The sequence below is a fragment of the Xanthomonas sp. WHRI 6106 genome (genome assembly GCF_040202405.1).
Lineage (GTDB): Bacteria > Pseudomonadota > Gammaproteobacteria > Xanthomonadales > Xanthomonadaceae > Xanthomonas > Xanthomonas cannabis.
On sequence record NZ_JBEGFC010000011.1, the window covers coordinates 1 to 202,433 of the forward strand.

At 65.8% G+C, this 202,433-nt stretch carries 162 protein-coding genes, 9 tRNA genes and 3 pseudogenes; 98 read left to right on the top strand and 76 right to left on the bottom strand.

What is annotated here, in order from left to right; all coding sequences use genetic code 11:
• Window positions 1–272: hypothetical protein (locus tag ABQZ09_RS15375; RefSeq protein WP_349777317.1), on the top strand; the 272-nt coding region annotated here is incomplete at its 5' end.
• Between the two features lie 245 nt (window positions 273–517).
• On the opposite strand, the gene ABQZ09_RS15380 is transcribed toward ABQZ09_RS15375, so the two are convergent.
• The 9 genes from ABQZ09_RS15380 to ccmA all read right to left on the bottom strand — a co-directional run bounded on the left by ABQZ09_RS15380 (window position 518) and on the right by ccmA (window position 7,636).
• Window positions 518–1,531 carry a tetratricopeptide repeat protein gene (locus tag ABQZ09_RS15380; RefSeq protein WP_228315217.1) on the bottom strand — a complete coding sequence of 338 codons (1,014 nt, stop codon included), beginning with the start codon at window positions 1,529–1,531 and terminating at the stop codon, window positions 518–520.
• Complete coding sequence (locus tag ABQZ09_RS15385; RefSeq protein ID WP_047696546.1) at window positions 1,531–1,968, bottom strand: cytochrome c-type biogenesis protein; 438 nt, start codon at window positions 1,966–1,968, stop codon at window positions 1,531–1,533. The genes ABQZ09_RS15380 and ABQZ09_RS15385 overlap by 1 nt, the downstream gene beginning before the upstream one ends.
• Entirely contained in the window at window positions 1,965–2,567 is a 603-nt protein-coding gene (locus ABQZ09_RS15390) for a DsbE family thiol:disulfide interchange protein (protein WP_039565919.1), read from the bottom strand. Before ABQZ09_RS15390 ends, ABQZ09_RS15385 begins: the two co-directional genes overlap by 4 nt.
• Entirely contained in the window at window positions 2,560–4,497 is a 1,938-nt protein-coding gene (locus ABQZ09_RS15395) for a heme lyase CcmF/NrfE family subunit (RefSeq protein WP_228315218.1), read from the bottom strand. Before ABQZ09_RS15395 ends, ABQZ09_RS15390 begins: the two co-directional genes overlap by 8 nt.
• A gap of 318 nt (window positions 4,498–4,815) precedes the next feature.
• Window positions 4,816–5,274 carry a cytochrome c maturation protein CcmE gene (ccmE, locus tag ABQZ09_RS15400; RefSeq protein WP_228315219.1) on the bottom strand — a complete coding sequence of 153 codons (459 nt, stop codon included), beginning with the start codon at window positions 5,272–5,274 and terminating at the stop codon, window positions 4,816–4,818.
• On the bottom strand, window positions 5,271–5,441 hold the full coding sequence (locus ABQZ09_RS15405; protein WP_104579696.1) for a heme exporter protein CcmD: 171 nt from the start codon (window positions 5,439–5,441) through the stop codon (window positions 5,271–5,273). Before ABQZ09_RS15405 ends, ccmE begins: the two co-directional genes overlap by 4 nt.
• Complete coding sequence (locus ABQZ09_RS15410) at window positions 5,438–6,187, bottom strand: heme ABC transporter permease (protein WP_047696538.1); 750 nt, start codon at window positions 6,185–6,187, stop codon at window positions 5,438–5,440. The genes ABQZ09_RS15405 and ABQZ09_RS15410 overlap by 4 nt, the downstream gene beginning before the upstream one ends.
• Window positions 6,188–6,299: 112 nt before the next feature.
• The gene (ccmB, locus tag ABQZ09_RS15415; protein ID WP_039414310.1) at window positions 6,300–6,995 is read right to left on the bottom strand and encodes a heme exporter protein CcmB; all 696 of its coding nucleotides are present in this window, start codon (window positions 6,993–6,995) and stop codon (window positions 6,300–6,302) included.
• A complete protein-coding gene (gene ccmA, locus ABQZ09_RS15420; RefSeq protein WP_039414312.1) occupies window positions 6,992–7,636 on the bottom strand; it encodes a heme ABC exporter ATP-binding protein CcmA in 645 nt (214 codons plus the stop codon). Before ccmA ends, ccmB begins: the two co-directional genes overlap by 4 nt.
• A 226-nt stretch (window positions 7,637–7,862) precedes the next feature.
• Between ccmA and ABQZ09_RS15425 the strand changes: the two genes are divergently transcribed.
• Both ABQZ09_RS15425 and ABQZ09_RS15430 read left to right on the top strand, forming a co-directional pair.
• Window positions 7,863–9,011, top strand: coding sequence for a pyridoxal phosphate-dependent aminotransferase (locus ABQZ09_RS15425; protein ID WP_228315220.1), 1,149 nt, complete (start codon window positions 7,863–7,865; stop codon window positions 9,009–9,011).
• Window positions 9,012–9,159: 148 nt separating this feature from the next.
• Window positions 9,160–9,963 (top strand): amidohydrolase, encoded by an 804-nt coding sequence (locus tag ABQZ09_RS15430; RefSeq protein WP_349777318.1) that lies wholly within the window; start codon window positions 9,160–9,162, stop codon window positions 9,961–9,963.
• Between the two features lie 83 nt (window positions 9,964–10,046).
• Here the strand turns inward: ABQZ09_RS15430 and ABQZ09_RS15435 are convergent, their stop codons facing one another.
• Window positions 10,047–10,817 carry a glutaminyl-peptide cyclotransferase gene (locus ABQZ09_RS15435; protein ID WP_228334222.1) on the bottom strand — a complete coding sequence of 257 codons (771 nt, stop codon included), beginning with the start codon at window positions 10,815–10,817 and terminating at the stop codon, window positions 10,047–10,049.
• A 163-nt stretch (window positions 10,818–10,980) separates the two neighbouring features.
• On the opposite strand from ABQZ09_RS15435, the gene ABQZ09_RS15440 reads away from it, so the two are divergent.
• Window positions 10,981–11,418: a hypothetical protein gene (locus ABQZ09_RS15440; RefSeq protein ID WP_047696531.1), complete on the top strand. Its 438-nt coding sequence runs from the start codon at window positions 10,981–10,983 to the stop codon at window positions 11,416–11,418.
• A gap of 202 nt (window positions 11,419–11,620) precedes the next feature.
• On the opposite strand, the gene ABQZ09_RS15445 is transcribed toward ABQZ09_RS15440, so the two are convergent.
• From ABQZ09_RS15445 to ABQZ09_RS15455, 3 genes are read right to left on the bottom strand one after another with little or no spacing between them, the layout of a single operon-like run.
• The gene (locus ABQZ09_RS15445; protein ID WP_228315223.1) at window positions 11,621–13,258 is read right to left on the bottom strand and encodes a pseudouridine synthase; all 1,638 of its coding nucleotides are present in this window, start codon (window positions 13,256–13,258) and stop codon (window positions 11,621–11,623) included.
• Window positions 13,251–14,447: an SMC-Scp complex subunit ScpB gene (gene scpB, locus ABQZ09_RS15450; protein WP_228315224.1), complete on the bottom strand. Its 1,197-nt coding sequence runs from the start codon at window positions 14,445–14,447 to the stop codon at window positions 13,251–13,253. The genes ABQZ09_RS15445 and scpB overlap by 8 nt, the downstream gene beginning before the upstream one ends.
• Before the next feature lie 13 nt (window positions 14,448–14,460).
• The gene (locus ABQZ09_RS15455) at window positions 14,461–15,366 is read right to left on the bottom strand and encodes a segregation and condensation protein A (RefSeq protein ID WP_039412622.1); all 906 of its coding nucleotides are present in this window, start codon (window positions 15,364–15,366) and stop codon (window positions 14,461–14,463) included.
• Window positions 15,367–15,716: 350 nt separating this feature from the next.
• Between ABQZ09_RS15455 and ABQZ09_RS15460 the strand changes: the two genes are divergently transcribed.
• From ABQZ09_RS15460 to ABQZ09_RS15505, 10 genes are all read left to right on the top strand, one after another.
• The gene (locus ABQZ09_RS15460; RefSeq protein WP_228315225.1) at window positions 15,717–16,016 is read left to right on the top strand and encodes a YciI family protein; all 300 of its coding nucleotides are present in this window, start codon (window positions 15,717–15,719) and stop codon (window positions 16,014–16,016) included.
• Entirely contained in the window at window positions 16,013–16,282 is a 270-nt protein-coding gene (locus ABQZ09_RS15465) for a BolA family protein (protein WP_047694949.1), read from the top strand. Before ABQZ09_RS15460 ends, ABQZ09_RS15465 begins: the two co-directional genes overlap by 4 nt.
• Window positions 16,283–16,857: 575 nt before the next feature.
• Entirely contained in the window at window positions 16,858–17,880 is a 1,023-nt protein-coding gene (locus tag ABQZ09_RS15470; RefSeq protein ID WP_047694948.1) for a LacI family DNA-binding transcriptional regulator, read from the top strand.
• 103 nt (window positions 17,881–17,983) lie between these two features.
• A complete protein-coding gene (locus ABQZ09_RS15475) occupies window positions 17,984–20,962 on the top strand; it encodes a TonB-dependent receptor (RefSeq protein ID WP_349777319.1) in 2,979 nt (992 codons plus the stop codon).
• 102 nt (window positions 20,963–21,064) lie between these two features.
• Window positions 21,065–22,684, top strand: a complete 1,620-nt coding sequence (locus ABQZ09_RS15480; protein WP_047694946.1) for a glucoamylase family protein — start codon at window positions 21,065–21,067, stop codon at window positions 22,682–22,684.
• A gap of 3 nt (window positions 22,685–22,687) precedes the next feature.
• Window positions 22,688–24,055 (top strand): sugar ABC transporter substrate-binding protein, encoded by a 1,368-nt coding sequence (locus ABQZ09_RS15485; protein WP_349777320.1) that lies wholly within the window; start codon window positions 22,688–22,690, stop codon window positions 24,053–24,055.
• A complete protein-coding gene (locus ABQZ09_RS15490; RefSeq protein ID WP_081419495.1) occupies window positions 24,052–24,936 on the top strand; it encodes a carbohydrate ABC transporter permease in 885 nt (294 codons plus the stop codon). Before ABQZ09_RS15485 ends, ABQZ09_RS15490 begins: the two co-directional genes overlap by 4 nt.
• Entirely contained in the window at window positions 24,933–25,769 is an 837-nt protein-coding gene (locus tag ABQZ09_RS15495) for a carbohydrate ABC transporter permease (protein ID WP_039412596.1), read from the top strand. The genes ABQZ09_RS15490 and ABQZ09_RS15495 overlap by 4 nt, the downstream gene beginning before the upstream one ends.
• A gap of 26 nt (window positions 25,770–25,795) precedes the next feature.
• Window positions 25,796–28,933, top strand: a complete 3,138-nt coding sequence (locus ABQZ09_RS15500) for a discoidin domain-containing protein (RefSeq protein WP_349777321.1) — start codon at window positions 25,796–25,798, stop codon at window positions 28,931–28,933.
• A gap of 50 nt (window positions 28,934–28,983) precedes the next feature.
• On the top strand, window positions 28,984–29,922 hold the full coding sequence (locus tag ABQZ09_RS15505) for an endonuclease/exonuclease/phosphatase family protein (RefSeq protein ID WP_503019242.1): 939 nt from the start codon (window positions 28,984–28,986) through the stop codon (window positions 29,920–29,922).
• Here the strand turns inward: ABQZ09_RS15505 and ABQZ09_RS15510 are convergent.
• The 6 genes from ABQZ09_RS15510 to ykgO form a co-directional block, all read right to left on the bottom strand.
• Complete coding sequence (locus ABQZ09_RS15510; RefSeq protein ID WP_068835727.1) at window positions 29,903–31,135, bottom strand: TraB/GumN family protein; 1,233 nt, start codon at window positions 31,133–31,135, stop codon at window positions 29,903–29,905. The two genes, ABQZ09_RS15505 and ABQZ09_RS15510, sit on opposite strands and share 20 nt — an antisense overlap.
• Window positions 31,116–31,655: a GNAT family N-acetyltransferase gene (locus ABQZ09_RS15515; RefSeq protein WP_349777370.1), complete on the bottom strand. Its 540-nt coding sequence runs from the start codon at window positions 31,653–31,655 to the stop codon at window positions 31,116–31,118. The genes ABQZ09_RS15510 and ABQZ09_RS15515 overlap by 20 nt, the downstream gene beginning before the upstream one ends.
• Window positions 31,656–31,659: 4 nt before the next feature.
• Window positions 31,660–32,544: a carbon-nitrogen hydrolase gene (locus ABQZ09_RS15520; RefSeq protein WP_349777322.1), complete on the bottom strand. Its 885-nt coding sequence runs from the start codon at window positions 32,542–32,544 to the stop codon at window positions 31,660–31,662.
• A gap of 115 nt (window positions 32,545–32,659) precedes the next feature.
• Complete coding sequence (locus ABQZ09_RS15525; RefSeq protein ID WP_349777323.1) at window positions 32,660–33,694, bottom strand: agmatine deiminase family protein; 1,035 nt, start codon at window positions 33,692–33,694, stop codon at window positions 32,660–32,662.
• 227 nt (window positions 33,695–33,921) lie between these two features.
• Window positions 33,922–34,263, bottom strand: coding sequence for a hypothetical protein (locus tag ABQZ09_RS15530; protein ID WP_349777324.1), 342 nt, complete (start codon window positions 34,261–34,263; stop codon window positions 33,922–33,924).
• Window positions 34,264–34,494: 231 nt separating this feature from the next.
• On the bottom strand, window positions 34,495–34,620 hold the full coding sequence (gene ykgO, locus ABQZ09_RS15535) for a type B 50S ribosomal protein L36 (RefSeq protein WP_005913193.1): 126 nt from the start codon (window positions 34,618–34,620) through the stop codon (window positions 34,495–34,497).
• A gap of 174 nt (window positions 34,621–34,794) precedes the next feature.
• Here ykgO and cmk point away from each other — a divergent pair, with 174 nt between their 5' ends.
• The 8 genes from cmk to galU all read left to right on the top strand — a co-directional run bounded on the left by cmk (window position 34,795) and on the right by galU (window position 43,362).
• Window positions 34,795–35,478: a (d)CMP kinase gene (cmk, locus tag ABQZ09_RS15540; RefSeq protein WP_349777325.1), complete on the top strand. Its 684-nt coding sequence runs from the start codon at window positions 34,795–34,797 to the stop codon at window positions 35,476–35,478.
• A 182-nt stretch (window positions 35,479–35,660) separates the two neighbouring features.
• Window positions 35,661–37,346, top strand: coding sequence for a 30S ribosomal protein S1 (rpsA, locus tag ABQZ09_RS15545; RefSeq protein WP_016903550.1), 1,686 nt, complete (start codon window positions 35,661–35,663; stop codon window positions 37,344–37,346).
• An 88-nt stretch (window positions 37,347–37,434) separates the two neighbouring features.
• Window positions 37,435–37,746: an integration host factor subunit beta gene (locus ABQZ09_RS15550; RefSeq protein ID WP_002805779.1), complete on the top strand. Its 312-nt coding sequence runs from the start codon at window positions 37,435–37,437 to the stop codon at window positions 37,744–37,746.
• A gap of 67 nt (window positions 37,747–37,813) precedes the next feature.
• Window positions 37,814–38,119, top strand: a complete 306-nt coding sequence (locus ABQZ09_RS15555) for a lipopolysaccharide assembly protein LapA domain-containing protein (RefSeq protein WP_039409757.1) — start codon at window positions 37,814–37,816, stop codon at window positions 38,117–38,119.
• 6 nt (window positions 38,120–38,125) lie between these two features.
• Window positions 38,126–39,304, top strand: coding sequence for a lipopolysaccharide assembly protein LapB (gene lapB / locus ABQZ09_RS15560; RefSeq protein ID WP_039409755.1), 1,179 nt, complete (start codon window positions 38,126–38,128; stop codon window positions 39,302–39,304).
• A gap of 269 nt (window positions 39,305–39,573) precedes the next feature.
• A complete protein-coding gene (locus ABQZ09_RS15565; protein ID WP_349777326.1) occupies window positions 39,574–40,548 on the top strand; it encodes an MraY family glycosyltransferase in 975 nt (324 codons plus the stop codon).
• A gap of 13 nt (window positions 40,549–40,561) precedes the next feature.
• A complete protein-coding gene (locus ABQZ09_RS15570; RefSeq protein WP_039564076.1) occupies window positions 40,562–42,469 on the top strand; it encodes a polysaccharide biosynthesis protein in 1,908 nt (635 codons plus the stop codon).
• Window positions 42,469–43,362: a UTP--glucose-1-phosphate uridylyltransferase GalU gene (gene galU, locus ABQZ09_RS15575; RefSeq protein ID WP_039409746.1), complete on the top strand. Its 894-nt coding sequence runs from the start codon at window positions 42,469–42,471 to the stop codon at window positions 43,360–43,362. Before ABQZ09_RS15570 ends, galU begins: the two co-directional genes overlap by 1 nt.
• A 264-nt stretch (window positions 43,363–43,626) precedes the next feature.
• On the opposite strand, the gene ABQZ09_RS15580 is transcribed toward galU, so the two are convergent.
• Entirely contained in the window at window positions 43,627–43,962 is a 336-nt protein-coding gene (locus tag ABQZ09_RS15580) for a DUF1244 domain-containing protein (protein WP_047694936.1), read from the bottom strand.
• 49 nt (window positions 43,963–44,011) lie between these two features.
• On the opposite strand from ABQZ09_RS15580, the gene folD reads away from it, so the two are divergent.
• The 3 genes from folD (at window position 44,012) to guaA (ending at window position 48,254) form a co-directional block, all read left to right on the top strand.
• Window positions 44,012–44,923, top strand: coding sequence for a bifunctional methylenetetrahydrofolate dehydrogenase/methenyltetrahydrofolate cyclohydrolase FolD (gene folD / locus ABQZ09_RS15585; RefSeq protein WP_104579685.1), 912 nt, complete (start codon window positions 44,012–44,014; stop codon window positions 44,921–44,923).
• 179 nt (window positions 44,924–45,102) lie between these two features.
• Window positions 45,103–46,560 (top strand): IMP dehydrogenase, encoded by a 1,458-nt coding sequence (guaB, locus tag ABQZ09_RS15590; RefSeq protein ID WP_039409741.1) that lies wholly within the window; start codon window positions 45,103–45,105, stop codon window positions 46,558–46,560.
• Between the two features lie 128 nt (window positions 46,561–46,688).
• Window positions 46,689–48,254, top strand: coding sequence for a glutamine-hydrolyzing GMP synthase (gene guaA / locus ABQZ09_RS15595; protein WP_039564078.1), 1,566 nt, complete (start codon window positions 46,689–46,691; stop codon window positions 48,252–48,254).
• 183 nt (window positions 48,255–48,437) lie between these two features.
• On the opposite strand, the gene ABQZ09_RS15600 is transcribed toward guaA, so the two are convergent.
• Entirely contained in the window at window positions 48,438–49,349 is a 912-nt protein-coding gene (locus ABQZ09_RS15600; protein ID WP_039409737.1) for an AraC family transcriptional regulator, read from the bottom strand.
• Window positions 49,350–49,504: 155 nt separating this feature from the next.
• Here ABQZ09_RS15600 and ABQZ09_RS15605 point away from each other — a divergent pair, with 155 nt between their 5' ends.
• Window positions 49,505–50,263, top strand: coding sequence for an SDR family NAD(P)-dependent oxidoreductase (locus tag ABQZ09_RS15605; RefSeq protein ID WP_349777327.1), 759 nt, complete (start codon window positions 49,505–49,507; stop codon window positions 50,261–50,263).
• A 361-nt stretch (window positions 50,264–50,624) separates the two neighbouring features.
• On the opposite strand, the gene ABQZ09_RS15610 is transcribed toward ABQZ09_RS15605, so the two are convergent.
• The 6 genes from ABQZ09_RS15610 to ABQZ09_RS15635 all read right to left on the bottom strand — a co-directional run bounded on the left by ABQZ09_RS15610 (window position 50,625) and on the right by ABQZ09_RS15635 (window position 58,728).
• Window positions 50,625–51,548 (bottom strand): NADP-dependent oxidoreductase, encoded by a 924-nt coding sequence (locus tag ABQZ09_RS15610; protein WP_228315237.1) that lies wholly within the window; start codon window positions 51,546–51,548, stop codon window positions 50,625–50,627.
• 210 nt (window positions 51,549–51,758) lie between these two features.
• Window positions 51,759–52,436 (bottom strand): TetR/AcrR family transcriptional regulator, encoded by a 678-nt coding sequence (locus ABQZ09_RS15615; protein ID WP_349777328.1) that lies wholly within the window; start codon window positions 52,434–52,436, stop codon window positions 51,759–51,761.
• A gap of 362 nt (window positions 52,437–52,798) precedes the next feature.
• Window positions 52,799–53,440, bottom strand: coding sequence for a DUF8082 domain-containing protein (locus ABQZ09_RS15620; RefSeq protein WP_349777329.1), 642 nt, complete (start codon window positions 53,438–53,440; stop codon window positions 52,799–52,801).
• 43 nt (window positions 53,441–53,483) lie between these two features.
• Window positions 53,484–54,611 carry a Cache 3/Cache 2 fusion domain-containing protein gene (locus ABQZ09_RS15625; protein ID WP_349777330.1) on the bottom strand — a complete coding sequence of 376 codons (1,128 nt, stop codon included), beginning with the start codon at window positions 54,609–54,611 and terminating at the stop codon, window positions 53,484–53,486.
• A 390-nt stretch (window positions 54,612–55,001) separates the two neighbouring features.
• Window positions 55,002–55,643, bottom strand: a complete 642-nt coding sequence (locus tag ABQZ09_RS15630; protein ID WP_349777331.1) for a response regulator — start codon at window positions 55,641–55,643, stop codon at window positions 55,002–55,004.
• On the bottom strand, window positions 55,636–58,728 hold the full coding sequence (locus ABQZ09_RS15635; RefSeq protein ID WP_349777332.1) for a sensor histidine kinase: 3,093 nt from the start codon (window positions 58,726–58,728) through the stop codon (window positions 55,636–55,638). Before ABQZ09_RS15635 ends, ABQZ09_RS15630 begins: the two co-directional genes overlap by 8 nt.
• Before the next feature lie 431 nt (window positions 58,729–59,159).
• Between ABQZ09_RS15635 and ABQZ09_RS15640 the strand changes: the two genes are divergently transcribed.
• The 7 genes from ABQZ09_RS15640 to ABQZ09_RS15670 all read left to right on the top strand — a co-directional run bounded on the left by ABQZ09_RS15640 (window position 59,160) and on the right by ABQZ09_RS15670 (window position 64,780).
• Complete coding sequence (locus ABQZ09_RS15640) at window positions 59,160–59,633, top strand: helix-turn-helix domain-containing protein (RefSeq protein ID WP_349777333.1); 474 nt, start codon at window positions 59,160–59,162, stop codon at window positions 59,631–59,633.
• Window positions 59,630–60,286, top strand: a complete 657-nt coding sequence (locus ABQZ09_RS15645) for a hydrolase (RefSeq protein ID WP_047694923.1) — start codon at window positions 59,630–59,632, stop codon at window positions 60,284–60,286. The genes ABQZ09_RS15640 and ABQZ09_RS15645 overlap by 4 nt, the downstream gene beginning before the upstream one ends.
• Window positions 60,283–60,720, top strand: coding sequence for a DoxX family protein (locus ABQZ09_RS15650; RefSeq protein ID WP_503019218.1), 438 nt, complete (start codon window positions 60,283–60,285; stop codon window positions 60,718–60,720). Before ABQZ09_RS15645 ends, ABQZ09_RS15650 begins: the two co-directional genes overlap by 4 nt.
• Before the next feature lie 113 nt (window positions 60,721–60,833).
• On the top strand, window positions 60,834–62,675 hold the full coding sequence (locus tag ABQZ09_RS15655; RefSeq protein ID WP_349777372.1) for an amidohydrolase: 1,842 nt from the start codon (window positions 60,834–60,836) through the stop codon (window positions 62,673–62,675).
• Window positions 62,676–62,760: 85 nt separating this feature from the next.
• A complete protein-coding gene (locus ABQZ09_RS15660) occupies window positions 62,761–64,389 on the top strand; it encodes an MFS transporter (RefSeq protein WP_349777334.1) in 1,629 nt (542 codons plus the stop codon).
• A gap of 5 nt (window positions 64,390–64,394) precedes the next feature.
• Window positions 64,395–64,625, top strand: a complete 231-nt coding sequence (locus tag ABQZ09_RS15665; RefSeq protein ID WP_039409767.1) for a DUF1427 family protein — start codon at window positions 64,395–64,397, stop codon at window positions 64,623–64,625.
• Window positions 64,622–64,780: a XapX domain-containing protein gene (locus ABQZ09_RS15670; RefSeq protein WP_039409705.1), complete on the top strand. Its 159-nt coding sequence runs from the start codon at window positions 64,622–64,624 to the stop codon at window positions 64,778–64,780. The genes ABQZ09_RS15665 and ABQZ09_RS15670 overlap by 4 nt, the downstream gene beginning before the upstream one ends.
• 169 nt (window positions 64,781–64,949) lie before the next feature.
• Here the strand turns inward: ABQZ09_RS15670 and ABQZ09_RS15675 are convergent, their stop codons facing one another.
• Window positions 64,950–65,774, bottom strand: coding sequence for an alpha/beta fold hydrolase (locus ABQZ09_RS15675; RefSeq protein ID WP_184555403.1), 825 nt, complete (start codon window positions 65,772–65,774; stop codon window positions 64,950–64,952).
• Window positions 65,775–66,288: 514 nt separating this feature from the next.
• The gene (locus ABQZ09_RS15680; protein ID WP_184554485.1) at window positions 66,289–67,623 is read right to left on the bottom strand and encodes an Nramp family divalent metal transporter; all 1,335 of its coding nucleotides are present in this window, start codon (window positions 67,621–67,623) and stop codon (window positions 66,289–66,291) included.
• A gap of 143 nt (window positions 67,624–67,766) precedes the next feature.
• Between ABQZ09_RS15680 and mntR the strand changes: the two genes are divergently transcribed.
• From mntR to orn, 3 genes are all read left to right on the top strand, one after another.
• Window positions 67,767–68,234, top strand: a complete 468-nt coding sequence (gene mntR / locus ABQZ09_RS15685) for a manganese-binding transcriptional regulator MntR (protein ID WP_184555401.1) — start codon at window positions 67,767–67,769, stop codon at window positions 68,232–68,234.
• Between the two features lie 68 nt (window positions 68,235–68,302).
• Window positions 68,303–68,758, top strand: coding sequence for a tRNA adenosine(34) deaminase TadA (tadA, locus tag ABQZ09_RS15690; protein WP_349777373.1), 456 nt, complete (start codon window positions 68,303–68,305; stop codon window positions 68,756–68,758).
• Window positions 68,759–68,829: 71 nt separating this feature from the next.
• Entirely contained in the window at window positions 68,830–69,414 is a 585-nt protein-coding gene (gene orn, locus ABQZ09_RS15695; RefSeq protein WP_039564095.1) for an oligoribonuclease, read from the top strand.
• Between the two features lie 157 nt (window positions 69,415–69,571).
• Here orn and ABQZ09_RS15700 read toward each other — a convergent pair whose 3' ends face one another.
• Window positions 69,572–70,537 (bottom strand): mechanosensitive ion channel family protein, encoded by a 966-nt coding sequence (locus tag ABQZ09_RS15700; protein WP_349777335.1) that lies wholly within the window; start codon window positions 70,535–70,537, stop codon window positions 69,572–69,574.
• Window positions 70,537–72,915, bottom strand: a complete 2,379-nt coding sequence (gene ppsA, locus ABQZ09_RS15705; protein ID WP_349777336.1) for a phosphoenolpyruvate synthase — start codon at window positions 72,913–72,915, stop codon at window positions 70,537–70,539. Before ppsA ends, ABQZ09_RS15700 begins: the two co-directional genes overlap by 1 nt.
• Before the next feature lie 142 nt (window positions 72,916–73,057).
• Here ppsA and ppsR point away from each other — a divergent pair, with 142 nt between their 5' ends.
• From ppsR to ABQZ09_RS15720, 3 genes are all read left to right on the top strand, one after another.
• Entirely contained in the window at window positions 73,058–73,879 is an 822-nt protein-coding gene (ppsR, locus tag ABQZ09_RS15710; protein WP_349777337.1) for a posphoenolpyruvate synthetase regulatory kinase/phosphorylase PpsR, read from the top strand.
• Between the two features lie 201 nt (window positions 73,880–74,080).
• Entirely contained in the window at window positions 74,081–74,590 is a 510-nt protein-coding gene (locus ABQZ09_RS15715; RefSeq protein WP_123137235.1) for a DUF1249 domain-containing protein, read from the top strand.
• A 226-nt stretch (window positions 74,591–74,816) separates the two neighbouring features.
• Window positions 74,817–75,305 carry an NUDIX hydrolase gene (locus ABQZ09_RS15720; RefSeq protein ID WP_039409691.1) on the top strand — a complete coding sequence of 163 codons (489 nt, stop codon included), beginning with the start codon at window positions 74,817–74,819 and terminating at the stop codon, window positions 75,303–75,305.
• A 369-nt stretch (window positions 75,306–75,674) separates the two neighbouring features.
• On the opposite strand, the gene ABQZ09_RS15725 is transcribed toward ABQZ09_RS15720, so the two are convergent.
• The gene (locus ABQZ09_RS15725) at window positions 75,675–76,433 is read right to left on the bottom strand and encodes a 3-hydroxybutyrate dehydrogenase (protein WP_349777338.1); all 759 of its coding nucleotides are present in this window, start codon (window positions 76,431–76,433) and stop codon (window positions 75,675–75,677) included.
• A 129-nt stretch (window positions 76,434–76,562) separates the two neighbouring features.
• Here ABQZ09_RS15725 and ABQZ09_RS15730 point away from each other — a divergent pair, with 129 nt between their 5' ends.
• The 5 genes from ABQZ09_RS15730 to ABQZ09_RS15750 all read left to right on the top strand — a co-directional run bounded on the left by ABQZ09_RS15730 (window position 76,563) and on the right by ABQZ09_RS15750 (window position 80,291).
• On the top strand, window positions 76,563–77,177 hold the full coding sequence (locus ABQZ09_RS15730) for a CDP-alcohol phosphatidyltransferase family protein (protein WP_039409759.1): 615 nt from the start codon (window positions 76,563–76,565) through the stop codon (window positions 77,175–77,177).
• A gap of 55 nt (window positions 77,178–77,232) precedes the next feature.
• Entirely contained in the window at window positions 77,233–78,456 is a 1,224-nt protein-coding gene (gene phaE, locus ABQZ09_RS15735) for a class III poly(R)-hydroxyalkanoic acid synthase subunit PhaE (protein ID WP_349777339.1), read from the top strand.
• The gene (locus ABQZ09_RS15740; protein WP_039409682.1) at window positions 78,453–79,526 is read left to right on the top strand and encodes a class III poly(R)-hydroxyalkanoic acid synthase subunit PhaC; all 1,074 of its coding nucleotides are present in this window, start codon (window positions 78,453–78,455) and stop codon (window positions 79,524–79,526) included. The genes phaE and ABQZ09_RS15740 overlap by 4 nt, the downstream gene beginning before the upstream one ends.
• A 106-nt stretch (window positions 79,527–79,632) precedes the next feature.
• A complete protein-coding gene (locus ABQZ09_RS15745) occupies window positions 79,633–79,830 on the top strand; it encodes a PspC domain-containing protein (protein ID WP_029219975.1) in 198 nt (65 codons plus the stop codon).
• Window positions 79,827–80,291, top strand: a complete 465-nt coding sequence (locus ABQZ09_RS15750; protein WP_228315250.1) for a hypothetical protein — start codon at window positions 79,827–79,829, stop codon at window positions 80,289–80,291. Before ABQZ09_RS15745 ends, ABQZ09_RS15750 begins: the two co-directional genes overlap by 4 nt.
• Before the next feature lie 238 nt (window positions 80,292–80,529).
• On the opposite strand, the gene ABQZ09_RS15755 is transcribed toward ABQZ09_RS15750, so the two are convergent.
• Complete coding sequence (locus tag ABQZ09_RS15755; RefSeq protein ID WP_349777340.1) at window positions 80,530–81,741, bottom strand: NAD(P)/FAD-dependent oxidoreductase; 1,212 nt, start codon at window positions 81,739–81,741, stop codon at window positions 80,530–80,532.
• A 189-nt stretch (window positions 81,742–81,930) separates the two neighbouring features.
• Here ABQZ09_RS15755 and ABQZ09_RS15760 point away from each other — a divergent pair, with 189 nt between their 5' ends.
• Window positions 81,931–82,158: a hypothetical protein gene (locus tag ABQZ09_RS15760; protein WP_039409670.1), complete on the top strand. Its 228-nt coding sequence runs from the start codon at window positions 81,931–81,933 to the stop codon at window positions 82,156–82,158.
• 102 nt (window positions 82,159–82,260) lie between these two features.
• Window positions 82,261–84,624 (top strand): Tex family protein, encoded by a 2,364-nt coding sequence (locus tag ABQZ09_RS15765; protein WP_349777341.1) that lies wholly within the window; start codon window positions 82,261–82,263, stop codon window positions 84,622–84,624.
• A gap of 325 nt (window positions 84,625–84,949) precedes the next feature.
• Here the strand turns inward: ABQZ09_RS15765 and ABQZ09_RS15770 are convergent, their stop codons facing one another.
• The 3 genes and pseudogenes from ABQZ09_RS15770 to ABQZ09_RS15780 form a co-directional block, all read right to left on the bottom strand.
• Window positions 84,950–88,249 (bottom strand): PAS domain S-box protein, encoded by a 3,300-nt coding sequence (locus ABQZ09_RS15770; RefSeq protein WP_503019245.1) that lies wholly within the window; start codon window positions 88,247–88,249, stop codon window positions 84,950–84,952.
• 81 nt (window positions 88,250–88,330) lie between these two features.
• Window positions 88,331–88,720: pseudogene (locus tag ABQZ09_RS15775) on the bottom strand (histidine kinase); the annotation flags it as partial.
• 108 nt (window positions 88,721–88,828) lie between these two features.
• The gene (locus ABQZ09_RS15780; protein WP_039409661.1) at window positions 88,829–89,209 is read right to left on the bottom strand and encodes a response regulator; all 381 of its coding nucleotides are present in this window, start codon (window positions 89,207–89,209) and stop codon (window positions 88,829–88,831) included.
• Between the two features lie 138 nt (window positions 89,210–89,347).
• Here ABQZ09_RS15780 and ABQZ09_RS15785 point away from each other — a divergent pair.
• Together ABQZ09_RS15785 and ABQZ09_RS15790 are read left to right on the top strand one after the other, a co-directional pair.
• A tRNA-Leu gene (locus tag ABQZ09_RS15785) sits at window positions 89,348–89,434 on the top strand.
• A gap of 119 nt (window positions 89,435–89,553) precedes the next feature.
• Window positions 89,554–90,009 carry a hypothetical protein gene (locus tag ABQZ09_RS15790; RefSeq protein WP_349777380.1) on the top strand — a complete coding sequence of 152 codons (456 nt, stop codon included), beginning with the start codon at window positions 89,554–89,556 and terminating at the stop codon, window positions 90,007–90,009.
• 226 nt (window positions 90,010–90,235) lie between these two features.
• On the opposite strand, the gene ABQZ09_RS15795 is transcribed toward ABQZ09_RS15790, so the two are convergent.
• From ABQZ09_RS15795 to ABQZ09_RS15820, 6 genes are all read right to left on the bottom strand, one after another.
• Window positions 90,236–90,311 (bottom strand) — tRNA-Glu (locus ABQZ09_RS15795).
• A 47-nt stretch (window positions 90,312–90,358) separates the two neighbouring features.
• A tRNA-Ala gene (locus ABQZ09_RS15800) sits at window positions 90,359–90,434 on the bottom strand.
• 541 nt (window positions 90,435–90,975) lie between these two features.
• Window positions 90,976–91,051, bottom strand: a tRNA-Glu gene (locus ABQZ09_RS15805).
• Window positions 91,052–91,098: 47 nt separating this feature from the next.
• Window positions 91,099–91,174: transfer RNA gene (locus ABQZ09_RS15810), tRNA-Ala, on the bottom strand.
• A gap of 92 nt (window positions 91,175–91,266) precedes the next feature.
• Window positions 91,267–91,725, bottom strand: coding sequence for a c-type cytochrome (locus ABQZ09_RS15815; RefSeq protein WP_039409014.1), 459 nt, complete (start codon window positions 91,723–91,725; stop codon window positions 91,267–91,269).
• Between the two features lie 8 nt (window positions 91,726–91,733).
• Window positions 91,734–92,132, bottom strand: coding sequence for a c-type cytochrome (locus ABQZ09_RS15820; protein WP_039409018.1), 399 nt, complete (start codon window positions 92,130–92,132; stop codon window positions 91,734–91,736).
• Window positions 92,133–92,336: 204 nt separating this feature from the next.
• Between ABQZ09_RS15820 and ABQZ09_RS15825 the strand changes: the two genes are divergently transcribed.
• Genes ABQZ09_RS15825 through ABQZ09_RS15835 form a run of 3 tightly spaced genes read left to right on the top strand, consistent with a single transcriptional unit; the run spans window position 92,337 to window position 100,050 of the window.
• The gene (locus ABQZ09_RS15825; RefSeq protein ID WP_184554459.1) at window positions 92,337–93,467 is read left to right on the top strand and encodes an efflux RND transporter periplasmic adaptor subunit; all 1,131 of its coding nucleotides are present in this window, start codon (window positions 92,337–92,339) and stop codon (window positions 93,465–93,467) included.
• Window positions 93,464–96,970: an efflux RND transporter permease subunit gene (locus ABQZ09_RS15830; RefSeq protein WP_228315254.1), complete on the top strand. Its 3,507-nt coding sequence runs from the start codon at window positions 93,464–93,466 to the stop codon at window positions 96,968–96,970. Before ABQZ09_RS15825 ends, ABQZ09_RS15830 begins: the two co-directional genes overlap by 4 nt.
• Entirely contained in the window at window positions 96,967–100,050 is a 3,084-nt protein-coding gene (locus tag ABQZ09_RS15835; protein WP_184554455.1) for an efflux RND transporter permease subunit, read from the top strand. Before ABQZ09_RS15830 ends, ABQZ09_RS15835 begins: the two co-directional genes overlap by 4 nt.
• Before the next feature lie 949 nt (window positions 100,051–100,999).
• Here ABQZ09_RS15835 and ABQZ09_RS15840 read toward each other — a convergent pair.
• The 5 genes from ABQZ09_RS15840 to zwf form a co-directional block, all read right to left on the bottom strand.
• A complete protein-coding gene (locus ABQZ09_RS15840; protein ID WP_039409030.1) occupies window positions 101,000–101,659 on the bottom strand; it encodes a bifunctional 4-hydroxy-2-oxoglutarate aldolase/2-dehydro-3-deoxy-phosphogluconate aldolase in 660 nt (219 codons plus the stop codon).
• 51 nt (window positions 101,660–101,710) lie between these two features.
• On the bottom strand, window positions 101,711–103,627 hold the full coding sequence (edd, locus tag ABQZ09_RS15845) for a phosphogluconate dehydratase (protein WP_039409033.1): 1,917 nt from the start codon (window positions 103,625–103,627) through the stop codon (window positions 101,711–101,713).
• A gap of 142 nt (window positions 103,628–103,769) precedes the next feature.
• Window positions 103,770–104,489: a 6-phosphogluconolactonase gene (gene pgl, locus ABQZ09_RS15850; RefSeq protein WP_166748623.1), complete on the bottom strand. Its 720-nt coding sequence runs from the start codon at window positions 104,487–104,489 to the stop codon at window positions 103,770–103,772.
• Window positions 104,486–105,493 (bottom strand): glucokinase, encoded by a 1,008-nt coding sequence (gene glk / locus ABQZ09_RS15855; RefSeq protein ID WP_005995646.1) that lies wholly within the window; start codon window positions 105,491–105,493, stop codon window positions 104,486–104,488. Before glk ends, pgl begins: the two co-directional genes overlap by 4 nt.
• A complete protein-coding gene (gene zwf / locus ABQZ09_RS15860) occupies window positions 105,490–106,920 on the bottom strand; it encodes a glucose-6-phosphate dehydrogenase (RefSeq protein WP_349777342.1) in 1,431 nt (476 codons plus the stop codon). Before zwf ends, glk begins: the two co-directional genes overlap by 4 nt.
• A gap of 420 nt (window positions 106,921–107,340) precedes the next feature.
• Here zwf and ABQZ09_RS15865 point away from each other — a divergent pair, with 420 nt between their 5' ends.
• Window positions 107,341–108,429, top strand: coding sequence for an ABC transporter ATP-binding protein (locus ABQZ09_RS15865; RefSeq protein WP_047694870.1), 1,089 nt, complete (start codon window positions 107,341–107,343; stop codon window positions 108,427–108,429).
• On the opposite strand, the gene ygfZ is transcribed toward ABQZ09_RS15865, so the two are convergent.
• Window positions 108,426–109,298 carry a CAF17-like 4Fe-4S cluster assembly/insertion protein YgfZ gene (gene ygfZ / locus ABQZ09_RS15870; protein WP_349777343.1) on the bottom strand — a complete coding sequence of 291 codons (873 nt, stop codon included), beginning with the start codon at window positions 109,296–109,298 and terminating at the stop codon, window positions 108,426–108,428. The two genes, ABQZ09_RS15865 and ygfZ, sit on opposite strands and share 4 nt — an antisense overlap.
• Before the next feature lie 39 nt (window positions 109,299–109,337).
• Here ygfZ and ABQZ09_RS15875 point away from each other — a divergent pair, with 39 nt between their 5' ends.
• The 10 genes from ABQZ09_RS15875 (at window position 109,338) to lolD (ending at window position 115,952) form a co-directional block, all read left to right on the top strand.
• On the top strand, window positions 109,338–109,508 hold the full coding sequence (locus ABQZ09_RS15875; RefSeq protein WP_166744361.1) for a DUF1674 domain-containing protein: 171 nt from the start codon (window positions 109,338–109,340) through the stop codon (window positions 109,506–109,508).
• Window positions 109,509–109,564: 56 nt separating this feature from the next.
• Entirely contained in the window at window positions 109,565–109,960 is a 396-nt protein-coding gene (sdhC, locus tag ABQZ09_RS15880; protein WP_047694866.1) for a succinate dehydrogenase, cytochrome b556 subunit, read from the top strand.
• A complete protein-coding gene (sdhD, locus tag ABQZ09_RS15885; protein ID WP_104533467.1) occupies window positions 109,957–110,343 on the top strand; it encodes a succinate dehydrogenase, hydrophobic membrane anchor protein in 387 nt (128 codons plus the stop codon). The genes sdhC and sdhD overlap by 4 nt, the downstream gene beginning before the upstream one ends.
• Window positions 110,344–110,376: 33 nt before the next feature.
• Window positions 110,377–112,167 carry a succinate dehydrogenase flavoprotein subunit gene (sdhA, locus tag ABQZ09_RS15890; RefSeq protein ID WP_039409054.1) on the top strand — a complete coding sequence of 597 codons (1,791 nt, stop codon included), beginning with the start codon at window positions 110,377–110,379 and terminating at the stop codon, window positions 112,165–112,167.
• Window positions 112,168–112,176: 9 nt separating this feature from the next.
• Complete coding sequence (locus tag ABQZ09_RS15895; protein ID WP_425511549.1) at window positions 112,177–112,380, top strand: hypothetical protein; 204 nt, start codon at window positions 112,177–112,179, stop codon at window positions 112,378–112,380.
• A gap of 16 nt (window positions 112,381–112,396) precedes the next feature.
• On the top strand, window positions 112,397–113,179 hold the full coding sequence (locus ABQZ09_RS15900; RefSeq protein WP_039409057.1) for a succinate dehydrogenase iron-sulfur subunit: 783 nt from the start codon (window positions 112,397–112,399) through the stop codon (window positions 113,177–113,179).
• Between the two features lie 108 nt (window positions 113,180–113,287).
• Complete coding sequence (locus ABQZ09_RS15905) at window positions 113,288–113,536, top strand: FAD assembly factor SdhE (RefSeq protein WP_047694862.1); 249 nt, start codon at window positions 113,288–113,290, stop codon at window positions 113,534–113,536.
• The gene (locus ABQZ09_RS15910; protein ID WP_184554443.1) at window positions 113,487–113,939 is read left to right on the top strand and encodes a YgfX family protein; all 453 of its coding nucleotides are present in this window, start codon (window positions 113,487–113,489) and stop codon (window positions 113,937–113,939) included. The genes ABQZ09_RS15905 and ABQZ09_RS15910 overlap by 50 nt, the downstream gene beginning before the upstream one ends.
• 23 nt (window positions 113,940–113,962) lie before the next feature.
• On the top strand, window positions 113,963–115,204 hold the full coding sequence (locus tag ABQZ09_RS15915) for a lipoprotein-releasing ABC transporter permease subunit (RefSeq protein ID WP_039565431.1): 1,242 nt from the start codon (window positions 113,963–113,965) through the stop codon (window positions 115,202–115,204).
• A 37-nt stretch (window positions 115,205–115,241) separates the two neighbouring features.
• Window positions 115,242–115,952, top strand: a complete 711-nt coding sequence (gene lolD / locus ABQZ09_RS15920; RefSeq protein ID WP_503019228.1) for a lipoprotein-releasing ABC transporter ATP-binding protein LolD — start codon at window positions 115,242–115,244, stop codon at window positions 115,950–115,952.
• Between the two features lie 82 nt (window positions 115,953–116,034).
• On the opposite strand, the gene ABQZ09_RS15925 is transcribed toward lolD, so the two are convergent.
• Window positions 116,035–117,099, bottom strand: coding sequence for an SDR family oxidoreductase (locus ABQZ09_RS15925; RefSeq protein WP_349777344.1), 1,065 nt, complete (start codon window positions 117,097–117,099; stop codon window positions 116,035–116,037).
• Between the two features lie 424 nt (window positions 117,100–117,523).
• Between ABQZ09_RS15925 and ABQZ09_RS15930 the strand changes: the two are divergent.
• From ABQZ09_RS15930 to ABQZ09_RS15990, 13 genes and pseudogenes are all read left to right on the top strand, one after another.
• Window positions 117,524–120,055, top strand: a pseudogene (locus ABQZ09_RS15930) (DNA internalization-related competence protein ComEC/Rec2); the annotation flags it as partial.
• Window positions 119,949–120,611, top strand: coding sequence for a MotA/TolQ/ExbB proton channel family protein (locus ABQZ09_RS15935; RefSeq protein ID WP_184554435.1), 663 nt, complete (start codon window positions 119,949–119,951; stop codon window positions 120,609–120,611). The pseudogene ABQZ09_RS15930 and the gene ABQZ09_RS15935, both read left to right, overlap by 107 nt.
• 3 nt (window positions 120,612–120,614) lie before the next feature.
• A complete protein-coding gene (locus tag ABQZ09_RS15940; RefSeq protein ID WP_166744353.1) occupies window positions 120,615–121,070 on the top strand; it encodes an ExbD/TolR family protein in 456 nt (151 codons plus the stop codon).
• Window positions 121,067–122,836, top strand: a complete 1,770-nt coding sequence (gene msbA, locus ABQZ09_RS15945) for a lipid A export permease/ATP-binding protein MsbA (RefSeq protein ID WP_184554433.1) — start codon at window positions 121,067–121,069, stop codon at window positions 122,834–122,836. The genes ABQZ09_RS15940 and msbA overlap by 4 nt, the downstream gene beginning before the upstream one ends.
• The gene (gene lpxK / locus ABQZ09_RS15950; RefSeq protein WP_349777345.1) at window positions 122,833–123,870 is read left to right on the top strand and encodes a tetraacyldisaccharide 4'-kinase; all 1,038 of its coding nucleotides are present in this window, start codon (window positions 122,833–122,835) and stop codon (window positions 123,868–123,870) included. The genes msbA and lpxK overlap by 4 nt, the downstream gene beginning before the upstream one ends.
• A 298-nt stretch (window positions 123,871–124,168) precedes the next feature.
• Window positions 124,169–124,948 carry a 3-deoxy-manno-octulosonate cytidylyltransferase gene (gene kdsB, locus ABQZ09_RS15955; RefSeq protein WP_184554429.1) on the top strand — a complete coding sequence of 260 codons (780 nt, stop codon included), beginning with the start codon at window positions 124,169–124,171 and terminating at the stop codon, window positions 124,946–124,948.
• Entirely contained in the window at window positions 124,945–125,409 is a 465-nt protein-coding gene (locus ABQZ09_RS15960; RefSeq protein WP_349777346.1) for a low molecular weight protein-tyrosine-phosphatase, read from the top strand. The genes kdsB and ABQZ09_RS15960 overlap by 4 nt, the downstream gene beginning before the upstream one ends.
• Window positions 125,410–125,432: 23 nt before the next feature.
• Window positions 125,433–126,851: a nhl repeat protein gene (locus ABQZ09_RS15965; RefSeq protein WP_039409088.1), complete on the top strand. Its 1,419-nt coding sequence runs from the start codon at window positions 125,433–125,435 to the stop codon at window positions 126,849–126,851.
• On the top strand, window positions 126,848–128,704 hold the full coding sequence (gene uvrC / locus ABQZ09_RS15970) for an excinuclease ABC subunit UvrC (protein WP_349777347.1): 1,857 nt from the start codon (window positions 126,848–126,850) through the stop codon (window positions 128,702–128,704). The genes ABQZ09_RS15965 and uvrC overlap by 4 nt, the downstream gene beginning before the upstream one ends.
• Window positions 128,704–129,336, top strand: a complete 633-nt coding sequence (gene pgsA / locus ABQZ09_RS15975) for a CDP-diacylglycerol--glycerol-3-phosphate 3-phosphatidyltransferase (RefSeq protein ID WP_047694836.1) — start codon at window positions 128,704–128,706, stop codon at window positions 129,334–129,336. The genes uvrC and pgsA overlap by 1 nt, the downstream gene beginning before the upstream one ends.
• A gap of 36 nt (window positions 129,337–129,372) precedes the next feature.
• Window positions 129,373–129,448, top strand: a tRNA-Gly gene (locus tag ABQZ09_RS15980).
• Window positions 129,449–129,516: 68 nt separating this feature from the next.
• A tRNA-Cys gene (locus tag ABQZ09_RS15985) sits at window positions 129,517–129,590 on the top strand.
• Window positions 129,591–129,669: 79 nt separating this feature from the next.
• Window positions 129,670–129,745: transfer RNA gene (locus ABQZ09_RS15990), tRNA-Gly, on the top strand.
• Window positions 129,746–130,302: 557 nt separating this feature from the next.
• Here ABQZ09_RS15990 and ABQZ09_RS15995 read toward each other — a convergent pair.
• Window positions 130,303–130,386, bottom strand: a tRNA-Leu gene (locus ABQZ09_RS15995).
• Between the two features lie 140 nt (window positions 130,387–130,526).
• Between ABQZ09_RS15995 and ABQZ09_RS16000 the strand changes: the two genes are divergently transcribed.
• The gene (locus ABQZ09_RS16000; RefSeq protein WP_349777348.1) at window positions 130,527–131,819 is read left to right on the top strand and encodes a nucleotide sugar dehydrogenase; all 1,293 of its coding nucleotides are present in this window, start codon (window positions 130,527–130,529) and stop codon (window positions 131,817–131,819) included.
• Here the strand turns inward: ABQZ09_RS16000 and ABQZ09_RS16005 are convergent.
• Together ABQZ09_RS16005 and ABQZ09_RS16010 are read right to left on the bottom strand one after the other, a co-directional pair.
• A complete protein-coding gene (locus ABQZ09_RS16005; RefSeq protein WP_349777349.1) occupies window positions 131,803–133,065 on the bottom strand; it encodes a TIGR03862 family flavoprotein in 1,263 nt (420 codons plus the stop codon). The two genes, ABQZ09_RS16000 and ABQZ09_RS16005, sit on opposite strands and share 17 nt — an antisense overlap.
• 11 nt (window positions 133,066–133,076) lie before the next feature.
• On the bottom strand, window positions 133,077–133,508 hold the full coding sequence (locus ABQZ09_RS16010) for an FKBP-type peptidyl-prolyl cis-trans isomerase (protein ID WP_039564344.1): 432 nt from the start codon (window positions 133,506–133,508) through the stop codon (window positions 133,077–133,079).
• Between the two features lie 59 nt (window positions 133,509–133,567).
• Here ABQZ09_RS16010 and ABQZ09_RS16015 point away from each other — a divergent pair, with 59 nt between their 5' ends.
• The 3 genes from ABQZ09_RS16015 to ABQZ09_RS16025 all read left to right on the top strand — a co-directional run bounded on the left by ABQZ09_RS16015 (window position 133,568) and on the right by ABQZ09_RS16025 (window position 135,690).
• Window positions 133,568–133,933: a DUF6164 family protein gene (locus ABQZ09_RS16015; RefSeq protein WP_047694826.1), complete on the top strand. Its 366-nt coding sequence runs from the start codon at window positions 133,568–133,570 to the stop codon at window positions 133,931–133,933.
• A 139-nt stretch (window positions 133,934–134,072) separates the two neighbouring features.
• Window positions 134,073–134,834 (top strand): sulfurtransferase, encoded by a 762-nt coding sequence (locus tag ABQZ09_RS16020; RefSeq protein ID WP_349777350.1) that lies wholly within the window; start codon window positions 134,073–134,075, stop codon window positions 134,832–134,834.
• A gap of 208 nt (window positions 134,835–135,042) precedes the next feature.
• Window positions 135,043–135,690 (top strand): response regulator, encoded by a 648-nt coding sequence (locus ABQZ09_RS16025; RefSeq protein WP_039409104.1) that lies wholly within the window; start codon window positions 135,043–135,045, stop codon window positions 135,688–135,690.
• 541 nt (window positions 135,691–136,231) lie between these two features.
• Here ABQZ09_RS16025 and ABQZ09_RS16030 read toward each other — a convergent pair.
• Window positions 136,232–139,957 carry a ribonuclease E/G gene (locus ABQZ09_RS16030; RefSeq protein ID WP_349777375.1) on the bottom strand — a complete coding sequence of 1,242 codons (3,726 nt, stop codon included), beginning with the start codon at window positions 139,955–139,957 and terminating at the stop codon, window positions 136,232–136,234.
• Between the two features lie 411 nt (window positions 139,958–140,368).
• Here ABQZ09_RS16030 and ABQZ09_RS16035 point away from each other — a divergent pair, with 411 nt between their 5' ends.
• Complete coding sequence (locus ABQZ09_RS16035) at window positions 140,369–141,355, top strand: RluA family pseudouridine synthase (RefSeq protein WP_104580679.1); 987 nt, start codon at window positions 140,369–140,371, stop codon at window positions 141,353–141,355.
• A 155-nt stretch (window positions 141,356–141,510) separates the two neighbouring features.
• Here the strand turns inward: ABQZ09_RS16035 and ABQZ09_RS16040 are convergent, their stop codons facing one another.
• The 4 genes from ABQZ09_RS16040 to ABQZ09_RS16055 form a co-directional block, all read right to left on the bottom strand.
• On the bottom strand, window positions 141,511–143,325 hold the full coding sequence (locus tag ABQZ09_RS16040) for a DUF3300 domain-containing protein (RefSeq protein ID WP_349777351.1): 1,815 nt from the start codon (window positions 143,323–143,325) through the stop codon (window positions 141,511–141,513).
• A 242-nt stretch (window positions 143,326–143,567) separates the two neighbouring features.
• On the bottom strand, window positions 143,568–144,386 hold the full coding sequence (zupT, locus tag ABQZ09_RS16045; protein WP_039409112.1) for a zinc transporter ZupT: 819 nt from the start codon (window positions 144,384–144,386) through the stop codon (window positions 143,568–143,570).
• 237 nt (window positions 144,387–144,623) lie between these two features.
• The gene (locus tag ABQZ09_RS16050; RefSeq protein WP_349777352.1) at window positions 144,624–145,046 is read right to left on the bottom strand and encodes an energy transducer TonB; all 423 of its coding nucleotides are present in this window, start codon (window positions 145,044–145,046) and stop codon (window positions 144,624–144,626) included.
• Window positions 145,043–145,399 carry a 4a-hydroxytetrahydrobiopterin dehydratase gene (locus ABQZ09_RS16055; protein ID WP_039409115.1) on the bottom strand — a complete coding sequence of 119 codons (357 nt, stop codon included), beginning with the start codon at window positions 145,397–145,399 and terminating at the stop codon, window positions 145,043–145,045. Before ABQZ09_RS16055 ends, ABQZ09_RS16050 begins: the two co-directional genes overlap by 4 nt.
• A gap of 88 nt (window positions 145,400–145,487) precedes the next feature.
• On the opposite strand from ABQZ09_RS16055, the gene ABQZ09_RS16060 reads away from it, so the two are divergent.
• The 5 genes from ABQZ09_RS16060 (at window position 145,488) to ABQZ09_RS16080 (ending at window position 153,070) form a co-directional block, all read left to right on the top strand.
• Window positions 145,488–146,087 (top strand): NfuA family Fe-S biogenesis protein, encoded by a 600-nt coding sequence (locus ABQZ09_RS16060; protein WP_039409117.1) that lies wholly within the window; start codon window positions 145,488–145,490, stop codon window positions 146,085–146,087.
• A gap of 13 nt (window positions 146,088–146,100) precedes the next feature.
• Window positions 146,101–147,879: a transmembrane repetitive protein gene (locus tag ABQZ09_RS16065; protein WP_349777353.1), complete on the top strand. Its 1,779-nt coding sequence runs from the start codon at window positions 146,101–146,103 to the stop codon at window positions 147,877–147,879.
• 109 nt (window positions 147,880–147,988) lie between these two features.
• A complete protein-coding gene (locus ABQZ09_RS16070) occupies window positions 147,989–148,639 on the top strand; it encodes a TraX family protein (RefSeq protein WP_039409123.1) in 651 nt (216 codons plus the stop codon).
• A 469-nt stretch (window positions 148,640–149,108) separates the two neighbouring features.
• Window positions 149,109–151,604, top strand: a complete 2,496-nt coding sequence (locus ABQZ09_RS16075; protein WP_184555395.1) for a TonB-dependent receptor plug domain-containing protein — start codon at window positions 149,109–149,111, stop codon at window positions 151,602–151,604.
• A gap of 191 nt (window positions 151,605–151,795) precedes the next feature.
• The gene (locus ABQZ09_RS16080) at window positions 151,796–153,070 is read left to right on the top strand and encodes an aminotransferase class V-fold PLP-dependent enzyme (protein ID WP_228315269.1); all 1,275 of its coding nucleotides are present in this window, start codon (window positions 151,796–151,798) and stop codon (window positions 153,068–153,070) included.
• A 182-nt stretch (window positions 153,071–153,252) separates the two neighbouring features.
• Here ABQZ09_RS16080 and ABQZ09_RS16085 read toward each other — a convergent pair whose 3' ends face one another.
• Window positions 153,253–154,389 (bottom strand): MFS transporter, encoded by a 1,137-nt coding sequence (locus tag ABQZ09_RS16085; RefSeq protein ID WP_349777354.1) that lies wholly within the window; start codon window positions 154,387–154,389, stop codon window positions 153,253–153,255.
• Window positions 154,390–154,672: 283 nt separating this feature from the next.
• A complete protein-coding gene (locus ABQZ09_RS16090) occupies window positions 154,673–155,074 on the bottom strand; it encodes a hypothetical protein (protein ID WP_349777355.1) in 402 nt (133 codons plus the stop codon).
• Window positions 155,075–156,090: 1,016 nt separating this feature from the next.
• On the opposite strand from ABQZ09_RS16090, the gene ABQZ09_RS16095 reads away from it, so the two are divergent.
• Window positions 156,091–157,662, top strand: coding sequence for a thioredoxin family protein (locus ABQZ09_RS16095; protein ID WP_349777356.1), 1,572 nt, complete (start codon window positions 156,091–156,093; stop codon window positions 157,660–157,662).
• Window positions 157,663–157,841: 179 nt separating this feature from the next.
• On the opposite strand, the gene ABQZ09_RS16100 is transcribed toward ABQZ09_RS16095, so the two are convergent.
• Complete coding sequence (locus tag ABQZ09_RS16100) at window positions 157,842–158,531, bottom strand: DUF1349 domain-containing protein (RefSeq protein WP_503019236.1); 690 nt, start codon at window positions 158,529–158,531, stop codon at window positions 157,842–157,844.
• Window positions 158,532–158,682: 151 nt separating this feature from the next.
• Here ABQZ09_RS16100 and ABQZ09_RS16105 point away from each other — a divergent pair, with 151 nt between their 5' ends.
• The 3 genes from ABQZ09_RS16105 to ABQZ09_RS16115 all read left to right on the top strand — a co-directional run bounded on the left by ABQZ09_RS16105 (window position 158,683) and on the right by ABQZ09_RS16115 (window position 160,442).
• The gene (locus ABQZ09_RS16105) at window positions 158,683–159,225 is read left to right on the top strand and encodes a TetR/AcrR family transcriptional regulator (RefSeq protein ID WP_349777357.1); all 543 of its coding nucleotides are present in this window, start codon (window positions 158,683–158,685) and stop codon (window positions 159,223–159,225) included.
• A gap of 367 nt (window positions 159,226–159,592) precedes the next feature.
• Entirely contained in the window at window positions 159,593–160,018 is a 426-nt protein-coding gene (locus tag ABQZ09_RS16110) for a YqaA family protein (protein WP_228335697.1), read from the top strand.
• A gap of 148 nt (window positions 160,019–160,166) precedes the next feature.
• A complete protein-coding gene (locus ABQZ09_RS16115) occupies window positions 160,167–160,442 on the top strand; it encodes a hypothetical protein (RefSeq protein ID WP_228335696.1) in 276 nt (91 codons plus the stop codon).
• A gap of 69 nt (window positions 160,443–160,511) precedes the next feature.
• Here ABQZ09_RS16115 and ABQZ09_RS16120 read toward each other — a convergent pair.
• From ABQZ09_RS16120 to ABQZ09_RS16135, 4 genes and pseudogenes are all read right to left on the bottom strand, one after another.
• Window positions 160,512–161,569, bottom strand: a pseudogene (locus ABQZ09_RS16120) (Gfo/Idh/MocA family protein).
• A gap of 327 nt (window positions 161,570–161,896) precedes the next feature.
• A complete protein-coding gene (locus ABQZ09_RS16125; protein WP_166748600.1) occupies window positions 161,897–162,580 on the bottom strand; it encodes a thermonuclease family protein in 684 nt (227 codons plus the stop codon).
• Window positions 162,581–162,979: 399 nt separating this feature from the next.
• Window positions 162,980–164,296, bottom strand: a complete 1,317-nt coding sequence (locus ABQZ09_RS16130; RefSeq protein WP_349777358.1) for a PQQ-dependent sugar dehydrogenase — start codon at window positions 164,294–164,296, stop codon at window positions 162,980–162,982.
• Window positions 164,293–164,709: a hypothetical protein gene (locus tag ABQZ09_RS16135; protein WP_349777377.1), complete on the bottom strand. Its 417-nt coding sequence runs from the start codon at window positions 164,707–164,709 to the stop codon at window positions 164,293–164,295. Before ABQZ09_RS16135 ends, ABQZ09_RS16130 begins: the two co-directional genes overlap by 4 nt.
• Before the next feature lie 703 nt (window positions 164,710–165,412).
• Between ABQZ09_RS16135 and ABQZ09_RS16140 the strand changes: the two genes are divergently transcribed.
• The gene (locus ABQZ09_RS16140) at window positions 165,413–166,045 is read left to right on the top strand and encodes a carboxymuconolactone decarboxylase family protein (protein WP_228315288.1); all 633 of its coding nucleotides are present in this window, start codon (window positions 165,413–165,415) and stop codon (window positions 166,043–166,045) included.
• A gap of 63 nt (window positions 166,046–166,108) precedes the next feature.
• On the opposite strand, the gene ABQZ09_RS16145 is transcribed toward ABQZ09_RS16140, so the two are convergent.
• The gene (locus ABQZ09_RS16145; protein WP_052210042.1) at window positions 166,109–166,399 is read right to left on the bottom strand and encodes a hypothetical protein; all 291 of its coding nucleotides are present in this window, start codon (window positions 166,397–166,399) and stop codon (window positions 166,109–166,111) included.
• 1,198 nt (window positions 166,400–167,597) lie between these two features.
• On the opposite strand from ABQZ09_RS16145, the gene ABQZ09_RS16150 reads away from it, so the two are divergent.
• The gene (locus ABQZ09_RS16150; RefSeq protein WP_228315289.1) at window positions 167,598–170,408 is read left to right on the top strand and encodes a S8 family serine peptidase; all 2,811 of its coding nucleotides are present in this window, start codon (window positions 167,598–167,600) and stop codon (window positions 170,406–170,408) included.
• A 269-nt stretch (window positions 170,409–170,677) separates the two neighbouring features.
• Here ABQZ09_RS16150 and ABQZ09_RS16155 read toward each other — a convergent pair whose 3' ends face one another.
• Complete coding sequence (locus tag ABQZ09_RS16155; RefSeq protein WP_349777359.1) at window positions 170,678–180,877, bottom strand: autotransporter-associated beta strand repeat-containing protein; 10,200 nt, start codon at window positions 180,875–180,877, stop codon at window positions 170,678–170,680.
• 725 nt (window positions 180,878–181,602) lie between these two features.
• On the opposite strand from ABQZ09_RS16155, the gene ABQZ09_RS16160 reads away from it, so the two are divergent.
• Window positions 181,603–183,414, top strand: coding sequence for an EAL domain-containing protein (locus ABQZ09_RS16160; RefSeq protein WP_349777360.1), 1,812 nt, complete (start codon window positions 181,603–181,605; stop codon window positions 183,412–183,414).
• Window positions 183,415–183,514: 100 nt separating this feature from the next.
• Here ABQZ09_RS16160 and ABQZ09_RS16165 read toward each other — a convergent pair whose 3' ends face one another.
• The 5 genes from ABQZ09_RS16165 to ABQZ09_RS16185 form a co-directional block, all read right to left on the bottom strand.
• Window positions 183,515–184,435 (bottom strand): M14 family metallopeptidase, encoded by a 921-nt coding sequence (locus ABQZ09_RS16165; protein WP_349777361.1) that lies wholly within the window; start codon window positions 184,433–184,435, stop codon window positions 183,515–183,517.
• A gap of 112 nt (window positions 184,436–184,547) precedes the next feature.
• The gene (locus tag ABQZ09_RS16170; RefSeq protein ID WP_039411375.1) at window positions 184,548–185,057 is read right to left on the bottom strand and encodes a ferritin-like domain-containing protein; all 510 of its coding nucleotides are present in this window, start codon (window positions 185,055–185,057) and stop codon (window positions 184,548–184,550) included.
• 613 nt (window positions 185,058–185,670) lie between these two features.
• Complete coding sequence (locus ABQZ09_RS16175; protein ID WP_039411372.1) at window positions 185,671–185,928, bottom strand: KGG domain-containing protein; 258 nt, start codon at window positions 185,926–185,928, stop codon at window positions 185,671–185,673.
• Between the two features lie 237 nt (window positions 185,929–186,165).
• Window positions 186,166–186,474: a hypothetical protein gene (locus tag ABQZ09_RS16180; protein ID WP_349777362.1), complete on the bottom strand. Its 309-nt coding sequence runs from the start codon at window positions 186,472–186,474 to the stop codon at window positions 186,166–186,168.
• A complete protein-coding gene (locus tag ABQZ09_RS16185; RefSeq protein WP_349777363.1) occupies window positions 186,465–187,625 on the bottom strand; it encodes an NAD(P)/FAD-dependent oxidoreductase in 1,161 nt (386 codons plus the stop codon). Before ABQZ09_RS16185 ends, ABQZ09_RS16180 begins: the two co-directional genes overlap by 10 nt.
• A 234-nt stretch (window positions 187,626–187,859) precedes the next feature.
• Here ABQZ09_RS16185 and ABQZ09_RS16190 point away from each other — a divergent pair, with 234 nt between their 5' ends.
• From ABQZ09_RS16190 to ABQZ09_RS16215, 6 genes are read left to right on the top strand one after another with little or no spacing between them, the layout of a single operon-like run.
• Complete coding sequence (locus tag ABQZ09_RS16190; protein ID WP_228888381.1) at window positions 187,860–189,044, top strand: glycosyltransferase family protein; 1,185 nt, start codon at window positions 187,860–187,862, stop codon at window positions 189,042–189,044.
• A 37-nt stretch (window positions 189,045–189,081) separates the two neighbouring features.
• Entirely contained in the window at window positions 189,082–189,855 is a 774-nt protein-coding gene (gene rfbF, locus ABQZ09_RS16195) for a glucose-1-phosphate cytidylyltransferase (protein WP_039411362.1), read from the top strand.
• Window positions 189,856–189,857: 2 nt separating this feature from the next.
• Complete coding sequence (locus tag ABQZ09_RS16200) at window positions 189,858–190,907, top strand: NAD-dependent epimerase/dehydratase family protein (RefSeq protein WP_349777364.1); 1,050 nt, start codon at window positions 189,858–189,860, stop codon at window positions 190,905–190,907.
• Window positions 190,904–191,485, top strand: a complete 582-nt coding sequence (gene rfbC, locus ABQZ09_RS16205; RefSeq protein WP_039411356.1) for a dTDP-4-dehydrorhamnose 3,5-epimerase — start codon at window positions 190,904–190,906, stop codon at window positions 191,483–191,485. Before ABQZ09_RS16200 ends, rfbC begins: the two co-directional genes overlap by 4 nt.
• Entirely contained in the window at window positions 191,482–192,783 is a 1,302-nt protein-coding gene (locus ABQZ09_RS16210; RefSeq protein WP_349777365.1) for an NAD(P)H-dependent oxidoreductase, read from the top strand. Before rfbC ends, ABQZ09_RS16210 begins: the two co-directional genes overlap by 4 nt.
• A 38-nt stretch (window positions 192,784–192,821) precedes the next feature.
• Complete coding sequence (locus tag ABQZ09_RS16215; protein WP_349777366.1) at window positions 192,822–193,856, top strand: acyltransferase family protein; 1,035 nt, start codon at window positions 192,822–192,824, stop codon at window positions 193,854–193,856.
• Window positions 193,857–194,171: 315 nt separating this feature from the next.
• On the opposite strand, the gene cobA is transcribed toward ABQZ09_RS16215, so the two are convergent.
• From cobA to ABQZ09_RS16240, 5 genes are all read right to left on the bottom strand, one after another.
• The gene (gene cobA, locus ABQZ09_RS16220; RefSeq protein WP_184555393.1) at window positions 194,172–194,918 is read right to left on the bottom strand and encodes a uroporphyrinogen-III C-methyltransferase; all 747 of its coding nucleotides are present in this window, start codon (window positions 194,916–194,918) and stop codon (window positions 194,172–194,174) included.
• 65 nt (window positions 194,919–194,983) lie between these two features.
• Window positions 194,984–197,719: a nitrate reductase gene (locus tag ABQZ09_RS16225; protein WP_503019248.1), complete on the bottom strand. Its 2,736-nt coding sequence runs from the start codon at window positions 197,717–197,719 to the stop codon at window positions 194,984–194,986.
• A gap of 59 nt (window positions 197,720–197,778) precedes the next feature.
• The gene (gene nirD / locus ABQZ09_RS16230; protein WP_349777368.1) at window positions 197,779–198,144 is read right to left on the bottom strand and encodes a nitrite reductase small subunit NirD; all 366 of its coding nucleotides are present in this window, start codon (window positions 198,142–198,144) and stop codon (window positions 197,779–197,781) included.
• Window positions 198,141–200,558, bottom strand: coding sequence for a nitrite reductase large subunit NirB (gene nirB, locus ABQZ09_RS16235; RefSeq protein ID WP_349777378.1), 2,418 nt, complete (start codon window positions 200,556–200,558; stop codon window positions 198,141–198,143). Before nirB ends, nirD begins: the two co-directional genes overlap by 4 nt.
• 58 nt (window positions 200,559–200,616) lie before the next feature.
• Window positions 200,617–201,786, bottom strand: coding sequence for a nitrate/nitrite transporter (locus ABQZ09_RS16240; protein ID WP_349777379.1), 1,170 nt, complete (start codon window positions 201,784–201,786; stop codon window positions 200,617–200,619).
• Window positions 201,787–202,433 lie beyond the last annotated feature (647 nt).

Here is a 202,433-nt window from a genome sequence, read left to right on the forward strand (position 1 = left end):
GTAAGCTCCGTGGCGGCATCCATGCCGCCAAGGGTCCCGCGACGGTGGGCGGGCAAGGACCAGTGGAGATGGTCGGTCTGCATGGATTTCAACAGCGACTAGCAAACTGCGACGCGGTGTCTTTGCTTTTCAACAAAACCGCCAGGCTTTTCAACAAAACCGCCAGCCACTTTCTAGCGTGGTGTCCTCACCGATTGCGGGACCGTGTGGCGGCATGGATGCCGCTATCGAGCCTATATGGACGTACTGGCGGCGTATCCCGCGAGCGGTGAGGGCACCGCGCCTTCGACCAGACGTGAAGACCGCCAAGCGATCGCGATAGGCACGATGCAGGCCGTCGCTACCTGATTGCTTGATCCGGGCAGCAAAGGCGCAGGGCCAGTCACAGTGGTCGGTGCGCAGAGCTTTCAAGCAGTCACGATGGTGGCGCGCAACCTGCATGCGACTGCAAGCTGCGTGTGGTTGGTCGCTCCTTGTCCATTGGCCCCCAAGGCGCGCAATGACACACGGCGAGCACTCAGCGGCCGATCACCAGCTCCACTGGCGTGCCTGCCGGCAGTTCCACCGTCACCGGCATGCTCTCGACGTCATCTGCCTGGCGCATGGCGTTGCCGCTGCGCGATAGCCGGGCCAGCACCTGCACCTTGTCCAGCGACGACAGCGGACGCGTCGGCATCGGGCTGTCGCCGTCGTCGAGGGTGAGGGTCACCGGCAGTTCGCTCAGTGCGTGTTTTTCCACTGCTACCGGCATCGGTGTGTCGGCCGCACGCGCGATCACGAACACACTGGTGTCGTTGGGCAGGCCGGCCCGTTTTGCGAACTCCGCATCCAGCGTTACACGCACCTGGATGCGTTTGCCAGCGGCTGCATCGGCGGCGGACGCCGCCGGTGTCTGGATCGGCTCCAGCTTGGCTTCCTGCCGCGCGGCGTTGATCTGTTCGAGCAGGCCGGGGCGGGTGCTGGCGTCGACCACCCGCAGCAGCGGTTCCCAGGTGGCGCTGGCTTGGGCGGGTTGGCCTGCCTGACGTTGCACCACGCCCAGGAACCAGCGTGCGCGTTGATGGTCAGGCGCTACCACCAACGCGTGTTCGAGCAGGCGCATTGCCTGCGGGTCCGGGCGGCCGCTGTCGTCGGCCAGCATGCGCGATTGCGCGGCGGCCACCAGCACATCCGGCTCGTCCGGGCGCAGGGCGACCGCGCGCGCGAAGGCATCGCGGGCCTCGGCAAACTTCTGCTGGCTGGACAGCGAGCGCCCCAGCAGCACCCAGCCTTCGGCCTGATCGGGATTGCGCGCCAGCGCCGTGCGCAACTGCGCAATGGCTTCGTCCAGGGTGTGCGGCGCGGCCGGCCGGTTGGCGGCCTGCTCAATCGCCGAGGGCGTGCCGACCAGCCAGTACAACGCCGCACTGGCGGCCAGCAACAGCACCGCGATGCCGGCCGCCAGGCCGCGCGTTTCACGCCAGAGCGGCCGCAGCGCCACGCCGAACGCGAGCAACGCGATCACGATCACCGCAATGACGAAGCCGGCCATCACCACTCCTGCTCGTCGGCGGGTAACGCGGGTGCGGCCGCACTGCGCCGACGCACCACCATCATCACCGCTACCCCGCCCAACAGCAGCACCAGCAACGGGCCGAACCACAGCAGCCAGGTGCGCGATTCCACCTGCGGACGGTACAACACGAACTCGCCATACCGGGCGACCAGAAACTGGCGGATCTGCGCATCGCTGCGGCCGTCGTGCATCAGCGCCAGCACCTCGCGACGCAGGTCCTGCGCAATCTGCGCGTTGGAATCGGCCAGCGACTGGTTCTGGCACTGCACACAGCGTAGCTCGGCGGTCAGCGCGTGGAAACGCGCTTCTTCCGCCGCCGAACGGTACTGCAGCGGCGATGGGTCGCCGACCGGCTGGGCCAGGGCCAGCCAGGGCAGCAACAGCAGCAACGTCAGCAGCCAGGCGCGCGTCATTGGTTGGCGTGCAGGTCCGGTGCGGCAGTGGGCGAGCGTTCGATCTTGCTCAGCGCCGGAATCAGCTGGGTATCGATGATGGACTGGGTCAGCATGCCGCTATATTTCCAGCGCACCACGCCGCGCCCGTCGACCAGAAACGTCTCCGGCGCAGCAGCGATGCCGAAGTCGATGGCGGTGCGGCCATCTTGATCGGCGACCACCAGCAGATACGGGTTGCCCAGTTGCTCCAGCCAGCGCAACGCATCGGCGCGCTCGTCCTTCCAGTTGTAGCCGATCACGCGCACGCGCTTGGTTAGCGCAAAGCGGCTCAGCACCGGATGTTCCTCACGGCAGGCCGGGCACCAGCTGCCCCACACGTTGATGATGTACGGCGCACCGCGCAGCTCGCGCGCATGCACCACGATGCTGGGGTCGTGCAGCAGCGGCAGCGCGAACTCCGGTGCCGGTTTGCCGATCAGCGCGGAGGGCAGGGCATCGCGATCGTCGTGACCTGAGCGCACCACCGCATAGACCAGCAGTGCTGCAAGTGCGAGCAGCAGCACGATGGCGCCCACGAGGACGGCCGTGGGCAGGCGGGGCGAACGTGACTCAACCATCTTGGATCTCCGGAAAACGACGAAAACGCCGGTCGGCGGCCGTGACCAGGCCGCCGAGCGCCATCAGCAGCGCCCCCAGCCAGATCCAGCGCACGAACGGTTTGAGGTGGACGCGCACCGCCCAGGCCTGATTGCCCAGCGGTTCGCCAAGGGCGACATACAGGTCGCCGAACGGGCCGGGGCGGATCGCCGCCTCGGTGAGGGTTTGTCCGCCGCTGGCGTAGCGACGCTTTTCTGCATGCAGCATGCCGACCAGTGCGTCGTCCTTGAGCACCTGCAGGTTGGCGCGGTCGGACACGTAATTGGGTCCCCGCCGTTCTTCCAGGCTGTCGAAGTGCAGCGCATAGCGGCCGAGCTGCACCTGCTGGCCGGGCGCCAGCGCCACTTCGCGCTGCAGGCTCAGCGATTCAACCAGCAAGGCACCGGCCAGGAACACCGCCACGCCCAGATGCGCCAGCACCATGCCCAGCATTTCGGCGGTGTAGCGACGGCCCTTGGCCGCCCGCCGCGTCCACAGGAAGCGTGCGGTGCCCAGCATCACCCAGGCCGCACCGGCCACACCAATCGCGGCCTTGAACTGGCCTTGCGGCGCCATGAACCAGGCCAGCGCTCCGGCCGCCAGCGCCAGGGCCGCCCACGGCGCCAGCAGCGCCAGCGGCCGCGAGGCCTGTTCGCGCTGCCAGCGGGTGAGCGGGCCAAACGGCAACAGCGCCACCAGTGGCGCCATCAACACCACGAACAGCGTGCCGAAGTAGGGCGGGCCGACCGACAGCTTGCCCAGGCCCAGCGCATCGGCCAGCAACGGATACAGCGTGCCCAGCAACACCATCGCGCAGGCGCAGGCGAGCAGCAGGTTGTTCAACAGCAACAAGGTTTCGCGCGAGCTGCCGGCAAATGCGCGGCGCGGGTCAGCGTGGGCCGACATCCGTGGCGCGCGCAACGCGTAGAGCAGCAGCGAGCCACCGACCACCGCCAGCAGGAACACCAGGATGAACAGTCCGCGTGACGGGTCGGCGGCAAACGAATGCACACTGGTCAACACGCCCGAGCGCACCAGGAAGGTGCCCAGCAGCGACAGCGCAAAGGCGGCAATGGCCAGCAGCAGGGTCCAGCTGGCAAAGCTGCCGCGTTTTTCGGTGACCGCCTGCGAATGCAGCAGGGCGGTGCCGACCAGCCACGGCATGAAACTGGCGTTTTCCACCGGGTCCCAGAACCACCAGCCGCCCCAGCCCAGTTCGTAATACGCCCACCAGCTGCCCAGCGCGATGCCCACGGTGAGCATCGACCACGCCACATTGGTCCACGGCCGCGTCCAGCGTAGCCAGCGTGCGTCCATGCGGCCTTCCAGCAATGCAGCAATGGCGAAGGCGAACGGCACCGCGAAGCCGACATAGCCGCAATACAGCATCGGCGGATGGATGATCAGGCCCGGATCCTGCAGCAGTGGATTGAGGTCGGCGCCTTCCAGCGGTACCGGCACCAGGCGCGCAAACGGGTTGGAGGTGAACAACAGGAAGGCCAGAAAGCCGACGCTGATCAGCGCCATCACCCCCAGCACGCGCGCCACGACCTGTGCCGGCAATTGCCGCGACCACAGCGCCACCGCGCCGGTCCACAGCGCCAGTACCAGGGTCCACAGCAGCAGCGAGCCTTCGTGCGCGCCCCAGACCGCCGAGTAGCGGTACATGACCGGCAGCAGGCTGTTGGAATTTTCGGCGACATAGCGCACCGAAAAGTCCTGTACCAGAAACGCGTGCGTCAGCACCGCAAAGGCGGTGGCGATCAGGCCCAGCTGCACCAGCGCCGCCGGCCGCGCCACTGCCATCCAGCTGCTGCGGCCACGCTGGGCGCCGGCCAACGGCACGGCGGCCTGCACCAGCGCCACCAGCAGGGCCAGCACCAGCAGAAAGGTGCCGAGCTCAGGAAGCATGGGAGACCCAGAACCGGGCGGCGTGGAACGCGCCAGCGGAAGCGGCAGGCAGACGGGCCACGTCGGAAGACCCGCACAGACCGCGGCACAGGGTGGCGCGCCAAGCCCGGTGACGTGCAACGCCGCCTCTTGCGATCGCGCCGTCTTCCGTGGCCGGCGCGTGCGTCGGCCGGCGGAAGGGGCGAGAAGCGTCCAACGTGCCGCCGGGAACACCGGAAGACACACCCGCCGCGCAGCTTCCGACGACTGCATCGAGTCTCTTCCGCACTTCCGATCGCCGGTCGCAGGCCCCGGCAGCGCCGTCCATCAGTCCATCCCTCACTGCATCACCTTGCCGGGGGCCACCTGATGCTTGCGGTGCGCACTGCCCATCTTGTCGGCCACTTCCTTGGGCATATAGGTTTCATCGTGCTTGGCCAGCACATCTTCGGCCACGAACACGCCCTGCTGCATGCGGCCGGTGGCCACCACCGCCTGACCTTCGCGGAACAGGTCGGGCAGGATGCGGTCGTAGCGTACCGGCAGCTGCGCGTCGCCATCGGTGACGTGGAACTGTGCTTCCAGCGAACCGGCGGCCCTTTTGAACGAGCCTTTCTCGACCATGCCGCCAAGCCGAAAACGGGAATGCGCGCCGGCATCGCCACGCAGCACTTCCGAAGGCGTGTAGAGGTAGGCCACGTTGCGCTGCAGGGCCATGGCCACCAGCGTGGTCGCCAGCCCCCCGGCCAGCACCAGCGCGATCACCAGCCATAGACGGCGGCGACGTTGCGGGGTCATCGGCTCAGCTCTGCATCGCTGGGCAGCACGCGCTTGCGCTCACGCAGGCGGCGCGCCTGCGCAACCCTCAACGCACGGCGCACCTGCCAGCGGCCGGCGATCAGGTCCCACAGCAGCACCAGCACGAACACCGCATAGGCAGCGATGACATAGGGCAGGTAGCTCATGCCGTGCCCTCCGCATCGCGCACGATCCAGGCCTTGCCGGCCTCGCGGCGCAGGTTGTCGGCGCGCGCGCGGGTGAGCAGGGACCCGGCGAACCAGAACTTGGTGCCGATCACCATCAGCCACAACGGCAGCAACATGCTGGCATCGATGGTCGATGGCCCGAACAGGCGAATGCTCTGGCCCTGGTGCAGCGAATTCCACCACACCACCGAATAACGGATCACCGGCAGCAGCACCACGCCGACGATCGCCAGCAACCCTGCCGCGCGTGCGGCTTGGCGACGATCATCGATCGCGTGGTACAGCCCGATCACCCCCAGATACAGGAACAACAGGATCAGTTCGGTGGTCAGGCGCGGGTCCCAGTCCCACCAGGCGCCCCACATCGGCTTGCCCCAGATGCTGCCGGTCAACAGCGTGATCACAGTGAATGCCGCACCGATGGGCGCGCATGCCATCGCCAGGATCTCGCACACCTTGATGCGCCAGATCAGCGCGATCGCCGCGTACACCGCCATCACCCCAAACACGAACAGACTCATCCACGCGCTTGGCACATGGATATACAGGATGCGGAAACTGTCGCCCTGCTGGTAGTCGGCCGGCACCGCAAACAAGGCCTGCCAGATGCCGGCGCCCAGCAGCAACGCGGCCAGCGCATGGCACCACGGCGCCCAGCGCGCAGTGAATCGGTCGAAGATCGGGGGCGAGGCGAGTTGGTGGAACCAGCGGGCGACGACGTTCATGCGGTGGCGATGGCTCTTGGCATGGCGATGGCTTCTTGCATGGAGACAGCTCTCGGTACGACACCGCCGTACGACCTACGGTGTCCCGTCAACGGCGCATCTGTAACGTCGATCAGCTCAGCGAAATCCGGATCGCCGCCGCCGCTGCCAGCGGTGCCAGCACGATGCCGATCACCAAGCCCGCACCCAGCAGCAGCAACGCACCCACCGCATCCTGCCCTTGGCCGCTCGCCGCCACGCTGCCGGCCCCGAACACCAGCACCGGCACATACAACGGCAGCGCCAGCAATGCCACGAGAATACCAGAGCGTTTCATGGTGACAGTCAGTGCAGCGACCACCGCGCCGAGCAGGCTCAAAAGCGGTGTGCCCAGCGCCAACGATGCCAGCAGCACCGGCAATTGGTCATGCGGCAGGTGCAGCAATTCGCCGAGCAGCGGCGTCACAGCAATCAGCGGTAATGCACTGGTTGCCCAATGCAGCAGCACGCGCACCGCAATCAACCACGCCAGCGGCACCGGTGCCAGCAGCCACTGCTCCATCGAGCCGTCGTCGACATCGCTGCGGAACAGCGCGTCCAGCGACAACAGGCCGGCGAGCAGCACCGACAGCCATAGCACCGCCGGTGCCGCCTGCGCCAGCAGGTCCGGGCGTCCGCCCAGGCCCAGCGCGAACAGCACCACGATCAGCAGCGCGAACAGCGCCGGCTGCAAGGCGTCGCTGCGACGGCGCCACAGCAGCTGCAGATCGCGACGCAACAGCGCGCGGCCGGCCTGCAGCAACGAGGGTTGTGGCGAAGGCGTGCTCATGCTGCCGCCTCCAGGGTGAGCATGCGGGTGCGCACCGGCGGCGCCGCATAGGCGCCATGGGTGGTGACCAGCGCCGCGCCGCCGCCGCGCAGGTGCGCGGAGATCATCCGGTTGACCAGGGTGATGCCGTCCAGATCCAGATTCGCGTACGGCTCGTCCAGCAGCCACAGCGGCGCCGGCGACAGCCACAGCCGCGCCAGCGCCAGGCGCTTGCGTTGCCCGGCCGACAACTGCCGCACCAGGGCATCTTCGTATCCGGCCAGCCCCACGATGGCCAGCGCGCTGCCCGGCATCTGCTTGGCACGGCGGCCGTGCAGGCCGCACAGGAAGTGCAGGTTCTCCAGGGTGCTGAGGTCGGCTTTCAGGCCGGGCAGGTGACCCAGGTAGGCCATGAAGCGGCTGCGGTCGCCGCGCCGCGCAGTCTTGCCGTCGATCTGGATCTGCCCGCGCTCCACATGCAGCAGCCCGGCCAGCACGCGCAACAGCGTGGTCTTGCCGGCGCCGTTGTCGCCTTGCACCAAAAGGGCTTCGCCGGCATCGACATGGAAATCCAGCGGGCCGAACACCGGCTCCTCGTTGCGGCTGAAGGCCAGGGCGTGCGCCGCCAGCAGCGGTGGTGCGGTGTGCAGCGGTTCGATCATCGGTGCAGCGGGCTCCCGTCGCAGGACGGCATGGGGAAGGACCGGGGCGAGGGCGCACCAGACCGGGCGCGCATTGTAGCGACGATGGTGGCATGCCGGGGACGTATGAGGCAGCGCCGGAGGCGCCGCAATGGGTCGGGGAACGCTGTTTTGCAGCGTCCGGGCGCATCCGCCTGGCGGCTTTGCGTACACTCGCGGTCCCCCGTTTCTTGTCTAGACAGGCACCATGCTCCTCACGACCAAGCTGCCCAAGGTGGGCACCACCATCTTCACCGTCATGTCGCAGCTGGCGGCCGAGCACGGCGCGGTCAACCTGGGTCAGGGCTTCCCGGATTTCGCGGTGCCGCAGCGCCTGGTCGATGAGCTGGACCGTGCCATGCGCGCCGGCCACAACCAGTACCCGCCGATGACCGGCGTGGCGGCGCTGCGTCAGGCCATCGCTGGCAAGGCGCAGCGCTGCTACGGCGCGCAGGTCGATGCCGACACCGAGATTACCGTCACCAGCGGCGCCACCGAGGCCATCTTCAACGCCATCCACGCGGTGGTGCGCGCCGGTGAAGAGGTCGTCGTGCTGGACCCGGCCTACGACTGCTACGAGCCGGCGATCGATCTGGCCGGCGCGCGTGCGGTGCACGTGGCATTGCACCCGCAGACCTTCGCGGTCGACTGGGACGCCTTGCGCGCCGCGATCACGCCGAAGACGCGCCTGTTGATGATCAATTCGCCGCACAACCCCTCCGGCGCCATGCTTTCGGCCGACGACATGCGGGCGCTGACCGAGCTGCTACGCGACACCGACATCTTCCTGCTCTCGGACGAGGTCTACGAGCACATCGTGTTCGACGGCCACCGCCACGAATCGGTGCTGCGCTGGCCGGAATTGCGCGAGCGCGCGTTCGTGATTTCCAGTTTCGGCAAGACCTACCACTGCACCGGCTGGAAGATCGGCTACGCCATCGCACCGCCGGCGCTGAAGGCCGAATTCCGCAAAGTGCACCAGTACAACACCTTCACCAGTTTCGGCCCGGCCCAGCACGCCTTTGCCGCGATGATCCGCGACGAACCTGAGCACGACGAACAACTGGGCGCCTTCTATCAGGCCAAGCGCGACCGTTTCCGCGAACAGCTGCTGACCACGCGCCTGAAGCCGTTGTCGGTGCCCGGCGGCTACTTCCAACTGGTGGACTATTCGGCCATCAGCGATCTGCCCGATATCGAGTTCGTAAAATGGCTGACGGTGGAGAAGGGCGTGGCCGCGATCCCGCTGTCGCCGTTTTACGAAAACGCACCGGCGGGTCAGCGTTTGGCAAGGCTGTGCTTCGCCAAGAACGATGCAACGTTGGATGCGGCGATCGAGCGTTTGCAGAAGCTCTGACGAGCTGGGATTCGGGAGTCGGGATTGGGGATTGGCAACGGCGGCGCGCCGCTTGTCGCTTCGAATCTATACGACACCGATAGCACCAACCCGCCCGACACCCGCTATTTCGAATCCCCAATCCCGAATCCCAAATCCCCGTCTCTCTATGAACGATCTGCGCATCTCCCTGATCCAAGGCGACACCCGCTGGCATGACCCGGCTGGCAATCGCGACTATTACGGCGCGTTGCTGGAGCCGCTGACCGGGCAGACCGATCTGGTGATCCTGCCGGAGACCTTTACCAGCGGATTTTCCAACGACGCCATCGACAAGGCCGAAGGCATGGACGGGCCGACCGTGGCCTGGGTGCGCGCACAGGCGGCACGGTTGGATGCGGCGGTCACCGGTAGCGTGCAATTGCGCACCGCTGCGGGGGTGTTAAATCGGCTGCTGTGGGCCACGCCCGATGGCGCGCTGCAGTACTACGACAAGCGTCACCTGTTCCGCTTCGGCAACGAGCACTTGCGTTATGCGGCCGGGCGCGATCGCCTCTGCGTCGAGTGGAAGGGCTGGCGGATCAATCCGCAGGTCTGCTACGACCTGCGCTTTCCGGTGTTCTGCCGCAACCGCTTCGATGTGGAGCGCCCGGGACAGCTGGATTTCGATCTGCAACTGTTCGTCGCCAACTGGCCGTCCGCCCGCTCCTACGCGTGGAAGACCTTGCTGCGCGCCCGTGCGATCGAAAACCTGTGCTTCGTTGCCGCGGTCAACCGCATCGGCGTGGACGGCAATCAGTTGCACTACGCCGGCGACAGCGCGGTGATCGATTTCCTTGGCCAGCCGCAGGTCGAAATCCGCGAGCGCGAACAGGTCGTCACCACCACCATCAGTGCAGCTGCACTGGCCGAGCACCGCGCGCGCTTCCCGGCGATGCTGGATGCCGATCGATTCGAGATTCGGGATGTGTAAGTCGGGATTGGTGCAAGCCAATCCAGCCCAGGCGCGAGCCCGCCCGCTGTCACCAACCTCGAATCCCCAATCCCGAATCCCAGCTACTCAGCCAATTTGATCTCATAGATCGTCGGCCACCGCTTGCCGGTGACGAACACGCGGTCGTGTTCTGCGTCATAGGCGATGCCGTTGAGCACGTCGTTGCTGGGGTCGGTCAACGTGTCGGCATCGGGGACCAACGCTTTCAGGTCGATCCAGCCGATGACCTTGCCGCTGACCGGGTCGATCCGTGCGATGCGGGTGGTCAGCCAGACATTGGCCCACAGCTCGCCCTTCACCCATTCCAGCTCGTTGAGATTGTCCAGCGGGCGGCCGCGCGCGGTGACCTGGATGCTGCCGATCTGCTTCAGGGTCTGCGGGTCCAGCCGGCGGATGCTGGCGGTGCCATCGCTCATGTACAGCTGGCGCGCGTCACTGGTCAGCGCCCAGCCTTCGCCCTGGTAGGAAAACTGCGAACGCGGCGCCAACGTGGCCAGGTCGTAGACGAAGCCTCGCTGATTGCGCCAGGTCAGCTGAATCACCCTGTCGTGCCAGGCCACGATGCCTTCGCCGTAGTAGGGCGCCGGCGTATCCACCTGCTGCAGCACCCGGCCGCTTTTCAGCTCGACCTTGCGCACGCTGGAATGGCCCAGCTCGCCGGTGCTCTCGTACAGGTGGCCATCCAGATAGAACAGGCCCTCGGTATAGGCGGCGGTGTCGTGCGGATAGCGGTTGACGACCGTGTAACCAGTGGTCGGAATCGCCTCGCCGCAATGCGCGAGCGAGGGCAGCAACAAGGCGACGAAGAGCAGCGAGTGGGCAGTGCGTGACATGCGCCGATCATCCCATGCCGCGCCCGTGCCCGCAGCACTCACGCAGGGACGGGATGCAGGTAATGATTGGCTGAACGCGAGTTGGAACGTTGCCGCCACCTTGTCGCGGCTGCCACATCGGCGCTGCTAGTCTCGCGCCACGTCCATCACCGGCAACGCACACATGATCAAGTCACTGTCTCTTTTTGCCCTGCTTGGCGCGGCAACGCTGGCCCCGCAGGCGCAGGCCGCCGGCAATATCGATTGCCAGCTGAAGTTCAATCTGTCCGGCTGGTCGGTGTTCTACAAGACCGCCAGCGGCACCGGCACCATCACCTGCGACAACGGCGCGGTCATCCCGGTCAAGATTTCCAGCAAGGGCGGCGGCCTGACGGTCGGCAAGTCCAAGATCACCGGCGGCCGTGGGTCGTTCTCCGGTGCCTATAGCCTCAACGACCTGTTCGGCACCTATGCCGCTGCCGAAGCGCATGCGGGCATCGTGAAGTCGAGCACCGCACAGGTGGTCACCAAGGGCGATATTTCGCTGGCGCTGGCAGGTACCGGCGAGGGTGTGGATCTGGGTGTCAATGTAGGCAACTTCGTGATCGAGCGCCGCAAGTAAGCGGCAGCATCGCGTCGCGCGCATCGACCGATGCGCGCGGCTCCTGCCTCGCGGCAAGCTTGCGCCAGACAGCGGCTGCTGGCGCGCCTGCCTGAGTGGACCCGGCGGAATCCTCTGCTCCAGTCGAAGGTCCATCGTGTCGGCTACAACAAGAAAACGGCCCCGCGAGGGGCCGTTTTTCGTTGCGCGGATCAACTGATGCTCAGCGACCGCGATTGCCGCCGCCTGGCGGACGACGGTTGCCGCCACCCGGCGGCCGCCCGCCCGGGCCACCACGCGGTGCGCCACCGGGACCACCCGGTCCACGCGCGCCGCCGCCCGGACCACCGGGGCCGCGATTGCCGGCTGCAGGTCCGCGATGACCGCCCGGGCCCGCCGGACGGCCGCCGCTCGGGCGTCCGGCAGGACGCGCAGCGCCATACGGGCTGAACCCCGGGTTGGCATGATCGGACGGAAAGATCGGCGCGTTGCCCGGGTGACCATAGGGATGCTTGCGCTGTCCCTGGCCTTGCCCCTGCGATTGACCCTGACCACCTGCGCCGCCGCGGCCCTGGCCGCCGGCACCCGGACGCGCGCCGCCAGGACCCTTCTTGGCATACGGACGTGCCTGGCCGGTGCTGTTGCCCCCCGGGCCGGCGTTGCGGTGGCCGCTCGGGCCTGTGCTCACGCCATCGGGCACGTACCAGCTGCGGAATGCCGCCGGGTTGCCATCGGGCAGCGAGCGATCGCCCTTGGCCGGGCCGCGCTGCTTGAACGGGCGTTGCTGCGACTGCTTGGCCGCCGCTTCGCCGCTGACGGTCAGGCCGCCCTTGAACCCGCCAGGCTTGCCACGGCCGCCGCGGCCGCGATCTTCGCGCAGGTTGTCGAAGCGACGCAGCTCACGGCCTTCGTCGGCGCCGGACGTCTGGCCGTTGACGTAGGCATTGCTGCGGCCATCGCGCGAGACGTGCACGGTGGACTTGGCGGCGCGGCGCTGGCCGATCACCGGCTGCAGGGTCAGCGCCGACGGCGCGCCTTCTTCCAGCTTGAGTTCGGCGCGCAGGCTTTCCACCTTCTCCTGCGCCACTTCCACCGACTGACCGCGCAGCAGTTCGCGCGGCAGCGAGATCTTGCCGTAGCGGCTGCGCTTGAGGCGGCTGACCTGGCAGCCCTGCGATTCCCACAGGCGGCGCACTTCGCGGTTGCGGCCTTCCTTGACGACCACGCGGAACCAGTCGTGCGAGTCGGTGCCGCCGATGCGCTCGATCTCGTCGAACTTGGCGCCGCCGTCTTCCAGCAACACACCGCGCGACAGCCGCTCGATGATGGCGTCGGAGACCGTTTCTTCGCCTTCCGGGGCACGCACGCGCACCACGTACTCGCGCTCGACCTCGTAGGAGGGGTGCATCATCGCGTTGGCCAGCTCACCGTCGGTGGTCAGCAGCAACAGGCCGGTGGTGTTGATGTCCAGGCGGCCGATGGCGATCCAGCGCGAGCCCTTCAGTGCCGGCAGCGACTCGAACACGGTCGGGCGGCCTTCGGGATCTTCGCGCGTGGTCACTTCGCCTTCGGGCTTGTTGTAGATCAGCACGCGCGACGGTTCGGTCAGCGCGCTGGCCACGAAGCTGCGGCCGTCCAGTTCGATCTTGTCGCCGCTGCGCACCGACATGCCGGTCTGCGCGACGGCGCCATTGACCTTGATCAGGCCATCGGCAATGCGCTGCTCCAGCGCGCGGCGCGAGCCCAGGCCGGCCTGGGCCAGCACCTTGTGCAGGCGCTCCTCCAGCTTGGGCGCTTCGGGCGCGCTGTCGCGCTTGAGGGAAAGCTTGTTCAACGACAGCTTGCGGGGGGTGTCACTCATGTGTCTGGCTCCGGCCGCCGCGTTGCGGGTCGGCCTCTGGGTCGGAATCGGCTTCGTCAACAGCCACGGTCGTCGTCGCGACGGCGTTGTCTTCGTCTTCGTTCGCTGCATCCGCGCGCGTTCCCGGCGCGGTGTCGGGGTCGCCCTCGCGGGCGTCATCTGGGTGGTGCGTATCCTGGTCCTGCGCCGGGGCATGCCCGGGGTGTTGCGGTGTCTGCGCGCCCGTCGCGTCGGCATCGTCCATGTCGATGGCGTCGCGAAGAGCGTGGTGTTGCTGGTCGATCCCGGCATCGCTGGCCGTTGCCGGCGCGTGCTGGTCGGCAACGGTGTCGATGTCTGTTTCGGGATCGCGCCCGGCATTGGCCTGATGATCGGTCGCTGCCTGGGAACTGCCGTCCTGGCTTGCCACCGCGGCGGTCACGGGCGCTTCCAGATCCTCCTGCGTCGCGCTGATGTCGCTGTCATCGGCCGCGGCGTCAGCGGTGGCGTCTGCATCAGCGCCATCAACGTCGGCGCCATCAGCAGTTGCGTCCGCATCGGCGCCTCCAGCGCTAGCCGCATCGGCATCTGCCTGATCCTGCCCGGTCTGCATCGCTGCCGACGCCGGCACGGCGCCATCCAGTTGCCCGTCGCGGTCCAGCGGCAGCTGCGGTTCCAGCTCGGCGATGTCCTTCAACTCAGACAATGGCGGCAGCTCGTCCAATCGCTTGAGCCCGAAGTAATCCAGAAAGCCCTTGGTGGTACCGAACAGGGCGGGCTTGCCCGGGACATCGCGGTGGCCGACCACGCGGATCCACTCGCGTTCTTCCAGCGCCTGGATGATGTTGCTGCTGACTGCCACGCCGCGCACCTGCTCGATCTCGCCGCGGGTGATCGGCTGACGGTAGGCAATCAAGGCCAACGTTTCCAGCGTTGCGCGGGTGTACTTGGTGCGGCGCTCGGTCCACAGCCGTGCCACCCAACCATGCACCTCGGCCTTGACCTGGAAGCGGAAGCCCGAGGCCACCTCGACCAGTTCCACGCCGCGTTCGGCGCAGCCCTCGCGCAGCAGTTCCAGCGCGCGCTCCACGCTGCCGGGCGGCGCGGGTTCTTCTTCCGGAAACAAACCCTGCAATTGCGCCAGCGTCAGCGGCTGGCTGCTCGCCAGCAGGGCGGCTTCGATGATGCGGGTGATCAGCGCTTGATCCATTCGGTGATCGGCTTCAGATAGGTTCGTTGGCAGCATCGCTGTCATCGAATTCGCTGGAGAATTGCAGCGGCGCGTTGGTATTTCCTAACGCCAGCGACTTCACGTAGATCGGCGCCAGTGGCGCTTCCTGCACGATGTCCAGCAACTGCTCCTTGGCCAATTCGAGCAGCGCCAGGAAGGTGACCAGCACGCCGAGCTTGCCTTCCTCGGCAGTGAACAGCGACTCGAAGCGATAGAACCTGCCGTCGTCCAGGCGGCTCAGCACATCGCCCATGCGCTGGCGCACACTCAGCGCTTCGCGCTTGATCGCATGGCCGGTAAACAGCTCGGCGCGCTTGAGCACGTCGTACAGCGCCATCAGCATTTCTTTCAATTCCACCGGCGGCGGCAGCTTGACCGCCGCGCGCTCGGGCAGATGCGCCTGCACCGGCGCGCTGTCGCGGCCCATGCGGGGCAGGGTGTCCAGATCCTCGGCGGCCTGCTTGAAGCGCTCGTATTCCTGCAGGCGGCGTACCAGTTCGGCGCGCGGATCTTCTTCTTCGCCATCCTGGCTCGGCGGGCGCGGCAACAACATGCGCGACTTGATCTCGGCCAGGATCGCGGCCATCACCAGATATTCGGCGGCCAGTTCGAAGCGCAGCTCCTGCATCACATTGATGTAGTCCACGTACTGCCGGGTGATCTCGGCCACGGGTATATCCAGAATATCCAGGTTCTGGCGCCGGATCAGGTACAGCAGCAGGTCCAGCGGGCCTTCGAAGGCATCCAGGATGACTTCCAGCGCGTCCGGCGGGATATACAGATCCTGCGGGATCTGCAGCACCGGCTGCCCATGCACCACCGCCAGCGGCATTTCCTGCTGCTGTGGCGGCGCGCTCGTGGCTGGCGGAGTCGCGACGTGCGCGAGTTCGGAATTCATCAGGTCGACATCGGGTCTTACGGTCGCCGGCCACGGTCTGAAGCCGCGCCTGCAGGGCTTTGCCTTGAGTTATTACGATCAATGTCGTGCCTGGGCCGGCACGATCCTACAAATCCACATATAACGTGCGCCGCGTGGCATGCGGCGACGGAACAGCGAGGAGGTCGTCTACGCGAGCCGGCGGTGGGCAGCGAATCGCTCGTCGAGTGTGGCGTGGGGCCTGGGCCGACGGGCCGCTGCGTCCGGTTGCGTGTGCAGTGGTGCCAAGGGTAATGCGTGCGCGGGGGCGGTGTCCAGCACTGACGCGGCTAGAATCGGGCGGTGATCTTCAAGTTCTGGCGAGGTGGCGTGTGTGGTACGTAATCGAAGGGTATGACCAGGCCAACGCCCTGGCGACGCGGCAGCAGGCGCGACCGGCGCATCTGGCGCGCCTGCAGGCCTTGGCGGCAGCGGGCCGCTTGCTGGTGGCGGGCCCATGCCCGGCCATCGACGCCGAGGATCCCGGTCCGGCCGGCTTCAGCGGCAGTGTGGTGATCGCCGAGTTCGACGCGCTGGAGGATGCGCGCGCATGGGCCGACGCCGACCCGTACGTGGAGGCCGGCGTGTACGTGCGCACGGAGGTCCGCCCGTTCCGGCGGGTGTTGCCATGAGCCGGGTCGAGCGAATCCGCGCGGCGGTGCAGGCGGCGCTGGCGCCAACCGAGCTGGAGGTGGTGGATGACAGTCATCGTCACGCAGGCCATGCCGGCGCACGCGACGGGCGCGGGCACTTCAATGTGCGCGTGGTCAGTGCCGCCTTCGCCGGCAAGCCGCCGCTCGCGCGCCACCGCGCGGTATACGCGGCCGTCGGCGAGATGATGCAGACCGATATCCATGCCTTGTCGATCGAGGCATTGGCGCCGGGGGAGGCCGGCTAGCCGGAGCGACCAGACCGCTTCATGTAGGAGCGCACCCGGGCGCGACAGCGCGTTACCGATAACGCCCCGTCGCGCCCGGGTGCGCGCCTACGGGCGCGGCAGTGCCCGGGTGGACGACCCAGCCATGGCGCCTGGCAGCAGCACCTCCATGACATAGCTGTAGTACACCTGAGCGCTGCTGCATTGCCGGCGATGGGCCATCACGCACTCTTTCTGCGAGCTACTTGCGAGGCGCGACGCGATAGAGATTCAGCCCTTGGTAGCCGCGCTGGCGCTTCGGTGTTACGAACTTCGCCCGCGCGCTGTCGACAGCCCGACACGCCTTGCCGGGTGGTCATGCCTGCACCGGTCACGACGCGGAGAAAACTGCCAACCGTGATCCGCGTTGTGCTTCGTTTGCGGACACATGGGCACGTATTTGTTGCGCCGCAGCACATTGCTTCACGTATTCATCACTTGCAGATGCTTGATCTGTAAGCGGTTTCACACGCGTGAAGACAGGGGTTTACGCCCGCTTATGAAAACGCTTACAGTCCGCGCCAGTTTTGGGAAGCCGGTCGCGGAGGGCGACACGCATGGCCAAGGGTGCGGTCACCATCAAAGATGTTGCACGGGAAGCGCAGGTGTCCGTGGCGACGGTGTCGCGCGCGCTCAACGGGCACGACAACGTGGCCGGGCCGGTGCGGCAGCACGTCATGGAGGTCGCCGAACGGCTGCGCTACAGCCCGCACGCTGCTGCGCGCAGCCTGAGCAGCCGGCGCTCCCAGACCCTGGGCGTGGTGCTGCCGGATCTGTACGGCGAATTCTTTTCCGAGTTGATCCGTGGCATCGATGGCGCCGCCCGCGCTGCCGGCCAGCACCTGCTGGTGTCCAGCTATCACGGTGATCCGGAGGCCCAGGGCAGGGCGCTGCGCTCGATGCGGGGTCGGGTGGATGGCTTGCTGGTGCTTTCGCCGTATGCCGAGCAGCCCGGTTTCCTGACCGACAACCTGCCGCAGTCGCTGCCCACGGTGCTGATCAATGCCCACCTGCCCGGAGCCGGCTATCCGGTGCTGAGCATCGACGACCACGCCGGCGCCATGGCCATGACCGAGCACCTGTTACGGGCCGGGCACCGGCGCATCGCCTTCATCGGCGGGCCGGCGCTCAATTTCGATGCGCGCGAGCGCCTGCGCGGGTTTCGTGACGCGATGGCCGCACACGGTGAGCAGGCGCAGGGCATCGAATATGCCGGCGACTTCGACGAAGCCTCCGGCCATCGCGCCGGGCTGGCCATGCTGGCCGCCGGCCCGCTGCCCGATGCAGTGTTCGCGGCCAACGACATGACCGCGCTGGGCTGCCTCTACGCGTTTGCGCAGGCCGATATCGTGGTCCCGGACGACGTTGCGCTGGCCGGTTTCGACGACATCCCGCTGGCGCGTTTCGTGCACCCGGCGCTGACCACGATGCGGGTCAGCATCGCGCGCCTGGGTGAGCAGGCAATGACCCGCCTGATGCGGCTGGTCGAGACCCCCGGCGGTGACGACGGCCTGCGCCAACTGCTGCGGCCCGAGCTGGTGATCCGTGCGTCCTGCGGTGCCGGCGACGCCGGCGGCTGACCTTTTCGCGGACGTCCTGTCCGCTCCCGCTGCCCCCGCAGCGGTCGTTCCTGCAAGACCGCAACGCCACAACAACAATCTGTACCGATCCCTGGAGGGACCAATGCGCCACCACCACTCCCATACCGCGCGCCCGGCGCGCAAGCTGCTCAGCTGCGCCCTGGCCAGCTGCCTGCTGCTGGGCGCCGCGCCTGCATTTGCGCAGAGCACCGCGGCGACCATTCGCGGCCAGGTCACCGTCGACGCTGCACCTGCGGCGCAGGCCCAGGTCACCGCGACCAATCTCGCCACCGGACTGACCCGGACCGTGCAGGTCAGCAACGGCGGTTACTCGGTCGGTGGCCTGCCGCCGGGCTCCTATCGCATCGACGTCACCGCCAACGGCCAGACCAGCTCGCAGAACGTGACGGTGCAGGTCGGCCAGACGGCCACGCTGAACCTGGGCGTCGGCGGCGAGCCGGCCACGGCGGCCGGTGGTAACGCCACCACGCTGGATGCGGTGCAGGTCAAGGCGCCACCGGTGCTGGTGGAAACCCGTACCTCCGAAAACGCCACCTACATCTCCAACGTGCAGATCCAGAACCTGCCGCGTGCCACGCGCAACTTCCTGGAACTGGCCGACACCGTGCCGAACGTGCAGTTCACCCGCGACGCCAACGGCACCACCAAGGTGCGCTCGGGCGCCACCTCGGCCGAGGGCACCAACGTCTACATCGACGGTGTCAGCCAGAAGAACTACGTCCTGACCGGCGGCGTGAGCGGCCAGGATTCCAGCCGCGGCAACCCGTTCCCGCAGTCGGCGATTGGCGAATACAAGGTCATCACCTCCAACTACAAGGCCGAGTTCGATCAGGTCAGCGGCGCGGCCATCGTGGCCTCGTCCAAGTCGGGTACCAACGATTTCCATGGCAGCTTCTTCTGGGATACCAGCAACGACGGCTGGCGCGAGGAGAGCCCGCTGGAGAAGAAGGCCGGCGTGCGCGACGACTTCGAGGAAACCCAGTACGGCGCCACCTTCAGCGGCCCGATCCTCCAGGACAAGGCGCATTTCTTCATCGCCTATGAAGCCAAGGAATACACCACGCCCAACGTGGTGATCCCCGGCTCGATCTATTCCGACCGTATCGACCAGCTGCCGGCGCAGCTGCAGCCGCTGGTGGCCACCTACAGCACGCCGTTCAAGGAAGACCTGTACTTCGGCAAGATCGACTGGACCATCGGCGAGAACAACCTGTTCGAACTGACCGGCAAGTACCGCAAGGAAGACGAGCTCAACGACGTCGGCCGCACCTCGACCTACGAGCACGGCAGCGTCAACGGCCAGGAAGAAAAGCGCGCCAACCTGCGCTGGCAGTACAGCGGCGCCAATTTCCTCAACGAAGCCAACCTGAGCTACGAAAGCGCGTTCTGGAACCAGGCGCCGCTCAACGACGGCACCGGCTACGTGCTGAGCTACGTGCCGGTGCGCGGGATCGAGGACGAAGTCCTGTCTGCCGGCGCCGGCAGCAGCTTCCAGCGCAAGGGCCAGAAGGGCTGGACCTTCCAGGACGACCTGACCTTGAACAGCCTGGAATGGCATGGCGCCCACACCGTCAAGATGGGCGTGAAGTTCAAGAGCATCGATCTGGACTCGACCCAGTTCAATCCGGCCAACCCGCAGTACTACTACAACATCCTCACCGACGTGCAGACGCCGTACCGCGTGCGCTTCGGCGCGCCGCTGGTGGAAGGCGGCGGGTCGGTGGTGTCCAAGAACAAGCAATACGGCATCTACCTGCAGGACGACTGGGAGGTCAACGAGCACTGGACCCTGAACCTGGGCGTGCGCTACGACTACGAAGAAACCCCGGCCTTCCTGGACTTCGTCACCCCGACGGATGTGGCCGGTGCGCTGCAGAACTGGCCCAACCTGCAAAACGCCAACTACAACATCAACAACTTCATCAGCACCGGCAACAACCGCAAGGCCTTCAAGGATGCCTGGCAGCCGCGCCTGGGCGCGTCCTACGACCTGTTTGGCGACCAGGCCCACGTGATCTATGGCGGTGCCGGCCGTGCGTACGACCGCAACATCTTCGACTACCTGGCCCTGGAACAGCTCAACAACTCGTTCAAGTCGTATAGCTACTACTTCACCAGCGCCAACAACGGTGCGTGCCTGGGCGACCCGTGCACGGCGTGGAATCCGGCCTACAGCACCCAGCAAGGGCTCGACGCGCTGGCGGCCACCAGCGCCGGCGGCGGCGGGCGCGAGATCTACCTGATCGACAACAACATCAAGACCCCGTACTCCGACCAATTCAGCATCGGCATGCGCAACATGGTGCCGCTGTGGGGCCAGGACTGGTTCACCGATGTCACCCTGAGTCGCATCGAAAGCCACGACGGCTTTGCCTTCCTGCGCGGCAACCGTCTGCCCGACGGTTCGTTCTTCCAGCCGGGCACCACCTCGGGCGTGCCGACCGACGGCCCGGATGGCTACAGCGCCATCGTGCTGGGCACCAATGGCGTGGAGACCCGCAACAACCAGCTCGCGCTGCAGATCGAAAAGCCGTTCGACGAAGACTCCGGTTGGGGCCTGACCGTGGCCTATACCTATTCCGATGCCAAGGAGAACCGCCAGTTCGGCGAGCACTACGCGCTGGACCGCGAACGCATCCAGGATTACGGCTGGCGTGAAGCCGGCGGCATTCCCAAGAACCGCCTGGTGGTCACCGGCATCTACGAGTTGCCGTACGAGATCAAGCTGTCCGGCAAGCTGTCGCTGGCCAGCCAGACTGCGCGCTACGGCCAGAATTGCCTTGCCGGCAACGATCAATGCGACATCATCCAGTTCAAGCCGGACGGCACGCTGGGCTACAAGGAGTTCAGCATTGCGGCCAACAAGCAGTGGGATACCGGCGCAGGTGTCAAATTCAACGTGCGTGCGGATATCCTCAACGTGTTCAATTGGGTGAACTACGCCAACTTTAACGGCGACACCGGGACACTGGCTGACTTGAACACGGCTTACGGCACACCGACCGGTGTGCTGGCGTCGCCGATGCGCACCTTCCGTCTGGCCTTCGGTCTGGACTGGTAAGGTCTTCGACCGCCCCGGCACACTGCCGGGGCGGTCGAACTCGGCGCTTGGATAGGGTAGGTTGGCGTGCGAGATGTAATCGATTACACAAGCGGGGGGCGGATGGACAGGGGCAACACGTCGCGTTGGTTGACGATTCCACTATTGCTGGGCGCGCTGCTGCTGGCGTCCTGTAAACAGGCCGAGGAACCCAAGGTGGCCGAAAAGAAGGCGCCGGTGAAAGTCATCCTGATCGAGGCGCAGTTGCCGCCCAAACCGGTCAAGCCGCCGCTGCCGCCGCTGTTCTCGGACATCGAACGCCGCACGTTCCAGTTCTTCTGGGACACCACCAATGAACTCAACGGACTGTCCCCGGACCGGTTTCCGTCGCGTCCGTTTGCCAGCATCGCCTCGGTCGGGTTCGCGTTGACCGCGTATCCAATCGGCATCGAGAACGGCTGGGTCAGCCGCAATCAGGCGATCGACCGCACCCTGACCACCCTGAAATTCTTCCGCGACGCGCCGATGGGGCCGCAGCGGACCGGTCGGGCCGGGTACAAGGGCTTCTACTACCACTTTCTCGACATGCAGCAGGGCAACCGCTACGACAGCTGGGTCGAACTGTCGAGCGTGGACACCGCACTGCTGATGATGGGCGTGTTGTTCACCCAGTCGTATTACGACGGCGAGGACCCGCGCGAAAAAGAAATTCGCCAGATTGCCGATACGCTCTACAAGCGCGTGGACTGGCGCTGGCTGCAGCAGCGTGCGCCGCTGATCTCGATGGGCTGGTTCCCCGAGAGCGGCTTCATCGACCACGACTGGATGGGCTACAACGAGGCGATGATGCTGTACATCCTCGCGCTGGGCTCGCCCACGCACGGCGTCGACCCGGAAGCGTGGACCAGCTGGACCCGCACCTACAACAACGACTGGGGCGTGTACCAGGGCCAGGAATACCTGTCCTTCGGCCCGCTGTTCGGCCACCAGTACAGCCATGTCTGGATCGACTTCCGCGATATCCAGGACCAGTACATGCGCGAACGCGGCATCGACTATTTCCTCAACAGCCGCCGCGCCACCCTGGCCCAGCGCGACTACGCCATCGACAATCCGATGAAGTGGAAGGACTACGGCGAGAACGTCTGGGGCCTGACCGCCGGCGACGGCCCGCAGAACACCAGCCAGGAATACCGCGGCGAGCAGCGCCAGTTCCGCCATTACTCCTCGCGCGGCGCCGGCCTGCGCGAGAACTTCGACGACGGCACCATCGTGCCGTCGGCGGCGATCTCCTCGATCGTGTTCGCCCCGGAAGTGGTGATCCCGGCCACCGAGGAAATGCACAAGCGCTACGGCAACTTCCTGTATTCCAGTTACGGGTTCCTGGACTCGTTCAACCCCAGCTTCAATTACGACATTCCGCTCAAGACCGGACGCATGGTGCCGGACCGCGGCTGGGTGGCCAGCGATTACATCGCCATCGACCAGGGTCCGATTCTGGCGATGATTGCCAACTACCAGAACGAATTCGTCTGGACGGTGATGAAAAAGAACCCCTACATCCGCGCTGGTCTGGAACGCGCCGGCTTCACCGGTGGCTGGCTCACGCCCGAGGGTGAGCCGCAGCCGTTGCCGCAGAAGGACGAGCAAAAGGCAGCTGCCCGCTCGCTGGGCATGGCCGAATCGCGTGCCGCCGCCGCCCAGGCCCAGCAAGACCCCTCGCAACGCCAAAAACCCGAGTAATCCGTGCGCCTTTTGAAACTGTTGATGTTGGTCGCCGCCTTGTGTGCAGGTGCGGCGGGATGTAATCGCTCCGACCCTGCCAAAACCACCGTGCGCTTCTGGGCCATGGGCAAGGAAGCCGAAGTGGTCGCCGAGCTGGTGGCCGACTTCGAAAAGCAAAACCCGGACATCCACGTCGATGTGCAAAACATCCCGATGACCGCGGCGCACGAAAAACTGCTCACCGCCTTCGCCGCCGACGGCTTGCCGGACGTGTGCCAGCTCGGCAACACCTGGCTGCCGGAATTTGCGCTGCTCGACACGCTGGAGCCGATGCAGCCGTATGTGGCGCGCTCGACGATCGTCGACCCGGCCGACTACTTTCCCGGCGTGTGGGACACCAACGTGGTCGATGGCACGCTGTACGGGGTGCCGTGGTATGTGGACACGCGCCTGCTGTTCTATCGCAAGGATCTGCTGCGCGAGGCCGGCTATAGCGAAATGCCCAAGACCTGGGCGGAGATGGAACAGGTGATGGCGGCGATCAAGCGCAAGGTCGGCCCCGACCGCTACGCCATCCTGATGCCGCTCAACGAATTCGAGCAGCAGCTGTCGTTCGCGCTGCAGCAGGACGACCGCCTGCTGCGCGACCACGACAACTACGGCAACTTCCGCGGCGCCGGTTTCCGCGAGGCGCTGGGCTTCTACGACAACATGTACCAGCAGGGCTGGGCGCCGAAGGTCTCCGAGACCCAGGTGTCCAACGTCTGGTACGAATTCTTCAATGGCTACTACGCGTTCTACCTGTCCGGGCCCTGGAACGTGCGCGAGTTCAAGCTGCGCCAGCCGCCGGGCATGGAAGGCAAGTGGGGCACCGCTGCATTGCCTGGGCCGAACGGCCTGGGTGCGGGCATTGCCGGCGGCTCCAGCCTGGTGATCTTCAAGTCGTCCCAGCACAAGGACGCCAGCTGGAAGCTGATCGAATACCTCTCCCAGCCCACGGTGCAGGCGCGTTTCCACGCCATCATCGGCGACCTGCCGCCGCGCCGCAGTACCTGGAAGTTGCCGTCGCTGGCCAACGACGAACTGGCGCATGCCTTCGGCGACCAGCTGGAGCGGGTCAAGGCCACGCCGAAGGTGCTGGAGTGGGAGCGCATCGTGCAGGAAATGCGTCTGGTGACCGAGCGTGTGGTGCGCGGCGGTCAATCGCACGACGCCGCGGTGCAGGAACTGGATCAACGTGTGGACGAGATTCTAGCCAAGCGCCGCTGGATCTTCGAGCAGGAAGGCGGGCATGTCGGTCCGGCCGGTGAGACGGCCACACCCGCAGCAGCGCCGTCTGCAGAAATCGTCACGCCAGCCGCCGCCGCGGGCCAGGGAGCCGCACCATGATGAAACGCAATTCCGTCGCCGGCTGGGTGTTTGCCGCGCCGTCGATCATGGTGCTGGGCATGTTCTTCGGCGTGCCGGTGTTCGCCGCGCTGGTGCTCAGCGTCACCGACTTCGACCTGTACGCACTGGCCGACAGCAGCCATCTGCGCTTCGTCGGCCTGGGCAACTATGTCGAACTGCTGCAGACGCCGTTGTTCTGGAAGTCGCTCTGGAACACCACGTACTTCGTACTGCTGGGCGTGCCGATGTCGATCGGCGTCTCGCTCGGCGCCGCGCTCTTGCTCAATGCCAAGGCCTCGCGCTTCAAGGCCTTGTTCCGTACCGCCTTGTTCGCCCCGGTGGTGACCACGCTGGTGGCGGTGGCGGTGATCTGGCGTTACCTGTTCCACATCAAATACGGCCTGGTGAACTTCGGTCTGAGCCACCTGGGCATCGCCCCGATCGACTGGCTGGGCGACCCGCGCTGGGCCATGCCCACCATCATGCTGTTCGCGGTGTGGAAGAACTTCGGCTACAACATGGTGATCTTCCTGGCCGGGCTGCAGGCGATCCCGCAGGACCTGTACGAGGCCGCGCGCATCGACGGCGCCTCGCGCTGGAAGCAGTTCCTGCACATCACCTTGCCGATGCTCGGTCCGGTGCTGATGGTGGTTGGCGTGATCACCATTTCCGGCTATTTCCAGCTGTTTGCCGAACCCTACGTGATGACCCGCGGCGACCCACTGCAGAGCACCGTCAGCGTGCTGTATTTCATGTTCGAAGAAGGCTTCAAGTGGTGGAACCTCGGCCGTGCATCGGCAGTGGCGTTCCTGTTGTTCCTGATCATCCTGGCGGTGACCACCGTGATGTTGCGCTTTGGCCGCAAGAAGGACCTGATATGAGCCGTGATGTCGGCGAGTCGCGCTGGAATGCCGTGCTGATCAACGGCGGCCTGCTGGTGCTGGCCCTGATCAGCCTGGCGCCGCTGCTATGGATGCTGTCGGTGTCGTTCATGCCCACCGGCGAGGCCAGCCGGTTTCCGCCGCCGATGCTGCCCTCGGCGTTCACCACCGCCAATTACCACGAGCTGTTTGCGCGCACCGGCATGGCGCGCAACTTCGCCAACAGCCTGCTGGTGTCCGGGCTGATCACGCTGGGCTCGCTGCTGATCAACACCATGGCCGGCTATGCGTTTGCCAAGCTGCAGTTCGTCGGCCGCGAGCGCATCTTCAAGATCCTGATGGCCGCGCTGGTGATCCCGGCGCAGGTGGCGATGCTGCCGCTGTTCCTGCTGATGAAGCAGCTGCACCTGGTCAACAACATCGGCGGGGTGGTGGTGCCGGCCTTGGCCACGGTGTTCGGCATCTTCCTGGTGCGCCAGTACGCGCGCAGCATTCCCGATGAATTGATCGAGGCCGCGCGCATCGATGGCGCCAGCGAGATGCGGATCTTCTTCCAGATCGTGCTGCCGATGCTCAAGCCGGTGCTGGTCACCCTGACCATCTTCACCTTCATGGGCTCGTGGAATGACTTCATGTGGCCGTTGATCGTGCTGACCGACCAGGAGCAATACACCTTGCCGGTGGCGCTGGCGGCGCTGTCGCGCGAGCACATCATGGACGTGGAACTGATGATGGCCGGTGCAGTGGTGACGGTGATTCCGGTACTGCTATTGTTCCTGGCGCTGCAGCGTTACTACATCCAAGGTCTTCTGCTGGGGAGTGTGAAGGGGTGAAACCAGTGTTCCTGCGACTGTGTGCCATGGCCGCTTTCGTCACGTCTGCGGGCGTGGCGCAGGCGCAGGAGCGCGTGCTCGACGGTTTCAACGACATCGGCGCGTGGCGCCTGGTGGTCTCCAACCAGGTCAGCGGTTCGCTGCGGCCGGTGGCCACCAGCTCGGGCGGGCATGCGCTGTGCCTGGACTACAACTTCAATGGCGTGTCCGGCTATGTCGGCATCCGTCGCAATTTGCCGATCACCTATCCGGACAACTACCGGATGTCGTTCGCGGTGCGCGGCGAGTCGCCCTCCAACGACCTGCAGCTCAAGCTCATCGATGCCAGCGGCGACAACGTGTGGTGGGTCAACCGGCCGGGCTTCACCTTCCCGAAAAACTGGACCACGTTCAACTACCGCAAGCGCAACATCGAAAAGGCCTGGGGCCCGGGTGCGGACAAGCAACTGCGCAGCAGCGCGGATGTGGAGTTCACCATCTACAACAAGGTGGGCGGCAAGGGCACGGTGTGCTTCGATCGGCTGACCCTCACCCCGTTGCCGCCGGAAGACACCTCGCCGTTGAAGGCAGAGGCCATCACCGACACCGCGCCCGCGCTGGAACAACGCCTGGCTGACGGCAAGCCGGATACCTTCTGGCTCAGCGGCGCGGTCAAGCAGCAGACGGTAACGCTGGACCTGGGCAAGGTGCGCGAATTCGGCGGCGCCGTGGTGCAGTGGGTGCCCGGCCTGCAGGCTTCGCAATACGTGGTACGTGCCTCGGCCGATGGGCGCAGCTGGCGCGACCTGCGCACCGTCAGCGCCGGTGCGGGTGGTACCGATTGGCTGGCGCTGCCCGATACCGAGGCGCGCTACCTGCGCTTCGACCTCAAGGACGGCCCCAACTGGCGCTACGGCATCAAGGAAGTGCAGCTGCAGCCGTTGGCATTTGCGGCAACGCCGAATGATTTCATCAAGTCGCTCGCCGCGCAGCTGCCGCGCGGCAGCTACCCGCGCGGGTTCTCCGGCGAGCAGCCGTACTGGACCATCATCGGCCTGGACGGCGGTACCGAGCAGGGCCTGATCGGTGAAGACGGTGCGGTGGAAGTGGGCAAGGGCGGTTTCAGCATCGAACCGTTCGTGGTCACCGGCGGCAAGCTGCTGCACTGGTCCGATGTGAGCAGCGAGCAAAGCCTGCAGGACGACTACCTGCCGATTCCCAGCGTCGACTGGCATCACGACCTGATGAATCTGCGCGTGACTGCCTTCGTGCAGGGCACTCCGGAGCAGGCGCAATTGGTTGCGCGTTACCAACTGCACAACACCGGCAAGGACGCGCGCGAGTTCACCCTGGCGCTCGCGGTGCGGCCGTTCCAGGTCAACCCGCCGGCGCAGTTCCTCAACACCCTGGGCGGCGTCAGCCGCATCGACCAGCTGGCGGTGGATGGTGGCCAGGTCAGCGTCAATGGCAAGCCGCGCGTATTCGCCGTGCAGCGGCCGGATGCCGGTTTTGCCAGTGCCTTCGACAGCGGCATGGATGTCAGCCACCTCACCGCAGCCACGCCGCCGACCATTACCCAGGTCAAGGACGAAACCGGCCTGGCCTCGGGCGTGTTGTTGTACCGCTGGAAGCTGGAACCGGGCCAACGGCGTGAAGTGGCGCTGGTGATCCCACAGACCGGCGCAGCGCAGCTGCCGGCCGGTTTCGATGCCGACACCGCGCAACAACAAGTGGCGCAGCAATGGCGCGGCAAGCTCGATCGCGTGCGCATCAGCGTGCCGGCCGAAGGCAAGCCGGTGGTCGATACGCTGCGTACCGCACTGGCGCACATGTTGATCTCGCGCATCGGCCCGCGTCTGCAGCCGGGCACGCGCTCGTACTCGCGCAGCTGGATCCGCGACGGCGCGATGATTTCCGAAGGGCTGCTGCGGCTGGGCCGCGAAGACGTGGTGCGCGACTATGTCGACTGGTTTGCGCCGTTCCAGTTCGCCGACGGCATGGTGCCGTGCTGCGTGGACGACCGCGGCAGCGACCCGGTGCCGGAAAACGACAGCCATGGCGAGCTGATCTACAACATCGCCGAGTATTACCGCTACACCGGCGACAAGGCGTTCCTGGAAAAGATGTGGCCGCACGTCACCGGCGCCTACGACTACATGGAAAAACTGCGCGCCAGCGAACGCACCGAAGACAACTTCATGCGCAACCCGGCCTTCTACGGAATGATGCCGGTGTCGATCAGCCACGAAGGCTATTCGGCCAAGCCGGTGCATTCGTACTGGGACAATTTCTGGGCGCTGCGCGGCTACAAGGACGCCGCCATGCTGGCCGGCGCGCTCGACAAGCCGGATGACGCCGCCCGGTTCGGTGCCGCACGCGATGAATTCAGTGGCGACCTGATCGCCTCGCTCGGTGCCGCGGTGCGCCAGCACAACCTCGATTTCCTGCCCGGCTCGGCCGAACTCGGTGATTTCGACGCTACCTCCACCACCATCGCGCTCACGCCGGGTGGCGAGCAGCAGCGCCTGCCGCAGGAATTGTTGAACAACACCTTCGAGCGCTACTGGAAGGAGTTCTCCGACCGCCGCGACAGCAAGCGGGAATGGAAGGACTACACCCCATACGAATGGCGCAACGTCGCCGCGTTCGTGCGGCTGGGCTGGCGCGAGCGTGCCTGGGATGCGACGGCATTCTTCTTCAAGGATCGCGCGCCGCAGCCCTGGAACCAGTGGGCCGAAGTGGTCTCGCGCACTCCGCGCACGCCGTTCTTCGTCGGCGACCTGCCGCATGCCTGGGTGGCGTCGGATTTCGTCCGCTCGGTGCTGGACATGTTTGCCTACACCCGCGAATCCGACCAGAGCATCGTGATCGCCGCCGGCACCCCGACGCGCTGGTTCGAAGGCAAGGGCATCGGCATTGCCGAACTGCGTACTCCGTATGGCCGCCTCAACTACAGCCTGCAGCGCAGCGAAAAACAGCTGCAATTGCGGCTGCAACCCGGCTTGCTGATGCCGCCGGGCGGTGTGGTGTTCGCGTGGCCATACCAGGGCGAACCGGGCAAGGCCAGCGTCAACGGCGAATCGGTCGAGTGGCAGAACGGCGAGCTGCGCATCCAGCAGCTGCCGGCCACGGTGCAGATCGATGTGCCCGGCGCGGTGCGGCGGGCCGAGAAGGCCGCGCAATGATGCTTGTGCCTTGTCCGCGACGGGCAGGGCAGTGGCGCCACCGCGGCCTGATGCTGGCCTCGGTGGCGCTGTTGGCGGCGTGCTCTGCGGCTGCCCAGGCCGGGCCGGCGGAAGTGCGGCTGGAGACTGATCAAGCGAAGCCGCATGGCGCGGCCGCGGTGGTTGCCGGATCAGGGCCGGCGACTGCCGCCACCGCGCAGGCGCGCGAGATGACCCTGGTGACGCTCAACCTGCATCACGACCGCGAGGACTGGCCAGGCCGTCGCGCGCATATCGCCAAGGAACTCAGGCAGCTGGCGCCGGACGTGATCGCACTGCAGGAGGTCATCGAGCGGCGCGGCAGCGTGGAAAACCAGGCCATTTGGCTGGCGCGGAAGCTTGGGTACCAGGTCATCTTCGTCTCGGTCGATCCTGTGGGTGCGCCCAAGCGCTACGGCAATGCGCTGCTGAGCCGGCGCAGGGTGCTGGCGCGCCACGAGCGCCTGCTGCAGCCGCTGGACGACTATCGGGTTGCCGCGCATCTGCAGATCGACGTCGACGGCCAGCCGGTCAACGTCTACGTCACCCATCTCAACGAACGTGCCGATGCCCGCGGCACCGCCACGCGCACGCGCCAGGTCGGCGATCTGCTGGAGTTCATTTCTTCCACCAGTGCACAGGCGCCGGTGGTGATTGCCGGTGACTTCAACACCGCCGCCGATGCACTGGACCTGCAAGCGCTACGCAAGGGGTATGGCGACAGCTACGGCAGCGTGCACCGCACTAGCGATGTCACGGTCAGCACCTTGAACATGCACATCTTCGACAAGCCGGCGCGCATCGATCACGTGTTCTTCCAGCAGAACCGTCTGCTCGCCCGCGAAGCCCGCATCCTGTTCGATACGCCCTACGCCGAAGGTCGCTGGGCATCGGATCACTACGGTGTGTGGGTGCGCTCCTACGAGACAGCGCACGGCAGCGCCCTTGCGCTCACCCATGCAGCCGATTGAAGATCTGCACACCCGCCAGCCACACCCCGGCCATGCTGCCGAAATTGGTCAGCAGGAACGTCAGCACCACGCGCGAGACGCGATTGCGATACCAGCCGCGCAGCGTCTGCGCATCGTCGCGCAAGGACAGGAAATCGCCATAGGCCGGCTTGCGCATATGCACCTCGACCAGTGCCGCGAATGCACCGGTCGGCACGCTCAGACGGAACGGTTTGAACGGTGCCACCACTGCGGCGGTGAGAATGCTCAACGGATGGCTGCCGGCCAGCAGGCAGCCCAATGCCGCCAGGCCGCCGGTATACATCGCCCACTGCAGCAGCAGGTCGGCGCCCATGCTCAGGCCACCGCGCCAGAAGCCGATCCCGATGCCGGCGATGATCACCGCCAGGATGCCCAGCGTGATCCAGGGGATGCGCTTGCGCTGCTGTACGTACTCCAGCGACTCGCGCAGCGGACCGGGGGCATCGGTGTCCTGCTCCAGATGCCGCGCCAGGCCGGCCAGATGGCCGGCGCCGACCACTGCCAGCACCTCGTGCTGCCCGGCACTGGCTTCTTCGCGCAGACGCGTGGCCATGTAGCGATCGCGCTCGGCAATCACCGTCTCGTACAGCTCCGGACTTTCGCTGGCAAAGTCGCCGAAGCTCGCCTCCAGCATGTCGCCCTGCTTGAGCTTCTCGATTTCCTCTTCGCCGACTTCGTCAGCGGCGAACAGCCCGCCAAGCAGGCCGCCAGCCAACTTCATCTTGCCGAAGAAGCCCAGCCGCCCGGATGCACGCTTGAAGGTCAGCCCGACTTCGCGATCGATCAGATGCACCGGAAGCCCCTGCGCGCGCGCAAGATTCACTGCTTCCTTCAACTCGGCGCCCGGCTCGATGCCGAGCTGCTTGGCCAGCCGGCGCTGATAGGCAGCCAACGCCAGATTGGCCGCAAATAGCGCCACGCGCCCCTTTCGGATCACCTGCACCAGATCCAGGCGGGCGAGGGCGTCGGGGTCGCTGAGCGCCTGCAGCCGTTGCGCGTCCAGCTCCACCGCCACCGCGTCGTAGCGGCCGCTGCCGATCGCGCGTTGCACCGCCGCCACGCTGGCCAGCGACACGTGCGCGGTGCCCAGCAAGGTGTAGCGCACGCCATCGCGTTCGACGATGCGGTGCGGCTGGCCGGACAGCGCATCGTCCAGAACGGGGGTGGTCTGCTCAGTCATGGGGGTATTCATCAGAAGGAGGGGCGGTGTCACCGGAGCCGAGCTGGCGCTGCATCTGCACGCCGTCCAACCAGCGGCCCTGCTTGCGGCCGATACCGGTGAACACTCCGACCGTGCGAAATCCAAAACGTTCATGCAGCCGTCGCGATGCCTGGTTGGCGGCATCGCCGATCACCGCAATCATCTGCCGGTAGCCGCGCTGTTCGCAGACCGAGATCAGCTCGCCCAGCAAGGCCTTGCCGATGCCGCGGCCCTGCACGTCGGCAGCGAGATAGATCGAGTTCTCGACCGTGAAGCGATACCCGGTGCGCGCACGAAACGCGCTGACATAGGCATAACCGACCACGGTCCCTTCATGCTCGGCGACCAGGTACGGGTAGCCCGCGTCCACGATCGCCTGCACGCGGGCCCGCATCGCTTCGCTGGAGGGCGCGCTGTATTCGTAGGTGTTGAACCCGGCGATCTGCTCCGCATAGATCGCTGTGATCGCCGGGATATCCGCATCGCGGACTGCACGCAGCTCGACGGGCATGCGGTCAGTCGATGTAGCGCTTGAGCAGGTCGCCGTACGCATCGATGCGGCGATCACGCAGGAACGGCCAGATACGCCGCACATGTTCGCTGCGCTGCAGATCGACATCGCAGATCAGCACGGTCGGGTCCTGGCCGGCTTCGGCAATGAATTCACCCTGCGGCCCCAGCACATGGCTGTTGCCCCAGAACTGGATGCCCGAGGCGCCCAGCGGCGAGGGCTCATGCCCGACACGGTTGCACGACAGCACCGGCACGCCATTGGCCACCGCATGGCCGCGATGGCTCAGGATCCACGCATCGCGCTGGCGTTCCTGCTCAGCTTGCTGGTCGTCCGGGTCCCAGCCGATCGCAGTGGGGTAGAGCAGCAGTTCCGCACCAGCCAGCGCCATTAACCGCGCCGCTTCGGGGTACCACTGGTCCCAGCACACCAGCACGCCCAGACGGCCGACCGAGGTGTCGATCGGCGTAAATCCCAGATCGCCCGGGGTGAAGTAGAACTTCTCGTAGAAGCCCGGGTCGTCGGGGATATGCATCTTGCGGTACTTGCCGATCAGGCGGCCGTCGGTTTCGAACACCACCGCGGTGTTGTGATAGAGGCCGGCGGCGCGGCGCTCGAACAACGAGGCCACCAGCACCACGCCGTGCTGCTTGGCCAGCGCGCCCAGACGGTCGGTACTGGGGCCGGGAATCGGCTCGGCCAGGTTGAACTCGTCCACCGACTCGTGCTGGCAGAAATACGCACCGTTGTGCAGCTCCTGCAGCAGCACCAGCTTGGCGCCCTGCGCGGCGGCTTCGGCCACGCGCGACTCGATGATGGCCAGATTGGCCTCGGCGTCGCCGTGGTTGCGCTCCTGGATCAGCGCGACGGAAAGAGGGTGACGGGACATGGCATCTCATCCTGCAAGGTAGCGCACTACGGTAGCGCGCCATGGCATAACACCGGCCTGCCGGCCGGAACAAGAAACGACGCGCTGCCTTTAGCAGCCGTCGGGTCGACAACGGTCAGGCCGCAAGCAGGCCGGCCGGCACCTGCATGGTCAGGCAATGCAGGCTGCCGTTCTGCCAGATCAGCGCACGGCACGGCACTGCCACGATCTCGTGCTGCGGGAACGCCTGCGCCAGCACCGCCTGCGCCACCGTATCGGCCGGATCGCCGTAGGCCGGCATCAGCACCGCGCCGTTGACGATCAGGAAGTTGGCATACGACGCCGCAAGCCGCCGGCCCTGGTCCAGGATCGGCTCGGCCCAGGGCAGCACGAACAGCCGATAGGGCTGGCCATCGGCCTTGCGCAGGGCTGCCAGTTCATTGCCCATCGCCTGCAGTTCGGTGTAATGCGAATCGCCCGGCACATCGCAGCCCTGGTAGACGATCGCATCCGGGCCGGCAAAGCGCGCCAGCGTATCGATATGCGCGTCGGTATCGTCGCCTTCCAGGTAACCATGATCCAGCCATAGCACGCGGTCCTGCGCCAGCCATGTGGCCAGATCGCTGCTCAGCGATTCGCGGGTGCGCTGCGGGTGGCGTTCGTGCAGGCACTTCCAGGTCGTGAGCAGGGTGCCGGCGCCGTCGGTTTCGATCGCGCCGCCCTCCAGGGCAAAGTCCACCGTCTGCACCGGCGTCGGCACAAATACCTGTGCGGTCTCCAGCGAGCTCACCAATTGATCGTCCAGGCTGGCCTCGAATTTGCCGCCCCAGCCGGTGAAGCGGAAATCCATGAGCCGGAAGCCGCCATCCTGGCGCAGCGTGATCGGCCCCGAATCGCGCAGCCAGGTGTCGTTGTAGGCAGCGACCACGAAACGCACGCGTGCCATGTCCACCCGCGCCGAACGCAGCCGTGCTTCGGCGTAGATCTGCAGATCGTCATCGGCCACGCAGATGACCACCGGCTCGAATCGGGAAATCGCCGTCACCAGCGCGATGTAGGTCTCTTCCACATCGGCCAGGCGCTCGGCCCAATCGGTACCGGCATGCGGCCACGCGAGCAGCACGGCGGATTGAGGTTCCCACTCGGCGGGAAAACGAAGACGGTCGGTCATGCCTGGCAATTACTCTTCTTGGTGTGCGGGCAGCCGCCCGCACGTTCATCGGTCTCCCGCAGGCGAATGCGGGCTCTTGCAACCCGGGCGTGCATGGACGCCTGGGCTTGGTACAGATTCGCGGCAACGCATGTCTGGCTGCTGACGGGGGCAACGCACGTCACGCCGCATACCGTGGTGGCCGCAGGTGCGGCGCGCAGGCGCCAGCAACTGCGGCTGCGTTGTCGTCAACGGATCGGCGGCTTCGGCCCGATCTCGTCGGCATCGGCCTTGTTGGCCACCACGTCGATCACCTTGCTCTTTTCGAAGTACACGGTGAACGCCGGATACACCCAGCGATGGATGGTCGGCCATTGGCGCTTCTGGCCGCCGCGCGGGTCGAGCTTTTCCGTTGGCGCGCCATAGCGGCCTTCGACCTGGCTCATGCTGTCGCCACGCAAGGGCAGGGCAGCGGCAGGCTTCTGCTGTGCACGATCGACCAGCAGCGTATCGGCCGACGCGACGGCACTGATCCCCATCAGCGCGATTGTCAGCACGATCGGCGGCATCACAAACAAACGGTTGCGCATGTCATCTACTCCCCAGTGGACAAGATTTCAGATGGTGATTACAGCAAAAAACCAGCACCCGCGTTGCGCCTTGATGCAATGACCGCCCGGCAGGCGTGGAGACCTTCCGCCACGGGCGAAGCACTGCCGGCATGAAGCCCGTCACGGGCGAAGCACTGCCGGCATGAAGCAGCGGCCAAGAAAAAACCGCCCGGAGGCGGCTTTCTCGGGTCTTGCACGCGCCGTAAAGGCTTAGCGCTGACGCGCCTTGAAACGCGGGTTAGACTTGCAGATCACGAAGACCTTGCCGCGGCGGCGGACCACCTTGCAGTCGCGGTGACGGGTCTTCGCAGACTTCAGGGAGGACAGGACTTTCATGGCACACCTCGGTGTAAACGGTTGGGTTCGATGGAAGAGTGCCCGCGTTCGAAGGGTGCACTCGCAATTAAGCCGGCAATTCTAACCGGCTTTTCGCCGTGCTTTCAAGTGGTTGCAGCGCAATCGTGGCGCGCGGCGCTACACTACCGTCTGATGCCGCTCCCGGAAGCCTGAATGACCGACCTTTCACCCGTCCTCACCATCGATGGTCCCTCCGGCGCCGGCAAGGGCACGGTCAGCCGGATCGTTGCCGCCCGCCTGGGCTGGCACTATCTCGATTCGGGTGCACTGTATCGTGCGGTAGGGGTGGCGGCGAGCTGGGCCGATCTGGATGTCTCCGACCCGGCTGCCCTGGTGCGCTGCACCTTTGACACGAAGGTGGAGTTCGACGACGCGGGCGAGGCGGGCTTGCGGGTGCTGGTCAACGGGGTGGACGCCACTGGCGAATTGCGCCTGGAAACCACCGGGGCCCTGGCCTCGGCGATCGCCGCGACTCCGGAGGTGCGCAGCGCGCTCAAGGAACGCCAGCGCGCATTCAGGCGGGCGCCCGGGCTGGTCGCCGACGGACGCGACATGGGCACGGTGATCTTCCCGGATGCCGCCTTCAAGGTCTTCCTGACCGCCAGTGCCGAAGAACGTGCGGGCCGTCGCCATAAACAGTTGATGGAAAAGGGTGTTTCGGTTATCTTTGACGACCTGCTGCGCGAGATCATGGCTCGAGATGCCAGAGATGCGCAGCGGGTGGTGGCGCCATTGCGGCCGGCCGAAGACGCCGTGCTGATCGATACCAGCGGAATCGGGATCGAGGATGTCGTCCAGCGTGTGGTTGCGGTGATCGCTGCCCGCACGCCGTCGTAAGCGTTCCGCAAGCGGGCCTGTCCCGCCGACCGTAAGGCGTTCCAAGGCTCCGTCGCGCATCCTGCGTGGCGGTTCTACTACTTCCAAACCGACTCGTTGTTGGGGTCGACCAACAGGCTGGGCGGTCCGTCTCTGTCGCAACCCGACGACCGGCGCCCGTGTGTTCAACTGAGTAAATCCAAATGACAGAATCTTTTGCTGAACTGTTCGAAGCCAGTCAAGCCAATCTGGCGAAGCTGAAGCCGGGCTCGATCGTCACCGGTACCGTCGTGGAAGTGCGTGGCGACGTGGTGGTGATCAACGCTGGCCTGAAGTCCGAAGGCATCGTGCCGATCGAGCAGTTCCGTAATGACGCTGGCGAGATCGATGTGGGCGTGGGCGACCAGGTCAAGGTTGCGCTGGACTCCATCGAAAACGGCTTCGGCGAGACCGTGTTGTCGCGCGAGAAGGCCAAGCGCGCGATGGTGTGGGACGAGCTGGAAGAAGCGTTGGAAAAGAACGAAACCATTACCGGCCGCATCAGCGGCAAGGTCAAGGGTGGTTTCACCGTGGACATCAAGGATGTCCGCGCGTTCCTGCCCGGTTCGCTGGTGGATGTGCGCCCGGTGCGCGACCCGGCCTACCTGGAAGGCAAGGAACTCGAGTTCAAGCTGATCAAGCTGGACCGCAAGCGCAACAACGTGGTGGTCTCGCGTCGTGCAGTGGTCGAGAGCGAGCACTCGGAAGAGCGCGAGCAGCTGATGGACAAGCTGCAGGAAGGCGCAATCCTGAAGGGTGTCGTCAAGAACCTGACCGACTACGGCGCATTCGTGGACCTGGGCGGTATCGACGGCCTGCTGCACATCACCGACATGGCCTGGAAGCGCGTGCGCCATCCGTCCGAAGTCGTCAACGTTGGCGACGAGCTGGACGTGCGCGTGCTGAAGTTCGATCGCGAGCGTAACCGCGTCAGCCTCGGCCTGAAGCAGCTGGGCGAAGATCCGTGGGACAACATCGCACGTCGTTACCCGGCCAACAGCCGCGTGTTCGGCAAGGTCTCCAACGTCACCGATTACGGCGCATTCGTCGAGATCGAGCCGGGCGTCGAAGGTCTGGTGCACGTCTCCGAAATGGATTGGACCAACAAGAACGTCAACCCGTCCAAGGTTGTGCAGGTTGGTGACGAGGTCGAAGTGATGGTGCTGGATGTCGACGAGGAGCGTCGCCGCATCTCGCTGGGCATGAAGCAGGTTGCCGCCAATCCGTGGGAAACCTTCGCTGCCACCCACAAGAAGAACGACAAGGTGTCCGGTCAGATCAAGTCGATCACCGACTTCGGCATCTTCATCGGTCTGGACGGTGGCATCGACGGCCTGGTGCACCTGTCCGACATCAGCTGGAACACCACCGGCGAAGATGTCGTGCGCAACTACAAGAAGGGCGACACGCTGGAAGCCGTCGTGCTGGCAGTGGACCCGGAACGCGAGCGCATCAGCCTGGGCGTCAAGCAGCTGGAGCAGGACCCGTTCGGTCAGTACATGGCGTCGAACCCGAAGGGTTCGAAGGTCGAAGGCGTGGTGCGTGAAGTGGATGCCAAGGGCGCCACGATCGACCTGGCCGATGGCATCGAAGGCTACGTCGCTGCACGCGACATCGCCAACGAACGCGTCGACGATGCGACCCAGCACCTGAAGGTCGGCGACAAGATCGAAGCCAAGTTCGTGGGCATGGACCGCAAGGGCCGCACCCTGCAGCTGTCGATCAAGGCCAAGGACGATGCCGAAATGCGCGAGACGCTGGAGGAATATCAGTCCTCCGCTGCGTCGGGCGGCATGACGCAGCTGGGCGCGCTGCTGCGTGCACAGTTGAACAGCAACAAGTCCGAGTAAGCGCGTAGCGCTCTCGCGAGCGTGATGGATCGGCCCGGGCTTGCCCGGGCCGATTCCGATGTGTCAGTCGAAAAAAGCAAGTCTTCCCATGACCAAGTCCGAATTGATTGAAATCCTGGCGCGACGCCAAGCGCATCTGAAGTCGGACGACGTGGATCTGGCAGTGAAATCGCTGCTGGAGATGATGGGGCAGGCGCTGTCCGATGGCGATCGGATCGAAATTCGTGGCTTCGGCAGTTTTTCGCTGCATTACCGTCCACCTCGTCTGGGACGCAATCCCAAGACCGGTGAATCGGTTGCGTTGCCGGGCAAGCATGTTCCCCACTTCAAGCCGGGCAAGGAACTGCGTGAGCGCGTCAGCTCCGTGGTCCCGGTCGATCTGGCCGATGCGGCGGACTGACGACGGCTCTCCCGCTGCGTTTATGTCGGCTCGGTTAAGCTAGGCCCCTTCCCGACGGAGTCTCGCGATGAAGGTGTTTCGCTTGTTGGTGATGTTGGCTTTCCTGTTGGTCGGCCTGGTCATCGGTGCCGTCAATTCGCAGGACATCACTCTCGATTTCCTGTTCTCCAGTGTGCATACCACCTCCGGAGTCGCGATCATTGCCGCGCTGCTGGTGGGTGTGTTGATCGGTGCCGGCATGGTGCTGGTCAGTGTGGTCATTCCCCTCTATTCCAAGCTGCGCCAGGCCAACAAGGCTGTTGCGGTCAGCCGCGCCGACGCCGGGCCGATCACGCCTGCCGCCGTCGAGCCGCGCCCCCTCGATGGACTCTAAGCACGTATGGACTTCCTGACCGAGTGGTTCTGGTTTTTCCTGTTTCTACCGTTGGCGGCATTGAGCGGCTGGATTGTCGGTCGACGCGGTGGTCAGCGCCACGGCGATACCCAGGTCAGTCGTCTGTCCAGCACGTATTTCCGCGGTCTGAACTATCTGCTCAACGAGCAGCCGGACAAGGCGATCGAGCTGTTTCTGCACATCGCCGAATTGGACAAGGAAACCTTCGAGACGCAGGTGGCACTGGGCCACCTGTTCCGCCGTCGTGGCGAGGTGGATCGCGCCATCCGCCTGCACCAGGGGCTGGTGCAGCGCGCCGACCTGACCGACCAGCAGCGGGTGCAGGCCTTGCTCGCGTTGGGCGAGGACTACATGAAGTCCGGCTTGCTGGATCGCGCCGAAACGGTCTTCACCGAACTGGCGCAACTCGATCAGCGCGCTCCCCAGGCGCTGCGTCATCTGATCGGCATCTACCAGGCCGAGCGTGACTGGGAAAAGGCGATCGACAACGCCACCCGCTATGAAGAAGTCACCGGCGAGCCGATGGGCAAGCTGATCTCGCAGTTCGAGTGCGAGCTGGCCGATCGCTACCGCGGATTGGGCAAGGCCGACGAGGCCCTGCAGGCGATTGCGCGGGCCTATCAGGCAGACGGTACGTCGGTGCGCGCCGGCATTCTGGAAGGGCGCATCGAAGCCGAACGCGGCCACGACGAAGCCGCCGTGCGCGCGTTCGAGCGCGCGGCCCGGCATGATCCGGAGTACCTGCCGGAGATCATCCCGGCGCTGATGGCGGCATATCGCCGCGTCGGCGATATCGCCGGTGCGCGTAATTTCCTGTCGGAGATGACCGAGCACTATCGCGGCATCGCCCCGGTGCTGGCGCTGACGCAGCTGATGGAAGCGCAGGATGGCGTGGCGCCTGCGCTGGCGTATCTCGGCCGCCAGCTCAAGGATCGGCCCTCGGTCCGTGGCGAATCGGCCTTGATCGACCTGACGCTTGCCGAAGGCAGCGATCCGGTGGGCACCTTGAACGATCTCAAGCACATCACCGACCAGTTGCTGGTGCGCAATCCCAGCTACCGCTGCACGCGCTGCGGATTCGGCGCAAAGACCCACCACTGGCAGTGCCCGAGCTGCAAGGAATGGGGCACGGTCAAGCCGCTGCTGAACTACGCGGTGGTGTAAGGCGTGTTGGCGCGCTCCAGGCAACCGATCTCCCGCCTTGCACAGTCCTCGTTGGTGGGCGTTCGCGCCATGCGTGGACGGGGCCCTGCGGTGATCCGCACGGCGCAGGGCTTGCGCGTGCGGCCCTCCACCATCAACGGCAACCTGCAGTCTGGCTCGCTCCGCGCTGAAACTGCGAGCATGTGGCCCGGCTGCTGTGTCAGGGCCAGCGGCACCGCTTTCATACAGCCGCCACGTAACCGTGGCGCGCTCCGTGGTGAGTCCCGCTGATGCTGCACGATTGGCTCTGGTGCGCGCTGCACCTGGTGGTCGCCGCGGTCGGCACGTGGCTGCTGCGGCGTTACGCGCTGCACCGTCGTCTGCTCGACCATCCCGGCGAGCGGCGTAGCCATGTCGTGGCCACGCCGCGTGGCGGCGGCATGGCGATTGTCGTGGCCATTTTGCTGGGCTGCGTGACGGCAGGGGTGGTATCACCGGGCGTACGTACGGTGGTCGGCTGGTTTGCGGTCGGGTTGATCCTGGTGGCGGGAGTGGGTTGGTGGGACGACCATCGCCCGTTGTCGGCCCGGGTACGTTTTGCCATTCATCTGGTCGCCTCCGCATCGCTCGGGCTGCTGGTCTTTCATTCGACCGGCGACGTCCTGGACGGCATCCTCAGCGCGGCCGCGTCGGTCGTGCTGATCAATGTCTGGAACTTCATGGATGGCATCAACGGTCTGGCCGCCAGTCAGGCGGCGCTGGCCGCGCTGGCCTTCGCTGCCGTGGTCCCGGACAGGTGGTCCTTGGCCGGCCTGGCAGTGGCAGCGGCGTGTCTGGGCTTCCTGCCGTTCAACTTCCCGCGCGCGCGGATCTTTCTCGGCGATGGCGGTAGCGGTGCATTGGGGTATGTGCTGGCCGCGCTACTTGCCCTGAGCGTGGGGGGCGGGCAACTCAGCTGGTGGGTCGGCTGGCTACCGTTGACCGCCTTCCTTGTAGACGCCGGCTTCACACTGCTGACTCGCATGCTCGGCGGTCAGCGGTGGTGGGAGCCACATGCGCAGCATGTCTATCAGCGCCTGGCGCGCCGTCTTGCGACACACGTTCCGGTTACTGGTGTTTACTTCGCTTTCAGCGTCACTGCCGTCTGCTTGTTTGTGTTACTTCGTCATGATGCTTTCTGGCAGCAGGTTGTCGCCGCGCTCGTCTGGGGCGTTGGCGTGACTGCCATCTGGTTCTTTCTGCGCGATGGATTGCGCAATTCCTGAGTAACGGATTCCTATGATTTCCTGGCGTGACCGTTTGACCAAGGCGCTGCCGCAAGTGGCAGTGGTGGTACACGACCTCCTGATGGTCTGGGTGTGCTGGCAGCTGCTGCACGCGGGCCGTTACTCGATGCTGCGCGAGGCCCCCGATCTTCCGTTGTGGGACTGGCGCACCGGCGTGGTGCTGGTGGCGCAGGGACTGGTGTTCTGGAAGATGGGGCTGTACCGCGGCCTGTGGCGCTTCGCGTCGGTGCCCGACCTCTGGAACATCTTCAAATCGAGCTTTCTCGGGCTGGTGGCCATCGTGCTGGCGCTGTCGTACGACCGCCTGGATGGGGTGCCGTTGTCGGTGCTGGTGGTGTATCCCTTCGCCTTGTCGGCGCTGCTGGGAACGCCGCGTCTGCTGTATCGCGCCTGGAAGGACTATCAGATTGCGCATTCCGGCGATGCCGCGCAGCGCGTGTTGATTCTGGGTGCCGGGCGCGCCGCCGAAGGCCTGGTGCGCGATCTGCGCCGCACCGGCACCTTTGTGCCGGTTGGCTTTCTGGACGATGCGGCCAACCTGCACGGCGCCAAGATCCAGGGCCTCAACGTGCTGGGCAATTTGGATGAGGCTGCCTCGATCGCCAAGGAAACCGCTGCCAAGCTGCTGGTGATCGCGATCCCGTCGCTGGACGCGTCCGGCATGCAGCGCGTGGTGGCGATCTGCGAAAGCACCGGGCTGCCGTTCCGGATGGTGCCCAAGCTGATCAATGTGCTGGAAGGGCGCTCGCTGCCGGGCGAGCTGAAGGAAGTGGCGATCGAGGACCTGCTCAATCGCAAGCCGGTCACGCCCGACTGGCGCCTGATCCGCGACTGGCTGACCAACAAGACGGTGATGGTGACCGGTGCCGGTGGTTCCATCGGCTCGGAAGTCTGTCGGCAATGTGCGCGCCACGGCGCCCGTCGCATCGTGTTGCTGGAGATCGACGAGCTGGCCCTGCTGACCATCGACTCGGATCTGCGCCGGCTGTTCCCGGACATCGAGGTGGTGCGCGTGCTTGGCGATTGCGGCGACCCGGCGGTGGTGGCGCATGCCTTGAGCACTGCAGCGCCCGACGCGGTGTTCCATGCCGCTGCCTACAAGCAGGTGCCGTTGCTTGAAGAACAACTGCGCGAGGCGGTGCGCAACAACGTGCTGGCGACGGAAAATGTCGCGCGCGCCTGTCAGCGTGCCCGCATCGAAACCTTCGTCTTCATTTCCACCGACAAGGCGGTCGAGCCGGTCAATGTGCTCGGTGCGAGCAAGCGCTATGCGGAGATGATTTGCCAGAGTCTTGACGCGCGCGATGCACCGACGCGCTTCATCACGGTGCGCTTCGGCAACGTGCTCGATTCCGCCGGCAGCGTCGTGCCATTGTTCCGCGAGCAGATCCGCCAGGGCGGCCCGGTCACGGTGACGCATCCGGATGTGACCCGCTACTTCATGACCATTCCCGAGGCGTGCCAGCTGGTGATCCAGGCGGCGGCCTCCGCCTCGCATGGCGCGATCTATACGCTGGACATGGGCGAGCCGGTGCCGATCCGTTTGCTTGCCGAACAGATGATCCGTCTTGCCGGCAAGCAGCCGGGCAAGGATGTGGCGATTCTCTATACCGGCTTGCGCCCGGGCGAAAAGCTGCACGAGACGCTGTTCTATTCCGACGAAGACTACCGTCCCACCGCGCACCCGAAGATCCTGGAGGCCGGCGTGCGCGAGTTCTCGCACGAGCAGGTACTGCAGCTGGTGACGCGTTTGCGTGAGGCGGTTAATCGCTATGACATCAAGGCAATGGAGACTGTGTTGGGCAGCCTGATGCCGGATTTTGCGGCTGCTCGACGGAAAGTCGACGCGCGATCTGATACGGTCGTTCCATTCCCCGCACGTGAGGTCAGAAGACTGTAATGAGCCAGCGTATTCGCAAGGCCGTATTCCCCGTCGCAGGTCTTGGGACCCGCTTTCTTCCGGCCACCAAGACGGTGCCGAAGGAAATGCTGCCAATCATCGACAAACCATTGATCCAGTACGCCGTCGACGAGGCCATCCAGGCCGGGTGCGATACGCTGATCTTCGTCACCAACCGCTACAAGCACTCGATTGCCGACTATTTCGACAAGGCCTACGAGCTGGAGCAGAAGCTCGAGCGTGCAGGCAAGCTCGAGCAGCTGGAGCTGGTGCGCCACGCGTTGCCGGAGGGCGTTCGTGCCATTTTCGTGACGCAGGCCGAGGCATTAGGTCTGGGCCATGCGGTGTTGTGCGCCAAGGCGGTGGTCGGCGACGAGCCGTTTGCCGTGCTGCTGCCGGACGACCTGATGTGGAACCGCGGCGACGCCGCGCTGACCCAGATGGCCGATGTGGCAGAAGCGTCGGGCGGCAGTGTCATTGCGGTGGAAGATGTTCCGCATGACAAGACGGCCAGCTACGGCATCGTGTCTACCGACGCGTTCGACGGCCGCAAGGGCCGCATCAACGCGATCGTGGAAAAGCCCAAGCCGGAAGTGGCACCGAGCAACCTGGCCGTGGTCGGCCGCTACGTGCTCAGCCCGAAGATCTTCGATCTGCTCGAGTCCACCGGTGCCGGTGCGGGCGGCGAGATCCAGCTGACCGACGCAATTGCCGAGCTGTTGAAGCAAGAGCAGGTCGACGCATTCCGTTTCGAGGGACGTCGTTTCGACTGCGGTGCCCACATCGGCCTGATCGAGGCGACGGTGCACTTTGCCCTCGAGCACGAAAAGCATGGTGGCCCGGCGAAGGAAATTCTGCGCACTGCGCTGGCTCAGGCAGATGCACGCGGCTGAGGTCTTGCAGCAAGTGCTTTAAAAAACGGCGCCCTTGGGCGCCGTTTTTTTGGTCAGCGTGTCGCGCCGTGCCAAACGCAGGCTGGCAACCATCGAGGTGAGTTGTCCTGGCTTGACGGGGCAGGGCGGCGGTCGCGACGTCATGCAATGCCACGATCTGCGCAGCGTCGCAAGAACCGTTAGCAGGGTTCTGGCAGCTCAGTGCTGCCGGCGGCGGCACACCTGCAGCGCGACCGGCGTGCCTGTACCCGTGCCGCGGCGATGTCAGGGCGCGTGCTTGCGTTGTGCAGCGGCGAAGGCCTCCAGCTGCTCGGGCGTGGCATCTTTTTGATGCTGCTGCTTCCACTGCGCAAACGGCATGCCATAGACCGCCTCGCGCGCTTGGTCCTTGCTCATCGGCTGCCCCTGCGCTTCGGCCGCTTCGCGGTACCAGTCACCCAGGCAGTTGCGGCAGAAGCCGGCAAGAATCATCAGGTCGATGTTCTGCACGTCGGTGCGATCCTGGTTGAGATGCTGCAGCAACCGGCGAAATGCGGCCGCCTCGATGGCGGTGGTGGTCGGGTCGTTGCTCGAGGTGCTGATGGGAGTGATGTCGCTCATGACGGAATCGGGGACAATGGACGGCCTTCGACTCTACACCTGACGCCCCATGACCGCTTCCGCGCCAGCTGCTTCCGCTCCGGCCCGCCTTCTCGATGGCCGGCGCATTGCCGAGGAGTTGCTTGACGGCCTGAAGCTGCGGGTGGATGCGCGCGTGGCCGCCGGCAAGACACGACCGGGCCTGGCGGTGGTGCTGGTGGGCGGCGATCCGGCCTCGTCGGTGTATGTGCGCAACAAGCGGCGTGCGGCGGAAAAGGTGGGCATCGAGGCCTTCGACTACGACCTGCCGCAGGGCACCAGCGAAGCAGAGCTGGCGGCACTGATCGACGAGCTCAACGCCGATCCCAAGATCCACGGCATTCTGATCCAGCTACCGTTGCCGGGCATTCCAGATGCCAACCGGCTGATCCAGCGGATCGACCCACGCAAGGATGTGGATGGCTTCCATCCGCAGAACGTCGGGCACCTGGCATTGCGCGAATTCGGCCTGCGCCCGTGCACGCCGCGCGGCATCGTGACCCTGCTCGGGCATACCGACCAGCCCGTGCGCGGGCGCAATGCCACCATCGTTGGCGTGAGCAACCACGTGGGCCGCCCGATGGGGCTGGAGTTGTTGATTGCCGGTTGCACGGTGACCAGCTGCCACAAGTTCACTCCGGCCGACGTGCTGGAAGCCAGCGTGCGCAATGCCGACATCCTGGTGGTGGCGGTGGGCCGGCCCGGGCTGATCCCCGGTGAATGGGTCAAGCCGGGCGCGGTGGTGATCGATGTCGGCATCAACCGGCTCGAGGATGGACGCCTGGTGGGTGATGTCGGCTTCGACGCCGCCGTGCAGCGGGCCGCGTGGATCACTCCGGTGCCGGGCGGGGTTGGGCCGATGACGGTGGCCACGCTGATGCAGAACACCATCGAGGCCGCTGATGCGGCCGGGAGTGGGGATTCGGGATTGGGGATTCGTTAACCGCAGCGGCGAAGCGCACGCGTCGGCCGATCCGGATTGCGTCCGGGATCAGCCCGCCATCGGCCTCCTGGCGAACGGCAGGCGGTGCAGGGCGGCACCTTTGCCAATGCCCATTCCGATTCCCCACTCCCGGCCCCAATGCGTTAAAATGCCGCGCTTCCCCAAACTCGGGTCCGCCGATGCTACGCATCCAGGCTGAAGCTCTTACCTACGACGACGTCTCGCTCGTCCCCGCCCATTCGATCGTCCTGCCCAAGGATGTCAGCCTGGAAACCCGGCTGACCCGCGATCTGCGTCTGAAGCTGCCGATTCTTTCGGCCGCGATGGACACGGTGACCGAACACCGCCTGGCGGTGGCCATGGCCCAGTTGGGCGGCATCGGCATCATCCACAAGAACCTGACCCCTGCGCAGCAGGCGGCCGAAGTGGCCAAGGTCAAGAAGTTCGAGTCCGGCGTCATCACCGAGCCGTTCACGGTGAGCCCGGACACCACCATCGGCGAGGTGATCGCGCTGACGCGTGCGCGCAACATCTCCGGCGTGCCGGTGGTCGATGGCAGCGAACTGGTCGGCATCGTCACCAGCCGCGACATGCGCTTCGAGAAGAAGCTGGACGATCCGGTCCGCCACATCATGACCAAGAAGGATCGCCTGATCACCGTGCGCGAAGGCGCCAGCGACGAGGAAGTGCTGGAGCTGCTGCATCGCAACCGCATCGAAAAGATCCTGGTGGTCAACGACAGCTTCGAGCTGCGTGGGCTGATCACGGTCAAGGACATCCAGAAGAAGACCGACAACCCCAACGCGGCCAAGGACAGCGCCACGCGCCTGCTGGTGGGTGCGGCCGTGGGCGTGGGCGGCGATACCGAACAGCGCATCGAGCTGCTGGCCGCCGCCGGCGTGGACGTGGTCATCGTCGACACCGCGCACGGCCATTCGCAAGGCGTGATCGATCGCGTGGCCTGGGTCAAGAAGACCTATCCGCAGTTGCAGGTGATCGGCGGCAACATCGTCACCGGCGATGCCGCGCTGGCGTTGATGGATGCCGGTGCCGATGCGGTCAAGGTCGGCGTGGGCCCCGGCTCGATCTGCACCACGCGTGTGGTCGCAGGTGTGGGCGTGCCGCAGATCACCGCGGTGGACATGGTGGCCGAAGCGCTGCAGGACAGGATTCCGCTGATCGCCGATGGCGGCATCCGCTATTCCGGTGACATCGGCAAGGCGCTGGTGGCTGGCGCGTCCACGGTGATGGTCGGTGGCCTGCTGGCAGGCACCGAAGAGGCGCCGGGCGAGGTCGAGTTGTTCCAGGGCCGCAGCTACAAGAGCTATCGCGGCATGGGCAGCCTGGGTGCGATGGAGAAGGGCTCCAAGGACCGCTATTTCCAGGACGCTTCCGACGCCGACAAGCTGGTCCCCGAGGGCATCGAAGGACGTGTGCCGTATCGCGGCCCGGTCGGCGGCATCATCCATCAGCTCATCGGTGGACTACGCGCGACCATGGGCTATGTGGGCTGCGCCACGATCGAAGAAATGCGCACCAAGCCCAAGTTCGTCAAGATCACCGGCGCCGGCCAGCGCGAGAGCCACGTCCACGACGTGCAGATCACCAAAGAGCCGCCGAACTATCGCGCTGGATAATCGGGAATGGGGAATCGGAAATCGGGAATCGTAAGGGCCCGCCGCTTCCTCGTCCGATGGTGGCTGGCGCCACGTTTGCTGTTGCGATTCCCCAATCCCGATTCCCGATTCCCGATTCCCGGCTCTCAATGACCAACATCCATAGCGACAAGATCCTCATCCTCGATTTCGGCGCGCAGTACACGCAGCTGATTGCGCGGCGCATTCGCGAGCTGGGGGTCTATTGCGAGATCTGGGCATGGGATCACGATCCGTCCGAGATCGCCGGCTTTGGCGCCAAGGGCATCATCCTGTCCGGTGGGCCGGAATCGACCACGCTGCCGGGCGCGCCCGCAGCGCCGCAGCAAGTGTTCGACAGCGGTTTGCCGGTGTTCGGCATCTGCTATGGCATGCAGACCTTGGCCGCGCAGTTGGGCGGTGCGACAGAAGCCGCCGATCAACGCGAATTCGGGCATGCCGAGGTGGACGTGGTGGCGGCCGATGCGCTGTTCTCCGGCCTGACCGACCACGCCGGCGCAGCGCGCCTGAATGTATGGATGAGCCACGGCGACCACGTCTCGCAGGTGCCGCCGGGTTTCACCATTACCGCCGTGACCGACCGCATCCCGGTGGCCGCGATGTCCAACGAAGACAAGCGCTGGTATGGCGTGCAGTTCCATCCGGAAGTGACGCATACCTTGCAGGGCCAGACCCTGCTGCGCCGCTTCGTGGTGGATGTCTGCGGCTGCCAGACGTTGTGGACCGCGGCCAATATCATCGACGACCAGATCGCGCGCGTGCGCGAACAGGTGGGCGAGGATGAAGTGATCCTGGGCTTGTCGGGCGGTGTGGATTCGTCGGTGGTCGCGGCACTGTTGCACAAGGCGATCGGCGACAAGCTGACTTGCGTGTTCGTCGACACCGGCCTGCTGCGCTGGCAGGAAGGCGACCAGGTGATGGCGATGTTCGCCGAGCACATGGGCGTGAAGGTCATCCGCGTCAATGCCGCCGACCGCTATTTCAGCGCGCTGCAGGGCGTGAGCGATCCGGAAGCCAAGCGCAAGATCATCGGCAACCTGTTCGTGGAGATCTTCGACGAAGAATCCAACAAGCTGGCCAATGCCAAGTGGCTGGCGCAGGGCACGATCTACCCGGACGTCATCGAGTCGGCCGGCAGCAAGACCGGCAAGGCGCACGTGATCAAGAGCCATCACAATGTCGGTGGCCTGCCGGAGCACATGAAGCTGGGCCTGGTCGAGCCGCTGCGCGAATTGTTCAAGGACGAAGTGCGTCGCCTCGGCGTCGAACTCGGGTTGCCGCGCACGATGGTGTATCGCCACCCGTTCCCCGGTCCGGGCCTGGGTGTGCGCATCCTGGGCGAAGTGAAGCGCGAATACGCCGAGTTGCTGGCCAAGGCCGATGCGATCTTCATCGACGAACTGCGCAAGGCCGATCTGTACGACAAAACCAGTCAGGCATTCGCGGTGTTCCTGCCGGTGAAATCGGTCGGCGTGGTAGGCGACGCACGCGCCTACGAATGGGTGATCGCGCTGCGCGCGGTGGAGACCATCGACTTCATGACCGCGCACTGGGCACACCTGCCGTACGACTTCCTCGGCACGGTGAGCAACCGCATCATCAACGAACTGCGCGGCGTCTCGCGCGTGGTCTACGACATCTCCGGCAAGCCGCCGGCGACGATCGAGTGGGAGTGAGGCGCTGCCTGGCCCCGACCAGTGTTCGCTAGCTCCAGCACACTGAAAGCCCGCTTTATGCGGGCTTTCGGTTTTCAGCAGACGTTCCGGGCGGGGTGATGCATAAAGATTTGCCGGCAATCAGGCCACGTCGCGTGACGGGTCCCGGCAGGTCCAAGCCTCAGCTGACGCCGCGGCGAGCACTCACGGTGCGGAATGGGGCCGGGTGGGGGAGCCGATCGCCTGACGCACTGCGCGGACATCGCGTGCGGGAGGCGCGCCGAACTGACGGAGATATTCGCGGCTGAATTGCGAGGCGCTCTCATAGCCGACGGCGAAGGCGACATCGGACGCGCGATGCTCGCCAGCGAGCAGAAGCTGGCGCGCTTCCTGCAGTCGGAGGTGTTTCTGATACTGGATCGGGCTCAGGCCGGTCAGCGACAGAAAGTGGCGATGCAGACTCGCCCGGCTCATGCCGCTTGCCGCGCACAGTGCATCGATGCGCAGCCGTGCATCGAAATTGTCCCTGATCCAGGCTACCGCACGCCGGATACTGCCGAGTGCGCCTTCGGGCTGGGCGATCTGCCGTAGCAGGCGGCCTTGCGGGCCTTGCAGGAGACGATAGAGCAATTCGCGCTCGAGCATCGGAGCCAGCACCGGGATGTCGGCGGGTGTGTCCAGCAGCGACAACAGCCGCAGCAAGGTGTCGCGGAGCGGGGCTGTCATGGGATTGATGGTGATGCCGATGCCCTTTTGTTCGCTCTCGCGTACCGGTGGCATGGTCGCGGCCAGCTCCGCCAGCACGGCCGGATCCAGCACCAGCGACACCGCAACGTAGGGCTGCCCGTCCGGGGCATCCAGAATTTGGCCGATCAACGGCAGGTCCAGGGCACTGATCAGATAATGTTCGCTGTCGTAGCTCAGCAAGGCATCGTTGAGCGCGACGCGCTTGGAGCCCTGCAGGATGAAACAGATCATCGAGCGATACAGGCATGGCGCCTGATCCGTGGAGCCTCGCCCCACGCACAGATCCACCCGCGGAATAGGGGTGGAGGTCAGGCCCGGCGGGGCATGGCGCAGGGCGATCTGAAGGTGGGGTACCAGGGCGTGCTGCATGCAGCGATTATGCCGGGGGCCGACCGCCGTACAAGATGCCTGAGACAATCGGGCAATGAATTGAGCGCATCAGGCGTGGGTTGGTCGGCGCTCGTTGCCTATCGTGGCCGGGTCGAAAAGCGCCGACCGGCGCACCCACCCAGCAGAGACCACGCATGACCCCTCAGATCGCACTCATCACCGGGGCCAGCCGCGGCCTTGGACGCAACATGGCGCTGCACCTCGCCAGGCGCGGTGTCCACATCATCGGTACCTATCGCAGCGGCGCCGCCGAAGCGGACACGCTGACGCACGAAATCCAGGCGCTCGGCGGCAAGGCGGCGATGCTGCCGCTCGATATCACCGACATCTCCAGCTATCCGGCCTTCACCACTGCAGTGGCCGAGACGCTGAAGGCCGAGTTCGGCCGTGAGCGCTTCGATTTCCTGGTCAACAACGCCGGCAATGGCCTGTTCTCGAACTTCGTGGACGCCACCCAGGCGCAGTTTGCATCGCTGGTGGAAACCCATCTACGTGGCCCGATCTTTCTGACCCAGGCGCTGCTGCCGTTGCTGGAAGACGGTGGCCGCATCCTGAATGTTTCGTCCGGATTCGTGCGCTTCACCTTGCCGGGCTACGGCATCTACGCAGCGGTGAAGGCAGCCATCGAAGTGCTGACCCGTTACATGGCGGTGGAGCTTGGTGCGCGGCAGATCCGCGTCAACGCCATTGCGCCTGGCGCCATCGCGACCGATTTTGGCGGTGGCGCGGTGCGCGACAACCAGGATGTGAACGCCTATGTGGCGCAAGGCATCGCGCTGGGACGCGTGGGCTTGCCGGACGATATCGGCGGCGCCGTGGCGGCAATCCTGTCCAATGACATGCACTGGGCCAACGGCGCCACCTTCGACATTTCCGGCGGCCAGCTGCTCTGAGCGGAAACGCCACCTGTCTCTGCCAGTCTATCGTGGGATCGCGCATGCCCACGCCAGCAGGGCACAGAGTGGTGAGCCGCCGTCGTGGCCAAGATGCTCTGCACGTGGCCGCGTGTCTTGGACAAACAAGTGATGCAGAACGGCAGCGGCTTGCCCTCCGTTCTGCATGACCTTGCCACTCTCACTTCGATGCGATTGCGTGGCGTACCGGGAAGCGCGCTGCGGTCGTGCATGTCGCTCAGGCATGCAGTGGTTTCACGGGACCGCAGTGAGCCATCACCCGGCAATGCCGTTCGCTATCGCAACGCAGGGACGCTGCAGCCAAGAGAGGGTGGGTTGGTCGTATGGTGATCCGGGCGCGTCAGACGAGCGAGACAACGATCTTGCCGCGTGCCTTGCGCGAGGTCAGGCGCGCCCAGGCCTGGTCGAAGGCGTCGATGGATGCAGTGCTGTCGATGACCACGCGCACACCTTGCGCGACGATGGATGCCACCAGCTGATCCAGACGGTCTGCGTAGGGTTTTGCATAGAACATGCTGGCCAGCACGCCGTGTGCATTGGCGGCTGCCTCGTCCGGTGGCATGGCCGTGGAGACCAGGCGTCCACCCGCACGTAGCACCGCATACGACTGCGTCTGGGTGTCGCCGCCGACCAGGTCCAGCACGACGTCCACGTTGGACGCGATGGCGGTGAAATCCTCTGCGGTGTAGTCGATGACTTCATCGGCGCCCAGGTGACGGACCAGGTCCAGGCCATCACCGGAGGCCGTTGCGATGACGCGGGCGCCGGCCTTGCGCGCGAACTGCACCGCAAAACTGCCTACGCCGCCGGCAGCGGCATGGATCAACACGGTTTCGCCTGCCTTGAGACGCGCGGCGGAGAACAACGCATGCCATGCGGTGATGCCGGCGGTGGGAATCGCAGCGCCTTCGGCCGCCGACAGGCCGGGCGGCAGCGCGACGCAGGCGGTGGCCGCGACGGCGGCGAATTCGGCAACCGCGCCGCTGCTGCCGGCATCGGTCCAGACCAGCACACGGTCGCCCGGCTGCCACTGCGTCACTGCAGCACCGATGCGTTCGATCACGCCGACGAAGTCGGTGCCCAGGGTGATGGGCAGGGGGATATCGAAAAAGTGCCGGGCAACGCCGGAGACCACCAGCGCGTCAAGCGGGTTGAGTGCAGCGGCGTGTACGCGCAGCAGCACCTGATCCGACGCGATGTCGGGCACGGCAATGTCTTCCGTAGCGGGACGGTCATTGAATCGATGGAGACGGACAGCTTTCATGAGGTGCTCCGATGGAGTTGAACGAGGCGACGCTGCGTGCGGCAGCTATCGTGGCGGTGGTGCAGGTGTTGCGTCGGCCAACGCCCGGTGAGATGAGCGGCAGGCACGGTCAGGTACGCCAGATCGACCGACCAGGCGAAAACGCGAGATGCAATGCACGGCAGTGGGTCGTTACCGCATCGCCGCGTGGTGGATGCGAGGTGCTGCGGGTTATCCGCTCTGCGCCTTGACGGTGCGCTGGCCGACCGTTGCGCCCTGCAGCAAGGTACAGACCGCGTTGCCGACGATGGTGTCGATTTCCGACGTGTGCAGTGGCGGGCTGATCAGGCCGACGATTGCCAGCAACTTGACGTGGCTGGCGGTCATGCTCATGAACTGCTCGGCCAGCACGTAAGCGGACAGGCGATCAGTGAACTGGCCGGGGGCATCGCCTTGCTGGGTGGCGATCCACCTGGCCACCTTGTCCTGAATCTTGAGGTAGCTGGCATTCAACATCGCCTGCGCGATATCCGGGAAGCGTTTGCCCTCGTTGGTCAGGATGCGATGCACGGCCAGTGTGTGCGGCGACAGCGCAGTGCGCACGAGGCGATGGCCGAGTGCAGGCAATACGTCTGCAGGATTGCGCCCTTCGATGACCAGCGCATCGAGCGGCTTGGCCATCTCTGCGGCCACATGCAGCATCGCCGCCTTGAACAGCCCTTCCTTGCCGCCGAAATGCGCATAGACATTGCGTCGCGAACCACCAACCGTGGCGATGAGGTCATCCACCGAAACAGCATCGAAGCCCAGCTCCAGAAAGCGCTCGGACGCCACCACGATGAGGTCGTGGATGCGCTGCGCACCCTTGGACGTGCGGTGGATCGGGGCGTCGGAGTGCGAGCTTGCCATGGGCCTGATTGTGCATTTGGTGAGGTACTGTACCGTACCATTTTGTAAGCGCAAGTGATTTTGGTGTTTTCCGTGGTGCATCCGACTGTTGGGCACCGGGCGTTCGACAGCGGCGAACAGCGCGCCGAGCAGCTGGTCGAGCGGTGCGGCTGCAACGCGGCAGCGCGTGCCGATGTCCGCCCACAGGCTGGCGGACGCGCAAAAAAAAACGAGCGCCAGGCGCTCGTCTGTTCTGGCTGTGGAGACCGAGGTGGCTGATGCGTCCCGCTGACCAAGTGCTGCAATCGCGGGCTTTGTCGCTGATGGCGCAGCCGCCGTGAGCGATGCCCGGACCCAGATTTCCGGACGCGATAGCGCTTGCCTCAGCGCACCTTGGCCAGCGCCACGCGGGCGTCGGCCATGAACTTTTGCGCTTCCTGCGGCGTAGCCAGGTTGGCGCCGAGCTGGCTGAGGACCTGTTCGATATCGCTGGAGGCTTCCCAGGCTTCGTCGCAGAGCATGCCGGCGATCGGGCCGAGATAATTCAATGCGACCTTTTCCAGCGCATCGCGAACCTGGTCGTCCGGTGCGCCCGCGCCGCCCGTCGCCGACGGGGCAAGGGCCGACGGGGCAGGGGCCTGCGCTGCGATCGGTGCCGGCGCAACCGGCGCCGCTGCGGGCGCGACCGGTGCACGGGCTGGTGCCGGCGCACCGCCAAGGTCCTGCTCGAAACCGCCCATCAACCACTGGCGGGAGTCTTCGCTCAGCAGCGACGGCTTGCCCATTCCGGCACCGGGGTCGACCTGAAAGCGGGCCTTCGCCGCACCGACCATGGTGAGGCGTTGCACGGCTTCGTCATTGCGCAGCATGCGGAAGACCACTTCTTCGATCTGCCCGGCATTGATGCGAACGATGCAGGAATGATTTTCTTCGGTGACGACAAACAGAAAGCCGGACGCCTTCTTCAATGCCAACGTCCTGAGCTCGCGCAGGACATCGATCAGCGGACGGAATTCAGTGGACATGGCGTCTTCCTTGCATCATTTGGTACGGGCCAGGTGAAGCGGCTCAGCGTTTGCTGAGGCGCTCCATGGCCAGCCGGACACTGTTGGACAGGCGGGAAATGGCGCGCGCCAGGGTACCAATTTCATCCTTGAGGTTGACCTCGTCGATGGTGTGGTTCCACTTGCCCAGGCTCAGTTCTTCGGCCACGGTGGTCAGATGCTGGATGGGGCGCAACACGCGGCTCCAGATCAGCGCCCATTGCAGGCCGAGCAACAGCGCGCACACCAGCAGGCCGATGCCGGCAATCCACAGCGACTGACGCACGATCACGCCATTGACGTCGCTCTTGGGATACGCCGACACCAGGGTGAAGCCCCAATCGGGCACTTCCTGCTTGGTCACGACCCAGTCGTCTGGGCTGTCCTTGACGATGCGCTCGATGGTGGCGGTGTCGGTGGTTGCGCCGGTGGTGGACTGGAAGCGCAGCGTGTTCTTGCTGTCGAATACGGCGATGAAGCCGGAGTCGAGCACGCGGCGGCTGCTGACCACGTTTTCCAGGGCCTGCGTGTCGGCCTTGTAGCCGACGTACCAGGCGCCGATGACGCGCTTGTCGCTGCCGGCGAAGATCGGCTCGTAGCCAGTGACGTACGGGTTGCCGAGAATGTCGACCACGCCATAGAAGCTTTCGCCATTGCGCAGCTTGGCGGCGGCCTGGCCGTTGGGATCGAGCACGGTGCCGATGGCGCGGCTGCCGTCGTCCTTCTTGACGTTGGTGGAAATGCGCACGAAGTCGTCGCCGGTGCGCGAGAACAGCGTGGCGGTGCCTTCGTGAATGGCGGTGACGTCGTCCAGCATGGTGAAGACGTTGGCCTGCGGGCGCTGGCCCAGCCACAGGTCGTTGGCATTGCGATCGGCGACGCGGATCTCGCTGCCCACGCTCGGTGCGCCCTGCGCATTGGCCTCCTTGCGCAGCTGGCGCATGGAGGAATTGACACGGTCGAGCATCATCGAGCGGGTGACCGCGAACAAGGTCTGCAAGGACACCGACTGGCGCTCGATCGAGTCGCCGGCTTCGAACTTGACCCGGTTCGCTTCGGTAATGGCCAGAATGACCGTCAGTGCCACCACCACGACCAGCACCAAGGCCAGCACCGGCAACAGCAGGCGCACCCGCAAAGAGTGACGAAGCATCGCAATTCCCCTGAACGCGTTTAAATGATTGAAACGATGGCCGCCGCGGCGTCGTGCGGCGGTCGGACGTAGCCGTTATCGGCTGTCACCCATGATGCTGAAGCGGCCCCCATGCCGCTGGCGGTGCATACGATAGCTCAAGCCGGTCCTTTTGACAGGGTGCACCGATCGTGGCGTGCGCCTTGCGTTCAAGAATGCGCGACCGTGTTGCAAGTTGGCGGAGTGGACCGGGGCGACTGCAGCCCGAGGCGCGCGCTTGCCGGACCAGTCCAGGTCAGTACTTTCGCCAGTCACGCTGCCGCGCTGCAGGTCGGCATGGCTGCAGGCAAAGCGTCGTGGGTGAAGTTCGATCCCGCTGTTCGATCGATGCGAGCCGGGCACCGGTGTCGCTCAGGTTTCCAGCGACAGGATTCCGCGGCGCAGCGCGACAGTCACCGCATGGGTGCGATCACGCACGCCCAGCTTGGCGAGGATGTTCTTCATGTGCGCCTTGACCGTCTCTTCGGCGATGGCCAGCGCATTGCCGATCTGCTTGTTGGAGCAGCCGGTGGCGACCAGGTTGAGCACCTCGGTCTCGCGGGCGGACAGTGCGTCATCGAGCACGTGGGCGGCGATGTTTTCGGCCACCGACGCCGGTACATGCCGGCGCTGGCCACGGCGCACGTCGCGGATGGTGTCGACCAGTTCGCGCCGTAACGCGCTCTTGAGTAGGTAGCCGCAGGCGCCTGCCTGTAGTGCGCGCACCGCACGCACATCGCCGGTGTAGGTGGTCAGCACGATGACCTTGGCGGCAGGGTCGACGCGGCGGATGCGCTGGATGGCTTCCACGCCATCCACGCGCGGCATCTGCAGGTCCATCAACACCACGTCCGGGCGCAGGCGGCTGTAGCAGGCCACCGCCTGTTCGCCGTCTTCGGCCTCGCCCACCACGCGCATGTCGCATTCGGCGGCAAGCATGGCGCTCAGGCCATCGCGCAGCAACGGATGATCGTCCACCACCAGCAGGTCGGTTGGTTTGACCGTCTCAGCCATTGAAGCTCTCCATGGAGCGTGCGTGTCCAAAGGGCCACCACCAGCGCGGCGGCCGTGCGTAAGCGGTACGGGCGGGTAGCACGATCTGGATCTCGGTGCCGCTGCCCGGACGCGACCACAACTGCATCTTGGCGCCGATACGCTGCGCGCGTTCCTGCATGCCGGTCAGCCCCCAGTGCCCGGTGCGCGCCTGACCATGCAGCACGTCCGGGTCCAGGCCGCAGCCATCGTCGCGGATGCGCAGCGTGAAGTCACGTGAACCGTAACGCAGTTCCAGCGCGATGCGCGTGGCCGCGGCATGCCGGTCGGCGTTGGCCAGTGCCTCGCGGCCCAGCTGGAACAGTTCGTCCGCCACCAGCGGACGCAGCGCCACCGCTCGGCCGTCCACCAAGACCTGCAACTCGGCCGCGGGCGGGGGCATGCTGGCGTTGCGCGAGCGCTGCAGCGCGGCGGCCAGGTCCTCGCGCAGCGAGTAGCTGTCGCGCAGGCCGTTGACGCGGTCGCGGCCCTCGATCAGGGCGTTCTCGGCCAGATCCACCGCTTGTTCCAGTTCCAGCCGGCGTGGGTCGTTCCAGGGCAGCGAGCGGCTGGCGGCATGCAGCCGCAGGATCAATCCTTGCGTGCCCTGCAACAAGGTGTCGTGCAGCTCGCGGGCGATACGCTCGCGTTCGCGGTACCGCTCTTCCAGTCGAGCCCGCAGGCGTCCGGCCACCTGGCGGGTGCGCATGCGCCACAGCAGGGCAAGGGTCAGCAGCAGCGCCAGTGCGGCGCAGACCTTGAACTGCCAGGTCTGCACGAAGGCCGCCTCGATGACGAAATCGAGCGTGTCGCCGCGCGCGTTCCAGACGCCATCGTTGTTGGCGGCGGCGATGCGGAAGCGGTAACGGCCCGGCGCCAGATTCGTGTAGAACGCCTCGTTGCGATTGCCGGCGTCCTGCCAGCGTGCGTCCACGCCCTCCAGCCGGTAGCGGAAGCGCACCCGCTCGGGGCGGGTGAGGCTGACCGCGTCATAGCCGATGCGCAGGCGGTCGGTCCACTTGGGCAGGCGCAGGCCGTCGTCGCGCGGGTAGGGCCGGTCGTTGGCGACGATCTCGGTGATGAAGACATCCGGCGCGGTGGGATTGCGGTAGGTCTGGTCCGGGTCCAGCCAGGCCAGGCCCTGGTTGGTGGTGAACCACAGCAGGCCGTCATCGGCGGCGATGGCGGTAGGCACCGGCGTGGCCTGCTGGGCGATGCCGGGCAACCCATCCATGATGTCGTACAGCCGCATCGGGCCGACCACGCCAGCGCGCACGCTGCTCAGCAATGCCCGTTGCGCTACCTGCACCACGCCACGGTTGCCGTTCAACCACAGCATGCCGTGCCGGTCCTGCACGATGCCGGTGATGCCCTGCAGCAGCGGTGCGCTCTGGTCGGCCACCTGATGGAAGCGGCCATCGGCGCCGAGCACGGCCAGCCCGGTCTCGCCGGCGACCAGGGTGAGCGTGGGGCCGTGCCAGATGGCGGTGATCGGCCCCACCGACAGACCATCGACTGCGGCGTAGCGTTTGAGTTGTTGCCCCTGCAGCACGCGCACTTCGCCCTTGACGGTGCCCACCCACAGGCGGCCGTCCCGGGTCGTGGTCAGCACCGAGCAGGGCGTGTCCTGCAGCGTGGCAACGGGCACCCATGCCTTGCCATCGAAGACATGGGGGCCGCCGGCATCCGGGCAGACCCATGGCTGGTCGTGGCTGTCCACCATGAAGGCGCGAATGGCGCCGGGCGTCGCGCCGAGCGGCAACGCCACCGCCTGCGCATGGCCGGCCTGCAGACGCAGCAGGGCGTGTTCGCCGAGCACCCAGCCGCTGGCGCTTGCGGGCACTGCCAGGGTGCTGGCGGCAGGCGCACCGTGCTGCAGGCGCCCGATGCGCTCGCGGCTCAACGCGAGCACGCGGTCGTCGCGCAGGCTGGCCAGCAGCGGGCCGGGCGAGGCGCCCGGCGCGGTCGCAAAGGTGGCCACCGCCATCGGCTGGCCCGGCAGCAACGCGGCCAGCGGCAGCAATGCGCGGTGTCGAAAGCGATTCAGGCCCAGATTGGTGCCGGCCCACAGGTTGCCTTCGCGATCTTCGAGCAGGGGCCCGGCGGTCGCCGAGGTCAGCCCTTGCACCGGTCCGAAGCGTTCCAGCACCGGTGCCGGGGCTGCAGGCAGGACGATGCGGAACACGCCGTGCGCGGCATAGTCGCTGCCCCACAGCGCGCCATCGCGCATGAAACGGATGCGCCGTGCGAAGACGCCGGGAAATTGCGGCTGGGCGCGCGCACTCGCCGGCAGGACCTGGCCCTTGGAATCGGTCAACGCGAAGACGCCGCGGTACGGGTCGGCGACCCAGATTGCGCCGTCCGGGCTCTCGGCCATGGTGACGTACAGGCCCACCGGCTGGCCGCTGGGTTCGAAGCGTCGCGCGCCGGGGCGCAACGACAGAATCTGGGTGCCGTCGCTGACCCAGAGCACGCCGCGCACGTCGCGCAGCAGCCAGTGGGCGCGCGCGGCCGTGTATCCCCAATCGGCGCCGGCGCGCTGCCAGCGTTGGCCATCGAACCAGCACAGACCGCCATCGATGGCGGCCCACATGCGCCCGCTGCCATCGTGCTCGATCCGGAACACCATGCCGTCGGGCACGTCCTTGCCCGGGGCGAAGTGGGTGAGGTGACCGTCTGCAAGGCGGTCGATGCCGGCGTTGAAATAGCCGATCCACGCGGTGTCGTCCGGTGCCAGCGACAGCGCGGTCATGTTGTGCGATGCATAGGCCTCGCCATCCGGCGGCGCCTGCCGCGTGAAGCGCTCGCCATCGAACTGGAACAGGCCGAAGCCGGTGGCCAGCCACAGCGGGCCGGCGTCGGCCTGCTGGATGTCCCAGATGTCGGCCGGCGCACCGCGCTCGGTGCTCCAGGCGGTGTGGTGGAACTGCAGCAGTCCGTCACGGGTCGCGACGATGTCGCCACGTGCGGCGAGCGCGCACCACGGCAAGCCACTGCACACGACGACGAGCACCGCTGCGCACAGGCGAAACAGCAGGCGTGATCGGATGACGGGGGCATGCGGCATCGCGGCATTGTCGGGCGAGATCGGGGGAAGCACCACCACCTCTTTCGGGGGAGGGACGTCCGGCGCCAAATCGGGTACGCACGGAATGACGCGCAGTCACGCCTGCCTGCACGCAGTCCGCGGCGTGCCAACGCTGGTCTGCAGAGCATCGTTGGCCTTGCGTCGCACGGCTGTGGCAGTGACGTTCGCTCTGCCGCCCGTGCTCACCTGCGCCAATATCTGCGGGCAGCCTCACACCGCAACTTGGGCAAAGACGGCGCAGCGGCGTGTGGCGCCAGCGCGCACGGCGCAGTGCTGTGATGACCAACAAGCCGCTGCGTTGCGGCGGCATGCCGCTCCCCCGAAAGAGTGAGCGATCGGCCTCACCATCTGGGGTGGGGCGATGCGGGGGCTCGCCGCACCATGGCGGCATTCCCCGCCGGAGACGCCGCATGGCACGTCTGATTGCCACAGGTCGCCCCGATCTGCATGCCGCTGCCACGCTGTCGCCGCATGCACCACGCACACGTGCGGTGGCAAGAGCACTGCACTACATCGAGACGCACCTATACGAGCCGATCGGCGTGGCCCAACTGGCGGGCGCTGCCTGCATGAGCCGTTTCCATTTCGCACGGGTGTTTCGCGACGCCATCGGCGCCAGCCCGATGGAGTACCTGCGCCGTCGTCGGCTCGAATGTGCGCAGGCCATGTTGCGCGAAGGCCGCCACACCATCAGCCAGATCGCCACCGATCTGTGCTTCTTCGATCAAAGCCATTTCGTGCGCAGCTTCCGCAACGCCACCGGCTGCACGCCGGCGCGCTTTGCCGCGCAGGTTGCAGTCGATGGCTGTCTGGCAATACCCGCACCGCGTGCACATCGGCACACCGGTCATTCCTTTTCCACCTCCCAGGAGCAACACGCATGACCACTGCCACCGCCGTCCCCGGTAACGCCCTGCTGTCGCCCGGCGATCACACCTTGATCCTGATCGACCATCAATCGCAGATGGCCTTTGCCACCCACACCATCGACATCTCGGCACTGCGCAACAACGTGTCGCTGATTGCCAAGGGCGCCAAGGGCTTCAAGGTGCCGGTGATCCTGACCACCGTGGCGGAAAAGTCGTTCTCCGGCCCGCTGTTTCCGGAGTTGCCGGACATCTTTCCGGGTGAGCCGGTGTTCGATCGCACCAGCATGAATGCCTGGGAAGACCAGGGAGTGATCGACCGCGTCAATGCCATCGGCAAGCAGCGCCTGGTGATTGCCGGGCTTTGGACCAGCGTGTGCATCGTCGGCCCGGCCCTGTCGGCCATCGAGCAGGGCTTCGAGGTCTACGTCATCACCGACGCCTGCGGCGATGTCAGCGACGAAGCGCACGAACGCGCCGTCACCCGCATGGTGCAGGCCGGCGCCGCGCCGATCACCAGCGTGCAATACCTGCTGGAGTTGCAGCGCGATTGGGCGCGTGGCGACACCTACGAGCTCACCACCGGCATCGCACGCGCACACGCCGGCGGCTACGGCATCGGCATCCAGTACGCCAAGAGCATGTTCGGCGCCCAGGAAGGCGGGCATTGAACGCACCTACGCCACGCAGTGAGGCCGGTAGTGCTGCGGCATTGTTGATGCTGCGCATTGCCGGCGGCGGCTTCCTGCTGCCGCACGGGCTGGGCAAATTGCTCGGGTGGTTTGGTGGACCCGGGCTGGGTGGTTTTGCAGCAGAGCTGCAGCAGTTCGGGCTTCCGTCCACCACCCCATTGCCGTTGGTGCTGGCGTTGGTGCAGACGCTGTGCGGGCTGGCGGTGCTGGTCGGGGCCTGGACCCGTGCGAGTGCCGCGTTGGCGGCGCTGTTCATCGCCACCACCGTGCGGGTGGCGATGCCGAAAGGCTGGTTCTGGATGCATGGCGGCATGGAATATCCGTCGATGTGGCTGCTGGTGTTGCTGGCGCTGGTCGCCGCCGGCGCTGGTGCGTGGTCGCTGGATGGGCTGCGCCGGCGTGGTGCGGCATGAGCCGCGTGCCGGGCGATCACGATGCCGGGCGGCGCCTGCTGATGCAGGGCGCCGCGGCCGGTCTTGCGCTGGGCGTGTTGCCCGGTGCTTCCTCCGCTTCAAGGACGCCTGCGATGGCCGATCTCGTCGTTCGCAATGCGCGCATCACCACGCTCGATCCGCGTCGGCCCAGTGCCACCGCACTTGCCGTCAGCGCTGGGCGCATCGTCGCGGTTGGCGACGATGCGCAGATCATGGCCATGGCTGACGGTGCCCGCATCATCGATGCACAGGGACGGCGCCTGCTGCCCGGCCTCAACGACAGCCATACCCATCTGATTCGCGGCGGGCTCAACTACAACCTGGAGTTGCGTTGGGATGGCGTGCGTTCGCTGGCCGATGCAATGGCCATGCTCAAGGCGCAGGTCGATCGCACTCCGGCGCCGCAATGGGTGCGCGTGGTCGGCGGTTTCACCTCGCATCAGTTCATCGAAAAGCGCCTGCCCACGCTGGAAGAGATCAATGCGATCGCCCCGGACACACCGGTGTTTCTGCTGCATCTGTACGATCGCGCCTTGCTCAATCGTGCGGCCTTGCGTGCCTGCGGTTACGACAAGAACACGCAGGACCCGCCCGGCGGGCGTATCGAACGCGACAAGCTCGGCAATCCCACCGGTCTGCTGCTGGCCAAGCCCAATGCACTGATCCTGTACGCAAGCCTCGCCAAGGGCCCGCGCCTGCCGGTGGAATACCAGGCCAATTCCACCCGCCATTTCATGCGCGAACTCAATCGCCTGGGCATCACCTCGGTGATCGATGCCGGCGGCGGCTTCCAGAATTATCCGGAGGACTACCAGGTCATCGAACAACTGCATGCGGCCGGCCAGCTGAGCGTGCGCATCGCCTACAACCTGTTCACCCAGAACAAGGGCAAGGAGGTGCAGGACTTCCGTGGCTGGACCGAGCTGCTACCGGTGCGCAAGGGCGATGACCTGCTGCGTCACAACGGTGCCGGCGAAATGCTGGTGTTCTCTGCGGCGGACTTCGAATTGTTCAGCGAGCCACGGCCGGAGTTGCCGCCGGAGCTGGAGCCCGAGCTGGAGCAGGTGGTGCGGCTGCTGGTCGAAAAACGCTGGCCGTTCCGGATCCACGCCACCTACGACGAAAGCATCGAGCGCATTCTCGATGTGTACGAGAAGGTCAATGCCGACATCCCGTTCGATGGCCTGCACTGGTTCATCGATCACGCCGAGACCATCACGCCGCGCAACATCGACCGCATCCGCGCGCTGAATGGCGGCATCGCCGTGCAACACCGCATGGCCTACCAGGGCGAGGCGTTTGTGGAGCGCTATGGCGTGCAGGCGGCGCGGCACACGCCACCGGTGCGGCGCATGCTGGCTGCCGGTGTTCCGGTGGGTGCCGGCACCGATGCCACGCGGGTGGCCAGCTACAACCCGTGGGTGGCGCTGTCGTGGCTGGTGACCGGGCGCACCGTCGGCGGGCTGGCCCTGTACGGCGAGGAAAACTTGCTCGATCGCGAGCAGGCGCTGCGCCTGTGGACCCAGGGCAGTGCCTGGTTCTCCGGCGACGAGTCCACCAAGGGCACCCTGGTGGCCGGGCAGCTGGCGGACTTCATCGTGTTGTCGGACGACTATTTTCGTGTCGACGACGCCGCCATTGCCGACATCACCAGTGTGCTCACCGTCTTGGGCGGGCAGGTGGTGCATGGCGATGGCGACTTCGCGGCGCTGGCACCGCGCTTGCCGCCTGCGATGCCGGACTGGTCACCGGTCAACCGGTTTGGTGGCTACCACGTGGGCGGCGGAGCCAGTGCACTGGCCGGCGCCGCCCACGTGCATGGCCACGGCTGCCAGGCGCACGGGCCGTACCAACATGCGGCCCAGCACGCAGCACCCAGCGACGACCTGCGCGGTTTCTGGGGCGCATTGGGCTGCTCATGCTTCGCGTTCTGACACCGGCCGCGCTGCCACGCGCAGACAGCTGCGTGTGGCCGCGCTGCGCCACTCATCCTGCTTCGTCACCTGGAGCCTTGCTGCAATGACTTCTTCTGCCGCACCTGCCGATGGCGGTGCCTGGGCGCCGCTGCGTGCGCCGATCTTTCGTGCGCTGTGGCTGGCGATTCTGGGCAGTAACATCGGCACCTGGATCAACGATGTCGCCGCATCCTGGGTCATGGCCGAGCAGACCGGCTCACCGCTGATGGTGGCCGCGGTGCAATCGGCCACCACCTTGCCGGTGGTGCTGTTTGCCCTGGCCGCCGGCACCCTGGCCGACATCGTCGACCGCCGCCGTTATCTGATGCTCACCCAGGGCTGGATGCTGCTGGTGGCCGGCGCGCTGGCGGTACTCGCGCATCTGCACCTGTTGACTCCCTGGGTGCTGGTGGCACTGACCTTTGCGATGGGCATGGGGGCGGCGATGGCCATGCCGGCACAGGCGGCGATTGTGTCGGAACTGGTGCCGCGCCCGATGCTGGCCTCGGCGGTGGCGCTCAATTCGATCGGCATGAACATCGCGCGTTCGATCGGCCCGGCGATCGGTGGGCTGATCGTGGCGCAGTTCGGGCCGCCGTGGGCGTTTCTGCTCAACGGGGTGACCTTCGGCCTGATGTTGCTGGTGCTGTGGCGCTGGCGCCGCGAAGCGGATGCTTCGGCGTTGCCGCCGGAGAGTTTCGGCGCGGGCCTGCGTGCGGGCCTGCGCTACGCCGCACGCGCAGGGCGCCTGCAGGCGGTGCTGATCAAGGCCGCCGGGTTCTTCCTGTTTGCCAGCGCATTGACGGCCTTGCTGCCGCTGGTGGTCCGCCGCGACATGCAGCTGGGCGCCGGCAGTTACGGCATCCTGCTGGGCTGCATCGGCATTGGCGCGATCAGCGGTGCGCTGCTGCTGCCGCGCCTGCGCGCGCGCTACGACCGCGACCTGCTGGTGTTGGTCGCCACCATGGTGTGTGCGGCCTCGTTGCTGGGGCTGTCGCTGTCGCGTCAGCTCGGCGTGTTGTGCGTGGTGATGGTGGTCAATGGCCTGGCCTGGATCAGCGTGTTGTCGTCGTTGCAGATCGCCGCGCAGACCGCAGTGCCTGCCTGGGTGCGCGCGCGCGCACTGTCGTTGTACATCGTGGTGTTTTCGGCAGGCATGGCGGCCGGCTCGCTGCTATGGGGCGCACTGGCGCAGCGCACCTCGATCGCGGTTGCCTTGCAGATCGCCGCCGCCGGAGCAGTCATCGCCGCGCTGCTGGTCAAGCGGGCGCGCATTGCCGGCAACGAACAGCTGGACCTCGCACCCGGCGGACACTGGCCCGCACCGGCGCAATCGGACGCGGTGGAACACGATCGCGGCCCGGTGCTGGTGACGGTGGAATACCGCATCGCCGCCGATGCGCGCCTCACGTTCCTGCAGCTGATGACGCAGCTGGGCAACGCGCGACGTCGCGATGGCGCGGTGGTCTGGGGTATTGCCGAGGATGCGGCAACGCCCGGAGTGCAACTCGAGTACTTCATCGTCGCCTCGTGGTTGGAACACCTGCGACAGCACGAGCGCGTCACCGGCGATGACCGCCAGCTGCAGGAACAGATCCGTGCCCTGCATCAGGGCGAACGCGCGCCGGTGGTGCGCCACTTCGTTGGCGGCGGCGGTGCGGCAGTGCCGCCGCATGCGCATTCGGATATCTGATGGCCGTGAACTGGAAGTTCATCGGCGGTGTCGTGCTGGGCGTGGCCATCGGCGTCGGTTGCCGTGCCGCCGGCATTCCATCGCCAGCACCGACGGCCTTCGTCGGCGCGCTGCTGGTGCTGGCCATGACATGCGGCTATGCAGTGGCCGACCGATTCCTGGCCCGGCGTGCCGCACGTCATCTGACGCATTGCGGCGGACCCAGCGGCCGCAGTGCTGGGCAGGGCGACGCATGAGCCTGGCATTGCTCGGGGTGCTGCTTGCACTGGCGATTGGCGTTGGCTGTCGTCTACTCGACCTGCCGTTGCCGGCACCGCCACGCCTGACCGGTGCGCTGCTGGTGGTGGCAATGAGCGGCGGGTTCCTGCTGGCCGACTGGTTGCTGCAATAAGGCAGCGCTGCACCTGGATACTGTTGATGCAGACAGCAGTGCCGCACACACCCAGCTGAAGACTGCTCGCACCGTTGATCAGCCCTTCCCGGATCCAGCATCAGCATCGTCAACGCAGGAAGGGCCGGCTCTCACGAGCCGGCCCTCGTCGTGCGCGTGACAGCAGCGATCAGGCCTTGGCGAACGCCAGCAGATCCTTGTTGAACTGATCGGCGTGGGTGAGGGTCAGGCCATGCGGCGCGCCCGCATAGATCTTCAGCTCGGCATTCTTGATGATCTTGGCCGACAGCTTGGCCGATGCATCGATCGGGACAATCTGGTCGTCGTCGCCATGCACCACCAGTGCCGGCACATCGATCTTTTTCAGATCAGCAGTGTAGTCGACCTCGGAAAATTCCCTGATGCAGTCGTACTGGCCCTTGTGGCCGCCCAGCATCCCCTGCAGCCAGAACGAGTCACGCATGCCCTGGGTGACCTTGTTGCCGTCGCGGTTGGCGCCGAAGAACGGCGTGGCCAGGTCCTGGTAGAACTGCGAGCGGTCCTTGGCCACGCCGTCGCGGATGCCGTCGAACACGCTCATCGGCAGGCCGCCGGGATTGGTCGGGCTCTTGACCATCTGCGGCGGCACCGCGCCGACCAGCACCACCTTGGCCACGCGCTTGCTGCCATGACGGCCCACGTAGTGCGCCACTTCGCCACCGCCGGTGGAATGGCCGACCAGGATGGCGTCCTTCAGGTCCAGCGCGTCGATCACGGCGGCCAGGTCGTCGGCGTAGGTGTCCATGTTGTTGCCGTCCCAGGTCTGGCTGGAACGGCCATGGCTGCGGCGGTCATGTGCGATGACGCGGTAGCCGTGCTGCCCCATGAACAGCATCTGCGCGTCCCAGGCATCGCCGCTGAGTGGCCAACCGTGTGCAAACACGACCGGCTGGCCCTTGCCCCAGTCCTTGTAAAAAATGGCGGCCCCGTCGGGGCGTTTGACGAAATTGGACATCGGGTTGACTCCGTGAGTGGACGAGTGGGGTGGGGTGGCAGACGCGGGGCGCGTGGGCGTCGCGGCCGTGGCAAACGTGGGCAGCGAAAACGCTGCCACGGCTGCCGTGCCGGAGATGAGAAAGCTGCGGCGTCCGGCATCGGCCGGGTGCGCCTCGAACGGATCCATAGAAACTCCTGTGGGCGAGGGCATGCAGCCCGGCGGTCGCATGGCGCAGTGCATCCCATGCGGCGCGTGCCCACGCCATTGGGTGCGGCGCAGTCACGGACGTGCCGGTGCATCTGCGCAGTAGACCGCTTGCAGGGCCGTTGCAGATTGCATCTGCGTGCGCTCTGCTACCTGGACGTCTGCAGGCGTGAGCGCGTCGCTCACTGCACGTGGCAGGGTCTGCCCGTCAGCGCGCAGGAGTGCAAACGGGCTGCTTCTGCCCGGCGATCAATCGATGGGCTGCGTCGTGCGCACGGGCCCGGAACGCACGAATGCGATGTCGAAGAGCGCACTCCGCACGCGACGCTCAGTGCAGCGCGGTATCCCACAGCAGCTTGCCGTTCAAGGCCACGATCACTGCGGCAATCAGCCAGGCCACGCGCACCAGCCACGCCGGCGCCACCAGCGCGCCCATCAGTTGGCGGTCGGCGACGAAGCGCACCAGCGGGATCACCGCAAACGGCAGTTGCATCGACAGCACCACCTGGCTCAGCACCAGCAGCCGCGCGGTGCCGGCTTCGCCGTACAACCAGGTCACCACCACCACCGGCACGATGGCGATGCCGCGGGTCAGCAACCGGCGCAGCCATGGTGGCAGCCGCAGTTGCAGGAAGCCTTCCATCACGATCTGCCCGGCCAGGGTCGCGGTCACGGTGGAGTTGACGCCGGAGGCGAGCAGGGCGACTGCGAACAGGGTCGAGGCCAGGCCTACGCCCAGCATCGGCGCCAGCAGCGCGTGCGCCTGTTCGATCTCCTGCACGTCGGTGCGGCCTTGCGCATGAAACACCGCTGCGGCCAGGATCAGGATCGAGGCATTGATGAACAATGCGAACATCAGCGCCACCGTGCTGTCGGTGACCGCCCAGCGCAGTGCCGAGCGCCGTCCGTCATCGGTACGCGGGTACGCACGTGTCTGCACGATCGAGGAATGCAGATACAGGTTATGCGGCATTACGGTCGCCCCGATGATGCCGATCGCCAGGTACAGCGCCTGCGGGTCGGTGACCACGCGCGCGTGCGGAATGAAGCCGCCCAGCACCGCCGCAACCGGCGGGGCCGCCAGCGCGATCTGGATGCCGAAACACACGAAGATGATCAGCAGCAAGGCCATCACGAATGCTTCCAGCGCACGGAAGCCCCGGTGCATCAACAGCAGCACCAGCACCACATCCACTGCGGTGATGATCGCGCCCAGCGTCAGCGGGATGCCGAACAGCAGCTTCAACGCGATCGCCGTGCCGATCACTTCGGCCAGATCGCAGGCGATGATCGCCAGCTCGCACAGTCCCCACAAGGCCAGATTCACGCCGCGCGGGTAGCGCGCCCGGCAGGCCTGCGCCAGGTCCAGGCCGGTGGCAATCCCCAGCCGCGCCGACAGGCCCTGCAGCACGATGGCCATGATGTTGGACAGCAGGATCACCGACAGCAGCAGGTAGCCGAACTGCGAACCACCGGCCAGGTCGGTGGCCCAGTTGCCCGGGTCCATGTACCCCACCGACACCATGTAGCCCGGCCCCAGGAACGCCAGCAGCCGGAACCACCAGTGGCCACCGCCAGGGACGGCCACGCTGGCGTGGTGATCTCCCAGCCCACCAGTGGACGCGGCGTGCAAACGGACAGACGCAGGGGTATTGGTGGACATGCGCGGCAGGTAAAGGACAGTCAAGGGGATGATATAGCAAGTGCTATGCTGTTGAGCATTGGCAAACTCAATCGTATTGATCGGCCGCGTGCCTCAAACTAGGCGCCCCGGCAGCGAGGCCGGACGGGATGACGAGGACAAGGGTGGGCAAGAGCGAAAAGCTGGAGGCGGCCACGCCGTCCCTGATCGATGCGCAGGTGCATATGGAGAGCTTCCGCCAGGTGCGCGAAGCGCGCCGCGCCGAGCTGGTCGAGGACTACGTGGAGCTGATCTCCGACCTGCTGGTGGACGGCGGCGAGGCGCGCCAGGTCGATATCGCCGCGCGCCTGGGCGTGGCCCAACCCACCGTGGCCAAGATGCTCAAGCGCCTGGTGCGCGATGGCTGGGTGGTGCAGCGGCCGTATCGTGGCGTCTTCCTGACCCCGGCCGGCGAGGCATTGGCCGCGTCCAGTCGCCAGCGGCACCAGATCGTCGAACGCTTCCTGCTTGCCCTTGGCATCGACGAGGCCACCGCCCGCCGCGACGCCGAGGGCATCGAGCACCATGTCAGCGAGGCCACCGTGGCGGCCTTTGCCGCGTTTCTTGGCCGCCAGGGCGGTCCGGCCGCGTGAACACGTCGGCCGACGCACCGGCCGGTGCAGTGCTCGATGCCTCCCAGGCGGCGCTCGACACGCGCTGGATGCAGCACGCCTTGCGCCTGGCCGAGCGTGCCGAGCGCGACTATGACGAGATTCCGGTAGGGGCGGTGCTGGTCGACGCCGCCGGCACACTGCTGGGCGAGGGCTGGAACTACAACATCGCCAGTCACGATCCCAGCGCGCACGCCGAGATCATGGCCATGCGCGAGGGCGGCCGCCGGCTGGCCAATCACCGCCTGATCGGCTGCACGCTCTACGTCACCCTGGAGCCATGTGCGATGTGCGCCATGACCATGATCCATGCGCGCATCGCGCGCGTGGTGTTCGCGGCAAGCGACCCCAAGACCGGCGCCTGCGGCAGCGTGTTCGACCTGCTTGCCGACCCGCGCCACAACCACCGTGTGCAGGTCAGCGGTGGGGTGCTGGCAGCCGACGCCAGCCTGCGCCTGACCAATTATTTCCGCGCCAAGCGCGGCAAGCCGCCGCTGCTGCCGTGAGCGGCTTGCCGCGGTATGATGCGCGCCCTTTCCAGCATCCGGCCGGCGACGGCTCTCCACAGGACCGCGATATGGCAGACACCCTTGCAGGCAACGACCGACTGATCTGGATCGATCTGGAGATGACCGGCCTGGATACCGATCGCGATTCCATCATCGAGATCGCCACCATCGTGACCGATGCGCAGTTGAACGTGCTTGCCGAAGGGCCGGAACTGGCCATTGCCCATCCGCTGGAAACCCTGGAGGCGATGGATGAGTGGAACCGCAACCAGCATCGGCGCTCGGGACTGTGGCAACGCGTGCTGGACAGCCAGGTCACCCATGCGCAGGCGGAAGCGCAGACCGTGGCATTCCTGAGCGAGTGGATCCGCGCCGGCGCTTCGCCGATGTGCGGCAATTCGATCTGCCAGGATCGCCGCTTCCTGCACCGCCAGATGTCGCGGCTGGAGCGCTACTTCCACTATCGCAACCTGGACGTCTCCACCATCAAGGAGCTGGCGCGTCGCTGGGCGCCGACGGTGGCCAACGGGTTCGCCAAGAGCTCGGCGCATACCGCACTCAGCGACGTCCGCGATTCCATCGACGAGCTGCGCCACTATCGCCAGTTCATGGGCGCACTGGGCGGTGACACCGAGGCAGGCGTGCAGGGCTGATCGGGGCGCTGCAGCGGCAGCTCGGGCTGCTGATGCGATCGCGGGATGTCAGCATCTGTGCGCGCTTTCGTGAGAACGCAAGCCCCCGTAATTCCCGTCGAAAACAACAAAGGCCGCATCTTCCGATGCGGCCTTTTGTTTGCCGTCGACCGCTGGCTCAGCGTGCCAGCGGTGGCCCCTTGGTCAGGTCGCCATCGTCGGTGACGCCCTTGAGCAGCAGCTCCGAGATCGGCTTGCCGTCGGCATCGTGGTGATACACATGCAGATCGCGTTGCGGATACGGAATGCTGAGACCATTTTCCAGCAGCTGGTTGCGGATCTGCTCCAGCGTGGTGCTCTTTGCCGCGCCGAAGTTGCCGTTGGTGGCGTAGGCAAACAACATCAGATCCACCGTGCTTTCGCCCAGATTGGTCACCTGCACGAACGGCGCGGGCGATTCCAGGATGTTGGGATTGTCCTTGGCGATCTGCAGTAATAGCTGCTGGGCCTTTTTCAGATCGTCTTCGTAGCCCACGCCAACAGTCAGCTCGAGACGCCGGTTGGGCAGGGTGCTGTAGTTGATGATGGGTGCGGTGGTGATCGTGCTGTTGGGCAGGGTGATCATGCGCTCATCGAACGAGCGCACCCGGGTCTGGAAGATCCGGATCTCGTCGACAATGCCTTCCTGGCCCGCAATGACGACGTGGTCGCCGTCGCGCATCGGCCGCAACACGATCAGCATGACCCCGGCGGCGATATTGGACAGCGAGTCCTTCAAGGCCAGACCCACGGCCAGGCCGGCCGCACCCAGCACCGCAATCAACGAGGTCGGCGGCACACCGATCTGGCTCAGTGCACTGACAAATACCAGGACCAGCAGCAATGCATAGACGACATTGCGCAGGAAGTTGGTCAAGGTGATCTCGACCCGGGCACGGCTCAGGACACGATGCAGCCATTGGCTCAGCTGCTTGGCCAGCCACATGCCGATCACCACGATCAGCAATGCGACTCCCCAGTTGAGCGCGTACTGCGCCCACGGGATGGTCGACCAGTTAAATGCCGGTTCGGCCGTCTTCACCGCCGCCGGTTTGGCAGCCGCTGCTCCCGCAGCGGCTGCCATCAATGCACCAAACAGCCCCATCAGCTCTCGCTCTTGAGTTTGGCCAGACGCAGCCAGGTATCGACCACAGTGTCAGGATTCAAGGACACCGACTCGATGCCTTCCTGCATCAACCACTCCGCCAGTTCCGGGTGATCCGACGGCCCCTGGCCGCAGATGCCGACGTACTTACCCTTGGCGCGCGCCGACTTGATCGCCATCGACAGCAGCTTCTTGACCGCCGGATTCCGCTCGTCGAACAGATGCGCCACGATCGACGAATCGCGATCCAGGCCCAGGGTGAGCTGGGTCAGGTCGTTGGAACCGATCGAGAAGCCGTCGAAGATGTCCAGGAATTCATCGGCCAGCAGCGCGTTGGACGGCAGCTCGCACATCATGATGATCTTCAGGCCGTTCTCGCCCTGCTTGAGCCCGTTCTGCTCCAGCACCTCGATCACCTTGCGACCTTCTTCCAGCGTACGCACGAACGGGATCATCACCCAGAGGTTGTCCAGGCCCATCTCGTTGCGCACCTTCAGCACCGCCTTGCACTCCAGCGAAAACGCCTTCGTGAAGGACGGATCGACATAGCGGCTGGCGCCGCGGAAGCCGATCATCGGGTTTTCTTCATGCGGTTCGTAGCGTGAGCCGCCGATTAGGTTGGCGTACTCATTGGACTTGAAGTCCGACAGGCGCACGATCACCGTATTCGGCGCCACCGAGGCAGTGAGGGTGGCGATGCCCTCGGCCAAACGGTTGACGTAGAAGCTCACCGGGTCGCCATAGCCGGCGATCTTGGCGTCGATCTTCTTGCGGACATCGGCGTCCTGCTTGTCGTATTCCAGCAGCGCGTTCGGGTGGATGCCGATATGCGCGGCAATGATCATTTCCAGGCGCGCCAGGCCGATGCCGGCATTGGGCAGCTGGCCGAAGTCGAAGGCGCGCTCCGGGTTGGCCACGTTCATCATGATCTTGAGCGGGGCAGGCGGCATGTTGCCCAGGTCGGTGGTGGTGCGCTCGAACGCCAGCTCTCCGTCGTAGATGAAGCCGGTATCGCCTTCGGCGCAGCTCACGGTCACGCGCTGGCTGTCGCTGATGACCTCGGTGGCATTGCCCGAGCCGACCACCGCCGGCACGCCGAGCTCACGCGCGATGATTGCCGCATGGCAAGTGCGTCCGCCACGGTTGGTCACGATCGCCGAGGCGCGCTTCATCACCGGCTCCCAATCGGGGTCGGTCATGTCGGCGATCAACACGTCGCCGGCCTGGACACGATTCATGTCTTCCAGTGAGCGCACCACACGTGCGACGCCGCTACCGATCTTGGCACCGACTGCGCGGCCTTCGACCAGGATCTTGGCGTCCTTGGCCTCCAGCGAGAAGCGCTCGATCTGGGTGGCGTGGCTGCGCGACTTCACCGTTTCCGGGCGCGCCTGCACGATGAACAGCTTGCCGCTGACACCGTCCTTGGCCCACTCGATATCCATCGGGCGGCCGTAATGCTTTTCGATGACCAGCGCCTGCTTGGACAGTTCCTGCACGTCCTCGTCGCTGATCGAGAAGGTGCTGCGCAGCTCCACCGGCGTGTCTTCGATACGCACGCGTTCGCCCGGCACATCCGAATACACCATGCGAATGGCCTTACTGCCCAGCGAGCGACGCAGGATCGCCGGCTTGCCAGCCGTGAGCGTGGGCTTGTAGACGTAGAATTCGTCCGGATTGACCGCGCCCTGCACGACCATCTCGCCCAGGCCGAAGCTGGAGGTGACGAACACCACGTCGCGGAAGCCGGATTCGGTGTCCAGCGTGAACAGCACGCCCGACGAACCCACGCCCGAGCGCACCATCAACTGCACGCCTGCCGACAGGAACACGTCCTCGTGCTTGAAGCCGTGATGCACGCGGTAGGCGATTGCACGATCGTTATAGAGCGAGGCGAACACTTCCTTGACCTTGTGCACCACATCGTCGGCGCCGGTCACGTTGAGGAAGGTTTCCTGCTGGCCGGCGAACGAGGCGTCCGGCAGGTCTTCTGCGGTGGCCGACGAACGCACCGCCACGGCCACTTCGCCGCCGCCGTTTTCGGCGCACAGCGTGTCGTAGGCAGTGCGGATGTCGCGGTCCAGCTCCGGTTGCAGCGGGGCGTCGATCACCCAGCCGCGGATTTCCTTGCCGGCCACGGTCAGGGCATTGACGTCTTCGACATCCAGCGTTTCGAGCTTGTCGAAAATGCGCTTGGACAGGTCGTTATGTGCGATGAAGTCCTTGAAAGCTTCGGCGGTGGTCGCATATCCACCCGGAACCGACACGCCCAGCCCGGCCAGGTTGCCGATCATCTCGCCGAGCGAGGAATTCTTACCGCCTACGCGGGCCAGATCGGCCAGGCGTAGCTCATGCAACCACAGGATATTCTCGTTCAAGCGCGATGCTCCGTATGGCCATCGCCCGAGCGGGCTGGATGGCCGCGTCCGTAGGAAGAAGCCGCTATGATGCAGTGCACAGCGGAATCTGCACAAGCATGAACCCGTAAGTTTTGGACACCAGTTCAAAGAGGTGGTCTTGATGTCAACAATCCGGCCGGTGTTTTACGTGTCCGATGGAACCGGTATCACCGCTGAAACGATTGGGCACAGCCTGCTCACCCAGTTCAGCGGATTCAACTTCGTCACCGACCGCATGTCGTTCATTGATGATGCAGAAAAAGCACGCGATGCGGCGCTGCGGGTGCGCGCGGCCGGGGAGCGGTACCAGGTGCGTCCAGTGGTCGTCAATTCGTGCGTCGATCCACAGTTGAGCATGATCCTGGCCGAGAGCGGGGCCTTGATGCTGGACGTATTTGCGCCCTTCATCGAGCCGCTGGAGCGCGAGCTCAATGCGCCGCGCCATTCGCGCGTCGGGCGTGCACACGGCATGGTGGATTTCGAAACCTATCACCGCCGCATCAATGCGATGAACTTCGCCCTCAGCCATGACGACGGCATTGCGCTCAATTACGACGAGGCCGACGTGATCCTGGTCGCGGTATCGCGTGCGGGCAAGACGCCGACCTGCATCTACCTGGCCTTGCATTACGGCATCCGCGCCGCCAACTATCCGTTGACCGAAGAAGACCTGGAAGACGAACGGCTACCGCCGCGCTTGCGTAATTACCGCAGCAAGTTGTTCGGTCTGACCATCGATCCGGAGCGTCTGCAACAGATCCGCCAGGAACGTCGCGCCAATTCGCGCTACAGCGCGGCCGAAACCTGCCGCCGCGAAGTGGCCATTGCCGAGCGGATGTTCCAGATGGAACGCATTCCTTCGTTGAGCACCACCAATACCTCGATCGAGGAAATCTCCAGCAAGGTGTTGTCCACGCTGGGGCTGCAGCGCGAGATGTTCTGAGGCCGGGATTGGTAGGGGGGAATTCGGGAGTGGGCAAGCAAGTGCCGCGTTCACGCTGCGGACGTATCGGCAGCGCGGCGGCCGGCTTGCCGGCAATCAAGCGGAAATCAAGCGGGCGGGGCAGTGCCTCGCCAAGGTAGGCCTGCGATCGGGCCCTCGTCAATGCTGCCCGTGCGGCAGCGCAGCGTGTAGGATCGGTGCATGGCCCAAGCATTGAGCAAACTCGAAATCATCCCCCGCCTGAGCCGGTTTGGCTGGCTGATGGGGTTGTATGCAGAAAACTTCCAGCACCTGACGCGTCTGTTCGCACCCGGCGATCTGGCGCCCGGGTCGTATGTGTCCTCGATCGGCGACGGCCTGGATTTACGCCTGGATGTGATCGAGTGCCATCGCTACACCGTCGAACTGCGGCTGACCTACGACCTGTGCGACCCGGTCACCGGCGAGCCCGACCCGTCTGCCTACGTGCGTCTGTACCGCGATGCGCGCCAGGCCGAGACCACGCATTGCTACGTCGGCCGCCGCTGGCAGGACGTCATGGGGATGTTTCCGCCGCCGGCCGAGCTGATCAGCCATCGCATGCGCATGAACACCTTCCTGGGCAAATGGCTGGAGTACCTGGCCGAACGCGGTCACGGTGTCGCCACGCTGCAGCTGGATACCGACTACGTCGCGCCGCCGCGGCCCGGTTCGCAGGCCGCTGTCGGCTAAGACGCGAAACGCTGCCGTGGCTTGCGCGCCGCGTGCGGCCGATGGCAACGCTGGCATGTCGTCCATGTGGCGGCCTCGAGCGTTACCGGTGTTTTAGCCCGTTGGCATCATCGGTCTTCCTGCGAGGACGACACGGTGTGCACGAGCATCCTGCACCGACCGGCCGTGTCGCGCGAGCCTTGACTGCATCGGTCATACTGCTGCGCTTCGTGTCAGATCCCGTGCCATGCCCTATACCCCGATTGTTGCCACGCTTGGCTACCTGCTGTCGCCGGACGGCACGCAGGTGCTGATGATCCACCGCAATGCGCGTCCCGGCGATCAGCATCTGGGCAAGTACAACGGGCTGGGTGGCAAGGTGGAGCCGGACGAGGACGTGCTGGCCTGCATGCGTCGCGAGATCCGCGAAGAGGCCGGCGTCGACTGTGGCGACATGCAGCTGCGCGGCACCATAAGCTGGCCCGGGTTCGGCAAGCAGGGCGAGGACTGGCTGGGTTTCGTCTTTCTGATCCGCAGTTTCCAGGGCACGCCGCACACCTCCAATCCGGAGGGCACGCTGGAATGGATCCCGGTCGCGCAGATGGACCAGGTGCCGATGTGGGAAGGCGACCGCCATTTCCTGCCGCTGGTGTTCGATGGCGACCCGCGCCCGTTTCACGGCGTCATGCCCTACCGCGACGGACGCATGCAATCGTGGACGTACTCGCGCGTCTGAGGCGCGCGGGAGATCGCAGCGCCTGATCAGGTGTCTGCTGCCCTGATCCGGACGCATGGTCGGGCGAACGCTCGCCTTCGTCGCCGGACGCGGCCGCGCCGATGGCTGCACCGCGCTTGCACGCACTGCACCTGGCAGCGCCGCGCGCGCTTCAATCAGGCCAGCGCGCGCGTCGCTACAGCGAGCACAACCCTGTTGGCCGCTGCAACGATACGCTGCCGGCATCGGCACCGACGTCGGTCCCGCGATGCGGTTGTGCACTTCTCCACATCGCCTGTGGATGACGGCTGGGCAAGTCTGTGGACAACTGCCCGGTGCCCTTGCGCTGCAATGTTGTCGAGCTGGCTGGCGAAAGTTTCGCCAGCGCGCTCATTGCGCCGTCCAGCCGCCGTCGATGGCGATCGACTGCCCGGTGATGTTTCGCGCGGCATGCGACATCAGGAAGGCCACCGTGCCGGCCAGCTCGTCGTATTCGATGAAGGCGCCCTTGGGCATCGGCTTGAGCATCACATCGCGGATTACCGCATCTTCGGCGATGCCGCGGGTGCGGGCCTGGTCGGCAATCTGGCGCTCCACCAGCGGCGTACGCACATAGCTGGGGCAGAGCGTGTTGACGGTGATGTCGCAGTCGGCGGTTTCCAGCGCGATCACCTTGGCCAGCCCGACCAGGCCGTGCTTGGCGGCCACGTAGGCGCTCTTGTAGGGGCTGGCCACCAGCGAATGGATGCTGCCGATGTTGACGATGCGGCCATAGCCGGCTGCACGCATGCCGGGCAGCACCGCACGGCTGAGTCGCGCAGCGCCGGTCAGCATCACGTCCACCAGCAGCGCCCAGCGCTGCATGGGGAAGTCTTCCAGCGCAGCCACCTGCTGCAGGCCGGCGTTATTCACCAGCACCTGCGGCGCGCGGGAAGCCTTAGCCAGGGCCTGCGCAATGCTGTCATCGTCGGTGACGTCCAGCGCCAGTGCCTCGGCCGATCCACCCACATCGCGCAGTTGCTGCGCGATGGCGGTGGCGGCGGCATGGTCCATGTCGCTGACCAGCAGGTGGTGGCCATCGGTTGCCAGTTGGGCGGCAAGGCCGGCGCCAATGCCGCTGCCCGCGCCGGTGATCAGGATGCTGCGCATCGGGTGTCCTTGAGCAGTGCGTGGCCCGGAGCGGCCACGCTGGTCGTCAGCCTAGCGGAGGATGCCGAAACGGTCGCCTGCCTGGCGCGCGCGCGTTACCCTTTGCGCCTCGTTCTGATCAGGTTCCGCATGAAACGCCATTTCTCGATGCTGCGCGATTTCCAACTGGCGGACTGGTTCACGCTGGCCAATGCCTTCTGTGGCACCGGAGCGGTGTTTGCGGCAATGCGCTTCCTGCAGGAAGGCCACCGTGGCGATCTGCTGCTGGGTATGGCGCTGATTCCGCTGGCGTTCGTCTTCGACGCGCTCGACGGGCATGTCGCGCGCTGGCGCAAGGCGTCTTCCACGCTGGGCCGCGAACTGGATTCGCTGGCAGATGTGATTTCCTTTGGTGTGGCGCCGGCAGCGCTCGGCTACGCCTGCGGCATGCGCGGCGGTTGGGACTGGCTGGTGCTGAGCTACTTCGTCTGCTGCGGGGTCAGCCGGCTGGCGCGCTACAACGTGACCGCCGAAGAGATCGCCGGCGACGCCGACAAGGTGCCGTACTTCGAAGGCACGCCGATTCCGACCAGCCTGGTGCTGGTGATCCTGCTTGCGGTGGCGGCCAGCAGCGGGCACATCGGCCAGACCTTGTGGTGGGGGCAGTGGCAGCTCGGGCCGTGGCAGTTCCACCCGCTGGTGCTGCTGTTTGCCATCTCCGGCTCGCTGATGATCAGCAAGACCTTGCGGATCCCCAAACCCTGACCGGCACGCGCGGGCGCACGCGGTAGGATGGCTGGGTGGACGGTCACGGGAGGGGATGATGGCAAGCAGCGGTTCGGACAACGGCAACTTCGAGGACAAGGCGCGCCAGTACTGGAGCGCCTGGGGAGATGCCATGCGTCACGGTCAGTCCGCCGCTGGGGCGCAGCCACCGCCGGGCCCGCCAGGCGAGGCCCCGCAGGACTGGCGCAAGGCGGTTGACTGGTGGTCGCAGTTGTTGCCCACCCAGGCCGCGCCGCAGGCGCAGGAGGCGATCGACCGCTTCCGGACCCAGGCCGGAGGCTGGTTCGGCACCATGCAGCAGGTGGCCGCCCAGTTTGCCGGCCGCGATACCTCGGCCAACGAAGTCTCCGATGCCTGGCGGCGCGCCGTGCAGGGGCAGGGCGAACAATTGATGCAGTGGACGCTGGGCTCGCTGCGCGGCGGCAGCCCCGGCGGGTTCGACCCGTGGCTGCAGGAGGCTGCGCAGACCCTGGGTAGGTGGCGTGAAGAAAATGCGCCGTGGCTGGACATGCCCGCGTTTGGCCTCAATCGCAATCATCAGGCCCGGCTGCAGAAGCTTGCCCGCGCGCAGCAGGAGTATCAGGCGCAGTCGCAGGCGTACGGCGAGCAGCTAAAGGCCGCAATCGAGCAGGCGTTCAGCCGGTTCACCAGCAAGCTGGGCGAGCACGAAAGCAGCGGCAGTCAGCTGACCAGTGCGCGCGCCTTGTTCGATCTGTGGATCGAGGCAGCCGAAGAGTCCTACGCCGATGTGGCCCTGTCGGACCAGTTTCGCCAGGTGTACGGCGGGTTTGCCAATGCGCATATGCGGTTGCGCGCCGCCCTGCAGGAAGAAGTGGAACAGCTCAGCGAACGTTTCGGGATGCCGACGCGCTCGGAAATGGATGCCGCCCACCGCCGCATCGCAGACCTGGAACGCCTGGTGCGGCGCATGCTGCGCAGCGGCGTGGGCGTCAGCCCCGCCGGCAAGCCTGCGCAGGCCGCGCCGGCCGATCCGGGGGCTGCGGCACCGTCCAGGCGTGCAGCGCACCCCAATGCCGGAACGGCGCCCGGGCGTTCGGCATCGATCGACGCGGGCAAGCAGTCTGCAGCAAGGGCGGCGGCCCCCAAGGCGGCATCGTCGGCGAAGCCTGCAGTGAAAAAGACCGCTGCAGCAAGACCTGCATCCACGCCTGCCTCGAGACCCACCTTGACAGCGAGGCCGGCTACATCGCCCGGCCGCAAGCCGGCCGCAGGCAGGTCACGTGGAGCCAAGGCATGAAAGGGCCGTTGGGATTCAGTGCCGAAGACCTGATGCAGGAAACCCTGTCGCTGCAGCGCAAGTTGCGCGAGGGCCTCAAGTTGCTGCCCGGCGTGGAAGACGTCGACTACGGGGTGACCGAGCGCGAAGAGATCTGGCGCGATGGCAAGGTGGTGCTGTACCGCTTTGTCGGCGATCAGGCGCCGGTGGCCAGGACGCCGCTGCTGATCGTGTATGCGCTGGTCAACCGGCCCTACATGGTGGACCTGCAGGCCGACCGATCGCTGGTCAAGGGGCTGCTGAGCCACGGCCAGGATGTCTATGTGCTGGACTGGGGCTACCCGGACCGCTCCGAGCGCTACCTCACCCTCGAAGACTATCTGCTGCGTTACATCGATGGCGCCGTGGACCACCTGCGCGCGCATGCAGGGCTGGACGCGGTCGACGTGCTCGGCATCTGCCAGGGCGGCACGTTCTCGCTGTGCTACGCCGCGCTGCAACGCCACAAGGTGCGCAACCTGATCACCATGGTCACGCCGGTGGATTTCCACACTCCCGACAACATGCTGTCCAACTGGGCGCGCATGGTCGATGTGGACCTGTTCGTCGACACCATGGGCAACGTGCCGGCGGATCTGATGAACGCCAGTTACCTGATGCTCAAACCGTTCCGGCTCAATCTGCAGAAGTATGTCGGCTTGCTGGACATTCTGGACGACAAGCAGGCGCTGGAAGATTTCCTGCGCATGGAAAAATGGATCTTCGACTCGCCCGATCTGGCCGGCGAAGCGTTCCGCGAGTTCGTCAGCTTGTTCTATCAACGTAATGGACTGGTGACCGGGCAGGTGGCCATCGGCGGGCAGGCGGTGGATCTGCAGGACGTGGACATGCCGGTTCTCAACATCTACGCCGAGCACGATCATCTGGTGCCGCCCGACGCTTCGCGTGCGTTGCGCGGGCTGGTGGGAAGCCAGGATTACAGCGAGCTGAGTTTTCGCGGCGGGCATATCGGCATCTACGTGTCCGGGCGTGCGCAGCGCGAGGTGCCGGTGGCCATCCATCGTTGGCTGCAGGCGCGCGACGGCCGCTAACGGACGGGCGGTTGCACTGGCCGGGAGGGGATCGTCCTGAAAGTCCGTCACGGTGCGCTGTCGTCGGTGTTTCTAGACTGACCGCCACGTTTCCAGGAGTCTGCCCATGGCCACCACCGCACTGTCCCGTTCTCTCAACGATCGCATGATTGCCGGCGTCGTCGGTGGCATCGCGCGCCGCTTCGGCTGGAGCTCCACGCTGCTGCGCGTGTTGTTCGTCATCGTCTCGATCGCCTCGGCCGCGTTCCCCGGCATCCTGGTCTATCTGATCCTGTGGCTGCTGATTCCCAACCAGGCCGATTGAACCCGGCGCCGCGCGGGCGCGCGGCCCTGCTGCTGCTGGGCGCGTTATGGACCGTGCCCAATACCGCGCTCGGCGTGTTGCTGGGTCTCATCGGCAGCTGTGGTGGGGCACGTCCGCGTTGGTCGCCTCACGAACATGCCATCCTCTTTCATGCCTGGCCGTGGGGGCCGGGCGGGGCGATGACGCTTGGCAATGTGATCCTGCTCAAGGGGACATCGCTGGACCTGCAGTGCAGCACCTACGCACATGCGGCCGGCCGGTGTGAACATCCTCCGGTGCGGCTGGGGGACCACGAGCGTGCGCATGTCTATCAATACATGGTGCTCGGGCCGCTGTTTCTGCCGGTGTATCTGCTGTGTGGCGGCATCCACGTGCGCAACCCGCTGGAGCGGGCGGCCGATGCCTATGCCCTGCATGGGCGGGGATGGTGGCCATGGCCGGTCCGGGGCCTGATGCGCTGAATCGCTGCTCGGTGCGGGGTGGTGCCGCGTGCTTATCGCAGGTGTCGGCTGCCAGGCGCTCGGATGCTTGCCGTGCACCTGACGCGTCAGGCGGCGATTGCGCTGTGCGTCGCTCGCAGTGTCAGCTTGCCAGTGCGATCTCAGTGCAGGCGAGTGCGATCAATCCTTGCGTGATGCAACGCCGGCCGCGTCATCCACCACGGCACCGGCCAGTAACGCAGCAGTCAGGCCGGCGCGCTCAACCCAACCGGTCGAACCCGAACAGTGCGTGCAGTGGATGCGGCCTGCCTTCCAGCCGCGCACGCAGCAGGCCAGCCCCGATCGCGCTGTAGGTGATGCCATTGCCGCCATAGGCCATCGCAAACAGCAGGCGTGAGCCGTGTTCGGCATGCGCGCCGAAGAACGGCAGCCCGTCGGCGGTTTCGGCAAACGTGCCCGCCCACGAAAACACCGGGCGCAGGCGCATGTCCGGCATGGTATTGCCGATCTTCTTCAGCAGCGTTTTCAATTTGACCTGCACGCGCGCATCGCGGCGTGCGGGGATGTCGACATTGTCGTCTTCGCCGCCTGCCACCACACGGCCATCGGGCGTGCTGCGCATGTACAGATACGGGCGTGCGGTCTCCCACATCATGGTGTGTCTGAGCGCGCCCATGTCGCTGTCATGCAGCGGGTCGGTCACGAACGCGTAGCTGCTGCGGTTGCGTGCCACGCGTTGCGAGAGCCACTGTTGGTTGCCGTAGCCGGCCGCCATGATCACGTGCCCGGCGCGGACCGTGATGCCTTCTTCGGTGCGCAGCTCGACATGCTGCGCCTGCGGTACGATCGAGGCGATGCTGGTGCGATCAAAGACGCGCGCGCCGTATTGCTCGCATTCGGCAAACAGGCGATAGCACAGCCGATACGGGTCGACACTGGCCGCCAGGCGGCTGAGGATCGCGCCGTCCGAGCGCACGCCATAGTCGTGCCACAACGGTTCGCGCTCGACCCATTCCACCGGCAGCCGATGCGTCCGGCGCGCATCCAGCTCGCTGCGCAGGTCGTTGAGGTCGCGCGCGCGGCTGGCGTAGTACAGGCTGTCCTGGCGGGTGAAATCGCAGCCGCCGAGGCTGTCGCACAGGTCCTGCAGATCGACGATGGCCTGCGCGCAGGCGCGGTAGGCGAGCGCGGCTGCCGGCATGCCGTACTGCCTGGCCAGCTCGATCATCGGGGTGTCGATTTCGTACTGCAGCAGCGCGGTGCTGGCCGAGGTGCTGCCCCAGCCGATTTCGCGTTGCTCGATCACCATGACGTCGTGGCCATTGCGCAGCAGCTCGTGGGCAATCAGCGCGGCAGTGACGCCGCCGCCGACGATCACGACCTCGCTGTGGGTGGCCTGCTCCAGGCGCGGATACGCGCGCATCAATCCGTTGCGGATCGACCAGAAGGGGTAGCCACTTTTGAGGTCCATGCGATGTCGTACGTGCGGGCGGTCCGAGATTGGACGGCCAAGCGGGGTGAAGCGGTCGTGAGGCGGGCGCGGCCGTTCAGCCCGTCACCAAACCGCAAACAGCCGGCGTTAACGTGCGTGGAAAGCTCCTCACGGCGCGCTGGTTATGCTCGCGCCTCCCAACGCAACAACGCAGCAAGAGGGTGTGACATGTCGATTGTCCTGTACGTCGGTGGCAGCAAAGATGGCGACAAGGGCGTTGTGCCATACGGCTTCAGCAAGTCGCGCACCATGACCGCCAGTGGTCCGGAGATCTACGTCGAGCGCATGGTGCCGCTGAAGGACGTGGGCAAGATCCGTGTCATGGCGCTGGAATCGCTGCAGGAGAGCATCCTGGTCGAGCGCGCCGCCACCCATTACGCCCACCGCGCCAGCTGAGCGCGACGGCATAGGTTTACGGCGGCGCTGTCAACGGGTTTCCGTGGCGGGCCTGCACTGCGAAAATGCGGGTTTTCAGTGAAGCGGTTTACCCGCGCCGTCATGCACGATAGCCAGCTTGCCCAGCAGATCGCTCGCACCATCGCCGACGAGATCGGTGCGCAACCCGCCCAGGCGCGCGCCGCCATTGCCCTGCTCGACGAGGGCGCCAGTGTTCCGTTCATCGCCCGCTACCGCAAGGAAGTCACTGGCGGCCTGGACGATACCCAGCTGCGTAACCTCGAAACGCGCCTGACCTATCTGCGCGAACTGGAAGAGCGCCGTGCGGCGATCCTGTCCAGCATCGGTGAACAAGGCAAACTCAGCGACGAATTGCGTAACGAGATCGCCGCGGCCGATACCAAATCGCGGCTGGAAGATCTGTACCTGCCCTACAAGCCCAAGCGGCGCACCCGCGCGCAGATCGCACGCGAAGCCGGGCTGGAGCCCTTGGCCGATGGCTTGTTGGCTGATCCGGCCCAGGCGCCGGAAGTGGCCGCTGCGGCCTTCATCGACGCCGACAAGGGCGTGGCCGACATCAAGGCTGCACTGGAAGGGGCACGTGCCATCCTGATGGAACGTTGGGGCGAGGACGCTGCGCTGGTGGGCGAGCTGCGCAGCTGGCTCAACGATCACGGCGTGATCCGCGCAAAGGTGGCCGAGGGCAAGGAAGAGGCCGGTGCCAAGTACCGCGACTATTTCGACCATGCCGAAGCGCTGGCAAAGATTCCGTCGCACCGTCTGCTGGCGCTGTTTCGCGCGCGCCGCGAAGAAATCCTCTATCTCGATCTGGACCCGGGCACCGATGCCGAAGCCGGCCACCAGTACGCCGAGGGGCGGGTGGCGCGCAATGCCGGCATTTCCAATGAAGGCCGGCCGGCCGATCGCTGGTTGCTCGACGCGTGCCGGCTGACCTGGCGTGCCAAGCTGCACATGCACCTGCTGCTGGACCTGTTCAATCAGGCGCGCGAAAAGGCCGAGGCCGAGGCGATTGCGGTGTTTGGCGACAATCTCAAGGACCTGATGCTGGCCGCGCCGGCGGGCCCGCGCGTGGTGCTGGGGCTGGACCCGGGCATCCGCACCGGGTGCAAGATCGCCGTGGTCGATGCCACCGGCAAACTGGTGGCCACCGAGACGATCTATCCGCACGAGCCCAAACGCCAGTGGGAGCAGTCGCTGCAGACGATCAGGACATTGTGCATGCGGCACAACGTGGAGCTGATCGCGATCGGCAACGGCACCGCCAGCCGCGAAACCGACAAACTGGCCGGTGAGGCGATCGCGTTGTGCGGAGCCACCAAGCTGCAGAAGATCGTGGTCAGCGAGGCCGGTGCGTCGGTGTATTCGGCGTCGGAATTCGCTGCCAAGGAATTTCCCAACCTGGATGTGTCGTTGCGCGGCGCGGTGTCGATCGCGCGGCGGCTGCAGGACCCCTTGGCCGAGCTGGTCAAGATCGAGCCCAAGGCAATCGGTGTGGGCCAGTACCAGCACGACGTCGATCAATATCGCCTGGCCAAGGCGCTTGACGCGCGCGTGGAGGATTGCGTCAACGCGGTCGGCGTCTACGTCAATACCGCGTCGGCGGCGCTGCTGTCGCGGGTGTCCGGCTTGTCCAGCACCGTGGCCGAGAACATCGTGCGCCATCGCGACGACAACGGCCCGTTCAAGCGCCGCAAGGACCTGCTCAAGGTGCCGCGACTGGGCGACAAGACCTTCGAACAATGCGCAGGCTTCCTGCGGATTGCCGATGGCGACGAGCCGCTGGATATGTCGGCGGTACATCCGGAAGCCTATCCGGTGGTCGAGCGCATCGTTGCCAATACCGGCAAGCCGATCAGGGCGTTGCTGGGCGATGGCAGCTTCCTGCGCGCGCTCAAGCCGGAGCTGTTCACCGACGAGCAGTTCGGTGTGCCGACCGTGCGCGACATTCTGAAAGAGCTGGAAAAACCCGGCCGCGACCCGCGCCCCGAGTTCAAGGCCGCGCAGTTTGCCGAGGGTATCGAAGACATCAAGCACCTCAAGCCGGGCATGGTGCTGGAAGGTGTGGTCAGCAATGTGGCCGCGTTTGGCGCCTTCGTCGATATCGGCGTGCATCAGGACGGTCTGGTGCATATTTCCGCGTTGGCCGATACCTTCGTCAAGGATCCGCGCGATGTGGTCAAGGCCGGCGACATCGTCAAGGTCAAGGTGCTGGAGGTGGACGTGGCGCGCAAGCGCATTGCGCTCACCTGTCGCCTGTCCGACACGCCGCCACCGGCCGACGGCACGGCGCCATCGCGCGAGGCGCGCGGTCATGGCGGGCCCGGGCAGGGTCGCCGCGATGGCGGTGGACGTGGGCCGGCAGCCGGCAACAACAAGCCGCGCATCACCGCGCCCCCGGCCGACAACGCGTTGGCGGCTGCGTTCGCGCGCGCCAAGCGCAGCTGAGCCAACGCCCCCCGGCCGACGTGGTCGGGGCAGGGTGGGGCAGGCCTTACCCACCAGGTCGCGGCAGCGGCATGACCGCCGCTGCGATCGTTGTCCCTGTGCGCTCAGTCGCCGCGGGACGCTGCTGCCCAGGCGCTATGAAAGAACGACACACCTACGTTTATCGCGCCCCGGCACGTGCGCCCGGCAGCACGCACGCGGCGGCTGTGCGCGGGCGGCAGGTGTGATTGCGTGTGATTCGTGCCGCCGGCTGCTGCGGGCCGTGGGCATCACCTCGGCCTGATTGCAGGCGCTGTCAGCAGCCTGCCGCCTTCCCTTGAGGCCATCACGACGCGCCATGCCGCGTGCGTGTGGGCACCACCAGACGTTCGATCAGATCCACCAACCCGGGCGGCTCCACCGGCTTGCCCATATGCGCATCGAAGCCGGCCACCACGGCACGGTCGCGGTCCTCTTCGCGCACATAAGCGGTCAGTGCGATCGCCGGGATATGCCGCGGCAGATCGGCGCGGCCGGCACGCACTGTGCGGATGAGGTCGTAGCCATCGCGCAGCGGCATCGCGATATCGCTGACCAGTACATCGAACGGCGCGGCAGCCAGACAGTGTTCGGCCGCATCCACCGAACCGGCCGCCTGCACCTGTGCGCCGGCAAGCATCAAGAATTGCATCACTGCCTCGCGTGAATCCTGGTCGTCATCGACCAGCAGGATGCGCACATCGGCCAGGCGACCATGGCAGTCGGCCGGCAGCGGTCCCGAAGGCGCGACCTCGGCCGAAGCGGGGCGCCAGTCGCTGACGCCATGCTGGAACGGCAGCACGATGGTGAAGGTCGAACCCTGGCCCGCACCGGGGCTGGAAGCGCCCAGGCTGCCGCCATGCAGGTCCACCAGCTGGCGGGAGATCGACAGGCCCAGTCCCAGGCCGCCCACGCGGCGTGTCGTACCGGCATCGGCCTGGCGAAAGCGGTCGAAGACATGCGGAAGGAAATCCGGCGCGATGCCGATCCCGCTGTCTTGCACGCACAGGCGCAGACGCCCGTCGTCCACCTCCAGGCCCACTCGCACGCTGCCGCCGGGCGCGGTGAACTTGAGCGCGTTGCTGAGCAGGTTGGAGAGCACCTGCTGCAGGCGCCCGGCATCGCCGAAGAACCACAGCTCGCCATCGACCGGCGCGTCCAGCTCCAATGCAATCTCGCGTGCGAGCGCGGCCGGCTGCATCAGTTCAACCGTGCTGCGCGCCAGCCCGGCGATGTCGAAATGCTCGGCCTGCAACCGGATCTTGCCGGACAGGATCGCGCTCATGTCCAGCAGGTCATCGATGATCTGGGTCTGCGCACGCGCACTGCGTTCGATGATGACCAGGCCCTTGCCCAGGTTGTCCGGCGCGAAGGTCTGCGATTGCATCAGCCGCGACCACCCCAGGATGGCGTTGAGCGGCGTGCGCAGCTCGTGGCTCAGGGTGGCCAGGAATTCGTCCTTGACCCGGTTGGCATGCTCCGCCTGGTTACGCGCGGCCGTTTCTGCCTGCAGCGACAATGCGAGCCTGGCGTCCACCCGGGTCCGTTCGATCACGATGCCGGCCAGGTGCGACGCCGAGCGGGCCATGGCCTGCTCGCGCAGCGAAGGCAGATGCGGGCGGTCGTAATAGATGTTGAGCGTCCCCAGCACCTGGCCATCGCTGGACAGGATCGGCGTCACGCAGCACGCCACGATGCCCAGTGCCGCCGACACCGCATGGTGGCGGCTGAAGCTCGGTTCGGCCTGGATGTCGGCACAGACGACTTGTTGGCCAAGATGCGCAGAGCGTGCGCACGGTGGTCCTTCCGGCCCTGCCGGCACTGGCTCGAACGGGCCGGGGTAATCGACCGGAAAATGCGGCGCCGATCCGAAGCTCAGGGTGTGCCGTACCTCGTCGAGCACCATCACCGAGCAATACAGCGCGATCTCGCCGCGTGCTTCCACGCTCAGGGCGATGGCATCCAGCACCACCGGCAATGGCGCGCCGGTGGTAATCAGGCTCAGGATCGCGCGGTCGGACGCGGTGGCGTCTTCGATCAGCTTGCGCTCGGAGATATCGGTCAGCGAGCCGATATGCCCCAAGAAGCGCCCGTCGCTCGCGAAGTGCGGCGAGGCGGTATCGATGCACCAGCGGTACTGCCCGTCATGGCGGCGTACCCGGTATTCGGCCAGGAATTCGCCACGCCGCTGCAGCGCCTGTTCGAATGCCAAGCGCACGCGCCCGGCATCGTCCGGATGCATCACGTCCCACCATCCCTGATCCAGCGCCTGATCCTCGGCCTGTCCGGTGAAGTGGTACCAGCGTGGGTTCCAGTAGACGCAATCGCCTTGCGCATCGGCCATCCAGATCATCGCCGGCACGGTCTCGCACAGTGCGCGGAAGCGGATCTCGCTTTCACGTAGTTGCTGCTCGAAGGTGCGGCGGTCGTGGATGTCGGTATAGGTGCCGATCCACTCGCTGATACCGCCATCGTCGCCACGCACCGGCAGTGCGCGCGTCAGGTGCCAGCGCGCCTGACCATCGTGACGCTGCAGCTCGCACTCCACTTCGTAGGCGCGCTCGCCCTGCAGCGCGTCCTGCCAGGCCTGTCCCGACAGACGCAGGCCGTCGGCGGTATGGGCCTGGTGCCAGGCGGCGGTCTCGTGGTCGGCCGGGTCCAGCCCGGTGTATTCGTACCAGCGCTGGTTGAAGTAGCGCGGCTGGCCATCCGCTCCGGCAATGAAAATGATCTGCGGCAACGTGTCGGCCAGGCGGCGCAGGCGCGCCTCGCTCGCTGCCAGCTGCTGCTGCGCCTTGGCGCGTTGCATCGACTCCCAGCAGCGCGCCGCCACCAGACGGACCAGCTCGATTTCGGTGGACAACCAGCGCCGCGGTGCGCGCTGATGCACACCGATGGCCGCCACCAGCCGGCCGTGCTTGTGCAGCGGAATCGCCAGCGAGGCGCGCAGGCCCGAGCGGCGATACTGCTCGGCCACATAGTCCGGCGCCCCGGGCGCCATCGCGTCGGTGGTGAACCAGGGGCGGTTTTGCAGCAGCGCGTCGCGCAGGCCCTGTGCTGCTTCCAGCGGAAAATCGCCCTGCAGGCTGGGCATGTCCTGCACGTGATCGCTGATGACGTGCATGGTGCCGCCATCGGCAGCCGCCAGCCCGAACGCACACCGGTTGGCCTGCAGATGTTCGCCCAGCAGGCGCACGCTGGTGTCGATGATGCGCCGCGGATCGGAGACATGTTGCAAGGCGTCTTCGAGCATCAGCAGGAAGCTGTCGCGACGCTCGACGCGGCGCTGCGCGGTGACATCGAAACCATGCACCAGGATCGCGTCGACGCGCCCATCGCTGTCGCGCATCGGCTGGTACAGGAAGTCCACGAAGGTTTCGTCAGGCGCGCTGCCCGGCGTGCGCTGCAGGTAGGCCGTCATCGATTCGCCGATGAAAGGCCGCCCACTGCGGCGCACGTCGTCGAGCAGTACCAGATAGCCTTGGTCGGCGATTTCCGGCATCGCCTCCAGCAAGGGACGGCCGAGGAGTGGCCGCTCACCGACGAGATCGTGGAAGCGTTGGTTGACCGTCTCGAAGACGTAGTCCGGGCCACGCAACACCGCCATGAAGGCCGGAGCCTGGTCGAGCGCTGGCGTTGCGGCACGCGTCGCCGCGCTGCGATCTGACTGATCTGTCGCCTTGACAGGTGCAGCGGCGACATACAGCGCACCCACCTGCCGGCCGGCATCCAGCACCGGGCTGCACGACCAGGTCGACAGATCCAAGGCGGCGTGTGCGCCGGCAGACAGCGTGTCGGTGGCGTCGGGGCCAGTCAGCTCGGCAAGCGGCCGGCCGAACGCGGTCGGGTGACGCTCGCCCAATGTGTCGATGCAGGCATCGTTGTAAACGCAGCGCCCGTGCTCGCCCCACACCAGCAGCATCGGATGCCGTGCATGCAGGCAGATCGATAGGGTAGTACGCAGCGCCGGATGACCGCGCAGCAGCGGATCGGCGGCGCATGCGGACGCCAAGAGCAGGGCGGCAGTTTCGCTCGTCTCCGGCAGCAAGCCGGCATACGGCGACACGGCACTCTCCATCCAGCAACCCGCCTGTCGTTTTCGATGCCTGGATTTTAGTGGCAACGGGTCGGCTGGCAACCCGGGCCGCGATCATCGGTCAGGCTGCAACAGGGCAGGGCGCACGGCTCAGCTGCTGGCGCCGCTCAGCTGCCGGGCACGCAAGAGAGCGTTGACCAGCTCCTCGGAGAGGTAGGGCTTGGTCAGGATCACGCCGCGTTCGAAGCCGGCAGGGATGCTGGTACTGGCGACGCCGGTGGCCAGCACGAACGGGATGCCGCGCTCGGACAGCAACCGCGCAACCGGCTCGCTGGTTTCCCCGTTGCCCAGCCGATAGTCCAGCACGGCGATATCGGGCGCATCGTCCTGGATCAACCGCAGGGCCTGATGGACTTCGCCGACCGGGCCGGCGACGGCCGCGCCAGCATGGACCAGTTGCAACTCGAGCAGCATGGCATTCATGTCATCGTTTTCGACCACGAGTACCCGAACTCCACGCAACACCGACATTGCTTACTCCTTCACCAAGTCGGCCAGTATATCGGCCCTGACCAGGCACGGTGCCGCCAACGCCTCAGGCACCTGAATTTGTCAGGCGCGTTGTGACACTGTTCGTTTCATTCTCAAGTCGCTATACTGCGCGGCCACGCCGAAGTGGCGGAATCGGTAGACGCAGCGGACTCAAAATCCGCCGCCCTTAAAAGCGTGTGGGTTCGAGTCCCACCTTCGGCACCAGGATGTTGCGGTTTCAGCAAAGCCCTTTCGGCAAACGCCGGAGGGGCTTTTTGCTATCGGCGGTCTGGCGACGGAGCGCACGCAGCAGCAGTGGCGTTTTAGCCGTGCGTGCACCCGGCATGTTGATCGCGCTGGAACCCAGCCTGGCGCTGTGGCTGTTTGATGTCCGCGTATGCGGCGCCGCTGCGCCTGGCAGCTCACGCAATGCGCCTTGCGTTCCATGCGAAGCAATGTGCGCCCTCATTCGCTCCGCCCCATGCCGTCGATTCGCCGCGTGTGGCGACCACATGTGTGGCGCTGAAATGATGTGTTTGTCCATCGCTGCCGACAACAGCGCAGGCACGCAACCATCACGCACGGTGCGTACCGTGGAGCTCTCCTTCAAGCAGGTGGCCTCCATGGACTACGATTCTTCGCAGCAATTGCGCATTCTTCGCGACATCCACGATACCAAGCCGGTATCGGACGAAGAGGGAAACTGGGCGGTACGTGCGGGCTATGCCACCCAGGCCGAAGACGGCGACATCGATCTGACGCATGAAGGTCGCAAGGCATTGGATGATGGCCAGGCCTGAGGCTCCTGCATCCCGCACGTGCGGGTCGCGCAAGCTGGTCGCGCCGCGCGAGTGATCGTCGGCACTCGTCGAGATGTGCGTGCGTGTGCACTGCAGGCAGGCAAGAGTGACGAATGCCTACAGGCGCCACGTCTTCGAACGAGGACGCGAGGGACGAGCCTGCAGCTCGCGGGACATCGATCGTCAGACAAAAAAGGCCCCGGCATTGCCGGGGCTTTCAGATGATTGGCGTCCCCACGGGGATTCGAACCCCGGTGTCCACCGTGAAAGGGTGGTGTCCTAGGCCTCTAGACGATGGGGACGCGTATCAAAACCTCGTTGTCCGAACCAGACGGCCTAATGTCTGAAATGGTGGAGCCAGGCGGGATCGAACCGCCGACCTCCTGCATGCCATGCAGGCGCTCTCCCAGCTGAGCTATGGCCCCGCGTTGCTGCGAGCCGGCAATCATAGCGACTGAAAACGACTTTGGGAAGCGGTCTGCGCAAAAAAGATGCGCTGCCATCGTTGGGTGTCGATGACGGTATGCCCACGCGCGCGAAAGTGCGTTGTGCGTTGTGCGTTCTTCGCGGGCTTGCCATCAGTGGCGCATTCGCATTCTGGGCGCCTCGTCGTTGGTGGCACGGCGCATTGCATCATGCATCGACGCGCTTGCTGACGTTACGCAGTGTCCAATGCAATGCCGTGCTTGCCGCCAGCTCTTCCAGAGCGAGCTGACGGTGACACCTGGCGCAGGAGCTAAGATCGATCTGCACAGGTGAGGCATCGGCGCGTTCGCCCGCGCAGACGTTACGTGCGTGCTCCATTGTGCAGCAGTGGCAGCCATCAGTTCACAAGCACGCGGGGGCGAAGCGGCGCTGAAGCGGAACGCGCGTCGTGGCGCAGGACTGCTGCAGCGCGCCCTTGCGGTCACACGCGCGCGCAAAACGCATAAAAAAGCCCCGGCATTGCCGGGGCTTTCAGATGATTGGCGTCCCCACGGGGATTCGAACCCCGGTGTCCACCGTGAAAGGGTGGTGTCCTAGGCCTCTAGACGATGGGGACGCGTATCAAAACCTGAGTTGTCATTTCAGACGGCCTAATGTCTGAAGTGGTGGAGCCAGGCGGGATCGAACCGCCGACCTCCTGCATGCCATGCAGGCGCTCTCCCAGCTGAGCTATGGCCCCACGAAACTGAGAACGAAATGATAGCGGCCTGTGAATGTTCGCGCAAGCGCTTTTTCATTCCGAATGAGACGGCGCACGTGCGCTGCACAGGCTCACTTGACACCGTGCAGGTCGCGCAGCTGGGTCTGCCGCGCGCCGAAGTAAGCGGCGAGATCGGCAATGTCCTGGTCGCTTAGTGCGGTTGCCTGCGCGGTCATCAGCGGATGCTGGCGGTCGCCGCTGCGATACGCCTGCAACGCATGCGCCAGGTAGTCGCCGTACTGGCCACCGAGTTTGGGATAACTGGGGTCGATCGGCGCATTGCCGTCGGCACCGTGGCAATCAACGCAGCTCTGGCCGGTGGCCTTGCCCTTGGCGTGTGCCAGCTTGTCGCCGGCATCGGCGCGGCCGGTCGGCAGGCCGGCGGAGGAGCCCGAGCCATGTTCGCCGCTGGCGTGGCCGGCATCGCCGGCGGAGTGGTCGGTGGACTCGACCTGGGATTGGGAGCAGGCCGCCATCAGGGCAGCGACCAGGACGATGGCTAGACGCGGAGCGTGCAGGGCGTTCGGCATGTGGGCGCTTATTTGAGGGTGGACAGAAAGGCTGAGATGTCGGCGATGTCCTGCTCGGAGAAACTCTGTGCCTGCGCCTGCATGGTCGGATGCTTGCGCTTGCCCTGGCGGTACTCGGTCAGCGCCTGTGTCAGGTATTGGGCAGACTGCCCGCCGATCTTGGGCACGCGATAGCTGGGGTAGGCGTTCTTGTAGCCGGTGACGCCGTGGCAGCCCTGGCAGGTATAGGCAAGCAGGCGACCGTTGGACGGATTGCCGGACGGTGCAGCGGCTGCGGGTGCGGGGGCGGCCGTGGCAGGTGCCGGCGTGGCCGGAGCTGCAGGCGTGACGGATGGTGTTGCTGATGCGCCCCCAAACGGCAGGAAGACGACCAGAGCGAGACAAGCGGCGAGCGGCTGCGGGCGCATGGTTTCGTATCCGGAAGACTGATTGAGCGTCCGCACGTGGGGGCGTGACGGAACCGGACCGAGTATGCCTGCGATTTGGCGCGGCGCAAACGGGGTGAATACGCGAAGTTGAACAGACCATGACCTTTGGCGCATTGGCGGCATACGTGCCCGGGTGGTTTACTTGCCTACAACACCTGTTCACGCATCCACTAGGACACGACGATGTCGCCATTCTCTTTCTTGCCCGGCCGCAGCGGAACCTGCGCGCTAGCCTTGTTTATCTCCACTAGCCTGTTATTGGGCGGTTGCAAGGCCGGCGACAGTGAGGCCAAGGCTGCAGAAGAAAAGAAGACCGTGGACGCGGTGCCGGTGGAAACCGCCAAGGCGGCGCGGCGCGCGGTGGCCGCCAGTTACACCGGCACCGCGCCGCTGGAGCCGCGCGCCGAAGCGCAGGTGGTGGCCAAGACATCGGGCGTTGCGCTGGCGGTGCTGGTGGAAGAAGGCCAGAAAGTCTCGGCAGGCCAGGCACTGGTGCGACTGGATCCGGATCGCGCGCACCTGGCAGTGGCGCAGAGCGAAGCGCAACTGCGCAAGCTGGAAAACAGTTATCGCCGCGCCACCCAGTTGGTGGGCCAGCAACTGGTGAGCGCAGCGGATGTGGATCAGCTCAAGTTCGATGTCGAAAACAGCCGTGCGCAGCACCGTCTGGCATCGCTGGAGCTGTCCTACACCACGGTGCAGGCGCCGATTTCCGGCGTGATCGCCTCGCGTTCGATCAAGACCGGCAACTTCGTGCAGATCAACACGCCGATCTTTCGCATCGTCGACGATTCGCAGCTGGAAGCCACGCTCAACGTGCCCGAGCGCGAGCTGGCGACGCTCAAATCCGGCCAGCCGGTGACCTTGTTGGCCGATGCGCTGCCCGGCCAGCAGTTCGTCGGCAAGGTGGACCGCATTGCGCCGGTGGTGGATTCGGGCAGCGGCACGTTCCGGGTGGTCTGCGCGTTCGGCAAGGGCGCCGAGTCGTTGCAGCCGGGCATGTTCGGGCGCATCCGTATCGATTACGACCAGCGCAAGGATGCGTTGGTGATCCCGCGCCTGGCGTTGCTCGACGACGGCGAGCCGGCGGTGTTCGTGGTGCGTAATGGCAAAGCCAGTCGCGTACCGGTGAAGCTGGGCTACGCCGAAGGGCCGTGGCTTGAAGTGCGCCAGGGTTTGAAAGAGGGCGATCAGGTAGTGACGGCCGGCAAGGTGGCGCTGCGCGATGGCACTGCCGTGCAGGTGATCGGCCAGCCCGATCGCAAGCCGGTCGCCACTGCTCCGGCTGCTGCACGCGATGAGACGCACGCATGAGTGACCACGGCAACCCGCACGGTCCCGTGCACGACCCGCATGCGCCATCGCCCGGTGGTGGCCTGGTCGCCTTCGCCACGCGGCGACGGGTAACCATCGCCATGATCACCGTGACCATGCTGCTGTTCGGCCTGATCGCGCTGCGCAGCCTCAAGGTCAATCTGCTGCCGGATCTGAGCTATCCCACGCTCACCGTGCGCACCGAATACACCGGTGCGGCGCCAGCGGAAATCGAGACGCTGGTGACCGAGCCGGTGGAAGAGGCCGTCGGCGTGGTCAAGAACCTGCGCAAGCTCAAGTCGATCTCGCGCACAGGGCAGAGCGATGTAGTGCTGGAGTTTGCCTGGGGCACCAACATGGACCAGGCCAGCCTGGAGGTGCGCGACAAGATGGAAGCCTTGTCGCTGCCGCTGGAAACCAAGCCGCCGGTGTTGCTGCGCTTCAATCCTTCCACCGAGCCGATCATGCGGCTGGCGCTGTCGCCCAAGCAGGCGCCGGCCTCCGACACCGATGCGATCCGCCAGCTCACCGGGCTGCGTCGGTATGCCGACGAAGACCTGAAAAAGAAGCTCGAGCCGGTGGCCGGCGTGGCCGCGGTCAAGGTCGGTGGCGGGCTGGAAGACGAGATCCAGGTCGATATCGATCAGCAGAAACTCGCTCAGCTCAATCTGCCGATCGACAACGTGATCACTCGGCTCAAGGAGGAGAACGTCAACATCTCCGGCGGTCGGCTCGAAGAAGGCTCGCAGCGCTACTTGGTGCGTACGGTCAACCAGTTCGTGGATCTGGACGAGATCCGCAACATGTTGGTCACCACGCAGAGCAGCAGCGGCAGCGCGGCCGAAGCGGCGATGCAGCAGATGTATGCCATTGCGGCGTCCACCGGTTCGCAGGCGGCGCTTGCAGCTGCAGCCGAAGTGCAGAGCACTTCGTCGGCGTCCAGCAGCAGCATTGCCGGCGGCATGCCGGTGCGGCTGAAGGATGTGGCGCAGGTGCGCCAGGGCTACAAGGAACGCGAGGCGATCATCCGCCTGGGCGGCAAGGAAGCGGTAGAGCTGGCGATTTACAAGGAAGGTGACGCCAACACCGTGTCCACTGCCGCCGCGCTGCGCAATCGCCTGGAGCAACTCAAGGCGACAGTGCCGGGCGACGTCGACATCACCACCATCGAAGACCAGTCGCACTTCATCGAACACGCGATCAGCGACGTCAAGAAGGACGCGGTGATCGGCGGCCTGCTGGCGATCCTGATCATCTTCCTGTTCCTGCGCGATGGCTGGAGTACGTTCGTCATCAGCCTGTCGTTGCCGGTGTCGATCATCACCACGTTCTTCTTCATGGGCCAGCTGGGGCTGAGCCTCAACGTGATGTCGCTGGGCGGGCTGGCCTTGGCCACCGGCCTGGTGGTGGACGATTCGATCGTGGTGCTGGAGAGCATTGCCAAGGCACGCGAACGCGGCTTGAGCGTGCTGGACGCGGCCATTGCCGGCACCCGTGAAGTGAGCATGGCGGTGATGGCCTCTACGCTAACCACCATTGCGGTGTTCCTGCCGTTGGTCTTCGTGGAAGGTATCGCCGGTCAGTTGTTCCGCGACCAGGCGTTGACGGTGGCGATCGCGATCGCGATCTCGCTGGTGGTGTCGATGACGCTGATCCCGATGCTGAGCTCGCTCAAGGGGGCGCCGCCGATGGCGTTCCCGGACGAGCCGAGCCATCCGGATTGGCAGCCGGAGCAGCGTTGGCTCAAGCCGGTGGCGGCCGGGCGGCGCGGGGCCGGAGCGAGCGTGCGTTACGCGTTCTTCGGCACAGCGTGGGTGGTGGTCAAACTGTGGCGTGGCATTGCGCGGGTGGTGGGGCCGGTAATGCGCAAGGCCAGCGACTTGGCGATGGCACCCTATGGGCGCGCCGAGCGTGGTTATCTGGCGATGTTGCCGGCGGCCTTGAGGCGTCCTGGCCTGGTGCTGGGCCTGGCAGCGGCCGCATTTATCGGCACGGTGTTTCTGGTGCCGATGCTGGGCGCGGACCTGATTCCGCAGCTGGCCCAGGATCGCTTCGAAATGACCGTCAAACTGCCGTCCGGCACGCCGCTGGCGCAGACCGATGCGCTGGTGCGCGAGCTGCAGCTGGCCCATGACAAGGACCCCGGCGTTGCCTCGTTGTACGGCGTCAGTGGCAGCGGCACGCGGCTGGATGCCAACCCCACCGAGAGCGGCGAGAACATCGGCAAGCTCACCGTGGTGATGGCCGGCGGCGGCAGCCCGGACGTGGAAGCGGCCGCCACGCAGCGGCTGCGCAGCAGCATGGCCGGGCATCCGGGCGCGCAGGTGGATTTTGCGCGGCCGGCGTTGTTCAGTTTTTCGACGCCGCTGGAAGTGGAACTGCGCGGGCAGGATCTGGGCGAGCTGGAACAGGCCGGGCAGAAGCTGGCGGCGATGCTGCGCGCCAATGGCCACTATGCGGACGTGAAGTCCACGGTGGAGGAGGGCTTCCCGGAAATCCAGATCCGCTTCGACCAGGAGCGCGCCGGTGCGCTGGGGCTGACCACGCGCCAGATCGCCGATGTCATCGTCAAGAAGGTGCGCGGCGATGTGGCCACGCGCTACAGCTTCCGCGATCGCAAGATCGATGTGCTGGTGCGTGCGCAGCATAGCGACCGCGCCAGCGTGGAGGCGATTCGCCAGCTGATCGTCAACCCGGGCAGCAGCCGGCCGGTGCGTCTGGCGGCCGTGGCCGAAGTACTGGCGACCACCGGCCCCAGCGAGATCCATCGCGCGGATCAGACCCGCGTGGCGATCGTGTCGGCCAGCCTGAAGGACATCGACCTGGGCGGTGCGGTGCGTGAAGTGGAGACGATGGTGCGCAAGGACCCGCTCGCTGCCGGCGTGGGCATGCACATCGGTGGGCAGGGCGAGGAACTGGCGCAGTCGGTCAAGTCGCTGTTGTTCGCGTTCGGTCTGGCGATCTTTCTGGTGTATCTGGTGATGGCCTCGCAGTTCGAATCGCTGCTGCATCCATTCGTCATCCTGTTCACGATCCCGCTGGCGATGGTGGGGGCGGTGCTGGCGCTGCTGATGACCGGCAAGCCGGTCTCGGTGGTGGTGTTCATCGGCCTGATCCTGCTGGTGGGGCTGGTGACCAAGAACGCGATCATCCTGATCGACAAGGTCAACCAGCTGCGCGAAGACGGCGTGCCCAAGCGCGAGGCATTGATCGAAGGCGCACGCTCGCGCCTGCGTCCGATCATCATGACCACGCTGTGCACCTTGTTCGGCTTCCTGCCGCTGGCAGTGGCCATGGGCGAGGGCGCGGAGGTGCGCGCACCGATGGCGATCACCGTGATCGGCGGCCTGTTGGTTTCGACGCTGCTGACCTTGCTGGTGATACCGGTGGTGTACGACCTGCTGGACCGGCGTGCCGATGCCTACTACCTGGAGCGTGGCCGGCGCATGGCACGGCGCGAGGCACCCGCCGGCGGTCATACCGACGGACTGGAGGCGCTATGAGCGTTGCTGCCTTCAGCATCCGCCGGCCGGTCACCACCATCATGTGCTTCGTGTCGTTGGTGGTGGTGGGCTTGATCGCCGCGTTCCGGCTGCCATTGGAAGCCTTGCCGGACATCTCCGCGCCATTCCTGTTCGTGCAGTTGCCGTACACCGGCTCCACCCCGGATGAGGTGGAGCGCAACTTGGTGCGGCCGGCCGAAGAAGCCCTGGCGACGATGACCGGCATCAAGCGCATGCGCTCCACGGCCACTGCCGATGGCGCCAACATCTTCATCGAGTTCAGCGACTGGGATCGCGACATCGCCATTGCCGCCTCGGACGCACGCGAGCGTCTGGATGCCATCCGCGACGATTTTCCGGACGATCTGCAGCGCTTCCATATCTTCAAGTGGTCCAGCAGCGACGAGCCGGTGCTCAAGGTGCGCCTGGCCAGCCAGACCGACCTGACCGGCGCCTATGACATGCTGGACCGCGAGTTCAAGCGGCGTATCGAGCGCATCCCCGGCGTAGCGAAGGTGGAAATTTCCGGCGCGCCGCCGAACGAAGTCGAAATCGCCATCGCACCGGACCGCCTTACCGCACACGACCTCAGCCTCAACGACCTGAGCGAGCGGCTGGGCAAGCTCAATTTCTCGGTATCTGCCGGCCAGATCGACGACAACGGCCAGCGCATCCGCGTGCAGCCGATCGGCGAACTGCGCGATCTGCAGGAATTGCGCGAGCTGGTGCTCAACGCCAAGGGTCTGCGCCTGGGTGATATCGCCCAGGTGCGCCTGAAGCCGACCCGCATGAACTACGGTCGCCGGCTCGATGGGCGGCCGGCGATCGGTCTGGACATCTACAAGGAGCGCAGCGCCAACCTGGTGGACGTCTCGCGGCTGGCCTTAAAGGAGGTCGAGGACATCCGCGCCGAGCCGGCAATGCGCGATGTGCAGGTCAAGGTCATCGACAATCAGGGCAAGGCGGTGACCTCGTCGCTGGCCGAACTGGCCGAAGCCGGCGCGGTAGGGTTGCTGCTGTCGATCACCGTGCTGTTCTTTTTCCTGCGGCACTGGCCCTCCACGCTGATGGTGACGCTGGCCATCCCGATCTGCTTTGCGATCACGCTGGGCTTCATGTATTTCGTCGGTGTCACGCTCAACATCCTGACCATGATGGGCCTGTTGCTGGCGGTCGGCATGCTGGTCGACAACGCGGTGGTGGTGGTGGAAAGCATCTACCAGGAGCGCGAACGCATGCCTGGCCAGCCGCAACTGGCGGCGCTGCTGGGCACGCGTAGCGTGGCGATCGCGCTCAGCGCCGGCACGCTCTGCCATTGCATCGTGTTCGTGCCGAACCTGTTCGGCGAGACCAACAACATCAGCATCTTCATGGCGCAGATCGCGATCACCATTTCGGTGTCGCTGCTGGCGTCGTGGCTGGTGGCGATCAGCCTCATTCCGATGTTGTCGGCGCGCATGAAGACACCGCCGATGGTGACCTCCGAGCGCGGCGTGATCGCGCGGCTGCAGCGGCGTTACGCGCGCGTGCTGGCATGGACGCTGGCGCATCGCGGCTGGAGCGTGACCGGAATCATCCTGGTCAGTGCGATCAGCCTGGTGCCGATGAAGCTGACCAAGGTCGACATGTTCGGTGGCGATGGCGGCAACGAGGCCTATATCCAGTATCAGTGGAAGGGCTCATACACGCGCGAGCAGCTGGGCGATGAGATCGGCCGGGTGGAGAACTATCTCGAAGCCAGTCGCGCCAAATACCACATCACGCAGATCTATTCGTGGTTCAGCGAGGTGGAAGGCAGCAATACCGTGGTGACCTTCGATGCGAGCAAGGTCAAGGACCTGCCGCCGTTGCTGGAACAGATCCGCAAGGAGCTGCCGCGGTCTGCGCGTGCCGATTACAGCATCGGCAATCAAGGCGACGGCGGCAGCGGCAATCAAGGCGTGCAGGTGCAGTTGGTCGGCGATTCGACCGAGGCGCTCAAGGCGTTGGCCGACGACGTGATTCCGCTGCTGGCACAACGCAAGGAACTGCGCGACGTGCATGTGGACACCGGCGATCGCACCAGCGAACTGGCAATTCGGGTGGATCGGGAGCGGGCGGCGGCGTTCGGCTTCAGTGCCGAACAGGTGGCCAGCTTCGTGGGCTTGGCGTTGCGTGGCACGCCGTTGCGCGAGTTCCGGCGTGGCGACAACGAGGTGCCGGTGTGGGTGCGCTTTGCCGGTGCCGAACAGAGCAAGCCGGAAGACCTGGCCAGCTTTACGGTGCGCACCAAGGATGGCCGCAGCGTGCCGTTGCTGAGCCTGGTGGAGGTGCAGATCCGTCCGGCCGCCACCCAGATCGGCCGCACCAATCGGCAGACCACGCTGACCATCAAGGCCAACCTGGCGGAGAAGGTCACCGTGCCGGAGGCGCGCGCTGCGATGGAAAAACCGCTCAAGGCGATGCGTTTCCCTGCCGGCTACAGCTACACCTTCGACGGCGGCGATTACCAGGATGATGGCGAGGCGATGGGCCAGATGGTGTTTAACCTGGTGATCGCGCTGGTGATGATTTACGTGGTGATGGCCGCCGTCTTCGAGTCGCTGTTGTTCCCGGCGGCGATCATGAGCGGCGTGCTGTTTTCCATTTTCGGGGTGTTCTGGCTGTTCTGGATCACCGGTACTGCGTTCGGAATCATGTCCTTCATCGGCATCCTGGTGTTGATGGGCGTGGTGGTGAACAACGGCATCGTGATGATCGAGCACATCAACAATCTGCGCCGCCGCGGCATGGGGCGCACGCAGGCGCTGGTGGAGGGGTCACGCGAGCGGCTGCGGCCGATCATGATGACCATGGGGACCGCCATCCTGGCGATGGTGCCGATCTCGCTGACCAGCACCACGATGTTCAGCGACGGCCCGCCGTACTTCCCGATGGCGCGCGCCATTGCCGGCGGCCTGGCCTTTTCGACGGTGGTGAGCCTGCTGTTCCTGCCGACGATCTACGCGATCCTCGACGACATGAGCAGCGGCGCAGCGGCGCTGGTACGACGTGCACGCGGTGTGCCGAAGACAACGCCGATGAATGCTGCGTTGGAGTAGCGAACGAGGTGCTGCCTAACAATGCGGCTGTGGCTCTTGAAAGGCGTGCGATGCATCAAGCCCCTCTCCCCCCGGGAGAGAGGGGTTGGGGTGAGGGTACGGCTCTACCAAATGGCGCAAGCACAATGCGCTACCCGCAAAAAGCATCAGCCTGTCAGATACTGACTTCGGCGAGAGGCGGCAGCGCGGCCGGGAATCGGCTCTTCGGCGCGGCAGACATCCTGTCTGACGCGCCGTCGCGGCACATCCCTGTGCCGCTCTCCGCCGATCCCCGACCACGCTGCCGCCCCGGCGAGTGGTTGCCGTGACTTCTATGGCTGCGAGCCGTTGCCGCAGCCACCTGACCCTTTCCGATGGTCCCAACCGTTGCCGGCCGTCGACGCGTCGCTCTTCTAAGGATGAAAGCAGCGGTACTTTTGTTGGTCGCACTCAGCATCTTCCACCCACTGACGGCAGCCGCATCAAGCCCCTCTCCCGCCGGGAGAGGGGTTGGGGTGAGGGTACGGTCTCCCGATTAGTGCCAAGCGTGCGGCGGTCAGCCACTTCGGCGAGAGGCGGCAGCGCGGCCGGGAATCGGCCTTTCGGCGCGGCAGACATCCTGCCTGACGCGCCGTCGCGGCACATCCCTGCGCCGCTCTCCGCCACTCCCCGGCCGCGCTGCCGCCCCGGCGAGTGGTTGCCATGGTGTTGAGCAGCGAAAACGGTGGTGCAGCCGCGTTCGGCCTGCGCATCGAGAACTCGACCACTGCGTTCCCCAGCACGTGCTGTGCAGCAACCGCAGTCAATCAGCGCCGAGGCGCTGGTTGACCAGCTTCCAACCGCGCCTGACGAAACCAACCAATCGAGCCGGGATCGCCAAGGAGGCGGCTCTGGCGGCTAGGTACGGCAGTGTGGGTGAGTTGATGCAGAGCCTTGGACCATCCAGCTTGCTGGATAAGGCACCCGGCACTCAGCCCGCACGCACCTGGCGCACGATCGCCGCGGCCTTGGCCGAGCTTTCCTTGACCTTGTCCCACTGGCCCTGTGCCAGCCAGTCCTTGGGCACCATCCACGAACCACCGATGCACAGCACGTTGGGCTGCGACAGGAACTCGGCGGCATTGGCTTCGCTGATGCCGCCGGTGGGGCAAAGTTTGAGCTCGGACAACGGACCGGCCAGGCCCTTCAGCATCTGCAGACCGCCCACGGCGGTGGCCGGGAACAGCTTGCACACCCGGAAGCCGAGGCCCATCAGGGTCAGCAGCTCGGTCGGCGTCGCTGCGCCAGGTACGGCCGGAATTGGCGCATCGGCCAGCAGGCGTGCCAGCGGTGCAGGCGTGCCCGGGGTCACCAGGAAGTCGGCGCCGGCATCCACCGACTGGCGCAACTGCAGCTCGCTCAGCACGGTACCTGCGCCAATCACGATGTTGGGAAGCTCGCGCTTGAGCATCGCCAGCGCGTCGATCGCCACCGGCGTGCGCAAGGTCAGCTCGATCGCGGGCAGGCCGCCTTCCAGCAGCGCATCGGCGACGCGGCGCGCCTGGTCCAGCGTGTCGACGGTGACCACCGGCAGGATGCCGGCATCGCGCAGCAGCTGTTCGGCGGTGTTCTGGGTCTGGGCAATCGTCATTGCAACTCCATTAGACGGCGGCCGCCGGGGCGGCCGCGCAGAGGGAAGGGGTCAGGCGTCCTTGGACTCGTGCGGTGCGGCCGCCGCGGCCGCATCGGCCCCGAGTTCGTATTCGGCGTCGTAGCTCCACAGCGCACCGTCCGGATGGGTCGGGCCGCAGGAAATGGAGATCGCGCCCTGGTCGGCCGGGCCGACGACCTGCCGGTTGATCGCAAACAGGTTGCGGCCCAGGTCGTTGCCCGCCACGGCGGTGTTCGGCGCCACCTCGCGCGATGCCCATTCTTCGGCCGAGACCAGCACTTCCAGAATGCCGGCTTCGCCGTCCAGACGCACGATGTCGCCTTCGCGGACGCGTCCGATCGGGCCGCCGCGCGCCGCCTCGGGGGTGAGATGGATCGCCGCCGGGAACTTGCCCGACGCGCCGGAAAGGCGGCCATCGGTCACCAAGGCCACGCGGCGGCCCTGGTTCTGCAACAGGCCCAGCAACGGCGCCATCGAATGCAGTTCAGGCATGCCGTTTGCGCGCGGGCCCTGGTAGCGCAGCACCACCACGAAATCGTGCGGCAGCACGCCGGCGGCATGCAGCTTGTTGAGCACCTGCGGCGTGTCGATCACCACCGCCGGCGCTTCGATCGTGCGATGCTGCGGCTTGACCGCCGACAGCTTGATCAGCGACCGCCCCAGGTTGCCGCGCAGCAGGCGTAGACCGCCCTGCGCTTCGAAGGCATCGCTGACAGGGCGCGCCACGCTGTCGTCGGCGGTGGTCGCGGTACCCGGAACATAGGTGACCTTGCCGTCCTGCAGGCGCGGCTCGTTGACGTAGGCGCGCATGCCGCCTTCGACCACGGTGGGCAGGTCGTCGTGCATGTAACCGGCGTCCATCAGCTCGCGGAACACGAACGCAGTGCCGCCCGCGGCCTGGAAGCGATTCACGTCGGCCTCCCCGTTCGGGTAGACGCGGGTCAGCAGCGGCACGGTCTGCGAAATCAGATCCATGTCGTCCCAGGTCAGCACGATGCCGGCCGCACGTGCCACTGCGATCCAGTGGATGGTGTGGTTGGTCGAGCCGCCGGTGGCCATCAGCGCGACCACCGCGTTGACGATGGCGCGCTCGTCGATCAGGCGGCCGAACGGGCGGAAATCCTGGCCCAGCGCAGAAATGGCCAACGCACGTGCGGTGCCCTCGCGGGTCAACGCGTCGCGCAGCGGCAATTCCGGGTTGACGAACGAGGCACCGGGCAGCTGCACGCCCATCGCCTCCAGCAACACCTGATTGGAATTGGCGGTGCCGTAGAAGGTGCAGGTGCCGGGCGAGTGGTACGACGAAGATTCCGCTTCCAGCAGTTCGGCGCGGGTGGCTTCGCCGGCCGCATAGCGCTCGCGCACTTCGGCCTTCTGCTTGTTCGGGATGCCCGGCGTCATCGGGCCGGCCGGCATGAAGATCGCCGGCAGGTGTCCGAATGCCAGCGCGCCGATCAACAGCCCCGGCACGATCTTGTCGCATACGCCGAGGTACACCACGCTGTCGAACATGTCGTGGCTCAGGCCGATCGCGGCAGCCTGGGCAATGTTGTCGCGCGAGAACAGCGACAGTTCCATGCCGGCGCGACCCTGGGTCACGCCGTCGCACATGGCCGGCACGCCACCGGCGACCTGCGCGGTGGCGCCGAGCGAACGCGCCGTGTCGCGGATCAGCTGCGGGTAATGCTCGAACGGCTGATGCGCCGACAGCATGTCGTTATAGGCGGTGATGATGCCCAGGTTGGGGGTGGCCGCACCGCGCAGGCGCGACTTGTCGGTCGGCTCGGACGCAGCAAAACCATGGGCAAGATTGCCGCAGCTCAAACGGCTACGGAACGGTCCCTCGCGCAGGGCGGCATCGAGGCCGGCCAGATACGCCGCGCGCGACGGCGCGCTGCGCTTGCGGATACGGTCGGTGACAGCTTGGATGTTCGGATGCAGGCTCATTGGCTACCGGCTATGAGAAACGGGAAAGGAAATGCGCTTTTAATTTCCCGCACATGGATGTGCGGGCTGTTGCGAAGGACTCGCACGAAATCGGCTGTTGCGAAGGACTCGCACAAGATCGGCTCCTGCGAGGGGACGCGCATCACTGACACCAATGCACCCGCAAGCGCGGGCCAGGCTGCTGCAGCGCCACGCGGATCGGGTACTCGCCGACGTCCTCGCCTGCCAGTGCGGCCTGCAGCACATCCAGCTTCTGCTTGCCGCGCAACAGCAGCAGGCGGGTCGGGATCGCGGACAGACCGGCAGGCGTGAGGGTGATGCGCAACGGCCACTGGTTCGCGCCCGGGCAGCCGGTCGCATCCAGCGAGGCGTACGGCTGCGGGCTGGCGAGCGCCTTGGGCAGGTCGGTCGAGCCGGGGAACAGCGAAGCGGTGTGTCCGTCGCCGCCCATGCCCAGCACCGCCAGACAGGCCGGCTCGGCATGGGTGGCCTGCAGGTTGGCGGTGTGCACGCACTCGGGCAACTGCTTGCCGGGGCGCACCAGCGGGATGAAGGTGGCCGCCGGTGCGTGGGTCAGGAAGCTGTGATTGACCAGCCAGGCGTTGCTGTCCTGGTCCTGCGGCGAGAGCCAGCGCTCGTCGACCAAGCCTACCTCCACCCGCGACCAGTCCAGCGGGCGGTGGGCGAGGGATTCGTACACCGGCGCCGGCGTCGTGCCGCCCGAGAGCAGCATGCGCGCCTGGCCACGCCGCGAGATCTCCTGTTCGAGCAGGTCGGCCATTTCGCTGGCCACCGCCTCGGTCCACTCGGCCGGGTCGTCGTAACGCACCAGGGTGATGCGCGGGTTGTCCTGCAGGTTCATCGCTGCTCCCCGGGGTGCTGGCGTTGCGCGTCCACCGCATACGCGGCGGCGCCAAGCAGACCGGCATGCGGATGCATGACCGCCAGCGACGGCACCCGCGACATGATGGCGGAGAACCGCCCCTTGTGTTCGAAACGCTGGCGGAAGCCGGAGTGCTGCAGCGAATCCAGCACCTTGGGCACCAGCCCGCCGGTGAGGAACACGCCGTCCCAGGCGCCCTGCATCAGCACCATGTCGCCGGCGATCGCACCGAAGATGGCGCAGAACAGGTCGATGGTGCGCGCCGAACGCGGGTCGCCAGCGGCCGCGCGTGCGGTGATGTCCTTGGGCTCCAGCGGGCCCGGGTCGACCCCGGCGATCTCGCTCAGGGCGCGATGGATGTTGACCAGCCCCGGCCCACAGATCAGGCGCTCGTTGGAGACCCGGCCGAACTGTTCGGAGAGGATCTCCAGCACGCGGATTTCCTCGGGCGTGCCCGGCGGGAAGCTGACATGGCCACCTTCTGTTTCCAGCGGAAAACAGCGCCCGTTGCGGATGATCAGACCACCCACGCCCAGGCCGGTGCCGGGGCCGATCACGCCATAGTTGCGCGGCTGATCGATCGGCGCCGGCCGCCAGCTGGCGCCGCCAACCTGCACCACGTCCTGTGGACGCAACAGGCTGATCGCCATGGCCTGGGCGGCAAAGTCGTTGATCAGGTGCAGCGTGCTGAAACCCAGCATGCTGGCGGTGCGCGTGCGCGAGATCACCCACGGATGATTGGTGATGCGGGCTTCGTCGCCATCGACGCGGCCGGCCACGGCGAACACGCCCTGGGTGGCCTGCACGCCGATCTGGTCGAGGTAGTAACGCGCGGCTTCGCCAAGCGAAGCGAACTCCACCACCGCAAATTCGCGCGAGGTGTCATCCAGCAGCGGTACAGAGGCGTCGACATCGGCCAGCGCGAAGCGCGCGTTGGTGCCGCCGATATCGGCAACCAGCACCGGCTTGGAAGGAGCGGTCATGCGTTGTTTCCCTGTGCGTCGGTGGCCGGAGGCAGGAACGGCGTGGCGGCGTCGGGGCCCCAGCTGCCAGCCGGGTAGGGCTGCAGCGGCAGGGCTGCGTCCTTCCAGGCATCGCTGACGCTGTCGATCCAGGCCCAGGCGGCCTTGACCTCGTCATCGCGCACGAACAGGGCCGGGTTGCCGTTGAAGGCGTCCACGAACAGCCGCTCGTAGGCGATGCGGCGGTGCAGGCCGGTTGGCACCGACAGTTCCAGTTCCAGCGGCTGCAGTTCGATGGCGCCCCATTCCGGGCCGGCCAGGCTGCTCATCAGGCCGAGTTCGATGTTTTCCTGCGGCTGCAGCTGGAAGGTCAGGCGGTTGGGCACCGCGTTCTGGCGGTCCGGGCGCTCGAACAGCCAATGCGTGACCGGCTTGAGCGTCACCACGATCCGGGTGGAGCGCTCGGCCAGGCGCTTGCCGGTGCACAGGTGGAACGGCACCCCGGCCCAGCGCCAGTTGTCGATATGTGCAGTCACCGCGACGAAGGTTTCCACGTCGCTGCCTTCCGGCGGGTGATAGGCCTGCGCCGGTTGGCCATTGATGCTGCCGGCGGTGTAGCGGCCACGCACGCTGTCGTGCGCGGCGTGGTCGGCGGTCATCGGGCGCAGCGCCCGCAGCACCTTGACCTTCTCGTCGCGGATGCGGTCGGCTTCCAGCGAGGCCGGCGGCTCCATCGCCACCAGGCACAACAGCTGCAGGATATGGCTCTGGACCATGTCGCGCAGTGCGCCGGAGCGCGCGTAATACGCATCGCGCCCGTCCACGCCTTCGCTTTCGGCGACCAGGATCTGCACCGACTCGATGTAGGTGCGGTTCCACACCGCTTCGAGCAGCGTGTTGCCGAAGCGCAGCGCGATCAGGTTCTGCACCGCCGCCTTGCCCAGGTAATGGTCGAGACGGAACACGCGGTCTTCGTCGATGAGCGCGCCGATCGACTGCAGGATCTCGCGGGCGCTGTCCGAATCGTGCCCGATCGGTTTTTCCAGCATCAGACGGTGCGGTGCTGCCAGCGCGCCACCCAGGGCCAGGCCCTGGCAGGTGCTGATGTACAGGCCCGGCGGAATCGCCAGATAGCTCACGCACTGGCGGTTGGCCAGCTCGCGCACCGCATTGGCCACCGACTCGGCATCGCGCAGATCCACCGAGCGGTAGTCCACCCGCTGCAGCAGTGTCTGGATCTGCCCGGGCGTGGCGATCGGCAACGCCTCGGTCAGGCGCGGCCGCAGCACTTCGCGGAAGGCCTCGGTGTCGTGCGGCGACAATGCCAGCGCACGGATGCGGAAGTCCTCCGGCAACAGGCCGTCGACGAACAGACGCAGCAGGGAGGGGAAGAGATAGCGCTGGGCGAGATCGCCGGTGGCGCCGAACAGGATCAGGGTGTTGTGCATGGACCGAGTTTCAGATTCTGGAGACATCGTTATCAGCGGCTTGGCGGAAAGGCGCCGGACAGCCGGCGGTCGGTACGTCTGTTCCTGAGCGACACTTGCGTGCGCGCAGCGGGGGATGGACGCTGACGTCCAGCCCCCGATTGTTGCAGCAACGGGCGGCGAGGGGTTAGCGCCCCGGCGGCATACCTGCACCTGCGTGGCGGAATGCCGGGTGGCGAGTCACTGGTGACGCCACTGGAAACTGCGGCGTGCGTCGGTAGCGGCATGGTCCCTCCCGAGATCGATGTTGCCATGTGAAAACGATTACATGTCAGAATAAACCAATGCATTCGTTTGCACAGAGATTTCGCGCAAACGAGTCGTTCGTCATTGCCGTCGGGAGGGCCGAGGGCAGGGCGCATACACAGTCGAGGCCGAACGATGGCGAAAGTGCAGTTGGAAGGTGTCCGCAAGGTCTATGAAAACGGCCAGGTGGCGGTGCAGGGCGCAAGCTTCGAGGTCGCCGATGGCGAGTTGATGGTGCTGGTCGGGCCGTCCGGCTGCGGCAAGTCGACCTTGCTGCGCATGATCGCCGGGCTCGAGGACATCAGCGCCGGCACGCTGAAGATCGGCGAGCGCGTGGTCAACGACGTGGCGCCGAAAGACCGTGACATCGCCATGGTGTTCCAGAGCTATGCGCTGTATCCGCACATGACCGTGGCCGAGAATCTGGCTTTCGGGCTCAAGCTGCGCGGCCACCCGAAGCAGGTCATCGCCGAGCGCGTCAACAATGCAGCCGAGCTGCTGGGCCTGACCCCGATGCTGGACAAGCTGCCCAAGGCCATGTCCGGCGGCCAGCGCCAGCGCGTGGCACTGGGCCGGGCGATGGTGCGCGAATCCTCGGTGTTCCTGCTCGATGAGCCGCTGTCCAATCTGGACGCCAAGCTGCGCCACAGCGTGCGCACCGAGATCGCGCAGCTGCATCGCAAGCTCGGCACCACCATGATCTACGTCACCCACGACCAGGTCGAGGCGATGACGCTCGGCCAGCGCATCGTGGTGCTCAAGGACGGCGTGATCCAGCAGATCGACAGCCCGATGGCGCTGTACGACCGCCCGGCCAATCTGTTCGTGGCCGGCTTTCTGGGCAGCCCGGCAATGAATGTGCTGCAGGGGCGCCTGGACGAGCAGGATGGCCTGCACCTGGTGCTGGCCGACGGCTGGCGGGTGCCGTTGGGCGCTGCCCGGGTTGATCGTCGCTGGTTCGGTCAGGACGTGATCGTCGGCGTGCGCCCCGAACACCTGCAACCGTCCGAAGACGCACGGCTGGGCTTCGAGGCACGGGTGGAAGTGATCGAGCCGGTAGGCAACGAGATCTTCCTCAACCTGGACCGCGGCGGCCAGCCGCTGGTGATCCGTGTGGCGCCGCAGGCCCTGCCTGCGGTCGGGCAGCCGCTGCGCCTGGCCTTGCGCAGTGATGCGCTGCATTTCTTCGACCCGGCGACCGGGCAGCGGCTGGAACCGGCCTAACGCTCCAGGCCGGGAAGGAGGGCGAGCGGGCGGGCGCGGTGCGCGCCTGCCTGCAGCACGGCGTCATCGCCCAGGGCCAGATCCAGCGGAAGCACGGCCAGCGCCAGTGGTCCGGCGACGCTGACCACTGTCCCGATGGTGGTGCCGTCGCGCACGACGCTGTCGCCGGCTTCGGCCTTGCCTTCGATCTCCAGCAACTGCAACGCACGCTTGGCCTTGCCCAGAAAGTGCGTGCGCGCCACGATTTCCTGGCCGGGGTAGCAGCCCTTCTTGACGCTGAAGGCGTGCAGGCGGTCCAGCGCAAGTTGTTGCGGCGTCCACTGTTCGCGCTGCGCCTGCGGCAGGCGAACCAGCCCCAGTTGCAGATCTTCCTGGCGCCATCGCGCGTCGATGCTCGGCACTTCCATCGGCGCGGCCAATGCCGTGTCCTGCGCAAGCAGTAGCGTGCGCGGCCGCTCGGCGGTGCCCATGTCCAGCGCGATATGCAGCGTTCCGATATCGGCATGTGCACCGTGCGCGCGTTGCGCCGGCTCGAAGCCGCCATACGCCGATAGCTTGATGGCGTTGATTGTCAGCTTGCGCCGGAACACGAAACGGCCGAGCTGCGCGGCGATCTCGGCTGCATTGCCGTCCGGCAACAGCATCAGCAACTGCGCGTCGTCCTCACGCAGGAGTGCGAAGATGGCAACCACGCGCCCCTTCGCCGTCAACCACGCATTCCATTGCCACTGCCCGATCGCCAGCGCCTGGACGTCATTGGCAAATTGGGCATGCGCAAACGCCACTGCATCCGCGCCGACCAATCGGACGTATTGCATGTCGTGCAGGGAGCCAAAACCCTGCGGAATAAGATTCAGGTTGTCAGCCACGGAAGGGGAGGACTAAAATCGCAATGTTGTGAGACCACTATGATAGGCCATCCAACCCCCACGCCATCGCAGGATTCCGAGACGCAGCCTTCCCCTCAGGAGCACATTCCCGAGAAGAAGCCACTGCCCAAAGAGATCGGTGGGCGCGACGGCCCTGAGCCAACGCGCTACGGCGACTGGGAAAAAAATGGACGCTGCATCGATTTTTGAGCAGCTTTTAGCCACAGCGGCCTAGTGCCGCCCAGCCGAGATAACGAGCCCAGCGAATGGCGATCCGCGAACGTCCTCTTTCCCCGCATCTCCAGGTGTACCGCTGGCAGATCCAGATGGTGACCTCGATCCTCAATCGAGCCACCGGCATCGTTCTGTCGGTCGGCGCCTTGGGTATTGCCGCCGCCTTGCTCACATTGATGCTTGGCCCCGACCACTGGAATTGCCTGCGCGAACATGCTGCCGCCTGGTACGGGCAGGTGTTCCTGTTCGGCTGGACCTGGAGCTTTGCCTTCCACCTGTTCGGTGGGTTGCGCCACATCCTGCAGGACTTCGGCCAGGGCTACGCCGTGCGCTCGTTCGTCAGCCTGGGCTGGCTGTCGGTGGTGCTGAGCCTGGTGCTCACCGCCGCGATCTGGGCTTACGTCCTGTTGTCTGGAGGTGCCGCATGAGCCGCTACCGTACCCCGCTGAAGAATGTGCGAGGCCTGGGTGCCGCCAAGACCGGTACCGAGCACTTCGTCGTCCAGCGCCTGACCGCCACCGCTCTGGTGCCGTTGTCGATCTGGTTCCTGATCTTCGTGCTGAGCCTGATCGGCGCCGACCATGCGGCCGCCAGCGCCGCCGTTGCCAAGCCGTGGAACGCGATTCTGCTGGTCGGCTTCCTGATCGCCTCGTTCTGGCATGCGCAACTGGGCATGCAGGTGGTGCTGGAAGATTACGTGCACAACTCGCTGCTCGCGCTTGCGGCGCAGACCATCGTGCGCTTCGTCGCCGTGCTGGGTGCCATCGTCAGTGTGTTTGCCGTGGCGCGTATCGCGCTGGGCATCAGCTGAGTCGCCAGCGACCAAACAGGAATCCATAATTCGATGTCCGCTTACAAGATCACAGAACACAAGTACGACATGGTCGTGGTGGGTGCCGGCGGTGCCGGCCTGCGCGCCACGTTCGGTCTGGCCCAGAAGGGCTTGCAGACCGTCTGCCTGACCAAGGTCTTCCCGACCCGTTCGCATACCGTTGCCGCGCAGGGCGGTATTTCCGCAGCGCTCGGCAACATGGGCGAGGACGACTGGCGCTATCACTTCTACGACACCATCAAGGGCTCCGATTGGCTGGGCGACCAGGACGCGATCGAGTACATGTGTCGCGAGGCGATCCCGGCCATCATCGAGCTGGAGCACTACGGTGTGCCGTTCTCGCGCACGGAAGAGGGCAAGATCTACCAGCGCCCGTTCGGCGGCATGACCACCAAGTACGGCGAAGGCCCGTCCGCGCAGCGCACCTGCGCAGCAGCCGACCGTACCGGCCACGCCATGCTGCATACGCTGTACCAGCAGTCGCTGGCGCACAACGCGCGCTTCATGATCGAGTACTTCGCACTCGACCTGATCTTCGACGAAGAAGGCGTCTGCCGCGGCGTGCTCGCGCTGGACATGGCCGATGGCACGTTGCACCTGTTCCGCGCGCATGGCGTGGTGCTGGCCACCGGCGGTTACGGCCGTGCCTATTTCAGCGCCACCTCCGCGCATACCTGTACCGGTGACGGCGGCGGCCTGGTGATGCGTGCCGGCCTGCCGGTGCAGGACATGGAGTTCGTGCAGTTCCATCCCACCGGCATCTACGGTGCGGGCTGCCTGATCACCGAGGGCGTGCGCGGCGAAGGCGGCATTTTGCGTAACAGCAATGGCGAGCGCTTCATGGAGCGCTATGCACCGCACTACAAGGATCTGGCCTCGCGCGACGTGGTATCGCGCTCGATGACGGTGGAGATCCGCGAAGGCCGTGGCGTGGGCGAGCACAAGGACCACATCCTGCTCGACCTGACTCACCTCGGCCCGGAAGTGATCAACGACAAGCTGCCCGGTATCGCCGAAAGCGCGCACATCTTTGCCGGTGTGGACGTGACCAAGCAGCCGATTCCGGTGCTGCCGACCGTGCACTACAACATGGGTGGCATCCCGACCAACTATTACGGCGAGGTCGTGCGCAAGCAGGGCGACAACCCGGACGCGGTAGTGCCCGGCCTGTACGCCATCGGCGAAGCGGCCTGCGTGTCGGTGCATGGCGCAAACCGCCTGGGCTCCAACTCCTTGCTGGACCTGGTGGTTTTCGGTCGTGCGGTGGCCAATCGTTGCGCCGAAACGGTCAAGACCAACCAGCCGCACAAACCGCTGCCGTCCGATGCCTGCGACAAGGCGCTGGGCCTGCTGGACAAGCTGCGCTATGCCAACGGCTCCACGCCGACCTCGGTGATCCGCGACAACATGCAGCGCACCATGCAGTCGGACGCGGCTGTGTTCCGTACCAGCAAGACGCTGAAGGAAGGCGTGGACAAGATGGCCGAGATCTTCGCGTCCTTCGAAGACGTCAAGGTGTCGGACCGCTCGCTGGTGTGGAACTCGGACCTGATCGAGACCTACGAATTGAACAACCTGCTGCTCAATGCAGTGGCGACGATCAATTCGGCCGAGCAACGCAAGGAAAGCCGTGGCGCGCACTCGCACGAGGACTTCCCGGACCGCGACGACGTCAACTGGCAGAAGCACACGCTGGTGACCGTCGACGACAAGGGCAAGTGCGAATTCGAGTATCGCCCGGTGCACATGTACACGCTGAGCAAGGATGTGGACGTGGTTCCGCCGAAGCCGCGCGTGTACTGATTGATGCGTCTGCAACACGCCACGTCTGCGTCGAAGGTGCCTGCCGGTGTGTTCCGGCAGAGTGGCGCCATCGTGCAGCAGCGGGGCTGTCGCAGGACGCAGGCGCAGCGCCGGCAACCGGCCGGCCGCTGCGCCATCGATTCGATGGTGGCATCCACCGTTTTCACTTTCATGCGTACGGTGCGGTTGTCGTTCGCACCGCGCATCGCCTGAGCCAACGAGAGCAGCTATGGCAGAGTTCACCCTCCCCAAGAATTCAAAGATCGGCAAGGGCAAGCATTACCCTGCACAGGGCGCCAAGAACACGCGCACCTTCAAGGTCTACCGCTGGGATCCGGATGGCGACGCCAACCCGCGTACCGACAGCTATGAGATCGATCTCGACAAGTGCGGCCCGATGGTGCTGGACGCGCTGATCAAGATCAAGAACGAGATCGACCCGACCCTGGCGTTCCGTCGTTCGTGCCGCGAAGGCATCTGCGGCTCGTGCGCAATGAACATCGACGGCACCAATACGCTGGCCTGCACCAAGGCGATTGCGGCCTGTGGCAAGTCGGAAGTGCCGATCTATCCGTTGCCGCACATGAGCGTGATCAAGGATCTGGTGCCGGACCTGACGCATTTCTATGCGCAGTACGCCTCGATCAAGCCCTGGATCCGCACCCAGACCCCGCCGCCGCCGGATCGCGAGCGCCTGCAGTCGCCGGAAGATCGCAAGAAGCTCGACGGCCTGTACGAGTGCATCCTGTGCGCGTGCTGCTCGACCAGCTGCCCGAGTTACTGGTGGAACGGCGAGCGTTACCTGGGCCCGGCCATCCTGTTGCAGGCCTATCGCTGGATCATCGATTCGCGCGACGAAGACACCGGTGCGCGTCTGGACGATCTGGAAGACCCGTTCAAGCTGTATCGCTGCCACACCATCATGAACTGCGCACGGACCTGCCCGAAGGGCCTGAACCCGGCGCTGGCCATTGCCGAAATCAAGAAGCTGATGATGGCGCGTCGCGCCTGATTGCTGGCAGCGCGGTCCCGCCTGGCGGGATGTGGTTCGCAGCGGCACCGGCCCTTGGGTCAGGTGCCGCTGTCGTTTTCGCCTCTGGCCAGGCGATAGGGAGATGAAATGGACGAGCAAACCTTGCTGAAAAAGTTGCGCTGGCGTTGCCGGCGTGGCATGCGCGAACTGGACCAACTGTTCGGGCGTTATCTGGATCAACGCTGGGCGCAGGCTTCCGAGTCCGAGCGCGCGGTTTTCCTACAATTGCTGGATTGCGAAGACGATAAGTTGTGGCGCTGGTTCATGGGATACGAGGCCTGCCCCGATGCCGCGAATGCCGCCCTCATCGCCGATATCCGCGCCTTGCCGGCTTGAGTGGCGGCCTTCGCGCGGGCTTGTCTGCGCAGTGAGCGCACTGGCCGTGCTGGCGCTGTGCGCGGTGTGGCGTAGCGGGGCGCCGCTATGGCTGGCGGCGTTGCTGTCTGCCTGGGTGCCGGTGTCTGCCGCACGCTCGCTTCGGGCGTTGTTGCGCTCGCCTGCGCGGCAGGTGCTGATCCCATGGGGCGAGCTGCCCGCCAGCGTCGACGGCCAAACCGTGCAGGACCTGCAGGTTGCGTGGCGTGGGCCGATCGCGGTGGTGTCGTGGACACGCGCCGATGCATGTCGCGAACGCCTGCATTTCTGGCCTGATACCCTGCCGGCGCCGCAACGACGTGAACTGCGTCTGGCCGCTCACGCACGCGCCATTTCGTCCCGGCGGTCGCTAGTGGCACCATAGCGTCCCTTTCCTGGTTGAACCGCATGTTCAAACCTATCCCGGTTGCCATCGGCTTGCGCTACCTGCGCGCCAAGCGGCGCAATGGCTTCATCTCGTTTATCTCGATGGCATCGATCCTGGGCATCGCCCTGGGCGTCACCGTGCTGATTACCACGCTGGCGGTGATGAGCGGTTTTCAGAAAGAGATCCGCGACCGTCTGTTGCAGATGGCCGCGCATGCCACCGTCAGTGCTGACGGCGCGCCCATGCGCGATTGGCAGCATGCGGTCGAGGTCGCCATGGCCGACCCGCGTATTGCCGGCGCAGCCCCCTACATCGAAACCGAATCGTTGCTACAGGGCCCGCGCAAGCAGCCGGCCATCGTGCGTGGCGTCGTTCCGTCGGAAGAGGCCAAGGTGTCGGTGCTGGCCAAGAAAATGCAGCAGGGCTCGGTGGACAGCCTGACGCCCGGTTCCTACAACATCGTCATCGGCAAGGAGCTGGCCCTGTGGCTGGGCGTGGACGTGGGCGACGGCATCGTCGTGCTGCTCAGCGACACCCAGGCCACGCCGTTGGGCGCCATGCCGCGGCTCAAGCGCTTTACCGTCAGTGGAATCTTCGAGGCCGGTTACAACGAAATCGATCGCGGACTGGCCGTGGTCAACATGCAGGATCTGGCGCGCGTCTTGCGCATGGACGGCGTGACCGGCGTGCGCCTGAAACTGCACGACATGGATCAGGCCTGGCCGGTGGCGCGCGATCTGGCGGTGAAATTGCACGGCCCGTACCGGGTGAGCGACTGGACGCAGGAAAACGCCAATCTCTATCACTCGCTGAAGATGGAAAAGACCGTGATGGGCATCCTGCTGTCGCTGATCGTGGCGATGGGTGCCTTCAACCTGGTGTCGTCGCAGGTGATGCTGGTGACCGACAAGCAGGCCGACATTGCCATCCTGCGCACACTGGGCCTGTCGCCCGGCGGGGTGATGCAGGTGTTCATGGTGCAGGGGTCGTTGATCGGTTTCATGGGCACGATCATGGGCGTGATCGGCGGCATCGTGCTGACGCTCAATCTGGAGCGCATCCTTGGTGTGATCGAAACGATCTTCAGCGTCAAGCTGCTGCCGGAAGACGTCTATTACATCACCGGCCTGCCCACCGACATGCAGACCCAGGATGTGGTGGTGATCACCGTGGTGGCACTGGTGATGAGTTTCCTGGCGACCCTGTATCCGGCGTGGCGCGCCTCTCGCACCCAGCCGGCGGAGGCGCTGCGTTATGAATGAGATCCGGGATTCGGGATTCGGGAATCGGGAATCGGTCGTGCAAAAGCCAAACCAGGCAGGGGCAGTGATTCGGGCCGAGGGTCTGGCCAAGACCTACGCCGAAGGCAAGATGCGCACGCCGGTCTTCGACGGCCTGGACCTGTCGGTGGCTACCGGCGAGACCGTGGCCATCGTCGGCGCGTCCGGTGCCGGCAAGAGCACCTTGCTGCACCTGCTCGGCGGGCTGGATATTCCTACCTCGGGCGAGGTGTACGTGGCAGGCGAGCGCATGTCGGCGCTGTCCGATGGCCAGCGCGGCAAGCTGCGCAACCAGGCGCTCGGTTTCGTGTATCAGTTCCATCACCTGCTGCCGGAATTCACCGCACTGGAGAACGTGATGATGCCGGTGCTGCTGTCGGGCCAGGACGTGCCGGTTGCCAGGGCGCAGGCGCTGCAGTTGCTGGAATCGGTCGGGCTTGGGCATCGCATCGAACACAAGCCCAGCGAGCTGTCGGGCGGTGAGCGTCAACGTTGCGCAGTGGCACGCGCCCTGGTCAATAAGCCCGGCTGCGTGCTGGGCGACGAGCCCACCGGCAATCTCGACGACAAGACCGCCGGCACGGTGTTCGAGTTGATGCTGGAACTCAACCGCGCGCAGCGCACCAGCCTGGTGCTGGTGACGCACGACCGCAGCCTGGCACGGCGTCTGGACCGCGTGCTGGAGCTGCATCAAGGCAGGCTGCGCGAATTGGCGCCGTCGGCGGTGTAACTGCGAGCCTGCCGACCGTGATGCGGCAGATCGCTTACTGCTGCGGGTTGAAGGCCGACCCGCAGCGATGCAATCCCGTCGATCAGGGGATGATGCGCAGCGCCCGCAACCGGGTAAACAGCTCGAAGAACGAGGCGCGGCTGTCGTAGAAATCTACGAAGCCCAGCTCGCGGCTCTTGGTCATGTCGTTGACGCACTCGATCTCGCGGCCCAGGTCCGCATCGGTATGCCACCACGAGGCCAGGCGATTGACGTCCGCTTCCACCAGGTCGTGCTTTGCCGCCAGTTCGGCCCAGAGCGCAGGGGCCGCCTCGGTCAGGCGCGCTTCCAACGGCTGCCGCGTGTCCGGGCAGGGTGCGGCGTCGAGTTCGAAGAACGCGGCGATCTCGCCCCACATCCAGCGCCAGCGGAATACATCGCCATTGACGGTGTTGAAGGCCTGGTTGCGTGCGGCCGGGCTCAGGCCCGCCCAGGCCAGCTGACGCCCGAGCAGCCCGGCATCGGTCAGATCGGTGAGGCTGTTCCACTGCGCCTGCGAGCCTGGGAATACGAAGGGCTGGCCGGTGTGCTTGCACAGCGATGCATAGACCGCCAGCGTCACGCCCATGTTCATCGCATTGCTGCCGTTGGCCATGCCGATCATGGTGTGCGAACGATGCACGCTCCACCCGAAGCCATGACGCTCGGCGTGCGCGAACAGCAGGTCTTCGAGGGTGTAATAGAAATTCTCGCCGGGCTGGCGTGGTTCGCTTTCGCGGAACGGCGTTTCGGCCTTGCCGCTGCCGTAATTTTCGAACGCACCCAGATAATGCTTGGTGCCGGTGACCAGGGCCATGTGCTGCATCGGCGCATCGCTCAGCGCATCGCACAGGTGACGCATCATTGCGCCGTTGGCTTCGACGTTCTCGCGCTCGGTGTCGCGACGCGTCCAGGTGCAGAAAAAGACGTGGGTAATCGGCAGGCCGCGCAAGGCCTTGGCCGTGCTATCCGCGTCGAGCAGGTCGGCTGCGACGGGAATGACGCCATCCTGCGGCAGTGGGCGACGTGCGAGGCCGTACACGGTCCATCCATCGGCAACCAGAACGTTGGCGAGGTTGTAACCGGAAATGCCGGTCACGCCGACAATCAAAGCAATGCCTTTACGCATGTGGGGAAACTCCTCGGAACAGCGTCGAACATAGCGCTTCGCTCATGAAATCGAGGCGAATTGGGGGCGGCGTCGGCTGGCAGGCTGCACTGGCGATCGTGCATCACGCAGCGTCCTGCTGATCGGCACGGTGATGCCTCGATGGCGTAGACGGAAGCGGATGCCGCGTTGTCGCGCTCACCGCGTTCGATCGAGCTTGCTCGTCGGCTCCGTTGCTCGGCGTGCCGCTGCGCAGTGCAGGCATGTCGACCGGGATGACCGCTGCAAGGTGCAACGCCCACCGCACTCTCGCGCCCGCGCAGGGTGTGTTCGTCACGATCCGCTTTTTCCTACCTGACACGGCGCAGATTACCGCTATGGCCGGTCCGGGCCGTGGTCTAGGCTCGTGCTCTCGGCCTGAATCTTCAGGAATTGGACCAGCGACATGGATGTGTCAGCACAAGTGCCGCCACCGCCGCGGTTTGCCTCGGCGGTGCCTGTTGCAGCTGCCATGCTGCTGGGTGTCGTTGGCTGCGCGTGGTCGCCCGCAGTGCTGCCGCGCGCGCTCTACATTGGGTGCCTGCTCGCAGGCGTGTTGATCATCGGCATCGGCCTGTGGCGGTGGCCGCGCCGCGGTGCCTGGATGCGGGGGCTTGCAACGGTGTCGCTGGGGTTTGGACTCACCGGCTGGCACGCCACCACCGTGCTGCAGTCGCAGCTGCTGCCAGGTGACGAAGCGCGCGAACGCGCGGTACAGGGGCGGATCATCGGCCTGCCAGTGGCCGAGCAACGCCGGACACGCTTCCAGCTGCGGGTCGACGCCGATCGGACGCAGTCGCCGGCACTGCGCGGCAAGCTGTTGCAGCTGGCCTGGTACGACGCCTTCGGCACCAACCGGGTCGGCCCGCGCGCGGCCTTGCGCGCCGGAGGGCACTGGCAGCTGCGGCTCAAGCTGCGAGCGCCACGCGGCTTGCGTAACCCGGGTGGGTTCGATGCCGAACGCCAGGCCCTGGCGCAGCGCGTCGCCGCGACCGGCTATGTGCGCGACCCCGACGGCGCGCGCCAGATCGTCGCGCCGCACGGTGTGGATGCCTGGCGCGACCGCATGTCGCAACGAATTGCCGAGCAGGTGCCCGGGCCCTCGGCACCGTATCTGCGCGCCCTGGCACTGGGCGATACGCGTGGGCTGGACGATGCCGCATGGGCGACCTTGCGCGCGACCGGGCTCAGTCATCTGATCGCGATCTCGGGCTTCCATGTCGGCCTGGTGGCTGCCTTCTTTGCACTGGCAATCGCCGGTGTGTGGCGATGGCGGCCGGGCCTGGGCATCGTGATTCCGCGCATCCACGCCGCAGCAATCGCTGCGCTGATCGGTGCGACCGCCTATGCGGTGCTGGCCGGGCTGGCCTTGCCGACGGTCCGCACCGTGTTGATGATCGCGGTCGTTGCCGTGGCGCGCGTGGCGCGTCGACGCGCCACAACGGCGCAGATACTTGCACTCGCCTTGATCGCGGTAGTGGCCTGGGACCCGTTGAGCGTGCTGGTGGCAGGCTTCTGGCTCAGTTTCGCCGGCGTCGCCTGGCTGGTATGGTGCCTGCCGGCCGACGACCGCGCCATCCTGCGGGGCTTTCTTTCCGCACAGACCGTTGCCACGGTGGGCCTGCTGCCGCTGACGGTCAGCTTGTTCGGGCAAGCCTCGCTGGTGGGCCCATTTGCCAACCTGGTCGCCATTCCGTGGTGGACCTTCGTGGTTGTTCCGCTATGCCTGATCGGCACCGCACTGGAGGCACTGTACGTCGGAGCGGGGGGCTGGGCGTGGCAGTTGGCGGGCTGGTGTTTCGAGCTGACCTGGCCGGGCTTTGTCTGGCTTGGGCAGACCACGGTGGCCTTGTGGTGGGTGCCCGAATCCGATGCGTTCGCACTGATCGCCGCGCTGCTGGGCGCGTTCTGGCTGTTGCTGCCGCGCGGCACGCCGGGCAAGACCATGGCGGCCCTGTTGTGGCTGCCGCTGCTCTGGCCGGATCGCGCCATGCCCGGCGCTGGCGAAGCCGACGTGCAGGTGATGGATGTGGGGCAGGGGCTGGCGGTGCTGGTGCGCACGCAACGGCATGCACTGCTGTTGGACACCGGCCCGGCGGTGCACGACGGCTTCGACGCCGGCGAGCGCGTGGTCCTGCCGGCCTTGCGCGCGCTCGGGGTGCGCCGGCTGGACGCACTCGTGCTCAGTCATGCCGATGCCGATCATGCCGGCGGCTATGCCGCGGTGCGCGCGGGGTTGCCGGTCGCAGCCACGTTGGCGCCGCCCGGTGCACCGCTGGACGTCAGTGCGCGCTGTCATGCCGGGCGGCGGTGGGAGTGGGATGGCGTGCGCTTTCGCTTCCTGCATCCAGGTGCCGATTTCCCGTATTTGCGCAATCAATCCAGCTGCGTGCTGCTGGTGCAGACGCCACACGTCAGCGCCTTGCTTCCGGGGGATATCGACGCGCTGGTGGAGCGCCGGCTGATGCGCGCGCAGGCGGGCGCGTTGCACGCCGACCTCGTGGTGGTGCCGCACCATGGCAGCGCAGACGGGTCGCATGCCGGCTTCGTTGCTGCCACCGGTGCGCGGTTGGCGCTGGTGTCCTCCGGTTACGGCAACCGCTTCGGGCATCCGCGCGCGCAAGTCGTGCAGCGTTGGCAGGACAGTGGCGCGGAGGTGCTCGATACGGCCGAGTCCGGCGCAATCAGGGTCTGGCTCGGCGCCGATGGCCTGCAGGTCCGCGAGCGACGGCGCTGGCAGCCGCGGCTGTGGGATGCTGCGGAACGGCGGCGGTCGGCTGCTATCCTATCGGCGAGCGAATAGGCGGCCGCGCTGCCGGAGGAATCACATCGTGTTGGAGCTGGTCAAGGCGGGCGGTTGGCCGATGGTGCCGTTGCTGTTGTTGGGTGTGGTCGCCATGGCGATCGTGCTGGAACGTCTGTGGACCTTGCGCCGCAACGAGGTGACACCGCCCGGGCTGGGTGAGGAGGTCCGCAACTGGGCCGCACGCGGCAAGCTGGACCCCTCCCATATCGAATCGCTGCGGCGCAACTCGCCGTTGGGCGCGTTGTTGGCCGCCGCGCTGGATGTGCGTGGCCGGCCGCGTGATCTGATCCGCGAGCGGATCGAGGACACCGGTCGCCACGTGGTGCATCGCATGGAGCGTTATCTGAATGCGCTTGGCACGATTGCCTCGGCCGGGCCGTTGCTGGGGCTGTTGGGCACCGTCGTCGGCATGATCCAGATGTTCCTGGGCATCCTCGATCACGGCGTGGGCGATGTGAATCAGCTCGCCGGCGGCATCGGCAAGGCGCTGGTCTGTACCGCCACCGGCATGATCATCGCCGTGCCGGCATTGATGGCGCATCGCTTCTTCAAGGGGCGCATTGCCGGCTACATCATCGAGATGGAGCAGGAGGCCACCTTGCTGCTGGACACCATGGACGGCCGACCGGCTGTTTCGGCTGCAGTGCCCGCGCCGGCAGTTGCCAAGCCCGTCACGGCGAAGGGCTGACGGATGCGCATCGGCAGTGACCGAAGCCAGGACGAGCCGCACATCGATCTGGTGCCATTGATTGACGTCATCCTCGTCCTCATCATCTTCTTCGTGGTGACCACGACCTTCGACGCACGCTCCACGCTGCAATTGCAGCTGCCCACTGCCAGCGACCAGAACACCAGTGCGCCGCCGCGCGCGCTCAGTGTGCTGGTCAATGCCGATGGCCATTACTTCATCAACGATCAGGAAGTACTGCGCTCGGATGTGGATTCGCTCAAGCAGACCATCGCCCAGATTGCTGGCGATGACCGCGAGCAGACGGTGCTGATGCGCGCCGATGCCCGGACGCCGTACCAGGCCGTGGTCACTGCGCAGGATGCGTTGGGGCAGCTCGGCTTCCGGCGCATTGCCATCGCCACGGCGCCCCAGACCGGCAGCGCCGGCACGACACGTACCAACGGAACCCGCCAGTGACCACCTCCACCGACCGCCCGGCGCCAGTTTCGTCCTGGCGCACGTACCGTCGCCTGCTGGCTTTCGCCAAGCCGTACCGGCTGTTGCTGGTCGCCGCACTGATCGCCGCGTTGATCGAAGCGGCAGGCACCACCGGCTTTCTGGCATTGATGAAGCCGATCACCGACGAAACCTTCATCTACAAGAATGCCGAGGTCAGTCGCTGGTTGCCGGTGCAGATCATCCTGCTGTTTGTGGTGCGTGGGGTGGCCGGCTACATCACCGACATGGCGATGGGCAAATCCGCGCGCAGCATCGCGCGCGATCTGCGCGTCAAGGTGATGGCCAAGTACCTGCGCCTGCCTGGCTCGCGGTTCGATTCCGAGCCGGTGCCGTCGATGTTGATCCGTCTGGGCTCGGACTCGGATCAGGTGGCGCAGGCAGCCGTGGATGCGGTCAAGGTGATGATCCAGCAGTCGTTGCAGGTGATCGGCGCGTTGGCGCTGATGCTGTGGCATAGCTGGCAGGTCACCCTGACCATCCTGGTGCTGGCGCCGGTCCTGGCCTGGGTGATGGACAAGGTGGCGCGCCGGTATCGGCGCATCAGCCACAGCATCCAGGAAAGCGGTGCACACTTGTTGCAGGCCGCCGACCAGACCTTGTCCAGCCACCAGGAGGTCAAGATCTACGGCGCCCAACAGACCGAAATGGAGCGCTATGGCACGCTGGCCGACCGCAATCTGCGGCTGGCGATGAAGGTCGAATCCACACGCGGCATTTCCACCGCCACGGTGCAGATGATCGGTGCGATCGGGCTGTCGGCGCTGCTGTTCGTGGCAGGCGCACAGGCCTTGGCCGGGCGGCTGACCGCGGGCGACTTCGTGGTGCTGATGACCTCCATGCTCACGATCATTCCGGGCCTCAAGCAGCTCACCAATGTGCAGAACATGGTGCAGCGTGGGCTGGCTTCGGCCGAGCGCCTGTTTTCGGTGCTCGACAGCCCCGACGAGCCCGATCAGGGAACGGTGCCGCTCACCCGCGCAAAGGGCTTGATCGAATTTCGCGATGTGACCGCGCGCTATCCCGGCCAGGTGAATCCTGCGCTGGCCGAGGTCAGCTTCGTCGCGCAGCCCGGCACGGTCACCGCGATCGTCGGCCGCTCCGGCAGCGGCAAATCCAGTCTGATCAAGCTGATCCCGCGCTTCTACGAAGCCGAGGCAGGGCAGATCCTGCTCGACGGACATCCGGTGCAGGCCTACGCGCTGGCCGATCTGCGTCGACAGATCGCGCTGGTCGGACAGCAGGTGATGCTGTTCGACGGCAGCATCGCCGACAACGTCGCCTATGGCGAAATGCGCACCGCAGATGCCGGGCAACTGGAGCGTGCGATTCTGGGCGCCAATGCGATGGAGTTCGTCGCGCAATTGCCCGAGGGGCTGCAGTCGCATGTCGGGACGAAGGGCGGGCGCCTGTCGGGCGGGCAGCGGCAGCGCCTGGCGATCGCACGTGCGATGCTCAAGGACGCGCCCATCCTGATTCTGGACGAGGCCACCGCAGCGCTGGACAACGAATCCGAGCGGCTGGTGCAGGATGCCCTGCACAAGCTGATGCCTGACCGCACCACGCTGGTGATCGCACACCGCCTGTCCACCATCGAACATGCCGACCAGGTATTGGTGATGGACCAGGGCCGCATCGTCGAGCGCGGCACCCACAGCGAATTGCTGGCGCAGGGCGGGCTCTACTCGCATCTGCACGGCATGCAGTTCCGCGAACGCCAGGCATGAGCAAGCGCGGCACCCGCACCCCGGGTTATTGGTACGACAACAGCCCGATCCCGCTGGCCGCACGCCTGCTGGCACCGGTCTACGCCGCAGCCATTGCGTTGCGGCGCAGCGCGTACCGGCGTGGCTTGCGCAAGCGGCATGGCATCCCGGCGCCGGTGATCGTGGTCGGCAATGTCACCGCTGGAGGCACCGGCAAGACCCCGCTGACCATCGCCCTGGTGTCCAAGTTGCAGGATGCCGGCTGGACGCCCGGCGTGGCCAGCCGCGGCTATGGTCGCGATGACGCAGGCACGGCCCGCTGGGTGGATGCCGACACGCCGGTGGCACTGGGCGGCGATGAGCCGGTCCTGATCGCCTGGAAGACCGGCGCGCGCGTGCGCGTGGACAGCGACCGCGTCGCTGCCGCCAGGGCGCTGGTGGAAGCAGGTTGCGACATCATCGTGTGCGACGACGGTCTGCAGCACTACCGGCTGGCACGCGACGTGGAGATCGAAGTGGTCGATGGCCAGCGCCGTTACGGCAATGGCCGGCTGCTGCCGGCCGGGCCGCTGCGCGAACCGGCCGCGCGTGCGCGCGATTGTGATTTTCGGGTGGTCAATCTGGGCCAGGCCAGCGCCACCGCCGCCCCGCAGGCACCGGACGATTCCGGTTTCGGCGAGTGGCAGATGCGGCTCAGCATCGACAGCGTGCAACCGATGGATGGCAAACGCGCGCAACCCTTGAGCATGCTGGCCGGACAGCGCGTGCATGCAGTGGCTGGCATCGCGCACCCGGAGCGGTTTTTTGCGATGCTGCGGGCACGCGGCATTGGCGTGGTGCCGCATGCATTCCCGGACCACCATGTGTATCGCGCTGCAGATTTCAGCTTCGGCAGTCGCCTGCCGGTGTTGATGACCGAAAAAGATGCGGTGAAGTGCCGGCCATTTGCCGACGAGTGGCTGTACAGCGTGCCGCTCAAGGCGGACCTGCCTGCTGCGTTCTGGGTGAGCCTGCTGGACCGCTTGAACAAGCTGGCGAGCCGCCAAGGCGCATGAGTGTGCGGCTGTGCGGCGCGGTGTAGCGTGCGAGGCGCGGGTAGGCGTTGGCGCAAATGCCCAAGAGCGCGGGCATCATCTGCTCCGTAGCAACCACGCACGTCGCAATGCCATCGATGCACTCGCAACACCCCTGCATGCACTGGTGTATGCAGGTCAGCCACTACACTGCGAACCAGCCTGACGTCGGCCTTGTGGCGCGCTGTTGCAGTTATCCAGAAACGCGTTGTGCGGGCAGGCGCACTGCGATCATCCTGCCGACATCCATCCACCATTCCGCCGTTCAGAGCGCATACGCATGACCAACCCAACGCCTGCCGATTTCGTCGTCGCCATCCCGGCGCGCTACGCGTCCACGCGCTTGCCCGGCAAGCCGCTGCAACGCCTCGGCGACCGTCCGATGATCCAGCATGTGGCCGAGCGGGCGCTGCTGGCCGGCGCGCGCGCGGTCTGGGTGGCCACCGATGACGCGCGGATTGCCGAAGCCATCGCGCACGTGCCGGGCGTGCAGGTGGCCATGACTGGTAGCGAGCACCTCTCCGGTACCGACCGCCTTGCCGAGTGCGCGCGCATTGCCGGCTGGGACGCGGACACCTGCGTGGTGAATTTGCAAGGCGACGAGCCCTTTGCGCCTGCCGCCGGCATCCGCGCAGTCGCCGAGCTGCTGCTGCACTCGGGCGCCGACATGGCCACGCTTGCCGCACAGGTGGACACCGCGCACGACCTGTTCGACCCGAACGTGGTGAAGCTTGTGCGCACCGCAGGCGGCGACGCGCTGTATTTCAGCCGCGCTCCGATCCCCTGGCACCGCGACAGCTTCGCCAGCCAACGCGAGCAGCTGCCGGTGGACGGGCAGTGGCTGCGTCATATCGGCATCTACGCGTATCGCGCCGGTTTCCTGCAGCGGTTTGCGGCCATGCCGCCGGGCATGCTGGAACGCCTCGAATCGCTGGAGCAGCTGCGGGTGATGGAGGCCGGGCATCGCATCGCCGTTGCGTTGACGCCGGAGCAGTTTCCGCCGGGTATCGACACGCCCGATGATCTGGCCCGTGCCCAGGCGCGCGTGGCCTCCGCATGAAGCTGTTGATCGTGTGTCTGGGCAATATCTGCCGCTCGCCGATGGGCGAGGGCGCCGTACGCGCGCAGCTGGACGAGGCGCGGCTGTCGCGGCGCATCCAGGTCGATTCGGCCGGTACCGGCGACTGGCACGCTGGCGATCCGCCGGACCCGCGCGCCATCCGCTGCGCGCGCGGGCATGGTGTCGACATTTCCGGCCTGCGTGCGCGTCAGGTGCTGCGCGAGGATTTCGAGCACTTCGACTGGCTGCTGTGCGCCGACGGCAACAATCTACGTGATCTGCAACGGATCGCCCCCGCATCGCTGCGCGACAAGGTGGCACTGTGGTTGCCGTGGGCCGGCGTGGACGCACGTGACGACATCCCCGACCCATATACCGGCAGCAGCAAGGAGTTCGAGCAGGTCTGGCAACTGGTCGATACCGCCGCGCGGCAGACGGTGGCCAGACTCACCCGAGGCTAATCACGCTTGGGCATAATCACCGTATGAATGCCCAGCTCACCCAGGAACTGCCGGAATTTCCCACCTGGCTCAACGCCAGGCCGTCCACCTTGCAGGAACATCGCGGCCGTGCGCTCGTGCTGGCCTTCGTCAACGCCAGCTCGGTGTGGTGCGCCGAACGCCTGGCCGAACTGGCGCAATGGCAGGCACGCAGCCCCGGGCGCTTGCAGGTGATCGTGGTGCAGGTGCCGCGCTTCGATAGCGAGCGTCTACCGCAACGCTCGCTCAAGCAGTTGCGCGGCCACGGCGTCAGCGCGCCCATCCTGCTCGACAAGGACTGGGAAACCTGGCGCCGGTTCAATATCCAGTCCTGGCCCACGCTGGTGCTGCTGGACGCCTACGGGCGCGAGCGCCAGCGCCTGGTCGGCGTCACCGGCGATCTGGACAGGGCGCTGGCCGCCCTGTGCGACGGCCAGCAGCCGCCTTCCGATGCGGACCTGCAGGGCGTGGCCGAGCGCGACCCCGAGCCGCGGTTGGCATTGCGCTTTCCCACCGGCCTGGCCGCGACCGAAGACCGTCTGTACGTCGCCGACACCGGCCACCATCGCGTGCTCGAGTGCACGCATGGCGGCCGTGTGCTGCGTCAGTTCGGACATGGCAACGCCGACCTCATCGATGGCGGCATCGGCGAAGCCGCATTCCGCCGCCCGCAAGGCCTGGCACTGGAACGCGACCAGCTCTACGTCGCCGATACCGGCAACCACGCGTTACGGCGCATCAACCTGCGCAGCGGGCAGGTGGACACCCTGTGCGGCACCGGTCGCTCTGGCGAGCCGGTCGAAGGGCCGCTGGCGTTCGCCGGCGCGTCCGCTCTGAACTACCCGCAAGGTCTGGCTGTTGCCGACAACCAGGTGCTGATCGCCATGGCCGGCGATAACCGCATCTGGAGCTACGACCTGGGTCGCGCGGCATTGAGTGCGCGCGCCGGCACCGGCTCCCTTGAAATCCGCGATGGCAGCGGCCATCTCGCAGCTTTCGCGCAACCGGCAGGATTGGCGGCAGTGCAGCAAGTGGCGTACGTCTGCGATGGGCTGGGCTCGTCGATCCGCACCATGCAGTTGCGCGGTGACTTGGTGCAGACCCTGGTCGGCGGCCAGGGCCTGTGGCAGTTCGGCGATGAGGATGGGCCACGCGGCACCGCGCAGTTGCAGTTTCCGCAGGCCATCGCGCTGGCCGCCGACTCGCCGTTGCTGTGGATCGCCGACACCGGTAACGGCCGCCTGCGCTGCTTGCGCCTGGGCGGCGGCGAGCTGACCACGGTCGAGCTGCCGCGGCGCCTGCATGGCCCGGCCGGTCTGGCGGTGGCCGCCGGTGCAGTCTGGATTGCCGAAACCGATGCCCATGCCGTGCTGCGTTACGACCTGGCAAGCGGCGCACTGAGTGATGTTGCGATAGACGAATGAACGCAAGGCCCCAAGCCGATTTCGATGGAAAAGCGTTTGCTGCGCAGCTGAGCACCGCGCCCGGCGTCTACCGCATGTATGCGGCCGACGACACCTTGCTGTACGTCGGCAAGGCGGGCGCGCTGCGCAAGCGCGTGGGCAGCTATTTCAATGGCACGCCGAAGAATGCACGGTTGACCTCGATGCTGTCGCAGGTGGCGCGCATGGACGTCACCGTGACCCGCAGCGAGGCCGAAGCGCTGCTGCTGGAAAACCAGCTCATCAAGTCGCTGTCGCCGCGCTACAACGTGTCCTTGCGCGATGACAAGAGCTACCCGTACGTGCTGCTCACGCGCGAGGACTGGCCGCGGATCGCCTTGCATCGTGGCCCGCGTGCCGTGCAGGGGCGCTACTTCGGCCCGTACACCGGCGTGACCGGCGTACGTGAGACGCTGAGCCTGATGCACAAGCTGTTCAAGCTGCGCAGTTGCGAAGACAGCGTGTTCCGTAACCGCTCGCGGCCATGTCTGCAGTATCAGATCGGCCGTTGCAGTGGCCCATGCGTGGATCTGGTGGCCGCGCCCGATTACGCCGAGTCGGTGCGCCGTGCGACCATGTTTCTGGAAGGCAAGAGCGATCAGCTCGGCGAAGAGATCATGCATTCGATGCAGCAGGCCAGCGAAGCGCTGGAATTCGAGCGTGCTGCGCGCCTGCGCGATCTGTTGTCGTCGTTACGCAGCATGCAGAACCGCCAGTACGTCGATGGCCGCGCCGCCGACCTGGACGTGCTGGCTTGCGCCACGCAGTCCAGCCAGGCTTGCGTGCTGCTGCTGAGCTTCCGCGATGGTCGCAATCTGGGCACGCGTTCGTTCTTTCCCAAGACCAACGGCGAAGACAGCGCCGACGAGATTCTCGGCGCATTCGTTTCGCAGTATTACGCCGAGCATTCGCCGCCGCGCGAGATCCTGCTGGATCGCGAAATCCCCGAGGCCGAACTGATCGAGGCCGCACTCAGTGCCGCTGCCGAACACAAGGTCGCGCTGAAGTGGAACGTGCGCGGCGAGCGTGCCGGCTATCTGCTGCTGGCGACCCGCAACGCGCAGCTGACGCTGGTGACCGAGCTCACCAGCCAGAGCGCGCAGCATGCTCGTAGCGAGGCACTGCGCGAGATGCTCGGGCTTGCCGAACCGGTCAAGCGGGTGGAGTGCTTCGACATCAGCCACACCATGGGCGAAGCCACCGTCGCGTCGTGCGTAGTATTCGATGCCAGCGGCCCGGTGCGCGGCCAGTATCGGCGCTTCAATATTTCCGGCATCACCCCGGGCGACGACTACGCCGCGATGCGGCAGGCGATCGAGCGGCGGTTCCGGCGCGCGGTGGAAGAAAACGGCGTGCTGCCCGATGTGCTGTTGATTGACGGCGGTGCCGGCCAGCTGGCACAGGCCCAGGCCGCACTGGCCGACCTGGGCGTCGAGAATGTCCTGCTGCTAGGCGTGGCCAAGGGCGAGGAGCGCAGGGCAGGGCACGAGGCGCTGGTCATGGCCGACGGCCGCGAGCTGCGCCCAGGCGCGGCGTCGCCGGCGCTGCAGTTCATCCAGCAGGTGCGTGACGAAGCGCATCGCTTTGCCATCACCGGTCACCGCGGACGCCGCCAGAAGGCGCGCATGACCAGCAAGCTCGAGGATATTCCCGGTATCGGGCCGCGACGTCGCGCCAGCCTGCTCAAGCATTTCGGCGGTCTGGTCGGCCTCAAGGCCGCTGGCGAGGCCGAGATCGCGCGGGTGGACGGAGTCAATGCCGCACTTGCCGCGCGAATCTACGCTAACCTGCACGGGCTGGCGCTTCCCGATGCGGCAGGCGAGTCGAGTCCGTAATGAAGTTGACCATCCCCACGTGGCTGACACTGCTAAGGATCCTGATGATCCCGGTGCTGGTCGTGGTGTTCTACCTGCCGTACACGTGGACAAATTTTGCGTCCGCCGGCGTGTTCGCGCTGGCTGCCATCACCGACTGGCTGGATGGCTGGGTCGCGCGGCGCTATCACCAGTATTCCGCGTTCGGCGCGTTTCTGGACCCGGTTGCCGACAAGTTGATGGTCGCAGTGGCGTTGTTCCTGATCGTGCAGGGTCATCCCACCCCGTGGATGGCGTTCTGGGCGGCAGTGATCGTCGGCCGCGAGATCGCCGTCTCCGCGCTGCGCGAGTGGATGGCCGAGATCGGGCAGCGTGCCAAGGTGCGCGTGGCCGTGATCGGCAAGGTCAAGACCACCGCGCAGATGGTGGCGTTGCTGTGCCTGCTGTATTCGGTCACGCCGGGGCAAATGCCAACGCACGAAATCTGGTTGGGCAATCTGATCTTCCGTGCCGGTTACTGGACGCTGGCAATCGCCGCGCTGCTGACGCTGTGGTCGGGTTTCCAGTATCTGCAGGCGGCCTGGCCGAGCCTGCGTGCCGACGAAAAAGCCGCAATCAGCAACAAGCCGAAAAAAATCGAAAGCAACAGTTGACACCTATGCTGTTCGCTGTAGAATTTCGCCTCCCAAGCGGGAATAGCTCAGTTGGTAGAGCGCAACCTTGCCAAGGTTGAGGTCGCGAGTTCGAGTCTCGTTTCCCGCTCCAGTTAGTGACAAGGCTCCTGTGTTGGGGCCTTGTTGTTTCAAGGCAGGATGCCTTGGGTTAGATGTTTCGGCCTGGTGGTAGAGTGGTTATGCAGCGGACTGCAAATCCGCGTACGCCGGTTCAATTCCGGCCCAGGCCTCCACATCGCATGCGCTTTTTCTCATCGGCAACGATGACAGGGCTAGCGCAACGAAGTGACAAGCTGTACAATTTAGTTTCACGCGGGAATAGCTCAGTTGGTAGAGCGCAACCTTGCCAAGGTTGAGGTCGCGAGTTCGAGTCTCGTTTCCCGCTCCAAATTCGAACCCTGGATATCAGATGATATCCAGGGTTTTTTATTTGTATCTGTGTGTCTGGATGTGTGCCGTTACTAGCCTGGTAGAGATGCTTTGGAAAGCATTTTTGAGCGATGGCGTAGTGGGCGCTGCCGAATGTGGAGTTGCAACCGCCTAGGCGGCAACGCATTGCGACAGTGCAGCTCTCTGCACCCGTGCGCACATAAGCAATCTCGCCCGGATACGTCGTCATGCGGCTTTACATCAGCGAAGCCGACGCATACCGAGTAGCGGTAGCCGCCTTCTGCCTCGACTGGATCTTGGATGCCGTTCGGGTCTCACCAAGCGTGGCGCCGAGCCTTGTGACGTGGATGACTGCGAAAAGGGGGCAGTGCCGATTGACAGAATGCCAACGCACCTCATGGCCGCTATGGCCTGCTTCAGCATGAGGTGAGCAGCCACAGCTGCAGACAGTGAAAGAACGTCACGTTGAGTTGCCGCGAAGTCAACTCCGTCAGCTCTCGGATGACGGTGCCTCACGTCATCGGTGCAGCAGCAGATTTGCGCTGCGGTGGAGTGTGCCCGGGGCGGGGGTCGAACCCGCATAGCCTCACAGCTGAGGGATTTTAAGTCCCTTGCGTCTACCAATTTCGCCACCCGGGCATGGCGATAGCGTGCCTGATTGCGCGGCGATTGTGAATCTCCAGCCGAAGATCGTGCCAACTGCCGGTCCAAATCCCGCGTGCGCTATGCTGCCGCCGCACAGCTGCGCGGCAACCGGTCGCGCGATCCCGAGGAATTGCATGTCCGGCACCCCGCTTGTCCCACCGCAGTACGCACGCATCGCCGTCATCGGGCTGGGCTATGTCGGCCTGCCACTGGCAGTGGCGTTCGGCGAGCAGCGCGACACACTGGGTTTCGACATCGATGCGCAGCGGGTTGCCCAGCTGCGCGAAGGGCACGATGCCACGCTGGAACTGGACGATGGCGAACTGGCCGCGGCCACTCAGCTGCGCTATAGCGCGGCCGCGGAGGACCTGGCGACGTGCAGCATCTTTATCGTCACCGTGCCCACGCCGATCGACAGTTTCGAACAGCCGGATCTGGAACCGTTGCGCAGCGCCACCACGTTGATCGCCGCCGCGCTCAAGCCGGGCGATCTGGTCATCTACGAATCGACCGTCTACCCGGGCACCACCGAAGAGGTCTGCGTGCCGTTGCTGGAAGCGGTGTCCGGCCTGCGGTTCAACACCGATTTTTTCTGTGGCTACAGTCCGGAGCGGGTCAATCCCGGCGACCGGCAACGCCGGCTACGCGATATCCGCAAGATCACCTCCGGCTCCACGCCGCAGGCGGCCGATGCGGTGGATGCGCTGTATACCAGCATCATCACTGCCGGCACCTGGCGTGCGTCGTCGATGCGTGTGGCCGAAGCGGCCAAGGTCGTGGAGAACATCCAGCGCGACGTCAACATCGCGCTGGTCAACGAGCTGGCGTTGATCTTCGACAAGCTCGGCATCGACACGCTCGATGTCCTGGAAGCGGCAGGCACCAAATGGAATTTCCTGCCATTCCGCCCCGGCCTGGTCGGCGGGCATTGCATCGGGGTAGACCCGTACTACCTGATGCACAAATCCGAAAGCGTGGGCTACCACCCCGACCTCATTCACACCGCGCGGCAAGTCAACAATCGCGTGGGCCGGCACGTGGCCGAGCGGGTCTGCGGCATGCTGGCGATGCGCGGCGTTGCGCTCGCGCAGGCGAGGGTGCTGGTATTGGGTGCCACCTTCAAGGAAAACTGCCCGGACCTGCGCAACAGCCGTGCGCTGGAGCTGGTGCAATTGCTGCAGGCGGCCGGCGTGCAGGTCGACACCTGCGATCCTTGGGCCGACCCTGCAGAGGCGCTACTGCATGCCGGCGTGCAGTTATGCGAAGGCCCGGAGGAGGGCGCCTACGACGCCGTCGTGCTGGCGGTGGCGCATGCCCAGTATCGCGACTACGACGCCCAGCGCATCGCTGCATTGGGCAAGCCAGCTGCGGTGGTCTACGACGTCAAATCGGTGTGGCCACGCGTGGCCGTCAGTGATCGGCTGTAAGTTGATTGCCATGCTGCCTTAGCCACTCGATCGCACTAGACGCAGCGCGACGCCCGCTGGCAAAGCAGGCGGTCAGCAGATAGCCGCCGGTCGGTGCTTCCCAGTCCAGCATTTCGCCAGCACAGAACACACCGGGGCGCGCCAGCGCCATCAACTGCGCGTCCAGGGCTTCCAGTTCCACGCCACCAGCCGAGCTGATCGCCTCCGCGAGCGGGCGCGGCCGCAGCAGGCGCAGCGGCAGTTGCTTGAGCGTGCGTGCCACCAACGCCGCATCGTCGCCGGCCTGTTTGCCTAGCAGTTCGTAGACCAGCGCGGCCTTGACGCCCTCGATACCGATTTGGCGGCGCAGATGTTCGCTGAAACTACGCCCCTTGCGTGGCTTGGCCAACTCGGCGCCAACGCGCTCCAGCGAACGGTCGGGTAGCAGATCCAGCACCAATTCGGCTGTGCCATGCGCATCGATCTGTGTACGCAGCTCGGCCGCGATGGCATAAATCAGGCTGCCCTCAATCCCGGTTTCAGTGATCACACATTCGCCCTGCAGCGCGTGCTGCACGCCCGTGCTGTCGCGCCAATGCGCGACCACCGGTTTGAGCGGTGCGCCCGCATGCCGTTGCGCGAAATGCGCACTCCAGTCGAGATCGAAGCCGCAGTTGGCCGGCACCAGGGGGCGCACGGCGATGCCGTGCTGCTGCAGCGGGGCCTGCCAGGCGCCATCGGAGCCGAGCTGCGGCCAACTGCCGCCACCCAGTGCCAGCACCGTTGCATCCGCCTGAAGATCGATAGCGCCGGCGGGTGTGGAAAATCGCAGCGCACCGTCAGCGTTCCATCCCAGCCACCGATGCTGCACATGAAAGGTGACGCCCTGGTCCTTGAGGCGACGCACCCAGCCGCGCAGCAAGGGCGCGGCCTTGCGGTCGATCGGAAACACCCGCCCGGAGCTGCCGACATAGGTCTCCACGCCCAGCTCGCGCGCCCAGGCGCGCAATGCATCGGCATCGAACTCCTGCAGCCACGCCGCTACCATCGGCGTGCGCTCACGATAGCGCTGGGCGAACAGCGGCATCGGATCGGAGTGGGTGAGATTGAGTCCGCCCTTGCCGGCGATCAGGAATTTGCGCCCCACCGAGCCTTTCGCCTCGTACAGATCCACGGCGATCCCGGCAGCACACGCCACTTCGGCAGCCATCAATCCTGCAGGCCCGCCGCCAATGACCGCCAGCCGCGGTCTGCTCGCATCCATCATCACTCTCGCACTCAGCGCGGCTGCACGCCGAGCAATTCCACATCGAACACCAGCGAAGCGCCCGGCGGAATCACGCCACCTGCGCCGTTGTCGCCGTAGCCGTAATCCGGCGGAATCATCAAGGTGCGCTTGCCGCCCACGCGCATGCCGGCAACGCCTTCGTCCCAACCGCGAATGACCTGGCGGCCACCCAGTACGAACTGGAACGGCTCGGCGCGATCCAGCGAACTATCGAACTTCTTGCCGTGTCTGTCGGCCGCCTTTTCGTCGTACAGCCAGCCGGTGTAATGCACCGTCACCAGGGAACCGGGCGTGGCCTCCGCGCCGGTACCGGCGGTGTGGTCGATCCGTTCGAAGCTGGCGATGGTGCCACCGGAGGGCGGCAGGGCGGGCGCACAGCTGGCAAGCAGCAGGGCGGCACAGAGCGTCAGCACAAGGCGCATGGGTATGTCCGTGAAGGAAGGCCGCCATTATCGCACCTGGCTCCCGGTATCATCGTCCCATGGCCAAGCTGCTGCTCAACCTGCGCAATGTCCCTGACGACGAGGCCGACGAGGTGCGGGCGCTGATGCGCGAGCATTTGGTACAGATCTACGAAACGCGGCCCAGCAACTGGGGGATCTCCGCAGGCGGCATCTGGCTCAGCGACGACGCGGACCACGCACGTGCCAAGGCCTTGCTGGGTGCCTACCAGGCACAGCGCGGCGCGATCGCACGCGCCCAGCGCCAGGAGGCGATTGCCGCCGGTACCGCAGAAACCTTTGGCGCATTGCTGCGCAAACGCCCGGTCTTCGTGATTGCCACGCTACTGGGCATGCTGGTCGTGGCCTCGTTGGTGTTGCTGCCGTTCCTGCTGTTGCGCGGCTGAGCGGCCCGGGGCCGGGACCGATCTGACTGAGATCGCGGCAGATTCAACGCCTCTGCCATCGAGCAGCGCGCCGTTCCGGAGTACGGTCGATCTTGTCCATGCGCTCGCTAGCTCGGGCCTGCCGCCTTAAAATAGCCGCATGATTACCAATACTGCGGCTTACCACTTCGTCACCATCCAGGACCCGCAGCCGCTGGCCGACAGCGTGTTGGCGCAGGCCGAACAGCACCTGCTGAAGGGCTCGGTGCTGGTGGCCGAGGAGGGCATCAATCTCTTTCTGGCGGGCGAGGCGGACCGGATCGACGCGTTCTACCTGTGGTTGCAGTCAGACAGCCGCTTTGCACACATGCGCATCAAATACAGCCAGAGCACGCATCAGCCCTTTGCGCGGCTCAAGGTAAAGGTCAAGCCGGAGATCATCAGCTTCCGTCGCCAGGATGCATCGCCACTGCCGGGCCGTGCGCCTGCAGTGAGCCCCGCAGTGTTGCGGGAGTGGATGCGCACTGGCCACGATGATCGTGGTCGCCCGCTGGTGCTGCTGGACACGCGCAATGCGCAGGAAGTGGCCTATGGCACGTTTCATGGCGCCCTGACCTTGCCGATCGACAAGTTCACCGACCTGCCTGCAGCGCTTGAGCCGCACCGCGCCGCGTTGGCCAATGCCACGGTGGTGAGCTTCTGCACCGGCGGTATTCGTTGCGAAAAGGCCGCAGTCTGGATGCAGGCCGAGGGCATGGACAACGTGCTGCAGTTGGAGGGCGGCATCCTGGGCTATTTCGAGGAAGTCGGCGGCGAAGGCTACGACGGCCGCTGTTTCGTCTTCGACGAGCGCGTTGCACTGGACCCGCAATTGCGGCCGCTGGTGGACGGCACGCGGACCACCGAGCCAGGAAAAGTCTGACCGGGCACGACTGGGTTGCCCGATGCAGCCGGCATTGCAGGCGCTCGCATCATGTCAACACGCTGCACTACAGAGCCGCCACGTGGTACTACACGTCGGAATGCGTGCAGTTCGCTCTAACTTGAGCGTAATACGTTGCATCGAGCTTGCCCTGAATTATTCACGGAGCTAGGCTGCATCAGCCAGCCGCACAGCGAGGACAACAAGGATGACCATCAGAGTTTTTCTGATCGACGATCATGCACTCGTGCGTACCGGCATGAAGATGATCCTGTCCAAGGAAGTGGACGTCGATGTGGTGGGTGAGGCAGAGAGCGGTGAAGCCGCCTTGCCGCAGGTTCGTCAACTCAAGCCCGATATCGTGCTGTGCGATCTGCACCTGCCCGGCGTGAGCGGTCTTGAAATCACCGAGCGCATCGTCAAGGGCGATTACGGCACGCGCGTGATCATCGTGTCCGTACTCGAAGATGGTCCGCTGCCCAAGCGCTTGCTCGAAGCCGGTGCGTCCGGCTACGTGGGCAAGGGGGGCGATGCGCATGAATTGCTGCGCGCGGTACGCGAGGTGGCGTTGGGGCGGCGTTATCTGGGCAACACGATTGCGCAGAATCTGGCGCTGTCCAATCTCGAAGGTGGCGGCTCCCCCTTCGATGCGTTGTCGCCACGCGAGCTGGAGGTGGCCTTGTTGCTGACCCAGGGCCTGCGCCAGGAAGACATCGCCAAGCGCCTGAATCTCAGTGCCAAGACCATCAATACGCACAAGGCGCGCCTGTTCGAAAAGGTCGGCATCCAGGACAACATCGCGTTGGCCCGTCTGGCCAATCAATACGGCCTGACCGATCCTGCCCGCACGATGTAACGCCCGGCTGTCGCTGATTGAGCACGGCGCTGCATGGATTGAATCGGTCTGGTTAGCGATTTCAGAATGCGTAAAGCTGGCCGGCGCCCTGGACCCGCTGGCGATGGCTTATAAGTGGTCGTCGCAGCGCGCGGCGCAGGCAAGGCGAGTCCGTTGACGCAGGCAGTGCCTGCACGTCGAAAAAAAGCGTCGCTCGCAGCAAGCGGCAGGACATCAGGGCTGGCAATCGGCTAAGCGATGCCTGCAGCCGCTGCGTAGCGCGACGCCTGCTGCACTTCGAGAGTTCTCACGGCAGTAGCACTGAAGTCGTTCCAGGCCCGATCAGCATCCGCTGCCCGCACAGATCTGGCCGCTGCAGGGCAGGGCGGTGTGGGAGCAGGTTCTTGTGCGATGCGCGAACGAGAGCGGCCTGGCGCAGGGCTTTCTTCTTGCAGCGCTATCAGCACCACACGCGCACAAAAACACAGCGGCCCGAAGGCCGCTGTGTCTTGACGCTTCCTGACCCGCTAATGCAGGTCAGGTAGTGCGGCGGTCGTGACGATCAGTGCTGGTCACGCGGCTTGTCGGCGTCGCCATCTTCCTTGGAGGCACCCTCGGCATCGGTATCGGCCGACGACGCTTCAGGCTTGGACGCTTCGGAGACAACGACAGTCGCCTTCGGCGCGTCGGCTTCCGGCCGCTGCGTAGCTGCAGGCGCTACCGCTGCCGATTGCGTTTGCTGCGCCTTGGGCGGGACCGGCGTAGCGGACGTTGCAGCTGCTGCATCATCCTTGGGGGCCAGTGCGTCAAGCATGGTCGTCTGCACCGGCGCGTAGGGCTTGCGTACCGGAGCGGGTGCTGCGTCTGCGACAGGCGTCTGCGGCACCGTCGTGGTCGAGGTCACTGCGACATCGACGGACGGAGCGACTGCACTGGTATGTTCGGCATGCGGTGCCTTGGCGGTCAGCACGGCGGCCTGCGCAGAAGGAGCGGTTGATGCAGCCGCTGCAGGAGCAGCCTGCTCTGCCGTCACCGACGTCGATGCCGACGGCTTGGCAGGCTCCCGCTGCGCTGCCGACGTTTCCGGCACGGTTGCAGCGGGACGGTCCGGCGTACCGGCCGAGGACGCTGCGGCATCAGTCGATGCCTTGGGGACCGGCGTCGGCTGCGTGACAGAGGTCGGCTCGCTCGTCGACGTCGGTGCAGCAACTGGCGCGACCGGCTTTGTGACAGCCACCGATGCGGCAGGCGCTGCCGCGCTGCCCGGTGTCGCCGTCACCGCAGGTACTTCGGCAGCGGGCGAGGGCACAGTGGCGTCAACCGCCACTGATGCCGAGCTGGCGACCGGCGTCGCCTCGGTTGCCGACGCCTGCTTGGCAATCGGGGCCGGAGCTGCGGGCGAGGTCGCAGTGACCTCTTGTGATGTCGCCGAAGTCGCTGCTGCCGGAGCAGACGCAGTCCGCGCCGGCGCTGCCGCGACGGCAGCGTCATTGCGTGCCCGCTCCGCTGCGGCGGCAGCCGGGGCCGTGGCTTGCTGCTCGAACGACGGTGCCGCGTTGGACACCGGTGCCGTCGTCGCGGTGGTATCGCTGCCCGACGGGGTTTCCGCACGTTCCTTGGGGACCGGGCGTGGTTTCACCGGTGCCGCAGCGTCGGGCTCGGCCCTGGTGCGAGCGGCCGGCGCAGGAGCGTCGTCATCGAAGTCGAACTCCGGCTGACCCGCACGCGGAGCGGCAGATGCCTGGCCCTGCGTATTGGCTTCGTCGCCGTCATTGTCGCCTTCCAGATCACCATCAACATCGCCATCGAGATCGTCCGTCTCCAGACCATCCACGTTGCTGCCACCCTCACCGTTTGCGCCGGCGCCACGACGACGACGACGGCCGCCGCGACGACCGCGGCGGCGACGGCTTCCACCTTCGCCATTGGCCGCATCATCGCCCGCGCCTTCCTGGCCGGGGGCATCCGCAACCGCATCATTGCCGCGATCGGCCGTGGACTCGCTCACCACAACCTCGACCGGGTGTGCCTGGGTCGCCCCAGCTGCACTGGCCTGCACGGTGGCAGGCGCAGCGGTTTCAGCGATGGGTGCGACCACCCCCGTCGTCGTTGCACTTGCTGCCGTCGAGGTCAGGGTCTGCGCCGAAGCGGTCCCTTCATCCTGACGTGCAGGACGCGGCTGCCGCTCGGACGGTGCACCATCCTGCTGTGCAGGCGCACGTGGCGGACGGGGCGCCTGGTTCTGCGGCTTGGGCTTCTGCGGCTGCTGCTTCGGTGCCTGCGACTCATTGCGCGGCGGTTTGGGCGCCTGCACCTGCTGCTGGGCCTGGGCGCCGTTTTGCGCGGCCTGGCCGTTCTGGCCATTGGCCGGCTGGCGGCGCTCGTCGCGACGCTCCTTGTTGGCACCATTGCCATTGCCGCGCTGATTGCCGCCGTTGCCGCCATTGCGGGCATCGCGTCCATCGCGGCGTTGGCCGCCACGTTCCCCGCGCTCGTTACGTGCATTGCGTCCGGCATCGTTCTGCCGCGGGCGCTGGGTCGTCTCGGGCGCTGGCGCGATCGGCTCGACTCCACCGAAGATGCGCTTCAGCCAGCCAACCACACCAGTGACCGGTGCAGGGATCGGAACCGTCACCACCGGGGCCGGTGCCGCGACGGGCGCCACCGGTGCAGGGGCCTCTTCACGCACCGGCGCCGGCTGGCTCGGCTTGATCGAGGTCACCGCCGGGGCCGCCGGGATGTTCAACTGCGCCTTGGTCAGCGCATGCACCGGCAGCTTGCGCGGGGTGCCGCGCTGGTAGCTCGGCTTGCCGCTGTCTTCGCCCAGCTCGTTTTCGCGCAGGCGGGTGACTTCGTAGTGCGGGGTGTGCAGCTGCTCGTCGGCGACGATGATGATCGGCGACTCGTGGCGCTGCTCGATCTCACGCAGCGCGCTGCGCTTTTCGTTGAGCAGGTAGTTGGCGATTTCCACCGGGGCCTGGACCAGCACCTGCCCGGTGTTTTCCTTCATGGCGTGCTCTTCGGCCACGCGGATGATGGACAGCGACAGCGACTCGACACTGCGCATGCGGCCATGGCCGTCGCAACGCGGGCAGACGATCTGGCTCGATTCGCCCAGGCTCGGACGCAGGCGCTGGCGGCTCATTTCCATCAGGCCGAAGCGGGAGATGCGGCCCAACTGCACGCGGGCGCGGTCGTACTTGAGCGCGTTCTGCAGCTTGTTTTCGACTTCGCGCTGGTGCTTGGACGAGGCCATGTCGATGAAGTCGATCACCACCAGGCCACCCAGGTCGCGCAGGCGCAACTGGCGTGCCACTTCTTCGGCCGCTTCCAGATTGGTCTGGAACGCGGTCTCTTCGATATCGCTGCCCTTGGTGGCGCGCGAGGAGTTCACGTCGATGGCGGTCAGCGCTTCGGTCTGGTCCACCACGATCGAACCGCCCGAGGGCAGGCGCACGTTGCGCTCGTAGGCGCCTTCGATCTGCGATTCGATCTGGAAGCGATTGAACAGCGGGATATCGTCGGTGTAGTGCTTGAGCTTGCGCAGGCTCTGCGGCATCACCTGCTTCATGAATTCCTGGGCGTCGGCGTACAGCTCCGGCGTATCGACCAGGATTTCGCCCACATCGGCGCGCAGGTAGTCGCGCAGGGCGCGGATGATCAGGCGCGATTCCTGGTAGATCAGGAAGGCGGCCGGCTTGCTCAGCGCGGCCTCGGCGATCGCCTTCCAGGTTTGCAGCAGGTAGTCCAGATCCCACTGCAGTTCTTCGGCGTCACGCCCCACGCCGGCGGTGCGGATGATCACGCCCATGTCGTCGGGAATGTCGAGCTTGTCCAGCGCTTCCTTCAGTGCGGCGCGGTCTTCGCCTTCGATCCGGCGCGAAACGCCACCGGCGCTCGGCGAATTGGGCATCAGCACCATGTAGCGGCCGGCCAGCGAGATGAACGTGGTCAGGGCGGCGCCCTTGTTGCCGCGTTCTTCCTTGTCGACCTGCACCACGATTTCCTGGCCTTCGCGCAGCAACTCGCGAATGGTCGACTTGTTATGGTCGACGCCGGCTTGGAAATAGTCGCGGGAGATTTCCTTCAGCGGCAGGAAGCCATGGCGCTCTGCGCCATAGTCCACGAAGGCCGCTTCCAAAGAAGGCTCGAGCCGGGTGATGCGGCCCTTGTAGATGTTGGATTTCTTTTGTTCCTTGGACGGCTGTTCGATGTCGATGTCGTACAGGGTCTGGCCGTCCACAATCGCCACGCGCAGCTCTTCGGCCTGCGTTGCGTTGATCAGCATTCGCTTCATTGTTGCGTTCCTCACGCGCTCTACCGCGCGGAACGCCGTGACGTTTCGCCTCTGGAACAGCTTGTCGGCCCTTCGCGCAACGCGCGGACAGGCCTGACCAGGGTTTCCAGCGCTGCAACACCACGGCATGCCGCGGGAGCGCTTGTCTTTGGGTTTTATAGGTGTTTCAGGGCCGGCAGCCGCGTCCGGACGAACCGGGGCAGCGCACGGGACATGTTCAGCGCAACGGTCAAAGACCGCCGGCGATGGCCGGGTAGGCCGGTGAGCCGCTAACATGGCCGCCCCTGGGGCGGTGGTCGCGCACTGTGCCGGAATCATCGGAAGTCAGGCTTCTGGCCAATCAACTTCCAACGAAATCAAACCCTTATCTCGCTCGCCGAGTGTAACAGAATAAAGAGCCGGATGACCGACCCCCAGCCCCCCAAGCCGCCTGCCGACCGCGTGGGCGTGCGCATTCTCAAAGTTCCGGAAGACCGTGCAGGGCAGCGGCTGGACAATTTCCTGCTCGGCCAGCTCAAGGGCGCGCCGCGTAGCCTGATCTACAAGCTGGTCCGCAGTGGCCAGGTGCGGGTGAACGGCGGGCGGGCCAAGGCCGAGCGCAAGCTCGAGGGCGGCGAAGAAGTGCGCATCCCGCCGGTGCGGGTGAACGAGGAGGGCGACAAGGCCGCGCCACCGTCGTCGTTCCTGGCCCGGCTGGAAGCGGCGATCGTATTCGAGGATGCGCGGCTGCTGGCGCTCAACAAGCCGTCCGGGGTTGCCAGCCATGGCGGCAGCGGGATCAGCTTCGGTGCCATCGAAACCCTGCGGGCGTTGCGGCCGAATCAGACCCTGGAACTGGTACACCGGCTCGATCGCGATACATCCGGCCTATTGATCGTGGCCAAGAAGCGCTCGGCGCTGACCGAGCTGCAGGCCTTGATGCGCGAGGACGACCGCGTCGAGGGCCGCGGCATTACCAAGCGCTACCTCACCTTGCTGGTCGGGCGCATGCCCGACGGCGTAATGACGGTGGATGCGCCGCTGCATATCGGCCTGCGCCAGGGGGGCGAGCGGCATGTGCAGGTGAATGCGATCGGCAAGCCGTCGCTGAGCCATTTCAAGTTGCTGGAACGGCGTGGCGGGCACTCGTATTGCGAAGTGCGCATCGAGACCGGCCGTACCCATCAGATCCGTGTGCATGCCCAGCACCTGGGGCACCCGGTGGCCGGCGACGACAAGTACGGCGAGGCCGAGGTCAACAAGCGGCTACGTGACCAATTGGGGCTGAAGCGGCTGTTCCTGCACGCGGCGTCGCTGGAGTTCGCGCTGGATTCCGGCAAGACACCGTATGTGCTGAGCGCGCCGCTGGCGCCGGAGTTGGCCGAGGCACTGGACCGCCTGGGCCGCTGACGCAGGGGGCGCCACGCCAGCGGATCACTGCAGCCCTGGCTGACCGGAGTCAGCCGGGGCCTGTCGCGTAGCGAAGAAGGCGGCACGTGTGTGCCGCCAGCTTCGCTCCTTCCCTCGATGTATATGACGGCTACGCGATGACGACGACAGCCGCCTCAGCTGTCGTGACGACGCTCGTGATGCGGCGGCGCCTGTGCATGCGATTGGGACGGCCGAGGTCCCGGTGCATGAATGGGGGCGGCGCGGGGTGTGGCGAACGTGGCGACGCGCTGCGGACGCTGCTGCGCCTGAACCTGCATCAGTGGGCGTGGCTCCGGACGTGGCAGTTGCACCGGCAGTTGATGTACTGCCCGTGGTGGCACCACGAGCGCGGCTTGCTGGCGAGGCGCCACGCGGGGTTGTTCCCGCAACTGAGGCGGCCGGGGCTGCAGCGGTGCCAGCGTGCGCGGCGGGATGTCGTGCATGTTCCGGGCGGTAAATGCCTCGCGCGGCGACAGGGTGGGACGAGGCGTTTCACGAGCCGGCTCACTGGCAGGGCGCGTAGTACCCGCAGGCAGCGCCTGATGTGCCGGCAGTGGTGGCATGCGCGCCTGCGCGACCGGCGACTCGCCCGTCCGCATTGCCGGAGGTTCGGTAGCGGGCGTCGGGTGTGGCGTGTTCGCTGGGCGTGCTGGCGACGGCAGGCTGACAGGCACGGGCTGCGGAGCTCTCGCGGCCACCGGGCGTCCTGCCTGCAGCATCGGCGCAGTGAAGTGCGGTGCAGACAGGTGCGCGACGTCGGGCGCATGGTGCAGCTCGGCGGGCGAAGGCGCCGACGCGGTCGGTCGCGGCAACGTACCGAGTGATGGCGCAGCCGCAGCCGCTGCAGTCGGCATGGCCGTGCGCGCCGCGGGCGGGGCTGCTTTCGCAACCTCCGGTCCCGGCACGGGCGTGTAGGTCTTGTTCGACCACTGACGCTGGTCTTGCTGGTGCACAGAGGACCGCGCCTCCACGACGGTGGTGTGGTTGTTGATGATGGTGGTACGGGGCGCGTAGACGCGATTCTGGTAGACCACGTAATGCGGTGCGGCTGGTGGGGCGTTCCATTCCACGCCCCAGCTGTTCCAGCCCCAGTGATGCCACGCCGGCGCTGGCGTGGCCCAGCCGAACCAGCCGAACCAGCCGTGGTGATGCTCCAATGCGCTGCCGACCAGCACACCGGCGCCAAACGACACCGCCCCGACGGTCGCCACATCGCCCTGGTCATACCATCGCACCGGGCGGTAGCGGTACTCGCGGTATACATTCACCGGCGTTCCGTACACCACGTCCGGGTCATAGTGCGGCACATACACGACCTGCGGTTGCGCAGGCTCGATGGTGATCACCTGCGAGGGCGGTGGGACGCGTTCTCCGTCCAGGATCGGCGTTACAACGACGTGCCGGGCGACCTGGACTTGCTGCTGTGACGTACTGCGCAGGTGGCCGCTGGCTTGCGCCCGCTGGCGCATGATCTGCACCGCGTCGAGCACGTCGTTCGGGTCATGCGCGTAGGCGTCGCCCAGTGCGCGGGTCCAGTCGAGATTGCCGGCCAACTGGTCCACGACATCGGGGAAGGCGGTCAAGGCCTTGACGCTGGGGTCCCAGGGCTGCGCGACGGTGGCCTGCGCGCGGTCGGCGGCTGTCAGGGCGCGGTTGCTGCGCAACCAGTCCTGCGCGGTGAGTACCTGCTCAGGATAGACCGACGCCGCCAGCGTCTGGGCCAGCAGCTTGTCGGGAAACAGGGCGATCGGCGCCACCAGTCGATACAGCTGGTCGGCGGTAGGCACGGTGTATGCCGGCGCCGTCGGCGTAACGGTGGCCGGGTCGGTTGGCATCGCGGTGGGTGTCGGCGACGGTGCGCTGCGTTGACAGCCGCCGAGCGCCAGGACTCCGCTCGATGCGAGCGCCAACGCCCAGGCAAGGCGCTCTCGTGACCATGTGCGTTGCATACGGCTCCTCGCTGTGTGCGCGTGGATGACGCACGTACCATGCGCCGCATTCAATGTCTGGAAGCTGGCTGACGTGCGGGCGATTGCGAGGCTGCGCGCCCATGTTCAGCGGCCATGCGGCTTGCCGAAGTGGCCGGCCGTCAGCGCGGGTGGACAGTCTTCCTGTGCGCCGCGAACGCCACGTTTCGATCCTGGCCCAAGGCTCCCGGCGGCGTGGCAGTGCTCGATCGCCTACTTCGTACTCAAGGCGTTGCGAAGCGGAACAACACCAGGCTGATTGCCAGCGTGCCCATGCCCGAGACCAGGCCGTAGACGGTCTCGTGACCCTGCGCATAGCGCTTGGCGGCCGGCAGCAGCTCGTCAAGGGCAAGAAATACCATGACCCCGGAGATCAGCCCGAACACCGCACCGAACACGGCGTCGGACAACACATTGGACAATGCCAGATAGCCGATACCCGCACCGATGGGTTCGGCCAATCCGCTCAGCAGGCTGGCGCCAAAGGCATAGAACTTGTTGCGTGTGGCGAAGTACACCGGCACCGCGATCGCGATGCCTTCTGGGATATTGTGGATGGCAATGGCGAACGCCAGCGGCATGCCCACCACCGGGCTTTCCAGAGTGGCGAAAAACGTCGCCAGACCTTCGGGGAAGTTATGCGCCGTGATCGCAATGGCAGTCATCAGGCCAACGCGCCGGATGTAGGCACGGTTGTCGTCGCGGAACTGCGGGTCGTCCGTGGACAGGCTCTGGTGCGGGTTGGGCACCAGTCGGTCGATCGCCATGATCAACAGCATGCCGCCCAGGAAGGTCAACGTGCCGAAGGTGAAACCCAGCTTGTCGTTGTAGGCGCTGGAAAACGCCGCGATCGACTTGTTGAGGATTTCCGACAGCGACACATACACCATCGCACCGCCGGCGAAGGCCAGCCCGAACGCGAGCAGCCGCGGATTGGGCTTCTTGGCGAACACCACCATGAGGCTGCCAAGACCCGTGGCCAGTCCTGCGGCCAACGTAACCGCCAGCGCGGTCCAGACGTTCTGTGATGACACCTCAAGCATGCGATGCGGCGACCTCGTGGAATGGAAAGCGCTCCTGCGGCGGGCGCGTCACGCGCGCGATCGCTGGCGGCAGCAGGATGGCCATCCACGGATGACGAACGCGTGCTGTCGAAGGCGACCGTGCGGGACGTGAAAGCCCGGCAAGGCCCATGGGCGCGATCCCTCATGTATAGGCGGCAGCGAGCGCCTGCGCCCGCCGCCGCCGATCAGCCCATGCAGCAGGGCGGGCTGCGGGGTTCAGCTGCCGCGGCGTGCGCGTTCTTCGATGGCGAAGCACTCGTCCGGGCGCGGCACCGGCGGCTTGAACGCGACCGGCACCTGGATGGTCTGTGGCACCGGCTGCCCGTTGCGAGTGGCGGCCTTGAACTTCCACTCGCGCACGCGCGTCTGGGCGGCCTCGTCCAGCACCGGCTGGCCGCTGCCCTGCGTCACCGACACATCGGTCGGCATGCCTTCGGTCCCGACGACCACCCGGAGCACGGTGGTGCCGCCGACGCCGGCGCAGGCCAGCTCAGGCGCATACTCGGGCGGCGGCGTCTTTACGGCGGCAAGCTCGGTGGGGGCCACGGTAGGGGTGGCGGCCTGTGGCGGAGATTTACCGCAGCCGCTGAGGCCGGCCGCCAGGCACAGGCCGGCGAGTGCAGCGCGAAACATGGTCATGCAGTGACTCCCTGATCGTAGAGTTGCGCGGTCTTGGCCGCGCAGATGAAGTCGTTTTCACTCAGGCCGCCCACGTCGTGGGTGGAATAGCGCACCACGACCCGGTCGTAGTGCACGCCCAGGTCGGGGTGATGGTCTTCGCGATGCGCAATCCAGGCCAGCGCGTTGACGAAGGCCAGGGTGCGGTAATAGTCGGCGAAGCGGAACGTGCGGGTGATGGCCGTGCCGGCTTCGCTCAGCTCCCAGCCGGGAACCTGCGGCAGCAGCTCGGCCAGGCGCGCTTCGCCAAGCTTGTGATCGCTGCCCTTGCGCGGAAGGCAATGGGCCTGCTCCAGGGGAATCAGATCGGTCATGACGGTCTCGCAGGGGTGGCGGACGGCGCACCCGCCAGGATCACGGTGTTCCATGAGCGAGGGCGCATTGAGCGGTAGAATAACCCGCATGATCCAGATATCCGACAAAGCCCAGACCTATTTCCGCAAGCTCATCGAACGCGAAGGCGTGCCCGGCATGGGCGTGCGCCTGAGCGCGGTGGACCCGGGAACCCCGCGCGCCGATGCCCGGTTGGAGTTCGCCGAACCGGCGGACCTGAGCGGCGACGAGTGGGCCATCGACTGCGATGGCTTCACCTTGTATGTGGTGGCAGCCAGCGTGCCGTGGGTGGATGGCGCCGAGATCGACTACGTCACCCAGTCCACCGGCAATCAGCAGCTCACCATCAAGGCGCCCAAGATCAAGGGCGAGGCACCGGCAGAGTCGGCCTCGATGGTGGAGCGCGTGCGCTGGGTGGTGGAGAACGAGATCAACCCGCAGCTGGCATCGCATGGTGGACGCGTGGCGGTGCAGGAAGTCTCGGCCGATGGCGTGGTGCTGCTGCGTTTCGGCGGCGGCTGTCACGGTTGCGGCATGGCCGATGTCACCCTCAAGCAGGGCATCGAGAAGACGCTGATGGGACGGGTACCCGGCGTGATCGCGGTGCGCGATGCCACCGATCACGCCACCGGCGACGCCCCGTACATTCCGCGCGACAGCGCGGCCTGATTCCGCGCCACCGGTGACAACGGCTGCCGATCTGCTGCAGGCACTGCGCGCGCGCATGCCGGGCAAGCTCATTCTGGATCGGCGTACCGGCCTGCCGTATGGCTGGGGTATCTGGATGGGCAACCGCGCACACGCCGCTGCGCCGTTTAACGATGACCAGCTGACGGATGTGCTGTTGGCAAGGGCACAGCCGTCGCAGCGCGAGGTGGGCGGTGCAGCCATCCTGTCGCCATTCCAGGCATTTCGCAGTCTGTGGTGGCAGCACTGGGACCCGCGTCCGAAGGATCAGCGTCGGCAGCACTGGTTGGCGTTGCTCGGCAGCTTTCTGATCCACCTCGGTTTCATTGCGCTGCTCGTCTGGGTGGTCACCGTGCGTTGGGCGCCGGATGACACCAAGCCTGGCGATGAATCGCGGGTACGCATGACCTTCATTGGCGATGGCGCGGTGGAGCAGGGCGGTGGTGCGGGGCAACCTGGATCTGCGGCACCGGCTACGGCGTCTGCTTCAGCGCAAGCAGATGCATCGGTGGCAGCGGGCGAACCAACTCCATCGCCGACGCAGACGCAGCCGGCTGCCGATCCGGTCGAAAGCTCCAGTACGGCACAGATGCAAAACGAGGCGCCGGAGCCGGCGGATGCGGTCAGCGAACCGGTGACCGCAGATGTTCCGCAAGTGACCGTGCAGGTGCCGCCGGTGACGATTCAATCCCCGCTGCAAGTGACCGAAACGCCGGTGGCCACCAACGATTTTGTCGTGCCACCGCCACCAACGATTACGCTGACGCCGCGTGCCATCGAACGCGCGGCGCCGCAGGTCGAGGTCCGTCAACGCGACATCCAGACAGTGACCGAGCGCCCGCAGGTTCGCGAACTGGAACGTCCTGCTACCGAAGTGGCGGTGCGCACTGCCGATGCGCCAACGGTGCGCGAGCGCGACGTCGTCATACCCGAGCGCCCACACGTGCCGGCGCCGGCCGCACGCGTGCGCGAGATCGCACCGGCGGTGCGCATGCCCGACGTCGCGGTGCGCATCGCAGAGTTGCCGAGCGTGCCGGATCCGGCGCCGACGCCTGTGGCTGCGGCACCTGCGGCGCAAGCGGCGCCTGCGGATGCTTCACCGAGGCAGCCAGCCGCCGCGGAATCGGTGCAAGCGACAACGCAGACGCAGGCCAATCCCTCTCAGCCCGAGCGTTCCAGCAGCGCGGCAGCATCGTCAGCAGCTAAGCCGGCAGCCGACAGCAACGCCGGCCCGAAGCCTGCCGACCGCAGCGGCGGATGGGATGTGGCCGCCAATGCCGACGACTGGAGCAAATCCGACCGCACCCGCCGCGGCGAAACCACCGGCGGCAATGGTCGGCGCGATGGCATGTTCAATAGCGACGGCAGCGTCCGCGTGGCCGGGACCGGCGATGCCGGCAGCGGCGCTGGCGATCGCGGGCCGCCCGGCAGCGACACCGACACCTGGACCCGCGACCAGATCGCCCAGGGCGGCACCTGGCTCAAACGGCCGCCGTACGGCTATACGCCGACCTCGCTGGACAAGTACTGGATGCCCAACCAGACGCTGCTGCAGGAGTGGGTGCGCCGCGGGCTGAAAAAGATCGAGATTCCGATCCCGGGCACCACCACCAAAATCAGCTGCGTGGTGTCGCTGCTGCAATTCGGCGGCGGCTGCGGCCTGAGCGACCCGAACCTCAACGACCAACCAGCCACTGCAAGGCCGCCACCGGATGTGCCGTTCAAGCGGGAGCTGCAGGAGGACAAGGGTACGCTGCGGCGGAGTGGCGAATGATCGTGGGCCGTCTCCCGTTCCGTCGAACAGCTGCCGATGGGGCAGGGCGGCGACGTTCCTCGCTGGCACGCTCGCGCACGCAGCCGAGCGGGCGCGGCCAACCGCCGCAATGACCAGCGGCGGCCGTGAATTCTTGAAATGGCTGGCCGCCGTCTTCATGACCGGCGACCACGCGCTCAAGATCCTTGGCTTCGGTTACGTGCCGGTCGTGACCGAGTTGGGGCGCGTCGCGTTCCCGCTGTTTGCGTTGGTTCTGGCCTACAACCTCGCGCAGCCCGATGCCGACGTCGAAAAGTCGGTCAAGCGCTTGTTCGTGTGGGGCCTGGTCGCCGCGCCAGTGGCCGCGATCGCGACGCAGACGGTGTTTACGCTCAATGTGCTGCTGTCATTTGCATTGGCTGCCGTCTGCATTCTCAGCATCGAGCGCCGTCGATGGGTCTTTCTGACGGTGTGCGCCGTGCTGGCGCCGGCGGCGGTCGATTACCAATGGAGCGGCCTGGCAGTGGTGCTGGGCGGCTGGGTGTACTGGCGCAATCCATGGCATTGGCGATTGCCGAAAGCCGTGTCAGCGCTCTTGTTGCTGGTGCTGCCGGTGTGCTCGCTTTTCTTCATCAACGGTAATTTCTGGGCACTGCTGGCGATACCGTTGCTGACGCTTGCGCGCCTGCGCATTCCCGTGCCACGCACAGGCAGAGCCTTTTATTTTTACTACGTGGGTCATCTGATGGTTCTCACGGGGTTGTCGTACGCAAGGGTTTGAGAAAACCCCGCGAGCGGCCCGGAAATCAGTATTGCGGGACGGCCGGCAATCAGGCTGGCGCGTGTGTCGCCCATGGGCGGGACGAGCTGCACGAAGCGCTCCACAGCGCGGAAGAGCAGGGCGCGCTCTACAGAATGACAGCAAAAAATACGGCGTGGCACCGTGCCGGAAGGAATGCGTACCCAACTGCGGAATCTCGCCCCGGGACATCGTCGGAGCACTGCGGGCTCCCACGAGCAAGTCGCAGCTACGTACGCAGCGCGTGCGCCGGCAGCGGGCTGAGCCATACTGTGACGCGAGACTTATTGTTACGATATAACCTAATATTTCAGTGGGGAAGGTCGTGCAATCTCAGGCTTTATGCGTGGTAGGTGTTCTGTCGGTGGGATTGATCGCGGCAACGCCGGGCGCTGCGCAGGAACTGGGTGCGGCCCGGTCTGGCTCGGTCGACAAGGAGCTGGATGCGGTCATGGTGAGCGTCGGCAGCCGCTTCGGGGGGCGGTCACTGACCGAGTCGCTGACGCCCGTAGATCTGGTGTCGCGTGAGGAGTTGGAGCGTAACGGGCGCGTCGACCTGCTGCAGATGCTCAAGAGTGAAGTGCCCAGTTTCAACATTCCGCGTCCCATTGCGTCTGGTGCGGGCGATTACCTGATGCCGCCTTCGTTACGTGGCCTGGGGCCGGGCGAAGTGCTGGTGCTGATCAATGGCAAGCGTCGCCATACCTCGGCCGATCTCAACGCGAGCAACGGCATCGGCCGCGGCGACATCTCGATCGACTTCAATGCCATTCCATCGCTGGCGCTGTCTCGCGTCGAAGTGCTGCGCGACGGCGCGGCGGCCCAATACGGCTCGGATGCGATTTCCGGGGTCATCAACCTGAGCCTGGACCGTTCGCTGCAGAGCACCGCGCACACGACCTACCAGACCACTGCGCGAGGCGATGGCGACACCTATGAGGTCGCTGCCGGTACCGGGTTTCGGGTCGGCGCCGAGGGCGTGCTGCGCGTGACAGCGGCAATCCAGGATATCGGTGCCACCGATCGATCGCGCCCGGACACTCGTCAACAGTACTTCGGTACAACTGCCACCGGCGCGTTGGTGACGCCATCCGGCAACTTCGGGTCCGGCATCGGCCTGACGCGCTCCAATGGAACACGCGACCCGCGCGAGTCACGCTTCGACCGCAATGGAGCCGCGTTCCTGGGCACACAGCCCAGCACCAATCGTCAGCTGTTCTACAACCTGGTGATGCCGCTGTCCGATGCGGTGGAGATGTATTCGTTCGGCGGCCACAACCGACTGGATGGCGACATTACCTACTTCTTCAGGCGCGCAGGGCAGGACGAGACCGTTCGTGCGATCTATCCCGACGGCTACAGCCCGACCCTGGATACCGCCATCGACAATACCTCGATCGCTGCAGGGCTACGCGGGCACGACCTGGCCGGGTTCGGCTGGGACCTTTCGACGGTTTACGGCAACAACACGCAGGACCTGACCTATGACAACAGCGTCAATGTATCGCTCGGCGCCCAGTCGCCGACGCGCTTCTCCCGTAACGGCGCCGAGTTCGATCAATGGACCACGAATCTGGATCTGAATCGTGAGATTGCCGTGGGGCATGCAAATCCATTGCGGCTGGCGTTGGGTGCGGAATACCGCTACGAGAGGTACCGTCTGTTCACCGGCGCCGAGGAAGGCTACATCAACGGCGGCATCCCTATCCTGGACGGCCCGAATATCGGTCGCCCATCGATCCCGGGTGCGCAGCCCGGTCCCAGCAACGGGCCGGATGACACTGCGGACCTTGACCGACGCAGCCAGGCTGTCTACGCAGAGGCGGAACATTCGCCGATCGGTCGGCTGCTGTTGAACGCTGCCGCGCGCCACGAGCACTACTCCGACTTCGGCGACACCACCAATTTCAAGCTGGCCGCCCGTGTGGAACTCAATGCGCTCGTGGCACTGCGCGGGTCATATAACACCGGCTTTCGGGCACCGGCATTGGCGCAATCCGGCTACAACGCCTCCAACACGCTGATACTCAATGGATCGCAGGCGATCGTGCGGGTGGCTGCAGTGGATACGCCAGCCGCGCGCCTGGCTGGAGCCTCGGACCTGAAGCCGGAGACGTCCCGCAACGTGTCGCTGGGCACGGTCTTTCAGAACGGCAACTGGTCCGCATCGTTGGACGCCTACCGCATCGAGCTGCGTGATCGCATCGCGATTTCCTCGACGTTTCAGGATGCTCGCCTGACCAGCTATCTAGCCGCCAATGGCCAATCCGGCTTTGCCGCGATCTCATTCCTGACCAATGCGGTCGATACGACCACCCGTGGCCTGGACCTGGTGGTCAACTACCGACGCGTCTTCGATGAGGGCTCCGTTCTGACCGGCACGTTTGCCGGCAACTACAACAAGACCGAGTTCGATCAGATTGCCGGCACCCCCGCGCCGATCGCCGCGTTAGGCATTACGACGCCGCTATTCGACTTGACCCAGCAGCTGCGCTACTCCGACAGCCTGCCGCGCGACAAGCTGATGTTCAACCTGAACTACACGCATGGGCGCTTTGCGGCCAGCATGACGAATACGCGCTACGGCAAGGTTTCCACGGTTGCGATGACGGCCAGGAACGCAGCACAGGTGGCCGCACTGACGCCTGGCTACGACACCCGCCTGGTCGCCGCCTCTGCCAGCACCTACGATGTGATTCAAACGTTTTCTCCGAAGATCATCACCGACCTGGAACTGTCCGCACAGGTAACGCCCGCACTGCGTGTCAGCCTGGGCGCACAGAATCTTTTCGATATCTATCCCGACGAGAATATTGCCTCCACGGTGGCAAGCGTCGCGGCGGGCAGCAACGGTTCGGATAACGCAGGGATGCATCCTTACAACGCAACATCGCCCTTCGGCTTCAGCGGACGAACCGTGTTCATGCGCGCCGCCCTGACGTTTTAATTGGGCTGCCAGCGGATGGCAAGTCGAGACGATCACTGCAGCACACGGGACGTCTGCGTAGATGGAGCACGGGTTCACAGGACGTGGCCCATGCATGGCAGCTGCGGGGCGTCAGCAGCAGCTGACGCGACGCTGCAGTGGTTGGATCAACCTTTGGCTGAGAGGGGCACATGCAAGAGCGCCGAGATTTCTTGAAGTTTTCCGCTTCGCTCGCCGTTTCATCGATGCTCCCCGAAACGGGAGCGACCGACATTCCCTCCAACGTCCCCCAGTCGCCCAAACCGCCGGATGAGCTCGCCGCGGATGAAGCGCACTGGAGCAAGATTCGAGCGCTGTATACAGAACAGGACGACATCATCAACCTCGAGCACGGCTATTGGGGCAAGATGTCGATGCAGGTGGAGGCCGCTTTTGCTCGGCATACGCACAAGGTCAACAAGGAGCTCTCCTGGTACGCCCGTCGTGCGTACGATGCAGACTTTCTGAACTCACGCAGGCTGGTTGCGGACGCGCTCGGCGTCAATGTCCACGAGGTGATGCTCACGCGCAATGCGACCGAATCCTTTATCAACCTGATCACGCAGTACGACAGGCTGACACCAGGCGACAGCATTCTTTGGGCGGACGCAGACTACCCGGAGTTCAAACGCATGATGGCTTGGTTGAGCAAATCACGTCACGTCGGCGGTCACAGGCTCGACCTGCCAAGCAGCGGTAGCGACGAAGATTATCTCCAGACGTATGCGCAGGCGTTCGATGCGCACCCACGGCTCAAGCTGGTCCTTCTGACCCACGTCAGCAATCAGCACGGGCTCGTCCTGCCGGTCCGGCAGATCGCCGCCCTGGCCAGGCAACGCGGGATCGACGTCATCTGCGATTGCGCCCAATCCTGGGGGCTACTGGACTTCACGCTCGACGCGCTCGATGTCGATTGGGCGGTCTTCAACCTGCATAAATGGATCGGGTCGCCGGTCGGCGTTGGCGCGCTCTACATGCGGCAAGGCACCCTTGGTGCAGTGAAGCCATTTCCTGGAGAAGAGGAGGGCGATGCGGATGTTGCAAACCGCGTGCATTTGGCGACATCGGACTTTGCGGCCTTCATGACCGTTCCGGATGCGCTGGCCTTTCATCAGGCAGTGGGAGGTGCCAACAAGCACGCGCGCTTGACGTATCTGCGCAATGTCTGGGTGTCGCGACTGGATGCGTCAGATGCGGTGGAAATCCTTGGCGCCGCAGACGCCAGCAATGCATCGGGCATGGGCGGATTTCGCTTGCGAGGTCGCAGTTCGAAAGCAGCGGTCAGCGCGCTGCAGGCATCCTTGCAGAACGAATTCGGCATCTTCACTGTCGTGCGTAGCGACCTTGCCAGCGGCTCCTGCATTCGCGTGACGCCGCAGGTCTTTACGCCGGCCAGTCACCTGCTGGCGCTGGCCGACGCTGTCACGGCGATTGCTGCACGTGCCTGATCATTGCAGTGCCCGCAGCCAGCCCCTGCGTTGATGGGTGATGCGATGCCCGGTGGGCTGCATGCAATGCGCTGCCCAGGCAGACGGAGCTGCTGCCGTATCGGGTTCCCGCAACAAGCGGGGCAGGCGTGCCGAGCCCGGCCGTCGTTGTCGAGGCGGGTAGGGAGCAAGGCCTGGGACGTTTACTTTGCCAACCTGCTGAGCAAAGGTGCAGCGGCAGCCACTGCCAGCAGCGCGATTGCAACTCCGATCAGCGCCGTGATCAAACCGGCGCTGTGCGAAACAAATCCGATCAACGCCGGCCCGGCCAGCACCCCTGCGTAGCCAAGCGTCGTCACCGCAGGAATCGCAATGCTTTCAGGCATTGATCGTTGCGATCCGGCCATCGAAAATAATGCCGGCACGATGTTGGCGCATCCCACACCGATAAGCCCGTATCCGACCAGCGATACCTGCCAGACAGAGACCAACGTCGCGATCAGGAAGCCAGCAGCGCCTATCAGGCCACCCACCATGATCGATGAGGTGCGTCCCAGGCGTTCGACCAGCGAGTCCCCGAAAAGCCGGGTAACGGTCATCGACAACGAGAACACCACATATCCCAGGCCTGCGAGGCTTGGGGCAACATGCCGTGTCTCGGCCAGGAATACCGCGCTCCAGTCCAGCACCGAGCCCTCTGCCAGAAATGCCACGAAAGCCAGCAGACCGATCAGCAGCACGATCCCGCTGGGCACCGCAAAGGGTGGCCCGGCGTGTTCGAGCTTGTTCGAACGCCAGTGACGAGCAGCCACTGCCGTCAGCACGGCCATCGTCGCAACCGCCAGCAGTGTCGTGGCCAGCAGTGCAACACCTGCGGCCAGCATGAGCGTCATGGCACCTGCGCCGACGAAGCCGCCTATGCTGTAAAACGCGTGGAACCCGGACATCATCGTGCGCCCGCTGTCGCGCTCGACAACGACGGCCTGGATGTTCATGGTGCAGTCCATCGCACCGATTGCGGCGCCGAAGAAGAACAGGGTTATTCCAAGCCAGAACGCGCCGTTCGCAAGTCCAAGCATTGGCAGCAACGCCAGCATCACCACCGTGGTAAAGACCATGATGGTTCGACAGCCGTGCCTTGCGGCCAGCGCGCCGGCGAGCGGCATGGCGATGAGCGAGCCGGTGCCTAGGCAGAGCAGCACCACCCCAAGCGCGGCATCGTCGAGGCCCGCGTGCGTTTTCGCGAAAGGTACGATGATGGCCCACACGGCAGTGACGAAGCCTGGCAAGAAGAATGCAGCACGTGTGGCGTGTTGTTGCGCGTTGGGCGATGCGGGCATGGTGGTAGACGGCATAGTAAAAGGGGGAGGGCACTGACCTGTGTCAGGGCGCGACCGTGGAGTCGCACGGAACCAGCGAATGCGGATGTACGAGCTCGCGCCAGGCCGGTAGCAACGGTTCGGTGACTGCATGCAGCATTAAATCGACTGCAGTGATGCCCATCTCCTGGATTGGCTGGTGCATGACCGTGCCGGTAGCCGGCCAGGCGTTCGCTGCTATCGTCGTGGCCTGTCGGGCTGGTGATGAAAGCAATCTCTCGGTGCCCCAGTGCGATCAGGTGGGTCATCGGCTCATTGGCTGCGCATTTGTTGTCGATCCTGACGGTACGCATGTCATTGAGCAATCCTGCCGTAGCAAATGCCACAGCCGGCAAATGCAGCCGCCGGAATAGGCTCCAGCCTGCGAGAAATTCAGCAAATCGAGGTAGCAGCACCAGAGCTTCGGCGCTACAGCGAGCGCCTGGGTCACTAGGACATCGGCATCGTCGACCCCGATACCGGAGACGTTGCGCAGCAGGAGTTGCGTGCTGCGGACACTGGCAGCATTGAGGGTGGCAACAAGCACTTCTGTCAAAAACGGCGCGCGCATATCAGGATGAGGCAGCGCAATGCGTGTTCCTGCTGCGGCAGTAAGCCGCTTGGCTTCATTGTTTGGTTGCCACCCACATTGGGGCATGTGGAGCAAGCACTTATTTTTACATAATATACATTATGCGAAATGGAGTGACGGTCTGTTGATTGGCTGTCTACCGGCACCGACATTTTCGACGACTGGGATATCAACGGTGACGACTTCAAGGCTGTGCTGATCTGCGGCCCGAGCCACGGTAGCCTTTCGCTCTGCCGGTCGCACAGGCAGATCTGGTGGTGCTATGCACCGAGGAACCAAGCGAGTCAGGTTCATTTCCCATCGGGTGATGCCTACATCGTCATCAATCTGCGGACGTCCAGCCAGCCAGTGATCGACTGGACGGCGCATCTACGTCGAATCTTATGAAAGCTATGGAAGTGCATCGAGCTGGCCGCTGGACGATCAACCTCGCATTCAAGTGGAAGAATGGACCGCAGGGGCCCGACGCGCCCGGGGTCACGTTGACCATGAGGAGCGAGGCAGCGACTGGATGCGCCTGCCGCATGAGCAAGCTAGGCTTGAGGGGCCCTATCAAGCCAGTCCCGATAGGGCGGTGTTCTTGCGAGGAAGTGCCAGCCCGCTACGCCATCCAGCCATCAGGTCGCCGCGTTAGCGCGTCACCCCATCGATCACCACCGAATGCAGCCCATCCCGTCTCACCTGCCCCGGGCCGAACTGGCTCACTTGCAATCCTTGAGCACCACGGCGTAGTCGGTGTGCGACATGGACACGCGCGTGCGGTGCCGATTGAGATAATTGAACACTTCGAAGGCGCCCCGCCTCGTCAGCACGTGCTGTTCTGGTTGGAACGCGTTCGGCGGAAACGTCTGAGAAACCGTCGGCTGTCTTTGACGCTCTAGGAATCGCCCATGCCGTGTTGAATGCCAGACACCCTGAATCAATCCGCCACGACAAACGCGCTTTCGGCCAGGATTGCGCCTGGCGTGACAGCAGTTCGCATTGCCGGGCCTTCAAGAAATCGAAGTAAGTGACAGTGCCGGTGCACGCGGCGCAGCATTCAAGGCTGCCTGATGACGCGTGCAACCGTCTCCTTCAGGCAAAGGCGTTGCATGGCACTGTCTCTTCGTTCGCGGTCCCTGGCACTGATGGCGCTCTCGGCTGTGCTTGCGATGCTGACTGCATGCGAAAAACCCGCGGCGTCAGCGGCGCCCTCCCCGGCTACAACTGCGCGAGCGCAGGCGCCGGCCAGCATCCTGTGGCAGGAAGGCAATGTCGACAAAGCCTTTGAAGAAGCCAGGAAGACCGGCAAGCCGCTCCTGATGTACTGGGGTGCGGTGTGGTGCCCGCCTTGCAATCGTCTCAAGGCCACCACGTTCAAGGATCCGGCGTTCATTGCGCAAGCGCAGCAGTTCGTACTGGTGCACCTGGATGGAGACCTGGAGGAGGCGCAGGCCGCTGGTGAGCGCTTTGGGGTCAAGGGCTATCCGACCATGATCATGCTGCGTGCGGATGGCAGCGAAATCACCCGGGTGATCGGCGACACCACCACGGCACAGCTCATCCAGAGCCTGCGCGCAGCGACCCAGTTGCCGACCGGCACCAAGCAATTGCTAGACGCAGCGTTGAAGACTCCGGCATCGCTGAAGACGGATCAATGGGCGTTGCTGAGCAACTATGGCTGGCTGCTGGACAACCAGCTGGTCGAGGCCAAGGACGCCCCCGGCGTGCTCGCCACGCTGGCAAAGACAGCGCCGGAGCCGCATCTGCAACGGCGCTTCGGGTTGTTGGCGGTACTGGTCGGCGGGCAGAAGCCGGTGGCCTCTGCGGCAACGCACGCACTGCTGCAGGCCGTGATCGCGGACCCGGCCGATGTACGCGCCAACCTGCACGTACTGAACGCGTATGCCGCCACGCTGGTGGCCGCCGCCACCGACGATGCAGGCGAGCGCGCCGCCTTGTCCAAGGCATGGAATGCGGCATTGGCGCAGGCCTACGCCGACCCCACGCTGCCGATCGTGGACCGCTTGCGCACCGCATCTGCAGCGGTCGACCTCGCACGGTTGGCCCAGGGACAACCCGCAGCATCGGAGGCGGCCGGGCCGCAGCCTCCCCTGCCCGCCGACGTGGTCGACACCGTGCATCAGCGCGTTCAGTGGGCGCTGGCAACGGCAAAGACGGCCGAGGAGCGTCAGTCCACCATCGAGGCCGCCGTCGACCTGCTGGTCGACGTGGGCGACAACAGCGGCGCCGAACAGGTACTGCTGGCCGAGCTGGGGCGCAGCAAGACCCCTTCGTACTACATGCCTTACCTGGGCCATCTGGCCGAGGAACGCGGCGACCGCAAGACCGCGTTGTCCTGGTTCAAGAAGGCGTACGAAGCTCCAGGTAGCGAGGGCACTCTGATACAGCGTGGCATGCCCTACCTGGGTGCCATGATCCGGCTCAGCCCTGACGATGCGCGGGGCATCGAGGCGGTTGCCACCCAGGTGCTCGGCGATCTGGCCAAGCAGCCCGACGGCTATCTGCGCAAGAACCGCAGGCATTTCGATCCTGTCGGCGCATCCTTGCGAGCCTGGAGCAAGCAGCATCGTGCGCAAGGCGCTGCGGTGATGGCCCGGGTGCACGAGAAGGCCAGGACCCTGTGCGGCAGCAAGACCGATTGCTCGGCTTGGCTGGGCTAGGCCGCGAGGTCTGCGGCGAGCGCGTCCACGGTGGCGCGTACGACTCATCCCGCCGCTCGCATGTATCTCGAGAGGGCGCTACCCACATCGCACTGATGATGCGCCTCGACGGTGGCTGCAGGCATCGCCGCCCTACTCTTCCCATCGTGGAGCGTGCCTATCGCGCTGGCAGGCATCTCTCACGACAGATCGTGCAGTTCCTTGCCCAGCACCGGGCCGAGTTGCCAGTCCGAGAACTGCACCTTCAAGCCTTCGCGCTCCGGTGTGCAGGTCATCGGGCCGGCCAGATAACGTGCGGCGACCGGGAACGGGCACAGCCGAACCAGCGGCCAGTAGACGCCGTCCCTGGACGCCTGCAGACGCAGCACGCCTTTTTCGACGGTGGCGCGCATCCAGAAGTCGGACGGGTCTCCCTCGTAAGGACCGGTGGCCCAGTCCGACCTGCCGTCGGTGAGCACGCTGCTGAGCATGGCGCGGCCGTCGCTGAGCTCGATGCCAGCCTTGACCCACTGGCGCTCGTTGGCGCGGATCATGATGCCGGCCTGGTCGTAGAGTTGATCGAACCTGCCGCGAATGCGTAGCTGGCAGGTAAATGCAGCCGGCGCCGCGAAGCCGAGAAAATGCCCGCTGTCGCGCGTGAAGCCGTAGTGCGTCTCACGCCAGAAGTCCGTGCCCTTGTCGGTCACGACCTCGAGCACGTCGTCGCCCAGCACGCGATGCTGCCTGGGCGCATTGAGCCAGCTGCCCTGCTGCCAGCGGCTGGGCGGCGCTGCACCTGCACCGGTCGCCATGACCACGCTGCCGGCAGCCAGACCACCCAGGGTCAGCCTGCGCCCGATATCGACGGGGTGTTGTTCGCAATCGCTCATGCCTGTTCCTCTCAAGGTAACGCTACGCCATGCCATCCGGGGAGCCTCCGCGTCAGGCGCGGAAGCCGATTGCGCCAATTTGTACATCCGTACCAATTGGTGAGTCAACTCTCGATTACCATCACGGCGGTCGATACGTGCGTGGATGCAGATGAGCGGCAGAACCTGGCGCCAGGATCCAAACCGGAAAGAACACATCGAGCTGGCCGCGCTGCAGGTGATCGTGGAGCATGGCGTGGCCGGCACCACCTTCCGCAAGGTCGCCGAGCAGGCGCAGGTGCCCTTGGGTGCGACCACCTACTACTTCGGCTCGATGCACGAACTGTTGATTGCTGCCTTTACGCGCTTTTCGCAGGAGGTCTCCAGCAACTTTGCCGCCGAAATCCGCGCTGCCAGGAACCGCGACCAAGCCTGCGATGCGGTGGCGAACATCATCTTTGCCGACGGCACGGCGTCCCCGCGGGTGCTGCTGCTCAGCTATGAGCTGTATGCGTTTGCGCGCCGTCATCCGGAGATGACCGCGATCATGGAGCAGTGGATGGCACGTAGCCGGGCGGCGCTGGAGCTGCATTTTTCCAAGGCCGCTGCGAGCGCGATCGATGCCTTGATCGAAGGCATGACCATCCACCGCTCGGTGGTGCGCATGACCAAGAAAAGCGTGCGCAATGCGGTGGGGCAGCTTGCCTTGCTGTGACAGCGAGGCAGGCTCGCCGCTGCATGCAAGCGAGGCAGCACCGGGCAGTGCGGTGTGCACCGGCTGACGCGCACTGCCAGCCATGGACCATCTGCTCGGGAGGGCCGCGTTGCTTGCGAACCGGGCCCTACACGCGGCGTGTCATCCGTGTGCAGCTGGCCGCTGCGCAACCGGCGATTCTCGCAGTGCCCTGCCCTACCGGTCGCCCGGTTGGCCCGGCATGCGCTGCATCGCCGCCAAAGCGGCGCGACGCCAGCCTCCAGTTAGTACCCGCAGCTGCCAGGGCAATTGCGGAAGCAGTCGTTGCCAGGCCGCTGGTGGCGGACGTCGATACACTCAAGCCGCCTCCATCCGCTACAGGTCATCGTTGACGTACTTCTCGTTGTTTGCCCTGTCATTGATCGCCGCTACCCTGCTGCCTGCGCAATCGGAAGCGGCATTGGCAGCCTTGGTGCTGGATGGCGGCTCGGTGGTGGGGCTGGTTGCGGCGGCGAGCCTGGGCAACGTCCTGGGCTCGCTCATCAACTGGTGGATCGGGCGCGAGGTGGTGCGCTTTCAGGCGCGACCCTGGTTTCCGGTCAAACCGGCTGCCCTGGCGCGTGCGCAGGCGTGGTATGGCCGGTACGGCAGGTGGTCGCTGCTACTGAGCTGGATGCCGGTGATCGGCGACCCGCTGACACTGGCCGCAGGCGTCATGCGTGAGCCGCTGCGCGTTTTCCTGCCGCTGGTGGCTGTCGCCAAGACCACGCGTTACATCGTGCTGGCATGGGCGACGGTGTCGCTCATGCGCTGACCGCAGCACGCGCGTCATTTGGGGGAGTTCGTCCTCGGAGGCGGCGCCGACGGACCGTTAACGCACGTTGCCTATGCTGACGACGCGCAGCGGGGCACCCGTTGCGTCTCCAAGGACAGTGCATCACGGACATCGCAAAGGAGATCGTATGAAACAACTGCACAGTGTGGTGCTTGCTGGATGCCTGCTCGGCCTGAGCGCCCAGGCCTGGGCGGAGGTCGCCAACCTGACCAACAGTGCCGATGGCGCCAACCGCGATGCGGGCATTGCGGCGGTCAAGAAGAAGCTGCAGGACGCCTGTACGTCGCGTCAGGGCAAGGTTGATCCGGCATCGTTCGAAGTGGTGTTCGAAAAGACCAGCACCAACCCCGACGTCCCCAAGCCGTATTACGTGGATGCCAAGATCAAGTGCGATCTGCCGTAATAAAAGCGGCGGGCGCGCAGTGGACCTCGGCGCCCGCCGCCATCGCTGCAAGCTGCATGGCGCCGCTGATCAAAGGGCTCCTGTGCCAGCCGCACTGGCGGCTTGCACCTGTGCGCGTGCCACGTCCAGTGTGTGCATGATCTGCACCACTTCATCCAAGGGATGCAGCGGCGATTGCGTGTAACCCTGGCCGATGTAACGGGCAGCCGCGGTGGCTTGCCACGACAGTCCCTGATAACCCCTGATGCCGGTCGGGTCGGTCCATTCCACGGCGGCGCCGGCATCCTGGTTGCCGGCAATGTGCAGCGTGGTCGGATTATGGAAATCGCCGGCCAGGTCGATGCGGCCTTCGGTGCCGGCGACATAGGCACGCGAACTACTGCGTCCGACGATGGAACTGATCAGGGTGGATTGCGCATGCGCGCCATGCGACAGCACCACGGTCGAGAAGGCATCGACACCGGTCTCGGTAAGCGCTCCCACTGCAGTGATTGCGGTGGGCGCCGCGAGGATCATGGAAGAGAACTGCACGGCGTAGACCCTCAGGTCGAGCAAGGCGCCGCCACCGAGTTCGGGCCGGCGTTGCCGGTGTGCGGGGTCGCCGGGGCCGTGCTGACTCAGGTCGGCAAACACATGCCGCACGTCACCAAGCGCGCCGTCGGCCAGCAGCCTGCGGATCACCGAGGTGTGTGGAAGATATCTGCTCCACATGGCCTCCATCAGGAACAGGCCACGCGCATGCGCTTCTTCCACCAGCACGCGCGCATCGGCGGCGCAGGTGGTCATGGGCTTTTCGATCAGCACATGCTTGCCGGCACGTAACGCCAGCAGGCCGTGTTCGAGGTGTTCGCTATGCGGCGTGGCGACGTAGACGATATCGATATGCGGGTCTTCGACCAAGGCGTCGTAGCGGTCGTACGCACGGTCCATTGCCCAGGCGTTCGCAAACGCATGCGCACGCTCGGCACTGCGCGAGGCCACCGCAACCGGACGTTGCGCAGTGTTACGACGCATGGCGCCACGAATGCCGAGGCGATGACGCCGGGCCCCAGCACGCCCCAGCGCAGCGAGGGCTCGCCCTGGCCAGGCAGAAAAAGCGCGGGCTCAGGTACATGCAGTGACGTCATGGGGATGGGCATCTCTACGGGGATGGCGCGATGCTAACAAACCGGATGAGGTGATCCATGTTGCAGGTAACGCCATGCGCGACTGCGTTTACCGCGAGGCGAGCGCGGCTGTAGACCAAGGCGGCGCGCTGGCGCTGGCATGCACGCGTTACCCATTGCATGACGGCACTGCGCAGCAACCGCAGGGAGTTTAGGTGCTGCTCCCGAGCCCGCGCAGACAGCATGCCGCAGCTGCGACGCAGTGCCAGCAACCGCCATCAGCGATAGGCATTGGCTTGCAGGACGCGAACCCTGCAACAGGCTGCGCGAGACCCCACTGCCCGTCCCTCAGCGCGCTGCGCGGCGCCAGCCTGCATTGATCGCTTCCTGCGGCGAGCAGAAATACCGCTCGCCCTTTGCCGCCGAGATGCTGGTGCGTGCATAGTCGCGCTGGCCCGGCACGTGGAAGATCTTGTTGCCCTTGCCGGAGATGTTGCCCTTGATGGCGCAATGGCCCGGTGCGGGCGGCGATGGCCGCACGCGGGACGCGACCTGGTTGCGTTTGTTGCGCCGATAGTCGGCAGGCATCTGGAAGCTGCCTTGCCAGAGATTGCGCTGTTGCTGCTGGGCGAGGCGCTCGTCGGCGACGAACGCAGTGGCGTACTGGCGATAGGCCACGGCCCAGCCCGAACGTACCATCCAGCGGTTGACCGATTGGCCCTGCACCGTGCATTCGGCAACGGTGCGACCGTAGCGATCGGTCTCCTTCGGCTGACAGCGTACGGTCTTGTCCGTCAGATGGCTGTCCAGTGCGGCGGCGGAGCGACGACCGCACGGCCACGGGCGCCCAAGCTGATCGCTGCACTGTTGCGCACTCTCCGGCGCGTCGATCCCCCACAGGCGGATGCGTTGTTGCGCCACGGTGATCGTGTCTCCATCCGTGACGGTGGCCCGACCAACAATCTCTGCTGCAGCAACCGGCGACATCAACAGCAGCCCGGCGCCGATCGCCATCAAACATCTCAACACCATCTACAACACTACCCTTGGCGATCGGCAGCACGTCGTCCCGTCGTTGCCGCCTTGTTGCACGTTTCAGCCGAATGGCAATGCCCGGCCATGTCCTGTGCCCGACGCCCACGCGGCACTGCCGGCGCGGGGCCGGCACTGTATGTCAATGCGATGCGGATGCATATCCCCGTCAGCACGGTTGTTCTCGGCCAGCCGCCTTGAATGGGCCGATGCAACTGCGAGTTACGCATCTCGCCACACGCAGCCGAAACCGTGGGCTTGTCGTTGCGGCACCATCTGCCAAAGAGCAATGTCTACTTCGGCAGCGAAACACATCACGTCCTGCCAGGCGCGCGCCCAGTGGAGCGCTTGCATCCTGCCCGGCTACTTGCGGAGCCGGGCAGGCTTGCAGGCGGTGACTCACTGCGTGGCAGGCGCAGCAGCGGCGGTCTCCGGCGTGATACGCCAGATGATATTGGCCAGATCGTCAGCCACGATCAGTGCGCCGCGCGGGTCCACCGTGACACCGACCGGGCGGCCGCGGGTCTTGCCGTCGTCGCCATGGAAGCCGGCGACGAAGTCGATGGGCTCGCCCGCCGGGCGGCCGTTGCGGAACGGTACGAACACCACCTTGTAGCCAACCGGCGGGTCGCGGTTCCAGCTGCCGTGTTCGCCGACGAACACGCCGTCTGCGAATTTCGCGCCCAGGGCGCTCGACGAAAACGCAACGCCCAGCGCCGCGACATGCGAGCCCAGGGCGTAGTCCGGCTCGATGGCGGAGGCTACTTTTTCAGGGTCCTGCGGCATGACGCGGGTGTCGACGTTCTTGCCCCAGTAACTGTACGGCCACCCATAGAAGCCGCCTTCGCGTACCGATGTCAGGTAGTCCGGCACCAGGTTAGGACCGATTTCGTCGCGTTCGTTGACCACGGCCCACAACGCACCGGTGCCGGGCTGGATCGCCAGTGCGGTCGGGTTGCGCAGACCGGTGGCATACGGCTTGTGTGCGCCGGTTGCCGCGTCCACCTGCCACACCTGTGCGCGGTCGACTTCGGCGACCATGCCGCGCTCGGTGATGTTGCTGTTGGAGCCGATGGCCACGTACAGGTAGCGTCCGTCGGCGCTGGCGGTCAGCGCCTTGGTCCAGTGGTGGTTGATGGCCGATGGCAGGTCGGTCACCTTGCTCGGCGCGCCGCTGGCCTTGGTCTGGCCCTCGCGATACTCGAAACGCACCAGCGCATCCTGGTTGGCCACGTACAACGCGTCGCCGATCAACGCGAGCCCGTAGGGCGCGTTGAGTTTGTCGGCAAATACGGTCTTCAGTTCATAGGTGCCATCGCCGTCGGCATCGCGCAACAACGTCAGGCGGTTACCGCTCTTAGCCTTGGAGGTGCCCTTGGCCTTGATCGGGCCGGCAATGATGTCCTTGGGCTTGAGGTTGGGTGCAGCGCCGCCACGGCCTTCGGCCACCAGGATGTCGCCGTTCGGCAGCACCAGCGTCTGCCGCGGGATGCCCAGATCGGTGGCGATGGCGGCGATGCGATAGCCCGCCGGAACTGTGGGTGTGCGCTCGCCCCAGGCGGTGGGCTCGGCGATCGTCATGTCGGGCAACACGCCACGGTCGGGTGCGGGCAATTGCGGCGTGGCGCCGTGTTGGTCTAGCTCAGGTGCCTTGCCGCAGGCAGCCAGGGCGACAGCCAGGGCAGTGACCGCCAGAACACGTGTCGCGCGGCTCATCGTGCACCTCCCATGCGCAGACCCGACAGCCCGGCCCAGGTAGCGACCAGGGCGAACAAGGTGGCAATGCCCGACAGCACCAATGCGGCCGGCATGATGGCCCAGGCGTCGCGTGCATGATGCAGGGCGTCGAAGAACCCCACGATCCACGTTGCTACCAGTGCAATGAGATAAATCACGTTGCGGCTGCCCTGCACCAGCCCAACGATGGCCGCGATCAATGCAAGCGTGGTGAGCACCATTGCGCCGACCAACAGCCACGAAGCGAAGTTGCTCCATTGGATCTGATAGCTGCTCCAGTAGGCGTAGTCGCTGAGCAGCGTGCCCAGGAACAAGGGCCACACACCGCCGAGAACGGCTGCATGGAACGGATGGATGGCCCGATCACGGGTCGGGACAGCGGTTGCATTCATGGCGGACTCATTGGGAACGATGGCGAAACGTGCCCACGATGCTGCCAGCTCGCATGTGACGATCAGGATGATATTGGCGAATCTGCACTGACACGATGCGCGTAACCACAGCAGCCCCATGCGTGGGGCCCGCATGCAGTCGGGCGCGACGCTGCAGCGCACACGAACGATTGTCTGCAGCAATGTCATTTGCGGTGACACCGCGACCGACGCTGTGCTTGCCGCGACAATGGCATGCAGCGCAGTGCGTGCAGGGTTCTCCGCATATAGCACCCATTAGGCCCCTCGGCAGCGAATTTGATTCGCTGATTTCGGTGGTCTGTCGATCTTGATGCGTGCCTGACGCTGCGATGGCAACGTGCCGATGCACGACTGCTCACAGGCCGCCACGACCACACGTCCTCGCCTCAGTGCATGCATTCCACACCGATGGGGTGGTCATCCGGATGCAACAGGCCAGCGTCAAACAGCATGCCGCTGCAACCACGCACGCCTGATGCGGCATCGACGTGCCGCCGCATGTCTAACCCATGCATGGTCGGGCAGGCGCTTGGAATCGCCTGCGTCTATCCCTAAATCTAGCGGAGAACCACGGCAGCCTGGCACGACGCAGTGGTCGCGCGTGTAGCGACTCGCCCTTCAACGCGGCCGCGGTCTGTGTCCTGCCCCTCCCCCGCGACAGCAGTTTCCGGAGTCAACCACCATGCCCATCTCGGACAGCCTTACGGCCCGGCAGCAGGCCATCGCCCCCATTGCTGCATTCGCCGCCACCGGCGATATCGATCGCCTGGACGGCGCCTTGAACGCGGGCCTGGATGCCGGCCTGAGCGTCAGCGACTGTAAGGAACTGCTGGTGCAGGTCTACGCCTACGCCGGCTTTCCACGCAGTCTCAATGCGCTTGCCGAATTGATGCAGGTCACCCAGGCGCGCCGCCAGCGTGGCCTCGACGATGCGCCCGGCACCCTGCCGGGCCCGGTGCCGACCGGGCCGGCGTTGCTTGCGTTGGGAACTGCCAATCAGACGCAGTTGGCCGGCGCGCCGGTGGCAGGCCCCCTGTTCGAGTTCGCGCCGACCATCGATACGTATTTGAAGACACATCTGTTCGGCGACATCTTTGGGCGCGACAACCTGGACTGGGTCAGCCGCGAATTGGCCACGGTGAGCATGCTGGCGGCACTGGAGGGCGTGGAAGCGCAATTGCTGGCCCATCTGAAGATCAGCATGAACATCGGCGTGAGCACGGCGCAGCTGAACGCACTGGCCCAGGTTCTGGATCAGCGCGTCGGCGCCGCCGCCGGAACGCGCGCCAAGGCGGCGCTGGCCAAGACCCGGTAAGCCCGTCATTGCCAGGATCATGCCGCATGCGGTCGGCGGCGCGCCGCAAGCCGGTGAAGCCGCCTATTCGGAAGCGCGGCGGTGCGGCGGCCGTCGCTGCGGTGCCATCCGCGCAAGCGCCTGCTTCCTGATCAACTGGTCGATGTACTGCTCTGCCAGTCGGGTGCCGATCTCCAGCGCGCTCTGCAGCGAGCCGAAAGTGGGCGCGCTGGCCAGCGGTACCGTGTGCCCGCATACCTGCAAGGTGTCCAGCACCACGCGTTGAGGCTCCAGCTGACGGGCGACGACACGATACGGCAGGCCCTGATCGGTCCCATCCATCGCCATCAAGGTGTCGCTTTGCTTGGTGCCCATCGACCCGAGGATAGCGGCGATTCCACACCACGCCAGCGTCTCACTTTGAATGGTTTATGCAGACGCTACCGGTGACGCTGCGATGCCAGGCCCTTCGCTGTCGGCAGCCCTTATTGGGCAGACTCCAGGGCAGCGCCATGCGAGGCGATGACGACGTCGTGGTGGTCGTGCCGCGCCTCGCCTGGCGACGGGCTGCTACGCGCCGGGGTCAGGGCGCCTTCTGCGTCTCACCATCAACGTTCGTCGACGGCTACCCGCCCGGTGACTCGCCCTCCCCTGCATGTAATGGCAGCGGTGGATAGCTCAAGGAGCAGCAAGTTGGCGGCGCCTGCCTAAGCTTAGGAAGCCTTGGCCGTCGACCCGGGGTGGAAGTGGCACGGCCAGTATTTATAGTGATTTATTCGCCGGCCACTAAAATATACTTTGACCCCTCATCTGGCGAATATTTCCGACGCGCCGGCTTGCCAGGGATATTTTAAATACTGGCGTTAAATAAACAAAATTATTCAAGCCATTCATTTTCATGCAACCGATTGCGCAATTTTGCGCAAAGAACGTCGAATTTTGCACAATCTCCGCGACAAGATTGCAGTCGATCCTCACGGCCGCGGCTTGATAAATAGATCGCGCGGCGTCCAAGCCATGGATAGCTTACCGATGCGACGCCCCTGATATTCAAACATAGCAGCTAGCAGAAGAGCCCGTTAGATGCCCTAACGTGCGCTTGAATCCGCTACGCCGGGTGGGCAATCCCCCTACATCTGCTAGCTGTTTCCCCTATTACATGCGATTTGGGTCTCATCTAGGATTGCCGCCCCTCGAGAAACGTGACCACTTATTGTCCAGCTCGGTGTCACCTTTGGTTCCAATAGGGCCATTCGCGCACCCTTTAATCCGATTTAGCTATGGATTAAATCGTAAATGGCTATCGAGCGGTTCCATCTCTGAATAGCAACTGTCCATTCAGATTTTAGAGGCGGCAGGTAGCGCCGTTAAACAATCCGCAAGCTGCGGCGATTGCAATCGTGCATCAGCCGGGTTTGTCGCAAGCGCTGCTCCGAGGGGACGGACTAGCAAACCCTCGAAGTGAATAACCCGTGAAATATATGCCTTCGCTGGCGCTCGCTGGCGCAGGGACCCTTTGCGCCAGATTCAGATCCAGCAGTAGCGGCGCGCCTCTTACGGAATCGACCAACCCATGAATCGCTCGCTGCTTGCAACAACCATCGCCTCCTGCCTTGTCCTGACCGCCTGTGGCGGCGGCGGTGGCGGTGGCAACGTCCGTAACGACCCGCCACAGAGCACCGTGATCGCACCAGCGCCGACTGTTCCGACGACGCCGGCACCGACCACGCCCGCACCAGCTGTTCCGACGACACCGACGACACCGACCGCGCCGACCACGCCGGACACCACTGCCGACCCGCTACCCAAGACCGCGCCGGTTCCGACCCCTGCGCCTGCCCGCTACCAGGGCGTGGGCAGCAACCTGCTGGTGCCGATCAATGCCGATCTGGCGCAGCAGGCCGGCGCTCGGGGTCAGGGGGTGAAGCTGGCGGTGCTGGACGACAATCTGGTGCCGAGCTACACGCCGATCAACGGCAAGGTCGATAGCGTCAACGATTACACCGCCAGCCCGGGCACGCCCGAGTCGTCGTCCAATGCGCTGCGCGGCCACGGCACGATCGTGTCGGCGCTGGTGCTAGGCTCGGCGCAGGACGGTTTTGCCGGCGGTGTTGCGCCGGATGCAGACCTGTTCTATGCACGTATCTGTGCAGAAAATTCCTGCGGTACCCAGCAAGCGCGTCGCGCAGCGGTGGATCTGGCCGCCTCCGGCGTGCGCATCGCCAACCTGTCGCTGGGCGCGTCGTACGCCGATGCCGCCGGCAGCGCCAATGCGGCCGCGGCGTGGCGGTTCGCACTGACCCCGCTGGTGCAGGCAGATGCGCTGATCGTTGCTTCCACCGGCAACGAAGGCGCGACGGAAGCCTCGTACCCGGCGGCGACGCCGGTGCAGGAAGCCAGTGTGCGCAACAACTGGCTGGCCGTGGGCGCGATCAATGTCGATAGCTCCGGGAAAGCCGCGGGCCTGACCAGCTATTCCAACCACTGCGGTGCAGCGGCGCAGTGGTGCCTGGTCGCGCCGGGCAGCTTCACCGCGCCAGCGCTGGCCGGCACCGAGTTGCAGGGCCAGGTCGCCGGCACCTCGTTCTCCACCGCAGCCGTCAGCGGCGTCGCTGCGCAGGTGCTGGGCGTGTACCCGTGGATGAGCGCGTCCAACCTGCAGCAGACCTTGCTGACCACCGCCACCGACCTGGGCGACCCGGGTGTGGACGCGCTGTACGGCTGGGGCCTGGTCAATGCGGCCAAGGCCATCAAGGGGCCGGGCCAGTTCGCCAGCAACTGGTCGGCCAATGTCGGTGCCGGCTACGACAGCACCTTCGGCAACGATATCTCCGGTGCCGGCAGCCTGACCAAGAACGGCACCGGCAAGCTCACCCTGAGCGGGACCAATACCTACACCGGCGGCACCACCATTGTCGATGGCGTGCTGTCGCTTTCCGGCAGCCTGCGCTCGGACCTTCTGGTCGCCAACTCCGCCACCTTCGAGTCACGCGGCGGTGTCATCAACGGCGGCTACAGCCTGGTCAACGCGACCGGCACCACCGCCATCGAATTGGGCAAGGGCCTCACCGTCACTGGCCTGGCCAGCCTGAAGGGCAATCTGCTGCTGTTGCCGGAAGCGGCCGGCTACACCGTCGGCAGCACCGAACGGATCGTCAAGGCCGGCGTCCTGCAAGGCACCTTCGACCGCGTGCAGTACGCCAACAATTTCTTCTGGACCGCCTCGCTTGCGTACGACCCGACCACCGTCACCGCAACCTTGACGCGGAATGCGTCGGCCGCGAGTGCGCAGGCGGCCGGTGCACCGCAGGCAGTGGTCAGCGGTGCAAGCCAGGCCGATACGCTGGTAAAGGTGCTGGATACGCGCGTGGCCGCCGGCGACACTGCAAACCTGGGCGGCCTGATCAGCGCCACCGGCGCGCTGCTGGCGGCTTCCGATGCGCAGGTGGCTGCATCGCTGCCGACGCTGGTCGGTCAGGTGCATGGCGTGGAGCGCACGCTGGGCTTCCAGTCCGCACTCAACGATGCCCGGGTTGCCGCCGATCGTCTGCCGTACCTGGCCGACACCACCACGCTGACCACCTGGATGCAGGGCAGCTATCTGGATGGCGACATGCGCCGCAGTGGCTTTGCCTCGGCCGACTATACCCAGCAGGCCACCACCGTCGGTGTGGATCTGCCGGTGGGCGGCGCCGGCACGGTGGTGGGCGCGGCGCTGACCTCGGGCCAGGATCGCGCCCATATCGATGCATCGGCCAGCCGTCTGCGCTCGGATCGCTATGCGATGACGGCGTATCTGTATCAGCCGCTCGGCCAAGCGTATGTGTCGGGCATCGGGTCGTACGGCATGAGCAATGTCGAGACCGAGCGCAACGTGCAGGCCGGCAGCATCGGCGAGCGTCTGCAGGACAGCCGCCACGACACCAACTGGTCGCTGCGCGCCGAAGTCGGCCTGATGCCGCACGCAGGGTTGTCGCCGTTCGTGGCGGCAGGTGTGGTCAGCCAGACCCAGGACGCGTTCAGTGAGGCCTCGGTGACCGGGTTGGGCCTGAGCGCCGGCAGCGACACCCTGCGCGCAGGGTATGGCGAAGTCGGCGTGCGTGGTCACCTGGTGCATGGCAAGTGGGGCTTCGATGGCCTGGTTGCGTATCGCTCGCTGCTGGGCAATCCGAATGCCGACTTCACCGCCTGGTTCACCGGTCTGCCGGAAGCACGCTTCAACGTGGCGGGCACGCCGGTCTCGCGGCAGGCCGTACGCGCCTCGGTGGGCGTGCGCTACGAACTCAACGATGCGTTCTCGCTGTATGGCAACGTCGGTGCCGAGCGCGGGCGTTCGGATTCGAACAGCATCAACGCCAACGTCGGTCTGCGCTGGCAGTTCTGATTGCAACGATGGCGTGCCCGGCATGCCATGGTCAGACGGGTGTGTCGCGTCAGCACTGCAAGGCCCCGGCATGCCGGGGCCTTCTGCTGTGTGGTGCCGTGCGGAGGGTCATGCAATTGCAGCTGAGCGACATCGTGGCCGAGGTCCGCAGTGGTCAGGCGATGCGCCGGAGGCAGGGCCGGCTCGCTGGCCAGGCAAATTGCCGATACTGAGCGGAAACCAAAAAGCCCCGGCAGGCCGGGGCTCGTTGGTTCACGCTGTTGCTGCGATCAGAAACTCCACCCCCAGGTCACCTGCCCGCCGTAGGCGGTCTGGCCGTCGCCGTTGAGTCCCTGCAACGACAATGCCATGCGGCTATTGGGCGAGGTGATCACGCTGACGCCCACCTCACCGATGGCTGCATTCTTGGCCAGGGTGACGCTTTGCACCGAGAACTGCGCACCGGTGCCGACAAAGCCCGCCGAGCGCTGCACGGCACGATCGCCGAAGGCATGCCGCCAGCCCACCGAGGCGTAGAGCGAAGCCTGCTCACCCAGTTCCCAACGCCCGCGCAGGCCTACCGTGCTGGTGGTGAATTCGTCCTTGGCGCTGCGGACAGACAGTGCGGCGATCCCGCCGCGCTCGTTGAACCCATCCGTCTTCAGATGGGTGTAATCGGCCGCGATGAACGGGCTGTAGACCGCGTTGCCGGTGCGCAGGTTCCAGGACGCTTCCAGCGAGGCGGTGACGGCGGTGGCATCGTAATCGCTGGTGAGCCGCTCTTCGAGCACGCCGGGCAGCATCACCCGACGCGAGCCGTCCACGCGGTAGTCGGCATAGTCCACCGCGCCTTGCAGCGAGAACGCAGACCAGTCGGCCTGGCCATACACGCCGACATGCGTACCGTCGATGTCGGCCCGGTCGCCCCACTCGCGCGACCAGCTTTCGATGTCCTGGCTGCCCACCGCAATGCCGACCACGCTGCGCTCCCCGACGCGCCGCTCGGCACCGGCCATGATGCCGTTGTCTTCGCGCCGCACCGAAATGGCATTGGCATCGCCATCGACCCGGTTGGGCAGGCTGCGGCCGGTGATCCACACCGTGGTCTCGCCGATACGGGTGTCCTGGCTGTCGCCACGCAGATGATTGCCGATGCCGCTGTAGAGGAAGCGACTGTCGAGCATCGCAGTGGCGGTGCTCGCATGGCTTTCGCCCGACAGCGACGCAAACGCGGTGGCCACCGCCTGCGCATCGTCCGGGAGACGGACCACGGCCTGGTACACCGGGCTGGTGGTGGGCAGGCCGTCCACTGCAGCGGCGGTGGACTGCTGGTTGGGCGTGGTCACCGCATCGACCATGCCGGTGGTGTTGCGGCCGAAGAAGACCGACAGCCCGGTTGCGCTGGTGCTGACATTCGGATCGATGAAGGCATAGTCGGAGATGACATTGGTGAATTGCCCGCTCAGCCCGCCAGCGGCGTTGACCACCGGAATCTCGGTGAACAATGGCAGGTCGGCCGCACGCACCACCTGCAAGGTGCTGCCCGGTGCCAGCGTCGCGGCGCCGCCCACCGTCACCGGCGTCACCACACCGCCGTTGCCTGGCGTGACCTGCACGGTGGAACCGGGGCCGATGGTGGCGTTGCCGCCAATGGTGACCGTGCCGGTGGTCCCGCCGATCGCCAGGGTGCCACCGGACGTGGTGAGACTGCCGATGGTCCCGCTGCCGGTCAGCGTACCGCCCGGTCCGACCGTCACCGGCCCGCCGATGGCGGCGCCCGGGTTGGCCGGATTGCCCACGCTCAGGGTGCCCGCGCTGATGGTGGTCGGGCCGGTGAACCCACTACTGTCCGCGGTGACCAACAACGTGCCCAGGCCATCCTTGAGCAGGGTGCCGGTGCCCGACAGCGTGCCGGCGTAGGTTCCATTGGCGTTCTGCAGGAACACCAGCGCGCTGTTGTTGGCGATGTTGCCCTGCAGGCTGTCGGTGTCGCCGATCAGCGTTCCGGCATTGACGGCGGTGCCCCCGAGATAGCTGTTGATCCCATCCAGGGTGACGGCACCGGCGCCGTTCTTGATCAGTGTGCCGCTGCCGCTGATGTTGCCGGCAAAGCTGCCGTCGCCGGCCTGATCGAACACCAGCACTGCGTTGTCGAGGATATTGCCCTGCAGGCTGGCGGTGGTGCCCTGCAACGTGCCGCTGGCAATGGTGGTGCCGCCGCCATAGGTGTTGGTCCCGGCAAGCGTCAGGACGCCGGCCCCCTGCTTCACCACGTTGCCGGTACCGCTGACGACACCGGCAAACGTGCCATCGGTGGCCTGGTCGAAGACCAGCGTGGCGTTGTCCACCACGTCGCCCTGCAGGCTGGCGGTGTTGCCGATCAAGCTGCCCGCACTGACCAACGTGCCGCCGGTGTAGCTGTTGCTGCCGGTGAGCTGCAGGACACCGGCGCCGGTCTTTTCCAGCGACCCGGTGCCGCTGACCACACCGCCGTACACGCCGCCGGTGGTCTGGTTGAACACCAGCGCTGCGTTGTTGGTGATGTCGCCCTGCAGGCTGGTGGTGTCGCCGACCAGGCTGCCGGCCGCAATGGTAGTGCCACCGGTGTAGCCGTTCGCCCCATTGAGCAGCAATGCGCCCGCACCGTCCTTGACCACGCCGCCGGTGCCGGTGATCGAGCCGTTGAAGACCCCAGCGGCCGCCTGATCGAACACCAGCGTGGCATTGTCGACGATGGCGCCCTGCAGGCTCGCACTGTTACCCACCAGCGTGCCGGCATCCACCGTGGTACCGCCGGTGTAGGCACTGCTGCCAGCCAGCGTCAGCGTGCCGGTGTTGGTCTTGATCAGCGCCCCGCTACCGCCGAGGCTGCCGGACAGGGTCAGGTCGGCCGGGTTGTCCACGGTGAGCACGGCACCCAGGTTGATCGTATTGCCCAACGCTGCGGCAATCGCGTTGCTGAGCACCGAGTCGCCGATGACCGACAATGCGCCGCTGCCCAACGCCGTGTTGCTGCCAACCGCCAGCGTGCCGGCGTTCAACACTGTGCCACCGGCGTAGCTGTTGGCGCCATCGAGCGTGAGCGTGCTGGTGCCATTCTTGATCAGGCTGCCCGCGCCGCTGATCGACCCGGACAATGCCAGGTCGTTGCTGCCGAGCAGATTCACCGCGCCGTCCAGCACCACTGCATTGCCCACCACCAATGCCTGATTGCTATCGAGGTTGGTGCCGGCGGCAGCCGTCAGGGTCCCCGTGCCCAGCGCCTGCGCATCGCCCAGCACCAGCGTGCCGCCGCCGAGCGCGGTGCCACCGGTGTAGCTGTTGGCTGCATCCAGGACCAGGGTGCCGGTGTCGAGTTTCTGGAGCGCGCCGGTGCCGCCGATGGCGACATCGATCGTGCCGGTGACACCGGGATCCACCCGGATGATGGTGGTGGCGGCATTGGCGCTCAGCGCGCCTGCTCCGCCGTCGCCGAGCACATAGCCGTCGGTGATGAACTGCATGCCGGTGATGCCCTGGGTGCCCTGCACGCCCACCGTGCCGGCGCTGCCGGCAAACACTGCAAAGCTGTTCTGCCAGGGGCTGTTGGTGAGTCCGTCGATCGAGGTCCAGTTGGTGCCGCCCGCAGTCCATGCGGCGGTTCCGCCATCGACGCTGCCGTTGGCCACGGTCTGCGCGCCATCCCAGAACTGCACATTGCTGCCGGGCGACAGCACCACTACGTTGACCTGCTGGGCAAGTGCGGTCTGCAGCGTCAGCTGGGTCGGGTCGATGGTGCCGGGCAGCGTGCCGATATCCAGCCCATTGTTGGTCAGCGCGCCGACGTAATCGATCAGGCGATACACACCCGTGCCGAAGCCGCCGATGTCGGTGATGTTGAGCGTGCCATCCAGGGTCAGGTCGCCGTTGACCGCCAGCACGCCGGTCTGGCTGGGTGTGCCCAGCAATGCATCGAGGGTGGCGTTGGGTGCCATGTTCAAGCTGCCGGTGGTCAACACTGCACCACTGGTCACCACCAGCCGGCCCCCGTCGTTGACGGTGACAGCCGCATCGACCACGCCGCTGCCGCTCAGCGTGCCGCCGGTGCCCACGTTGACCCCGCCGATGCTGGCGAGCGTGCCGTCCACATCCAGCGTGCCGCCGGAGATCTGCGTGGTGCCGCCCAGTGCGCTGGCACCGGTGAGCTGCACGGTGCCGTTGCCCACCTTGTCCAGGTTGCCGGTACCGCTCAGGCTGCCGGCAAAGCTGCTGCCGACGTCGTTGACGCCGAGCTGCAAGGTGGTGCCGCCGAGGATGGCGACGTTGCCCTGCCCGGTCACCGCGCCCAGCGCGGCGTTGCCGCCCAGCGACAATCCGGCGCCTGCCGCCACATCCACCGCGCTGGTGGTGCCCAGACCGCCGGCAGCGGACGTGGCGAGCACGCCGGCCTGCACGGCCACCGGACCGCTGAAGCTGTTGGCGCCGGACAGGGTCAAGGTGCCCAGGCCGGTCTTGGTCAACGCACCGGTGCCACTGAGCGCGCCGATCAACGCCAGATCGGCTGCATTGGCAATGCTCAGGTCCGCGCCCAGGTTGATGCTGTTGCCCAGCGCCAGGGCGATCGCGTTGCTCAAGCTGGCATTGCCCAGCACCGACAGGCTGCCGCTGCCCAATGCCGTGTTGCTGCCAACGGCCAGCGTGCCGGCGTTCAACAACGTGCCACCGGCGTAGCTGTTGGCGCCATCGAGCGTGAGCGTGCTGGTGCCATTCTTGATCAGGCTGCCTGCGCCGGCGATCGGCCCGGACAATGTCAGGTCGTTGCTGCCGAGCACATTGACCGCCCCGTCCAGCACCACTGCGTTGCCCACCGCTAATGCCTGATTGCTATCGAGGTTGGTGCCGGCCGCAGCCGTCAAGGCACCAGTGCCCAGCGCCTGCGCATCGCCCAGCACCAGCGTGCCGCCACCGAGCGCGGTGCCGCCGGTGTAACTGTTGGCTGCATCCAGGACCAGGGTGCCGGTGTCGAGTTTTTCAATGCCGCCGACGCCGGAGACAGCGACGTCGATCGTGGCCGTGGCGCCGGGGTCGACACGGATGGCGGTGAGCGGCGTGGTCAGGTCCAGCGCACCGCCACCGGCATCGCTCAGGCGGTAACCGTCGGTCACGAACTGCAGCCCACCCACGCCTTGCGTGCCCTGCACGCCTACCGTGCCGGCGGTGCCGGAGAACACCGCAAAGTCGCCCTGCCAGGTGCTGTTGGCCGTGCCATCCTGTCCGGTCCAGTTGGTGGCGGCGCCCCATACACCCGCGCCGCCATCGACCGTGCCGTTGGCCACGGTCTGCACGCCGTCCCAGAACTGCACGATGCTGCCCGGCGCGGTGACCACGAGGTTGATCTGTTGGCCGATGGCGGTCTGCAGTGCGAGTTGGCTGATGTCGACACTGCCCGGAATGGTTCCGAACAGCACGCCGTTATTGGTCAACGCGCCGGTGTAGTCGATCAATCGATAGACGCCGGAACCGAAGCCGCCGATGTCGGTGATGTTGAGCGTGCCGTCCAGGGTGAGATTGCCGTTGACCGCGAGCAGACGCGTGGTGCTCGGCGCCGCAAGCGAGACATCCAGCAAGGCACCCGGTGCCAGCGTCAGCCCGCCGACGCTGAGCGAGGAGCCGCTGGTCAATGCCAGCCGCCCGCCGTCGCCGATGGTCACCCCACTGGCAATGCTGCCGTTGCTGCCGCTACCGGTCAGGGTGCCGCCCAGCGCCACATTCAACGCGCTGGTGCCCAGGCTGCCAATCACGTCCAGGGTGCCGGCGCTGACCTGCGTGGCGCCTCCGATCAGGCTGTTGCCCAGCAGCCGCACGGTGCCGGCGCCGACCTTGTCCAGGTTACCGCCCCCCCCAAGACTGCCGGCGAAGTCGCCACTGCCCAGCTGCAAGGTGGCGCCGGCATCGGTATCGACGCTGCCGGCGCCGCTGAGGGTGTTGATCAAGCCGCCACTGGTCAGGTTCAAGGACGCGCCAGCGGCCACATCGACCGTGCTGGCGTTTCCGAGCGAGGCGGCCGTGCTGGCCACCAGCGTGCCGGTCTGAATCGCGAGCGGGCCGGTGTAGGTATTGCTGCCACCTAGGGTCAAGATGCCCAGACCGGTCTTGGTCAGGCCGCCCGCACCGCTGATCGTGCCGCTGGCCAGCATGTCCGCTGCGTTGTCGACGGTGAGTGCCGCACCCAGATCGATGCCATTGCCCAGCGCCACGGCAATGGCATTGCTCAACACCGCGTTGCCGGTAACCGACAGGCTACCGGTGCCCAGCGCGGTGTCTGCGCCAACCGCAATGGTGCCGGCGGTGAGTGTGGTGCCCCCGCTGTAGCTATTGCCGGCCGTGAGCGACAAGGTGGTGGCGCCGTTCTTGATCAGGGCGCCGGTCCCGCTGACCACACCGCTCAAGGTCAGGTCGTTGCTGCCGTCCAGGCTGAGCTGGTCGTCCAACTGCACCGCGTTGCCCACATTCAGCGCCGCCGTGGTGTCCAGTTGCGCTGGCCCGCCGACCAGCAGGCCGCCTGCACCCAGGGCCGCCGCGTTGCCGAGCACCAGCCGGCCTGCATCCAGCGTGACGCCACCGCTGAACGTATTGGCATTGCCCAAGGTCAATGTCGCGGCGCCCTGCTTGTCGAGACTCCCGGCACCGCTGATCACACCGTTCAATGCGATGTCCTGGGTGCCGGGCAAGCGCAACGCGCCGTTCAATGCGAGCGCGTTTGCCAGGTTCACCGAGGTGCTTGCATCCAGCGTGGTGCCACCGGCCGCCGTCAGCGTGCCGATGCCCAACGCCGCATCGCTGCCTGCCACCAGCCCGCCGGATTGCAGCTGCAGGCCGCCGCCCCAGGTATTGGCGCCGTTGAGGGTGAGGGTCTGGGTGCCGCTTTTGACCAGGCTTCCTGCACCATCGATGACGCCGTTGAGTGTCAGGCTCCCACCGTCGATGCCGAGTGCGCCGTTCACCGTGAGCGCATTCTGCAGACTGAGCGCCGTGCCCGCAGTGAGTTGCGTGCCATCGGCTGCGGTGAGTACCCCGGTGCCGAGCGCGGTGTTGCTGCCGACCACCAGGGCGCCGGCGTTCAACGCGGTGCCGCCGGTGTAGAGGTTATTGCCGGTCAGCGTCAGTGCGCCGGTGCCTTGTTTGATCAGGCTGCCTGCACCGCTCACGGTGCCGCTCAGGTCGAGGGCGTTGTTACCGGTGAGCGACAGCGCGCCATTCAAGGTGACGTCGTTGCCTACCGTGGTGGCCGTCGTGGCCTGCAGCTGCGTGCCATCGGCTGCGGTCAACGCGCCGCTGCCCAAGGCGGCGCCCGTGCCGATCAGCAGTGCGCCCGCGTTGAGATCCACACCGCCGGCAAACGTGTTGGCACCGGTCAGCGTGAGCGTCGCGTTGCCGTTCTTGACCAGACCGCCGGCACCACTGACAAGCCCGGTGAGCGAAAGATCCTGGCTGCCGCCGAGCAGCAGATCGGCATCCAGCACCACGCTGTTGGCAAGCGAGCGCGCGGCCGTGCCATCCAGCAGGCCGCCGGCAACGGTCAAGGTTCCGGTGCCCAGCGCTGCATCGCTGCCCAGCAGCAGGCTGCCGGCGGCCAGACGCGTGCCACCGGCATAACTGTTGTTGCCGGCCAGGGTGAGGCTGGCGGGGCCGAGCTTGTCCAGGCTACCGACGCCAGTGATGTCGCCAGTGAGTGAGAGTGCATTACTGCCCGCGATGTTGACCAAGCCGGTCAGTGCAATGGCGTTGGCGAGCGTGCTGACTGCAAGGGTATCCAGCGTGGTTCCCGCCGCGGCGGTGAGCGCGCCGACACCCAGGGCGCTGTTGCTGCCGATGGTGAGCTTGCCCGCGCTCAGCGTGGTGCCGCCGGTATACGCATTGGTGCCGCTCAGGGTGAGATCGCCGCTTCCGGATTTGACCAGGCTGCCGGCACCGGTAATGTCGCCGTTCAATGTCAGCGCCTGCGCGCCGTCGAGCGTCAGCGCGCCCGTGGCGAGCGTGATCGCATTGCTCAGCACCGTCGGCGTGGTGCCCTGCAAGTTGGCATTGCCGGTGACGTTCAGTGCGCCGCTGCCCAACGCGTTGCCATTGGTGAACTGCAAGGTGCCGGCGCTGAGGGTGGTGCCGCCGCTATAAGTGTTCAGCCCTCCCACGGTAAAGCTGCCGGTGCCGAGCTTGTTCAATGCACCGGTGCCGCTGATGGTGCCCGCCAGATTCAGGGCGGTGCCATTGCTGCCCATCCCTACGCTGCCGGTCAGGGCGATGGCATTGCTGAGCGTGGCCGCAGCCGCTGCATCGAGCACGCCGCCGCTGGCAGTGAGGGTGCCGGTGCCGAGGGCGGCACTGTTACCGACTACCAAGCGTCCACTGCTCAGCGTGGTGCCACCGGTGTAGCCATTGGTGTTGGACAGCGTGAGATCACCCGCGCCGCTCTTGATCAGGCTGCCGCTTCCGTTGATGACACCGCCCAACGTCAGGGCCTGGGCGCCGGTCCAGCTCAGGGGCCCGGACAGGTTGACGGCGTTGCTCAGGGTCAGCGGCGCACTGGTGCTCAGGTTGGAGGCACCGGTGACATTCAACGCGCCGGTACCCAGTGCAGCGGCATTGCCCACCTGCAGGCTGCCGGCGGCGAGCGTGGTACCGCCCGTATAGGTGTTTGCAGCATTGAGCGTGAGTGCGCCGGTGCCGGTCTTGGTGAGGCCGCCCGTCCCTGCGAGCGTGCCGTTCAAGGTGAGCGCATTGCCGCTGGCGCCCAGCCCCAGGGAGCTGTTCAGCGCGAATGTATTGCCCAAGGTCAATGGCGCCGTCGTATCCAGCAGCCCGCCTGCCGCAGTGACGGTGCCGGTGCCGAGTGCGCCAGCGGTTTCCAGCACGGTCGTACCGGCACTCAGGGTCGTGCCGCCGGCATAGGTGTTGGTCCCGCCAAGGGTCAGCGTGCCCGTGCCGGTCTTGTTCAGTGCTCCGGTTCCACTGATGGTGCCTCCCAGGCGAACGTTGTTCGTACCGCCGATGCCCAGCGCGGCGTTGAGCACGACCGCGTTCGGCAGGTTGAGGGCGGTGCCGGCCACCAGGCTGCCACCGGCGGCGGTCACGGTGCCGGTTCCCAGCGCGCTGTTGTTGGCAACGGTCACTGCACCGGCACCCAGGTTGACGCCGCCGCTAAAGGTGTTGGTCCCAGTCAGAGTCAATCCGCCGGTCCCGGTCTTGGTCAGTGCACCGACACCGGCCAGCGTGCTGCCGATGGTGAGGGCATTGCTGCCCCGCACCGTCAGGCCGCCGGCAGCGAGGGTGATGCCACCGGCGGGCGCCAGGGTCAGGCCGGCGGCAGTGGATTCCAAGGTGCCGCCATTGGCAGTGATCGCGGTACCGAGCTGCGCCGGTGTCGAAAATTGCAGGACGCCACCATTGAGCGCGCTGCTACCGAAGTTGCTTGCACCGCCCAAGGTCCAGGTACCGCTGTTGACGCGCAGGCTGCCGAAATTGATGTACTGATCCGTGCTGACGGTGCCGGCGCCAGTGGTGCCACTGCCGGTCCCGGTGACGGCGTTCTGCAGGATCAATGTATTGGTGCCGCCGGCACCACCGTCCACAACACCGGTGCGCGCAAAACTCAGCAGGCCGCTGGGGCCCAGCAATTCCAGCGCCAGGCCACCGCCATTACCGATGCTGCCGCCGGTGACTGCGGTGAAGGTGTTGGTGCTGTTGGCACCCATCGACACGCTACCGGTGATGGTGCCGGCATTGACGAAACTGTTGCCTATGGCCGAACTCTGAAAGCCGACGCGCCCCTCGATGGTGCCGGTGTTGACCGCGTTGACGGTTCCGCCGCCCGTGACTGCGATCACCGGCGTGTCAGCCCCCAACACCGACAGGTTGAGCAGCGGGCGGTTGCTGATCAGGCCAGCATTATTGATCTGCACGACACCGCTGTTGGCCGAGGTGAGGCCCAGCGCCATGCCGTCGAGATTGAGCAGGTTCGCTCCCAGCAGGCTTCCCGTGCCATAGATGCTGCCGCCGAGAAGATTGTTGGCCACCACCGACGTGGACGTCGCATTGCCCATGGTGACGCCGCTGCTCAACACCGACAGAAGGCCGAGCACGGACGGATCGATCGAACCGCTGTTGTTGAGCGTTGCGTTGGTGCCGTTCAGTGCGATGGCGGTGCCACCGAGCAAACCGGCTGTCATCTGCGTACCGGAGGCCACATTGACGGTGAGGTTGTTCGCGCTGCTCGCAAACGCATTGCCGGTGAGCGCCAGCCCCGTGCAGGTGATGGTTGCGCCCGCCGCAGGCAGGGCCGGTGTACACGCCCCCCAGGCCAGCGCCGGCGCGGCGGCCCCCACCGCAAGAATGACCAGGCTCGGCAATGCACGGCGTGTGGATCCAGGTTTACGTCGCCGCCGTACCAATTCGTGCGTGACCACCCAATTGCCGATGGCCGCGTTCCAGACAAGCGCAAATGCACGATTCATCCTGATTCCCCCTGATAGCCGCGCTAAGAAGTTGCGTGCATGCGCGCACGCGCCCCCGAAGACGAATGAACTAACGATCGAGATGGTGAGAGCGTGAGCCGCTTCAGCTCATTCGCTTGAGGCCGATAATGATTAATACCAATCCTGGTCAATCGACTGCGCAGATTAATAGGCGATCCGCCTCGAAGTAACCGTGACGAATATCAATAACCTCAAACCCATCTGTTGCACGGATATAATCTGGGAACCAGATTGCATCTGCCCGCTTGAAGGCGAATCGTCGGCAGGCGCAAGCGACAAAATCCATTTTGGAGAGCCACTTTGTTGGATATATCAGTAGCTTGGCGGCCCACACCATGCCGCTAGAACGCGACTCTGGCTGGATGCATCAAGCAGGCTCATTATAATGAGGTCAATGAAAGCGAGCCGATCGGTATGGCGCCATGGCCTGGAAACCATCTCGCAGTGCAAAAAGAATCGATGTCGGATTATCTGGCTGAGCCCGTCTGGATCGATAGGACCACTGCAATGGTCGACCCCGATTTTCCGATGCGCCATGGGTATATCGCGTTCGTCCGCCGCCCTTTGAATTACGAATTGCACACTCTTGTCGGGTTTGTTATCCCGGCCCCTCTAGCGGCAAGTGACTGGTGCGTGATGGAATCGGACGGCGCAGGTCGTCACTCATCGATGACTTCGATTTGTTTTTAGTGGCCATGCAGTGTGTGATCTTCAACACGGAACCTGACGACATGACGCTTGCTCTGGATGACAAAAGGCGCGACCGCCAGTTCGACTGGTCAGGTGTGCCAATCGATCTCGGCGGAATGGAACCGTTGGAGCAGATTGCACGGCTGGTGTGCCACGCACTGGTAGCGCCGGCCGCTGCGTTGACCATTACCGAAGGCGGCCGCATGCGGGTTCTTGCGGCGCGCGGCATCAGCACCAGCCACGTCGAGCAAGCCATGGCCCTGTGTGAGCACGTGCCGGCGTCGGCCAATGGCGTCTTGGAACTCATCGAACACGCGGCGCTCGCGCCGATCCAGCTCGGCGACGCGGCATTCCCGGGTCTTCCTGCACGGTTCATCGCCTGCGTGCCGGTCGGCGCGCCGCAAGCCGGGATCACTGGCGCCTTGTGCGTGATCGATACACGCGAACGCAGGCTGGCCAGTCAGGAGCATCAACAGCTGCTGATGTTTGCCAACGTGGCAGCCGCGCAACTGGAACTGCAATTCGGTGCCGGCCGCCGCGAGCCGCATAGCGGCCTGCTCAATGCGCGTCAGCTGCAATCGGACCTGGATGCGCTCGCCTTCGGTAGCCATGCGGTGCCGACCATCGCCGCCTTCATCGAGGTCTACGACACGCAGGCTGCCAACGAGGCGCGTCAGGCACTCGGGATGCAGCCCCTGGAAGAATTGATCCGGCATGCCAGTTTCGTGCTGACGCGTGCGCTGCGTGGCAAGGCCACGGTCTACCACGTCGCGCCGATGCGCTTTGCGTTCTTCCTTCTGAACTCTGCGCCCGACGAAATGGAGGACCTCCTGCTGGACCTGCGCGACATGCTGCACAAGCCGGTGGACGCGGCCGGCGTACCGATGTCGCTGACCTTCCATGCCGGCGTGGTGCGCTTCGCACCGCAGCAGCCGGACACCAACGATGTCATGCGCAAGGGCCTGGTGTCGCTGGGCGATGCGATCAACAACCATGCCGTGGTGTGCTGGTACAGCGCCTCGCAGGACGACGCCATCCAACGTTCGTACCGCCTGGCGCTGGATGCGGAAAAGGCGCTGGACGCCGGCGACTTCCGGTTGGTGTTCCAGCCGCGTATCGACTTGGAAGACCTGTCGGTCATCGGTTTCGAGGCGCTGCTGCGCTGGCATCACGTCAGTCTGGGACCAATTGGCCCGGATGAATTCATCCCGCTGTTCGAAAAGACCGCGCTGATGTGCACGGTCACCAACTGGGTGATCGAGAGCGCCCTGACGCAGTTGGCGCAATGGCGCACCCAGGGGCTGGATTTCTGCATCTCGATCAACCTGTCTTCGCGCGATTTCGGCAACATCAATCTGGCCGCGGACGTGATCAACCGCTGCAACGACCTGGGCATTCCGACCAGGCGGATCGAACTGGAAATCACCGAGGGGCGTTGGTTGCGCAGCAATGTGGAGGCGGTGCCACGCCTGCGCGCCTTGCGCGACGCCGGGGTCAGCGTGGCGATCGACGACTTCGGCACGGGCTACAGCAATTTTGGTTACCTCACCGAACTGCCGGTCAATGTGCTCAAGCTGGATCGGTCGCTGGTCACCGGCATCGCCACCAAGGCCGGCATGCAGATGCGCGCCGAAGCAGTGGTACGGCTGGCCAGCGCCCTGGGATACCGCACCGTCGCCGAAGGAATCGAGCATGCCGACGAGATCGCGCTGCTGCGCAGTTGGGGCTGCGATGAAGCGCAGGGCTACCTGCTGTCCAAGCCAATGGAAGCCCACCTGGTCGCCGCCTATGTGCAGGAGGCCAGCGCACGTCGCCGGCTGCCCTGACCTGCGTGCCTGGTGCGCATGCGGCGCCCCTGCCATGGCCCGGCCACCTCAGTTCCGCGCCAAGGCGGCGGGTTGAACGCGACGTGCCGGCGCAGGCCGCTCAGCGATGTTGCAGCGCGTACTCCAGCGCGGCACAGACGGCCGTCACCTGCGCCGTATTGCATTGTGCAGGCGTGGCGCGCGGGCTGTCCGGATAGACTTCGGTGGTGGTGCGATAGCGTGCGTCCGTGACCCCGGCACACAGGCCCAGACGCCGTACCGGGTAATGGATGACGCCATGGCCGGCCACCGGCGCGCCGATGAGCTGGCCTTGCGCATCGGCCGGCGCAATATGCGTCACCTGCCCCACCGCAGCGATCACCGCCTGCTGAAAGGCGGGCTGCGGGTCTTCGCTGTCGCCGACCAGATAGAAACCATCCGGGATGCTGCCGGGAACGAATGCAACGCCGTCGCGTGCCGCCAGCGCAGGACGGAACTCGCTCTCGTCGCTGTTGGTGGTCTCATGTAGATCGATATGCACCAGCATCGTGTCGGCGGTGGCCGCCACCAGTTGCATCAGTGCCGCAGATTCTGCGGCCGGGCTGTTGGCGCGGAACGCGCGATTGGGGTCGACTGCCTCTGCGTTCCAGCGCTGGATCCGCTCGTAGCCCCAGGGATTGACGCAGGGCGCGACCAGCAGATTGCATGTGCCCGCGTAATCGGCTGCGCGCTGCTGCAGGAACTGCAGTGCGCCGTGGACCCCGCTCGTCTCATAGCCATGCACGCCGCCGGTCACCAGCGCGCACGGCAGGCGCGGGTCCCAGCGGGCGCTGCGCAGCGCCAGCAACGGGTACCGGGTTTGTTCGGCAACGACAGTGCCGTAGGGAATCAGTTCGTAGCGGTCGGCCAAGCCCTCGATCGGACGCACAACCTCGTCCCTGTAACTGCGCTGTACGCGCTGACGGGCGCGCCATGCGTTGCGTTCGCCCTCGCCCCAGGCGTGGCCGGGGGTGCCGATCGGATAGCCGGAATGCGCAGTCATACGTAAAACCATTGCCAGAGAGGGCGCTAGGGTAGGCGCTTGCATTGCAGAAACAAAAAAGGCCCCGCCGTGCGGGGCCCATCGGGCTGCCGTTGACATCACCAGACCAGGTTCACTTCTTGGCAGTGACGCCCGGTGTGGCATCGCGGACCAGGAACTCTTCGGTCAGCTCGGGCAGATGTGCCAGCAGCCAGTCGGACATGGCCTGCTCCTGCGGCAGGATCTGCTCGCACACGCGCTGGGTCTCGATGTCGCCCACCGTCTTTGCCGCACCCAGCAGCGCGGTGTAGGTCGCGATTTCCAGATTCTCGAACACGTAGCTCGCCATTGCTCCCTTCACGATCTCGTCGGAGGTGGTCATGCCGCCCATGGCCTGGCCAAAGGCAGCCATCTTGCCCATGGTGTCCTTGATCACCGACGGCGAGCCGCCGAGGCGTTCGATACAGGACTCGACCAGGCGCTGCTGGCCCAGGGTCTCTTCCAGATGCTGCTCGATACGCGCCTTGAGCTTGGGGTAATGCTCGATACGCGCGGCCTGGGCCTTGAGCATCTGCTCGGCCTGCTGCTCCATGGCATGCGCGTCGCGCAGCCAGTCCATCAAATTCTCTTTGGGTTCGGCCATGTGCAATCTCCTGTTGATGTGCGATGGCTCCAGCCTGGCCTGCAGCGCATGAAAGATGCGGCTGCTTCAGGTGAATGGTGCGTAGTGCTTGCACACGCTGTTGACATGGAAGAGCTGCTGCGTGCGTGGCAGTGCAGCTCACGTGGTAACCGCCGGTTTTGGCCAGCGTGGGCGTCGGGAACGTGAGCTTCAGACCCGGGGCAAGATGCGTTGCGCTTGGCATCGTGCGTGGTCGCAACCGATCACACCACCTGCATCGTCAATACTCTCGCCGCGTAGGCAAGGCGCTCGTCCACGTCCCCTGCAAATTCTGCCGACCGGGCGCCCCGCGTACGCCCAACAGCGAAATTTTTCCCTGCAATCGATGGCGTGCGGTTGGAGGGCTACAAAAATTTCCGCTCGGCTGATCGGCACTTTTCGGATCAGGCGGTTATCGCCGCCGCGTTTGCTGCGGCATCCCGATTGGTGCTGTCGAGGCAAGCGGCGTGCAATCGATTGTCTAGCAAGCCCGCATCAAGCGACGCTCGCAAAACGCAGCAGGCCCCGCGCCGCATGGCGAAGGGCCCGCATTCCACGTGCCGCGTTGGCATGCCCTCGCATGCCGCTGCGGGGGTTACGCGGATTCTTCCTGTGGCTTGGCCTGCTTGGAGCGCCCGCCCTTGCTGCCGATACGCGACATATGATCGCGATCGCGGCTCACCGCCTGGCCGCCCTTCCGACCTGCTTCGCGTGCCTCGTCGCTGGTGAATTCGTGCGCATTGCCGCTGGCATGCGCGGCCTTGCCACCGCTGCTGGCCAGCAGGCGGCGCTTTTCCGGGTCCAATGCGGCAAAGCCGCGCCGGCTACGAGTACTGTTCTGACCGTCTTCCACTGTGCCTCCTCTCGATGCTTCGGGTACGTCATTGGGTAATGGGCCTACCGCAACAATCGTGCCAACCCGAAACACCAGGCCCGGCCGGGGCAGACGGACACAGGCAGGAAAAAACCGCTGCGCTCGCTGTGCAAATCTTGCACACCTGACCGATCTGCGCCGGACCCATTGCGGCGCAAAGGCAGGTAGCGCTACCAGCCCAACCCGGACGGCATCACTCCGAGGTCTCTGGCGCCGCTAGAGCAAGGTCACGTCATGCGCGCGGACGATCAGCTGGTCCTGCCGAAAGCGCCGTTCCAGCTCGGCACGATAGCTGTGCCACCACGCTGTATCGAGCGCGTCGGCCATGACCTCGTAGATCACCAGGTCGTCGCGCACCAACTGCGCGCCATCTTCCCGCCAGGCCCCGCTCACCGGCGCCCGGGTGTAGGCGGTGATGCCGCCGAAGCGCTCGGCCAGCTCGCTGTGGACACGGTCGAACAGGCTCGATGCAAACGGCTGGCGCTGGTTATCGGTGAGCGGCAGCAGCAGCTGGATCAGATACATGCGGTGCCCACCTTTAGGTCGGTCGGAGGTGTGTCGACGGGAGCCGGGTGTTCCTGCAGCAGCGCCAGCACATGTTCGGCGATGCTCAGGCACGCGGTCAGCCCCGGCGATTCGATGCCGAACAAGTTGACCAGGCCAGGAATGCCGTGCCGTGCCGGTCCATCGATGCGGAAGTCTGCGTCCGCAAGCGCCGGCCCGTGGATCTTCGGGCGCACGCCGCAGTAGCCGGGCTGCAGGGCATCGTCCGGCAGGCCTGGCCAGTACCGGCGGATGGCAGCGACAAACGCGGCCGTCGGCGCCGGTGCGCAACGATAGTCCGGTTGCACCACCCATTCCACGTCCGGGCCGAAACGCGCCCGGCCGTGCAGGTCGAGGGTGAGATGCACGCCCAGCCCGCCCGGCTCGGGCAGCGGATAGATCAGCTGCCGGAATGGAGCCCGACCGGCCAGGGTGAAATAGCTGCCCTTGGCAAAGAACGCCTGCACCTGCGCGTGCGCGGGTAGGCCCGCGATCGTAGCGGCCAGCGATGGCGCGCCATGACCGGCCGCATTGATCAACCAGCGGCAGGTGAGCGAGGTGGCAGCATCGTCGGCAATCACCACGCGCACTCCCTGCGCCACCGGTTCAACGCGCTCCACCGCCGTGCGTAACGCGAAGGTGGTGCCGTGCGCCTGTGCATCACCCTGCAATGCCAGCATCAGCGCATGGCTGTCGACGATGCCGGTGCTCTGCGATTCCAGCGCAGCGACGCACTGCAGTGCGGGCTCGCGGGCGCGGACCTGGGCAGCGCTGAGCGGAATCAATGCAGGGGCATGACTGAGCGCCGCATTGTGCTGCAGGCGATCGAGTTGTTGCTGCTGTGCGTGATCGCAGGCGACGACGAGCTTTCCGCAGCGTCCGTGCGGCACGTTGCGGTGCGCGCAGTACGCATAGAGCAACGCATTGCCGCGGACGCACAACCGTGCCTTCAACGAACCGGGCCGATAGTACAGACCAGCATGTATCACCTCGCTGCTGCGCGCACTGGTGCCCGTACCGATGGCCGCTTCCGACTCCAGCACCAGCACCGTGTGGCCCTGCACTGCAAGGCAGCGTGCGATAGCGAGCCCGACGACGCCTGCGCCCACCACGATGCATTCGACGTCATGCATGACTACGCTCGTTCGACGGCGGGCCAGTGTAGCGACCCGGCGCACTACGCGGGTTGTTGTGACCGTTCTCACCGGCCTCTCACGATCAGCCCCTACTATCGATGTGCGTTTCGCCACAATTTACCGCGGTTTTTGAGTGGCCTCCCCCGCCGCATCCGACACATGCACGTCCACCCCACCCGAGCGCGACCGTCGGTCGCACGGTTCGGATGTGCATGGGTCAAAGGAGTTTCAATGGACGCACTGCGTTCGGTCTTGCTGGCCTCCAACTATCAGGCCTGGCCAGAAGCATTCAATGGACAGGCGTATGCATTGCTCAACGTCGTCCGCAGCCTGGAGCATGCACAGCTGCTGTGTCCGCCGGCAGCGGACTATACAAGCGGACGCGGCGTCACTCCGAGCGTGTCGTACCTGGTCAACGAGCTTGCGTATCGCAGTGTGTCCGCGCTGCGGCGTTTGAGCGGCCGCCCTGCCCTGTCCAATGCGCAACCGCAGCAGCTCGACCGTGACTACGACCTGTTCTTCTATGTGTGTCAGTTTCCCAAGGAGTTGAGCACGCTCGCGCGCATCGATGGCTGGCATCAACGCTGCCAGCTGCGTGCGGTGTACCTGCTGGAGACCTGGCCGGAACTGCTGCACGCGCAGAAAGCCGAGCTGCAGGTGCTGGATCAGTTCGATCACGTGTTCGTGCTCAATGCCAGTTGCGTGGATGCACTGCAGCAGTACACCCGCACGCCGGTGTCGTTTCTTGCCAGCGCCTGCGACACCGTGCTGGCCACCCCCGTGCCACGGCCGCCGCAGCGCTGCATCGATGTGCTGAGCATCGGGCGGCGCATGCCCCAGGTGCATGCGCAACTGCTCGACCATGCGCGGGCACACCCGGAGTTCTTCTACCTGCATGATGCACTGCGCGGCGGCGCGGTGCCGGACTGGTCTGCGCATCGCTTGCAGTCCGCGGCGATGATCAAGCGCGCCAAGTTCTTCATGGCACACGACTTCACCGTGGATACGGCAGGAGCCTTCAAGGGCGTGCAAAAGCAGGCGTTGGCCACGCGGTATTTCGAAGGCGCGGCCGGCGGCGCCGTGATCGTCGGCTCGGCGCAACGCTGCCCGGAGTTCGGCCAGTTCTTCGATTGGGAGGACGCGGTGATCGAGCTGCCGCCGGCACTGGACGACATTGGCGCCTTCCTGCAGGAGCTGGAACAGCAGACCGACCGCCTTGCACGGGCGCGCGTCCACAACACGGTGCAGTCACTGCGCCGGCACGATTGGGCACACCGCTGGGCGCAGGTGCTCGACACCCTGCAGTTGCCGCGCCCACCGTTGCTGGCCGAGCGCATCGCCCTGCTCGACAGTCTGGCCGCCATGGCCGAGCACGCCGCCTCCCCGCCGACGCTGGCGATGAGCATGACCGCGTGACCACAGCGCCGCATGTGTTCAGATCGAGGGATCAGCAATGAAAGCAGTCATTCTGGCGGGCGGGCTGGGCACGCGCCTTTCCGAGGAAACCGCCATCCGCCCCAAGCCCATGGTGGAGATCGGCGGCAAGCCGATCCTCTGGCACATCATGAAGATCTACGCCCATCACGGCATCCAGGATTTCATCGTCTGTCTGGGTTATCGCGGCGAGGTGGTCAAGGATTTCTTCATGAACTACCACATGCGCGAATCGGACGTGACCTGCGACCTCGGCAGCAATACCACCACCTTGCACAACACCCGCGCCGAGCCGTGGCGGGTGACGCTGGTGGACACCGGCGCGCAGACCATGACCGGCGGGCGCCTGCGTCGGGTGCGTGAGCATCTGCGCGGCGAATCGGCGTTCTGCATGACCTATGGCGACGGCGTGGCCGACATCGACATCGGTGCGGCCATCGCGCTGCATCACCGCGAAGGACGGCTGGCCACGGTCACCGCCGTGCAGCCACCGGGGCGCTTCGGCGCCCTGCGCGTGGACGGTGGGCAGGTGACCGGTTTCCGCGAGAAGCCGGTCGACGGCGATGGACTGATCAACGGGGGCTTCTTCGTGCTCGACCCGCAAGTGATCGACGTGATCGAGGACGACAGCACGGTCTGGGAAAACAGCCCGCTGGAAGCGCTGGTCGACCGCAACCAGTTGAGCGTCTATCGCCACGACGGGTTCTGGCAGCCCATGGACACCTTGCGCGACCGCAACCATCTGGAAACCCTCTGGTCCACCAATCGCGCGCCCTGGCGCGTGTGGGAGTAAGCATGCGCATTCTGATCACCGGCAACATGGGCTATATCGGCCCGGTCGTGGCCGCGCACCTACGTCAGCGCTATCCGCAGGCCTGGCTGGTCGGCATCGACCGCGGCTGGTTTGCGCACTGCCTGTCCGACCCGCGGCGCCTGCCGGAAGTGGTGCTGGACCAGCAGTGGTTCGGCGACGTACGCGATCTCGATGTGCAGCAGCTGCGCGGGTTCGACGCGGTAGTGCATCTGGCGGCGATCTCCAACGATGCGATGGGCAAGCGCTTCGAGCAGGTCACCGATGCGATCAACTGCCGTGCCAGCGTCGCCGTGGCCGAGGCCGCCGCGCAGGCGGGCGTGGGTCACTTCGTGTTCGCGTCCAGCTGTAGCGTGTATGGCGCAGCAGCCGATGGCACGCCGCGGTCGGAGCGCAGCGATGTCGCGCCGCTGACCGCCTACGCGCACTCCAAGATCGACACCGAACGTGCGCTCGCGCGCCTGGACACCCGCATGGTGATCACCTGCCTGCGCTTTGCCACCGCATGCGGCGCGTCGCCACGGCTGCGGCTGGACCTGGTGCTCAACGATTTCGTCGCCGGTGCGGTGGCCAACGGCAGCGTCGAGGTACTGTCGGACGGCTCGCCGTGGCGGCCATTGATCCACGTACGCGACATGGCACGTGCCATCGACTGGGCATCGCGTCGCGCACCGGACAACGGCGGGCAGTTCCTGTTCGTCAATGCGGGCGCGCAGCGGTGGAACGTGCAGATCCGCGATCTCGCCCAGGCCGTGGGTGTGGCATTCCCCAGCGCAAGCGTGTCGATCTGCGCCGATGCACCGGCAGACAACCGGTCGTACCGGGTGGATTTCTCCCTGTTCGAACGGTTGGCGCCTGCGCATCAGCCGCAGGAGACACTGCGCTCCACCATCACCGAACTGCGCGACGACCTGCAGCGTGCCGGCTTTGATGATCGCGACTTCCGCCGCAACTCGGATTTCATTCGCCTGCGGATCCTGCAGCAGTTGGTCGACGCGGGCACGCTGGCCCCGGACCTGAGGGCGGCGGCATGATCTTCCACCCCACGCCGCTGGCAGGTGCGTTCGTGATTGCGCCGGAACCGCGCGGCGATGCGCGCGGCTGGTTTGCACGGGTGTTCTGCAGCGACGAAATGGCGCAGGCCGGTCTGGCCTCTGCGTTCGTCCAGGTCAACAACTCGTTCAATGCCGAAGCCGGCACCTTGCGCGGCATGCACTACCAGTTGCCGCCTGCGGCCGAGGTCAAGATCGTGCGCTGCATCAGCGGAGCGCTGTGGGATGCCATCGTCGACCTGCGCCCGGATTCGCCCACCTATCTGCAGTGGTACGGCACCGAGCTCAGTGCCGACAACCGTCTGGCGCTGTATGTGCCGCGCGGCTTCGCGCACGGCTTCATCACCCTGCAGCCGCAGACCGAAGCGCTGTACTTCGCCAGTGCCATGTATGCCCCACAGGCCGAGCGCGGGCTGCGCTGGGACGATGCGCGCATCGGCGTGCGCTGGCCGCGCGTACCGCAGTGCGTCTCCGACAAGGACACCGGCTGGCCGGACTTCGATGCGCAGGCCCACGGCATTCCCCTGCTGGCCGGGCTCACCGCGCAGGAGCGCGCATGAACGTCGATCGCTTGTTGCAGGCGCGTGCCGCCGCCGGGCGCCCGTTGCAAGTGGGGTTGTACGGCGCCGGTTTCATGGCGCGCGGGCTGGTCAACCAGGTCGCCCAGGCAGTGCCGGGCATGCGCGTGGCGGTGATCTGCAACCGCAGCGTGGACAAGGCGCTGGAGGCCTATCGGCAAGCCGGCCAACAGGCGCAGCGGGTCGATGGCGCCAGCGCCTTGCAGCGCCAGATCGCTGCCGGCATCCCGGCCGTCACCGACGACCCGGCGCTGGTCTACGAATGCGCCGACCTGGATTGCCTGATCGATGCCACCGGCGCCATCGACTACGGCGCCCGCATCAGCCTGGGGGCGATCGCCAACGGCCGCCATATGGTCACGATGAATGCCGAGCTCGATGGCACCGTCGGCCCGCTGCTCAAACGCAAGGCCGACGCGGCCGGGGTGATCTTCAGTGCCTGCGATGGCGATCAGCCGGGCGTACAGATGAACCTTTACCGCTTCGTGCGCTCGATCGGCCTGACCCCGCTGCTGTGCGGCAACATCAAGGGACTGCAGGACCCGTATCGCACCCCGGCCACGCAGGCTGCATTTGCGGCGCAGTGGGGGCAGGACCCGCACATGGTGACCAGTTTCGCCGACGGCACCAAGATCAGCTTCGAACAGGCCATCGTGGCCAATGGCACCGGCATGTCGATCCTGCAGCGTGGCATGACCGGCTACACGCACCGCGGGCATGTCGACGAGCTGACCAAGCGCTACGACATCGACGCGTTGCGCGCGGCGGGAGGCGCAGTGGATTACGTGGTCGGCGCCCTGCCCTCGCCGGGCGTGTTCGTGCTGGCCAGCCACGACGATGCCAGGCAGCGGCACTATCTCAATCTCTACAAGCTCGGCGAGGGCCCGCTGTACAGCTTCTACACGCCGTATCACCTGTGCCATTTCGAGGTGCCGTTGTCGGTTGCGCGCGTGGTGCTGATGGGCGATGCGGTGTTGCAGCCGCTGGGGGCGCCGCTGGTCGAGGTGGTCGCCACCGCCAAGCGCGACCTTGCCGCGGGCGAGATCATCGACGGGCTGGGCGGTTACATGAGCTACGGCCAATGCGAGCGTGCCGACCTCACCGCGGGGGCGCGGCTGCTGCCGATGGGCGTGGCCGAAGGCTGCGTGCTGCGCCATGCGGTGCGCAAGGACCAGGTGCTCAGCTACGACGATGTGCAGCTTCCCGGGCACCGTCTGATCGATCGTCTGCGCGCCGAACAGGCCGACATGTTCGGCAACGCTGCCGTGCCGGTTGCCTGACCGCAGGCGGGCCTCCCGCCCCTGCGCTGCCGCCCGCGATGGTGTCCATTCCCGCCCGCCCCACCATCCGCGTCCTGCAGGCCGGGCGCGCACTGGCCGCGCTGCTGGTGGTGCTCAGTCATAGCGTGCTGCCGACCACGCATCTGGTGGAGCCGTTGCCGGCTGCCGTGGCCGCCGTGCTGGCGCACGGCTATCTGGGCGTGGATTTCTTCTTCGTGCTGTCCGGCTTCATCCTCTATTACGTCAACCACGCCAGTCCCCAGACGCCGGGCTGGAGCCGCGACTACGCCAGCAGCCGCCTCACCCGGATCTATCTGCCGTACTGGCCGGTCGGCCTTGCGCTGGCGTTGGCCTACGCGCTGCGTCCGGCCTGGGACAGCGGCGAGATGGGCTGGTCGTGGCTGGCCACGCTCAGCCTGCTGCCGGTACACGGCCAATCCGCGTTGGGCGTTGCGTGGACGCTGAGTTACGAGCTGATGTTCTATGCGCTGGCGTGGCTGTTCTTTCGCAGCGGCTACCCGCTGCGCTGCGCGCTGGCATGGGCCGCGCTCGTCGCGGTCCATCATGTTGCCGGTGCGCCGTTCGAGCAGCCCGTCGATCTATCCTGGCGCGCGTTGCTGCTGCACCCGATCACGCTGGAGTTCGTGTTCGGTCTGTTGGCTGCACGGGCAACGCTCGGCACTGCACGCTGGCCGGCGTGGGCTGGCGGTGCGATCGCGGTGGTGGCGCTGTGGTGCTTCGTCGGCAGCGGGCTACAGCGCGCCCATTCGCCGCTGTTCGGCCTGGCAGTGGCCGGTGCCCTGGTGGTGCTGGTGCGTGCGGAATGGCGCGGCTGGCTGCGCGTGGGGCCAGCGCTGCTGTTGCTCGGCAATGCGTCCTACGCCATCTACCTGGTGCACATGCCGCTGATGTCGCTGGTGGCGCGTGCCACCCGGCGCCTCGGTGCGCTGGCGAGCTGGCCGGTGAATCTGCTGCTCAGCGTGGCCGCTGCGCTGTTGCTGGGCGTGGCCTATCACCTGCTTTACGAGCGGGTCGCGCTGCGCTGGGCAAAGCGCGTGCTGGCGCGCCGCTAGCGTGAGCCGAGGCTCGCAACCACCAATGCGGCGATGGCGTGCCGGGTCGTAGCCACGCACGGGCGCGGTGATCGACCGGCCCTCACCGCACCCGCTTTGGGGACGAGCGAAGACGCCGCGTCGCTGGCCGCTCTTCGAAGGCTCTGCGCACCGATCATGTGACTGGCCCTAGGCTGACCACCGTCGCGGGACCCTTGGCGGCATGGATAGCGCCATGGAGCTTACAGGGACGCACATGCAGCGCGTTGCGCGATGGTGGGCGAGCACGGGCCCTGCGACAACCTTGCAGTGTCGCGGGTACGATGCCCGCACCGCTCAGCCAACGGCCTGCTCCGGCATCGAAGCAAGGCGGTCGTCGCACGCGGCAGACGCCTCGGACAGCGCCTCTCCCACCAGCAGCAAGGTCGGCAGGCCCGGCAGCATGGCGGCGGCGGTGACGCCGAGCTCTCCCAGCGTGGTGAGCCGGCGTTGTTGTTCCGGCCGCGTTGCCGCCTGCACGATGGCGGCCGGCGTGCTGGCCGGCAGATGCGCCAGTAATGCCGTGGCCACGGCATCGGCCCGGCGCAAGCCCATGTAGATGCCCAGCGTGGTGCCGCTGGCAGCGAGCGCGCCCCAGTTCGGCTCGCCATGGTCGTGGGTGTGCGCCGTGACGAAGCTGATGCCGTGGCAGTGACTGCGATGGGTCAGCGAGACGTCCAGCGCCGCCGCTGCCGCAAACGCCGCGCTCACCCCGTTGATCACCTGCACGCCCACGCCGGCGCGGCGCAAGAAACCGATCTCTTCGCCGGCGCGGCCAAACAATAACGCGTCGCCGCCCTTGACCCGCACCACGCGCAATCCCTGCAACGCATACCGTCGCATCAGCCGGCAGATGAACTCCTGCGGCGTGGAGCGGCAACCGCCGCGCTTGCCCACGCGGATCACCCGCGCCTGCGGTGCCAGCTCCACGATGTCGGGGTTGGCCAGGTCGTCGAGCAGCAGCACCTGTGCCGAGGCCAGTGCCTTGACCGCCTTGATGGTCAGCAGGTCCAGATCGCCGGGTCCGGCGGACAACAACACCACATCACGCGCGCAGGAAGGAATGACGGACATAGGAGATCTCGCAGTGTGTGGAGGGTAGAGGTGCATCAGGCCAGCCGCGGTTGCCGGCACAGCCGGGCCAGTTGCGGAACACACGAGCCGCAGACGGTGCCGCAGCCGAGCCGTTGCTTGAGCTGCGCCACATCGGCGCCGTCGTCGATGGCGGCGTGGATTGCCGACGCCGCTACATTCATGCAGGTGCAGACGATCGGGTCGCTGGGCGCGACCGGTGTCTGCGCGAATACCGCCAGCCGCGCCGCGCGCCACGGCTTGCCGGCCAATGCGGTGGCCAGCAGTGCCTGGTTGGCGTCACTGGGCTGGGCTGCGGTGAGCAACAGGCCATCGATATGGCTGTGCCCGTCCTGGGTTCGCCAGCCAACCCGGCGCATCAGCCCACGGCGCAGATCGCGGTATTCCAGCAGGTCGGCGCCGGCCGGCAGTTGCAGCGCCGCCACCAGGCGCTCGATCCACGCCGTCTCGGGTGCGCGCTCGCAGGCAGCATGCAGGACCGCCCATTCGCCGCCACCCTCGCTCGGCGCTTCGGCATGCAGGCGCAGGCTGGCATAGCCGCACTCGCGCAGCAGCGGTTGCAGCGCCTGGTGCAGCGCCAACGCATCGCCACGGCGTGCGGCCAGCAGATGCCAGCCGAACACCGCCTTTTCCACCCGCACCGCCGCATGCTTGAGCTCGGGCTGCTGCGAGCGCGCATCCACCGCCGGCGTGCTGACCTCGTTGATGCCGCCGCTGGACAGCGCCTGCCCGCTCCAGTGCATTGCCGCAAACACCGTGCCGGAGCGCAATTCGTCGGACAGTTCCAGCGGCAGCACCAGCGCCCCGCGCTTGCTGGCCACCTGCACCAGCTCGCCCGCCACCAGCCCGCGCCGTGCGGCATCGTCCGGGTGCATGCGTAGCGTTGGCTCGGGGCTGTGTGCATAGGCAGCGGCCACGCGACCGGTGCGCGACATGCCATGCCATTGGTCGCGCAGGCGGCCGGTGAGCAGGCGCATCGGAAAGCGCGCCGAGGTGGCTTCGGCCACCTTGCGATACGGCGTTGCATGGAACTGCGCGCGGCCATTGGCAGTGGCGAACACGCCATCGGCATAGCGTCGTGCCTGCCCATGCGCAGCGCCGGCAGGAAAGGGCCATTGCTGCGGGCCGTTGTCCAGTTGCGGGTAATCCAGCCCGCCGATGTCCAGATCGCGTCCCACCGTCAACGCACGGTGCTCATCGAAGATCTGCGCAGTGCTGTCGAATGCGAACAGCCCCGCGCCGGTTGCCGGCGCCAGCCGGGCTTCCAGCCGTCGCGCAACTTCGTTGGCGATCCACCAGTCCGCACGCGCCTGGCCCGGCGGCTCCACGGCCTTGCGCACGCGGGTGATGCGGCGTTCGGAGTTGGTCACCGTGCCGTCCTTTTCGCCCCAGCTGGCCGCCGGCAGCAGGACGTCGGCATACGGCACGGTGTCGGTGCCGGAAAACGCGTCCTGTACGATCACCAGCTCGGCCTGTTCTAGCGCAGCGCGGATGCCAGCCACCTCCGGCATCGAATGCACGGGGTTGGTGCAGACGATCCACACCGCCTTCAGCGTGCCGGCACGCAGGCGCTCGAACAACTGCACCGCTGGTGCGCCGGGGGTCGGCGAGATGCGCCCGGCCGGCACGCCCCACAGGTGTTCCACCTCCGCGCGATGCTCGGCGTTGCCGATCTCGCGATGGGCGGCCAGCATCGTGGCCATGCCGCCCACTTCGCGCCCGCCCATCGCATTGGGCTGGCCGGTCAACGAGAACGGCCCGGCGCCGGGCTTGCCGATCTGTGCCGTGGCCAGATGCAGGTTGATCAACGCCAGATTCTTGTCGGTGCCGTGCGCCGACTGATTCAAGCCCATGCAATACAGCGACAACGCCGCCGGGCTGCGCCCGAACCACTCGGCCGCCTGCACCAGGTCCTCGTGCGAGATCCCGCAAATCTCGGCGCTCATGCGCGGGGTGTATTCGCGCAGCATTCGCTTGAGGGCATCGAACTGATCGGTATGCGCCGCAACGAAATGCGCATCCACCAGACCCTCCCAGATCAGGTGGTGCAGCATGCCGTTGAACAAGGCGACGTCGGTGCCGGGTTCGATGGCCAGGTGCAGGTCGGCCATGGCCGCGGTATCGGTGCGCCGCGGGTCGATCACGATCCAGCGGATGTCCGGGTTGCGTGCGCGCGCGTCTTCGAGCCGACGAAACAGCACCGGATGGGCGTACGCCATGTTACTGCCGGCAAACAGCACCGTCTGTGCCAGCTCCAGATCGTCGTAGCAGGTCGGCGGGCCATCGGCGCCGAGCGCAAGCTTGTAACCGGTGACCGCGCTGGACATGCACAGGCGCGAATTGGTGTCGATATTGTTGGTGCCGAGCAGGCCCTTGGCCAGCTTGTTGAAGACGTAGTAGTCCTCGGTGAGCAACTGCCCGGACAGATAGAACGCCACGGCATCGGGGCCATGCTCCTGCACGATCGCCGCCAGCTTGCTGCTGACATGCTGCAGCGCCTGATCCCAGCTCACCGCTGCACGCGGAGCCTGCCGATGACGGCGCAGCTCCGGCGCAACAACCCGCCCCTGCGTGCTCGCCACCGTCTGCGGTAGCGCCAGGCCCTTGCTGCACAGGCGCCCGCGGTTGGCTGGGTGCAGCGGGTCGCCTTCGATCCCGACGATGCGTTCGCCATCGGCGTCGTGCTCGCTGTGGATCAGCACACCGCAGCCCACCCCGCAGTAGCAACAGGTCGAGCGCGTGATGCGATGCATCGGCGCAGACCCTTGCGGCAGGGCTGCGGTGGCAAGCGACGGCGGCTGCAGGCCTTCGCTCATGCGGCCGGCTCGGCAACGGCGTCCGGCTGCGCCACCGCCTGCAGCACGATCCACACCGCGTCGGCCTCCACCTTGATCGGGTAGCGCGGCGCGCAGCCCACGTCCGGTGCGCAGGCCTGCCCGCTCTGCAGCGCGATCGCCCAGCCGTGCAGCGGGCAGGTCACGGTGTCGCCGGTCACGATGCCTTGCGACAGCGGCCCACCCTTGTGCGGGCAGCGGTCGCGCAACGCGAACACCTGGTCGCTGGCGGTGCGGAAGATGGCGATCGGCGCCAGGCCCTCGACCTCCAGCACGCGCGCGCCCAGCGTCGGCAAATCCTGCAAGGCGCACACGCGCACCCATGCGTCGTGCGGCATGTTCATTCCTCCACCGTGGCGGCCGGCGCGGCAATGCGCAGCGGTTGATATTCCTGCCGGCGCTCGCCGGCGATGCGTGCCTTCCACGGGTCGACCAGGCCTTCGAGCGAATACAGCAGCCGCTCGTACAACGCACGCCGGTTAGCGGCGTCATCCACCACCTGCGCGCGGATGTAATCCAGGCCGACGCGCGCGATGTAGTGCACGGTGCGGTCCAGGTAATAGGCCTGCTCGCGATACAGCTGCAGAAAGGCGCCGGTGTATTCGCGCACTTCCTCGGCAGTGCTCACCTTGACCAGGAAGCGCGCCACTTCGGTCTTGATGCCGCCGTTACCGCCAACATGCAGTTCCCAGCCCGAATCCACCGCGATGATGCCCACGTCCTTGATACCGGATTCGGCGCAGTTGCGCGGGCAACCGGACACCGCCAGCTTCACCTTGTGCGGGCTCCACATGTTGGCCAGCATGGTTTCCAGGTCGATGCCCATCTGCGTGCTGTTCTGCGTGCCGAAGCGGCAAAATTCGCTACCCACGCAGGTCTTCACCGTGCGGATCGACTTGCCGTAGGCGTGACCGGAAGGCATGCCCAGATCGCGCCACACATCCACCAGATCTTCCTTCTTGACGCCAAGCAGATCGATGCGCTGGCCACCGGTGACCTTGACCATCGGCACGGCGTATTTGTCGGCCACATCGGCAATGCGGCGCAGCTCGCCCGCATTGGTCACCCCGCCCTTCATCTGCGGAATGACCGAGAACGTGCCGTCCTTCTGGATGTTGGCGTGCGCACGCTCGTTGATGAAACGCGATTGCGGGTCGTCGATGGCTTCATGCGGCCAGGTCGAGAGCATGTAGTAGTTGATCGCCGGCCGGCAGGTGGCGCAGCCGTTGGGCGTGCGCCATTCCATGAAGGCGTAGGCCTGCGCATGGGTGAGCAGCTTGTGCTCGCGGATGGCGCGACGCACCTCGCCATGACTCAGGTCGGTACACGCGCACACGGCCTTGGTCTTCGGGGTTTCCTGGAAGTTGGAGCCCAGGCAATTCATCAGGATCTGCTCGACCAAGCCGGTGCACGAACCGCAGGAGCTGGCCGCCTTGGTGTGCTTCTTCACTTCATCGACGGTGAACAACCCCTGCTCGCTGATGGCTTTGACGATCGTGCCCTTGCACACGCCGTTGCAGCCGCAGACCTCGTCGCTGTCGGCCATCACGCTGGCGCGGTCCTGTCCGCCGGTGCCGGCGTCGCCCAACGCGCTCTCGCCGAAGATCAACTGGTCGCGCTGCGCCTGGATCGGCGTGCCGTCCTTGAGCAACTTGAAGTACCAGCCGCCATCGCTGGTGTCGCCGTACAGGCACGCACCCACCAATACGTCGTCACGGATCACCAGTTTCTTGTAGACGCCACCGGCCGGGTCGGACAGCACGATCTCTTCGCAGCCATCGCCGCCCATGAAATCACCGGCAGAAAACAGGTCGATCCCGGTGACCTTGAGCTTGGTCGAAGCGACCGACCCGCGATAGATGCCGATGCCGAACTGCGCCAGATGGTTCGCACACACCTTGGCCTGCTCGAACAACGGCGCCACCAGGCCGTAGGCAATGCCGCGATGGTTGGCGCACTCGCCCACCGCATACACCCGCGGGTCGAAGCTCTGCAGGCTGTCGTTGACCACGATGCCGCGCGAGCAGTGGATGCCGGCCTCTTCGGCCAGCCGCGTATTGGGGCGGATGCCGGCGGCCATCACCACCAGATCGGCCGGGATCTCGCTGCCATCGGCAAACCTGACCCCGATCACTTCGCCCTGCGCATTGCCCAGCAACGCGCTGGTGGCGGTGTTGAGGCGGAACTCCAGCCCGCGTGCACGCAGCGCCTGCTGCAACAGATTACCGGCCACCGGGTCGAGCTGGCGCTCCAGCAACCAGCCGGCCAGATGCACCACAGTGACGTCCATGCCGCGCAGCTTCAGGCCATTGGCCGCCTCAAGGCCCAGCAGCCCGCCGCCGATCACCACCGCGTGCTGCTTCGTGCGCGCGGTGTCGATCATGGTGCGGGTGTCCTGGATATCGCGATACCCGATGACGCCTTTCAAGTCATTACCCGGAACCGGCAGCACGAACGGGACCGAGCCGGTGGCGATCAATAACCGGTCGTATTCGGCCTCGGTGCCATCGGCGGCAATCACGCGGCGGCGCACCCGGTCGATGCGCGTGACTTCGGTGTTCAGATGCAGCTGGATGCCGTTGTCGCGGTACCACTGCAGCGGGTTCAACACGATATCGTCGAACTCCTGCTCGCCGGCCAGCACCGGTGAAAGCAGGATGCGGTTGTAGTTGGGATGCGGCTCGGCGCCGAACACGGTGATGTGGTACATGCCCGGCATCAGCTTGAGCAGTTCTTCCACCGTGCGGATGCCGGCCATGCCGTTGCCGATGACGACCAATCTGGGTTGCTTCATTGCCTGGATTCCTGTCGACATGTCAGACGCGTGCCGCGCCGGCGGTGGACCATTCGCTGCGCCACTGGGTCTTCACGCCAGCCAGCAAGCCCCAGCCGCCGAGTGCGAACGCGGCAAACAGCCACATGCCCAGGGCGTAGCTGCCGGTGTGCTGCTTGAGCACGCCCAACCCGGCGGCAAGTGCAAAGCCGCCGATGCCGCCGGCCATGCCGATCAACCCGGTCATCACTCCGATCTCCTGGCCGAACCGCTGCGGCACCAGCTGGAACACTGCGCCATTACCGGCGCCCAGGCACAGCAACGTCAGCACGAACAACGCCAGCGTGATGGTGGCGCCGCCTGCGCCAAACCCGGCAATGCCCACCAGCGTGGCCACCAGCAGATACACCGCCAGCAAGGCGCGGGTACCGCCGACGCGGTCGGCAATCACCCCGCCCAGCGGCCGCATCACCGACCCGGCCAGCACGCAGGCCGCGGTCGCCCAGCCGGCGGTACGCGCATCGAAGTCGAACTGGTCGTGGAAGTAGCCCGGCAGCGCGCTGGCAAAGCCGGAGAATCCGCCAAAGGTGATCGCGTAGAAAAACATGAAGCGCCACGCGTCGCGGTTGCCCACCAGCACGCGCCCATAGTCGGACCACTGCTTGCGTGCCACTGGCGTGGGCGCCTCCTTGGCGATGGAGGCAAACACGATTAGCGTCAGCACCAACGGGATGCACGCCAGCCCGAACACGTTCTGATAGCCGAACGCTGCCGCCAGCATCGGTGCGAACAATGCCGCCAGCACCGTGCCGGAATTGCCGGCACCGGCAATGCCCATCGCAGTACCCTGATGCTCGGGCGGATACCAGCGCGATGCCAACGGCAATGCCACCGCAAACGAAGCGCCGGCGATACCGAGCAACACGCCCAGCAGCAGCACCTGGCCCATGCTGTGCACGCCCAACTGCCAGGCACCGAACAAGGCCGCGATCACGGCAAGCTGCGCCATCACGCCGGCACGCTTTGCCCCGATGCGGTCGGCAAACATGCCCAGCACCAGGCGCAAGACCGCGCCGCACAGGATGGGCACCGCCACCATCAGGGCGCGCTGCTGCGTGTCCAGCCCCAGCGATTGCGCAATCGGCACCTGCAGTGGTCCCAGCAGATACCACACCATGAAGCTCAGGTCGAAATACAGGAAGGATGCGAACAAGGTGGGCGTGTGCCCGGATCGCCAGAACGAGCGCTGCATGGAGACCTCTTCGAGTGCGATGGCCAAAAAAAACGGCGCCCCTCCGGTAAACCGGAAGGACGCCGTTGTCCTGGATGCGTGCGGGTCGCCGTTGAACCGCTGCACCGTGTACATGTTGTTGCAGGCACGCCGTTGCGCCTGCACGTGAGTGCTACGCAATCACCGTGCCAACTTATTCACCGTGGCCTCACGGCATTACAAGTGATTGAAAAATATACGGTTGCGTGGGAGGCCCGTGGCTTTTCTAGGGGCACTGCAGTACCGCTGGCATCGTCCCATTCCCGGCTTTCGTGCAGTAATGCACCAAGACCGTGCGGTGGCCGTCGGGCACCGAGGTACTAGGTAGCGACGCCTACATCGCGTGCATCGCGCGTATTGCGATCGCTTGGCGATCCTCAAGTCTGGTCGAGGGCGCGGCCCTCACCGCTCGTGGGATTGAGCAATCGCGTAGCGACGCTCGCATCGTGCGTGTCGCGAGTGCTTGGCGAGCTTCACGTCTGGTCGAGGGCGCGGCGCCCTCACCGCTCGCGAGACACGCCGCAAGTACGTCCCTGTAGGCTCGGTGGCGGCATCCATGCCGCCACACGGTCCCGCAATCGGCGAGGACA

What these genes read in the sequence shown, in the direction of transcription:
- ABQZ09_RS15380 (WP_228315217.1), bottom strand. Translation starts at nt 1,531, where the DNA reads ATGGCCGGCTTCGTCATTGCGGTGATCGTGATCGCGTTGCTCGCGTTC.
- ABQZ09_RS15385 (WP_047696546.1), bottom strand. Translation starts at nt 1,968, where the DNA reads ATGACGCGCGCCTGGCTGCTGACGTTGCTGCTGTTGCTGCCCTGGCTG.
- ABQZ09_RS15390 (WP_039565919.1), bottom strand. Translation starts at nt 2,567, where the DNA reads ATGGTTGAGTCACGTTCGCCCCGCCTGCCCACGGCCGTCCTCGTGGGC.
- ABQZ09_RS15395 (WP_228315218.1), bottom strand. Translation starts at nt 4,497, where the DNA reads ATGCTTCCTGAGCTCGGCACCTTTCTGCTGGTGCTGGCCCTGCTGGTG.
- ccmE (WP_228315219.1), bottom strand. Translation starts at nt 5,274, where the DNA reads ATGACCCCGCAACGTCGCCGCCGTCTATGGCTGGTGATCGCGCTGGTG.
- ABQZ09_RS15405 (WP_104579696.1), bottom strand. Translation starts at nt 5,441, where the DNA reads ATGAGCTACCTGCCCTATGTCATCGCTGCCTATGCGGTGTTCGTGCTG.
- ABQZ09_RS15410 (WP_047696538.1), bottom strand. Translation starts at nt 6,187, where the DNA reads ATGAACGTCGTCGCCCGCTGGTTCCACCAACTCGCCTCGCCCCCGATC.
- ccmB (WP_039414310.1), bottom strand. Translation starts at nt 6,995, where the DNA reads ATGAGCACGCCTTCGCCACAACCCTCGTTGCTGCAGGCCGGCCGCGCG.
- ccmA (WP_039414312.1), bottom strand. Translation starts at nt 7,636, where the DNA reads ATGATCGAACCGCTGCACACCGCACCACCGCTGCTGGCGGCGCACGCC.
- ABQZ09_RS15425 (WP_228315220.1), top strand. Translation starts at nt 7,863, where the DNA reads ATGCTCCTCACGACCAAGCTGCCCAAGGTGGGCACCACCATCTTCACC.
- ABQZ09_RS15430 (WP_349777318.1), top strand. Translation starts at nt 9,160, where the DNA reads ATGAACGATCTGCGCATCTCCCTGATCCAAGGCGACACCCGCTGGCAT.
- ABQZ09_RS15435 (WP_228334222.1), bottom strand. Translation starts at nt 10,817, where the DNA reads ATGTCACGCACTGCCCACTCGCTGCTCTTCGTCGCCTTGTTGCTGCCC.
- ABQZ09_RS15440 (WP_047696531.1), top strand. Translation starts at nt 10,981, where the DNA reads ATGATCAAGTCACTGTCTCTTTTTGCCCTGCTTGGCGCGGCAACGCTG.
- ABQZ09_RS15445 (WP_228315223.1), bottom strand. Translation starts at nt 13,258, where the DNA reads ATGAGTGACACCCCCCGCAAGCTGTCGTTGAACAAGCTTTCCCTCAAG.
- scpB (WP_228315224.1), bottom strand. Translation starts at nt 14,447, where the DNA reads ATGGATCAAGCGCTGATCACCCGCATCATCGAAGCCGCCCTGCTGGCG.
- ABQZ09_RS15455 (WP_039412622.1), bottom strand. Translation starts at nt 15,366, where the DNA reads ATGAATTCCGAACTCGCGCACGTCGCGACTCCGCCAGCCACGAGCGCG.
- ABQZ09_RS15465 (WP_047694949.1), top strand. Translation starts at nt 16,013, where the DNA reads ATGAGCCGGGTCGAGCGAATCCGCGCGGCGGTGCAGGCGGCGCTGGCG.
- ABQZ09_RS15470 (WP_047694948.1), top strand. Translation starts at nt 16,858, where the DNA reads ATGGCCAAGGGTGCGGTCACCATCAAAGATGTTGCACGGGAAGCGCAG.
- ABQZ09_RS15475 (WP_349777319.1), top strand. Translation starts at nt 17,984, where the DNA reads ATGCGCCACCACCACTCCCATACCGCGCGCCCGGCGCGCAAGCTGCTC.
- ABQZ09_RS15480 (WP_047694946.1), top strand. Translation starts at nt 21,065, where the DNA reads ATGGACAGGGGCAACACGTCGCGTTGGTTGACGATTCCACTATTGCTG.
- ABQZ09_RS15490 (WP_081419495.1), top strand. Translation starts at nt 24,052, where the DNA reads ATGATGAAACGCAATTCCGTCGCCGGCTGGGTGTTTGCCGCGCCGTCG.
- ABQZ09_RS15495 (WP_039412596.1), top strand. Translation starts at nt 24,933, where the DNA reads ATGAGCCGTGATGTCGGCGAGTCGCGCTGGAATGCCGTGCTGATCAAC.
- ABQZ09_RS15500 (WP_349777321.1), top strand. Translation starts at nt 25,796, where the DNA reads ATGGCCGCTTTCGTCACGTCTGCGGGCGTGGCGCAGGCGCAGGAGCGC.
- ABQZ09_RS15505 (WP_503019242.1), top strand. Translation starts at nt 28,984, where the DNA reads ATGCTGGCCTCGGTGGCGCTGTTGGCGGCGTGCTCTGCGGCTGCCCAG.
- ABQZ09_RS15510 (WP_068835727.1), bottom strand. Translation starts at nt 31,135, where the DNA reads ATGAATACCCCCATGACTGAGCAGACCACCCCCGTTCTGGACGATGCG.
- ABQZ09_RS15515 (WP_349777370.1), bottom strand. Translation starts at nt 31,655, where the DNA reads ATGCCCGTCGAGCTGCGTGCAGTCCGCGATGCGGATATCCCGGCGATC.
- ABQZ09_RS15520 (WP_349777322.1), bottom strand. Translation starts at nt 32,544, where the DNA reads ATGTCCCGTCACCCTCTTTCCGTCGCGCTGATCCAGGAGCGCAACCAC.
- ABQZ09_RS15525 (WP_349777323.1), bottom strand. Translation starts at nt 33,694, where the DNA reads ATGACCGACCGTCTTCGTTTTCCCGCCGAGTGGGAACCTCAATCCGCC.
- ABQZ09_RS15530 (WP_349777324.1), bottom strand. Translation starts at nt 34,263, where the DNA reads ATGCGCAACCGTTTGTTTGTGATGCCGCCGATCGTGCTGACAATCGCG.
- ykgO (WP_005913193.1), bottom strand. Translation starts at nt 34,620, where the DNA reads ATGAAAGTCCTGTCCTCCCTGAAGTCTGCGAAGACCCGTCACCGCGAC.
- cmk (WP_349777325.1), top strand. Translation starts at nt 34,795, where the DNA reads ATGACCGACCTTTCACCCGTCCTCACCATCGATGGTCCCTCCGGCGCC.
- rpsA (WP_016903550.1), top strand. Translation starts at nt 35,661, where the DNA reads ATGACAGAATCTTTTGCTGAACTGTTCGAAGCCAGTCAAGCCAATCTG.
- ABQZ09_RS15550 (WP_002805779.1), top strand. Translation starts at nt 37,435, where the DNA reads ATGACCAAGTCCGAATTGATTGAAATCCTGGCGCGACGCCAAGCGCAT.
- ABQZ09_RS15555 (WP_039409757.1), top strand. Translation starts at nt 37,814, where the DNA reads ATGAAGGTGTTTCGCTTGTTGGTGATGTTGGCTTTCCTGTTGGTCGGC.
- lapB (WP_039409755.1), top strand. Translation starts at nt 38,126, where the DNA reads ATGGACTTCCTGACCGAGTGGTTCTGGTTTTTCCTGTTTCTACCGTTG.
- ABQZ09_RS15565 (WP_349777326.1), top strand. Translation starts at nt 39,574, where the DNA reads ATGCTGCACGATTGGCTCTGGTGCGCGCTGCACCTGGTGGTCGCCGCG.
- ABQZ09_RS15570 (WP_039564076.1), top strand. Translation starts at nt 40,562, where the DNA reads ATGATTTCCTGGCGTGACCGTTTGACCAAGGCGCTGCCGCAAGTGGCA.
- galU (WP_039409746.1), top strand. Translation starts at nt 42,469, where the DNA reads ATGAGCCAGCGTATTCGCAAGGCCGTATTCCCCGTCGCAGGTCTTGGG.
- ABQZ09_RS15580 (WP_047694936.1), bottom strand. Translation starts at nt 43,962, where the DNA reads ATGAGCGACATCACTCCCATCAGCACCTCGAGCAACGACCCGACCACC.
- folD (WP_104579685.1), top strand. Translation starts at nt 44,012, where the DNA reads ATGACCGCTTCCGCGCCAGCTGCTTCCGCTCCGGCCCGCCTTCTCGAT.
- guaB (WP_039409741.1), top strand. Translation starts at nt 45,103, where the DNA reads ATGCTACGCATCCAGGCTGAAGCTCTTACCTACGACGACGTCTCGCTC.
- guaA (WP_039564078.1), top strand. Translation starts at nt 46,689, where the DNA reads ATGACCAACATCCATAGCGACAAGATCCTCATCCTCGATTTCGGCGCG.
- ABQZ09_RS15600 (WP_039409737.1), bottom strand. Translation starts at nt 49,349, where the DNA reads ATGCAGCACGCCCTGGTACCCCACCTTCAGATCGCCCTGCGCCATGCC.
- ABQZ09_RS15605 (WP_349777327.1), top strand. Translation starts at nt 49,505, where the DNA reads ATGACCCCTCAGATCGCACTCATCACCGGGGCCAGCCGCGGCCTTGGA.
- ABQZ09_RS15610 (WP_228315237.1), bottom strand. Translation starts at nt 51,548, where the DNA reads ATGAAAGCTGTCCGTCTCCATCGATTCAATGACCGTCCCGCTACGGAA.
- ABQZ09_RS15615 (WP_349777328.1), bottom strand. Translation starts at nt 52,436, where the DNA reads ATGGCAAGCTCGCACTCCGACGCCCCGATCCACCGCACGTCCAAGGGT.
- ABQZ09_RS15620 (WP_349777329.1), bottom strand. Translation starts at nt 53,440, where the DNA reads ATGTCCACTGAATTCCGTCCGCTGATCGATGTCCTGCGCGAGCTCAGG.
- ABQZ09_RS15625 (WP_349777330.1), bottom strand. Translation starts at nt 54,611, where the DNA reads ATGCTTCGTCACTCTTTGCGGGTGCGCCTGCTGTTGCCGGTGCTGGCC.
- ABQZ09_RS15630 (WP_349777331.1), bottom strand. Translation starts at nt 55,643, where the DNA reads ATGGCTGAGACGGTCAAACCAACCGACCTGCTGGTGGTGGACGATCAT.
- ABQZ09_RS15635 (WP_349777332.1), bottom strand. Translation starts at nt 58,728, where the DNA reads ATGCCGCATGCCCCCGTCATCCGATCACGCCTGCTGTTTCGCCTGTGC.
- ABQZ09_RS15640 (WP_349777333.1), top strand. Translation starts at nt 59,160, where the DNA reads ATGGCACGTCTGATTGCCACAGGTCGCCCCGATCTGCATGCCGCTGCC.
- ABQZ09_RS15645 (WP_047694923.1), top strand. Translation starts at nt 59,630, where the DNA reads ATGACCACTGCCACCGCCGTCCCCGGTAACGCCCTGCTGTCGCCCGGC.
- ABQZ09_RS15655 (WP_349777372.1), top strand. Translation starts at nt 60,834, where the DNA reads ATGGCCGATCTCGTCGTTCGCAATGCGCGCATCACCACGCTCGATCCG.
- ABQZ09_RS15660 (WP_349777334.1), top strand. Translation starts at nt 62,761, where the DNA reads ATGACTTCTTCTGCCGCACCTGCCGATGGCGGTGCCTGGGCGCCGCTG.
- ABQZ09_RS15670 (WP_039409705.1), top strand. Translation starts at nt 64,622, where the DNA reads ATGAGCCTGGCATTGCTCGGGGTGCTGCTTGCACTGGCGATTGGCGTT.
- ABQZ09_RS15675 (WP_184555403.1), bottom strand. Translation starts at nt 65,774, where the DNA reads ATGTCCAATTTCGTCAAACGCCCCGACGGGGCCGCCATTTTTTACAAG.
- ABQZ09_RS15680 (WP_184554485.1), bottom strand. Translation starts at nt 67,623, where the DNA reads ATGTCCACCAATACCCCTGCGTCTGTCCGTTTGCACGCCGCGTCCACT.
- tadA (WP_349777373.1), top strand. Translation starts at nt 68,303, where the DNA reads ATGCAGCACGCCTTGCGCCTGGCCGAGCGTGCCGAGCGCGACTATGAC.
- orn (WP_039564095.1), top strand. Translation starts at nt 68,830, where the DNA reads ATGGCAGACACCCTTGCAGGCAACGACCGACTGATCTGGATCGATCTG.
- ABQZ09_RS15700 (WP_349777335.1), bottom strand. Translation starts at nt 70,537, where the DNA reads ATGGGGCTGTTTGGTGCATTGATGGCAGCCGCTGCGGGAGCAGCGGCT.
- ppsR (WP_349777337.1), top strand. Translation starts at nt 73,058, where the DNA reads ATGTCAACAATCCGGCCGGTGTTTTACGTGTCCGATGGAACCGGTATC.
- ABQZ09_RS15715 (WP_123137235.1), top strand. Translation starts at nt 74,081, where the DNA reads ATGGCCCAAGCATTGAGCAAACTCGAAATCATCCCCCGCCTGAGCCGG.
- ABQZ09_RS15720 (WP_039409691.1), top strand. Translation starts at nt 74,817, where the DNA reads ATGCCCTATACCCCGATTGTTGCCACGCTTGGCTACCTGCTGTCGCCG.
- ABQZ09_RS15725 (WP_349777338.1), bottom strand. Translation starts at nt 76,433, where the DNA reads ATGCGCAGCATCCTGATCACCGGCGCGGGCAGCGGCATTGGCGCCGGC.
- ABQZ09_RS15730 (WP_039409759.1), top strand. Translation starts at nt 76,563, where the DNA reads ATGAAACGCCATTTCTCGATGCTGCGCGATTTCCAACTGGCGGACTGG.
- phaE (WP_349777339.1), top strand. Translation starts at nt 77,233, where the DNA reads ATGATGGCAAGCAGCGGTTCGGACAACGGCAACTTCGAGGACAAGGCG.
- ABQZ09_RS15740 (WP_039409682.1), top strand. Translation starts at nt 78,453, where the DNA reads ATGAAAGGGCCGTTGGGATTCAGTGCCGAAGACCTGATGCAGGAAACC.
- ABQZ09_RS15745 (WP_029219975.1), top strand. Translation starts at nt 79,633, where the DNA reads ATGGCCACCACCGCACTGTCCCGTTCTCTCAACGATCGCATGATTGCC.
- ABQZ09_RS15755 (WP_349777340.1), bottom strand. Translation starts at nt 81,741, where the DNA reads ATGGACCTCAAAAGTGGCTACCCCTTCTGGTCGATCCGCAACGGATTG.
- ABQZ09_RS15760 (WP_039409670.1), top strand. Translation starts at nt 81,931, where the DNA reads ATGTCGATTGTCCTGTACGTCGGTGGCAGCAAAGATGGCGACAAGGGC.
- ABQZ09_RS15765 (WP_349777341.1), top strand. Translation starts at nt 82,261, where the DNA reads ATGCACGATAGCCAGCTTGCCCAGCAGATCGCTCGCACCATCGCCGAC.
- ABQZ09_RS15770 (WP_503019245.1), bottom strand. Translation starts at nt 88,249, where the DNA reads ATGGCGGTGTTGCGTGGCCCGGACTACGTCTTCGAGACGGTCAACCAA.
- ABQZ09_RS15780 (WP_039409661.1), bottom strand. Translation starts at nt 89,209, where the DNA reads ATGTCGGTGTTGCGTGGAGTTCGGGTACTCGTGGTCGAAAACGATGAC.
- ABQZ09_RS15790 (WP_349777380.1), top strand. Translation starts at nt 89,554, where the DNA reads ATGTTGATCGCGCTGGAACCCAGCCTGGCGCTGTGGCTGTTTGATGTC.
- ABQZ09_RS15815 (WP_039409014.1), bottom strand. Translation starts at nt 91,725, where the DNA reads ATGCCGAACGCCCTGCACGCTCCGCGTCTAGCCATCGTCCTGGTCGCT.
- ABQZ09_RS15820 (WP_039409018.1), bottom strand. Translation starts at nt 92,132, where the DNA reads ATGCGCCCGCAGCCGCTCGCCGCTTGTCTCGCTCTGGTCGTCTTCCTG.
- ABQZ09_RS15825 (WP_184554459.1), top strand. Translation starts at nt 92,337, where the DNA reads ATGTCGCCATTCTCTTTCTTGCCCGGCCGCAGCGGAACCTGCGCGCTA.
- ABQZ09_RS15830 (WP_228315254.1), top strand. Translation starts at nt 93,464, where the DNA reads ATGAGTGACCACGGCAACCCGCACGGTCCCGTGCACGACCCGCATGCG.
- ABQZ09_RS15835 (WP_184554455.1), top strand. Translation starts at nt 96,967, where the DNA reads ATGAGCGTTGCTGCCTTCAGCATCCGCCGGCCGGTCACCACCATCATG.
- ABQZ09_RS15840 (WP_039409030.1), bottom strand. Translation starts at nt 101,659, where the DNA reads ATGACGATTGCCCAGACCCAGAACACCGCCGAACAGCTGCTGCGCGAT.
- edd (WP_039409033.1), bottom strand. Translation starts at nt 103,627, where the DNA reads ATGAGCCTGCATCCGAACATCCAAGCTGTCACCGACCGTATCCGCAAG.
- pgl (WP_166748623.1), bottom strand. Translation starts at nt 104,489, where the DNA reads ATGAACCTGCAGGACAACCCGCGCATCACCCTGGTGCGTTACGACGAC.
- glk (WP_005995646.1), bottom strand. Translation starts at nt 105,493, where the DNA reads ATGACCGCTCCTTCCAAGCCGGTGCTGGTTGCCGATATCGGCGGCACC.
- zwf (WP_349777342.1), bottom strand. Translation starts at nt 106,920, where the DNA reads ATGCACAACACCCTGATCCTGTTCGGCGCCACCGGCGATCTCGCCCAG.
- ABQZ09_RS15865 (WP_047694870.1), top strand. Translation starts at nt 107,341, where the DNA reads ATGGCGAAAGTGCAGTTGGAAGGTGTCCGCAAGGTCTATGAAAACGGC.
- ABQZ09_RS15875 (WP_166744361.1), top strand. Translation starts at nt 109,338, where the DNA reads ATGATAGGCCATCCAACCCCCACGCCATCGCAGGATTCCGAGACGCAG.
- sdhC (WP_047694866.1), top strand. Translation starts at nt 109,565, where the DNA reads ATGGCGATCCGCGAACGTCCTCTTTCCCCGCATCTCCAGGTGTACCGC.
- sdhD (WP_104533467.1), top strand. Translation starts at nt 109,957, where the DNA reads ATGAGCCGCTACCGTACCCCGCTGAAGAATGTGCGAGGCCTGGGTGCC.
- sdhA (WP_039409054.1), top strand. Translation starts at nt 110,377, where the DNA reads ATGTCCGCTTACAAGATCACAGAACACAAGTACGACATGGTCGTGGTG.
- ABQZ09_RS15900 (WP_039409057.1), top strand. Translation starts at nt 112,397, where the DNA reads ATGGCAGAGTTCACCCTCCCCAAGAATTCAAAGATCGGCAAGGGCAAG.
- ABQZ09_RS15905 (WP_047694862.1), top strand. Translation starts at nt 113,288, where the DNA reads ATGGACGAGCAAACCTTGCTGAAAAAGTTGCGCTGGCGTTGCCGGCGT.
- ABQZ09_RS15910 (WP_184554443.1), top strand. Translation starts at nt 113,487, where the DNA reads ATGCCGCGAATGCCGCCCTCATCGCCGATATCCGCGCCTTGCCGGCTT.
- ABQZ09_RS15915 (WP_039565431.1), top strand. Translation starts at nt 113,963, where the DNA reads ATGTTCAAACCTATCCCGGTTGCCATCGGCTTGCGCTACCTGCGCGCC.
- ABQZ09_RS15925 (WP_349777344.1), bottom strand. Translation starts at nt 117,099, where the DNA reads ATGCGTAAAGGCATTGCTTTGATTGTCGGCGTGACCGGCATTTCCGGT.
- ABQZ09_RS15940 (WP_166744353.1), top strand. Translation starts at nt 120,615, where the DNA reads ATGCGCATCGGCAGTGACCGAAGCCAGGACGAGCCGCACATCGATCTG.
- lpxK (WP_349777345.1), top strand. Translation starts at nt 122,833, where the DNA reads ATGAGCAAGCGCGGCACCCGCACCCCGGGTTATTGGTACGACAACAGC.
- kdsB (WP_184554429.1), top strand. Translation starts at nt 124,169, where the DNA reads ATGACCAACCCAACGCCTGCCGATTTCGTCGTCGCCATCCCGGCGCGC.
- ABQZ09_RS15960 (WP_349777346.1), top strand. Translation starts at nt 124,945, where the DNA reads ATGAAGCTGTTGATCGTGTGTCTGGGCAATATCTGCCGCTCGCCGATG.
- ABQZ09_RS15965 (WP_039409088.1), top strand. Translation starts at nt 125,433, where the DNA reads ATGAATGCCCAGCTCACCCAGGAACTGCCGGAATTTCCCACCTGGCTC.
- uvrC (WP_349777347.1), top strand. Translation starts at nt 126,848, where the DNA reads ATGAACGCAAGGCCCCAAGCCGATTTCGATGGAAAAGCGTTTGCTGCG.
- pgsA (WP_047694836.1), top strand. Translation starts at nt 128,704, where the DNA reads ATGAAGTTGACCATCCCCACGTGGCTGACACTGCTAAGGATCCTGATG.
- ABQZ09_RS16000 (WP_349777348.1), top strand. Translation starts at nt 130,527, where the DNA reads ATGTCCGGCACCCCGCTTGTCCCACCGCAGTACGCACGCATCGCCGTC.
- ABQZ09_RS16005 (WP_349777349.1), bottom strand. Translation starts at nt 133,065, where the DNA reads ATGATGGATGCGAGCAGACCGCGGCTGGCGGTCATTGGCGGCGGGCCT.
- ABQZ09_RS16010 (WP_039564344.1), bottom strand. Translation starts at nt 133,508, where the DNA reads ATGCGCCTTGTGCTGACGCTCTGTGCCGCCCTGCTGCTTGCCAGCTGT.
- ABQZ09_RS16015 (WP_047694826.1), top strand. Translation starts at nt 133,568, where the DNA reads ATGGCCAAGCTGCTGCTCAACCTGCGCAATGTCCCTGACGACGAGGCC.
- ABQZ09_RS16020 (WP_349777350.1), top strand. Translation starts at nt 134,073, where the DNA reads ATGATTACCAATACTGCGGCTTACCACTTCGTCACCATCCAGGACCCG.
- ABQZ09_RS16025 (WP_039409104.1), top strand. Translation starts at nt 135,043, where the DNA reads ATGACCATCAGAGTTTTTCTGATCGACGATCATGCACTCGTGCGTACC.
- ABQZ09_RS16030 (WP_349777375.1), bottom strand. Translation starts at nt 139,957, where the DNA reads ATGCTGATCAACGCAACGCAGGCCGAAGAGCTGCGCGTGGCGATTGTG.
- ABQZ09_RS16035 (WP_104580679.1), top strand. Translation starts at nt 140,369, where the DNA reads ATGACCGACCCCCAGCCCCCCAAGCCGCCTGCCGACCGCGTGGGCGTG.
- ABQZ09_RS16040 (WP_349777351.1), bottom strand. Translation starts at nt 143,325, where the DNA reads ATGCAACGCACATGGTCACGAGAGCGCCTTGCCTGGGCGTTGGCGCTC.
- zupT (WP_039409112.1), bottom strand. Translation starts at nt 144,386, where the DNA reads ATGCTTGAGGTGTCATCACAGAACGTCTGGACCGCGCTGGCGGTTACG.
- ABQZ09_RS16050 (WP_349777352.1), bottom strand. Translation starts at nt 145,046, where the DNA reads ATGACCATGTTTCGCGCTGCACTCGCCGGCCTGTGCCTGGCGGCCGGC.
- ABQZ09_RS16055 (WP_039409115.1), bottom strand. Translation starts at nt 145,399, where the DNA reads ATGACCGATCTGATTCCCCTGGAGCAGGCCCATTGCCTTCCGCGCAAG.
- ABQZ09_RS16060 (WP_039409117.1), top strand. Translation starts at nt 145,488, where the DNA reads ATGATCCAGATATCCGACAAAGCCCAGACCTATTTCCGCAAGCTCATC.
- ABQZ09_RS16070 (WP_039409123.1), top strand. Translation starts at nt 147,989, where the DNA reads ATGACCAGCGGCGGCCGTGAATTCTTGAAATGGCTGGCCGCCGTCTTC.
- ABQZ09_RS16075 (WP_184555395.1), top strand. Translation starts at nt 149,109, where the DNA reads ATGGTGAGCGTCGGCAGCCGCTTCGGGGGGCGGTCACTGACCGAGTCG.
- ABQZ09_RS16085 (WP_349777354.1), bottom strand. Translation starts at nt 154,389, where the DNA reads ATGCCCGCATCGCCCAACGCGCAACAACACGCCACACGTGCTGCATTC.
- ABQZ09_RS16095 (WP_349777356.1), top strand. Translation starts at nt 156,091, where the DNA reads ATGGCACTGTCTCTTCGTTCGCGGTCCCTGGCACTGATGGCGCTCTCG.
- ABQZ09_RS16100 (WP_503019236.1), bottom strand. Translation starts at nt 158,531, where the DNA reads ATGAGCGATTGCGAACAACACCCCGTCGATATCGGGCGCAGGCTGACC.
- ABQZ09_RS16105 (WP_349777357.1), top strand. Translation starts at nt 158,683, where the DNA reads ATGAGCGGCAGAACCTGGCGCCAGGATCCAAACCGGAAAGAACACATC.
- ABQZ09_RS16115 (WP_228335696.1), top strand. Translation starts at nt 160,167, where the DNA reads ATGAAACAACTGCACAGTGTGGTGCTTGCTGGATGCCTGCTCGGCCTG.
- ABQZ09_RS16125 (WP_166748600.1), bottom strand. Translation starts at nt 162,580, where the DNA reads ATGGTGTTGAGATGTTTGATGGCGATCGGCGCCGGGCTGCTGTTGATG.
- ABQZ09_RS16130 (WP_349777358.1), bottom strand. Translation starts at nt 164,296, where the DNA reads ATGAGCCGCGCGACACGTGTTCTGGCGGTCACTGCCCTGGCTGTCGCC.
- ABQZ09_RS16135 (WP_349777377.1), bottom strand. Translation starts at nt 164,709, where the DNA reads ATGAATGCAACCGCTGTCCCGACCCGTGATCGGGCCATCCATCCGTTC.
- ABQZ09_RS16140 (WP_228315288.1), top strand. Translation starts at nt 165,413, where the DNA reads ATGCCCATCTCGGACAGCCTTACGGCCCGGCAGCAGGCCATCGCCCCC.
- ABQZ09_RS16145 (WP_052210042.1), bottom strand. Translation starts at nt 166,399, where the DNA reads ATGGGCACCAAGCAAAGCGACACCTTGATGGCGATGGATGGGACCGAT.
- ABQZ09_RS16150 (WP_228315289.1), top strand. Translation starts at nt 167,598, where the DNA reads ATGAATCGCTCGCTGCTTGCAACAACCATCGCCTCCTGCCTTGTCCTG.
- ABQZ09_RS16155 (WP_349777359.1), bottom strand. Translation starts at nt 180,877, where the DNA reads ATGAATCGTGCATTTGCGCTTGTCTGGAACGCGGCCATCGGCAATTGG.
- ABQZ09_RS16165 (WP_349777361.1), bottom strand. Translation starts at nt 184,435, where the DNA reads ATGACTGCGCATTCCGGCTATCCGATCGGCACCCCCGGCCACGCCTGG.
- ABQZ09_RS16170 (WP_039411375.1), bottom strand. Translation starts at nt 185,057, where the DNA reads ATGGCCGAACCCAAAGAGAATTTGATGGACTGGCTGCGCGACGCGCAT.
- ABQZ09_RS16180 (WP_349777362.1), bottom strand. Translation starts at nt 186,474, where the DNA reads ATGTATCTGATCCAGCTGCTGCTGCCGCTCACCGATAACCAGCGCCAG.
- ABQZ09_RS16185 (WP_349777363.1), bottom strand. Translation starts at nt 187,625, where the DNA reads ATGCATGACGTCGAATGCATCGTGGTGGGCGCAGGCGTCGTCGGGCTC.
- ABQZ09_RS16190 (WP_228888381.1), top strand. Translation starts at nt 187,860, where the DNA reads ATGGACGCACTGCGTTCGGTCTTGCTGGCCTCCAACTATCAGGCCTGG.
- rfbF (WP_039411362.1), top strand. Translation starts at nt 189,082, where the DNA reads ATGAAAGCAGTCATTCTGGCGGGCGGGCTGGGCACGCGCCTTTCCGAG.
- ABQZ09_RS16200 (WP_349777364.1), top strand. Translation starts at nt 189,858, where the DNA reads ATGCGCATTCTGATCACCGGCAACATGGGCTATATCGGCCCGGTCGTG.
- rfbC (WP_039411356.1), top strand. Translation starts at nt 190,904, where the DNA reads ATGATCTTCCACCCCACGCCGCTGGCAGGTGCGTTCGTGATTGCGCCG.
- ABQZ09_RS16210 (WP_349777365.1), top strand. Translation starts at nt 191,482, where the DNA reads ATGAACGTCGATCGCTTGTTGCAGGCGCGTGCCGCCGCCGGGCGCCCG.
- ABQZ09_RS16215 (WP_349777366.1), top strand. Translation starts at nt 192,822, where the DNA reads ATGGTGTCCATTCCCGCCCGCCCCACCATCCGCGTCCTGCAGGCCGGG.
- ABQZ09_RS16225 (WP_503019248.1), bottom strand. Translation starts at nt 197,719, where the DNA reads ATGCATCGCATCACGCGCTCGACCTGTTGCTACTGCGGGGTGGGCTGC.
- nirD (WP_349777368.1), bottom strand. Translation starts at nt 198,144, where the DNA reads ATGAACATGCCGCACGACGCATGGGTGCGCGTGTGCGCCTTGCAGGAT.
- nirB (WP_349777378.1), bottom strand. Translation starts at nt 200,558, where the DNA reads ATGGCCGGCATCCGCACGGTGGAAGAACTGCTCAAGCTGATGCCGGGC.